This window comes from Pseudomonas mercuritolerans (assembly GCF_025706525.1).
In the GTDB taxonomy this organism is placed as follows: Bacteria; Pseudomonadota; Gammaproteobacteria; order Pseudomonadales; family Pseudomonadaceae; genus Aquipseudomonas; species Aquipseudomonas mercuritolerans.
The window spans coordinates 115,034-345,719 of the sequence record NZ_JAMSHA010000003.1 but is presented as its reverse complement, the minus strand read 5'-3'; the positions used below and the strand labels follow the sequence as shown (position 1 = coordinate 345,719).

Here is a 230,686-nt window from a genome sequence, read left to right as displayed (position 1 = left end):
CTGCGAACCGTGATTGCTGAATAGCCGGAAGACTTCAACGCCTCGCGCATGCCGCCGCCGTAGCGATAGCCGATCGGCAAGGCCAGATTCGATTTCAACGCCAAAGGCGCCAGACGCTGCGCAGGGCGGCGATCGCAGCGTTGCGGATGGGCGCGGTAATCATTGATGGCGGCCACCAGCTCGCGCTCCGCACTGGCGTGGGCGGATTCAGTGAACAAAGGAAACAGGCTCAACAGGCACAGCGAAACGAAGCGAGACGAACGAACGAGGTGGCGCATGGGACGGACAGCTCTGAAAGGGGACAGCGCTAGAGTGAGGGAGCCGTGTGTGGCGGCGCGAATGAGACTGAAGTTTTGGGACTTGGTTCAGTGGCGGCAAATGCAATTGGATTGCTGTTGTTTGAACCACTGCCTTCGCGAGCAGGCTCGCTCCCACATTGGACTTGCGGCGTACCCGGAACACCCGTGGGAGCGAGCCTGCTCGCGAAGGGGCCAGCCCGGCCAGCGCCTCTATCGCTGGGGAGCAACCACTAGCGATTCAACACATCCCCCATCCACCGCAAATACGCCCCCCGCTCGGAAATCGAGTTATGCCCCGAGTCCGGCACCACTTTCAGCGTCGCCACACCCGCAGGAAAACTCTCGAACAGCCGCTGTGTACTGCTGCGTCCAATCACTTCGTCATCACTGGCCGCCAACAGCAACGTCGGCGTGCGGATATGCGCCGCGTACTTGCCCGATTCAAAACGATCCTTGAGCAACCAGTTCACCGGCACCCACGGGTATTGCCGTGCGGCGATTTCCTCGAGGCTGTTGAACGGCGTCACCAGAATCAGATTCTGCACCGGCCGCTGACTGGCCAGGCGCACCGCCACCCCCGAGCCGAGGCTGCGTCCGATGACCGCAATCTGCGGGTGGCTGGCGTAGACCTGATCAAACAACGCCAGCGCATCTTCGGCAATCGCAGCTTCGGATGGCGAGCCGGTGCTGCCAGCGAAGCCCCGGTAATGCAGGAAATACAGCGCGTAGTCAGGAAACGCCTCAGTGAATTCCGGCAGATTTCGCGATACGTCCTCGGCATTGCCGCCGAAATAGATCAGCGCCCGCGTTCCGCTGCGCTCTCGAGTGGTCACCCAGACTTCAGCGTTCGGCATCGACAGCTTCATCCGCGAATCCGCTGCAACCACGGCGGCAGGCTGGGGAAACCAGATCAGCGAGCGCTGAAACACGAACAGCGCGGCGCACAGCACCAGGTACACGGCAATGATGAAAACGACGAGTGACATCAGGGTTCGGGACATTCGGCTACTTTTAACGGGGTGAGAGGTTGGCTGTGGCAGTGTAGTTCAGCGACTGCGCCTGACAGCCGGCGCACACACCGTGCAACAGATCCGCGCAGCAGGAGGACTCGCATGCGCCACACTGAGGGGTACTCACGTCGCCGCTTGCTCACGCTGGCTGCCCAAGCTGCGGCGCTGCTCACCATTGATCGGGCGTTGGCCAGCAGCGTAGCGCCGACCGCCACTGCGCCGCCCACGGCAGGAGACCAGACCATGCAGACCCGCGCCATCCCTTCCAGCTCCGAGGCACTGCCCATGGTCGGCTTGGGCACCTATCGCGGTTTCGACGTCGCTGCGGGCGATCCGGTTTACCGGCAATTGCCCGCCGTGCTCGAAGCGCTGTTCAGGAAGGGCGGCACGCTGATCGACAGCTCGCCGATGTACGGCCGCGCCGAGCAGACCACCGGTGAACTGCTGTCGATCCACGAACCGCGCTCGCCGGCGTTTCTCGCCACCAAGGTGTGGACGCGCGGGCGCGAGGAGGGCATCGCGCAGATGGAGCAGTCCTTCAGACTGCTGCAAACCGAGCGCATCGACCTGATGCAGATTCACAACCTGCTCGACTGGCAAACCCACTTGCCGACCCTGCGCGAATGGAAGGAGCAGGGGCGGATTCGCTACATCGGCATCACCCATTACACCTCGTCGGCCTATGACGAAGTCGAAGCGGTGTTGAAGGCCGAGAAGCTGGACTTTCTGCAAATCAACTACGCCCTCGATGATCGTGCGGTCGAGAAACGCATCCTGCCGCTGTGCCGCGAGCGTGGTGTGGCGGTGATTTGTAATCGGCCGTTTGGCGGCGGCGATTTGCTCGCCCGGCTCAAGGGCAAGCCGCTGCCGGCCTGGGTCTCGGATGTGCAGGTCAACAGCTGGCCGCAACTGGTACTGAAATTCCTGCTGGCGCACCCGGCGGTGACCTGTGTGATTCCCGGGACCAGCAATCCGCGCTACATGGCGGACAACGCCGGCGCTGGTTTTGGGCCGATGTTGACCGATGCGCAGCGGCATCAGTTGATTGCGTTGCTGGGCTGAGCCGGGTCAACCGCGATAGCGCAACGCCTCCAGCAACAACGCAAACGCTGGCGCTGCCTGGCGTCGGCTCGGGTAGTACAGGTGATAACCGGAAAATGTCGGGCACCAGTCTCCAAGCACCTGGACCAGGCGACCGTCGGCGAGAAAGGGCGCGACGACGTTTTCCGGGATGTAGCTCAGACCGAATCCGTCCAGTGCAGCGTCGAGCAACGGGTATACGCCATTCAGGGTGACCTGCCCGGCAACGCGCACCTTCAGACTTTCACCGTCCTTTTCGAACTCCCACGAATACAGCCCGCCATTGGTTGGCAGGCGCAGGTTGTTACAGGCGTGGTCGGTCAGGTCGCGCGGGGTTTGCGGCGGATCGCGCCGGGCGAAGTAGGCGGGGGAGCCGACCACGGCCATGCGCATATCCGGACCGATACGGGTGGCGATCATGCCTTGGGCGACGTCTTCGCCCAGGCGCACACCGGCATCGAAGCCCTGGCCGGCGATGTCGACGAAACCATAGTCACAGCAAACCTCGACCGACACATCCGGGTATTGGGGCAGGAAATCCTGCAACACCGGACGCAGGATCCAGTTCAGCGAATGGTCGGTGGCGCTGATGCGGATCTTGCCCGCCGGAGTTTCACGCAGGTTGCTCAGGGCGGCCAGTTCCCCTTCGATTTCATCGAAGCGCGGACCGATGGTTTGCAGCAAGTGTTCGCCGGCCTCGGTCGGCGAAACGCTGCGCGTGGTGCGGGTCAGCAGGCGCAGGCCGAGACGCGCTTCGAGACTGCGGATGGTGTGGCTGAGCGCCGATTGCGACACGCCAAGTTTGGCCGCGGCCTTGGTGAAACTGCGTTCACGGGCGACGGCGAGAAAGGCGAGCAGGTCGGTGGCATTTTCCCGAAGCATTGATGATTTTCCTGCATAAGTTTTTTCGGATTCTAGTCGATTATCCAAAGAGTGCGGATCGCTACAGTGGTTGCATCATTTATTGGAGGAAATGCCATGAACCCGATTGCTGCTTCCGCACTGACGCTCTCGCTGCTGGCTGGTGAGGTGCAGGCCACCGAAAATCCCCGCGTCACGGTCACACCGAATGGCTCGCAACCTTCGGCCAAAGGCCCTGCTGACTGGTTTACCGGCACGGTGCGGGTGGATGCGCCGTTCAAAGGCACCGATGAGGCGCGGATCAGCGGCGCGACCGTGACGTTCGAGCCGGGCGCGCGCACGGCATGGCATACCCATCCGCTGGGACAGACATTGATCGTCACCTCGGGGGCAGGCTTGGTGCAGGAGTGGGGCCAGCCAGTGCGTGAAATCCGCCCGGGCGATACCGTGTGGATTGCCCCGGGCGCCAAGCACTGGCACGGGGCAGCACCGACGACGGCGATGAGTCATATCGCGATTGCCGAAGTGCTGGATGGCAAGGTGGTGGACTGGATGGAGCAGGTCAGTGATGAGCAATATCCAAAGACCGAGTGAAACCGTGCCCCTCACCCCAGCCCTCTCCCGAGGGAGAGGGAGCCGATTGGGGGATGCTGGAGACGTTCGGCATTCTGTAAGCGTGGTGGTGAATCCACTCGACCCCTAGCACCCCATGCAGGTGCGCTAACAGCATGCGGCTCACCCCAGGCGTCTCCCGGGGGAGTGGGAGCCGACCGGGGTGTCTTGCGATGTGCATCGACCTGAACTTGCCGTTGCGATTATGGATACACAGAAAGACTTTCACGTCGCTGCACATCCTGAATATACCCGGATCGGTCCCCTCTCCCTTTGGGAGAGGGCTAGGCGGGCGGCGTTCCGATGAGGGGCTTTTCGCTTCAGATCATCTCCGGCAATGAATCCAGAATCTTGTCCAGCGTAATCGGATACTCGCGCACCCTCGCGCCGGTGGCGTTGTAGATCGCATTCGCCACCGCCGCACTAACGCCGCATATCCCCAATTCACCCACGCCCTTGGCCTTCATCGGTGATGAAATCGGGTCGGTTTCTTCGAGGAAGATCACTTCCTGATGCGGAATGTCGGCGTGCACCGGCACCTCGTATCCGGCCAGGTCATGGTTGACGAAGAAGCCCAGGCGCTTGTCCACCGCCAGCTCTTCCATCAATGCCGCGCCGACGCCCATGGTCATCGCGCCGATGACCTGACTGCGCGCCGACGTCGGGTTGAGGATCCGTCCCGCAGCGCACACCGCGAGCATGCGCCGTACGCGAACCTCGCCAGTGGCGGCATCGACGGCGACTTCGACGAAGTGCGCGCCGAAGGTCGATTGCTGATATTTCTCGGCCAGATCACCGAACTCGATGCTGTCCTCGCCGACCAGCGCGCCGCCTTCAGCCGCGTTGCGCAGCGGCAGGCTCTTGCTGCCGACCCGCACCTGTGCATCGGCAAACTCCGCCTGATCCGCGGCCAGCCCGAGCTTGGCCGCCACCGCTTCGCGCAGTTTCACGCACGCAGCGTAGACCCCAGCGGTGGAGCAGTTGCCGCCGAACTGGCCACCGGAACCGGCCGACACCGGGAAGTCCGAATCGCCCAGACGCACCACTACATCATCCAGACCAACGCCCATCATCTCGGCGGCGGTCTGCGCGATGATCGTGTAGCTGCCGGTGCCGATATCGGTCATGTCCGTTTCAACAACGACCTTGCCATCACGCTCCAGGCGCACGCGGGCGCCGGACTTGACCAGCAGGTTGTTGCGAAACGCCGCCGCCACGCCCATGCCGATCAGCCAGCGGCCTTCACGACGGGTGCCCGGTTGCGCCTTGCGCTGATCCCAGCCGAATTTCTCCGCGCCGATCTGCAGGCATTTGACCAGTTGGCGTTGGGAGAACGGCCGCTCGGTTTTCACCGGGTCGACTTGAGTGTCGTTAGCGATGCGGAACAGCACCGGGTCCATCTTCAGTTGTTCGGCCATTTCGTCCATGGCGATTTCCAGCACCATCAGCCCCGGTGCTTCACCCGGCGCACGCATGGCATTGCCTTCAGGCAAGTCGAGCGGGGCGAGGCGCATGCTGACGCGGCGGTTTTCTGCGGCGTAGAGCAACTGGCTCGGTTGCGCGGCCAATTCGACCTTGCCGTCAGCGAGGTTGCCTGACCAGCCTTCATGGGCGATGGCGGTCAGCTTGCCGTCCGCCGTTGCGCCCATGCGGATGCGTTGGATGGTTGCTGGGCGATGGGTGGTGTTGTTGGCCATCTGCGGGCGAGCGAGGGCGACTTTCACCGGTCGGCCAGCCATGCGCGCGCCGAGAGCGGCGAGGATCACGTCGGCGCGGATGAACAGCTTGCCGCCGAAACCACCGCCGATGTACGGCGAGACCAAACGGACTTTTTCCTTCGGCAGGCCGAGGGTTTTCGCGATGTCACCGACACTCCAGGCGACCATCTGGTTCGACGTCCACACCGTCAGTTGATCGCCTTTCCACGCGGCTAATGTTGCGTGCGGTTCCATCATCGCGTGGGACTGGTCTGGTGTGGTGTAGGTCTGATCGAACTGCACCGGCGCGGCGGTGAAGGCCTTGTCGAAGTCGCCGTGATTGACGTCCGGCAGCTCGTCTTTCGGCTCGACGCCGAGGTCTTTGACGCTGGCCAGATCGAACTTGCCTTCGCTGGTCTCGTAATCGACCCTGACCAGTTGCGCGGCGGCGCGGGCCTGTTCGAAGGTTTCGGCAACCACCAATGCAACGGCTTGCTGGTAGTGCTGCACTTCGGGACCGGCGAGCAGATGTGCGGCGTTGTAATCGCCTTTGTCGAGCTTGCCGGCATTCTCGGCAGTGACGATTGCGAGTACGCCGGGCGCGGCTTTGGCTTCGTCGAGATGAATGGCTTTGATCCGCCCTTTGGCGATCGCCGAGTCGACCATGAAACCGTAGGCCTGATTGGCCGCCGCTTCATGTTGCTCGTAGGCGTAAGTGGCCTGGCCGCTGGTTTTCAACGGGCCTTCGATGCGCTCGGTGGGCTGGCCGACGACCTTCAGGCGGTCGATGGGATTGGTGGTGGCGGGCGTGTCGAATTTCATGCGGTTTCCCTCGCTTGCGCCAACACCGAAGCCAGCGTGCGCTCGACCAGTGTCAGTTTGAATTGGTTGTCATCGGTGGGTGTCGCGCCTTCGAGCAGGCGTTCGCTGACCGCTTTGGCGCCCTTGGGCAACAGCGCTTCAGCGGCTTCGACCCGCCACGGTTTCGGCGCAACGCCGCCGACGGCGACACGGCCGGTGCCGTCCTTTTGCAGGATCAGACCGACTGAAACAAGGGCAAACGCGTAAGACGAGCGATCGCGGACCTTGTGATAAATGTGCGTGCCGCCGACCGGTGCCGGCAGGGTCACGGCGGTGATGAACTCGCCGGGCGTGAGGCTGGTTTCGATGTGCGGCGTGTTGCCCGGCAATTGATGGAAATCGGCCATGGGAATGCTGCGCGTGCTGCCGTCAGGCTTGACCGTTTCGATCTGCGCATCGAGTGCGCGCATGGCAATGGCCATGTCGCTCGGGTGGGTGGCGATGCAAGCGTCGCTGACGCCGATGATCCCCAACTGCCGGGTGACCCCGCCGATCGCCGCGCAACCGCTGCCGGGGTTGCGTTTGTTGCAGGCCTGGTGGGTGTCGTAGAAGTACGGGCAGCGGGTGCGTTGCAGCAGGTTGCCGGCGGTGGTCGCCATGTTGCGCAACTGCCCGGAAGCCCCGGCGAGCAGGGCGCGGGAGAGCAGGGTGTAGTCCTTGCGCACGCGCGCGTCGGCGGCCAGATCAGTGTTGCGCACCAGCGCGCCGATGCGCAGTCCGCCTTCGGGTGTTGCTTCGATCTGGTCCAGGCCGAGGTGGTTGATATCGATCAGGTGCACCGGGGTTTCGATGTCGAGTTTCATCAGGTCAAGCAGGTTGGTGCCGCCGGCGATGAACTTGGCGCCTTCGACTTGCGCAGCCTGGGAAGCGGCTGCGGCAGGCGAGTCGGCGCGGCTGTAATTGAAGGCTCTCATGCCGGCACCTCCGCGACTTCAGTGATGGCTTCGATGATGTTCGAGTACGCGCCGCAGCGGCAGATATTGCCGCTCATGCGCTCTTGCAGTTCGGCGGCGATCAGCTTCGGCGGCTCGGTCAGGCTCGGGCTGACGTGGCTGGGAATGCCGTCGCGGATTTCCTTGAGCACCGCGACCGCCGAGCAGATCTGCCCAGGGGTGCAATAGCCGCACTGGTAACCGTCGTGCTTGATGAACGCGGCCTGCATCGGGTGCAGCTTGTCCGGCATGCCGAGGCCTTCGATGGTGGTCACCTCACTGCCGTCGTGCATCACTGCCAGGGTCAGGCAGGAGTTGATCCGCCGACCATCGGCGATCACCGTGCAGGCGCCGCACTGGCCGTGGTCGCAGCCTTTCTTGGTGCCGGTCAGGTGCAGGTGTTCGCGCAGGGCGTCGAGCAGGGTAGTGCGGGTGTCTACTTCGAGGGTTTGCGGTTTACCGTTGACTTGCAGGGTCACTTTACTCATGGCCGGTTGCTCCAGACTGGCCGCGTAGGCCTTGAGGCTGATAAAGGGGGGCATGGCGAACGCCGTCGCGGTTACGGCGCCGAGGATCATGAAGTTGCGTCGGGAAATCGGCATGGTTCGATTCCTTTTCTCTCATCGGGCGGCAGGATTGCAAAAGGCCCAAACGGGCGCGCCGGCATGCATGCCAGTCTCGTAAAAGGAGTGACCGCAGCGGGAGGGAAAAGGTTTTGTCGGATTTGCGCTAAAGAGTTATGTGCGCAGCTCATCAATAGACCCGTGGGAGCGAGCCTGCTAGCGAAAGCGTCGGGTCAGACCCAGCCGCTGCTGGATGTGCCGACCTCTTCGCGAGCAGGCTCGCTCCCACAGTGGAGATGTGTTTTTCAGTTATGGCCCACCCACCACCATCGAGGTAAACGGTGCGACGTACGCCTGCAACGTCACCAGCCCGCCGACCAGGATCGCCAGCACGATCGAGTGGAAGAACACATAACGCAGGATCTCGCCCTCATGCCCGTACCAACGGGTTGCGGTCGAGGCAACGACGATCGACTGCGCATCGACCATCTTGCCCATCACCCCACCGGAACTGTTCGCTGCCGCCATCAGCACCGGGCTGATACCCAGTTGTTCCGAGGTCACCCGTTGCAAGCCGCCGAACAGCACGTTCGAAGCGGTGTCGGAACCGGTCAGCGCAACTCCCAGCCAACCGAGCAAAGTGCCGAACATCGGATAGAAAATCCCCGTCGCCGCGAACGCCAGGCCCATGGTCGCATCCAGCCCCGAATAGCGGGTGAGGAAGCCCAGCGCGAGCATCGCCGCAATGGTGATCAACGAAAATCGCACCACCCACAACGTGCGCAGGTACTGCTTGATCAGTTGCGGGATCGAATAACCCATCAGCAGACCGCCGACGATCGCCGCCAGCAAAATCCCGCTGCCGGTCGCGGTCAGCCAGGTGAACTTGTAAATCGCTTCCTCGGCTTTCGGCGCTGCGACAACCGGCGGCACTTTTTCTATTTGCAGGTGCAGACCGGTGAAGGTCACCGCTGGGGCGAAGATCGGGTTGGCCTCGCGCACCGGTTTGCCTTGCGGGTCGAGCTTGGCCGATTGCGTGACCGGGTCGATCACCGGGCGCGTGTCGAACATGTTCTTGAAGCCCTGCGTGCCCCAGGCAAAAACGAACACCGTGAGAATAATCCACGGCATCCACGCACGCATCACTGCCGGGCGCGCCTGATCGCTGAACGCAGCGCTGGCGGTGACTGTTTCTTCATCGACTTTCGAGTTGTCGACGCGCCCGGACAGCGCTGCCGAGGTGTGGATGGTCGCCGGTTTCCACACCTTGAGGAACAGCGTCAGACAGGCCATGGATATCAGCGCAGCGATGACGTCCACCAGCATCGGCCCGTGGTAGTTGGACACGAGAAATTGCGGGATGGCGAAACTCACCCCGGCCACCAGAATCGCCGGCCACACCTCGAGCATCTTGCGCCACCCGGCAAACGCCCAGATCAGCCAGAACGGCACCAGCACCGAGAAGAACGGCAGCTGCCGGCCAACCATCATCGACAGCTCCATCTCGTCCAGCCCGGTGACTTTGGCCAGGGTGATGATCGGCGTGCCCAGCGCACCGAAAGCCACTGGCGCAGTGTTGGCGATCAGCGCCAGGCCCGATGCGGCCAATGGCGAAAAACCCAGGCCGATCAGAATCGCCCCGGTCACCGCCACCGGCGTGCCAAACCCCGCCGCACCTTCGAAGAACGCGCCGAAGCAGAAGGCGATCAGCAGCAACTGCAAACGTCGGTCATCGGTGATCCGCGCTAGGGAATCCTGCAGCACTTTGAACGAGCCGTTTTCGGTGGTCAGGCGATGCAGAAAGATGATGTTGAGCACAATCCAGCCGATCGGCAGCAAGCCATTCGCCGCGCCGAACAACGCCGCCGAACCGGCCATGCCCGCCGGCATGTCGAAGGCGAAGATCGAGATCAGTAGGGCGGACGCCAGTGCCAGCAATGCTGCCAGGTGCGCCTTGACGTGAAAGAACGCCAGCGCCGCGAGCATCACCACCACCGGCACTGCGGCCATCAGCGTAGAGAGCACCGGGTTGCCGAACGGGTCGTAGATTTGCTGCCAGACCATGGTCCACCTCTGCTTGTTGTTATTGAGGGTGCAGATCCATTGCATGGGGGTTGGTTGCAAGCAGTATAGGTGGCATTACGCCGCCGTTCGGCCGTGGCGAACGGGCCGACAAACGGTCGATAGTGGCCACTGAATCAACGCGCTTTTGCCCGGTCGTATCTGCGGCTGCGCGCACTGCGTCCCGAAGACGCGGGGCAGCGTGGCGATTTCCGTCGTCAAGACCTTGGGTTTTAGGGAAGTGTTGAATGAAGCAAGCGACAACCATGCTGCTCACTGTGACCGCCGCCGTATTGCTCAGCGGCTGTATTGCGGATTTTGATGATGACCATCGCCATGGCCGGCACTACGACCGCGACCATGGCGGCTATTACGACCATGACCGGCGCTGGGACGACCGCGATGACGACCGCCGCGATGGCCGTCGTTATCACCGTGATCGCGATGATGACTGATTGAATGAAGAGGGCGTTCCCATCAAAGGAACGCCCTCTGTGCATCAGCCTTCAGCTGAAAAAACGAGCGTTCGCCTGGACGCGGGATCGCGCAGGCACCGAGGCCTCGTGATCGAGCAAATGGGTGGCGAGTATGTCGCTCAGAAAGCGGAACTGATCGTTGAGGCCGACCACTTCATTGCTGAAATGGTTGCTGGCGGCGGGCATCAGCAGATCGTCGAAATCCTTGTTGAACACCAGCGTCTGCGCCTTGCGCGGCACGACGTGCTGTTGGTAGTAGTTGCTGCCGAACACCGGGAAACTCACGGCGAGGGTGACTTGGGTGTGAATCATGATGTGAACGCCTCGTTGTGTTTCGGATGGGTCAATCGTGCCTTTCATCAAGGGAGGGCGGAAGGCAATCGTGGCGATGGTGGATATCGATGGCGGTGATGGTTGAGGTTTGCGGTGCTGCTGATGGCGCCTTCGCGAGCAGGCTCGCTCCCACAGGTGCAAGGCATTCAAATGTGGGAGCGAGCCTGCTCGCGAAGAGGCCGGAACCTTCAGCATCGAAATCGACTGACCTGCCTATACTCAAACCAGCATCTCCCCAAGCCAAAGGACACCACCACCGTGAACCCACGCGCGCTGGTCGTCGCCGCACTGCTTTTGCTCGCCGGCTGCGCCACCTCGGCCCGGGCGCCGGTGAGTGCGCCGCAGGCGGTGGTGGTGTCGGCGCAAACCTGGCAGCAGATCGACCGCGAGATCCTCAGCGCATCGCAACAGGCCACCGAGCAGGTCAAGCTGTTCGCCCGTGGCTCGATGGAACATTGGCGCACTCGGGTCTATCAGCAAACTGAAGAAAATTTCATCCCCTGGTTCAGCAGCTACTGGACCCAGGAATGGCTGTCGATGAAGGTCAGTTGGTACACGATCAGCGCCGGTGGTGAGCAGGACGCTTCGGCGAAACGGCTGGCGGCGTATCTGCTTGAGCAATATCAGGAAAAAGTCCTTGCGCCGGTCGCCGTGGAGATCGATCCGGACGCGATCCTGGCGCAGGCCACGGCGTTCTACGCGCAATTGATGGCGCAGCAGATGCCGCTCATCGCCCAGCGTCATGGTGTGCCGATTGCGCAGCTCAACGGCCGCTTGCAGAAGATCCCGGCCATCGCCCTTGGCCCACCGCCGGCGCGGGATGCTTCGCTGTTCAAAGTCATCAGCACCGAGCCGCTCAACACCCTCCCGGCGTACGCCGCACTGATCGACAAGATCCACACCGACGGCGGCGCCAAGGGCATCTCTTCCACCGAAGCAGCCATGGCCCCGGTGGCCAAGCGCGCCAGCCAACGCATCGAGGCAGAAATGGCCCCGCGCGGCGCCGCCAGTGCGGTGGCGGCAGCGGCGGGTAAACTCGCCGGGGCGATGATTTCGGTCGGCGTGGCCGGCATACGCGCCATCATCCAGGCCAACGACCGCCACGACAGCGAAGCGCTGATCCGCAGCAGCCTCGGCAACACCTTCGACAAGGCCTGGCAGAAGCTGCTGCAGAACCCGACCACGGGGGTGATGGCCGGCACACTGCACATGGCCGGGCAGGTCGAAGGTAATCTGGGCGTGAGTGAACCAACGCCTATCGGTGTGAGCGCTGTGCCATAGCGCTTGTACCTGCGAAGTTTTGTTGGCGGCGGTCGCGCCCGGATCAGAGCGGATGCTAGTCTTGCGCAACGCTGTTGTCAGGGAGCCCACATGGGCAATCACAAGATCGAAATTCGCCGCAGTAACGTCGAGAAAATCCTGCTGGCGGCGGAAAAGGTTTTCGCCGAGAAAGGCTTCGGCAGCACCGCCATGGCGGACATCGCTGCCGAAGTGCAGTTGCCGCGTTCCAATCTGCATTACTACTTCAGCACCAAAAGCGAGCTGTACAGCGCGGTGCTGTTCGATCTGCTGGAAGTGTGGAAGCAGGACGCGCTGTGCTTCGAGATGTTCGACGACCCGCGCGTGGTGCTGAGCAGTTACATCCGCGCCAAGATGAACCACTCACGCAGCCGGCCGTATGGCTCGAAAGTCTGGGCCAACGAGATCATCCACGGCGCGCCGACCCTGGGCGAGGCGCTGGATGCGAGCCTGTATGACTGGGCGAAGATGAAGGAAGCGAAGATTCGCCAGTGGGTCGAGGACAAGCGGATTCTGCCGGTGGAGCCGTCGGGCTTGCTGTACATGATCTGGGCGTCGACCCAGCACTACGCCGACTTTGATCATCAGGTGAATATTCTGAATGATCACCAGCCGTTGTCGGATATGCAGTTCGAGCGGGCGGTGCAGACAGTGACGGGTGTGATTTTGCGCGGGATCGGGCTGGAACCCTGAAGAGCACAATCAAGGGCCTACCCTCACCCCAGCCCTCTCCCAGAGGGAGAGGGGGCCGACCGAGGTGTATTGAGAGGTACACCGACCTGAAAGACCGTGTCGATTATGGATGCAAAGCAGTCCTGCCTGTGAACCCCGGTCGATTCTGGATTCACAACAACTCTTACAGGTCGGCGGAGTTTGTCAGCATCCCCCAATCAGTCCCCTCTCCCAGAGGGAGAGGGGGCCGACCGAGGTGTATTGAGAGGTACACCGACCTGAAAGACCGTGTCGATTATGGATGCAAAGCAGTCCTGCCTGTGAACCCCGGTCAATTCTGGATTCACAACAACTCTTTCAGGTCGGCGAAGTTTGTCAGCATCCCCCAATCAGTCCCCTCTCCCAGAGGGAGAGGGGGCCGACCGAGGTGTATTGAGAGGTACACCGACCTGAAAGACCGTGTCGATTATGGATGCAAAGCAGTCCTGCCTGTGAACCCCGGTCGATTCTGGATTCACAACAACTCTTACAGGTCGGCGGAGTTTGTCAGCATCCCCCAATCAGTCCCCTCTCCCTTTGGGAGAGGGCTAGGGTGAGGGGCTTTTTCAGACTGCAACGTGATACGGATTGCGCGGATCATGATTCCAGTCCAGAAACGGCTTGCCCGTGTCCATCGGTACCATCTCGATGCAGTCGGCCACGGGGCAGGTGATCTGGCACAGGTTGCAGCCCACACATTCCTCATCGATCACTTCATATTTATGCGTACCGTCGGCCTGTTTCAGACTGCCGATCGCCTGGTGTGAGGTGTCCTCACAGGCGATGTGGCAACGCCCGCAACCAATGCACGCCTCCTGGTCGATCTTTGCGATGACCTGGTAGTTGATATCTAGGTATTTCCAGTCGGTGGTGTTGCCCACCGCACGCCCGGAAAACTCGGCGATATTGGCGTAGCCCTGGCTGTCCATCCACCGCGACAGGCCATCCTTCATCTCTTCGACAATGCGGAAACCATGCAGCATCGCCGCCGTGCACACCTGCACCGCGCCGCTGCCCAGCGCCATGAACTCAGCGGCGTCGCGCCAGCTGCCGATGCCGCCAATGCCGCAGATCGGCAAGCCCTGGGTCTGCGGATCACGGGCAATTTCCGCGACCATGTTCAGCGCAATCGGCTTGACCGCCGAACCGCAATAACCGCCGTGGGTACTTTTGCTGCCGACGGTGGGGAGGGCGACCATGTGGTCCAGGTCGACGCTGGTGATCGAGTTGATCGTGTTGATCAGCGACACCGCATCGGCGCCACCACGATGCGCCGCCCGGGCAGCGACGCGGATGTCGGTGATGTTCGGGGTGAGTTTGACGATCACCGGCAGCGAGCAGTACGTCTTGCACCAGCGCGTCACCTGTTCGACATACTCCGGCACCTGGCCGACCGCTGCGCCCATGCCGCGTTCGGGCATGCCGTGGGGGCAGCCGAAGTTGAGCTCGATGCCGTCGGCGCCAGTGGCCTCGACCAGCGGCAGAATGTGTTTCCACGACTCCTCGACACACGGCACCATCAGCGACACGATAAGCGCGCGATCCGGCCAATCCTTCTTCACTTGGGTGATTTCGCGCAGGTTGATTTCCAGCGAGCGGTCGGTGATCAGTTCGATGTTGTTGATGCCCAGCACTTCGCGATTGGCGCCGTAATGCGCCGAATAACGCGAGGAAACGTTGACCGCCGCCGGATCCTCACCCAGGGTTTTCCAGACCACGCCACCCCAGCCCGCTTCGAAGGCGCGAACCACGTTGTAGGCCTTGTCGGTGGGTGGCGCAGAGGCCAGCCAGAACGGGTTGGGCGCTTTGATACCGGCGAAGACTATCGAGAGATCGGCCATTTACGCAGCCTCCACGTTGAGCATCAGTTGAGCGTTGATCGCCTCGGCGGCGCGTTTGCCGTGCTGCACTGCTTGCACGGTGAGGTCCTGATCGAGGCTGGTGCAGTCGCCGCCGGCGTACACGCCGGGGACGCTGGTGCGCAGGTTTTCATCGACCTCGATGCGTTCACCCTGACGCTTGAGTTCGCGCGCCAACGGATCGCTGAGCGCGCTGTCATCGAAGTTCTGGCCGATGGCTTTGAAGATCGCATCGGCAGCCAGCTCAAAGGTTTCTCCGGTGGTTTGCAGACGCCCTTCAACCAGATCGGTGCGGGCGAAACGCATGCCGCGCACGCGGCCCTGATCATCGAGCAACACTTGCTCCGGCTGGGCCCAGGTCAGCAATCGCACCTGATTGGCTTTGGCGATGTCCTGCTCATGGTGGGTGGCGCCCATGTCTGCCGCACCACGGCGATACACCAGGTTCACATCGTGCGCGCCGAGGCGGGCCATCTGCACCGCCATGTCGATCGCGGTGTTGCCGGCGCCGAGAACGATGCAGCGTTCAGCCAAGGGCAGTTGCGTGAGGTCATCGGCCTGGCGCAGTTCGCGGATGTAATCGGTGGCGGCGAGCAGGCCCGGCGCGTCTTCGTGGGCCAGACCGAGTTGCTTGCTGGCATTCAGGCCGAGGCCGAGGAATACCGCGTCGAACTGCTGATGCAGTTCGCTGAGGGTGAGGTTTGCACCGAGTTTCTGGCCGTGGCGGATTTCTATCCCGCCAATCTGCAGGAGAAAGTCCAGCTCCTTCTGCGCGTAGTCATCGACCAGTTTGTACTTGGCAATGCCGTACTCGTTGAGCCCGCCGGCCTTTTCCCGTGCTTCGAAAATCACCACGTCATGCCCGTGCATCGCGCTGCGATGGGCGCAGGACAACCCGGCCGGCCCGGCGCCGACCACGGCGATACGTTTGCCCGTGGCCGGGGCGCGCAGGAAAGGGTGCTGGGCGAAATGCGCGTTGTCCACGGCATAGCGTTGCAGCAGACCAATCAGCACCGGCGCGCACTCCTGCGCGTTGTTGCGCACGCAGGCCTGCTGGCAGAGGATTTCCGTCGGACAGACCCGCGCGCAACTGCCGCCGAGGATGTTTGCCGACAGGATTTTCTGCGCCGCGCCCTGGACGTTGTCCTGATGGATATTGCGGATGAACGACGGGATGTCGATTTCGCTGGGGCATGCATTGACGCAAGGCGCGTCGTAGCAATACAGGCAGCGCGAGGCTTCCAGATGCGCCTGCCGGGCATTGAGCGGCGGCGCCAGATCAGTGAAATGGCCGGCGAGGGCGGCCGTGCTTTCGTGCGGGTGGGGGAGGTGGTTCAGGGTCTCGATCACGGTTTATGGCCTCATGGCTAATTGAGGTGCTGCCTCTGGTGGGCAGTGGTTTTATGGCGTCAGGGAGGGCCTCTTCGCGAGCAGGCTCGCTCCCACATTTGCAATGCGCTCAACTGTGGGAGCGAGCCTGCTCGCGAAGGCCGAAGGCCTGGATTTCAGCGTTTAACGGCAACTGGTTTATGCAACTCCGCCCGCTTGCTCAACAAATCAAACACCGCCGGGTAGGCCGGCCGTTCGATGTAGCGTCCGGCGCCGCGTTCGGCGCGCAGGTCGCCATCGGCCCAGACCACCCGGCCCTGGCTGACGGTGTGACTCGGCACGCCGCGCACGGTCTTGCCTTCGAAGATGTTGAAGTCCACCTGCTGATGGTGGGTCTTGGCGGAAATGGTCCGAGTGCCTTGCGGATCCCACAGCACCAGATCGGCATCGGCGCCCACGCGGATCGCACCTTTGCGTGGATAGAGATTGAATATCTTCGCGGTGTTGGTGGAGGTCAGCGCAACGAAATCCTGCATCGACAATCGTCCGGAGTTGACGCCTTCATCCCACAACACCGCCATACGGTCTTCGATACCGGCGGTGCCGTTGGGGATCTTGCTGAAGTCGTCGCGGCCGGCGGCTTTCTGTTCGGCGCAGAAGCAGCAGTGGTCGGTGGCGGTGGTGTGCAGATTGCCGTTCTGCAGCCCGTGCCACAGCGCCTCCTGGTGGCCGCGCGGACGGAACGGCGGGCTCATCACGTAGCCGGCGGCGGTCTGCCAGTCCGGGTGTTGATAGACGCTGTCGTCGAGCAGCAAGTGCCCGGCCAGTACCTCGCCGTAAACCGGCTGGCCCTTGCTGCGGGCATAGGTGATTTCGTCCAGAGCTTCCTGGGTGGAAACGTGCACCAGGTACAACGGCGTGCCGATGGTTTCGGCAATGCGGATCGCCCGGCTCGCGGCTTCACCTTCGACCTGCGAAGGTCGCGACAGCGGATGCGCCTCCGGCCCGGTAATGCCCTGAGCCATCAACTTGCGTTGCAGGTGATAGACCAGTTCGCCATTTTCCGCGTGCACGGTCGGCACCGCACCGAGTTCCAGACAGCGCTCGAAACTCGCCACCAGAGTGTCGTCGGCGGCCATGATCGCGTTCTTGTAGGCCATGAAATGCTTGAAGCTGTTGATGCCGTGGTGGCTGACCAGCTCGGCCATTTCCTCGCGCACCTGCTCGCTCCACCAGGTGATCGCGACGTGGAAGCCATAGTCCGACGCAGATTTTTGCGCCCAGCCGCGCCACTGATGAAACGCTTCCATCAGCGATTGCTGCGGGTTGGGAATCACAAAATCGATGATCGACGTGGTGCCGCCGGCCAGACCCGCCGCCGTGCCACTGTAGAAATCCTCACTGGCCACGGTGCCCATGAACGGCAGTTGCATATGCGTATGCGGATCGATGCCGCCGGGCATCAGGTACTGGCCACTGCCGTCGAGCACTTCGGCGCCGGCGGGAATGTCGAGGTTTTCACCAATGGCTTTGATCACGCCGTCAGCGCAATAGACGTCGGCGCGGTAACTTTCATCATGGGTAACAACGGTGGCGCCACGGATCAACAGAGACATTCCGGATTCCTCGCAGGCATGACCGACTTGTGCCGGTTCTAGATGTTTTATTGAAGTACAGCGGCGCAGTTCGTATTCCTGTCATCGCTGTCAGGAATAGAAAATAGTCGCGATTTCAAGAATGATCAAGAATATTTTTTATAAGCTTATAGCTTGTTTAAGCTACTGAAAAATAACGATAAAAACTACAAATCACCAAAATGGTGAGGCTGCTCACCATTTTGACGCACTTGACAGGATGGAAATATGAGCAAGATTTCCTATGTGAAATCAGCCGCTTGAAGTTGTGCTGCGGTTGCGGGTTCACCGACAAAAATAAATGCAGTGCACCAGTTTGAGTCCTGACACTTCGGACAACTTGCCCGACGTTTAGCCTGAGCGTTCAGACAAGTTTTCCCGGACTCATCGAATATTCAATTAAAACTGATTAATATCAGAAAGTTGCATAGCGTGCAGTGCACCGCTCAAGCGTTCAGCGCCAGACCCGGCACGTTTATTGATGCCGCCGCTGACACCATGGCCGGTGCATGAAAGTTGTCAGTTCCTCCGGCCATCGTCCGGCTGGCGTCGTGTGCGCCAGCCGCCTGATGAGCAAAAAATAATCAGAAGAACAGTGGAGCGGCCATGCAACAGATCAGATCGCAAGTGACCGAGCGCGACGGCTTGTACGAGCTCGAAGCCGGCAGCGACGTCCTCGACAGTCCCCGTTACAACCACGACATGGCACCGACCAAGGTGCGCGAACGCACCTGGAACAAATGGCACATCACCGCGCTCTGGGTCGGCATGTCGATCTGCGTGCCGACCTACACTCTCGGCGGCGTGCTCACCGCGTATTTCGGCTTGAGCGTCGGCGAAGCGCTGTTGGCGATTCTGTTTGCCAACGTCATCGTGTTGATTCCACTGACCCTCAATGCCTTCCCCGGCACCAAGTACGGCATTCCGTTTCCGGTGCTGCTGCGCTCGTCGTTCGGCATTCTCGGTTCCAACGTGCCGTGCCTGATCCGCGCGTTGGTGGCGTGTGGCTGGTTCGGCATCCAGACCATGTTCGGCGGCTTGGCGATTCACCTGTTTCTCGGCTCGGTGTTCGAGGGCTGGAAATCCCTCGGCGGCACCGGCGAGGTGATCGGTTTCATGGTGTTCTGGGCGCTGAATCTGTGGGTGGTGATTCGCGGTGCCGAGTCGATCAAATGGCTGGAAACCTTGTCGGCGCCATTACTGGTGGCGGTGGGCATCGGCCTGCTGGTGTGGGCGATGCCCAATGTGTCGATGACTGAGTTGCTGGCGATCCCGCCCAAGCGTCCGGAAGGCGCCAGCGTGGTCAGTTACTTCGCCGCAGGGCTGACGGCGATGGTCGGGTTCTGGGCCACGCTGTCGCTGAACATTCCCGATTTCAGTCGCTACGCCAAGAGCCAGAAGGATCAGATCCTCGGGCAGATTTTCGGCCTGCCGCTGACCATGTTCCTCTTCGCCGCGCTGGGCGTGGTGATGACCGCCGCATCGGTGAAACTGGTCGGCGTCACCGTGTCCGACCCGGTCACGCTGATCGGCCATATCCAGAGCCCGGTGTGGGTCGCTGTGGCCATGGCGCTGATCATCGTTGCCACGCTGTCGACCAACACCGCCGCGAATATCGTCTCGCCAACCAATGACTTCCAGAACATCGCGCCAAAGGTGATCAACCGCACCAAAGCGGTGTTACTGACTGGTCTGGTCGGGCTGGTGCTGATGGGCCATGAACTGCTGAAAAAGCTTGGCCTGATCGTTTCCGACATCAGCCTGGAAACCGTGTATTCAAACTGGCTGCTGGGCTACTCGAGCCTGCTCGGGCCGATCGCCGGGATCATGGTGGTGGATTATTTCCTGATCAAGAAACAGCAATTGGACCTGGCCGGTCTGTACCGCGATGACGTGTATCCGGCGTGGAACTGGGCGGGTTTTCTCGCCTTTGGCGTGCCGGTGGCGCTGACCTTGCTGTCGCTGGGCAGCGATGCGTTCAGCTGGTTCTACAGCTATGGCTGGTTCACCGGCTCGGCGTTGGGCGGAGTGATTTATTACGGGTTGTGTGTGATGCGGGCGCAGCCTTCTGCCGTGAAAACAGCGGTGTGAACAAGGGCCTGCTCGCGAAGGCGATGTTGCACACGCCAGAGAAATATCCATAAGAAAACCAGTCTGAGGAGATCCCCATGAACGCAGCCGTAGACGTTCTGCAATCCACCCATCAGCACATCAACCGCGATCGCCTCTGGGCCTCGCTCATGGAACTGGCGAAACTCGGTGCCACGGTCAAGGGCGGCGTCTGTCGCCTGGCCCTGACCGACCTCGACCGCCAGGCCCGCGACCTGTTCGTGCAGTGGTGCAAGGACGCCGGTTGCAGCGTCACGGTCGATGCCGTCGGCAACATTTTCGCCCGCCGCGCCGGGCGCAACCCGAGCCTGCCGCCGGTGATGACCGGCAGCCACATCGACACTCAACCCACCGGTGGCAAGTTCGACGGTTGCTTCGGCGTACTCGCCGGCGTCGAAGTGCTGCGCACCCTCAACGACCTTGGCGTGGAAACTGAAGCGCCGCTGGAAGTGGTGGTCTGGACCAACGAAGAGGGCTCCCGCTTCGCCCCGTGCATGATGGGCTCCGGGGTCTTCGCCGAGAAATTCACCCTCGAAGAAACCCTCGCCAAGGTCGATGCCGACGGCGTCACCGTTGGCGAGGCGCTGAACGCCATCGGCTACGCCGGCCCGCGCAAGGTCAGCGGGCACGCGGTCGGCGCGTATTTCGAAGCGCACATCGAGCAAGGCCCGATCCTTGAAGATGAAGAGAAAACCATCGGCGTGGTACTCGGCGCGCTCGGGCAGAAGTGGTTCGACCTGAAATTGCGCGGCGTCGAAGCCCACGCCGGCCCGACGCCGATGCACCTGCGCAAGGATGCCTTGGTCGGCGCTTCGGTGATCGTCGGCGCCGTCAACCGCGCCGCCCTCGGCCATCAGCCCCACGCCTGCGGCACGGTTGGCTGCCTTCAGGCCTATCCCGGCTCGCGCAACGTGATCCCCGGCGAAGTGCGCATGACCCTCGACTTCCGGCATCTGGAGCCGGCGCGGCTGGATTCGATGATTGCCGAAGTGAAACAAGTCATCGATGCGACCTGCGAAGAGCACGGCCTCACCTACGAACTGACCCCGACCGCCGAGTTCCCGCCGCTGTACTTCGAAAAGGGCTGCGTGGAGGCGGTGCGCGGCGCCGCGAAAGGGCTGGGTCTGTCGCACATGGACATTGTCAGTGGCGCCGGGCATGACGCTATTTTCCTCGCCGAACTCGGTCCGGCCGGGATGATCTTCGTGCCGTGCGAGGGCGGGATCAGCCATAACGAAATCGAAAATGCAGCGCCGGATGATCTCGCGGCGGGGTGCGCGGTGTTGCTAAGGGCGATGCTTGCCGCTTCGGCGATGGTGGCGGCCAGCGAGCGAGCCGCCTAAGGTAAACACACCCAGTAAACCTGTGGGAGCGAGCCTGCTCGCGAATGCGCCGGGTCAGTCACCGAATGGTCTATCTGACCCAGCGCATTCGCGAGCAGGTTCGCTCCCACAGGGGATTTCTGGCGATTTTGAGGCCGCGGCACGATCCCGAACCGCTGCGGTCGTACTCTTCACCTAGCCGCATCACAGTGTGGAGATCCAATGAGCCAGGAAGTCCTGACCACCGAAACCAACCGTCGCCAGTTGCAGCAGATCATCGCCGGGCTGTCGGACGGGGTGATTCTGCTGGAACTCGACAAAAGCATTCTCTGGGCCAACGAAGCGGCGCTGACCATGCACGGTGTCAGCACCATCGGTGATCTGGGCAGCAACGCCGACGAGTACGCCAAACGCTTCACGCTGCGCTATCGCAACAATCATGTCTTGCCGCCGGACAACTACCCGATCAGCCGCGTCGCCCGCTGCGAGGCGTTCAATGATGTGCTGATCGAAGTCTCGTCCGTGGACGACCCGGAGCGTGTCTGGGTGCACAGCGTGCGCAGCATGGTGCTCACCGACCGCGTCGGCCAGCCCGAGTCGCTGGTGCTGATCATGAGCGACGTCACCGACTGGGCCAACGCCGAGCTGCGCTTCGAAAAAACCTTCAACGCCAACCCCGCGCCGGCGGTGATCTGTCGTCTCAGCGATTTGCGCTATATCAAGGTCAACCCGGGCTTTCTGGAAATGACCGGCTATACCCGCGATCAGGTGATTGGTACCTCCGCCTACGAAATCGACATTTTCGAGCAGGCCGACCAGCGCGATCTGGCTGTTCAGCGCTTGCGCGATGTCGCGACCATTCCGCAGATGCAGGCGGAACTGCGCCTACCCGACGGTGGCAGTAAACAGGTGATCGTGGCCGGTCAGCCGCTGCTGCTCAATGACGAGAATTGCATGCTGTTCTCTTTCGTCGACATGGAGCCCCGGCGCCGGGTCGAAGTGGCCTTGCGTCAGAGCGAGGAGCGCTTTGCCAAGGCTTTTCGTCTGACTCCGGTGCCGATTCTGATCTGCACCGCTGACAAGCAGGAGGTCATCGACGTCAACCAGGCGTTCCTCGATACCCTGGCCTATGACAGCGATGACGTGCTTGGCAAAACCGTGACGCAGTTGAGCTTCATCCACGATGACGGCGCGCGCACCCGGTTATTGTCGGCGTTGGCGAAGAACGGTCGGGTCGATCGGGTAGATGTGCCGGTGCGCAAGAAGGACGAGGAGTTGCTGGAATGTGCGGTCTCGGCCGACACCGTGAACATTCACGACACGTCCTGCTATTTGCTGGTGCTGATGGACATGACCGAGCGCAAGCGCACTGAGCTTGAGCTGGTCGCGGCGATTGAAGAGGTGATGAAGGATGCGTCGTGGTTCAGCCGGACGCTGATCGAGAAGCTGGCCAACGTGAAGAAGATCAACTCGCCGCAGCTGCCAAGTGCCTCGTTCACTGACCTGACGGCCCGTGAGCGCGATGTGCTGGGACTGATCTGTGAAGGACTGGCGGACAAGGAGATCGCCGCGCGGTTGAAACTGGCGCCCAATACCGTGCGCAATCATGTTGCCACTGTGTACTCGAAAATCGATGTGCATAGCCGCAGCGAGGCGATCGTCTGGGCTCGGGAGCGTGGTTTGTTTTCGGGAGAGTGGGGCACCAAGGGCCAGCGATGAGGGGTGCAAATGCACTAGTTACAAGGGTGCAAATTCATGTATTGGCCAAGGCGTTGTGTTCTTAGGCTGGTGGGGTGCGGTGTAGACCATTTCGGGTTTGCGATCGTGCCCCTTCTGAAACAGTCATAGGAACAACGTCAATGATGAATCTTGCGCAGTTGCGCGCTCGGCTCGAGCACAGTTTTGCGCCGCTGGCTTGTGAGTGTTCGGTGGATGGTGATCATTCGCTGACGGTCAAGTTGTATCACCCGGATTCGGGGCAGGTGGATCTGGTGATCAGTGGGCTGGATCTGGCTTCGCTGCGTTCGCCTGAGGCGGTTGAGGCGTTGGTGGGGGAGTTGCGGTATGAGCTTGAGAGCAATTCCCTGCGTTCTTCGCGGGATCCGGATTTGGCTTAAGCGCGCTTTGGGTCTTGGCGGCCTTTGGGCCGGCCATGCTCTGGGGGGGGGGGTATATCCGTTTTTTTGGGTGTTGCGGCTGGCGGTTTCGCCCTTACGGCGAGTCCCTTTTGGCAAACGCCCCAAAAGGAACCAAAAGGTCTTCGCCCTGACGTTCGGCCCGCTCGCTGAGGCTCGGGGTTCCTTCGCTCCGGGATTGATCCTGGCGCAGCGGCTACGGTTTGCTTCGCTGCACCTCCTTCCGCTGTGTCTGGCTGCGCCAGACGGTCGCTGCGCTCCCACGCCCGGATCAATCCCTCCACTCAGCCTGCCGACGGGCTCCAGGATCAAAAGCTACTCGAGCTTGCGCTCATTGTTGAGTGGGGCGGCTTCGCCGCGGGCAGCTGCGCTGCTTTTGCTTTTCTGTGGGAGCGAGCCTGCTCGCGAAGGCGGCCTGACAGCCGACCTGGTTGTTACTGAATTCACTCGATCAAAACTGTAGGAGTGAGCCTGCTCGCGATGAGGCCCTCGCCGACAACCATAATCCCAATCCAGGCTTCTGCTGGAAAATCTACGCAAAACCGACAGCCAATCCCACCCAATCACCCCAATCCACTGGCGCTAACAAAGTGCTCAGCTATAAAGAATGAGTGGTCAGGTCTTCCGCGGCCGGTTGGGTTGCGGGAGTTTGTCTCTCTTCACCGCGGGTCGTCCTATGAATAATCCTGGGAAACGCGTATTGCCGTTGGCTTTTCTTGCTGTGCTGTTGGCCGGTTGTTCCAGTCCTCCACCGCCTGCGCCTGTCGCGCCGCCGCCTCCGCCGGAACGTCGGTGTGAGGTGCTGGAGAATACTGAGGTTGCCGGGGATATGTATGTCGATGGGCAGGTAACGCGCCACATCACCACTACCCGTTGCATAACCCAATAAGATTCGCGATTCCTCGATTGCACGAGGCCAGGAACCCTGCAGTAACCCTGTGGGAGCGAGCCTGCTCGCGAAGGCGTGGTGTCAGTCAAAACATAGCTGACTGACACAACGCTTTCGCGAGCAGGCTCGCTCCCACACGTGTTAGCAATTTGCCCTCGAAATCAGGACAGGAATCCGCCATCCACATTCAGCGCCACGCCGGTGGTGTAGCTCGACGCATCGCTGGCCAGGTATAACACTGCGCCGGCCATTTCACTCGGGTCGGCCACGCGTTTGAGCGGGATCTGGGTCAGTGCCTGTTTCAGAATCGCATCGTTCTTGACCAGGGCCGAGGCGAATTTGGTGTCGGTCAGTCCCGGGAGCAGGGCGTTGCAGCGGATGCCGAATTGCGCGCATTCCTTGGCGAAGACTTTGGTCATGTTGATGACCGCCGCTTTGGTCACCGAATAGATGCCCTGGAAGATGCCCGGGGAGATGCCGTTGATCGAGGCGACGTTGATGATGCTGCCGCCACCGTTTTCGCGCATCAGCTTGCCGGCTTCGACCGACATGAAGAAATAGCCACGAATGTTCACATCGACGGTCTTCTGGAATGCACCCAGATCGGTGTCGAGCACGTTGCAGAATTGCGGGTTGGTCGCGGCGTTGTTGACCAGGATGTCGAGGCGGCCGAATTGTTCCTTGATCCCGGCGAAGACCTGGCTGATCTGCTCCATCTCACCGATGTGGCAGGCCACGGCTGTTGCCTTGCCGCCGGCGGCGATGATGGCGTCGGCGACGTGTTGGCAGCCTTCGAGCTTGCGGCTCGAGACGATCACATGGGCGCCTTGCTGGGCCAGCAGTTTGGCGATGGCTTCACCGATGCCACGGCTGGCGCCGGAGACGAAAGCGATTTTGCCGTCGAGGTCGAACAACTGAGTCTTGGACATGGGTTTCCCTTGTTGGAAGTCTTGTTGTAGGCCTGGGTCAGAGGCTGGATTTCTGGATGACCTGCAGGCTCATCTGCTCCAGCAGTTTGTTCATGTGAATGAACTGCGCGAAGCGTTTGTCCTGGGTCTGGCCGTGGTAGAAGCGGTAGTAGATCTGCTGCACGATGCCGGCCAGGCGGAACAGGCCGTAGGTGTAGTAGAAGTCGAAATTGTCGATGCGGATGCCCGAGCGCTCGGCGTAGTAGTCGACGAATTCGCGGCGCGTCAGCATGCCCGGTGCGTGGCTTGGCTGGCGGCGCATCAGTTGCACCGGTGCCGGGTCGCCGGCTTCGATCCAGTAGGCGAGGGTATTGCCCAGGTCCATCAGCGGGTCGCCGAGGGTCGTCAGTTCCCAGTCGAGCACGCCGATGATCTGCATCGGATTGGCCGGGTCGAGGATGACGTTGTCGAAGCGATAGTCGTTGTGGACGATGCTCGAGGTCGGGTGGTCGGCCGGCATCTTGTCGTTGAGCCAGGCTTTGACTGCTTCCCAGTGCGGCGCGTCCGGGGTCAGGGCTTTTTCGTAGCGCTCGCTCCAGCCCTTGATCTGCCGCGCGACGTAGCCTTCGGGCTTGCCCAGATCGCCGAGGCCGCAGGCGTTGTAATCGACCCGGTGCAGTTCGACGAAACGGTCAATGAAGCTTTTGCACAGTGCTTCGGTTTTCGCCGAATCAAGGCCCAGCTCCGGCGGCAGTTCGGCGCGCAGGATGATGCCTTTGACCCGTTCCATCACATAGAACTCGGCGCCGATGACGGCCTCGTCAGTGCAATGCACGTAGGCCTTCGGGCAATACGGAAAGCCGTCGCGCAGTTGGTTGAGAATGCGGAACTCACGGCCCATGTCGTGGGCGGATTTGGCCTTGTGGCCGAACGGCGGGCGGCGCAGAACAAATTCTTGCTCGGGGTATTCCAGCAGGTAAGTCAGGTTCGACGCGCCGCCGGGAAACTGGCTGATCTGCGGAGTGCCGGTCAGGCCGGGAATGTGCGCCTTGAGGTACGGATCGATCAGGCTGGCATCGAGTTCTTCGCCCGCGCGGATCCGGGTGGACTGGTCAGTAAGCGCCATGCTTATCCCTTCTGCTTATTTTGGAGGCCAGACATCATTGGCTAATCTAATGGCGCGCTCGGGTGCTCACAAGCGCGGGTCGGTCTTATAGGTTAGCGTGTTGCTGGATAATCAACTTTGAGAATGGGCCAAAGATCGGCGCGGTTCGACGATGCCAGGCGCGTTAATGCACGCGCTGGTTGTTCAACCTGGGCGGCAGGGCGACGGGAGTCAGCACTGGTTGTCCGGAGAAAAACGCCATCAGGTTTTTGCCCACCAGCTCAACCGTGCCTTGCGTGGCTTCGGGGGAGAGGCCGGCGACGTGGGGAGTCAGCACAACGTTGCTGAGGCTTTTCAGGGCATCGGGCACTTCCGGTTCGTGATCGAACACATCCAGCGCGGCACCGGCGATACGACGTTGTTCAAGTGCGGTGATCAGATCCGCCGTAGCGATGACGCTGGCCCGGGCGATGTTGACGATAAAGCCATTCGGTCCGAGCGCATCGAGCACCGCTCGCGTCACCAGGTTGTGCGTGCCGATCCCACCGGGCGTGGCGACCACTAGAAAATCCGAGGCTCGCGCCAGATCGGTCGGTGTCGAGCAGAACGCATAGGAAACGTCGCTGCGCACCTGGCGGTTGTGGTAGCTGATCTGCATGTCGAAACCCAGCTCGGCGCGTTTCGCAATCGCCATGCCCACGGCGCCCAGCCCGAGAATGCCCAGACGCTTGCCGGCAAGCGACGGCCGCATGATTTTCGGCCATTCACCGCGGCGTACCGCAGCATCGCAGCGTGGGATATCGCGGACCAATGCCAGCAGCAGTGCCATCGCATGATCGGCCACCGACGAGGCGTTGACCCCGGCACCATTGGTGACAGTGATGCCACGGTCACTGGCTGCTTGCAGATCGACCTGTTCATAGCCCGCACCAATCACCGTGATGATTTTCAAGGCGGGCAGGGCGCTGATCTCGTCGGCGGTGAGGCCCAGCGGCCCGCGAGTAAGCACGGCGTCGATGCGGCTGCCATGGGTAACGATGGCTTGTGCACGTTCGGCTGGCGTTGGTGCAAGGATCAGGTGGAATCCCTGATGCTCGAGAATCGGCAGATAATCATTGATCGTTTCAACCAGTACCAGAACGGTTGCGGGCATTGCGCGGCTCCTGTGATTGGCGGCGGGTGGGTCGCGAAAGTCGAATCAGAGTGCTGAATCCGCAGCGGCTTGGCAATCGTTGCATTCACGCAGTGGTGCTTTGATTCTGGACGGGTTCGTGGAACAAGCAAGTACGCAGGCATGGCACACGACCCATCAGCTGACGTATTGCGCAACACCATTACCGAACGACCAGTTCTCTTTCTTCACCTCCAGCAGATTGATGAACACATCCTCCAGGCGAATACCCAGTTGCGCATGCAGGCTCTCGGCAATGGTTTTGAACAGCAATTGTTTCTTTTCCACGCTGCGCCCTTCGCTGATGGTGATCTGGATGAACACCACGCCGTCGCTGCGCTCGATGCCGAGGTATTGCGGGTCGTACACGAAGTGCTGGCCGTCGTGCTCGTTGAGGATCTGGAAATTGTCGTGCTCTGGCACATCGATACAGCTGCGCAGGGCGGCGTAGATCTGTTCGCCGATGCGCCTGGCGAAAGTGGGGTCGGGGTTTTGCTGGATGTCGATGCGGACCAGTGGCATGGGAGGCTCCTTGGGTTATGGCTTCTCACACGCTAGATCAAGGGCAGGGTTCTGGCAGGTAATTGGTCTGGAATATCGCAAATTCCGTGTATGAGGAGGCTTACGTGACTCGCGGATTTTGCCTACGGGAATGGCAGATGCGTCTGCTGGTCAGCGTAAATGGAAAAGTTTGATGATAAGGGCATGACGAAAGCCGTCGATGTGCATGCGAGTGCTGGCCCCATCCGCCGACAGCCAAGGAGGGCAAATGTTTCATAACGATCGCGAAAATCTGGAGCTCGACAGGCTGGAAAACGAATCAAGGAAACTCGTGGCTGAATGGAAAAAGCTTCAGGCTGAAGAGAAAAAGTTATCAAGGGAGACGAAGCTCTATCCAATTGCGGTGTTTGGCGGAGTGTTGACTGCGATCACCGCAGTCGCAGGCGTGTTCTTCAAGTTTTGAGTATTCATGCTTGAGACCACTCAGGCGCATTATCCAAGGGATAAATCTGTATGAGCACATATGACCGCAAGGCACGACTGGAACGAATCGAACGGGAGTTCGCGGAATACGAGGAAACGGTGCGCAACAGAGATAAAAGAGAGAATGGCAAGCTCTGGTTGCTTTTCGGCTTCGGGCTGTACTGCGTTTTATTGGGTTTCATGCTCGGCATATCGCTCTAGGCGCATTCGATGACGCATGGGTGGGTGCAAAACGTATCCGTTTGCGGCATCTGACGTATCCATAAACGACCTTTTTTTTTCCATAAACGACCATCCTTGGATCTGCTCCGCACAACCATTCCTCAGCTAAGTCTTTGCTTGCATTGATTTATCACGGAGAATCGCGCCCCTGTTTCGGCCGGAGCATGTCTGTCGGTTTTTTCCGACGCGTCCTGACCGAGTGGCAAGTGACCGGAAAGCGGAGATCCGACCGGATGAATGATCAGGCCAATAGCCTCGAAAAGCGCTTCGACGCAGCAGCACCCGCTGAACTTTCGAGCTGGAATCGCCAGGACACCACCTGGATGCTGGGACTGTTTGGGACGGCCATTGGCGCCGGCACCCTGTTTTTGCCGATCAACGCAGGGCTGGGGGGCTTCTGGCCGCTGGTGATCCTCGCGCTGCTGGCCTTCCCGATGACGTTTTACGCGCACCGTGGCCTTACCCGTTTTGTGCTTTCCGGCCGCGAAGGCGCCGATATCACCGAAGTGGTCGAGCAGCATTTCGGTATCAAGGCCGGTGCCTTGATCACGCTGCTGTACTTCTTTGCCATCTTCCCGATCCTGCTGATCTACAGCGTCGGCCTGACCAACACGGTCGCCAGTTTCCTCGAACACCAACTGCACATCACGCCGCCACCGCGCGCGCTGCTGTCGTTCGTGCTGATTCTCGGCCTGCTGGCCGTGGTGCGTTGCGGTGAGCAGGCGATCGTTAAGGCCATGAGCCTGATGGTCTATCCGTTCATCGTCGCGCTGCTGTTCCTCGCCGTGTACCTGATCCCGCACTGGAACGGCGGCATCCTCGCCACCGCCTCGCAAGTCCCGGCGCCGTCAGCGCTGCTGCATACGCTGTGGCTGGCGATTACGGTGATGGTGTTCTCGTTCAACCATTCGCCGATCATCTCGGCGTTCGCGATGGACCAGAAGCGTCGTTACGGTGTGCACGCCGACGAGCGCAGCTCACAGATCCTCGCGCGCGCTCATGCATTGATGGTCATTTTGGTGCTGTTCTTCGTATTCAGTTGCGTGCTCACCCTGTCGCCGGAGCAACTGGCTGAGGCGAAAGAGCAGAACCTGTCGATCCTGTCGTACCTGGCCAACCACTTCAGCAACCCGACCATCGAGTTTGCGGCGCCGTTGATTGCGTTTGTGGCGATCTCCAAGTCGTTCCTCGGTCATTACATCGGGGCCAGCGAAGGCCTCAAGGGTTTGATCGTCAAGAGCGGCAGACGTCCGGGCGCCAAGGCGCTGGATCGCATCGTGGCGGCGTTCATGCTGCTGATCTGCTGGATCGTCGCGACGCTTGATCCGAGCATCCTGGGCATGATCGAAACCGTCGGTGGGCCGGTGATTGCGGCAATCCTGTTCCTGATGCCGATGTACGCGATTCGCAAGGTGCCAGCGATGGCGCGCTATCGCGGTCAGGCGTCGAACGTGTTTGTTACCGCGGTGGGGCTGGTGGCTATTTCGGCGCTGGTTTACAAGCTGGCTGTGTAATGACTGATCGTTCCCACGCTCTGCGTGGGAACGCCTCTTGTGACGCTCTGCGTCACGCTTGGGGACGCAGAGCGTCCGGGGCTGCATTCCCACGCGGAGCGTGGGAACGATCAAAAAAAACGCCGCTCATCTCACGATGGGCGGCGTTTTTTATTGCCTTGCAGCGTTAGGCTTGAACGACCGGGATATTGGCGTTCGCAGCAGCTTCACGGAACTCGGCGATCTGGTCGAAGGACAGGTAGCGGTAGACATCGGCCGCCATGCTGTCGATCTTGCCAGCGTATTCCATGTACTCCTCGACGGTCGGCAGGCGACCCAGGATCGAAGCAACGGCCGCCAGCTCGGCCGAGGCCAGGTAGACGTTCGCGCCGTCGCCCAGACGGTTCGGGAAGTTACGGGTCGACGTCGAGACCACGGTGCTGTTCGGCTCAACGCGTGCCTGGTTACCCATGCACAGCGAGCAGCCTGGCATTTCCATGCGTGCGCCGGCCTTGCCGTAGATGCCGTAGTAGCCTTCTTCGGTCAGTTGGTGAGCGTCCATCTTGGTCGGCGGCGACAGCCACAGACGGGTTGGCAGCTGACCCTTGACCTGATCCAGCAGTTTACCGGCAGCGCGGAAGTGACCGATGTTGGTCATGCACGAACCGATGAACACTTCGTCGATCTTCTCGCCAGCAACGCTGGACAGCAGACGGGCGTCGTCCGGATCGTTCGGCGCGCAGAGCACAGGCTCGTTGATTTCGGCCAGATCGATTTCGATGACTTCGGCGTATTCGGCGTCGGCATCGGCTTCCATCAGTTGCGGGTTGGCGATCCAGGCTTCCATCGCTTGAGCGCGGCGTTCCAGAGTGCGCGCATCGCCGTAGCCTTCGCCGATCATCCAGCGCAGCAGGGTGATGTTGGACTGCAGGTACTCGGTGATCGACTCTTTCGACAGCTTGATGGTGCAACCGGCAGCCGAACGTTCGGCCGAGGCGTCGGACAGTTCGAACGCCTGCTCCAGGGTCAGACCTTCCAGGCCTTCGATTTCCAGGATGCGGCCGGAGAAGGCGTTTTTCTTGCCTTTCTTCTCGACGGTCAGCAGACCGTTCTGGATAGCGAAGTACGGAATGGCATGAACCAGGTCACGCAGGGTGATGCCAGGTTTCATCTTGCCTTTGAAACGCACCAGGATCGATTCCGGCATGTCCAGTGGCATTACACCAGTGGCAGCGGCGAACGCGACCAGACCGGAACCGGCCGGGAACGAGATGCCCATCGGGAAACGGGTGTGCGAGTCACCACCGGTACCGACGGTGTCCGGCAGCAGCATGCGGTTCAGCCACGAGTGGATGATGCCGTCGCCCGGACGCAGGGAAACGCCGCCGCGGGTCATGATGAAGTCAGGCAGGGTGTGGTGGGTGGTCACGTCGATCGGCTTTGGATAAGCCGCAGTGTGGCAGAACGACTGCATCACCAGATCAGCGGAGAAGCCCAGGCACGCCAGGTCTTTCAGTTCGTCACGGGTCATCGGACCTGTGGTGTCCTGGGAACCCACGGTGGTCATCTTCGGTTCGCAGTAGGTACCAGGACGCACGCCCTGGCCTTCTGCCAGACCGCAAGCCTTGCCGACCATTTTCTGCGCCAGGGTGAAGCCCTTGGTGCTTTCAGCCGGAGCTTCAGGCTTCTTGAACAGGTCGAACGCTGGCAGACCCAGCTCGGCGCGAGCCTTCTCGGTCAGGCCACGGCCGATGATCAGCGGGATACGACCGCCGGCACGGACTTCGTCCAGCAGCACCGGGGTCTTCATTTCGAAAGTGGTGATGACTTCGTCGGTACCGTGCTTGCAGACTTTGCCAGCGTGCGGGTACAGGTCGATCACGTCGCCCATGTTCATGTTCGACACATCGAACTCGATCGGCAGGGCGCCGGCATCTTCCATGGTGTTGTAGAAGATCGGAGCGATCTTGCTGCCGAAGCAGAAACCGCCAGCGCGCTTGTTCGGCACGTAAGGGATGTCGTCGCCGAAGAACCACAGCACCGAGTTGGTGGCCGATTTACGCGACGAACCGGTACCGACCACGTCACCGACGTAGGCGATCGGGAAGCCCTGGCCGCGCATTTCTTCGATCTGCTTCATCGGGCCGGTCTTGCCTTGCTCGTCCGGAACGATGCCGTCACGGGCCATTTTCAGCATGGCCAGGGCGTGCAGCGGGATGTCAGGACGCGACCAGGCGTCTGGCGCAGGGGAAAGGTCGTCGGTGTTGGTTTCGCCGGTGACCTTGAATACGCGCAGGCTGATCTTGTCGGCCAGGACCGGGCGCTTCTTGAACCACTCGCCGTCAGCCCAGGATTGCAGCACGGCCTTGGCGTGAACGTTGCCGTTCTTGGCTTTTTCAGCGACGTCGTGGAAGGCATCGAACATCAGCAGGGTGTGCTTGAGTTCTTCGGCGGCGACTGGCGCCAGCTCGGCGTCGTCCAGCAGTTCAACGAGGGTGACGATGTTGTAGCCGCCCTGCATGGTGCCGAGCAGTTCTACAGCGCGTTTCTTGTCCAGCAGAGGGGAGGTGGCTTCGCCCTTGGCCAGGGCAGACAGGAAACCGGCCTTGACGTAGGCAGCTTCGTCCACTCCAGGTGGTACGCGATTGGTGATCAGGTCAACGAGGAAAGCTTCTTCGCCAGCCGGAGGGTTCTTCAGCAGCTCGATCAGGCCTGCTGTTTGTTCGGCGTTAAGCGGCTGGGGAACGATACCCAGGGCTGCACGCTCTTCGATATGTTTGCGGTAGGCTTCAAGCACAGTTATTACCCTCATCAGTGGTCCCAAATGGGTGTCCGGGACGCTCATCCCGAAATTGCCGTACTCATGCGCCTCACGACGTTGTGGGTCGTTCGGCCAGAATTACCGGCAATTCCTTACAGAAGCTGCTTTCAAAGTTTTACGCCTGCAGAACGGGGAGCTGATGAGGGTTGGCGTTGGGCTTTTCCCCGCTGGAAAAACCCTTCGCCAACACCGCTCTGAAGGAACGACTGTGCTCGTGACGCTTTGAAAACAGCTTCTAACGGACATTGGCGCCTTAAAAGGCTGGCTGATTCTACGGCAAAAAAAATTTAAAGGTAAGTCGCGCTCTATTGGACTTTCGTGGCAATCAGCGCGGCCGGAGCAAACCTGCGACGCCGGCGAGACCTTGCTGTTTGAGGGGTGATCAATGCCCGACAAAGGGCTAACATGCCGGCCTGTTCCGCGTTTCAGTGTTCTGCCCATTTATGCCCAATCAGACCATCAAGACCCCCTGCGTCGGCCTCTGCTCCACCGTTTACGGTGACCTGGTGTGCCGTGGCTGCAAGCGTTTCCACCACGAAGTGATCCATTGGAACGGGTACAACGAGGAGGAAAAGCGTGCGGTCTGGCTGCGTCTGGAGCAATTGCTGTCACAAGTGATGGCGGCCAAGGTCGAGATTTTCGATTCGGCGCGCCTGCGCGAGCAACTCGAGCAGCGCAAGATCCGCTTCGTACCGCATCAGTCGGAATATTGCTGGGCCTATCAGCTGATTGCCCGAGGTGCGCGGGTGATCATTAATCTTGAGGCGTACGGGATGGTGTTGCTGCCGGAGTTCCGCGACTGGAACCTGCCGGAACTGCGCGATGCCATTGATCGGGAATTCTTCCTGCTGTCGGAAGCGCATTATCAGCGCTACATCGCCCCGGGCTTCCTGAAAGACGCCTTCGGCGCCTGAACAGCAAAAGATCGCAGCCTTCGGCAGCTCCTACATGGGAATGCGTTCTACCTGTAGGAGCTGCCGAAGGCTGCGATCTTTTGCTTTTAATGTTTCACGGCCAATTCCACCAGATGATCCTCAACCTCCTGCGGCTTGAGCACCAGCACATCGCTTTCCAGCGTATCCAGCACCGCCTCCGCCGTATTGCCGATCAACGCGCCTGACAAACCACTGCGCGCCACTGTGCCAATCACCGTTACCGCTGCCTGCAGCTTGTGCGCCATGAACGGGATCAACACATCGGCAGGGCCTTCCTCGATGTGCAGGTGCTCGTCATCGACATCGAACTCTGCTTGAAACGCCCGGCACTGCTCGCGGTATTTGGCTTCTATTGTCGATTTGAGCTGAAATGTCGGGTCCGCGGCTGAAAGCATCGGCGACGGATGCGCGGCAATCACATGCAGATGCGCTTTGGCCAGACTGGCGATGTCGTAGCCGTGATCGATGATGGTGCTGTGCAAGTGCCGATGTTCGCCATCGGCATTGCCGACATCGACCGCAGCCAGAATCACTTTGTCTTTCCAGGAGCCGGCGGTTTTCACCAGCAGCACCGGGGTAGGGCAGTGGCGCAGGAGCTTCCAGTCGGCCGGGGTCAGCAAGGCTTTTTTCAGCGAGCTGTCGGGGAAATGCTGTTTGATCACCAGGCCGCAACCCTCGGCCTGCTGCACATCGATGATGGTTTCGTGCAGGCTCTCGTTCCACGCCTGTTCGGTGGTCACGCTATACCCTTCGGCGAGCAATGCCGCCTTGAGCACGCTGAGCAGGCCGGCGTGGTCATGCTTTTTGTCGCACACCAATAGGTGCAGATGAGCCTGGGTGACACCGGCGATCAGCTTGGCGCGTTTGAGCGCCAGGCTTTCCGCATGTTCAGGTTCGATGACCACCAGAATGCTGCGAATGGCTTGCATGAGCGGAGTCTCCAGCAAAGAAAAGGCACGGCGTTGCACAACTATAGTTGCTACCCGAACGTCTGCGACTTGATGCATATCAACAGCCGCTGCTGGTGGTCTGCGGGCAGGCCGGTATAATCGGCGCCCTTCGCTCGAACACCTTTTTACCGTGAGCCCCATGATCCTTCCCGAAATCCACGAATTCCTTGGCTGCCGCACCCCCGACGCCTGGGTCCAGGCGGCACTGGCCGATCAGGAAACCCTGCTGATCGACCACAAGAACTGCGAGTTCAAGGCCGCCAGTACTGCGCTGAGCCTGATTGCCAAGTACCACGCCCACGTCGACCTGATCAACATGATGTCGCGCCTGGCCCGGGAAGAACTGGTGCATCACGAGCAGGTCATGCGCATCATGAAACGGCGCAAGATCGAGCTGCGTCAGCTGCACGCCGGCCGCTACGCCTCGGGCCTGCGCAAAGTGGTGCGCAGTCACGAACCGGTGAAACTGGTGGATACGCTGGTAGTCGGCGCTTTCATCGAAGCACGCAGTTGCGAACGCTTTGAAGCACTGGTGCCGCATTTGGATGAAGAACTGGGCAAGTTCTATTTCGGTTTGCTGAAAAGCGAGGCGCGGCACTTTCAGGGTTATCTGAAACTGGCCTATCAGTATGGTGATGCCAAGGATGTCGCGCAGGTGATTGAGCGCGTCCGTGCTGCCGAGCAAGCGTTGATCGAGTCGCCGGACGAAGAATTCCGCTTTCACAGCGGTGTGCCGGTCGCCGCATGATCGGGTAGGAGCTGCCGCAGGCTGCGATCTTTTGATCTGGTTTTTACAAATCGAAAATCAAAAGATCGCAGCCTTCGGCAGCTCCGACAGAGGTCCGCAATCCAATCGGACATTATTGTCTGATTGTAAAAAAATCTTAAGAGTATGAAACATCACCGAAAACCGGCCCGAGTGGCCGGTTTTTGCTGTCTGCCGTCCTCGCTTGACCAGCTATTGCCCGCATAATATCGGCCCTTCCACGTTTGGCTTGGCAACGGTTGTTATGGATAACCTGGGTTTCGGCAAAGTTCTGCTGGTTGAAGACGATGAGCGTCTCGCCGCACTGATCGCACACTTTCTAGAGCAACACGGCTACGAGGTGCGCACGGTGCATCGCGGTGATCTGGCCATGGCTGCATTCCTGGAATTCAAGCCGAAAGTGCTGGTGCTCGACCTGATGTTGCCGGGGCAGAGCGGTTTGCAGGTCTGCCGGGAAATTCGCAGTGTCTCGGACACGCCGATCGTGATCCTCACCGCCAAGGAAGACGATCTCGATCACATCCTCGGTCTGGAATCCGGCGCTGACGATTACGTGATCAAACCGATCAAACCGCCGGTGTTGCTCGCGCGGCTGCGGGCGTTGCAACGGCGGCAGACGCCGGACAGCAGCGTGGTCAGTTTTCTCGAGTTCGGGCAATTGAGCATCGACCGCAGTTGCCGGGAAGTGCGCCTGACCGGTGAGCTGATCGAGCTGACCACCATGGAGTTCGAGTTGCTCTGGTTGCTGGCCAGCGCGGCGGGCAAAATCCTTTCTCGCGATGACATTCTCAATCGCATGCGCGGCATTGCCTTCGACGGCCTCAACCGTAGCGTCGACGTGTACATCAGCAAATTGCGCAACAAGCTCAAGGACAATCCCCGCGAGCCGGTGTGCATCAAGACCGTGTGGGGCAAGGGCTATCTGTTCAATCCGTTCGCGTGGGAGCTGTAGATGCTGCGTTTGTTTCTCGGGCTGTTTCTGGTAATGACGGTAGGACTGGTGCTGGCCTTGCAGACGGTCGAGCACACCTTCAACGCCTTGCTCGACAGCCAGACGCAGGATTACAACCGTGAAGCCGTGCGCGGTCAGGCGTGGTCGCTGGTCGATCATCTGCAAGGCCGCCAGGGCGCCGAGCGTGAACAGAAACTCGATTCATTGCGCGCGCATTACGGTCTGTCGCTGAGTCTGGTCGAGGCCGATCAACTCGCCCTGACGCCGCAGGAGAAGGCCGAACTGGCACAGAACCTGTTGGTGATCCGCGACGATTACACGCAGTTCATCAGCAACATCGATGGAGGCTCGCAATTGCTCAGCATCAAGTTGCCGCCGGAGCCGAGCCTGATGCCGTTCTACATCACTGCGGCGTACATGATGCTCGCGGTGCTGATCGGCATCGTTCTGTTTTTCTGGGTGCGCCCACACTGGCGCGACCTGGAAAAACTGCGGCTGGCGGCCGAGCGTTTTGGCGACAACGATCTGTCGGTGCGCATTCAGTTGTCGCGGCGCTCGAACATCCGCGATCTGGCCGAGCACTTCAATCTGATGGCGGCGCGCATCGAAGGCTTGATCGCCAACCAGCGCGAACTGACCAACGCGGTGTCTCACGAATTGCGCACACCGATTGCGCGGCTGTCGTTCGAACTTGATCAGCTCAAACAGCTACCGGACGCCAGCGAGAATCGCGAGCTGATCGCCGACATGTATGCCGACCTTGGTGAGCTGGAGGAGATGGTCTCGGAGCTGCTGACCTACGCCAGCCTCGAGCACGGCGCGACAGTGATCAAACGGGAGAATATTCACGCGGCCGACTGGCTAGACAGCGTTGTCGGTAGTGTGGCGCTGGAGGCCGAAGCAGTGGGCGTGCAGTTGTCGATCGCCGGTTGCCAGGTCGACACGGTAAGCATCGAACCGCGCTTCATGGCGCGGGCGGTGATCAACCTTTTGCGCAATGCCATTCGCTATGCCGAGCAGCGCGTTGAGGTGTCGCTGCTGCGCAATGGCGATGACTATGAAGTGCGCGTCAGCGATGACGGCCCGGGTGTGCCGCTGCAAGGGCGGGAGAAAATCTTCGAACCGTTTTCGCGACTGGATGCCAGTCGGGATCGGCGCACCGGGGGTTTCGGACTGGGCCTGGCGCTGGTGCGGCGGGTGTCGCAGTCCCATGGCGGGCAGGTTGAGGTTGGCGAATCGGTGTGGGGCGGGGCGTTGTTCAGGATGACCTGGGCGCATCTGGACTGATTGATATTGCCTGACCCGGCCCCTTCGCGAGCAGGCTCGCTCCCACAGGTGATGGCATTCCAAATGTGGGAGCGAGCCTGCTCGCGAAGGGCGCGGTGTTCAGCGAGTTACACCGAGTCGCTCATGCCACTGGGCGATTGATTCTTCGGGATATACATCAAACTGCTGATCCTTCGGCTTCGCCTCGACCTCAACCCACGGCGCTTTCGAACCAAGCATCAGGTGCGTGTGTTCCGGCGGCACCGGCAGTGGCGTGTCGATCGCTGAGGCGAATGGATGAATCAGCTCTGGCCACTCCGGGCTGAACAGCCACAGGCCGCTGCCGCACAGCGAGCAGAAGTGGCGTTCGGCGCTGCTGCGATGGGCGCGTTTATCGCTTTCAGCTTTCATCTTCGCGTGATAGATGCTGATGTTTTTGCGTCCGCGAACCTTGAGAGTGGTCGCGTCGCCGCCAAGGTTGATCGCATAACCGCCACCGCCCTGGGTCTTGCGGCAGATCGAGCAATAGCAGCGTTGATAGGGATAAGGATGGGCGCTGTCGAGGCTGAACGTGACTTCGCCGCAATGGCAGGAGCCTTCGAGGTGCATGGTGCTCTCCTGTGTCTGAATGGTCCGCTCCAGCCTAGAACATTCTGCCTGATGCTTGCCGGTGTGATGCGACCGGCGGGCGCAGCGTCTAGCCCCAGTGTCCCCGCGATCCCATGGGGCGAGACTTTCGGAACCCGGCATGCAAGCGCTGTTGAACGAGATCCTTGACGCCGTCCGGCCCCTGATCGGGCAGGGCAAAGTTGCTGACTATATTCCCGCCCTCGGCACGGTGCCGGCCAACCAGTTGGGCATCGCCGTGTACAGTAACGACGGCGAAATGTATTGCGCCGGCGACGCTGAAACGCCGTTCTCGGTGCAGAGTATTTCCAAGGTATTCAGCCTTGTGCAGGCCATCGATCACTCCGGCGAAGCGATCTGGGAACGACTTGGCCACGAGCCGTCCGGCCAGCCGTTCAACTCGCTGGTGCAACTGGAATTCGAACGCGGCCGCCCGCGCAATCCGTTTATCAATGCCGGTGCGCTGGTGATCTGCGACATCAACCAGTCGCGCTTCGCCGCGCCGACATTGTCGATGCGCGACTTCGTCCGACGCCTGTCCGGCAATCCGCAAATCATGATCGACGGCAAGGTCGCCGACTCCGAATACCAGCACCGTGCGCGTAATGCGGCGATGGCCTATCTGATGCAGTCGTTCGGCAACTTTCACAACGATGTCGAGGCGGTGTTGCGCAGCTATTTCAGTCACTGCGCACTGCGGATGAATTGCATCGATCTGGCCCGGGCGTTCTGCTTTCTGGCCAATGACGGGTTCTGCAAGCACAGCGGCGAGCAGATCCTGACGCGCCGCCAGACCCAGCAGGTCAACTCGATCATGGCCACCAGCGGTCTGTATGACGAGGCGGGCAACTTCGCTTATCGCGTCGGCCTGCCGGGCAAGAGCGGGGTCGGCGGCGGCATCGTTGCGGTGGTGCCGGGACAGTTCAGCGTGTGCGTGTGGTCGCCGGAGTTGAACGCCGCCGGGAACTCGCTGGCGGGGATGGCGGCGCTGGAGCTGCTGAGCTCGCGGATTGGCTGGTCGGTGTTCTGAAGACACACCACGATTTCCAGTGTGGGAGCGAGCCTGCTCGCGAAGAGGCCGGTACATTCAGCATCGATGTCGTCTGACTGGCCGCTTTCGCGAGCAGGCTCGCTCCCACCGGGTGCAGTGTTGCTTTGCAGGATCGTGTTCTATACATTTTCCGGCCGCCCTCTGCATGGTGAATCCGCTTCATGTCTCTTGCGCTCGAACGTCTAGTCGCTGGCACGCCGATCCCTTTCGCTGGTAACCGCGTCACCGTGGTCAGCCCCGAACTGGCCGCGCGGTTTCAGCCCGGTGACCATCTGCTGGTCGAGCAGGTCAGTGGCGAGTTGTTGCTGATCCCCGTGGCCGATCAACAGGCCGCCTCGGTGGCAATCGAGCGTGCGGCTGCGGCATTCACAGCGTTGTCGGCGGTGTCCGATGAAGCCATCAGCCGGTTCTTCGACCTGTTTGCCCAGCGCCTGGAGAGCCCTGAATGCTGGACGCAGATCGAAGCCGCCAACCGCGCCGACATTGAGCGAGCGAAGGCGCGCGGTCGCTCGACCACACGCTTGCTCGCCGATGAAAGCATGCGCCGCGACATGATCGCCGGGCTGCGCGCGTGGCGTGATGCGCCACCGACCCGGGGCAAAGTGATCAGCAGTGTCGAGCACGACGGCTGGAAGGTTGAGCAAGTGGTCTCGCCGCTGGGCATCGTCGCGTTTGTCTTCGAAGGCCGACCCAACGTATTTGCCGACGCCGCCGGGGTGTTGCGCACCGGTAATACGGCTGTGCTGCGCATCGGCAGCGATGCGTTGGGCACTGCGCAAGCCATCGTCACTCACGCCTTGAACCCGGCGCTGGCCGAAGCCGGTTTGCCGGTGGGTGCGGTGTCGTTGGTCGAAAGCGTCAATCATGCTGCCGGTTGGGCGATGTTTGCCGATCGGCGTCTGTCGCTGGCGGTGGCGCGAGGCTCGGGCCGTGCGGTCAGTCAGTTGGGCAGCGTTGCTCAGCAGGCCGGCACTGCCGTCAGCCTGCACGGCACCGGCGGTGCGTGGCTGATCGCAGACCGTGACGCCGACGCCACTCGCTTCGCGGCAGTGGTGCGCAACTCGCTGGACCGCAAGGTCTGCAATACCCTGAACGTCTGCCTGATTCAGCGCGAACGCGCCGATGAGCTGGTGCCGCTGTTTCTCGATGCGTTAAAAGCCGCCGGTACGGCGCGCGGCCAAGGCTGCAAATTGCACATCGTCGCGGGCAGTGAAAGTTGCCTGCCAAGCGAATGGCAGAACGCAACAGTCGAGGTTTATCGCGCCGAGGGTTACCAGACCGAAGCGCTGGCCGAGTCTTTGCCCGAGTCGGAGCTGGGCCGCGAGTGGGAATGGGAAGAAACCCCGGAAGTCAGCCTGATGATTGTCGACGATCTGGATCAGGCGATTGCGCTCTTCAACCGCTACAGCCCGCAATTCACCGTATCGTTGATCAGCGAGGATGCGACGGTTCAGGAGCGCTTCTACAACGCGGTGAATGCGCCGTTTGTAGGTAATGGCATCACCCGTTGGGTTGATGGCCAGTACGCGTTGAACAAGCCTGAGCTGGGCCTTTCGAATTGGGAGAGCGGACGGCTGTTTGCGCGCAGTGCGATTCTTTCCGGGGATGGCGTGTTTACCGTGCGTAGCCGGATGACTCAGGTTGATCTCTCGGTGAAACGCTGATCTGTTGATCGTTCCCACGCAGAGCGTGGGAACGATCACGGTGGGGAGTCAGGCAGCGTGGCTGGCTTGCGCGCTGATCGCGCAGGTCTCAGGTTGCTGCGCCAGCGGCACAAAGGTGCGGCGGTCGGAAGAGAGCGCGTCGATCGAACCGGTCTCGATGTCGTATACCCAGCCATGCAGATTCAGCCGCCCTTGCTCCTGCGCCAGGCGCACGCTCGGATGGGTCTGGATATTCGCCAGTTGCGCGATCACGTTCTCGCGCACCATCGAACTCAATTTCGCCGCGTCGCTGCCATGCACGCGCGCTTCGTTCATCACCTTCGCCGACTCGGCATGCTGCAGCCAGCCGCTGACGGCGGGCAGGTGATCCATGCATTTGCACTGGGCAATCGCGGTCATTGCGCCGCAATCGGAGTGGCCGCAAATCACGATATCGGTCACTCCCAGCACTGCCACCGCATATTCCACCGTCGCCGAGACCCCGCCTGGATGCGGGCTGTAGGAGGGCACGATATTGCCGGCATTGCGGATCACGAACAGCTCGCCGGGTTCTTGCTGGGTGAGCAGCTCAGGCACTACACGGCTGTCGGAACAGGTGATGAACAGCGTGCCGGGTTGCTGGGTCGTGGCCAGATGTTTGAACAGTTCGCTGCGTTGCGGGAAGGCTTCGTTCTGGAATTTCAGGAAGCCGTCGATCAGGGCTTTCATGGGCTTGTCCTCGTGGCAGAAATGAGATGGCCCGCACGCAGGATGCGGGCCGGGCGCATCAGAACGGGCGCAGCGGCAGGAACTTGCCGTCGAGGGTCACCACGGCGCGGGAGCCGCCTTCAGGGTCTTCGACTTTCTTGATGTCCAGTTTGAAGTTGATCGCACTGATGATGCCGTCACCGAACTGCTCGTGAACCAGCGCCTTCAGCGTGGTGCCGTAGATCTGGATCATTTCGTAAAAACGGTAGATGGTCGGATCGGTCGGCACGCCGCTGAGGCTGCCGCGCAAAGGAATGATCTGCAGAGCGGCGACGTCATCGGCGCTCAGATCAAGCTTGTCGCCGACCACTTGAGCAGCATTTTCCGGCAACGGATGCTGGCCGAGCAGGGCGGCGGTGACATAAGCCAGGCTGAGGCCGGTGCCGTCAGAGAGATCCTGCCACGACAGATCTTTTTTCGCCTTGGCGTCGAGAACGCGGGTAGTCAGGGCCAGGCTGTTGTCGTTGTAGGCGTGGGACTGTTGCATGGTGTCACTCCTTTCAGGGGTTGGCTTGCTGTGTGTGGAAGCAATGTTGCGCCGGTCGATTCATAGCGTCCAAGACCGATATACAATGCTTCGCATAAGCCCTGCCTATAGATGGTGTCCTCATGCTGTTGCGACATTTGCGTTATTTGCTCGCCGTTGCCGATCACGGCGGGTTCACCCGGGCGGCCGAAGCGCTGCATGTATCGCAGCCGACGTTGTCGCAGCAGATCCGGCAACTGGAAGAAACCCTCGGCGTCAGCCTGTTCGATCGCACCTCACGCACGGTGAAGCCGACGGATGCAGGCGCGGCTTACATTGAATGCGCACGGCGCGTGCTGGTGGAGCTGGAAGCCGGGCAGCGCGCCTTGCACGACGTGAAGGACTTGTCCCGCGGCACCCTGCGTCTGGCGATGACGCCGACGTTCATGGCGTATCTGGTCGGGCCACTGGTGCGCGACTACGGGGCACGGTTTCCCGGTATTCATCTGGAGATCTTCGAGTTGTCGATGGACGACATCGAGGCCGGGCTGGCGGATGACTCGCTGGATGTCGCGATCGCGTTTACCCCGGTGCGCAATGCCGATATCGAATGCATACCGGCGTTTACCGAGACGCTGGGGATCATGGTCGGGCCTGGGCATCCGCTCTATGACAGCCCTTCGGTATTGACGCCGCCGGAATTGGCTTCACTGCATTTCGCCTTGCTGGCGCCGGGCTTCATTACGCGGTTATTGGTGGATGAGTATTTCCGCGAGCACGGGATTACGCCGCAGGTGCGGATTGAAGTGAATTCGGTGAGTACGTTGCTGGAAGTGGTGCGGCATGCGCCGCTGGCGACCATGCTGCCCGAGGCGATTGCCAGCGAAGACCGCGCATTGCGCCGCTTGCGTGTTGAAGGGGAGGCGCCGCAGCGTGGCGCGGCGTTGTTGCGGCGCAGGAATAATTATCACAGTGCGGCGGCGTTGGCGTTTGTGGAGCTGGTGCTCGGCATGAAAAGCCCCTCACCCTAACCCTCTCCCAGCGGGAGAGGGGACTGACCGAGGTGTTTGGTCAAGTTACTCCGACCTGAACGAGCTTCGTTGACTCATAATCGCCACGGTCATTCAGGTCTACGGTTGAGCTGAGGCAACTAGGTCGGCTCCCTCTCCCTCGGGAGAGGGCTGGGGTGAGGGGCGACGGGGGCACTCACGCCGCATAACTCAAAAGAACAACAAAGGGCCTGCTCCCAATCGGAAGCAGGCCCTTAGTCAAATAATCTACAACTCAATACAACCGATCAATCACCCGAACTTCGTTCTGATTCTGCATCGAATCCCACGCCTGTTTCAGCGTCTGCAGCACACTTCCAATGAAGTCCTTGTCGGCCGCAGCCTTCTTGCCGACATAACCGTGGCCGCGGCGGTACATCTTCAGGCGGGCCAGCAGGTTCTGGTGGTTGCGGTCGAATTCCTCTTCGCCAGCGTGGGGCGACAGGCAGTCGATGTGCACCTGGCCCGACTTGCTGATCCAGAGAATATGGCTGTCGTGGCTGTCTTTCTGCGCCGCGAACATACGAGCCAGTTCTTCGATAGTGGGTTGATTGTTCAGATTCATTGTTATGCCCCTTGACCAGTCTGGTGATCTTTCAAAGTTGATTCGCTAATACAGGTAGCCCATCGGTTAGTTGATCCCTGGCACCGAAACCAGGACGTCAGCGCTCGCCCGTATGAAGTACGGGGTCATGCATCTGTTGCATGTAGTCGTGTTGAATAACTGCTACGCAATAGCGTCACAACGAGGAGAAGCAGCGAAAACCGGGAGGCTCCTTGACGACAATCCAGTGTCGGCCACAAGCGTCTTGAGAATTTTCGCCAGCGCTTCTCGTCCTTGTACTGGACGTTCAGGCCAGGTCAGCTTCTTCAATCTGCCTTGTGGGCAGCGTGTATCCGGAAAAAACAACTCGGCGGTCAGACGAGTTTGCTCAAGCGTGTTACCAGTGCTCCCGATCGGGGAACGTCTTCATCATGCAAAAGCAAAACGATGCCGTCAACGGTTTTGTAGTGATTATTTTCAAGCACTACATATTGTCGGACAAAGCTGTTTTGGAATGAGAAAAGATCCGTTTCAGCAACGTAGAGAAGGGAACCTCGAGGAATTCAGCGAGTCGCCGGACGCGCCGTGCGATTGCGCTTAACGGCGGTTTTGCTGGCCGTCGACTTGCGCTTTTTCTTCCACGGCGCTGCGGCTTTGCCGGCTGGCGGCGGGCCGCTGATGGTCAGGCCGAGAGCTGAGCAGCGGCTGACCTGCTTGCTCATCCACGCAGCCTGTTTGGTGACGAATTCTTCCAGACTCATCTCGCCGCTTTGCACCATGTCCAGCGCCTGTTCCCAGATCGCCGTAGTGCCAGGATCGGCGATCGCGCGCGGCACTGCATCGATCAGGCTGAACGCCGCAGGTGTCGCCGCCAATGCCTTGCCGTTCTTGACCAGATAACCACGATCAAGCAAACCCTGAATGATCGACGCACGGGTGGCTTCGGTGCCGATGCCGGTGGTGTCCTTGAGTTTCTGTTTGAGCAGCGGATCCTCGACCAGTTTGGCGACGTTCTTCATCGCCTTGATCAGATCGCCTTCGGTGTAGGGTTTTGGTGGCTGCGTCCACAGATCCTTGAGATTCACCTTCGCCACAGCGCATTCGACGCCCTGGCTCAGGGCCGGCAAGGTTTGCGGTGCTGGTGCTTCGCGGCCCTTGGCCGGTGCCAGTGCTTCGGGCAATGCGCGCTTCCAGCCTGGTTCGATGATCTGCTTGCCCACCGCGCGCAACGCCTGCCCGTTGCAATCGAAATCGGCCTGGGTGCGATCGTATTCGTGATTGGGCAGGAACTGCGCCAGGTAGCGCGCGCGAATCAGCGTGTACACCGCGCGATGCTTGCCGGTCAGGCGTTCGAGGTTCTTCGCGGCGATGGTGGGAATGATGCCGTGGTGAGCGCTGACCTTGGCGTCATTCCAGGCCCGCGAGCGCCGTTGCGGTTCGAGATAACCCTGCAAGGCTTCAAGGCTCGGATCGGCCTGGCGCAACGCTGTCAGGATCGATGGCGCCTCACTGTGTTGGCTCAACGGCAGAAAGCCGCAGTCACTGCGCGGATAGGTGATGATTTTGTAGGTTTCATACAGGGCTTGAGCGATGTCGAGGGTTTCCTGCGCGCCGAGGCCAAGCTTTTTCGAGCAGACTTCCTGCAAGGTGCCGAGATCGAAGGGCAGCGGCGCAACTTCGCGCATGCGCTCGGTTTTCAGCTTGATCACCCGTGCGCTGTCTGCACTGCTGATCGCCGCTGCCGCTTGCTGCGCCAACGCCTGATTCAGGCAGCGATCCTGATCATCACAAGCGTCTGATGGTGCGCGCCATTGCGCGGTAAACGCCGTGCCGTTGTGCAGCAAATCCACGTCGATTGCCCAGAACGGTACGGGGACGAAATCGGCGATGCTGCGGTCGCGGTCGACCACCAGTCGCAGGGTGGGCGTCTGCACTCGGCCCACAGGCAGCACGCCCTGATAACCCGACTGCCGGCCCAGCAAGGTGAACAGTCGACTCATGTTCATGCCGATCAGCCAGTCCGCGCGTGAACGGCCCAGTGCCGAGTGATACAGGCTGAATGTTTCGGCTCCCGGTTTCAGCGCGGCCAAGGCCTTGCGAATCGATGCCTCGTCCAGCGCCGACAGCCACAAACGGCGGATCGGCCCGCGATAGCGGCAGTGCTCGACCAGTTCCCGAGCGATCATCTCGCCCTCGCGGTCGGCGTCGGTGGCGATGATCAGTTCGCTGGCCTCGCCAAGCAGACGCTTCACCGCTTTGTACTGGCTGGCGGTGCGCGGCTTGACGGTCATTTTCCACTTGTCCGGAATGATCGGCAGATCCGCCAGTACCCAGCGTTTGTAGCGCGCATCGTAGGCGTCCGGCGGCGCAGTTTCGAGCAAATGGCCGATGCACCAGGTCACTGTGACGTCCGTCCCTAGCCAGCAGCCGTCGCCGCGACGCCTGGCGCCGAGCACGGCCGCAATGTCTTTGGCCTGGGAAGGTTTTTCACAGAGGTACAGCCGCATAGCTACCATCGCCGGATTTGTTGGTGGAGGCGGCACAGGATGGCTGGAGTTCGCGGCGCGAGCAACTTTTATCTGTATGGATATACAGATAAAAGGTTGCCAGAGATTTTCGCCGTTCGGCTGCAATCCCAGCCAGACCCGAGCCCATCAGCTATACCTGAAGCGGTCTCTTCGCTGTGCTCAGGAGAACCTCATGAAAAGCCCCAGTCCCGTGATCAGCCTGGAACAACTTGCCGGCTGCCTGCTGGTGAAGTTCCACGGCATCCAGGTCGCCGCGTCCTCTCACGCGATGATCCTCAACGAAGCCAACTATCCGCCGGTGTACTACATCCCGCGCGAAGACATCGACGAAAAATACTTCGCCCGCACCGACCACACCAGCTATTGCCCGTACAAGGGCGACGCCAACTATTTCAGCCTGCAAGTGCCCGGACATGAGGGTGCCAACGCGGTGTGGACGTACGAAAACCCGAAGGTCTCCGTCGCACCGATCCGCGACTACGTGGCGTTTTATCCGGACCAGGTGAAATTCGAAGTGATCAAGGCGCACGCCTGAAGCAAAAAAATGGCGAGAGAATCGCTTCCCTCGCCATTGTGTCAGCGGGTTTTTCAGTTCCTTTCGAGATCGATATTCTTCGTCTCACGCAGACAGATCATCCCCACCACCAGGCTCACCCCGGTGATCAGCACCGGATACCACAGCCCGTAGAAAATATCTCCGGTGTACACCACCAGCGCAAACGACACGGTGGGCAGGAATCCGCCAAACCAGCCGTTGCCGATGTGATAGGGCAGCGACATCGAGGTGTAGCGAATGCGGGTCGGGAACAGTTCCACCATCAGCGCCGCCAGCGGCCCGTAGCACATGGCCGAGATGATGATCAGCGCGACGATCAGGGCGACGATCATCGGTTTGTTGATCTGCTGCATATCGGCTTGTTGCGGGTAGCCGGCGAGGGTAATCGCGCCGCGCAGTGCCGCCTCATCGAAGCCATCCAGCTTCACGTCGCCGACACTCACTTGCACGGCGCTGCCCGCAGGCGCTGCGACGCTGGAGTAGGGCAGGCCTTGTTTGACCAGGAAGGTTTTGACCTTGTCGCACGGACTGTCGAATTTGGCCTTGCCCACCGGATCGAACTGGAAGGTGCACGTGGCCGGATCGGCGAGCACGGTGATCGGTGCCTGACGGCTGGCCTGATCGATCGCCGGGTTGGCGTAATGGGCCAAGGATTTGAAGATCGGGAAGTACAGCGCGGTCGCCAGCAGCAGGCCGAGCATCAGCACCGGTTTACGCCCGACCTTGTCCGACAGCCAGCCGAAAAAGATGAAGAACGGCGCGCCGATCACCACGCTGATGATCAGCAGACTGTTGGCCACCGCCGGGTCCATTTTCAGGAACTGGGTGAGGAAGAACAGCACGTAGAACTGCGCGGCGTAGAAGGTCACCGCTTGCCCGGCATTGATGCTGAACAGCGCGATCAGCACGACTTTGAGGTTTTCCCATTTGCCGAAGGATTCGCGGATCGGCGCCTTCGAGGTTTTGCCTTCTTCCTTCATTTTCAGGTAGGCCGGCGACTCGTGCAGGCTCAGGCGAATCCAGGTGGAGATGCCCAGCAGCACGATCGACAGCAGGAACGGAATGCGCCAGCCCCAGACTTCAAACTGGTCGCCGGTGAAGTAGCGGCAGCCGAGCACCACCAGCAGCGACAACAGCAGGCCGAGGGTCGCGGTGGATTGAATCCAGCTGGTGTGGAAGCCGCGTTTGCCGATAGGCGCATGTTCGGCCACGTAGGTCGCCGCACCACCGTATTCGCCACCGAGCGCCAGGCCCTGAAGCATGCGCAGCACCACCAGAATGATCGGCGCGGCGATGCCGATGCTGGCGTAGGTCGGCAGCAGGCCGACGCAGAACGTCGCCACGCCCATCAGAATGATCGTCGCCAGGAACGTGTACTTGCGCCCGATCATGTCGCCCAAACGGCCGAACACCAGCGCGCCGAATGGCCGCACGATGAAGCCGGCGGCGAATGCCATCAGGGCGAAGATGAACGCCGTGGTGTCGTTGACCCCGGCGAAAAACTGCTTGCTGATCACCGCGGCGAGAGCGCCGTAGAGGAAGAAGTCATACCACTCGAACACTGTCCCGAGTGATGAGGCGAAGATGACTTTCTGCGTTGCGTTGCTGGTCTCGGCGCTGCCCGCAGCGTCCAGCGGCTGAACGTGTTCTGACATATCGGTATCCCTCACAGTGATTGTTTTTGTTGTTCCACTGGTGTTGCGTGTCCGGTAATGCGCGATGCCTGAGTCTGGTGATGATGATTCCTGTGGGAGCGAGCCTGCTCGCGAAAGCTTTTTGCCAGTCAACTCCTAGGCTGAGTGAGCTACCGCATTCGCGAGCAGGCTCGCTCCCACATTTGTACTGTGTACAGGTCCAGCCAGTATCAGTCGTGCCGCCTTCTCGGCAATCATCAGCGTAGGCGAACAGGTATTGCCCGAGGTGATTTTCGGCATGATCGACGCATCGGCAACGCGCAACCCCGGCACGCCGTGCACGCGCAGCTGCGCATCGACCACCGCGTCACCGTCGTTGCCCATGCGGCAGGTGCCGACCGGATGGAAAATCGTCGTGCCGATCTTCGCCGCCGCTTCATGCAATTGTTCTTCGCTTTGCAGGCTGTCGCCGGGCAGGTATTCCACCGGTTTGAACGCTTGCAGGGCAGGGGCGCTGACGATGCGCCGGGTCAGGCGAATTGCATCGGCGGCGACGCGCAGATCTTCTGGATGGCTGAGGTAATTGGGCTGGATCAGCGGCGCCGCTTGCGGATCGGCGGAGCGGATCTCGATGCGCCCACGGCTCTGCGGGCGCAAGTCGCACACCGAGGCGGTGAACGCCGGGAAGCTGTGCAACGGCTCGCCAAAGCGCTCCAGCGACAGCGGTTGCACGTGATATTGCAGGTTCGCCGAGGTTTGCTCGGGACCGGAGCGGGCAAAGGCGCCCAACTGACTCGGCGCCATCGACAGCGGCCCGCTGCGGTCGTACAGATAACGCAGGCCCATGCCCATTTTGCCCCACACGCTGCCCGCGATCTGGTTCAGCGTGCGGGCGTTTTCCAGTTTGTAGATCAGGCGCAGTTGCAGGTGATCCTGCAGGTTGCCGCCAACCCCCGGCAGCTCATGAATCACGCCTATCCCTAAGCGTCCGAGCAGCGGCCGCGGACCGATCCCGGAGCGCTGCAGAATGCTCGGCGAGCCGACCGAGCCGGCGCACAGGACAATCTCCTTGCGCGCCTTGAACTGTCTGGTCTGGCCTTCATGCTGCGCGCTGACTTTCGCCGCGCGGCCGTTCTCCAGCAAGACGCGATCAACCTCGACGCCGGTCAGCACGGTCAGGTTCGCCCGGCTGCGCAGCGGTTTCAAAAAGGCCTTGGCCGCGTTCCAGCGCACCCCGGCTTTCTGGTTGACCTGAAAGTAACCGCAGCCTTCATTGTCGCCCTGGTTGAAGTCATTGATGCTGGCAATGCCGGTTTGCTCGGCGGCGCTGCGAAAGGCATCCAGAATCGGCCACGACAGGCGCTGCTGCTCGACCCGCCATTCACCCTGATCGCCATGAAATTCAGCGCCGCCGGCAAAGTGGTTTTCGCTCTGTTTGAACAGCGGCAGCACGTCTTTCCAGGCCCAGCCCGGATTGCCCGCCGCCGCCCAGCCGTCATAGTCGCCGGCCTGGCCGCGCATGTAGATCATGCCGTTGATCGACGAACAGCCGCCCAGCACCTTGCCCCGCGGATAACTCAGCGCGCGGCCATTGAGGCCGGGTTGTTGTTCGGTTTTGAAGCACCAGTCGGTGCGCGGGTTACCGATGCAGAACAGGTAACCCACAGGAATATGAATCCAGGCGTAGTTGTCGCGTCCGCCGGCTTCGAGCAGCAACACCCGTTGCTGTGGATCCGCTGAGAGCCGGTTGGCCAGCAAGCAACCGGCGGGGCCGGCGCCGACCACGATGTAGTCGAATTCATCCAGGGACGTCTGCATGCCCTGACCTCGCTTTTTGTTTTTATTGTCGGACACTCTAGTTGTTAGCTTTCGTTAAAAGAATGTTAGTTTTTGCGCAGCCGCTGTGCGTTTTCAAACAGCCCGAAGTGACGATAGCTGACAAGGACCTGCCATGTTCGACTGGAACGACCTGCGCTTTTTTCTCGAGCTGCAACGCAGCGGCCGCCTGCTCACCGCCGCGCGCCGGCTCAATACAACCCACGCGACAGTGGCGCGGCATATTGAATCGATCGAAAAAAGTCTCGGCACTGCGCTGTTCGTCCAGCACGCCCAGGGCTATGAAATGACCCCGGCGGGGGAGGCACTGCTCAAGCACGCCGAAGCGATGGAAAACGTCGCGTTGCTGGCGCAGGAAGAAATTACCCAGTCCACCGCGCCGCTGGGCAAGATCCGCGTCGGCGTTACCGAAGGCCTCGGCATCAAGTTCCTCGCCAGCCGCATGATCGGTCTGTTCGAGCGCTACCCCGGGCTGGAAGTGGAACTGGTCGCCGTGCCGCGCTTCGTCAGCATCCTCAATCGCGAAGCGGAAATCAGCATCCACCTCGAACGCCCATCCGCCGACATGCTGGTCACGCGCAAACTCACCGACTATCGACTCGCGCTGTACGCCAGCCAAACCTACCTCGACAAAGCGCCGCCGCTGCACAGCCGCGAAGACCTCGGCCGACATGCCTGGATCGGTTATGTCGACGATCTGCTGTTCAGTCAGGAACTGATGTTCCTCAACAGCTTCTGTCGCAGCCCGCGTGTGGTGTTTCACAGCACCAGCGTCATCGCCCAGCAGGAAGCCGCTCGATCAGGATTGGGCATCGCTGTGCTGCCGTGTTACATGGCCGCGTCCGACCCGAATCTGGTGGCGCTGTTGCCGGATGAAAGCATCGAGCGCAGCTACTGGATCAGCACACGGCGGGAGCTGCACAAATCGGTGCGGCTGCGGGTGGTCTGGGATTATGTGGTGGGGTTGTGTGAGGCAGAGCAGGGTCTATTGCGCGGCTAACCTGATGCATTCCGTCCCCCCTGTGGGAGCGAGCCTGCTCGCGAAGGCAATCTTTCAGCAACATCGATGCTGACTGACACACCCCTTTCGCGAGCAGGCTCGCTCCCACAGGGGTATTCATCCTGGCTGCTTTCGCGGGTTGATAAATATATGGATATCCGTATATTCGTTTTCCCGCATATGGCGAGCCGATCACCGTGATCACCCCCACCGAAGTCTTCAAAAGCCTCGCCGACGAAACCCGCGTCCGCGCCATCTTGCTCATCGCTGGGCAAGGTGAGCTCTGCGTCTGCGAGCTGATGTGTGCGCTCGATGACGGCCAGCCGAAAATCAGCCGCCACCTCGCGCAACTGCGCAGTAATGGTTTACTGCTCGACCGCCGTCAGGGCCAGTGGGTGTATTACCGGCTGAACCCGGAGCTGCCGGCATGGATCGGCGAAATCCTCCAGGTGACCGCGAAGGCCAATACCGATTGGCTCAAGGACAACGCCGCGCGCCTGCAAAACATGGATGGCCGTCCCGTGCGTGAACGCGCCTGCTGCTGAATCTTCCACTTTCTACGGAGCGCCCAGATGCGAGTACTGTTCATGTGCACGGCCAACAGCTGCCGCAGCATTCTTTCCGAAGGCATGTTCAATCACCTGGCTCCCGCTGGTTTCCAAGCGGTGAGTGCTGGCAGTTTTCCCATAGGCCAGGTGTTGCCGCGCAGCCTGTCGACGTTGCAAAAGCACGGCCTCGCCATCGACGGGTTGCACAGCAAAGGCAACGATGCCTTCGCAAACAACCCGCCGGATATCGTTATCACTGTCTGCGATAAAGCCGCCGGGGAAGCCTGCCCGGTGTATTTCGGCCCGGAACTGAAAGCGCACTGGGGGCTGGAAGATCCGTCCGAAGTGCACGGCGACGAAGCGGCAATCGACGCGGCATTCCAAGCCACTTTGATGCGCATCGGTGAACGCTGCCAAGCCTTCCTCGATCTGCCGTTTCACTCGCTCAGTCGCGAGCAACTGAAAGCCGAACTCGATCGCATCGGCACGCTGTAAGGAGGCTAAATGACAAATCATTTGCCCAACCTCGACGCAAGTCTGATCGACGCTGTTAAGCCATCGAATGTCGGCGAACACAAACCGCGCATCCTTCTCCTCTACGGCTCGACCCGCGAGCGCTCCTTCAGCCGCTTGCTGGTCGAGGAGGCCGCACGCCTGCTTGAACACTTCGGCGCCGAAATGCGCATCTTCAATCCGTCCGGCCTGCCACTGCCCGATGACGTTCCCGTCGACCATCCCAAGGTCCAGGAACTGCGCGATCTGGTGCTGTGGTCGGAAGGCCAGGTCTGGTGCTCGCCAGAACGCCACGGCGCCATGTCCGCCGTGTTCAAGGCGCAGATCGACTGGATCCCGCTGGAACTCGGCGCTGTGCGCCCGACCCAAGGCAAAACCCTGGCGGTGATGCAAGTCTGCGGCGGCTCGCAGTCGTTCAACGTGGTCAACCAACTACGCGTCCTCGGCCGCTGGATGCGCATGTTCACCATCCCCAACCAATCCTCGGTGCCGAAGGCCTATATGGAGTTCGACGAGGCCGGGCGGATGAAACCCTCGCCGTTTTACGATCGGGTGGTGGATGTGATCGAGGAGTTGGTGAAGTTCACCGTGCTGCTGCGGGGGCAGCAGGCGCATCTGGTCGATCGTTATTCCGAGCGCAAGGAGAGTGCTGAACAGTTGATGGCGCGGGTTAACCAGCGTTCGATTTGAGTGGCGCTTTTGCAGCATGAATGAGCCGGCTGCAAATGCTGGCCGATTCACCTAGGATACCGGTGCATCACCATGTGACGGGTAAACTCAAGGAAGTGTTGGTCATGAAATTCAAGGAATGGGCGGAATTGACGGCGCTGTACAAACGCAGCCGCAAACAGCCGAACAAGTTGCTGTTTACATGGAAAAATGCTCGCCGTTTATGGCCAATGTGGACGGCCGCCGCTTCAACGCTGCCCCTTGTTGTTTTGTCGGCCTTCGGTATCAAGTACCCGATCCTCGTCCCGATCTCCTATGCCTTGCTTGCGGTGTGGGCAGGCGGATTGTTCTTCACTCGACTTCACGCTATTCGCACGGTTTATCCCACGCAGTTCGCGGAACATGCCATCGACCAGCAACCCTGGGGCGAACAAGAGAACATTCTTTGTTATGCGTTCTTTTTGCAGATTGTGAAGGAGGAAGGCTACACGTCCGCCAAACTGCGGGAGCTGTCGGCGTATTCAGACCTGACCGTCGCGCCAGTCAAACCTGCCCTATCACAAAATCTGGGCTTCGTTTCCCTCTTCGGACTGATGATCGGGCTGTCCACTGAGCTGATCAAAGCGACGAAGTTCTTTTTGGGTCCAAAGGGCGCGCTCGTCCTCATGCCCGTTGCGGGGGCATTGTTCATCTACTGGCTGGTCTGGGACGGCATTCAAAGCACGCCCTATCAAAGACTGCGGATAAAACGCTATGTTGATCTGGCCGCCTATGATCTGGAGGAACGGGTTCAGGATGTTCGAGAATTAAATCCCGTGGAGTCTTCGCCGGTTTTGTCGATGAGCAAGCAAACGGAGCCAACAGCATGAGCGGAGACAAAAAAAAGGCTCGGCCTCCTGCTTTCTACCGCGCTGAGCACAACGCCTCAAATGATTCATCAACATAGCGAACAATAATCGCAACCTTCGCTCTCGTCGGGGTAGGCATTCTTCCAGGTGACATACATATATACCGCACACGATAGCTTCACTTTGTCGAACATCGCTCTATGAACGTTTGATCACAGAGCCGCACTCTCATTTCAGATAACTGAGTCGGCAATTTTCGGAGCGATACAATGACAAACTTGCACAACAACACTTCTGACAGCATCGAAACATTAGAGCTGGATGTCATGGCAGCCTGCATTAATTTCCATCCATCCCCAGCCGAAGAAACCGTAGTTAGTCTGCAAGGCAAGGGTGGTGGTCATTATCTGATTCATCTCTTGGCAGGGGCAACAATTCACATCAAGACATCGGTCTTTCAAAATGAGACGGGAAGGAAGCGTAAATCGAACTGGGAGTTCGATGCGACTGCACTGGGCAGCATCGAAGTAAAGCTGGAAGAAAACAAGCTGAAAATTGGCACGTGCACGGTACATCTGCCTGATTCCGAAAGTCCGGATGAAGCTGTCGGTCAAGTGCGTGTCATCACTGAGAAAGGCGTGGTCAATGCTGTGGATCTGGCCTTCCAGACCATTTATTTCGATGGCGTCGATGGACGGTTTTTTGAAGCGCCCGATGATGCAGCCAATACGTTGGCTGCCGCACTGGTTAAATTTACCTTTTTGGACGTCGACGTTCGACACATCGGTTTGGACGGAAGGAATGAAGCGGTCAAATATAGCTTCAAGGACCGTACTTGGTTGGTGGGGGACGAGGTTGTTGATTACACGCAACTTAGAGTTTCTGATCGTTGCCACCATCAAGTGACTGAAGTATCCGTTTGACATCCGACGGTCAGCAGCTCAATCAGTAAAGTCGCGGTTGAGGATGCACGATAAGCATTCAGCTGAAGTCGTGCCTGGCGTGGATTCCATGTCAGGTACTTACTCATCGAAACACCTGAGGCTGAAAGCCTTCGGGGCACTAAGTTTCACCGTTACGTTTTTTTAAACAGCGGCCGTTGGAATTTGATATTCAATGCCATTTCCAAACCCTACAACGCCTTGCGCCGTCAACCAAGCACTGGATAACGTCGAAATCGCCAGCTAACCCGCACCCCGGCGAGGGGAAGCCCTCGTCGAACCCCGTCCGCCCACCCTAGCTGGCACGCGGCCACAGCTTGCGTCTCCCAGTCTCGGCTGTCACCCTTCGGGCCGTTCTCAAGGATCAGAACCAGGAATCACGGATGAGTGGCTACGTACCCAACCCCCCGAAAAATTATCGTTACGAAGAAGCCAAACCCGTCGACATACACGCCCAGCATTGGGCCGAGTATGAGAAACACGGGAAAGAACCCGCGCGCGAACCTGAGAAGATCGGGATTGCGTTGAGGATCGGGGTTTTCTTTGATGGCACGGGCAACAATGCGAACAACTCTGCTGCGGGGTTGTTGTGTGGTGCACAGCATCCAATTGCGCCTGAGGATATTCCCGTCAGTTGCCAGCCTTATATGGGTGATCCGGATAGTAGTTATGGTAGCGATGTCAGCAATGTGAAGAAGCTGAGCGAACTGTATGGAGCAACACGACTCGCTGAGGGAGAAGGGCCACGAAAGAGAGCTTTCGGTATGGTCTACGTCGAAGGTATAGGTACCCGTTCAGGTAAAGAAGACAGTAAATTCGGCGCCGGTACAGGACGTGGTGAAACCGGCGTTGCAGGGCGAGTCCAGTCCTGTTTCGCGGTGATCGAACAGCGTATCACTGAAGTATTGGACAAAAATCCCGGTAGTGAAATTGCTTCGTTGACTTTCGACACGTTTGGCTTTAGTCGCGGTGCCGCAGCCGCCAGACATTTCGCCAACGAGATAGTGCGTGGCAAACAAGGGCCTTTAGGCGACATTCTCCGCAGTATGTCCGATGCCCTCAGTTCGACCTTTGTTGATCAGTATCACAGCGACATCAACGTGGGCTTCATTGGGCTGTTCGACACGGTACCGTCGATTGCTGGATGGTCCAATCTGGGCAACATAAAAAGCGCAGTCGCAACGGGGGTCAAACTCTATCTCGACCGACGTTATTTCACCGACGTTGTGCAGTTGGCTGCGCGGGATGAGTGCAGGGCTAACTTTGCTCTCAATCGAGTAGCGATGGATCATCCGGAAATCGTCTTGCCGGGTGTGCATTCCGATGTGGGTGGAGGTTACCTTGAGGACGCTGAAGAGTGTGTTCTCGTTAGCCCAATGCAGACGCTAGAGGTCGGTACGTATACTGACGTCGCTACCACATCGATCTACCAGGATGCGATCAATGTGAGAAATCAGTGGCTAGCCAAGGGTTGGCCGCTCGAAAATCTCGACATCGTTACGCCACCGCCATTACTGCTACCGGTCAGCCCTCAGGATCGACTTAGTCCTCGAGTCAAGCGAGTCTATGCGGCCGTCCAACTCAAGCGTCCGGTGAGTGGATTACTGTCGAGAGTGAGCCTGCACGTGATGCATCAACTCGCCAGAGCCAAAGGCGTTCTCTTCGAAGACATTCCCGAGACGCCAGACTTCGCCGTTCCTGAAGAACTCAAGCCCATGTGTGTTCGTTTTGTCTCCGGCGACTACAGCACCACGCCAGAGGAGGAGCAAAGACTCAAACTCAAGTACATTCACACGTCCGCCAACTGGAACCATCCGCTTGGCAGGAGAGATGGGAGTGGCATCAGAGCTGTTTACATCAACGCCCCCACGAAAGATGCAATCCGAGTAAAGCACCCACACGTACCTGACTGGACGCTTTGGTAATGAAGTTATTTACAGCACTGCTGTGTACGCTTTTTGTGGCTGGTTGTAATGCCGACCCGCTGTCAGCAAAAAACGACCCTAAATCCCCTTGGTGGGAACTCGGGTTTACCGAACCCAACTACATGAAGGTCTGGGTTGAAGACACTGCTGTGGAAGATATAAAGGGAAAAACATTTTTGCGTAACGGTGGTGGATCGGCATCGGGCGGGCAACCTGAAGACGGCACCGAATCGGCGCGTGGTTGGGACGGAGTGGGCGCGTCCGCAAAAGCCGTGGTCGGCGCTGATCTCCCAAAAAGAATTTTTGTTCGCTGGCAGTCCATCGTAGAGCCTCAAACTTATCGGGCTTGGGTAGATATACCCGAAGAAGCCAGGCAAATGATGCGGACTTCGGTCGCGCAGCGCTGCGCGAAAACACCAGAGCGGCGGAGTACCTATATTTCATCGGTCTATCTGGGCCTGGCGCCTGGCGGCGTTGTGCAGGTTTGGGTCAGAGACGAGTGCCACCATCCGATCAAGGTCGCCAGAGCACAGGCAGAGATCGAGCCTTTAGGACCGAGTCAGGGTAAGAACCAAGGACGCTACGCCTATCCCGTCAGCGAAAAGTCCAAGCGCTATATCGAGAAATTCGGCATTCCGTACGGAAGTTGGTAAGCGCTGAAGCCGTGCTTCGTCCACTGTGCCGCCGTGCGCAATGTCGAAGCACGGCCGCCAGTGCACTGATCCGCTACCCTCCGTTCGGTGAATAAACAACTCACGCCTCAAATCAAAACCTCAAACGCCGCACTACCCAACACCTCCCCATTAACCATCACCTGCACCCCATGCCGCCCAGCGAAATGCTTGCGCGTCGTAAAATCCTTGATGACTTGATTCCGTCGCACTACCTCAGTCCCGAACCCCGCTAATCCCAAAGTCTTCAACTTGAAAACCTTCCCCGAAACCCCGCCATTCGCCTTCACATAGTCAATCGCATAATCAATCACCAACCGCTGCTCATGCCCCACCGTGGACTTCACCACAAACGACAAAGTAATCGCTTCCCCCAACCTCACCACCGCAGGCTCAACCCGCACATCCAACAATTCAACCTCAGCCTTCGCCCCTGCGCCAATCACCGTCAGCGCGCGCACGTCGCCCTGTTTGATCAAACTGCGCAGCGCATGCTTGGCAATCCAGGCCGTGTGCTTGTTGTTCAGCGACCAACCTTCAACCGTGTCCAACACCCACCCCGGATGCACTTTCGTCACATCATTCAAATGATTCGCCACGGACTTGCGCACGTACAAGCTCTCGTCCGCCTTCAACCGATCCAATATCCCGGCGGCCAATTGCGGATTGGCTTGTACCGCTTCCAGGCGAAACGACCAGGGCAGGCGAGGGCGGCTGCCTTCGCTGGCGAGGCGACGCACGTGATGGTTTTCGTCTCGGGTCCAGTCGTGCATCTTTTCCAGTGAGCGTTCGAGGTCGCTGCGCAGAAAGTGGCGGATGGCGAATTCGGAGGAGCCGAAGGTGGTGAAGTACTTCAAGGCGTCCATGGAGGTGTCGAAGGCGTGACCGCCATAGCTCGCGACGTAATGTGGGAGGCACATGCTGACGAAGCCGCTGTTCAGGCGCGGCGCGAGTTCGCGCAAGACGTCGAGCGTATCTTCGTACTTCAGCGGCAGCACGGCGTGCAGGCTCTCGGCGACGCGGGCCATGCGTTGCATCACCGACATCTCGGTCAGTCCATGGTTGGCGTGCGCAAGAAAAGCCTTGGCTTTGAACGCCGGGTACACCGCGCTCATTTCGTCTGCAATGTGCTGCAAGCGCTCGGCATTGAAGATTTCCTTTAACGCCGGGGCGGCGCTGTCGTTGGAGCTCATGATCAGTTCATCGGTGTGCTGATGAACGCATCGGTACTTTCTGCGTAGGCGGTGTATTCGGCAATTCGCGGATAGCGTGTGGCGTCGATCTGATCGGGCACGACGAGGTCGGTGAAGCTCCAGGCAACCGCCAGGCTGATGCCATCCTGGGCGAGCGAGCCGTCGACGGGGAATTGGCGATGCTCCAGTTCCTTTTCAAGCGCTGTAAACGCGGCGGCGAGTTGGCCTTCAACGCGTTCAACCCAAGGTTGATATTGAATCTCCGCCGGGCGCAGGTTGCGTTCGTAATACAGCTGCACGGCTTTTTCGCAGGCGGCGAGGCTGAGGCCGATCAGGCGCAGGGTTTGAGCGCGTTGTTTGAGATCGCTTGGCAGCAGGCTTTTGCCGGAGCTGGCTTCGAGATAATCGAGGATGAGGGTCGAGTCCATCAGGACCACGCCGTCGTCGAGGATCAATGTGGGCGCCTTGACCACCGGGTTGATCTGCTGAAATTGCTCGAAATGGCGGAACACCGAGACCGACTCGTGTTCGAGGTCGATCCCCAGGCATTTGGCGGAGATCGCTACGCGGCGCACGTAGGGAGAGTCGAGCATGCCGATCAGTTTCATGACGCGTTCCTTCAAGTCGAACCGGTGGGAACGCATAACCTAGCCGAGCGAGAGGCAATTGTCAGTCGTCGAATCCGGCCTGCTCGTGAATTTCATCGACGTTCAAGCCCAGCCGATACGCCACTGCCACAAACAGCGCCTGGCACAAACACAGCGTTGCACTGAGCGAACGAAAGGCCAGCGCACTGCCTTCATTGACCAGCAACACGCTATTGGCAAGTTTTGCCAGTGGCGAAAGAGGGCTGTCGGTGATGATCAGGGCATTGGCGTTCTGCTGCCGGGCGAAGCGCAGGCAGTGTTGGGTTTCCTTGGCGTAGGGCACGAAGCTGATGGCGATCACCAGATCGTTGGCGCGCACGCTGCGCATTTGCTCGCGATAGCTGCCGCCGATGCCGGAAACGAGATGAATGCGCTTCTGCGTGTGTTGCAGGTTGTAAACCAGATAGTCGGCGACGGCGAACGAACGGCGGACCCCGACAACATAAATGTCGTCGGCATTGACGATGAGATCGACGGCTTTATCGAAAGCAGCCTCGTCGAGTTCGCGGCCCAAGCGTTCGATGCCCGAGAGCGTTGCATCAATGCACTCGCGGGCGAGTTCGCCGTTGTTGGCGGTCTGCGAGTTGTTGGCGATCATGCTGCGGATGCGTTGCTGATAGTTTTGCGCTGGCGTGGCTTTGTGCGTCCAGGCCTGGCGGAACAGCGCCTGCATCTCGCTGAAGCCGCTGAACCCGAAACGTTGCGAGAAACGCACAATGGCTGACGGATGCACTTCGCACTCGCGGGCGATGTCGCTGATGCGCTCGACCATGATTCGCTCGCTCTGTTGGCTGATGTAGCTGGCCACGCGTTTGAGCTGGCGCGGCAGGGCGTCATACTCTTCGCTGATCATTTGCAGCAGGCGCTCGGCGTTGACCGGCGCGCTGGCGAAGGAAATTTCGGCTGTGGCCGGCAGAGCGGGGCGGGGCATGGGCAGCATCCTTCAGGCGAGTTGAGCACGCGGTGGGCCTGATAATAGAAGGGCTGCGTAAGCTCTGCCGGGCTGAAACGATGCACCTTGCGAGAATAATCCCGGCTGTCGCTGGCGGGTTGGTTAGCCGTTTGTCTTCTATATACAGCCGCTCGACTGAATTTCTTGCTATAAACGCACTCCGATGGCCGTGTGAAGCGTGTGTCAGAGCAGTTTCCAGGTCCTGTCGGACAAATTCCCTGTATTTACAGTTGCTGAGGTCTTGATCGGGCCTTAGACTGCCGCCCCTCGTAAATTGAGTGCCGGGTGGCGTTTGCAATAAAACGATGCCTTTTCGACGGCCCGACACGGTTCGCCGAAACGCTCCCTTATTCGCCTTAATGCACGTTTTTTTATAGAGATATCAATGACAAAGGACAAGTTGCTGGCTATGCCGGCAGATGACTACATGAATGCAGAGCAACACGCTTTCTTCACTGAGCTGTTGCAGAACATGAAAGTCGAAACCCACGAGCGCATTGAGCAAAACCGTATCGCCATCGAAAGCCTGGACACCCCGGCTGACCCGGCGGACGCGGCTTCGGTTGAAGAAGAGCGCACCTGGCTGGTCAACGCGATCGATCGCGACCAGCGCATGCTGCCGCAATTGGAACAAGCTCTTGAGCGCATCAAGGACGACAGCTTTGGCTGGTGCGACGACAGCGGCGAGGCCATTGGCCTGAAACGCCTGCTGATCAGCCCGACCACCAAGTACTGCATCGAAGCTCAAGAGCGTCACGAGCAGATCGACAAGCACCAGCGTCAGGCCTGATTCTGTGGGGTGACCCCTTCAACAGGGGCACCTTGAAAAGATCGCAGCCTTCGGCAGCTCCCACATGGGGTTGCTGAAGGCTGCGATCTTTGTTTTTGCTTGCCTGCGATTTTTCCCCGTCGTTCCATTGACCTGCCACCGACCCCACGACTAACGGACCATGGATAATGGCGTTGTAGTGGCGTTTAATGCAGTCACAACAATGAGAACAAACGTGGGGTGATCAAGATGACGAGAGATGGATCTCTGGTTGCGGCGCTGCCTGCACCAGTGCTTTCGCCGAAAAACCGCTGGATCGCGCCGACCCTGCAAAGCGTCGCCCTGATGCTGTTGCTGGCCGGCATGGCCATGGCCGAGTGGTCGCTGTACATCGGCATGCCGCTGGCAGTGTTGATTGTCTGGCTGCCGCGCCTGCGCTCGCGCAATGCTCCTGCTGCTGCCCCGGTCGATAGTGCGAGCGCATTGTCCGCACTGACTCGCGATCTTTCCTATACCACCAGCCACAACGCACTGTCTGCGGCCGGCGTGGCGTTCTCGGTCAAAGCGCTCGCAGGCAAACTTGAATCGCAACTCGACGCGGCGGCGCAGATCGTCAGCAACGCCGAGGTGATGATCGCCACCGAACAGGCGACTTCACAGCTCAGTCGCGATGCGCTGGATTCCGCCAGCCAAGCGCATCACAGCAGCGCGGCGGGGCGCAGCGAACTGCTCGACTCGATTGCGCGCATGCAGCAACTCAGTCAACGCGCCAACGCCAGTCGCGAATTGATCGAGGCCTTGAGTGTGCGCAGCGACGATATCCAGCGCGTGACACTGGTAATTCAATCGATTGCCAGCCAGACCAATTTGTTGGCGTTGAACGCTGCGATTGAAGCCGCCCGGGCCGGCGAGCACGGTCGCGGTTTCGCTGTGGTCGCCGATGAGGTGCGCGGACTGGCCGCGCGTACGGCGGCGGCCACGGGTGAGGTCGGTGAGATGGTCGCTGACATTCAGCAGCGCACCGCGCAAGTGGTGGCGCAGATTCGCGAGCTGTCGAGCGATCTGCACGCTGGTGTCGAACAGGTCGAACACACCGGTCAGCATCTGGAAAACATCGCGCGTCTGGCGGCCGGCGTAGAAACTCAGGTCAGCGAGATTGCCCGAGGCGCGCAGACCAATCGCGAGCAGCTTGACGCGCTGTTCATCGCCATCGAGCAAATGCGCAGCGATCTGGCAATCAGCGATCAGCAGACCCGCCGTCTCGCCGAGGCCGCGGTGCAGATGGAAGGGCAGGCGGAAACCATTAGCGAGCGCCTGGCCGAGGTCGGCCTGGATGACTATCACCAACGTATCTACGACTTGGCCCGTGAAGGTGCGAGCCAGATTGCCGCGCGTTTCGAAGCGGATGTCGAGCAGGGACGGATCAGCCTCGATGATTTGTTCGACCGGACATACCAGCCGATCCCCGCAACCCAGCCAGCCAAATTCCAGACCCGGTTCGATCGATATACCGATCAGGTACTGCCAGCGATTCAAGAGCCTTTATTGTTACGACATGAGGGGTTGGTATTCGCAATCGCTTGCACGCAGCAGGGTTATGTGCCGACGCATAATCAGGCATTCAGCAAACCGTTGACCGGTGATGTGCAGGTCGACACGGTGAATAACCGCACCAAACGCAAATTCGCCGACCGCACCGGCATCCGCTGCGGCAGCCATCAACAACCAGTGCTGCTGCAGACTTACACGCGCGACACCGGTGAGCTGATGCATGATCTATCGGTGCCGATCATGATCAAGGGACGACACTGGGGCGGTTTGCGTCTGGGCTACAAACCTGAGAATCCGCGCTGAGATTGTTACCGTTGGCGCAATGAATCTGTGCACGGGGGTTGCTGTTTCCTCTCGAAGGAAAGCATTAACCTGACGACTTAGTTAGGTAGCTAATTATTTCGGAGGGCACATGCAGTGCAGGGTAGACGTGGCAGTGATGATCGGCAGCGGGGTCCCGGCCGGAATGCGCGCGATGGGGCGCAGTGTGTGCTGGGTGGTTTTGCTCAACGGTGAGCGACGCGGCACAGCCTTCGCCAGTCGCGATGAAGCGGAGGAGTGCAAGGCTGCCTGGCTCGACCAACTTAACATCGAGCCCGGCGACAGCCTGCACTGATCGTACTTACTTGCCGCGATGCAGGCGCACATTCAGCTCATCGACAATTACCGCTTCTTCGCCGTCCGCACGCAGCCACTCTTTAAGCAGTTGCGCTTGTTGAGGCGTCCAGAAATCGGCATCGATCAGCTTGGTGTCAGAGTCCAGCGGATGGGCTTCGACAAAGTCATTGATCGACGCTTCATCGGACGGCAGGCCCAACTGATCGAAAAGGGTGGTCAGGTTAAGCTCGGTTGGCAGTTCCATCATCTACTCCTGGGTCGGTGCCGGTACGGCTTGTACGTTCACTCCCTTATCAGAGGCAGCCGTTGGCGTGGAGTTCGATTTTTGATTCCAGCGAACGGGCGAGGGCGCACGCTTCGTTGTGATTGCCGCGGAAACCTCTGACACGTCCCGTGGATATCTCCTTGATGTGAAAGAACGCGATGCCCGCCGGCACCACCTGAAAATGCGGGGTTCGGTGATTGTTAGAAGATGTCGGAAGGTGATCCAGGCTGGCAACCTGCATTGTCAGAGGTGTGTTGATTCGCGCCTCAGGCGACGTGGCAAAATGAGTCAAAGTGCACATGTGAAGTCCTTTTCATCAGTCGGCCGGGATTTAACGGCCGTTGCGGGTAGTCGTAATGAGCATCGCTGCTCTAGAATCGCCAGTACCTGTTGACGACCGGGCTTATCTAAAGCAATTTTTCGCCAGCGATATGTCGGAAAAATGCTTTTTTTCGTGAGAAATTTCCCTAAAGTTCGTAGTCAGATTTGCTCCAGTCGCACTTGAGGTTTTTTCCTTCAAGGTTTGGCGATTTCAGAGCGGGTTTCATCAATGACAATCCAGTAGTCTACGAACCTCGCGATTCAAGAGCGCTTTGCTCGCTTCGGGTTTTTGAGTGTTTTTGCAGTTTCATCGGCATTGCCGTTTCTTTGCCGTGCGCGTTTTTCCGCGGCACGGTTTTTCAAATGTGGGGATGTTTCTTTGGCAGTCAGTAACCTCGATATGCATGCTTTGTTCGTGCTGGGTGATTTGCGTGCAAAGCTGGTCAAGCAATTTCAATCACGTTTTGTTTACATCACCGAGCAAAACGCAGAAGGCATTTACATCGCCGAAATCGATACCGAAAGTGCATTGGTGGTCGATGACAAACCGGGGCTCAAACTGAAGGTTGGCGACCATTTCATTGCGTCCGTTCTGCCCAGCCGCGAAGGCGGCAAGATGGACATTCGTTTTCGCGACATCAAACTGACGGTCTACGGCTTGGGCGACTACGCCTTCGTCAGTACGGCCGATGGTCACGCGATCCTGTTCAAGGAAGGCCATAACGTGGTGACCGTGTTCGCCGCCAATGAGCAACTGCAGGAAGGCCTGACCAAAACCTTGAAGGCCGTCACCGCCAAGGCTGCCAAATGGCGCAAGGGCGAATTGGTGACCTTCAAGGCCAGCGAGTGAAGCGCGCAGACTTTCATTCGCAAAATCTCGACAGCGCACGCGCCGAAGCGCAGCGTTTGTTCGCCCGCAAGGCTGAACTGCAAGGAGCCTGGCTTGGTTGGGTTGCGTCGCAGATCTATGCGTTGCAACCGGCGGCTTACGCCAGCATGGTCAGACGTGAGCTGCAAAGCCTGCAGGAAAATTCTGAAACGTAGCCCCGTGCGCAGCAAACCCCGGAAAAAGCAGGAACCTCGGCTAAAGTCAGTTGACTGAGTTATTCAGAGGCTTGCGCTCCCGTCAGGCCAGACTTGCCATGGCTGTGAACAGCACGAGGTGCAATGCATGAACGGATTTCGACGGTTACTGGCCGCCAGCGTGGCCACCTTCGGTTTGCTGACGTCAGCGCAATCGCTGCAGGCGGCACAGGCGCCGATCCACTTTGCCGACCTGAACTGGGAAAGCGGCAGCCTGATCACCGAGGTGCTGCGGGTGATCGTCGAGAAAGGCTACGGCTTGCCGACCGATACGTTGCCGGGTACCACCATTACCCTTGAAACCGCCCTGGCCAACAATGACATCCAGGTGATTGGAGAGGAGTGGGCCGGGCGCAGTCCGGTCTGGGTCAAGGCCGAAGCCGAGGGCAAGGTCGTCGGTCTGGGCGATACGGTAAAGGGTGCCACTGAAGGCTGGTGGGTGCCGGAATACGTAATCAAGGGCGACCCGGCCAAAGGCATCAAGCCGCTGGCGCCGGATCTGCGCAGTGTCACTGATCTGAAGAAATACAAGGACGTGTTCAAGGACCCGGAAAGCCCGGGCAAAGGGCGTTTCCTCAACAGCCCGATCGGCTGGACGTCGGAAGTGGTCAACAAGCAGAAGCTGACGGCGTATGGCTTGCAGGACGACTACACCAACTTCCGCAGCGGCTCGGGTGCAGCGCTGGATGCCGAGATCAGCTCTTCGATTCGTCGCGGCAAACCAGTGCTGTTCTATTACTGGTCGCCGACGCCACTGCTTGGCAAATTCAAACTGGTGCAACTGGAAGAGCCGCCGTTCGATGCCGAGGCGTGGAAGACGCTGACCGACGCCGATAACCCCAATCCAAAGCCCACCCGATCGCTGGCATCCAAGCTGTCGATTGGCGTGTCTACGCCGTTTCAAAAGCAGAACCCGCAAATTGCCGAGTTCTTCAGCAAGGTCGATTTTCCCATCGAGCCGCTGAACAAGGCACTGGCGGAGATGAGTGACAAGCACACCGCGCCTCGTGAGGCGGCGGTCGCGTTCATGAAAGCGCATCCGGATGTGTGGCAGGCGTGGCTGCCCAGGGATGTGGCTGACAAGGTGACGGCTGATCTGAAATAACGCGGTTAACGCAGTGCACCGCCGACCGGTCGTGCACGGCCAAAAAATCCGACTACGATGGTTTGTTCAAATCCCTTTGAAGGATTTCAACCATGACCTTTGTGTTGGCTCAATGGCTGGTGACTGTGTTCGCAGCGATCGGCCTGATGCATGTGTATTGGGCGTTGGGTGGGCAATGGGCGGCTGCGGTGGTGGTGCCGCAGGTGCCGGTGTCGGGCTTCGTCGCCACGGTCCGCCCGGCCTTCAAGCCCTCAGGCTGGGTGACGCTGGCAGTCGCCGCTGCGCTGCTGGTGATTGCAGCGCTGGTTTGCATGCGGGTCGGTTGGGGCGTGCCGGCGGTGCAGCATAAGGCACTGCAATGGGTGATCAGTGCAATTGCGTTGCTGATGTTCGCCCGAGCGATCGGAGATTCGAATCTGGTCGGATTTTTCAAGGAAGTGAAGGATTCGCGATTCGCGCGGCTGGATACCTGGGTGTACTCGCCGTTGTGTGCGCTGCTGGGGGCGGGGTTGTTGGCAGTAGCGTGGGTTTGAGCCGATCCGGAATTGGCGATGCCCCGACTGGCCTCTTTGCGAGCAGGCTCGCTCCCACAATGGAGGGCGCGTTCCTACTGTAGCGATGGCGCCATCACAGGCGCCACAAAATCATCAGTTACCACTTTCAGTCTGACGACTGCTCACCTCGGCCGGCACATCATCCCCGGCCATCCGCTTGCGGAACAACGCCGCCCGCGCCAGCAGCAGGGTGGTCACCGGCACGGTGATAGCCAACAGAACCGGAATCAGCCAGGCATGCACCACCGGCCCGGACTTCAGCGCTGAAAAACAGATGATCGAGGCCAACGCCACGCACCAGGCCCCAATCGTCGAGGCCAGCGCCGGAGGATGCATGCGCTGGAAGTAATCCTTCATGCGTAGCAATCCGGTTGCACCCAGCAGGGTAAACACGCCGCTGAGCACCAGCAGCACCGCCACCGGAATCTCGACCCACAAAGACAATTCGGCATTCATTCGATCACCTCGCCACGCAGCAGGAATTTCGCCAGGGCAAACGAGCCGACGAAGCCGAACAGCGCGATCAGCAGCGCCGCTTCGAAGTAGGTGTCACTGGCGTAACGGATGCCCAGGGTCAGCATCATCAACATCGCGACGATGTACAGATAATCCAGCGCCAGTACCCGATCCTGTGCTGACGGGCCTTTGAACAGGCGCACCAGGGTCAGTGCCATTGCCAGGCAGTACAGAAACAGCGTCAGCAGAATCGCATTCGACAGCAATGGGCTCATTCGAAAATCTCCATCAACGGTCGCTCGTAAGTGCTTTTGAAGTGCTCGATGAACTGCGCTTCGTCGTGCAGGTCCCAGACGTGCAGCAACAGAACGCTGCGGTCCAGCGCCAGTTCCGACCATACGGTGCCGGGCACCACGGTGCAGATCATCGCCAGTGCCGCAAGGCCGTGGGCATCACGCAAGTCCAGAGGCACCTTGATAAAGCACGAGCTGGGCGGACGACGCCCGGCGTTGAGTACGCCCCAGGCGACGACCAGGTTGGACATGATGACGTCGCGGCCGACCAGGAAAAACAGGCGCAAGATGGCGATGGGGTTGCGAATGCGCGCACGTTTCGGCCGCAATTTGCGCATCATCAGCGGCGCGGCGAAGCCCAGCGCGGCGCCGAGCAGCAGGTTGCCCGGGCTGACCGACAGGTTCAGGGTCAGCCACAGAATCCACAGGGCCAGCGATAACCACGGAGCCGGAAACAGTCGATTCATGGCTGCACCTCGAGCATGTCGGCTCTGGCTTGCGGGCTCGGCACCGCACGAGTACCGAGAACTGCGAGCACATATTGCTGCGGATTGTTCAGGGCATCGGCCGTGGCCTGGGTGTAGCGCAGCAGCGGCTCAGCCTTGAACGTCAAGACAATGCTCAGCCCGAGCAGGAGGAAAATCGGCGCGCACTCAAGCTTGCGCAGCAACGGCGACGGGCGCTCTTCGGGCGTCCAGAAGCGCTGGATACCGAGGCGCGAGAAAGCCATGAGGGAGGCCAGACCGGTCAGGATCAACAGCGCCAGCAATCCCCATGTGCCGGGAGGCAGCGGCGCCGCAGTGCCAAGTCCCAGCGGGTTGAGCAATGCCCCGATCAGGCTGAGCTTGCCGATAAATCCGGACAGCGGTGGCATGCCGATGATCAAAAGTGCGCAGGCGATAAAGCTCAAGCCCAGGAAGGCCATCGTCCATGGTATGACCTGGCCGACCACGGCTTTCTGTTCGTCGTCGAGGTTGATGCCCTTGGGCGGTTGCAGCGATTCCTGCGGGCGCGGCAGCAGTTCGCTTTCGTCTTCAAGCGGAATTTCGTTGGCCGAGCGCGAGCGCTCGATCAGTTCGGCGAGCATGAACAATGCACTCAGCGCCAGGGTCGAGCTGACCAGATAGAACAGCGCAGCGCCGACCAGGTTGGGCTGAGCGAAACCGATCGCCGAGAGCAGGATGCCCGCCGACACCAGGATGCTCAGGCTGGCCATGCGCTCCAGGCGTTGCGCGGCGATAATCGCCAGCCCTGCGCAAGCCATGGTCGCCATGCCGCCGTAGATCAGCCAGTCGCCGCCGAAGAATGCCGAGGCGCCGGCCTGACCGGAAAACAACAGGGTCCACAGTCGCAGCAGGGTGTAGACGCCGACCTTGGTCATGATCGCAAACATCGCCGCCACTGGCGCGCTTGCCGAGGAATAGGCGGGCACCAGCCAGAAGTTCAGCGGCCACATCCCAGCTTTGGCCAGAAACGCTACCGCAAGAATCCCCGCGCCAGCGTGCAGCAGACCACGATCGGCTTCCGGCACCAGCGGGATCTTCATCGCCAGATCGGCCATGTTCAGCGTGCCGGTCACTCCATAGATCAACGCAGCGCCGATCAGGAACAGTGACGAGGCCAGCAGGTTGATCGAAATGTAATGCAACCCCGACGACACCCGCGCTCGGCCCGAACCATGCAGCAACAGACCGTAGGACGCGGCGAGCAACACTTCGAAGAACACGAACAGGTTGAACAGATCCGCCGTCAGGAACGCGCCATACAGGCCCATCAACTGAATCTGGAACAGTGCGTGGAAACTCGACCCGGCGCCGTCCCAGCGGGCCATGGCAAACAGCAACGCGCTGACGCCGATGACGCCGGTCAGCACCAGCATCAGTGCCGACAGGCGATCAACCACCAGAACGATGCCGAACGGTGCCTGCCAGTTGCCCGGCAGGTACACACCGATGGATCCCGGCACGCCGGTGGTCTGCGTCCATTGCAGCAGCATCACTGAAATGAACAGGCCGAGGAGGCTGGAGAACAGATTGATTTTCGCCTTCAGCGGCCGGTGCTTCTCGCCGAGCATCAGCATGATCGCAGCCGTCAGCAGCGGCAGCAGGATCGGTGCAGCGATCAGGTGAGTCATCGCCATCATTCTTTAGGCTCCCGGCCGTCGACGTGGTCGGTGCCGGTCAAGCCGCGCGAGGCGAGCAATACGACGAGAAACAGCGCGGTCATGGCGAAGCTGATGACGATCGCCGTCAGTACCAGCGCCTGGGGCAGCGGGTCGGTGTAATGCAGCAAGTCCTGGGTCACGCCGTCCTTGATCACCGGCTCTTTGCCGATGAACAGGCTGCCCATGCTGAAAATGAAAAGATTGACCGCGTACGACAACAGGCACAGGCCCATTACGACCTGAAAGGTTCGCGGCCGCAGGATCAGCCAGACCCCGGACGCGGCAAGAATGCCGATGGCGATTGCGATGACTTCTTCCATCAGACGGCTCCTTTGCTGGCGACGGACTTGGGCAGCGATGCAGTCTTGTGACCACGCACCGATTGGTGGGCGAGGGCGGTGAGGATCAACAACGTCGATCCGACCACCACGGCGTACACGCCGATGTCGAAGAACAGCGCACTGGCGATATGGATATCGCCGAGCAACGGCACGCTGATGTGCCAGGTGTGAGTGGTCAGGAACGGATAGCCGACCAGCATCGCACCGAGACCGGTGGCGGTGGCGAACAACAGTCCGGTGCCCATCCAGCGCAATGGGCGCAAGCTCATTTGTGCCTCGACCCACTGCGTGCCGGCAACCATGTATTGCAGGATGAACGCCACCGACATCACCAGCCCGGCGACAAAACCGCCGCCCGGTTGATTGTGGCCGCGCATGAACAGGTAGAACGACACCACCAGCGCGACAGGCAGCAGCAGGCGCACCAGTACCGCCGGCACCATCATGAAGCCGAGCGCGGTGTCGCTGGCCGAACGCGGGTTGACCAGATCGGTGACCACGTCCGGTGCCAGCAGACGTTGCTGCGCTGGCAATTGCAGGCTTTCCTTCGGCGGGCGGAAGCGGCGCAGCAGGGCGAATACCGTCAACGCTACGGCGACCAGCACGGTGATTTCGCCGAGAGTGTCGAAGCCTCGGAAATCCACCAGCATCACGTTGACTACGTTGCTGCCGCCGCCCTCGGGCAGGGCGCGGCTGAGGTAGAACGAGGAGATGTGGTTCGGCGTCTGCCGGGTGAGCATGGCGTAGGACAACAGCGCCATACCCGCACCAACGGCGATCGACAGCAGCAAGTCGCGCAGACGACGAATGCGCGCCTTGCGCAGGCTGCTTGGCAGCGGCGAGACTTCCTCGATGCGTCGCGGCAACCAGCGCAGGCCGAGCAGGATCAACACCGTGGTCACCACTTCTACCGCCAATTGCGTCAGTGCCAGATCCGGCGCGGAGAACCAGACGAAGGTCACGCAGGTCATCAGGCCACAGACGCTGACCATGGTCAGGGCAGCCAGACGGTGATACTTCGCCTGCCAGGCGGCGCCGAGCGCACAGGCGATCGCCAGCAGCCACAGGGTCACGAAGACGATGGAACCAGGGATCTTCGGCCGGTCGCCCCAGGTCAGGGTGCTGTGCAGCATCGGGATCAGGCCGGCGAGCACGGCGGCCAATACCATCAGAAACAGCTGCATCTGCAAGCGCTTGGTGCCCAGTCGCCGCTCGACGCGCCGGGCGAGGCGCATCATCACGACCAGACTGCGCTCGAACAAACGCTTGCCGTTGAAGCGGCCCACCAGCGGCGGGTACTTGAAACGGCCCAGTTTGAACTGCTTGCGCAGCAGCAGATAGAGGAGGATGCCGCCGGACATGGCGATCAGGCTCATGATCATCGGCGCGTTCAAGCCGTGCCAGATGGCCAGGCTGTATTCCGGCAACTCCCCGCCAACTACGGGCAGCGCGGCAGCAGCGAGCAGTGGCCCGACGATCTGCGCCGGGAAAATCCCCACCAGCAGACAGGTGAATACCAGCAACTCGACGGGTGCGCGCATCCAGCGTGGCGGTTCGTGCGGGGTGTGCGGCAGATCAGTAGCAGTGGGGCCGAAGAACACGTCAACGGTGAAGCGCAGGGAGTAGGCGACGCTGAACATGCCAGCGATGGTCGCGACGATCGGCAGACTGGTTTCGACCCACGCCGTGGCGTTGATGAACACGGTTTCGGCGAAGAACATCTCCTTCGACAGGAAACCGTTGAGCAGCGGCACGCCGGCCATTGAGGCGCTGGCGACCATGGCCAGTGTTGCCGTATAGGGAACCAGCTTGATCAGGCCGCTGAGTTTGCGAATGTCACGGGTACCGCTTTCGTGGTCAATGATGCCGGCGGCCATGAACAGCGAAGCTTTGAACGTCGCGTGATTGAGAATGTGAAACACCGCCGCCACCGCGGCCAGTGAACTGTTCAGGCCCAAAAGCAAAGTGATCAGACCGAGATGGCTGATGGTCGAGTAGGCCAGCAAGCCTTTGAGATCGTTCTGGAACATCGCGCAGTACGCGCCGAGCAACAGCGTACAGGCGCCCGCTCCGCTGACGATGTAGAACCATTCCTCACTGCCGGACAGCGACGGCCACAGACGTGCCAAAAGGAAAACCCCGGCCTTGACCATGGTCGCCGAGTGCAGATAGGCCGAGACGGGCGTCGGTGCCGCCATGGCGTGAGGCAGCCAGAAGTGAAACGGGAATTGCGCGCTTTTGCTCAGCGCGCCGATCAGGATGAGTGGCAAAAGAACAGGGTAGAGGGCATGTGCGCGAATCAGATCGCCGGCGGCCAGGACCTTGTCCAGGTCATAGCTGCCAACGACATGGCCGAGGATCATGACCCCCGCCAGCAGACATAATCCGCCGGCACCGGTGACCATCAGCGCCATATAAGCACCGCGCCGCGCATCGGCGCGGTGGTGCCAGTAGCCGATCAGCAGGAACGAGAAGAGGCTGGTCAGCTCCCAGAAAAACACGATCTGAATCAGATTGCCGGAGATCACCAGGCCAAGCATGGCGCCCATGAATGCCAGGAAAAACGCGAAGAAGCGTGGCACCGGGTCGTCCGGCGACATGTAATAACGGGCATATAAAGAGACAAGTGTGCCGATGCCGAGCACCAGCATCGAGAACAGCCAGGCGAAGCCGTCCATGCGCAGAACGAAGTTCAGCCCAAGGCTGGGCAACCACATGAATTCTTCGCGGATTACGCCACCGTGGGCGATTTGCGGGTACAGCATTGCGACCTGAACGGTGCCGATCAGAGCGACCAGACCCGCCAGCAGCGATTCGGCATTACGCGCATTGTGCGGCAGCACTGCTGCCAGACAGCTGCCGATGAACGGCAGAAGCAGTAGAACTATCAGGGACATAGGCTTCTAATCTGCGGAAGTTTGTGAAGCATCATACGTGCCAGCTCCCTGATCACCAAACGCGAGGATGTCTCAGAATCCTACAAAGTAGTCTGGAATTTTGTGTTTGGCGCTGTTTCAGGGGCAACGAAGGTGCGGCGCATTCGCGAGCAGGCTCGCTCCCACACTGGAATGCATTTTCAAAATGTGGGAGCGAGCCTGCTCGCAAAAGCATGGGTGCAGCCGAAGAGATTGCGGGTCACCCCTGCGTTTCCCGCTCCAACTCAGCTTCTGCCTCGGTGGACCTTCCCTTGGTCTTCAACTCACTGACTATCACCGCCGCAACGATCAACCCCGCGCCCACCAGTGCAATCGCCGGCAAACGCTCCCCGGCAATCCGACCAACGATTCCGGCCCATACCGGCTCACCGGCATAGATCAACGTCGCCCGAGTCGGCGAAACGCTCTTCTGCGCCCAGTTCATCGCCACCTGGATCGCCGCACTCGCCGCGCCCAGGCCCAAAGCCGTCGCCAGCAATAACCAGGAAAACTCCGGAATCACTTCGCCGGTCGGCACCACCAGCAGGAACGACAACACCGACGTCACCGCCAGTTGCACCACCGTCACTCGCCGTACATCAACCTGCCCGGCGAACGTGCTGATCAGAATGATTTCGGCCGCGATCGCAACGGCGCTGATCAATGTCGCGATTTCTCCGGGACTGAAATTCAGCGCGGCACCCGACGGGCCCGACAACAGCATCAGTCCGGTAAACGCCAGCATGATTCCGATACTTGGCATCAACCCTGGACGCCGACCCAGCACCAGCCACTGCAGCAGCGGCACGAACGGCACGTATAGTGCGGTAATAAATGCCGACTGACTGCTCGGAATACTTTGCAGCCCAACAGTCTGCAGGCCGTAACCGAGCATGATCGCCACGCCGATGAACGATCCAGCCTTCACTTCGAACAAGGTCAGTTCACGCAAGTGACGCCATGAAAACATCGCCACAATCGCCGCTGCTGCGGCGAAGCGCAGGCCGACGAAAAACATCGGGCCGCTGACCGTCATGGCATGTTGCACAATCAGAAACGTGCCGCCCCAGATCATGGTGATCAGCACCAGCACGCACTCGGCTTTGCTGAAGTGGGAGAAGCGGATTCGGGACGCAGAATTGTTTGGCGACATCATGACCTTGCGCACATTAAAAGGGAGGCCGCACAATGCCGCCAACGTTGCGCAGTATACTGCCCAACCCCACCGAGTGAGCAATATAGTGCACAAAGATTTGACTCAGCGAGCCTCCGTTCTGCAACACGTCAGCCAGAACGTTCGACGCCTGCGCCATGCTGCGGATATGAGCCAGACCGCACTGGCAGAAAAATCCGGGGTGAGCCGACGGATGCTGGTAGCAATCGAGGCAGGAGAAAAGAATGTCAGCCTGACCACGCTTGATCGCGTTGCCGAAGCGCTCGACGTTGCCTTCAGTGATCTGATCCAGGCGCACGATGCGCGCGATCCGAGCCGTATCAACGAGGTTGCCTGGGCGGGCACGATTCCCGGCAGCAGAGCCGTGCTACTGTCCAAAGCCACCGCGAGCCGCGAAGTCGAGCAATGGGAGTGGTGCCTGCAACCGGGCGAAGTTTATCCGTCGCAACCGGACGCCGATGGCTGGAGCGAGCAGATTTACGTATTTGAGGGTTGCCTGACGCTGATGCTCGGCGAGCAGCCGCAGCACATCAACAAAGGAGAGTTTTTCATGTTCGCCAGCAATCAGCCGCATGCCTACCGCAACGATGGCGATGTGGCCGCGCGGTTCGTACGTAATGTGGTGATTTGAATGGAGCAGCCTGCGGAGATCCTGATCATCGGCGGCGGCCTCAGTGGCGCGATGCTGGCGGTGCAATTGTTACGCCTGCCTGGGCAACGAAGGATTCTGATCATCGAGCCGCGCGCTGAACTGGGCCGGGGCGAGGCTTACAGTGCCGTCGAGTTGGGGCATACGCTGAACGGCAACGCGGCGCGGATGAGCGTCGACCCGGATAATCCTGATGATCTGACGCAGTGGCTGACCGCGCATATTGCCGGCGGCGGCTGGCCGGAGTCGGCTGAGCAGGATGTGCCGGTTAGTGAACTGTTTCCGCCTCGAGGCTTGTTCGGCGTGTACGTGCAACAGCGTCTGGCCGAAGCCAGAGCAGTGGGTACGCTGCAAGGTTCGACCGTTGAACATTTCTGTGCTGAAGCCGTCGACCTGCAAGTTGATGCTGGTTCAGTGCAGCTCACCTTGAGCGATGGCCAGATTTTGCGTGGATCGCAGGCAGTGCTGGCCACCGGCATGTATCCTGCCGCTCGCACGCCGCAGACGCAATCCAGTGGCCTTAACGCCGCCGCGCTCGATCCTTGGGATGTGGCGGCCATGCGTGAACTCGACCCGCAGTCCACCGTGCTGATCATCGGCTCCGGTCTGACCATGGTTGATGCCGTGGTGTCGCTCGAGCAGGCCGGGCATCGCGGGCCGATCGAGGTGTTCTCCCGGCATGGCCTGCTGCCGCACGTGCGCCGTCAACCGCCGGCCTGGGTGGATTTTCTGGCAGCAGATCACAGCATCCGTACGCCCCGCCAGTTGTTGCGCGAATTGCGCCGACATTGTCGCGACGCAATCGCCCAAGGCATCGACTGGCAGGCGCCGCTGGATACGGTTCGCGCGCACATCGCGCGGTTGTGGAGTCAGGCGACTGACGTGCAGCGTCGACAATTCGTACGGCATGTACGGCCATGGTGGGAGAGTCATCACCATCGTTCGCCGCCACTGAGTGCCGAGTTGATCGAACGGCTGCACCAAGAAGGGCGCTTGCGCATTCATGCAGCGTCGTTCAAGGGCATTGAGCCCGGCGCGGGCGATGCTGTGACCATTCGCATCCGTCCGCGGGGTGAGACTGAAACATCTACAGTGAGCGGTGCGGCGCTGATCAACTCCAGCGGTATCGAATACGACTGGCGGCGAGTCGCACGACCGTTGCCGCAGCAATTGCTGGCGCGGGGACTGGTGCAGCCGGGGCCGCTGGCGCTGGGGATCACAGCAAAGGACGGCGCAGTGGTGGATGCCGAAGGGCAGGTGAGCGCTCGGTTGTTCGCCATGGGCCCGCCGTTGCGCGGGATGTGGTGGGAGAGTACGGCGGTGACGGACGTCGCTGCGCAGGCCAAAGCGTTGGCTCGGCGGTTGGTGGATAGCCCGAAAGATTGATGTGTTCTTTCGGGCTTCTTCGCGAGCAGGCTCGCTCCCACAGGGGGAATTTAGGTTGTGACTACAATTTGCGCCACACCATAAATCCTGTGGGAGCGAGCTTGCTCGCGAAAGCCTCGTCTGATTCAACGTCTCTGTTGAATGAAAGACCGCTATCGCTGGCAAGCTAGCTCCCACATTGGGTGTGCGTTACGACTTGAAATTACGCGACGACGCGATAACACGGCACATACGCCGCGCCGCCCGGCAACTTCATCCGGTGCTGAGCGACGAAGGCCTTTAGCAGCGCATCAAGCGGCTGCATGATCGCCGCATCACCACGGATCTGATATGGCCCGTGCTCTTCGATCAGGCGAATGCCCTTGTCCTTGACGTTACCAGCGACAATTCCGGAAAACGCCCGACGCAGGTTGGCGGCCAATTCGTGGGCCGGCTGGTCGCGATGCAGTTTCAGGTTGGCCATGTTTTCGTGGGTCGGATCGAACGGGCGCTGGAAGCCCTCGTCGATCTTCAGCAGCCAGTTGAAGTGGAACGCGTCGTTACGCTCGCGGCGGAACTGCTTCACCGCTTTCAAGCCTTGAGTCATCTGCCGCGCCACTTCGGCCGGGTCGTCGATGATGATCTCGTAATGCTGCTTCGCCGCTTCGCCAAGGGTTGCAATGACGAACGCATCCAGCTGTTCGAGATACGGCGCAGCGTTCTTCGGCCCGGTGAGGATCACCGGGAACGGCAGACCTTCATTGCCCGGGTGCATCAGGATGCCGAGCAGGTACAGGAACTCTTCGGCCGTACCGGCGCCGCCCGGGAAAATGATGATGCCGTGGCCCACACGGACGAAGGCTTCCAGACGCTTTTCGATGTCCGGCAGGATCACCAGCTCATTGACGATCGGGTTAGGCGCTTCGGCGGCGATGATGCCTGGCTCGGTCAGGCCGAGGTAGCGACCGCCGTGAATGCGCTGCTTGGCATGGGCGATGGTTGCGCCCTTCATTGGGCCTTTCATCACGCCCGGACCGCAACCGGTGCAGATGTCGAGGCTGCGCAAGCCCAGTTCATGGCCGACTTTCTTGGTGTATTTGTATTCTTCGGTGTTGATCGAGTGGCCACCCCAGCACACCACGATCTTCGGTTCGACGCCCGGGCGCAGGGTGCGCGCGTTGCGCAGCAGGTGGAACACGTAGTCGCTGATGCCCTGGGAATTACTCAGGTCGATGCGCTGGCTGTCGAGTTCGTTTTCGGTGTAGACGATGTCGCGCAGGGCGCTGAAGAGCATTTCGCGGGTGCTCGCGATCATCTCGCCATCGACGAACGCGTCGGCCGGAGCGTTCAGCAGCTCCAGGCGCACACCGCGATCCTGTTGGTGAATGCGGATCTCGAAGTCCTTGTAGGCTTCGAGGATGGTCTTGGCATTGTCGACATGTGCGCCAGTGTTGAGGATGGCCAGGGCGCACTGGCGGAAGAGGGTATAGGTGCTGCCGGATCCGGCTTCGCTCAGTTGCTGAACTTCACGTTGAGAAAGGGTTTCCAGGCTGCCTTTCGGGCTGACCGAGGCATTGATTACGTGTCGTTGGGTCATGCAGTGATCCTTAAAACGATGTCATCCACAACGCAGCGGATGGCATCCGAATAGTGTGTATCCATGAATGAAGATGGCACGATCTGCGCTGTACCGCCATGTCCCCGTTGGACGCTGAAAAGATGAAAAGGAGCCCCAGCATAGCTAAAACCCGGTGCGATGCGATAATGCGCCGGCGAGTTTTTTCCGTTGCGCCTTTTGTCACTCAGGGAAGTCATTTTCGATGTTCGAGATTCAGCCGATGGACCCCGCTACCTTTCGTCAGCAGACCCGCCGCAGCACGATCATCATCGCCGTGCTGTTTCTGCTGTTGGCCATGCTGTTTTCGTCTGTTGCGGTAGCAGTGTTCGGTGAGCCGGACGGCGATAATCTGCGCTTCAATGTTGGCGGCGTATTCGTGGCATTCCTGCTGACGGCGGCGCTGTTGCGCGGGCGGTTCTGGCACCAGACCTGGATGGCCCCGGCGGTGTACAGCTGGCGCCTCAAGCGCAATCTGATGAGCATCACCAATGTCATGCATCAGGTGACAGCGGCGGTGCAGAACAACGATCCGACGGCGATGAAGGTGTTGCGTTTCTATCACCTCGGATTGCTGCAAATGCATGAGCTGGACGGCAACTCCAGCGAACATGGACAACTGCGTGACGAAGTCGAACAGCACAAGACGCGGATGCAGGCGCAGGGCCTCGATCCTGACCAGCCACGCTTCGATCCGCAGTGGCTGGAGACGTTGAAGCCAGCCGCGCGTTAAAACGGAATGCGTCGGGCGCGGCGCAGTTTCCACGAGCGCAGCAGTCGTGCGTACACCAGCAGGTTGACCGCCAGCACCACGCTGCCGAGTGCCAGTTGTATCTGCGGGGTCAGACCGGCCGGGTAAATGATCGGCCAGACGTAGTGCTCAATAAAGCCACCGGCGTACTCGGTCTGCCCGGCCGCGTGGCGCATCAGGTTTTCCCAGTAGGTCAGCGGACAAGTCAGGTGCAACACCTCGACCGCCACTCCCCATGCGGCCGCTGGCAAATGCAGCCATAGCAGCCGTGGCCAGCGCAGCACCAACAGCCCGCCGAACAGCACGAACAAGATGAAACACAGGTGAAACAGCACCAGCCCGTCGGCGGCGATTCGGTAAAGCATGGCGTCTTCCTGACGTTAAAGATGGATGGCGCTATGGTACGCCGCGCGGGACAACATTCGGTGGTGAATTTGGGCGAAGAAATGTGTTCTACCCTTAACAATGATCAACTGTTGTGAGGGCAGTGGACATGGCAAACGAGCAAACGCGTCCGGAAGAAGATGAGCCAACAGAGGAAGAGATCGAGCGGCAAAATAGACAGGAAAAAACCTGGAAGCACGATGACAGCCGCGAGCTGTCGGACCGCGATCAGGAGCGTCCTTTGAAACCTTGAACAACGCATGTGAAGAGCCCCGCAGTCAGCGGGGCTCTTCGCGTTTCAGAGGTCTTCCAGCTGCGTGAAGTCCGGGTATGTCGCGCGATACCCCAACGTTCGATCGATCCACGCATTGAGCTCATTGACCATCACCGGCGGATGGCCGGGATAACCCTCAAGGGTGCTGCGCAGGGTGCGTTCGATGTCGGGCACGCTGTGCAGGTTTCGGGTCTTGATGTAATGGCCGATAAAACAGTCGAGTTCCAGGCGTTCTGTCTTGGACAGATGGACACACTTCAGGCCGCTGACCTGTTTGATTGCAAAATCGTCGCTCACTTATTTCTCTGCAAGGCTTGAAAGTTGTTGATGGATTCCTGATTTATTTGACTCTTTGGTCAACTGGTATACCAATCGGAAAGGCGGCGCGCATGCTATCCGCAGTACGGAAAAATGTATGTATGACTGTCGAAATGTCTGACAGGCGGTTGATTCGCTCAAACGGCTGTTTCATGAGGGTTGTATCGCGGGTGAAACACTTTCTGTAACGCGGGGGACTCAGCGGAGCCGTTGGTTGATTAACGCAAGGATGCACGGATCATTTAGTCGACTCGCTCTATCAACTGCGCACCCTGATTACGCGTATTACCGACCGCTTTGCCGACCTTGTACCACTCGAAGGCCTCGCTGGGCTCGCCCTCAAACAGCAACATCTGCTCGGCGCGGTCCACTGGCGTAGCCGGATCAAGCCATTCCCGAGCTCGCGCCGAATCGAAAACCACGGGGCGGCGATCATGAATATCGAGCATGCCGCCCAGGCTGTCGGCGGTGATGATGACGAATCCATCGTCCTCCCTCGGCGCAGATCCCGGTGCCGGAAATTGGCCGATGCCCGCGCAGAAAACCGGGGTGTGGTCCGCGCGACGAATCAACCACGGCTGTCGGGATTTTTCCCCGCTATCAACCCACTCGAACCAGTTGTCCACCGGCACGATCAACCGCTGCCGCCAGATCGCCCGGAAGAACGCGCCGTGGGCGACTTTTTCCACCCGAGCGTTGATGGGCGGGGCACGATCCCTGGCCCAGTGCGGGCGCCAGCCCCAGCGCAAATTGTCGGCATGGATGGCCCGTTCGTGTTGATGCAGAACCGCCAGCGCCGTGGTGGGCGCCGCGTTGTAGCGATCCAGCGGCGCATCGCCAACGTGATTGATCAAAGCATCGGGGATGCTCAACACCGCAACGAAATCGTGAATGCCGCGGTACTGCGTGAGTCTTCCGCACATGACTGAAATCTCCTCGAGGAAATTTCAGTCTAGTTGCATCTGCGCTACCGATTCGAAGCCATAAAAATAGTGTGCTTAGGTTATGCGAATTTAGAATTTAAACATCGAAATCAAGAGCGTTATCGTCTATGCAATTCCCATTTGCAGGACTCGCCATGAAGCTGTCTCGTTTCCTATGTCGCGCGCTGACCGTTGCCTTGTTGACCTCGCCACTGGCGTACGCCGCCGCGCCCGTGGTCCTGCATATTGGCGATCAAAACTACTACAACATCCGTGCATCGATTGAAGCGTCAGGCGTATTGAAAGACGCGCCTTATACGGTTGACTGGAAGCACTTCCAGGCCGCAGCACCGCTTGCCGAAGCGCTACAGACCGGCTCGCTGGATCTTGGTTTTCTTGGCGACTCGGGTTTCCTGTTTCTTGCGGCCAAACAGGCGCCGGTGAAACTGATCGGCGTGTCGCGACAGAACCCGGACACTATCGCTTTGCTGGTACCAAAGGATTCGCCGGTGAAAACCATTGCCGATCTAAAGGGCAAAAAGGTCGCCTACTGGCCGGGAGCCTGGAGTCAGCAACTGACTTTGCGCGCGCTGGAGCAGGGCGGGTTACCGGAAAACTACGTCGACTTCGTCAAGCTGATGCCGATCGACGCGGCCGCCGCGCTGCCACAGGGCAGCATTGACGCCTTTCCAGTGTGGGAACCATACATCTCGCAACAGATCGTATTCTCCGGTGCGCGGCCGATTCTGACGGCGAAAAACCTGATGCCAGGGCTCAGCGCCATCGCTGCTTCGACACCCTCCATCGACAGCAAGCGTGCGGCGATTGCCGATTTTCTCGGACGATTGAAACAGGCGCGCGCCTGGGTTGATAACCACACCGACGAGTACGCTGACCTCTGGGCGAAAAAGGCCAACCTCGATCAACAGGTCTCACGACATTGGTTACGCCAGGCGCACATGAGCGTCGGGCCGGTGGATCAACAGGCGGCTGCGGATCTGCAGAGCACGGCGGACTTCCTGTTCAAAGTCAAGGCACTGCCGGCACCGCTGGCCACGGCGGGCATCATCGACACTTCATTTCAACAAGCCTTGACGCACTGAAAACCAGCACCGGAACCAAACCCTGTGTACCGTATCCAACCTGCGCTCGCAGATAGCTGCGCAGGGATGGACAAAGGGCGAGGGAGTTTTGCCATTCGATCACACGACGGCCGCGGCCTCAGGGCAAGACATGATTTCCGGATGCAAACTTCTTTGTGCTGCGCTCATCGCGTTGAGTCTGGCCGGCTGCATCGCCGCGCCGATCGAAATGACCGCGCAAACCGAGAGCCGTCTGCGAGCCCAGGCGCCCGTGCGTTTCCTGCTGACGTTCGATGATGGTCCAAGCGCTTCAGGATTCTGGAATCCCACCGCCACTGTTCTCGACAGCCTCAAAAGCAATCCGGTGCAAGCAGACATCAAAGCCGTGTTTTTTGTGCAGACCCGAGCACCCAGGGCAGGCGACAGCGAGATCGGCCGCAGCCTGATGCATCGCGAACAGGCAGAGGGACATATTCTCGCTTTTCACACCGCGACCCACTGGCACACCAACCATCGCTCACTCGACCCGCAGGAACTGGAGCAGTCGCTGACCGATGGCAGTGCTGACATCGCCGCGATCACCGGGGCGCCGCCCAAGCTGTTGCGCCCGCCGTTCTGGAACTATGACAAACGCACATTTTCGGCCTATCAGAAACATGGCTTGCACGTCTTGCTCACGGATTTGAGTGCCAATGACGGCAAGATTTGGGGCTTTAACGCCAGCCCGCGGCGCCGCGCAAACATGCTGCGGCAGTTATCGGAAGTGCGCGAACGTATCGCCCTTGGTCAATTGCCCACGGTAGACGGCGTGATTCCGCTGGTCGTGACGTTCCATGATCTCAATCGTTACACGGCGTGCCACACCCGGGAATATCTGCAGATTCTGCTCGATAGCGCGGCGGCGACCGGGGTCAGACTGGCGGACAAGCCGTTCTACGACGATCAGGCCGCGCTGGAAAAAGCCGCGCTGGCGCGTACTGTTCAGCAAAGCGCTGAACCGGTGAATCTGCCCGGAATGTGGAACTGGATCTGGGATCACGACGCGCATTGAGTGCCGTGAGTACTTTGTGATCGACTTGGCATTTGCGGGCCGGGCAATAAGCACTTCCTGCATCTATGCTCGATGGATCGATTCTCCGCCTGCGAGGCGCCCGTCCATGCTTGCCATTGCCGATATTTGCCGCATCGTCGAGTCAGGCTTTCCCACGTACAAATGTGATTGCGCGCCAACGGAGCAGGGGTTGTTGCGCATCAAGGTGTATGAGCCGGGCAGCGGGCGTGTAGAACTGTTGCTGGATGGCGTATCTCCCGAGCATCTGGTCACGATTCGCGATATTTCCAACTTCATCGGTGAGTTGCGCACGGAAATCAACGCGGGGCGCCGAGCTTTCGCCGGTTGATCGCTATAAACGCCGTTGAAAGGCCCGCACGATGCGCCGTGTCGCGTCGTTGGTCTCAAGATTGTGCACGGCATCGAGCGGAAACCAGATGCAGTCGACGATTTCGTTCTGTGGGCGGACATCGTCAATGTTGACCACCGAAGCCTCATAGACGTGATGCCGCGTACTCCCCGACTGCAGATCCATCAAGTACAGCACTTCGTCAGCATTCAACCCGGTTTCTTCCTGCAATTCGCGCACGGCCGCCGCCGCACGGGTTTCCCCGGGCTCGACCTTGCCGCCGGGCAATGACCAGTGATGGCGGGGTTTGCGAACCAGGAGGATGTGCCGATCCTGCTCGCAAATGACGGTGGCGCGTACTTTCATGAATGCCCTGCTGGTGCGTGTCATAAAACTGTAATCAAACCGCAATATTCGAGCCGCATGCGGGTTTAAAGGTTCCCTCTGAATTGGGAGCCATTTCGACACGGAAAAGTGCCAGCCTATTGACGGGACGGCGCGCGATATCCGGTTTACAGCGCAGCGGGGAGCGGGTGTAAGGTGAGCACTTACACCGAAAATACCCGTTGGCAAAAAGGAGGTGCTCATGAGCATTCCAATGCTGAACAAGCTGCACATGAACGGTTACGACGTGCTTAGCGTGAACAACGGCCCATGGCGGGTCTGCACTGAAGGTGATCGACTGGCGTCATTTACCAGCAGGGAAGAGGCGATGGCCTATGCGGCAGCGCTTCCCGGTTACAGGCAACGTTCCAGGCAGGTGCAAAGGCAAAATGTCAGTTGACGCGTTGTAACGAAAAAGCCCCGGGTGCGTCCCGGGGCTTGCTGTTTGAACTACGTCTCAGTGAACCTTGATTCGGCTGATGGTCCGGGCTTTTACCTCCTTGGCATAGATCTGCAATCTCTCCTCGTCGCTTTGCAGGATTTCGCAAGAACGCAACACAGTCTGGGCGTCTGCCTCGTTACCGGATTTGCGCAGCTGTTCGGCGATGCGCTTGAGGTCGACTGCCGACCACCTCAGGTCCGACGCCACGCTTTGCAGATCCCGTTGAAGTTCGTGTTCATATTCATTGAGCCGCATGATCACCTCCAGAACATTCTCGGTAGAAAAGAGTAGTCGCATTTTTGCAGATGCAGCCAGGTCATCTGACGCCCGGCTGAACGGATGTGAAAAATTGTCCAATCGTCGGTAACGGCGGGGTGCCACGATGGATGTGCACACGGTTAAACGGTACATTCACGTTTTTTCGAAACAGGTAAACAGCATGCGCGTATGGATCGGCACTTTGAGCCTGGCTCTGTTGACGGGTTGCTCGTTACCGGCGTCGTTGGTACCAGGTGAGCCAAACCTCAGCAAGACCAGTGAAAAGCCTCCCAGGGAATATGCTGCGTGTTTGTTACCGTTGTGGCAGAAGGACGTCGCGAAGACTTCTCAGGCGTCGATTTCCAACGGCTACCGGATTACCGCGCCGAGCATCATCACGGCGGATGAAATTCTCGATATCGTCAAATATAAAAACGGAAGCAAAGTGTCCCTCTACCAGGGGCCGCCATGGGCCAAGTCCGGGTCGCTGCGCCAATCGGTGCGTGATTGCCTTTAGAAAAGGCGCTCGATTCGCAAAAAAGGCAGACACCGAAGTTCGTTGTCTGCCTTTTTTCATGGGATGGAGGCTGCGGCCAGCCACCGCAATGGTCTGTGACAGTTATCCGGGAAGCGCTGCCGGATCCTTGACTAGGCTTTGAATGTCGGCCCGTGACGGGATCGGCATGACTCAAAGGAGCCTCGGATCATGGATGATCTGGTCAAGGAAATCATTCCGCTGTTGCAGTACCTCATCCCCGGGTTTCTATCGACCTGGATCTTCTATTCCCTCACTGCATTCAAGCGACCGGATACGTTTGGGCAGATCGTGCAGGCGCTGATATTTACATTTGTGATTCAGGGCGCGGTGTTGGCAGTGGGCAACCTGTGCCTGTGGATCGGCTCGACAGGGGTTTCATTAGGAAGCTGGAATGATCGGGCGCAAACACTCTGGGCATTTGTGTTTTCGCTGTTGCTGGGTTTGTTTGCCTGTTACCTGGCTACGAGTGACAAATTGCACGGCTGGTTACGTAAGCGAAACGTCACGAAACAATCTTCTTTCCCCAGTGAATGGTTCTGCGCTTTCGCCCAGCATGAGCGCTTCATAACCCTGCATTTAAACGACGAAAGGCGCGTATTTGGCTGGCCGGTCGAGTGGCCACGGGAATCATCCAATGGTCAGTTCGTCATGAAATATCCGCGTTGGCTCACGGATGATGGCCAACCTGTATCTATTGGCGCGGAGTTTTTATTGATAGATTCCGCGAAAGTCAAATGGGTCGAGTTCAGCCCAGTATCAGAGGGATCAACATGCCAACTGCCAGAGCACCACAACCCATGCCAAAGCATTTAGAGCGACTCTTTGTCGGGCCGGACGGAAAAATGCTGGACGTGCCCTTGATCAAGGGACCCAGTGCGCCGCCGCCTCTGAAACCACGGTCTAGACGATAAGCTTCTTCAGCCCCAACCCTGCACCACCGCCCGGCGAATCGCCTCCAGCAACATCGCGAACGCCGGGTTGTCATTGTTCTCCCGCCAGATCAGATGCAGCTCGCTCTGCACCCCTTCGCCCAGATTGATCTCGCGAAACACCACATTCCTGAAGACCACGCTGGTTGCGCAGCGCGGTACCAGCGCCAGACCCATGCCAGCGTTGACCAGCGCCAGAATCGTCAGCGACGAGCCCAGCCACTGCACGTAATCCGGCGCCACCCGCGCTGAACGCAGCGTGCCGGTCAACAATTCGTTGAATGGCGGATAGGCTTCATGGGAGTACATCAGGAACGGTTGTTTATCCAGATCGTTGACTGAGACCTCAGCTGCATTGGCCAACCGATGCCCGCTCGGCACCGCCAGCACAAACGGTTCGCGCACCAGGCATTCGGTGGCATAGCCCGGTTCCTGCAATGGCGCCCGGGCAATGCCCAGGTCGATGCGGCGGGCACGCAAGGCCTCGTGCTGCTGATAGGTGTTCATCTCCGCCAGATCGATTTTCACCTGAGGCTGTTTTAGTCGCGCTTCGGCGATCACCTTGGGCAGAAACTCATACACCGCGCTGCCGACGAATGCGATGTTCACCGAACCAATGTCGCCCTCGGCAAACCGGCGTGCGGTGATCGCTGCTTGCTGGGCGCGCTCCAGCAGATTCTGCGCCTCAACGAAAAACGCCCGGCCCGCTGCCGTCAGAGCAACGCTTCGGGTGCTGCGGGTAAACAATTCGACGCCAAGGTGATGCTCCAGCAGCTGAATCTGCCGACTCAGCGGCGGCTGGGTCATGTTCAGGCGCTCGGCGGCGCGGCGGAAGTTGAGTTCGGTGGCGACCGTGGTGAAACAGCGCAGTTGGGTGAGCTCGAACATTGATCTAATCCGGGTATCAATCGAATGCCTGTTTAGATTAGACGGGATCAATGCGCGACGTCCATGATCGGCTCATTGCTTCAAGTCATCCCTAAAAAAACAAGATCGGGAGTCGCCCCTTGAAAACCCTTCAGAGTCCACCGGACATCACGGTGCTCGCCCGCGCCGCCGCCAAGGTCAAACGCCACGTGCTGCCGCTGTTCGTGGTGATGTTCATCGTCAACTACATCGACCGGGTCAACATCGGTTTCGTGCGCAGCCATCTGGAGACCGATCTGGGTATCGGCGCAGCGGCCTATGGACTGGGCGCCGGGCTGTTTTTCATCGGTTACGCACTGTTCGAAGTGCCGTCCAACATGCTGTTGCAGCGCTACGGCGCGCGGGCCTGGCTGACCCGGATCATGTTTACCTGGGGCGCTGCGGCCATGGCCATGGCGTTTGTTCAAGGTGAAACCAGTTTCTACGTGCTGCGCTTTATTCTCGGTGCGGCCGAGGCCGGGTTTTTCCCGGGGATCATTTATTACTTCACCCAATGGCTGCCAGCGTCCGAGCGCGGCAAAACCATGGCGGTGTTTCTCAGCGGCTCAGCGATTGCCTCGGTGATTTCCGGACCGGTGTCCGGTGCGCTGTTGCATATCAGCGGACTGGGCATGCACGGCTGGCAGTGGATGTTTCTCATCGAAGGCGCAGCGTCGGTGGTGTTGTGTGCTTTCGTCTGGTTCTGGCTGCAATCGCACCCGCGTCAAGCCAAGTGGCTGAGCGAGGAGGAGCGAGACGCATTGGTCGCGGCGATTGCCGAGGAGCAGCGCGCTCGCGAAGCGGTACAAGTCGCCAAGCCGTCGATGTTCAAGCTGTTGGCCGACCGGCAGATTGCGCTGTTCTGCTTCATCTATTTCTCTATTGCCCTGACCATTTACGGCGCGACGTTCTGGTTGCCGAGCATGATCAAGAAGATGGGCAACCTGGGCGATTTTCAGGTCGGGCTGCTCAATTCGATTCCGTGGATCATTTCGATTGTCGCCATGTACGTCTTCGCAGCGATGGCCGGCAAATGGAAATTCCAGCAGGCCTGGGTCGCGCTGACCCTGGTGATCGCCGCCATCGGTATGTTCATGTCGACCACCGGCGGGCCGGTGTTCGCCTTCGTCGCCATCTGCTTCGCCGCTATCGGTTTCAAAGCGGCGTCGGCGCTGTTCTGGCCGATACCGCAAAGTTATCTGGATGCGCGCATCGCTGCGGCGGTCATCGCGCTGATCAATTCCATCGGTAACCTTGGCGGCTTTGTCGCGCCGACCGCGTTCGGCATTCTCGAACAAACCACCGGTTCCATCGAGGGCGGCCTGTACGGCCTGGCGGCGACATCGCTGGTCGCCGCCGTGGTGATCTTCTTCGCCCGCACGGCGCCTGGTGCCAAAGGTAAAACCCAGGCAAAGCCAAGTGACGAAGCCGCCGTTGTCGTGCCGGCTCGTCCGGCTGCGAGCCACTGAATCGATTGTTGATCTGTCAGGAGCGTTATCTTGAAAATCACCCGCGTCAGCGTCACCCCGATTGCCTTTCGTGATCCGCCACTGCTCAACGCCAGCGGCATCCACGAACCCTTTGCCCTGCGCTCGATCATCGAGATTGAAAGTGACAACGGCTACATCGGCCTCGGCGAAAGCTACGGCGATGCACCGGCGCTGGCGATCCAGCAACAATTGCAGAGCCAGTTGATCGGCCTCGACCCGTTCAACCTCAATCAATTGCGCGCGATCGTGCAGGCCACCGTGGCGGCGAATAAACCCGCCAGCGTCGCTGGCGCCGAACTGGCCCCCGGTTCCCACGCCAGCAAAGCGGTGAGCAATGCCTACTCGGCATTCGAAGTGGCGTTTCTCGATTTGCAGGCGCACTACCTGAACGTGCCGCTGGTGGATCTGCTCGGCGGGGCGATCCGCGATGAAGTGCCGTTCAGCGCCTACCTGTTTTTTAAATACGCCGAACATATCGACTCGCCCTACAAGCCGGACAACTGGGGCGAGGCGCTGAGCGAGCAACAGATCGTCGCGCAGGCAGCGCGGATGATCGAAGCGTACGGATTCAAGAGCATCAAGCTCAAGGCCGGCACTTTGCTGCCGGAGCATGAAGTGGCTTGCATCAAGGCGCTGAAAAAAGCCTTTCCGGGTTTTCCGCTGCGCATCGACCCGAACGGCAATTGGTCACTGGAGACGGCAATTCGCATGGCCGAACTGCTCGGCGATGATCTGCAGTATTACGAAGACCCGACCCCGGGCCTTGATGGCATGGCCGAACTGCACAAACGCACCGGTCTGCCCCTGGCGACCAATATGGTCGTCACTGATTTCGACGAGTTCCGCCGCAGCGTTGCGCAGAATAGCGTGCAGATCGTCCTCGCCGACCACCATTACTGGGGTGGCCTGCGGGATACGCAGACGCTGGCAAAAATGTGCGATGTGTTTGGCCTCGGCGTGTCGATGCATTCCAACTCGCACTTGGGCATCAGCCTGATGGCCATGGCCCATGTGGCGGCGGCGGTGCCGAATCTGGATTACGCCTGCGACACCCACTACCCGTGGCAGGAGCCGGACGAGGAAGTGATCAAGGGCGGCAAGCTGCCGATTGTCGATGGCTGCGTGAAGATCACCCGTGCGCCGGGGTTGGGGTTGGAACTGGACCATGAGCAACTGGCCAAGCTGCATGATCAGTACCTGACGTGCGGGATTCGCCAGAGGGATGATGTGCGGCAGATGCAGCGGTACAAGGCGGATTGGCGGGCGGTCAAGCCGAGGTTTTGAGGTCGTTGCGACTGGCCTCTTCGCGAGCAGGCTCGCTCCCACACTTGGCATACATTTCCCTGTGGGAGCGAGCCTGCTCGCGAATGGCCGCGACGCGATCGTTCAGAGGGTATCAACCAGCCAATCCCGAAACGCTCTCAACGAAGGCAAATTCTCATTGCGCGGCGGATACACCAGGTAATAGCTGCGGCGGCTGGTAATCGGCTCGCCCAGTTGCAGCAACTCGCCCTTGAGCAACTCATCTTCGACCAGAATCCGCGGCACCAGGCCCACGCCGATATTGGCGCGTACCGCCTGAATCAAGTGCGAGGTCATTTCGAAGCTCGGCCCGATCCGCATGCTGCGATGTGGCAGTTGGTGATGGCTGAACCATTCCGCCCACGCCTGGGCATTGCTGCTGACGTTGAGCAACAACTGCCCGGCAATGTGTCGCTCGGCCTCCTCGTGTTCCGTTGCCGACAACTGCGCGCTGGCAATCGCCACCAATTCTTCGGTGTGCAGGGGCAGGGCGGTCAGGCCTGGCCACTCACCGCCGCCGACGCAGATGGCCGCGTCGATTTCGCTGGTGTCGAAATCGATGGTTTCGATCCGCGAGTGTAGGTGCACGGTCATGCCCGGGTGCGCCGTGTAGAAATCCTTCAACCGTGGCAGCAGCCATTTCGAACCGAAGGTTGGCAGCGTCGCCAGGCGCAGGCTATGGATGCCCGAACCAAACGCCATCGCCTGCAAGGTTGCGCTGCGGATCTGCCCGAGGGCTTCGCTGAGCTCGCGCTGATACATGCGCCCGACATCCGTCAGCACCACCTGCCGGCCTTCGCGGCTGAACAGGCGCATGCCGAGCATCTTCTCGAGAATCTGTACCTGGCGACTGACCGCGCTCTGCGTCAGTGACAGCTCATGGGCGGCGCGGGTGTAGCTCTCGTGGCGAGCGGCGGCCTCGAAAGCCAGCAGCAGCGACATGGACGGTGTGAGGGTGCGCGGGTTCATTCGTAAAACTCATCGATAGCGGGTCGAAATTACGCTTGTTCCATGGCTGACCAGCAATGAACATGGGCGCAATCAGATGGCGGAGCCTGACGCAATCATTCCTTGCGCACAACTGTTCACCGCCACACAACCCGATTTGCCCGAGATGACCTGACTGATGATTGCCCAGCTGTCGCCTGCCAAAGCCCTGACCGGCGATTACCAACAATTCCTCGCCGCCCTGAAAGAGAGCGGCTTTCGCGGGGAAATCAGCGCCGATTACGCCAGCCGCGTGGTGCTTGCGACCGACAACTCGATCTATCAGCGCTTGCCGCAAGCGGCGGTGTTTCCGCTGGATGCGGACGATGTGGCACGTGTCGCACGGCTGATTGCCGAACCGGCGTACGAGAAAGTGGTGATCACCCCGCGTGGCGGTGGCACCGGTACCAACGGCCAATCGCTGACGGACGGCATCGTCGTCGACCTGTCGCGGCACATGAACCGCATTCTGGAAATCAACGTTGAACAACGCTGGGTGCGCGTACAGGCCGGGGTGGTCAAGGATCAGCTCAACGCCGCGTTGAAATCCTCCGGGCTGTTTTTTGCTCCGGAACTGTCGACCTCGAACCGCGCCACGGTCGGCGGCATGATCAACACCGACGCCAGCGGCCAGGGCAGTTGCACCTACGGCAAGACCCGCGACCATGTGCTGGAGCTGGAGATGATCCTGCGCGGCGGCGAGCGTCTGCACGGCCTGCCGCTGGCCGAGGATGAGCTTGCAGCGCAGTGCGCCCGCGATGATCGCGTCGGCGAAGTCTATCGTTGTGCGCGGCAGATCATTGATGAACAGGGCGAGCTGATCAAGGCACGCTTTCCCGATCTCAACCGCTGCCTGACCGGTTATGACCTGGCGCATCTGCGCGAGGCCGATCAGCGCTTCAACCTCAACAGCGTGCTCTGTGGCGCTGAAGGCTCGCTTGGCTTTGTTGTCGAAGCGCGACTCAATGTGCTGCCGATTCCCAAGCACACCATGCTGGTCAACATCCGCTACGCCGGGTTCATGGATGCCTTGCGCGATGCGCGGGCGTTGATGGCGCTCAAGCCGTTGTCGATTGAAACCGTCGACTCCAAAGTCTTGCTGTTGGCGATGCAGGACATCGTCTGGCACGGCGTTGCCGAATATTTTCCGGAAAACGCTGAGCGGCCGACTCTGGGCATCAATCTGGTCGAGTTCTGCGGTGACGATCCCGAAGATCTGCAACGCCGCATCGAAGCGTTCCTCGAACATCTGCAAAACGACCGCACCGTGGAGCGACTCGGGCATACGCTGGCGGTTGGTCAGGCAGCGGTGAACAAGGTCTATGGCATGCGCAAACGGGCGGTGGGCCTGCTCGGCAATGTCGCCGGCGAAGCCCGCCCGCAGCCGTTCGTTGAAGACACCGCGGTGCCGCCGCAGCACTTGGCCGAATACATCGCCGAACTGCGCGACTTGCTCGATAGCCACGGTTTGCAGTACGGCATGTTCGGCCATGTCGACGCCGGCGTACTGCACGTGCGGCCGATCCTCGACATGAAAGACCCGCAGCAAGCGGCGCTGGTTCGTCCGGTGTCCGATGGCGTCGCCGCGTTGACCCAGCGCTACGGCGGCCTGCTCTGGGGCGAGCATGGCAAGGGCCTGCGTTCGGAGTACGCGCCGGCATTCTTCGGCGAATTGTACCCGGCGCTGCAAGCCTTGAAAGCGGCGTTCGACCCGTTCAACCAGTTCAATCCGGGCAAAATCGCCACGCCGGCCAACAGCGGTGCAGCGCTACTGAAAATTGACGAAGTGACCCTGCGCGGCGAGCTGGATCGGCAGATCGACGAGAAAGTCTGGCAAAGCTACGGCGCCGCCATGCACTGCAATGGCAACGGCGCCTGCTACAACTTCGATCCCGATGACGCCATGTGCCCGTCGTGGAAAGCCACCCGCGAACGCGCGCAGTCGCCCAAGGGCCGCGCTTCGCTGATTCGCGAATGGCTACGGTTGCAGGGCGAGGCGGGCGTCGATGTGCTCTCGGATGCGATTCGCAAACCGGCGTTTTTCCGCTCGCTGTGGCAGCGCTGGCGCAACAGTCGCGATCCGTCGGCGGACTTCTCCCACGAAGTGTATGACGCCATGGCCGGTTGTCTGGCCTGTAAATCCTGCGCGGGGCAGTGCCCGGTGAAGGTCAACGTGCCGGAATTCCGCTCGCGCTTTCTTGAGCTGTATCACAGCCGTTATCTGCGTCCGGCACGGGATTACCTTATTGCTTCGCTGGAATACACCATTCCGTACATGGCGCGGATTCCGGGGCTGTACAACGGTGTCATGGGCGCGGACTTTGTGCGCAGCGCGTTGGCGCGTATTGGTGGCATGGTCGATGTGCCGTTGCTCAGCCGTTTCGATTTCCACGCAGCGATGCGCCGTTGGCAGGTGCAGCCAGCAACGGTTGCAACGCTGTCGGCACTGACCCCGGAGCAACGCGAACGCAGCGTGGTCATCGTGCAGGACGCCTTCACCCGCTACTTCGAAGCGCCGTTGTTGGCGGATCTGGTCGAGCTGATTTCGCGTCTGGGTTATCAGGTCTATCTCGCGCCGTTCAGCGCCAACGGCAAACCGCTGCATGTGCAGGGCTTTCTCTCGGCGTTCAATCGGGCGGCGTTGCGCAACGCTGGGCAATTGCAGGCACTGGCGCAGACCGGCGTGCCCTTGCTGGGGCTGGATCCGGCGATGACTCTGGTCTATCGCCAGGAATACCTGAAAGTGCCGGGCTTGAATGAATGTCCTGAAGTGGCGCTGGTGCAGGAATGGTTACTCAAGGTCATGCCGGAGCAGGCGCCTGAGGCTCAGCCCAAAGCGTTCCGTCTGCTCGCCCATTGCACGGAGAAAACCAACGCGCCGGCCGCGACCCGCCAGTGGGAACAGGTCTTCGAACGTGCCGGTCTGAAGCTGGCCACGCAGGCTACCGGTTGCTGCGGCATGTCCGGTACTTACGGCCACGAAGCACGCAATCGCCAGACCTCGGCAATCATTTACGAGCAATCGTGGGCGCGTCAGGTGCAGGCTCCGACGGAGCAGGGCGAGGCGTTGGCGACCGGCTACTCCTGCCGCAGCCAGGTCAAGCGCCAGTCGGATCAGGCGCTGCGCCATCCGTTGCAGGTGTTGCTGGAGACGCTGCGTCGCTGAGCGTGTCGCCGGTGTCCTGGTCCCAGATCAGGCGCGGATCGAAACTCATCGCCGCGAGCATGGTGAACACCACGACCAGGCCGAAGAACAGGATGCCCGGTCGTGGCTCGATATCGCCCAGCGCCTGGAATTTCACCAGCGCCGCGACCAGCGCGACCACCAGCACATCGAGCATCGACCAGTAGCCGATCAGCTCGACGAAGCGATACAGCTTGGAACGCTCCCTGCGCGCCCAATCGCTGTTGCGCTGTACGGTGACCAGCAGCAAGGTCAGGGCGACGAACTTGACCCCCGGCACCGCGATACTGGCGATGAAAATGATCAGGGCGATGTCCCACGCCCCGGCCTCCCAGAACTCCAGCACGCCGCTCATGATCGTGCTGTCGGCGCCGTTGCCGAGCATCACTGTGTTCATCACCGGCAGCAGGTTCGCCGGAACATAAAAGGCCAGCGCGGCGAGCATGTACGCCCAGGTGCGCGTCAGCGAATTGGTCTTGCGCCGATGCAACGGCGCATCACAGCGCGGGCATTCGTGGGGCTCGTCGGTCATGTCACAGGCCAAACCACAGCTGTGGCACAGGCACAGGTTGAGTTCGCTGGCGGTCGGTGGACGCTTCATAAAATGTCCCAAAGTTCACGGATGTCACGGCCGGCAATGCGGATCATCATCAGGCTCAGCACCGCCAGGGCGAACAGGCCGATCCCCGGCAGCACATCGAGCAGGCCGGCGAGTTTGAACACCGCGACCATCGCCCCCAGCAGACACACCTCGAGCATGCTCCACGGGCGCAGGGTTTCCAGCCAGCGCATGCACAGATTGAACCCCGGTGCGCGACGCAGGCCGAGGGCAAAACTCAACACCCAGACCAGCAACACCAACTGAAATGCCGGGGCGATGATGATTGCGATCGCCGCGACCATGGCGATAAAGGTGATCGGCCCCTGGCTCAGCGCGAGCACCGAATCCCAAAGGGTCGCACTGTTCTTCATGCCTTTGAGGCTGATGCTCATCACCGGATAGAAATTGGCGAACAGCCACAGCATCGCCGCCGTGAACGTCAGGGCCAGACGCTGCTCGATGGTCAGGCCATTGAAGCGCTGCAGCACGCCACCGCAGCGCACGCACAGGGTTTTCTGGTGTTTGCCGAGCACGACTTTCTCGTACACGCAATCACAGTGCTCGCAGATGATCAGGTGTTCGGTGTTGACCATGGACAGCGCTCAAGGGCAGGGCGGATCTGTTCACTATAGAAGGCTGGCGCTGATGGGCAACTTCGATGCTGGATGTTTGGGTTTTGTTATTCTGATGTTATAAGGTAACGCGAAATTTGCGGGCGGCGTTGTGGCTGTCCGGTGTTATTCCTCTCGATTGCGAAAGACCCATGACCCTTGTGCTTCCCCGTTCTGCCCCATTGACGACTGGCCGGCTGCTATCCATTGATGCGCTCAGAGGCCTGGTGATCCTGTTCATGCTGCTCGATCACGTACGCGAAACCTTCCTGTTGCACCGACAGGTCTCCGATCCGATGGACATCGCCAGCACCGAGCCGGCGCTGTTTTTCAGCCGCACATTGGCGCATTTGTGTGCGCCGGTATTTGTCTTGCTGACCGGCCTGTCGGCATGGCTGTACGGTGAAAAATACGCCGGCAAAGCCGATGTCAGCGCGTTTCTGTTCAAGCGCGGATTGTTTCTGGTGGCGCTCGAATTCACTTTGGTCAACTTCGCCTGGACCTTCCAGTTGCCGCCGAGCGTGATCTACCTGCAAGTGATCTGGGCGATCGGCCTGAGCATGATCGCGCTGGCGCTGCTGGTCTGGTTGCCACGTGCGCTGTTGCTGACGCTGAGCGTGGCGATCATCGCCGGGCACAACCTGCTCGACGCGGTGCATTTTCCGGTCGAGTCGGCGATGCATGTGCCTTGGGCGATTCTGCACGACCGCGGCTGGATCGAGATCAGCGAAAACCTGCGCCTGCGCACCTCGTACCCGCTGCTGCCGTGGATTGGTGTAATCGGCCTGGGCTATGCGCTGGGGCCGTGGTTTGCTCGCGGCATGGACGCGGCGGTGCGTCAGCGTCGTTTGCTGATTGCCGGGGTCGCTGGATTGCTGGGCTTTGTGGCGCTGCGCTTGATCAATGGCTACGGCGAAAAGCCGTGGGCGATCAGCGATTCGCTGGTGCAGACGCTGATGAGCTTTTTCAATATCACCAAATACCCGCCGTCGCTGCTGTTCATCGCGCTGACTGTGAGCGTAGGGCTGTTGCTGTTGCTCGCCTTTGAGCGCGTGCAGAGTCGCCGCTGGATTGGCTGGCTGACGGTGTTCGGTTCGGCGCCGATGTTTTTCTATCTGCTGCACTTGTACGTGTTGAAGGTGTTGTACCTGATTGGCGTGGCGCTGTTTGGCCTGAATCAGGGAAGCTATTTTGGCTTTTCGACGGTGACGGCGGTGTGGCTGGCGGCAGTGGTTCTTGCCGTGGTGCTGTTCCCGGCAGTGCGCTGGTTCTCTGCATTGAAAGCGCGGCGCCGCGACATCAGCTGGCTGAAATATCTGTAAATCGAAGCAGAGCATGTGGGAGTCGTGCCCCAAATCATCTGCGCAGCCGTGCCCCTGTGGGAGCGAGCCTGCTCGCGAAGAGGTGTGTCAGACGATGCAGCAGTGACTGACAGGACGCTTTCGCGAGCAGGCTCGCTCCCACAGGTTTACAGCGCCAGGCTTATTTACGATCCAGCCATACGGTTTGCGCATTGCAGAATTCGCGTACGCCAAAGTGCGACAGCTCACGACCGAAGCCGCTCTTCTTCACGCCGCCGAAGGTCACGCGCGGGTCGCTGGCGGAGTAGCCGTTGATGAACACGCCGCCGGTGTCCAGTTCGCTGGTCAGTTGCTCGGCCAGCGCGACGTTGGCGGTGTAGATCGTGGCAGTCAGGCCGAAATCGCTGTCGTTGGCCAAGGCCACGGCGTGTGCGCAATCGCGGGCGGTGATGATGGAAGCGACCGGGCCGAACAGCTCCTGCTTGAACGAGGTCATGCGGTCGGTGACATCGGCCAGTATCGTCGGCTCGTAGTAGTTGCCAGCGCCCTCGACCTTGCCGCCACCGAGCAACAGGGTCGCGCCTTCTTCAAGGGTATCGCGCACTTGCTGATCGAGTTCATCACGCAGATCGAACCGCGCCATTGGCCCGATGTAAGTGTCGGCCTCCAGCGGATCGCCCATCTTCAACTGGCGTGTCGCTTCAACGAACTTGCGGGTGAATTCCTCGACCACGCCTTGTTCGATGATCAGACGTTTGGCAGCCGCGCAGACCTGGCCGGAATTCTGATAACGGCCGACCACCGCCGCGTGCACCGCCTCATCCAGATCCGCATCGTTGAGCACAATGAACGGATCGGAGCCGCCCAGTTCCAGCACGCATTTCTTCAATGCCGCACCGGCCTGAGCACCGATGGCCATGCCGGCGCGGACGCTGCCGGTCAGGGTCACGGCGGCGATGCGCGGATCGGCGATGGCGCTGGAAACGCCTTCCAGGGTGACGTTGATCACTTCAAACACGCCATCGGGAAAACCGGCGCGGACAAACGCATCGCGCAGCAGGTAAGCGCTGCCCATCACGTTCGGCGCATGCTTGAGCACGTAAGTGTTGCCAGCGATCAACGTCGGCACCGCGCCGCGCAGCACTTGCCAGATCGGGAAGTTCCACGGCATCACCGCCAGAATCGGCCCCAGCGGACGGTACTCGATGCGCGCCTTGCCGCCTTCAACCTGGGTGGCTTCGGCGTCGAGCATGGCCGGGCCGTGTTCGGCGTACCACTCGCAGAGCTTGGCGCATTTCTCGATTTCGCCACGGGCCTGGGCGATCGGCTTGCCCATTTCCTGGGTGATCATGGTCGCCATCGCTTCTGAGGTTTCACGCAGCGCGCCGGCGAGTGCGGTCAAAAGGCGCGAACGATCCTGCAGCGGCTTGCGCTTCCACTTGCCGAAAGCGAAGGCAGCGCGAGTCAGTGCCGCATCAAGGGCGGCGGCGGATTCAAACGCGTAATGACCGATCTGCTCGCCGGTGGCAGGGTTGATGGAGATGGCGTGGGTCTGGCTGGAAATCTGGCTCATTGACGTTGTCCTGTAGGTTCGTCGGATGGGCCTAGAGTAGGGTGGCGTTAGTTTTCTGGAAACTGAATAATAAAGAGCGTGTCCTTCACGATTGGAGAATGACTGTGGATCTGGTGCAACTGGAAATCTTCAAGGCCGTGGCCGAGCACGGCAGCATCAGCGCTGCCGCCACGCACATTCATCGCGTGCCGTCGAACCTGACCACGCGGATCAAACAGCTGGAGCAGGACCTCGGCGTCGATTTGTTTATCCGTGAGAAAAGCCGTCTGCGCCTGTCACCGGCCGGGTGGAGTTTTCTCGAATACACCCGGCGCATTCTCGATCTGGTGCAGGAAGCTCGAGCCACGGTGGCGGGTGAGGAACCCCAGGGCGCGTTCCCGTTGGGCTCGCTGGAAAGTACCGCAGCAGTGCGTATTCCCGAACTGTTGGCGGCGTACAACCAGCAGCACCCGAAGGTCGACCTCGACCTGTCCACCGGGCCATCGGGGACGATGATCGACGGCGTGCTGTCCGGGCGTCTGGCTGCGGCATTCGTCGACGGCCCGGTGCTGCATCCGGCGCTGGAAGGTGTACCGGCGTTCGAGGAGGAAATGGTCATCATCGCGCCGCTCAATCATTCACCGGTCGAACGTGCGGCGGACGTGAACGGCGAGAATATCTACGCCTTCCGCTCCAACTGTTCCTACCGTCACCATTTCGAAAAATGGTTCAGCACCGACGCTGCCGTACCCGGCAAGATCTTCGAAATGGAGTCCTACCACGGCATGCTCGCCTGCGTCAGCGCCGGTGCCGGCCTGGCACTGATGCCGCGCAAAATGCTGCAGAGCATGCCCGGCAGCGCGACGGTCAGCGTCTGGCCGCTGACCGCAGACTTCCGCTATCTGACCACTTGGCTGGTGTGGCGCCGGGGCACGGTGTCGCGCAGTCTGAGCATGTTCGTGCGCTTGCTTGAAGAGCGGGGCGTGGTGCGTGAGCAAGCCTGATCGAGCGCATCTTTATGGCGTGCCATTGCGCCCGTACAAACGATAACCGTCGCGCTGATTCAAGCGATCGTAATAGGCGCGCACCGCAGCCAGATCCCCGTGATCGAGCGGCGTTTCGAACCAGCGATTGACCGACAGCCCGATCGGAATGTCCGCCAGGGAAAACTGCTCGCCACTGACGTAAGCGCCGGTCTTCTCCAGTTGGCGATCGAGGATTTCCATGTTGCGCGTCCAGTCCCGACAGCCCGCAGCCAAGGCATCGCGATCCTGATAGTCCGGTGACTTGCGCACCAGCGCCATCAGCGGGTACGACCACGAGCGATTCAGCTCCGAGGCCTGCCAGTCAATCCACTGATCGACCCGCGCGCGGGCGATGGGCTCGGCCGGATACAGATGGGCGCCGCCGTAACGCGTCGCCAGATAACGAATGATTGTGTTGGATTCCCAGAGGGCGAAATCGCCATCCTGAATCACCGGCACCATGGCGCAGGGGTTGAGCGCGAGAAACTCCGGCGTGTTCGGCGACTTGAAGCCCGAACCCCAGTCCTCGCGCTCGAAGGGAATGTCCAGTTCGGCACAGGTCCACAACACTTTGCGCACGTTGATCGATGAGGCTTTGCCGAGTATTCGCAGCATTGGATTTCCTTCTCCGGGTAGTGGACGCAGAAAAATACCATAGCGCAAAACACAAGGCCCGCATCGCGCGGGCCTTGGTTCATCAGCATCTGGCTACGGCTTTTGCCGGGCGGGATTACCGATTGAGGAACGCCAGCAGATCCTCATTCAACGCCTGCGCATGGGTCACGGCAAAGCCGTGCGGCGCGCCTGCGTAAACCTTCAATTCGGCGCCCTTGATTTGCGCGACGGCCTGCTTGCCGGTGGTTTCGAACGGCACGATCTGGTCGCCGTCGCCATGGATCACCAGGGTCGGCACATCGATCTTGGCCATGTCCGGGCGGAAGTCGGTTTCCGAGAACGCGGTCACGCAATCGACGGTGCCCTTGAGCGACGCCAGCAGCGCGATATTCAGGGTTTGCGTGAGCACGCCGTCAGAGACTTTCTGGCCCTGATTGGTGCCGTAGAACGGCGCGTTGAAGTCAGCAATGAATTGCGCACGATCTTTCAGCAGGCCGGCCTTGATGCCGTCGAATACCGATTTGTCGACGCCGTCGGCGAAGTCGGCTTTCTTGCCGAACAACGGCGTGACCGCACCGAGCAATACCAGGCCGGCAACGCGCTCGCTGCCGTGGCGGGCGATGTAGCGGCTGACGTCGCCGCCACCCATGGAGAAGCCGACCAGGGTCACGTCGCGCAGATCCAAATGGTTGATCAGGCCTGCGATGTCATCGGCGAAAGTGTCGTAGTCGTAGCCGGTCCATGGTTGATCGGAGCGCCCGAAACCACGGCGGTCGAAGGCGATGGTGCGATAGCCGCGACTGCTGAGGTATTCCATCTGGTATTCCCACATGTCGGCATCCAGCGGCCAGCCGTGGCTGAACAGCACGGGCTTGCCGCTGCCCCAGTCCTTGTAATAGATCTCGGTGCCGTCTTGGGTCTTGAAGGTGCTCATGCAAACTCCTTGTGATCGTGTGTGGCAAGAATAGATGCCGAATGGGCAACGGCCACTATCCGCGCAAAGTGCGCCCGCCACTTGTACGCAGGTGCTGGTTTCATCCGTATGAAAGCGCGGTAATCCCCGATGAGAGGTACAAACTTAAGTTTGACGTCAAAATGATGGCCATCTAATATCGCGCCACTAATTTGATGTCACCTTTTATGTCGAGGGATCGAACATGTTTTCACCCGCCTTCACGGCGCGGTTGTGCCTGGCGCTGCTCTGCCTTTCTCCGCTTGAATCTGCCTGGGCCGCGCCCACTCCTGGTGAAACCGATCTGATCCGCGAACGTCAGAACCGTTTGCTCGAAGAGCAGCAGCGGCGCCTCGAAGAACTCAAGGATCTGCCCGGCAAAGACGCCAAACCCGTACAGCCGACAACCCCCGTCGACACTCGCTGCTTCACCATCAAGGACATCGAGCTCAAGGGCGCCGACAGCCTTTCGGAGCGTGAAAAGGCGCGCCTGCTCAAGCCCTATATCGGCGAATGCCTCGGCGTGCCGCAGCTCAACGAGTTGCTCAAAGTCATCACCGACCATTACATCGAAAAAGGTCTGGTCACCAGTCGTGCGTATTTGCCGCAACAGGATCTGTCCGCCGGGCACCTGAAAGTGCTCGTGGTCGAAGGCAAGCTCGAAGGCATGAAGGGCGCAGAAAACAGCCGGCTCTCGGATCGCGAACTGGCCATGGCCTTTCCCGGCAAAAGCGGTGAACTGGTCAACCTGCGCGAGATCGAGCAGATGGTCGACCAGCTCAATCGCCTGCCGTCCAACCAGGCCAAAATGGAGCTGGCGCCGGGGCAGAATGTCGGCGGCAGCGAAGTGCGCGTCACCAACACGCCGCAGAAGCCGTGGCGCGCCGGCCTGTCGCGCAGCAACGATGGCCAACGCAGCACCGGCGAGCAGCAGTGGGGCACATCGTTCGACTGGGACAGCCCGCTGGGTCTGGCTGACCAATTGAGCCTGCGCGGCGGTCACGATGCGATGACCGATCACCAGCACACTTCCAACAACGCCATGCTCAATTACAGTCTGCCGTGGGGCTGGTGGACGTTCAGTTACACCTACAGCCAGAGCGAGTACCGCTCGCAGATCGCCGCCAACGGCTACAACTTCAAGCAGACCGGCGACAGCGAAAACCATCAGCTGCGCGCCGAGCGCGTGATCCATCGCGACGCGGTCAGCAAGACCTCCCTCAGCGCGGGACTTTCGTACCTGCGCACTAACAACTTCATCGAAGACAGCAAACTCAAACTGAGCAGCAATCGCATCAGCGAAGCGCAATTCGGCTTCAACCACGGCCGTCGTGTCGGCAGCGCTTTCGTCAACTTCGACGCTGGCATGCAGGAGGGCATCGGCGCTTTCGATGCGCAGGGCAGTCACGATCCCGGCCCCGGCGAACCGGATGCACGCTACCGCAAATACAGCGCAACCCTGAGCTATTTGCAGCCGTTCAAATTACTCGGTGAGTCCTTCAGCTTCAGCAGCCTGATGACCGGCCAGCGCAGCGAAGATGTGCTGTTCAGCCCACAGCGCACCAGCCTCGGCGGCTCGGCGTCGATCCGTGGCTACAAGGATCAGTCGCTGTCCGGCGACAGCGGCGGCTACTGGCGCAACGACCTGCGCTGGAGCCGCCCGGTGACTGCCGAATGGCTGCAACCGGTGTTCGCCGAGTACGGCACCAGCCTCGGTTACGACCAGGGCGTAATTCGCGGCGATCGCTACAACGGCGATCAGCACGGGCGCATGTCGAGCAACTCGCTGGAGTTGTTCGCCCGTGGTCAGCATGTGGCCGCCAGCGTGACTTTCGCGCATTCCCTGGAACGACCGGACGCGCTGACCGAGCGTGAAGCGCCGATCTATTTCCGCCTGGATTTCTTCATTTAATTTTTGCCCGCTTCGAGATTCTGATATGGACATTCGCCACCTGGCCTTCCTGGCTAGCCAACCTTCTGCGGCCGTAAAAAAGCGCGAGCAATTCTGCGGCATGCCCAAGCGTGGTCTGGCCTTTTTGCTGGCGAACGTCATGTTCTGGCAACCGGTGTGGGCGCAGGCGGACGGCATCGTTGTCAGTGCCCCCGGCACCAGTCTGGATCGCGCCGGCAATGGCGTGCCAATCGTCAACATCGCAGCGCCCAATGGCAGTGGCCTGTCGCATAACCAGTTCCACGATTACAACGTCGGTGCGCAAGGCGTCATCCTCAACAACGCCACCGACCGCATGCAACAGACGCAACTGGGCGGGATCATTCTCGGCAACCCGAACCTGCGTGGCGCAGCGGCACAAACCATCCTCAACGAAGTCAATGGCGGCAGCCCGAGCCAGTTGCGCGGCTACACCGAAGTCGCAGGGCAATCGGCACGGGTGATCGTTTCCAATCCTTACGGCATCAGTTGCAACGGTTGCGGTTTCATCAACACGCCACGTGTCACGCTGACCACCGGTAAACCGGTGCTCGACAACGGTCGCCTGGAGCGCTTTCAGGTCGATCAGGGAAGCGTTTCGATTGACGGCGTCGGTCTTGATGCGAGCAACGTCGACAGTTTCGAAATCATTACCCGCAGTGCGCAGATCAATGCACAGATCCACGCAAAAAACCTGAACATCACCACCGGCCGCAACGACGTCAACGCCGACACGCTCAGCGCCACCGCCCGTGCCGATGACGGCAGCGCCAGACCACAACTGGCCATCGACTCCTCGGCGCTCGGCGGCATGTATGCCGGTGCAATCAAACTGGTCGGCACCGAGCAGGGCGTTGGTGTGAAGCTGGCGGGGGATCTTGCCGCCAGCGCCGGTGACATCCGGATCGACGCCAATGGCCAGCTGACCCTGGCTAAAGTCACGGCGGGTAATGCCGTCGATGTAAAGGCCAAAAGTCTCGATGCCCAGGGCGCGGTTTATGCCGGTACGCAGGTCACCGTACAAACCGCCGAAGACCTGATCAATCGCCAAAGCCTCGCTGCCCGTGACAGCGTCAGCCTGAGCAGCGGCGGCAGGCTGACCAATACCGGTGTGATTGAAGCCGGGGTAAACGCAGACAACAGCCGCAACACCAATGGTCATCTGTCGATCAACAGTGCTTCGGTAAGTAACAGTGGCAGCGTTCTGGCCAGCCGCACATTGCACGCCAGCGCAGCCGACACGTTCGAGAACCAGAACGGTACCGTGCAGGCTCAAGACCTCGCTCTGAACGCGGCGCGCCTGGTCAACCAAGGTGTGAATGCACGCGTTTATGGTGAAACCCGTCTGGTCGTGAGCGCGCCGGCCATCGTCAACCTCAGCGGCCTGATTCGCTTCGCCGATGGGCAAGCGGCAACACTGGTGGTCGACAGTATCGACAACCGTCAGGGCCGTATCGAAATCGCCGGCGGCAGCCTCAAGCTCAATGCTCAGGAGGTAAAAAACACCGGCGGCAAAGTGATCGCCGGTCGCCTCGACCTGGACGCCCGTCAACTGGACAACAGCGGCGGCCTGATCGGCGCCAGCGACGGTGAGGCCAAGGTTGTTGCCCGCGAACGTCTGAATAACGGCGCGGGCAAGATCCAGGCGAAAACCACACTGGCACTGTCGGGAGGGGAGTTGCTCAATCAGGGTGGGACGCTGGCTGCCGACGACATTCACGTCACGGCCACTCGCCTCGATAACAGCGCCAAGGGTGTGATCAGCGCGGAAAACGGTGCTGCTGATCTGACGCTGATGCAGGATCTCGACAACCACGACGGCAAGGTGCAAGCCTCGGATCGCTTGACCATCACTGCGCAGAGCATCAACAACCGCAACGCAAGTCTGACGGGCAAAACCCTCGAGGTGGCCAGTCGCGGCACGCTGGATAATACGCAAGGCACGATTTCGTCCGATGACAGCGTGGTTTCCAGTGCAGACCTGGATAACAGCCTTGGCCTGATCCTGGGGACCGATCGCCTGAGCCTGGCCGCGCAGGACCTGCAAAACGCCAGCGGCCAGCTTTTGGGCGGCATCGTCGACGCAAACCTGCGCAATCTGATCGGCAACAACGACGGCACGCTCAGCGCCGAAACCGGGCAACTGACGCTCCTCGTCCAGCAGCACTTGAACAACGCATTGGGCCGTCTGCAATCCATCAAAGGCGATGTGGAACTGCGTGCCAGCTCTGTCGATAACCGTGGCGGTGTAGTCGCCGCCCGGCAATTGCTGGTGTTGGCCAAGGACGGACACGTCGACAACCGTGGCGGGCGGATGATCGCCGACGGCCTGGAGTTGCACGCGGCCAGCCTTGATAACCGTGCCAACGGGTTGTTGGCCGCAGGTGCCGATGGCACGCGGTTGATCCTCAAGCAAACTGCACCAAGCCAGTCGCAACTGCTGAATCAACAGGGCCGGATTCAGAGCGAAGGTCAGTTGCACATCGACGGTGACGAGGTCGACAACAGCGCCGGTGTCCTGCTTGGCAACGCTATCGACATCAATGCCAAACAACTTGGCAACAACGACAAGGGCGGCATCGTCGGTAATGGCGGCGATGTCGTCCTCAACATTGCCGGAGTCTTCAGCAACGTCACCGGTCTGGTCGATGCTGGCGCACAGCGCTTGCTCCTTGATCAACTGACCTCGCTGGATAACCGGGGCGGCACCCTGCAAGGCAAGCGCCTGGACATCAATAGCGCCTGGATCAACAACAACGCTGCCGGGCAGATCATCGCTGCCAGCGACGGCCTGAAGATTACTGGCAAAACACTGCTCAATCAGCAAGGTGTGATTCTGGCCAACGGCAGCCATGCCGAACTGGCGCTGAACAACGGCAATTTGCAAAACCAGGGCGGCACGCTGCAAGCCGACTCGGTGAGCATCAACAGTGCCGACCTCGACAACAGTGCAGCCAGCGGCAAAGCCGGGCTGATTTCCAGCCTGATTGATGACTTGACGCTGACCGTGACGCGCCTGGCTAACCGCGCCGGCAAGATGTTCGGCAAGGATCAGGTGATCTTCACTGGTGCCAGCCTGGACAACACCAGCGGCGAGATCAGCGGTAATCAGCTGGGGCTCGAAGCCGTCGGGCAGGTTCTCAATCAGGGCGGCCTGATCGAATCGGCAAACAGCCTCAAGCTGACTGCCTACGGCTTGGATAACAGCGCCGGTGGCCAGCTCCGCGCCCTCGGTGGCGCTGCGAGTCAGATCAAGCTGACCGGCAATCTGAACAACCAGAGCGGCGTGATCGAAATCGGCAGTCAGGACCTGCTGCTGTCGGGTGCCGAAATCAATAACTTCAGCGGCAATGTGCGCCACGCGGCGCAGGGCCTTTTCGACCTGGATGTGAGCCAACTGGCCAACAACCAGGGCAGTCTCACCGGGCTGGGCAATGGTGTATGGGATGTCGGCTCGGTCAACGGTGTTGGTACCTGGCAACTGAACGGCGGGCTGACCTACACCAGTGCGCAGAACCTGACGCTCAATGCTGGCGAACGGATCGCCAGTACTTCGGGGCTCAGCCTCAACGTGGCCAACCTGAACAATGCCGGACAATTGCTCAGCGGCGGCGATCTGGCGCTGACCCTCGGCGGCAATCTGCTCAACAGCGGCAAAGCCTCCGCGCAGCAGAAACTCACGATCAGCGCCAACGACGTGATCCAGCAGGACGGGCGACTGGTCAGCGGCGGCGACACCTTGATGACCTTGCGCGGCACACTGGACAATCTCGGTCGCCTGATCGCCAACCAGAACCTCACGGTGACGGCGGCACGGATCAATAACAAAGGCACCCTCGGCGCCCAAGGCAATCTCGAATTCACCGCCGCCAACGGTCTCTACAACGATGCCGACACGCTGCTGTTCAGCGGCGGCACGATGAAGCTGCACGGCAACAGCCTGAATAACTATTACGGCGATATTTACAGCCGCGGCAACATGAGCTTCGACGCTGTCGATGGCGGGCGCGCGGCGTTGTTCAGCAACTTGTCGGGCACCATCGAAGGCGAGGGTGACGTCGACATCAACGCGGTTTCCTTCGAAAATGCCAAAGCCGAGTTCGAGCTGACTTCCGGTCAGTCGTCCGGCAGTTTGAGCTGGGTGTGCGGTCAGCACTGCGATGGTGGTGATGGCTGGAAGCGCGGCACCATCACCATCACTACCCAATTCAACGACGAGGTGCTCAAGGACTCGCGCGCGGCGCGATTCGTGGCAGGCAAGAACTTCACCATCCACGCCAACCAGTTTGAAAACCGTTACAGCCTGCTGGCCGCCAACGGCGACCTGACCGTGACGGCTGACAGCCTGCTGAACCAGGGCGCGGAGTCGCGTTCGGGGACGCGCGTGGTGAAAAGGGGCACCCCTGGGCGTATCGACAACAGCCTCTGGGACAAGATGGAGTTCGTCGATGTTCCGGCGTTCAACGCGGCTACCGCGGCCGGCAACTTCGATCAGGCGCGGTTCGATGAACTGATCAGTCGCTCCAGTGATTCGCGATTCTCTTTGATGAGTGACGTCACCACCTGGAATGCAAACGGCAACGCCGTTTACGCTGCGGTGATGCAGGCCGGCGGCAAGGTCAAGCTCGACGTCACCAACAGCATCCAGAACGGCACGCTATACGACAACACTTATGATCAACTGACAGGTTCCCTGGCCAGCGACCAGACAGACGCGGTCGGCGGCATCAACATCAACCTGGGCAAACATAGCACCGACGCTGTCGCCCAAACCTCCAGATCCGTTACCCGTATCGAGCATGTCGACGCCGATGGCGTGAAGCAGATCAGCTTCACACCGGTGGACTTCAAAGGTGTGCCGTTCGCCGCAGTCGACCCGACGGCTTCCTCGACCTTCCGGTTGCCGAAAGGCCCGTACGGCATGTTCGTGCAAAGCACCAATCCGCAGAGCCGTTATCTGATCGAAACCAACCCAGAGCTGACTCAGACGACCGCGTTCATGAGCTCCGACTACCTGCTCGGTAAGCTCGACTTCAGCGCCGACGAAGCGGCGCGTCGCCTCGGTGACGGTCGCTATGAATCGCGGCTGATCAGCGACGCCGTCATGGCCCAGACCGGCCAGCGTTTTCTCGCCGGTGGCCTGGAGAACGACTACGAGCAATTTCGTTATCTGATGGATAACGCGCTCGCCAGCAAAAATCAATTGAACCTCTCAGTCGGCGTCAGCCTGACCTCGGCGCAGGTCGCTGCGCTGACCCACGACATTGTCTGGATGGAAGAGCGCATCGTCGACGGCCAGAAAGTGCTGGTGCCGGTGTTGTATCTGGCGCAGGCCGAGTCGCGCAACGTGCGCGGTGGCAGCCTGATTCAGGGCCGAGATCTGGAAATGCTGGCCGGTAGCGATCTGGTCAACGTCGGCACATTGAAGGCCAGCAACGACGTGTCCGTCGACGTCAAGGGCAGCCTCTATCAGGGCGGTCTGGTGGAAGCCGATGAGCGCATCAAACTCATGGCCACCGACAGCATCCGCAACGCACTTGCCGGCGAAATCCGCGGCAATCAGGTCGAACTGACGACACTCAAGGGCGATATCGTCAACGATCGCACCGCCATCGCGGTGCGTGATGGCAACGGCATGCGCACCCTCGTCGACGACGGCGGCATCATCAGCGCCCGCGACAGCCTGACCATCAAGTCCGGACAGGATCTGATCAACGCGTCTGCCATCAGCAGCGGCGGTGACGCCAGCCTGAGTGCAGCGCGCGACATCAACCTGTTGGCGACACGCGACGAAGACGAACTCCACGAATCCTTCGATGGCGGCCACCGCTCAGTCATTACCACCACCGTGGAAAACCTCGCGTCGACAGTGAAAACCGGCGGCGACCTGAAGCTCGATGCCGGTCGCGACATCAACGTCGTCGCCAGCACAGCGGAAGCCACCGGCAACCTCACCGCCGAGGCCAAGCGCGACATCAACATGTCCTCGGCCGGAGATGAACACAACGTCGAAACCCATAGCAAGGACGGCAAGAAACGTGTCCATGAACAGGATGACCACACTGTTCAGAAAGCAGCTGAGTTCATCGCCGGCGGCGACGTAAAAACCAGTTCCGGGCGTGACACCACACTGGTCGCGAGCAAGATCAGCGCAGGCAATGAAGCCTACGTCTACGCCGGTAACGACCTCAGTCTGCTGGCTGCGCAGAACAAGGACCACACGCTCTACGACATGAAGGAGAAGGGCGGTTTCGGCAACCTGAAACTCCAGCGCGACGAGGTCACCCAGGTCACCCACGTCGGCAGCGAAATCAAGACCGGCGGCAACCTGTCTCTGGTCAGCCTGGGCGACCAGCATTACCAGGTGGCCAAACTCGACAGCGGCAAGGACATCCTCCTCGACAGCGGCGGCGCCGTCACCTTCGAAGGGGTGAAGGATCTGCATGACGAGAGCCATACCAAAACCAACAACAACGCGGCGTGGGTCTCGGCCAAAGGTCGCGGCAACAGCGACGAAACCCTGCGCCAGACGCAGATGATCGCCAAGGGCAACATCGTCCTGAAAGCGGTCGATGGGCTGAAGATTGATATCAAGGATGTGAGTCAGGAGTCCGTCAGCCAGACCATTGATGCGATGGTCAAGGCTGATCCGCAACTGGCGTGGTTGAAGGATGCGGAGGCTCGGGGAGATGTTGATTGGCAGCGCGTGAAGGAGATTCACGAGTCGTTTAAATACGAGAACTCGGGCGTCGGGCCAGCGGCGCAAATTGCCATCGCCATCATGATGTCTTTTGTGATGGGGCCGGCAGGACTGGGCTTGGTCGGCGGTGGCTTCGGCGGCGCATTCGCCACAACCCTCGCTACGACGGGCGTGACAAGCACGATCAGCAACAAAGGGAACCTCGGCGCTGCTTTCAAGGAAACATTCAGCGCCGACAGTCTCAAGAACGCAGCTATCGCTGGCTTCACCGCAGGCATGCTTGATTATGCCGATGCCAATTGGTTTGCAGCGGGGGGCAGCAAAGCCGCAAGTATTCTGACCAGCAGTAATTTTACCGACGTAGCGATCCGAACTGCAGGTCGCGCGGTCATTTCCAGTGGCATCTCTACCACCATTGGTGGCGGTAGCTTTGGTGACAACTTTGGTTCCGCGTTGCTGGGAGAAGCGGGCAGTGTCGCGATGGCGACCGGGTTCAATTTTGTTGGCGATCAAACGATCAAGTTCCCGGAAGGTGGCGTAGTAAAAGTTGTCGCGCATGCGCTGATGGGAGGCTTGCTTTCCGAGGCGATGGGTGGGGATTTTGCTACTGGTGCGGCGGCTGCCGGGCTGAACGAAGCGGCGATGAATGTCCTTGTGAAGTTCGCTGGTGGCAATGATCAGATGCAGGTGATGCTGTCGCAGCTGACGGGCGTGTTAGCGGCTGCCGCCGTGGATGAAAACACCCAGCTAGGGGCCGCCATCGCAGGGAGTGCGACGACCTATAACTACCTCTATCACCGTGAGGTGAAAGAGATGCTGGCCGAAATGGACAGCAAATCCACTGATGAGGAAAAGCTGGCGGTCAGGGATAAATACGAAGCGCTCGACAAGCAACGAGAGTTGGAGCGTGACGAGTTTTGTAAAGGAGCAGCTGATACTTGCCGTCAGATCTCACGCGATTTGGCCGACGATGACGAAAAATTTTCAGAACTCATAAACAAACTGAGGAGTGAAGGCAACGGAGCAGAGGCCTATTGGGTAAGCTCTGTTCAAGGAGGGAATTTATATTCTGCTGGATCAATGGCTTCCGTTGTGAAAGCACAGGAGGGTGGCTTCTTTGCAAAATTGGGCGCTGTGGTTTTCGAGATGGGCGCCGGAATTTTTCCGGGGCGGGCTATCGGAAAAGGCACGACGGCTAAACATGTGGATGATGAAAAGGTTGTTGATGTAAAAGGGGTTGCTGGCGGCGCAGGCGGTACTGAAAAAATCGTCACGATCAGCAAAGATCGCTACCCCGAGTCGGCGCAACATATTGAAGATGCCATCGGGGCAGGAAAGCCTGACACGTTGACCATAGATCGAGATAATGCGGCAACGCGCAGGCGTGATTCTTTGCGCGGAATTGAAACAAAACCGGGCCTCGACCGTGATGAATATCCGCCCGCCATGTTCCAGGAAGGGGGGCAGGGAGCCTCAGTAAGGCATATCCCCGCTGGTGATAACCGTGGGGCGGGCGCTTGTATTGGCGCTCAATGCAGAGAGTTGCCTAACGGGACGAAGGTTAGAATAGAGGTGATAGATTAGATTATGAATAATCTGGATAAGTTGTTATCGATTGCAAGTTCGTCCTTGAGTGAACGTGAGCCAGAACTGTCTGGGCCAATACGCAAACTGGCAGGGACTTCGGCGGAACAACTTGTTAATGTGCTGCGTCAGCGCAATGGCTTCTATGCTTTTGAAGGCGCGCTGCATGTTTTTCCAAGTGACTCCAGTCAAAGTGAAATGGGCATATCTGATTGGAATCACGCTGACCTGTGGCGCAGTAGCTACAATGGCCTAGCCGATAACGTTGTCTTTTTTGCTGAAGATATCTTTGGTGGACAGTTCTGTATTAAGGATGGCAGTATCTACATTTTTGATCCGGAAACTGGCTCGTTAGAGTACTTGGCTGCGGATGTTGAAAGCTGGGCTGAAGTAGTTCTGCACGACTATGAAGTATTGACAGGCTATCCGTTGGCTCATCAGTGGCAAAAGCGCAATGGTCCAGTTCGTGCGGGGATGCGTTTGCTGCCCAAAGTGCCTTTTGTAATGGGCGGCGATTTTTCCTTGGATAATTTATATGTTGCCGATGCTGTAGAAGGCATGCGGCTCAGAGCCGATATAGCCGATAAGATTAAAAATTTACCAGACGGTACTCAGGTTAAATTCAGTCTGGACTGACAGGAGAAAATAAATGGGGGCGGACCACGTTTAGAAAGGGATAAATGGGGACAGACCACGTTTAGAAAGCACTCCACTCCAAGAACGTGGGTCTGTCCCCGGGAAAAAGGGTGGCAAACCACGTTTTAATGTAATTGACTGCAACAATACGTAAAAATTTGCCGTCATGTTTACCTTGCGGCCCGCTAAGCTTTCAGTTCGACCAATTGAAAGGATTCATCAATGCCGCGTAGAGCCCGAGTTTTGATACCAGGCGTACCGCTCCACTTGATTCAGCGAGGAAACAATAGATCTGTCTGTTTTTTTACCGAGGAAGACTACCATTTTTATCTGGAGCTGTTGGCTGAGCAGGCGTCGAAAAATGACTGTGATGTTCATGCGTGGTGCTTAATGACCAATCACGTTCATTTGTTAGTCAGTCCTCATCATGCCAATAGCGCAAGCCTGCTGATGAAAGGTATTGGCCAGAGATACGTTCAATATATAAATCGCGTGTACAGACGCAGTGGAAGTTTGTGGGAAGGCCGGTATCGTTCATGCCTTGTTGAGAGTGAGCGATATTTATTGTGCTGTTATCGGTACATCGAAATGAATCCGGTGAGAGCGAAAATGGTAGTTCATCCAGCCGAATATCGCTGGTCAAGCTACCGTGTTAATGCACAATCAGAGCGCTCGCACATTGTTACCCCTCATGCTCAATACTTGGCGCTTGGAGTGCAGGGCGGGCAACCGGCAGATGCCTACCGCGAACTGTTCAATAAAGACTTAGAGTCAGAAGTGGTTGACCAGATTCGTGCCGCGACCAATGGGAATAATGTTTTTGGCGGTTCAAAGTTTGCTGTTGAAGTGGAGGCAATGATCGGTCGTCGTGTGCAGCGAGGGAGCCCGGTGGTCTGTCCCCGTTTTTTACTTTTTAATCATCCTGATATGGCGAATCAGGGAACATTTAAAGTGTTTAATCCTGGGAAACCGCAATGAGCAAGCAATGTTTTATGGCGTGCGAGCAGTGTGGAGGGGAGCTGTCTGTCTACAGAGAAGGCAGCGCCCAAGGAGTAAAATGTTCTCAGTGCGGTTGGTCGGTAGTTACAACCCACATTCCAGAGATTAAGGTGGACGAGACTCAGTATGAGGTGCGCTGCCGGGGTGACTATCAGAATAAAGACCATGTAAAAGCTGTTTCTGAAGTTACAGGCCGTAATTTCTTGTCTTCCAGAATTACTCTCCAGCAAGATCTTGCTCTGGTGTTTGTCGGTCAAGCGGAGAAGGTTTTGCAGGTTAGAAATACTCTTGTTTTTGCGGGAATGACGTGTGAGATTACGCCTGATTTTCGCTGGGTATGAACGTTGCAAATAACCTCGGACAGATCACGTTTAGAAAGCGTTGCGAAAACGTAGTCTGTCGCTGTTATGTGTCAACTGGAATGGTCCGTATAGAGGCTGATCATGTCAGCGATTTTAAGTTATAAAGAAATAATGCAGCGAATGTTTTACTACTATCCCATTTACTGCAGGACTAAGATCAGGAAGAACAAAAAATCAGGTTTTTCCTGGGTTGAAGGGGAACTTGAAGTCGGCTATGCATTAAATGAGATGGGAGAAAGTTTTGTTACTCCAGTTGAAAAGCTAATGCTCCAGACTGCCGGGCTTGTGTTGTCGGCGGGAAGAGAGCCCAAGGTCGCTTTTGATTTTTCGGTTGACCATATAAAAGGGATTATTGAGGTGCATGGGTTAGCGTCTCTTATGTCACAGTTGTCTGAGCAAGATGCTGTGCAGGTCGAGTCGGACTTAAAGCTTTTAGACATTATTTAACGATTGCTGCAGGGCAGGTTTATTGAACTCGATAAGTCTGCCCGCTAAGTCTTTACGGGGTAATAAAAAGTGATTAGAGCGGGAATTTTGCTTTCACTGGTTTTCCTGATTGCAGGCTGCCATTCCAACGTCAGAGACTCTTCCCCCAGTCTTTTAAAGGAGGGTGTCCAACTTCAGCAAAAAACGGTAACACCAGATGCACAACACGCCAAAATCATCATGAAAGCGACAGGTTACACATACCCTGTCGAGTTCTCGGTTCGCCGGGCTTCAGATCCCGATCGGCGAATGGAAGTGCTGGGTACTGTGGTGGATTCCGGGCGGGGCAAGGTATTCGGCTGGATCGCCAAAGTCAGCGAAGCGGCCAATAGCGCCACGTTCAAGCACTTCCCTCAGTTGGAAACGCAAGCCAATGCCGACGAACCTTTCGAGGTGTCGGGGCGTTCCAACGGCATGGGCACTGGCAATACTTATAGCTGCGGGCCGCTGAACAGTACTTTTACCCCGGAGCGAAGCAAGGTCTACCTGGTGGAGTTTCAGTTTGTTGGGCAGGCTTGCGAGCAGCATGTTTACGATGTCACCCGGCCGGGTCAGCGTAGCCTCATCGGAACCTGAGCCATTTGAAATTAAATATTCATTTCCCTGACAACCTGATCTCCGATGACTTGCTCAGACAGCAACGGATTCCGTGTATTTGCAAGGTTTCAACGCAATTCGAAATTTCCTTCTCGGATACAGTCCCTGAATCATCCGGGATCGTATCGGGCTGGAGTCGTGAGGAACTGGAACGACGTGCGGTCGCCGGGGCGGGTGGTCAATACACCCACTATGCCAATGGTCTGATTACCTTGAGTAAAATTAGCGAAGGCTTGTACCAGATCATTGATCTTGAAATGTTCTACCGAAGTTTTGGTTGGTGCGCCGTTTTCCGAGATGGCCAATACGCACCCGCTGGCAATTTTTGGGACGACGAGCCGACGTAAAACTAAAACGCCCCGAACTCTGCCGGGGCGTTTTCATTTACCGGGCCGAGCCAGTAAGGGTTTACCGAAACGCCGGCACCACATCCCTGATAAACAACTCCAGCGATTTCTTCTTCTCTTCATGCGGCAAGCTGTTGTCACACCAGAAACTGAACTCATCCACGCCCAGTTCCTGGTAGTACTTGAGCCGCGGAATGATCTCTTCCGGCGTGCCGATCATCGCCGTCTTGTGCAGGCTCTCCAGCTCAAATTCCGGGCGTCCGGCAAACTTCTCTTCCGGACTCGGCGCGAGGAAGCCATTGACCGGAGTTTCCTTGTTGCCAAACCACGCATCGAAGGTGCGATAAAAACGTGAGATGGCTTTGGCGCCAACTTGCCAGCCGTCCGGGTTATCAGCGGTGTGCACGTGGGTGTGGCGCAGCACCATCAATTGTGGGCGCGGTACGTCTGGGTTGTTGTCCAGTGCAGTCTGGAATTTGTTCTTCAGGTCGAGGACTTCTTCGTCGCCTTTCATCAATGGCGTGACCATGACGTTGCAGCCGTTGGCCACGGCGAAGTTGTGCGAATCCGGGTCGCGGGCGGCGATCCACATTGGCGGGTTGGGCTTCTGGATCGGCTTCGGCACGCTGGTGGAGGTGGGGAATTTCCAGATGTCGCCTTCGTGGGCGTAGTCGCCTTGCCACAGGGCGCGGACCACCGGGACCATTTCGCGCAGGGCCTGGCCGCCGCTGGAGGCGGGCATGCCGCCGGCCATGCGGTCGAATTCAACCTGATAGGCGCCACGGGCGAGACCGACTTCCATGCGGCCGTTGCTGATCACGTCGAGCAGGGCGCATTCGCCGGCGACGCGCAGCGGGTGCCAGAACGGCGCGATGATGGTGCCGGCGCCGAGGTGGATGGTCGTGGTTTTCGCTGCGAGGTAGGCCAGCAGCGGCATCGGGCTTGGGGAGATGGTGTATTCCATGGCGTGGTGTTCGCCGATCCACACGGTGCTGAAACCGCCGGCCTCGGCCATCAGGGTCAGTTCGGTCAGGTCTTCGAACAGTTGGCGGTGGCTGACGCTTTCGTCCCAGCGTTCCATGTGTACGAACAGGGAAAATTTCATGACGCTACCTCGAGTCTTTTGTAATTGGCCGGTCGTATGCGGGCCTGTCGAACTGACGTGAGCGCTGTGCGCTCGCGAGTCTTCTCACCATTCAGGCACGCCTTCGAGGACGGCTGTTCGGTTGATTGAATATTGGTATACCATAATACGGAATATCCGCAAAATATTTCTGACCGACACTTCGAACAAGGAAGGCGCAAGCAATGAACATAAAACAAAAACTGACTCTGGCGTTTGCGGTAATCGCCAGCCTGCCGGTGTTGCTGGTGGCAGCGCTGATCATCCTCAATGTCCGCGAGGGCGCGCGCGACACCTTTACTGACAGCACCGGGCGCGAAGTGCGTCAGGTGGAAAACGCGATGCAGCTGTTTTTCGAGGGCATCAGCCAGAACGTTGCTTACCTGGCCGAGCATCCGCAACTGCAGAGCATCGACACCAGCCTCAAACGCTACCTGAGCAGTGACGCCGCGCAAGTGCCGATGGGGCCGCAGGATCAACAGCTGTTCAAACTGTTCGACGGTCTGGCCAAGGCCCATCCGGCCTACACCTATCTATCTGTCGGCACCGAGCAGGGCGGTTATCTGTTCTGGCCGGGCGATGCGAAGTTGGCGAACTACGATCCGCGCACCCGCCCCTGGTACAAAACCGCGATGGCCAATCCCGGCAAAACCCTGCGCACCGAGGCCTATTACTGGGCGGCGGATGACGTGGTGCTGGTGAGCACTGTGCGCAGCTTCAACAACCAGTTGGGCAGCAATGCTGGCGTGGTCAACATCGATGTGTCGCTCAAGCAATTGACCGATCTGGTTAAGCAGATCCGCCTCGGCGAGAGCGGTTATCTGATGCTGATGGAAGCCAACAACACCGTGCTGGTCGACCCGAGCGATCCGGCGCACAACTTCAAGAAACTCAGCGATCTCGGCGACGGTTATCAGCAACTGGCCGAGGCGGGCAAAGGCCTGGTCGAGGTGCAGCTGGCCGGCGAGGATTACATGGCTCTGGTCTGGCCCTCGCAAGCGTTGGGCTGGCGGTTTGTCGGCTTGGTGAAAGCCAGTGAAGTGATGGCGGGGGCAACCCGTTTGACTTGGCTGATTGGCGCTATCGCTGTGGTTTGCGCTCTGCTGTTCGCGACGGCTGGCGCGTGGTTCGCGGGTTTGATGGTCAAGCCGATTCGTGGTGTCGCCAGTGGTCTCGAAGGTATTGCTCAAGGCGAGGGCGATCTGACTGCGCGACTGGAAGTCCGTGGGCAGGATGAAACCGCGCAACTGGCCGGCTGGTTCAACCAGTTTCTTGAAGCGATTCGTACGTTGATTCAGCGCATCGGCCAGGCAGCGGGGCAGATTCACAGCAGCTCTGGCAGCGCCACCGAAGTCTCGGCGGAAATGGCCGACGTCGCTTCGCGTCAGCGTGAGGCGGTGGACATGGTGTCGACCGCATTCCACGAAATGGTCGCCACTTCCAACGAGGTTGCGCGCTCGTGCAGTCAGGCGGCCGACTCGGCAGACAACGGTCAGCGTCAGGCTCACACCGGGCAGCAGCAGATCGACGCGGCGGTGAGTAACGTCGGGCGCTTGAGTCAGGAGATCGGCCACAGCGCCGAGTCGATGCAGCAACTGGAGCAGGACAGCAACGACATCCAGTCGATCCTCGGCACCATCCGATCGATTGCCGAGCAGACCAATCTGCTCGCGCTCAACGCCGCCATTGAGGCCGCGCGCGCCGGTGAACAGGGCAGGGGCTTTGCCGTGGTCGCCGATGAAGTTCGCGCGCTGGCCAAACGCACTTCCGACTCCACCGGTGAGATTGACGCACTGCTTGGCAATCTGGCGCGGCGCACCCACCAGATGGGCAAGCAGATGCACGCCAGCCTCGAGGTCTCGCAGGAAACCGTGGTGTCGATCAACGAGGCGCGGGCGAGTTTTGAATTGATCCGTGAATCGGTTGACGTGATCCGCGACATGAATACGCAGATCGCCACGGCGGCGGAGGAACAGCATCAAGTGGCGGAGGACATCAATCGGCACATCAGCCAGATTCATGGTGATGCGCAGTTGGTGGCGAGCCTGGCGGATTCAACTCGCCAGGATGCGCAGAACCTGACGGCGTTGTCGCAGACGTTGAATCAGTTGGTGAGCCGGTTTCGGACCTGACACAGTCGCCCAGGCAATACCAAAACCTGTGGGAGCGAGCTTGCTCGCGAAGGCGTCAGATCAGTCAAAAATGTAACAACTGACCCATCGCTTTCGCGAGCAGGCTCGTTCCCACATGGCTTTTCGGCGGTTTTGAAAATCAAGCCACAACCGGCAACGCGCCCATCTTGCCGTGGCAATACACCAGCGGCCCGGCGACCTGCTCGGGGACGATCAGGTTCTTCACCGCGCCGACCATGATCGCGTGGTCGCCACCTTCGTATTCACGCCACAACTCGCACTCGATCACCGCCGTCGCATTGGCGAGGATCGGGTTGCCCAGTGCGCTCAATGTCCACTCGATGCCCTGCGCCTTGTCCTTGCCTTTGCGGGCGAAGGCATAGGCCTCGCTCTGCTGCACGCTGGACAACAGGTGAATCGCAAAGCGTTTGTTCTTGATCAGCACGGGATAGGAATCGGAGCTGTAGTTGGGGCAGAACAGCACCAGCGCCGGGTCCATCGACAGGGAGCTGAACGCGCTGGCGGTCAGGCCGACGATCTGACCGTCGTCGTCCAGCGTGGTGATGACGGTGACGCCGGACGGGAACGAGCCCATGACTTGTTTGTAAATGGCAGCATCGATCATTGGGTGGTCCTCGGGTGGTGTGACGCGGTTTTTATGGTTTGTAGGTCTGATGGTATACCGTAATACATATCTTGCAAGAGCTTTTCTGGTGAACCGATAAACGTGCCACTTTCGTCGGAAACTCAGTGTTTACGGGGCTTTCAGCTAGCCGGTCAGGGGTGGGATCAGCGAGGATAGCGGATCTGAGAGCAACAGATTCAGCGGATCAGGCTTGTGCAAAGTCTGGAATACCATAATATGGTCTGCATCTGAGGGGCGACCCAAGAGTCCTCCCGGTTTGGCTTCATACAAAGATAAAAACAGACAAACTCGAGTTCATGCATATGTCCCAGATGTCCCGGCAAGATCCGTTGATCGAGAATCATACGGTCGATTACGTCCCACTCGCGGAACGCCACGGGAAGGCCCGCGATCTGTTCACTCTTTGGTTCAGCACCAACATCGCGCCACTGCCCATCGTCACCGGCGCCATGGTGGTCCAGGTGTTCCATCTGAATCTGTTCTGGGGGCTGCTGGCGATTGCGCTGGGGCATATGATCGGCGGCGTGGTGATTGCGCTGGCCTCGGCGCAGGGTCCGCGCATGGGCATTCCGCAAATGGTCCAGAGTCGCGGTCAGTTCGGTCGTTATGGCGCACTGCTGATCGTGTTCTTCGCGGCTCTCATCTACATCGGTTTCTTCATTTCCAACATCGTGCTAGCCGGCAAATCCATCGTCGGCATTGCGCCGTCAGTGCCAGCGCCGCTGAGCATTCTGATCGGCGCGCTGGCCGCCACCGCGATCGGTGTGATCGGCTACAACTTCATCCATACGCTCAACCGCATCGGCACCTGGGTGATGGGTGGCGCGTTGCTCGCCGGGTTCATCTATATCTTCGCCCATGAACTGCCAGCGGACTTTTTGACGCGCGGCAGTTTCAATCTGTCCGGCTGGCTGGCGACGGTGTCGCTGGGGATCATCTGGCAGATCAGCTTCTCGCCGTACGTCTCCGACTATTCGCGTTATCTGCCAGCAGACATCGGTATCGCCAAACCCTTCTGGGCGACGTATCTGGGCGCGACGCTGGGCACGATTCTGTCGTTCAGTTTTGGCGCGGTGGCAGTGCTGGCGACGCCGGAAGGCACTGAAGCGATGGCGGCCGTCAAGCAGTCCACCGGCTGGCTGGGGCCGATTCTGATGGTGCTGTTTCTGCTCAACATCATCAGCCACAACGCGCTCAATCTGTATGGCGCGGTGCTATCGATCATCACCTCGATCCAGACGTTCGCCAGCCAGTGGACGCCGAGCATCAAGGTGCGCGTGGTGCTGTCGAGCGTGATCCTGGCCGGATGCTGTGTGGTCGCCCTCGGTGCCTCGGCGGATTTCATTTCCGAATTCATAGGACTGATTCTCGCGCTGTTGCTGGTGCTGGTGCCGTGGGCGTCGATCAACCTGATCGATTTCTATCTGATCAAGCGCGGTAACTACGACATCGCCTCGATCTTCCGCGCTGACGGTGGCATCTACGGGCGCTTCAACCTGCACGCGATCATTGCTTACTTCATCGGCATCATCGTGCAACTGCCGTTTGCCAACACCTCGCTGTACGTGGGGCCGTACGCCAATCTGGTGGAAGGTGCCGACCTGTCGTGGCTGGTTGGCCTGGTGGTGACCGTGCCGCTGTATTACTGCCTGGCGACTCGCGGTCAGGCGCAGCAGAGCAGGGCGGCCAGACTCGGCTATACCGACTGATCCCAACGGCAACCCGACAATGCCCGGCCCAGCGCCGGGCATTTTTGTTTGCGTATTTCAGCGGTCACGGAAATTGGCCATATCGATCCCCTTTTGGCCTGCCGCCTACTGTCATCGCGCTACGCTGTCAGCAAGAATCGAAACCATAACAACAGGCTCGACCTTTTTTGCCCTTGGCTACCGTTACAGCCACTGCCGTGTACAGAACATAAAAACCATCGATCTCACGTCGCATTCGGGGAAACAACCATGGTCACGATCAAACGCATTCTGGGCGCCACCGTGTGTGGCCTGACGCTGCTGGCCAGCGCCGTCCAGGCCGAGCAACGCGAACTGCGGGTGTACAACTGGGCGGATTACATTCTGCCGTCAGTGCCCAAGGACTTCGCCGAGCAAAGCAAGATCAAAGTGACCTGGGACACCTTTGACACCAACGAATCCCTGGAAGCCAAACTGCTCACCGGCAACTCCGGTTACGACCTGGTGGTGCCGTCCAACCAGTTCATCGAAACCCAGATCAAGGCCGGCGTGTTCCAGAAACTCGACAAGTCGAAATTGCCGAACTGGCAGCACCAGGATCCGGCGTTGCTCAAGTTGCTCGACGCCAACGACCCCGGCAACCAGTACGGCGTGCCGTACATGTACGGCACCGTGCTGATCGGCTTCAACCCGGCCAAGGTCAAGGCTGCCCTGGGCGACAACGCGCCGGTGGACAGTTGGGATCTGGTGTTCAAGCCCGAGAACATGGAAAAGCTCAAGGCCTGTGGCGTGGCGATGCTCGATTCGCCGTCGGAGATCCTGCCGCTGGCCCTGCATTACCTCGGCCTCGACCCGAACAGCCAGAACCCGGCGGACTATGAAAAGGCCAAGGCCTTGATGATGAAGATTCGTCCTTACGTGACCTACTTCAACTCGGCCAAGTACATGACCGACATCGCCAACGGCGACATCTGCGTGGCGATCGGTTATTCCGGCAGCTTCTACCAGTTCGGCAATCGCGCCAAAGAGGCGGGCAACGGTGTGGTGGTCGATTGGCGTTTGCCGAAGGAGGGCGCGCCGATCTGGTTCGACACCTTCGCCATTCCGAAGAGCGCGAAGAACGTCGCCGAGGCCCACGAATTCCTCAACCACTTGCTCGACCCGAAAGTGATCGCACCGATCAGTGATTTCCTCGGTTACCCGAATGCCAACAAGGACTCGATGCCGCTGGTCAACAAGGACATCACCGACAACCCCAACCTGACCCCGACCAGCGAGGCGCTGAAAACCCTGTACGTGGTGCAACCGTTGCCGCAGAAAATGGAGCGGGTGCGCACGCGGGTGTGGACCAGTATCAAGTCCGATAAATAAGAGCACCGCACTTCAAATGTGGGAGCGAGCCTGCTCGCGAAAGCGGTGTGTCATTCAACTCCTATGTTGAATGATCCGGCGTATTCGCGAGCAGGCTCGCTCCCACAGGTGGAGTTGGGTTGTGTCATTCGGTGCGGCGTTCTGCCTCGCGGCTGGTCACCAGGCTCAACAGCACCGACCCGAGAATCACCGTCCCGACGATTGCCAGCGACCATTCCACCGGCATGTGGAACCACGGCATCAGCACCATCTTGCCGCCGATGAACACCAGCACGATCGCCAGCCCGTATTTGAGCAGGTGAAAGCGATCAGCCATGTCCGCCAGCAGGAAGTACAACGCGCGCAGGCCCATGATCGCGAAGATGTTCGAGGTGAAGACAATGAACGGGTCGGTGGTGACGGCGAAGATCGCTGGAATGCTGTCGACGGCGAACATCAAGTCGCTGGCCTCGATCAGCACAAGAACCAAAAACATCGGCGTCGCCCAGCGCACGCCGTTCTGCAGGATGAAAAACTTCTCGCCGTGAAAGCCACTGGTGATGCGCATATGCCCGCGAACCCAGCGCAATAACGGATTCTTTTCCAGATCCGGTTGATGATCAGCGAACACCAGCATCTTGATCCCGGTGATGATCAGGAACACACCGAATGCATACAGCAGCCACTCGAACTGCGACACCAGCCACACACCGGCAAAAATCATGATCGCGCGCATGACAATCGCGCCCAGCACGCCGTACAGCAGCACGCGTCGTTGCAATTCCGGCGGCACGGCGAAGTAGCTGAAGATCATCACGAAGACGAACATGTTGTCGATCGATAGCGACTGCTCGATCAGATAACCGGTGAGAAATTCCAGGGTTTTCTGTCGGGCGATTTCACCGCCGAATTCGCCGTGCAGATACCACCAGAGCAATCCCGCGAAGCTCAGCGCCAACAGGCACCAGGCAACCACCCAGGCCGACGCTTCCCGCACCGACACCCGGTGCGCCTTGCGCCCGCCGAAGACAAACAAGTCCAGGGCCAGCATGGCCAGAACGAAGATGATGAAGGCACCCCACATCCAGGGTTCGCCGATATTGATGTTCGTGGCAGGCATGGCACGCTCCCCTGTCTTTTTATTTGCAGCAAGCACATCTCCTGTGGGAGCGAGCCTGCTCGCGAATGCGGTGGGTCAGTGAGATGGAGGTTGCCTGACACCCCGCGTTCGCGAGCAGGCTCGCTCCCACTGGCATCACTGCACCCTCTCGATCAAAGTCAGACGGGGCCATGCTAGCGACGGATCTGGAGCAAAGAAAAATCGTTTATTCCTGACGGACAGTTCGGCAAAAACGAAGTGTCAGCGGAAAAACTCTCCCGGCGTTTCGCCAAACTGCTGACGAAACGCGGCGATAAACGCCGAGGTCGAGTCGTATCCGCAGGCCAGCGCAACATCGGTCACTCGCTCGCCTTTCTCCAGCGGCGTAAGCGCTCCGAGCAAGCGCAGGCGCTGACGCCAGGCGCGGAAGGTCAGGCCGGTGTCGCGCAGAAACAGGCGCGTCAGAGTCTTTTCGGTGACGCCGAATTTTTCGCTCCAATGGCTCAGCGTGGTCTGCTGTTCCGGGTGTTGCTCCAGGCTCTGGTAGATCTGCTTCAGGCGCGCGTCTTGCGGCAGCGGCAGCATCAGGTCGATGGTCGGCGCGTCGCCGAGTTGATCAAGGATGACCTGGGCCAGGCGTCCGTCAGGGCCGTTCTCGTCATAGTCGACCGGGACCTGACTGAAGGCGCGGATCAACTCCCTGAGCAGATCGCTGACGCCCAGCACATGGCAATGCCCGGCGGCCCAACCGGTGACGCTGCTGTCGATGTACAGGCTGCGCATTTCCGTATGCGGTGCGCTGAACACCCGGTGCGGCACGCCGGCCGGGATCCACACCGCACGCTCCGGCGGCGCGACGAAGCGGCCGGCGCTGGTTTGCACTTCGAGCACGCCTTGAATCGGGTAGGACAACTGCACCCATGGATGGCTGTGACGGCGGGTGAGGGCGCGATTGGGCAGCGATTCGGTGCGTCCATACAAGGGGCGCGGCAGGCTGGGTAGCCCGGGAACACTGCGGCGAACGCTGTTGGCATGTCCTTTAGGCGGCATCTTGCGGCTCTTCGGCGTTAGTCGGTAATTGCCAGTCACGTTAGAGTCGTCGGCACGCACTGGCAACCCCCGGATGAATCTCATGACGCGCCCACGTTTTTTGCCCGATAATTTCACGCTGACCTTGATCGGCGTTGTGCTGCTGGCGAGCTTCCTGCCCGCCAGCGGCCAGGTCGCGGTCGGCTTCGGCTGGCTGACCAACATCGCCATCGCTCTGCTGTTTTTCCTGCATGGCGCCAAGCTGTCGCGCGAATCGATCATCGCCGGCGCTGGCCACTGGCGTCTGCATCTGCTGGTGTTTGGCCTGACCTTCGTATTGTTCCCGATCCTCGGTCTGGCGCTGAAGCCATTGTTGTCACCGCTGATAGGCGATCAGCTGTACATGGGCATGCTCTATCTGTGCGCGTTGCCGGCCACTGTGCAGTCGGCGATTGCCTTCACTTCGCTGGCGCGGGGCAATATTCCGGCGGCGATCTGCAGTGCGGCGGCTTCAAGCCTGTTCGGGATTTTTCTCACGCCGCTGCTGGTGACGCTGCTGCTCAACGTTCACGGTGACGGCGGTTCAACCCTCGATGCGATCGTCAAGATCAGTGTGCAATTGCTCCTGCCATTCATTGCCGGGCAGATCGCTCGGCGCTGGATCGGCGCGTGGGTAGGGCGCAACAAGAACTGGCTGAAATTCGTTGATCAGGGTTCGATTCTGCTGGTGGTGTACGGCGCATTCAGCGAAGCGGTCAACGAGGGCATCTGGCAGCAGATTCCGTTGTTCGAGTTGCTCGGTCTGGTGGTGGTCTGCTGCATCCTGCTGACGTTGGTTCTGGTTGCATCAATTCTGTTGAGCAAAGCGTTCGGCTTCAACCAGGAAGACCGCATCACCATTCTGTTCTGCGGCTCGAAAAAGAGCCTGGCCACCGGCGTGCCGATGGCGCAGGTGCTGTTTGCCGGCAGCACCATCGGCGTGCTGATTCTGCCGCTGATGCTGTTTCACCAGATTCAACTGATGGTCTGCGCAGTGTTGGCACAGCGTTATGCGCGCCGGCCGGAGTCGGTGCCGGAGCTGATGGCGCAGGTTGACCCTTAGTCCAGAGCACATGTGTGGACATAACGAATCGAAGCATCGCAGCTCCAGCGGCTACCGAGGTGAGGTTGTTCACGGAAGTGATGCAACGGTCTTATCGTGTTTAATTCATTTTTATCAATTAGTTAGTGATTGCCAGGTTTGAGAACAAGCATTTTGTCCGTGAAAAACGTTCAAAATTATTCTTGTTTTGGGGTTGCCATGCCGCAGTCGGCTGTTTAGGATCCAATCTTCGCAAGCAGGGATACCGGGCATGAAGCTTGGTACTACGAGAGTTATAAGGACATCGTCTTCGCAGACATCAACCTATGGTGGTCAGTCGCAGACTCAGCGATTATCGACTGCCGAGTGTCGATAGTTTTTGCAATATTGGTACTTCGCGACCGCGCGCCTGTATGTGAATAGGATTTACGTAAAGGACTCTACGTATGCAAACTATAAGTCGGATTGTCATTGTCGGATTTGGTAGCATTGCCCAGGCCTTGCTGCCCCTGATTAATGAACGTTTTCAGGTCGATGTTGTAATCTTTGATAAAGATCTGGACGTCTCCAAACAGGCCATTGCGCAAGAATATTCAGCGACTTTGATAAAGAAACTGATTACCCCGCATAACTTTGAAGAGGTTATAGGGCCTTTTCTGAATGACCAGGTTTTTTTGTTGAATCTGGCTGTTTCGGTCTCCACTCAATCATTGATAATGTTGGCTCAGAGGCACGATGCACTGTATTTGGATACTTGCATCGAACCTTGGGAATACACAGCCGAAGTCGAATCAGGCCTGACCAGCAATTTTGCTTTGCGGGAGGGTCTCAAGCGTTTTACAAAACAGCAACGCCCTGATGGTGCAACGGCTGTTGTCGCTCACGGTGCCAATCCGGGATTCATTTCCGTGTTGCTGAAAAAAGCATTGACGCAAATGGCCGCGGTCAATGACGTTGCTTATAAAACCGGGGATCGCGAAGATTGGGCTGAACTGGCCGAGCGCTTGGGTATCAGGGTCATCCAGATATCCGAGCGCGATACTCAAGTCTGCGGAGATCAGCGTCCGGAACAGCACTTCATGTGCACTTGGTCGGTGGACGGTTTGATTACCGAATGCCTGCAGCCAGCAGAACTGGGCTGGGGCAGTCATGAGGTCAGATTGCCTGAAGCGGCGATTCGCAACGATTACGCGATAGCCATGAGTGAGCAAGGGCGTGAGGTCAGAGTCAGAAGCTGGTCTCCGAACTATCTGGACTTTTCCGGTTACCTGTTGACCCACAATGAGTCGCTGTCGATTGCCGAATATCTGACCGTAGGCGATGGCGATAACCCCCGCTATCGCCCTACCGTTTATTACGCATACCACCCCTGTGACCAGGCCGTGGCTTCAATGTCCCTGCTGGACAATGGAAATGAACAGCGGGTGTTAACCAAGGAGGTATTAAAAGACGGCATTGTTTCCGGTATCGATGAACTGGGCGTGTTTCTGATCAGTGACAAGTATCCGTCAGTGTGGATGGGCTCGAATCTGTCCATTGGCAAGGCACGCAAGATGGCCAAATACAACAGCGCTACGAGTCTGCAGGTGGTGTCCAGTATTGTCGCTGGAATGGCGTGGGCGCAGGCCAATCCTCGGGCCGGAATTCTGGAAAGTGAATATCTGGACTGGGAGTTCATCTACGGAATCGTTGAAAAGTACTGGCAGCCGATTGTTTTTCAGCAGACCGAATGGCGACCGGATGCCGCCACTGATGCACTTTTGTTTGGCAATTTTCTGGTCTGAGTGTTTTCCAGGTTCTTGTTCAATCTATCAAGGAAGAATGTATGTCGATGGCAACCGGCGCGATCACGCGCACCACTCCCGATGCTTCCGCAGTCTTGTCTGGTTTCAGCTTTCCCGCAGTGGAACTGAACGAGTCGGAGCGCGAGGAATGGAGGGAGATATTTTTCGATTCGGTAATCACAGAATATGACGCGCGCCGGTTGTACTGGTATCTGGAAGGTAATTATCCAGAGGTCTTCAAATCCCTCGAAGACGTGCTCAATCCTTGGTTGAAAGATGAAATTGACCATGCCTACGGTTTTGCGCTTATTTATGCTTCGTATTCGGCTATTCCTTTTGATGAAGTTTCACTGAGTGTTGAGCTGCGCAAGCCGGACTTCAGCATTGTCGATAACATTGCGGCTGATCCGCTAAAGCTGTTGGTGACTCTTGCTTATGACGAGATCATCACGACGCACGTTTATCATCGCAGCATCGCAAGCTACGATAACTTCAATTCGGAACAGTTGTCGGCATGGATACGTAAAACCAAAAAAGACGAAGTAACGCACTTCTTCGCCTTCGTAAAAAAAGCCAGGGAATTGTATCCGCGAAGAATTCAGGAAGTGCCTGCGATACTCGAGGAGATTTTTCAAATTGATTTCGAGAAGCCCAGTTACACCGGAACATTCGTTTTGGATCATAACGCGCCGGATTTCCCGATTTCCCGGCAGGAAATCAAGGACATGATTATTCCGGCAATTGTAAAAAAATTCAGTGAATGACTGCATGAAATCGGGAGAGAAATAGCATGGAAGCGGCTTTCTTGAAAAAGCGTAACTGGAGTTCAAGGGCTATTTTCGAAGATGTCGCTACCAGTGGATGGATCAATCCTGGCATCGATCAGTCTTTTAAGGCGTTTTTTATGGCCGATCTTGTGTCTGAATACGACTCTGTGAATCTCTATAATTTTTTGTACACCCGGCGTAGAGAATTTTCCCCTTATTTCGTTCAGTACCTGGATTTCTGGTATGCCGATGAGCGCAATCACGCGGACGGATTCTTCGAGCTGAACCGGCTGGTCTTTGGCGCTGACGAACGTGAACTCATCAATTACCTGAAAGGTCGTGTTGGCGATTTCACAGGGCTTGAAGACATACTTGCCAGTGAATTCAATCTGCTCCTGTTATTCGCTTACGACGAATACGTTTCGGTGAAAACGTACAAGAAAGACACCTTTTACCAGGACTTCGGCCATCCCGGATTCAACTTGTGGATCAAGAACCTGATCGCCGACGAAGCCATTCATTTTGGCAATGCGATAAAAATTTTAAAGACCTTTCACGCCGATAAGCTTGATCGGGCGGAGAGCATACTGCGAAAAATTGGTGGCTTTGAAGGTGCAGAGTACAAAAACACGTTTCTGTTTGACCACGATGGCCCACATTTTCAGTTGGACAGCGACGAAGTAGGCGAAATTGTTATCAATGAAATCCTGTCAATCCTGCAGAAGAGATCTTTGTGAAAAAAGAACATTACATAATCATCGCTCTTTTGCTGATGGTCTTTGGCGAGATACTGACAATCTACAGTGAGGTCTACGCCTCCAAGCTTCCGGGCAAGGTCTTGGAAACCCCCGGCATGTTCATCAAACCGATGTTCTTGATATGCATAGCCGGGATCAGTTTGGTTCTGGCTTATTGGCTCGGCTATCAAGGTACCGGGAATATCTGGGTGGTAACGGTCGCTTCATTGACGTTGTTGCTGGTGCTGGAGCCTATTGTGATCTACGCCATGCTCCGCGAGTTGCCGCAACGCGGCGCATTGATTGGCTTCATCCTTGGCGCTGCCGGCCTGATTTCAACCGTCGCACTTTAAACAGAAGGAGATCGATGATGTTGACGCAAGAACAGACTAAAACCTGCACCGTTTGCGGTTACGAATACGATCCGGCGACCGGAGATCCGGAAAACGGAATTGCGCCCGGTACGGCCTGGCAAGACGTTCATGAAGACTGGCTATGCCCGGACTGCCAAATGCCCAAAGCAGATTTTGCCTGATTGGCGCGATTAGCCGAGTGGCTCATCTGGCCCGTTGAATCTTTACAGGCAGGCGAAACAGGCCTGTCTGAATCATGCTGGAACCTGCGGCATCAACCCAGGACATCGAGTCACGCAATTACAACGCCGCCGGTGCGGTCACCTCCAGATACAGCGACAACGCCACCACGCCGTCGGTCAGCACGTTGGTCAAACCCTGGGGCGACGGCTGCCTTTACTACGCCTGTGTTCAATGCTTGAGCCAAGGCGACATTGCTGGCTTTACCACTCACCAGTGACGCGATCTATACCGATCGCCAGTAAGCCAATCAGGTTAATACCCAAGAGCCGGGGCTGCACGGCTGAGCCTCAGAATCCTGCGGAAAACTTTACTGCCGCGGCCGCCCGCGTCGGCACATCCAGCGTACGCAACAACGAGGACACATGGATGCGTACCGTGAACGGGGAGATATCCAGTTCACGGGCGATTTCCTTGTTGGTTTTGCCTTGCGCGATCAAACGCAGCACGTCTTGTTGACGCGGCGTCAGCGTTGTCGCAGTTTCCAGCGGCAACAGGCCGGACGGCGCCGACTTCACCAGCACCTCACCATTGCGGATCGCCAGAATCGCCTGGCCGATTTCATCCGGCGCAATGTTCTTGCCGATAAAACCGTCAATGCCCGCCGCCATGACTTCACTGATCAGCGCTTGATCGTCGATCATCGACACCACGATCAGCGTGGTGCGCGGCAATCGTTGGCGCAAGTCGGCGAGCTGGCTGATGCAGGTCAGCCCGGGAAAACGCAGATCGAGCATCAACGTGTCCGGCTCGTTACCCAGCGCCAACAGCCCCAGCACAGCGTCGAAGTCTCCGGCTTCTTCGGTATCCGCACTCGGCAGCAAGCGCTGCACAGTACGCAACATCGCTTCGCGAAACAGTGGGTGATCGTCGGCTATGATGATCCGGCACGTCATGATGCGACCCTCCCTGGGTCAGGCGTGATTCAAGGCCTGCACCTTAGCACTGGACGCGAAGGTTGCCTGTAGGCTGCTTCCGAAACTGCAATTGCTGCACAAGGACGTTTCCCATGAAGTTCGAGAAAAACACCGAACTCGACCAGGCCAACCTGCGCATCATCATCGCCGCCATCGCGGTGGTTTACATGGTCGTACTGGTCTTTTTGCCGGGCCATCGCTTCGAGACCTACCTGCCGGTCATCACCTACATCAGTCTGTTCCTGCTGGCGTCGATCGTGTTTCGGCAAGCCATTGCGCGTTGGCCGGGGCATTACCCGGCGCGGCGGATTTTTGCCATGGTCCACGATTACACCGGTACCTGTTTTGGTCTGGTGATTGGCGGCGAGGCGGCGCTGCCGCTGTATGCGGTGATGGTCTGGGTCAACCTCGGCAACGGCATGCGCTACGGCTCGCGCTATCTGGCGATCGCCACCGGCCTGGCGCTTACGGCGCTGCTGGTGGTCTATCGCCTGACGCCCTATTGGCAGGCGCAGCCGTTCATGGTGTTGATGCTGCTGATCACCAGCACGGTGATCCCGTTTTATGCGCACTTGCTGTTGGAGCGTACGCGCAAGGCGTCCGAAGAAGCGGTGGCGGCGAATCTGGAAAAGTCGCGCTTCCTCGCGCAGGCCAGTCATGACCTGCGTCAGCCGATACATTCGATCGGCTTGTTTACTGCCTGTCTGCGTGAGTCGCGCCTGGGCGAAGACGAGCGCCGGCTGGTGGATAACATCGATCGATCGCTGCTCAACGTCTCGCAGTTGTTCCGGTCGATTCTCGACCTTTACACCCTGGATAACGGTCGGGTCGAGGCGAAAATGCAAACGCTGAACCTCGGCGAATGGCTCGCGGACATAGTCCGCCAACATCAGGAAGCAGCGCGTTGGGCGGGCGTCGAGCTGCGCCTGCGACCGTGCACCTATTGGGTCAGAACCGACCCGGCGCTGCTGGCGACCATGGTGCAGAACGTGCTCTCCAACTGCTTCAAGTACGGCGCCCAGCGTCCGGTGTTGATCGGCGTGCGTAGACGCGGAGCAGGGCTGGCGATCGTCATTTATGATTGCGGCAACGGCATCGCCGAAGAACATCTGCAGAAGGTCTTCGAGGAATTTTATCGCGTGCGGCAAGTGCGCGATAAAGACGTCGAAGGCGTGGGGCTGGGGCTGTCGATCATCAAGCGTCTGGGTGAACTGATCGGTGTGCAAGTGGCGCTGCGTTCAAAGTTGGGGCGCGGCACGGCGGTGACCCTTGGCGGTTTGCCGATCGTAGCGGCACCGCAGTCACTGGTTGTCCGCGGTGAAGCGCGGCAAGCGGGTTTGCTGACGGGGCTGAAAGTGTGCCTGGTGGAGGATGACCGCAACGTGTTGCTGGCAACTTCAGCATTGCTTGAACGCTGGGGCTGTGTGGTGCAGGCCGAGTGGTCTGCTGAAGATCTGCACACCGACTGCGACATCATCGTCGCCGACTATGACCTCGGCACCCACGCTACCGGCATCGAGTGCATCGATGAGGTGCGCAAGCAACGCGGCTGGGCAGTGCCGGCGATGATCATCACCGGGCATGACGTCGAAAAGATCCAGGCTGCCTTGCACGATCGACAGATTGCGATTCTGTCGAAGCCGGTGCGTCCCGCCGAGTTGCGCGCAACTCTGCGCGGGTTGCGCGACCGGCAGCTTTAGCGTCGAAATAATCGAGCTGTCATCGCTTGCAGAGGTAGTCCTGAGTAATGGTGGTTTGCAGGCAATTGAACTTGCCCATGGTGCGGCAGATGTTTTTTTCCGAGCCGGTGATCTCGGCAGTTTTATAGCCCCACGTTTTGCAGCGTTGCTCGGCGATAGTCAGGCCTTGCTCGGCGTTGGTCTGGCCGCTTTCGAATTGGCCCAGTTCATAAGAGACCTGGACGACGCCATCGGTTTTGCTACCGCCGGTGGCTTCCCATTGTTTCGGCGTGGCGCAGCCAGTAAGGAAAAGTGCGCTAAGGGTGAGTGTTGCGATCAGGGATTTCATGAGTGTTTCTTCCTTGGTGTCGTTCTAAATTGCGGGCACAACGATCCCGCGCGCTGCGAACGGGCAACGATGGGAGCGTCTTGAGGGTGCAGGGAATATAGCGCCGAGGGGGCGAAGGGTCGACTAGCACAAATGTACTAGTGCAACGTCGGGCGACTCGAATGAGGCGCCCGCCATTGAGGTATTACACCGGCGCGGTGCTAGATTTTCGCCAGTGCCTGCGCCAGGTCGGCACGCAGGTCTTCGACCCCGACCGAAAGCCGCACACCGCTGCTCTTGACGCTGCTGCTCAATGTCCTCGGCGACGGCGGCGCGACCCTCGACGCGATCGTCAATCACGAAGACCGCACCACCATTCTGTTCTGCGGCTCGAAAAAGAGCGTGGCCACCGGGGAACCGATGGCGCAGGTGTTGTTTGCCGGCAGCACTATCGGCGTGCTGATTTTGACGCTGATGCTGTTCCATCAGATTCAGTTGATGGTCTGCTCGGTACTGGCGCAGTGTTATGCGAAACGGCCGGAGCCGGGTCGGATCTGATGGCGCAGGTTGACCCATAACCCTTTTCAGTTCCGGACAAGATGCCATGCATAGCGGCAGACGGCGAAATCAATCAGATGCCGCGTGCGATGCCTTGAACGAAAGTGGCTTGCAGACCGTTGATCGGCCATTATCCTGCTCGGAAAGTTGTGGCTGCCAGTGCCACTGATATCAAAGGGATCTGGTCGAATGCTGGAAGAAAAAAAGAAGGACGCGATTTTTATTTCTTACGCGTGGGGCGGGCCGCTGGAGCACAAAGAGTGGTTACGCCAGCGCATCATTAAGCCTTTGGACTGGAAATATCGCGTGTTCTGGGATCGGGACAGTATCGGTTTCGGTGAGTCGATCGACAAAACTATTGCCCAAGCGCTGGGGCAACGCCCTGTCAGCGTGTTCTGCATCTGTGACAGCGACTACCTCGTCGCGGCACAACGGGTCAATTCAGGCTTATATCGGGAACTCCAGATGCTGACGCAAATCGCTGACCATGACGGCGTCAGGATAATTCCGCTGATTTTCGATGCTGACAGCGCGGCGGACTTGCCCGAGCCGCTGGCAGGCAGGGCGTATCTGAATATTCACCCGCTGCTTGAACGCGGCCTGGATTTGAGCACCGTATTGCTGGGTGTAGCTGAAGGCGCGACACAGGCACAAGTGAACACTTACATGGCCGGAAGGCTCAGGGCTAATGACCTGCGCCAGCGCGCCGTTGACTATTTTAGCCGACAGAAAATGGAGCTCTGGGGGAATGCACTCACTCATGAGGTGCGGGTATGTCAAGCCGGAAGGCCTCCGCGTTTGCTGCTCCCCGCGCAGTGGATGTGCGACAGCGACGAGTGGGGGTTCATGCTCGATGACGATAATCCCACGTACTGCCCTTCGAAGGGACGCTGGCATTGGGATTATTCCAGCCCGTCCCGGGGCATGCGTGCTCTGGGGACAGCGACCATTTCGGCTTTTTTCCCGGATCGAAAGGCTCCGGACGATCAAGTTATGTTTGCAACGGCAGGTGCTGTTCTAGCCCGAAGCGTATTCGCCATGACCTACAAGACCGAGGCTTTCAATCTCGCACCTGCCGAGTTGATCAATCTCATGATCAATGACGCCGAAGGCTATGCCGCGCTGGAGCACCTGTTGCCCCCAGCTAAATAACCTCTCGCCCGCTACTGTGCAGGCAGCCCGTGCTGTTGAGTGCTGCTTGCCGGAGGGGCGGATAATGTTGACTGGGCGCTCGTTGCTGCAGGCGGCAAGGGTGAATTTAGGGACACCAATGGATATACGGCAAAAGCGAGGCCGAGAATGCCGACGAAGAACCCGCCGGTGGTGTAGTACTTCTGCTGCCTTTTCTCTTTATCATTTACGGAGAGCAGTTCACGTATTTGGTCGGCTAACGGCTCCATGGACTGCGCAGGGGTCGTCAACTGCTCCCGCAGACGCTCGAGGTGGATTCTGATTTCCTTGGGCATGCCTTCGAAAGGTTCCGTCTCTTTCATCTGTTTGATATAGCTCTCCACCAGATCCCGATGAGATGCCAACTCGGTGTTCCGGCCCGTTAGTATTTCCCTGAGCAGTCGTTGAAGAATCCAGTAGATGCGCTCATTCCTGACCTGGCGAGAAGCGGCAATCTGCAAGATTTGCGGCCATGAAGGCTGACTGATTTTGATGGCCAGGATCAAGTCCACTTCAAACTCCTTTTCCCATTTTGATTTGAAATATTCTTCAAGTGCAGACGTCAGGATCCAGGCAAGAAACATGAATGCACAAATGAGGAGGGCGAAAGCTATAGTGATTGCTATCCAGTCTGGCATTAACGTTCCATTTTTTTCATTGCGTAGGTAAAAGTGGTTTAGAGCTCGAAGTAGAGTTGGATCAGCGTTGCCGACCAGCCGAATCTATCACACGGGCACTTGATTCTGCCCGGCAGCAAGGCAAAGCGCCATCGTCTACCCCGCACGGTGAAAAGTGGCTGCTGGTGGAAACAGTGGATGGGAAAGATTTGAGACAGGCAAATTGGGCGTTGGCTGCTATGCAGTCGTCGTTGACAGCCTATCAGCCTAAAAAAGCCTGTGCGATTGGTAGCTTTGTTAGGCTCAAAGATTTAGGTGAAGATGCAGACTAATGCGCAATCGGCTAGCTAGAACTCCGTGCTGGATCCAGCCCTTACGCCGTGTAAAACAGCCGAGGCCGTACTTTTTCAATTTGGCCCACTACTCTGAGAAGCTCGGTCAACCTTGGAAGCCAGAAATCAGTACTGGCCGCCTAGTCGAACGATAAAGCCCGCCTTGTGCGGGCTTTATCGTTTTTGTAACGTCAGATCGATCGTAGTGCCTGAGCCAGATCGGCGCGCAGATCCTCAACATCCTCAACCCCCACCGACAACCGCACCAGCCCATCACCAATCCCCAGCTTCGCGCGGGTTTCCGGTGGAATCGTCGCGTGGGTCATGATCGCAGGGTGCTCGATCAGGCTTTCCACACCGCCCAGACTTTCCGCCAATGCGAAGATCTGCACGTTTTCCAGAAACCGCCGTGCGCCGGCCAGGTCGCTGTTCAGATCAACAGAAATCATCCCGCCAAAACCACGCATCTGCCGCTTGGCCAGTGCGTGCTGTGGATGTGAGGGCAGGCCCGGATAGTAGACGCGTTTGACCTGCGGTTGCTGCTCCAGCCACTGCGCCAGGTCCAGGGCGTTGCTGCAATGGCGCTCCATGCGCAGCGCCAGGGTCTTCACCCCGCGCAAGGTCAGGAACGCATCGAACGGCCCGGAAATCGCGCCGACGGCGTTCTGCAGGAAACCGAGTTTTTCCGCCAGTTCGGCGTTCTGCCCGACCACGGCAATGCCGCCGATCACGTCAGAGTGGCCGTTGAGGTATTTGGTGGTCGAGTGCAGGACGATGTCGAAACCCAACTCCAGCGGGCGCTGGATGTATGGGCTGGCGAAAGTGTTGTCGGCCACGCAGATGATCCCGCGCGCGCGGCAGATGCGTGCAATCGCGGCCAGATCCGACAAGCTCAGCAGTGGGTTGGTCGGCGTTTCGACCATGACCATGCGCGTGTCGTCCTGCAGCGAGGCTTCGAACGCCGACAGATCGGTCAGGTCGACGAAGCTGAAACGATGCCCGGCGCTGCGCTGACGAACCTTGTCGAACAGGCGGAATGTGCCGCCGTACAGGTCATTGCCGGAAACGATGTGCGAGCCGGCATCGAGCAGTTCCAGCACAGTGGAAATCGCCGCCAGGCCTGAGGCGAAGGCGAAGGCGCGAGTGCCGCCTTCGAGATCGGCGACGCAGCGTTCCAGGGCAAAGCGCGTCGGGTTGTGTGAACGGCCGTAGTCGAAACCCTTGTGCACACCGGGGCTGTCTTGCAGGTAAGTGGAGTTGGCATAGATCGGCGGCATCAGCGCGCCGGTGGTCGGGTCCGGTTCTTGCCCGGCGTGGATCACCCGGGTGGCGAAGCCTTGGGATTTATCGTCGTGCTGACTCATGCAAGGGATCTCCGTAATTGGTTGAGCATGTCGGTGCGGGTGATCAGGCCATGGAAGCCGGAGGCGTCGGCGATGATCGCGACGAGGCCACGGCTGAGCACCGATTCCAGCTCGGCCAGGCTCGCGGCCGGGGCGAGGGTTTGCAGTTTGTCGGTCATCACGCTGGACACCGACTGGCTGAAACGTGCGGCATCTTCGTGGACGCCAAGGAGGATGTCGGACTCGTCGATCACGCCCACCAGTTGCTTGCCTTCGACCAGCACCGGCAGTTGCGAAACGTCCGCCAGGCGCATGCGCTGGAACGCTGTGAGCAGGGTGTCGTCCGGGCCGACGCTGATCACTCGGCCATCCTCGAAACGCCGTGCGATCAAGTCGCGCAGGTCGCCATAGCCTTTGCGTTGCAACAGGCCTTGATCGGTCATCCACTGGTCGTTGTAGACCTTCGACAGGTAGCGCGTGCCGGTGTCGCAGACGAAGCTGACCACGCGTTTCGGCTCGGTCTGTTCGCGGCAATAACGTAGCGCGGCGGCGAACAGGGTGCCGGTCGATGAGCCGCCGAGAATGCCTTCGGCCTTGAGCAACTGGCGCGCGTGATCGAAGCTTTCTGCATCGCTGATCGAATAGGCGTGGCGCACGCTGGACAGGTCAGTGATCGACGGAATGAAGTCTTCACCAATGCCCTCGACCGCCCACGAGCCGGGCGTCGGCAAGGTGCCGTCGCGGCTGTATTGCGCCATCACCGAGCCGATCGGGTCGGCGAGGACCATTTCCAGATTCGGTTGCACACGTTTGAAGAAACGACTCAATCCGGTCAGGGTTCCGGCCGAACCGACGCCGACGACGATGGCGTCCAGATCATGTTCGGTCTGCGCCCAGATTTCCGGTGCGGTGCTGCATTCATGGGCCAGCGGGTTGGCGGGATTGTTGAATTGGTCGGCGAAAAACGCGCCGGGAATGTCCTTGGCCAAACGCGCGGCGACGTCCTGGTAATACTCGGGATGGCCCTTGCCGACATCGGAGCGGGTGATGTGCACTTCGGCGCCCATTGCCTTCAAGTGCAGGACTTTCTCGGTGGACATCTTGTCCGGGACCACCAGCACCACACGATAGCCTTTGGCGCGGCCGACCAGCGCCAGACCCAGACCGGTATTGCCGGCAGTGGCCTCGACAATCGTCCCGCCCGGTTGCAGGCGACCGTCACGTTCAGCAGCGTCGATCATCGCCAGACCGATACGGTCCTTGATCGAGCCGCCGGGGTTCTGCGATTCGAGTTTGAGAAACAGCGTGCAGGGTCCGGTATCGAAGCGGGTGACCTGAACCAGCGGAGTATTGCCTATCAGCCCAAGCACGGCAGGGCGTGATTCCTTCGACATTTCTTCACCTCTTTATGGTGTTGATCGCGTTCCGATCGCGGGGAAAAGACTCGCGTGCAAATTAGGCGCAGACATCTTCTCTCGCAACCTTTAATCCTTGGAAAATCCAGCCATTTGGATCTAACGATAGAACGAAAACCGGTTTATTGCCCTGAGGCGTTCTGATCGTTCCCACGCTCCGCGTAAGAATGCAGGCGGGGACGCCCTGCGTCCCTATGGGCTGAAGATCGCAGCCTTCGGCAGCTCCTACACGGCCGTCTTTACATGAGTAGAACTTGTGATGATCTAGAATTTATTGAGTTTGTTTCACTAAGCACGGTTCCCGACAATACCCGCCATCGAATAAGCATTTGGAGTAGTTCTCATGGCACTGGCCCATTCCCTTGGATTTCCGCGCATCGGCCGCGACCGCGAACTGAAGAAAGCGCAAGAGGCGTTCTGCAAAGGAGAACTCAACGAGGCGGGCCTGCGTGACGTCGGGCGTAAGCTGCGCAAGGCCCATTGGGACTTGCAGAAAAACGCCGGCATCGACTTGCTGCCGGTGGGCGATTTCGCCTGGTACGACCAGGTGCTGACCCACTCGCTGATGTTCGGCGTGATCCCCGAGCGCTTCCGCCCGCATGACGGCAAAGCCACGCTGCAAACCCTGTTCAGCATGGCCCGAGGCAACAGCGGCGACGGCCACGGCCTAGAGATGTCCAAGTGGTTCGATACCGACTATGACTACCGCGCACCGGAATTCAGCGCCGACCAGCAATCCAGCTCGCTTGGGAGCAGCTGTTCGAAGAAACCGCAGAGGCCCGTGCGCTGGGTCACAACGTCAAACCGGTGATCATTGGCCCGTTGACCTACCTGTGGCTCGGCAAAACCAAAGGCGCCGACTTCGACAAGCTCGATTTGCTTGATCGCCTGCTGCCGCTGTACGGCCAGATCTTCGCCCGACTGGCGGCGTTGGGTGTGGAGTGGGTGCAGATCGACGAGCCGATTCTGGTGCTCGATCTGCCGCAGGACTGGAAGAATGCTTTCGAACGCGCCTACAACCAGATCCAGCGCGATCCGCTGAAAAAACTGCTCGCCACATACTTCGGTGGTCTCGGAGAAAACCTCGGTCTGGCGGCGAACCTGCCGGTCGATGGCCTGCACATCGATCTGGTGCGCGCGGCGGATCAATACCCGACCATTCTGGATCGTCTGCCGGCCTATAAAGTGCTGTCGCTGGGTGTGGTCAACGGTCGTAACGTCTGGCGCTGCGATCTGCAAAACGCGCTGGCGACGCTGCGCCATGCTCATGAGCGCTTGGGTGATCGCTTGTGGGTGGCGCCGTCCTGCTCGTTGCTGCACAGCCCGGAGGAGTTGAGCCGGCCAGACCACCTCGATGCGGAACTGAAAAGCTGGCTGGCGTTCGCCGTACAGAAATGCGAGGAGGTGGCCGTGCTCGCCGGGGCGGTCAGCGAGCCGCAAGCGTTGCGTGCGTAGCGCTTCGCAGGACTGAGCCTGCACAGTTCGCGTTTTACTCGGCACTCACTGCAATACACAAAACCCCTGTGGGAGCGAGCCCGCTCGCGAAAGTGGTGTGTCAGCTACACATGCATCAAGCGAGGAAGCGCAATATCGGCGCACCATCGAACGGGTCCGTCAGATAGTGCGCCCTGACCCCGAAAGTCGTCTGTAACCGCTCCGGCGTCAGCACGTGCAGCGGCTCGCCAAGCGCGACCAGACGCCCGCGCTCCAGCACCGCCAGGCGATCGCATTTGAGCGCCTGATTGAGATCGTGCAGGGCGATCAGCGTAGTCACCGGCAGTGCGCGCACCACTTGCAGAATGCTCAACTGATGCTGGATATCGAGGTGGTTGGCCGGCTCGTCGAGCAGCAGGATCTGCGGGCGCTGCGCCAGTGCGCGGGCGATGTGCACGCGCTGGCGTTCACCGCCGGAGAGGCTGCGCCAGAGGCGGTTGCGCAGGTGCACGGCGTCGACGTCGACCAGCGCTTGCTCGACGATGGCGTCATCGGCCGGCGACCACGGTTGCAGCGCCGACAACCACGGCGTGCGCCCCAGCGCCACCGCGTCGAACACGCGAATGCCATCGTCGGTATCGGCCTGTTGCTCAACCACTGCGAGTGTCTGCGCGATGCTGCGCCGTGACATCTTGCCCAGCGCCTGACCGTCGAGCTGCACATGGCCCACGCTCGGGTCACGCAGTCCGGCCAGCAATTTGAGCAACGTGGATTTACCCGAACCGTTCGGCCCGACAATGCCCAGGGTCTCGCCGCGCTGAACATCGAGACTGACACCATTGAGCAACTCGGCGCCGCGCACTTTGAAGCCCACACCCGCACAACTCAGAACCGTGTTCATCGCGCCGATCTCCGGCCTACCAGAATCAGCGCGAACACCGGCGCGCCGACCAGTGCGGTGATCACGCCGACCGGAATCACCTGACCCTTTATCAGGGTGCGCGACAGCACATCGGCGGCGATCAGAAACACCGCGCCGCCCAGCGCACTGGCCGGCAGCAGACGCGCATGACCGGTGCCGAGCAACAACCGCGCTGCGTGGGGAATCACCAGCCCGACAAAACCGATCGAGCCGACGATCGATACCATCACCGCCGTTACCAGCGCGGCGCAGCCGATCAACAGAATCTGCACGCGGCGCACGGCAATGCCGAGGGATGCCGCCGAATCCGCGCCAAAGGTGAACGCATCCAGTGCTCGCCGGTGGCACAGACAAACGACCAATCCCAATACAGCCACAGGTACTGCCAGCCACACCGACGGCCAGCGCACGCCGCCGAGATTGCCCAACAGCCAGAACATGATCCCCCGCGCTTGTTCGGAGCTGGCCGAGCGGGTGATCAGAAACGCGGTGAGGGCATTGAACAATTGCGAGCCGGCGATCCCGGCGAGAATGATCTGCCCGGTGCCGCTGGCCGAGCCGCTGACTCGCGCCAACAGAATCACCAGTACGAACGCTGTCACCGCGCCGGCAAAGGCACCGACCGACAATGAAATCGCCCCGGCACCGACGCCGAGGAGGGCGACCATCACCGCGCCGGTCGAGGCGCCTGCAGAAATACCCAGCAGATACGGATCGGCCAACGGATTGCGCAGCAGCGATTGCAGGATCACCCCGCACGTCGCCAGGCCGGCGCCGCAGGCCGCCGCGACCAGCGCGCGGGTCAGGCGATAGTTCCAGACAATGCCTTCGTCGATCGGGTCGAGCACATAACCGGCGCCCCACAGCTTGTTGGCCAGCACCTGCAACACTACGCTCGGCTCGATCGAAGTCTCACCAATGGCCACGCCGCCGATCAGCGCGACCGACAGCGTCAACAGCACCAGCAGCAAACGGATCAGGCGTCTGCTCATGGCAACAGGTCGTAGCCGTTGATCGCGCTGGCCAATTGTTCGAGGCCGTCGAAGGTGCGCAGGCTGGCCTGCATGGCCATGGCGTCAAGGATGATGATGCGGTTGTGCTTGACCGCGTCCATGTTGCGCGTCACCGGATCACTGCGCAGGAAGGCGAGTTTCTTCTGATAGTCGTCCGCCGGGAAACGTCGACGATCCATGCGCGCGATGACCAGGAAAGTCGGGTTGGCCTTGGCGATGGTTTCCCAGCCGACGGTCGGCCATTCTTCATCCGACTCGACCACGTTGCGCACGCCGAGGGTGCTGAGCATGAAATCGGGAACGCCTTTGTGCCCGGCCACGAACGGCTCGATGTCCATCTCGGCGCTGGAGAACCACACCAGGGCGCTGACGTCTTTGCGCTGCTGCTTTTTCGCCGTGGCGATCGACTGCGCGAGGCTGGCTTTGAGCTGCTCATTGAGCTGCTCGCCACGCGCCTGCACATCGAAAATCGCTGCGAGCTGGCTCACGGCTTTGTAGATGCTGTCGATGCGAAACGGCGCCAGCCGCGTGCCGTCCGAGCCGACGAGGTTGTCCTTGGCTTCGCAATCGGAGGGGAGCAGGTAGGTGGGAATCTTCAGTTCATGGAACTGCTCACGAGTGCCGACCGCGCCTTGCGGCCCGACCATCCATTCCAGCTCGACGGCAACCAGCTCCGGGCGTTTGGCGATCACCGCTTCGAAACTCGGCTCGTTGTCGGCGAGGCGCTCGATCCTGTCGTTCTGCGCTTTGTATGTGCCCAGCACGTCGTTGAACCAAAGCGAAGTGCCAACGACCTTGTCGCCCAGACCCAAGGCGTAGAGCATTTCGGTGCCGGCCTGGCCGATGGTCACCGTGCGATCGGGCGCGTGCTGAAAGGTCAGGCTGCTGCCGCAGTTTTCGACGGTCAGCGGATACGCGGTCGGCGCCGCTTGTGCCAGAGCGCAGAAGCTGAGAGCGGTGAGCAGGGTGGCAAGGCGGGGCAGCAGCATGGGGCAGTCTCCAGGAGAACCGTACGGGAGCGGGCGGGTACGGTTGGAAACACACCTCGGGCGCGGTCGTGGAAACTGCGCAAGGCCGGCACGGGGAAAATGCGCACGGCACGATGTCCTTCCCGGACACCCCGCCGGTTAGTCAGTCACTGTGCCGGCAGGTCTCCTGACTGATGCGTCATCGCCACGCTCCGGCCTTCCCGGGGTTCACCCAGTGGCAGTCGAGGAGCAGGCTCGGCACCTACAGTTGCGGGGGCAGTTCCGATTGATGCTGTGCAAGCATTTCGGATTCCCTATTAATTCCGTGTGGAAACCGGCGCGGGCATGGTAGTCGATCAGGCCGCTCAAGGGGAGCCGAATCTGCCTTTGTAGGAGCTGCCGAAGGCTGCGGTCTTTTGATCTGGTCTTTAACGTGCAAGATCAAAAGATCGCAGCCTTCGGCAGCTCCTACACGGGCGCATGTTTCCGTGGAGGAGCGTTTGCAATCCGGGGGTAAGCTTGGCTAATATACGATCCATATACACATCGTATCGGATTCATATATGGGCATCGTAAAGATTTCAGAGGACATGCACGAGAACCTGCGCATCTCCAGCAACGCCCTCAGCCGCTCGATCAACGCGCAGGCCGAGCACTGGATGCGCATCGGCATGCTCGCCGAGCTGCATCCCAACCTCGACCACAGCGCCATTTGCCGCCTGCTGATCCGCGCCGAACAGAGTGGTGGCCTGGATCTGCAACAACTGACTCAGGAAGCCGTCAGCGCATGAAAAACCAGATCAAGATCAATACCCCGGCCGACATCGAAAAATCCCGCGCCGCTGGCAAGCTCGCCGCTGAAGTACTGGCGATGCTGGTGCCGCATGTGAAGGCCGGGGTGACCACCGATGAGCTGGACCGGTTGTGCAACGATTACATCGTCAATGTGCAGAAAGCCGTGCCGGCCAATGTCGGTTATCACGGCTTTCCGAAAACCGTCTGCGCGTCGGTCAACGATGTGGTGTGCCACGGCATTCCATCGGGTACGCCATTGAAGGATGGCGACATCGTTAATCTCGACATCGCCGTGATCAAGGATGGCTGGTTCGGTGATACCAGCCGCATGTACGTCGTGGGTGAGGCGACTCCTGAAGCGCAGCACCTGATCAAGACCACTTACGACGCGATGTGCGCGGGCATTCGCGCAGTGAAACCGGGCGCAACGCTGGGCGATATCGGTTACGCGATCCAGAGCCTGGCGGAGGCGGAGGGCTTCAGCGTGGTGCGCGAGTACTGCGGCCATGGCATCGGCAAGGTCTATCACGACGAACCGCAAATCCTGCATTACGGCTTTCCCAATCAGGGTCTGAAGCTCAAGGCCGGGATGATTTTCACCGTGGAACCGATGCTCAATGCCGGCAAACGCCATGTGAAGAACATGCCGGATGGCTGGACGGTGCTGACCAAGGATGGCTCGTTGTCGGCGCAGTGGGAGCATATGGTCGCGGTGACGGAGAGCGGGTTTGAAGTGCTGACGGCTTGGCCGGATGAGATTGAAGGTTACCGCGCTATTGTCTGATACCTCGTCGTCTGTTTCCCTCACCCTAGCCCTCTCCCAGAGGGAGAGGGGACTGACCGAGGGTGTTCTTTCGAGGTCCGCCGACCTGGCATACCGAGTCGAACTCAGGTTTTGAACAGCACAAAGATCGGCTCCCTTTCCCCTCGCCCCCCGTGGGGGAGAGGGCTGGGGTGAGGGGGGTAGATCCAACTGACTCAGCGCAATCAATGAGCACCGGCAGCCTTGTTCAAATCGCTCTCGGTCCATTCGGTATAAACACAAGCATCCGCCGTCGCCCAGCGCACCCGGACCGGATCGCCAGCCTTGAGTGGCATGCCCGCTGCCGACAGCGCTTTCACCGTCATCGACGTCCCGCCCGCAGTGACCACGCTGCAAGTCTGGCTCTCACCGAGAAACAGCACTTCCACCACCTTCGCCGACACCTCATTCCAGCCCGCCGCCAGCGGCTCATCGAGCGCCTGCTGCGTGCTCAACGCCAAGGCTTTTTCCGGACGCACCATCAGCAGCACATCCTGATCAGTGTGCAACCCGGACGTCAGCCGAATCGACAATGACTGCCCCTCGAAACTCGCTGCCGCATTCCCTTGCGCCTTGAGCTTGAGGAAGTTCGAATTGCCCAGAAACGACGCGACAAACGCATTCGGCGGATTCTGATAAAGGTCATACCCGCTGCCCAAGCCGACAATCTTGCCGTGGCTGAAAATCGCGATGCGTTGCGACAGCCGCATGGCTTCTTCCTGGTCGTGGGTCACGTAAACGATGGTGATGCCCAGGCGCCGGTGCAGTTGGCGCAGTTCATCCTGCAAGTCCTCGCGCAGCTTCTTGTCCAGCGCGCCCAGCGGTTCGTCCATCAGCAGGATGCGTGGCTCGTAAACCAGCGCCCGGGCGATGGCGACACGTTGTTGCTGACCGCCGGACAGTTGCGAAGGGCGGCGATGGGCGAACTGTTCGAGTTGCACCAGCTTCAACATCGCATCGACGCGTTTTTCGCGCTCGGCCGTCGCCAGTTTGCGAATGGCCAGAGGGAAGGCGATGTTGTCGCGCACCGACAGATGCGGGAACAGCGAGTAACGCTGAAAGACCATGCCGATGTCGCGCTTGTGCGGCGGCACGTTGACCAGCGACTGGCCATTGACGAGGATCTCGCCGCTGCTCGGTGTTTCAAATCCGGCGAGCATCGACAGCGTGGTGCTTTTGCCCGAGCCGCTGGAGCCCAGGAATGTGAGGAATTCGCCGTCCTTGATGTCCAGCGAGATATTGTCGACGGCAGCAAAATCGCCGTAATGCTTGTTCAGGTTGCGCAGGCTGACCAGGGGTTTGTCGCTCTGCTGGGATGCGTCTTTGATCACGGCACTCATGTCGTACTCCTGGGCGCTCAGGCGCTGATTTCGTTGCGCCGGCGCAAGGCGGCGGCGATCACCATGACCAATACCGACAGGCCGATCAGCAGCGTCGAAGCGACGGCGATCACCGGGGTCAGGTCCTGGCGCAGGGTGGTCCACATTTTCACGGGAAGGGTTTGCAGAGTCGGGCTGGCCATCATCACGCTGAGCACCACTTCGTCCCACGAAACGAGGAAGGCGAAGAGGGCGCCGGCGACCATCCCCGGACGAATCGCCGGGAACGTCACCTTGAACACCGCTTGCAAGCGCGAGGCACCGCAAATCACCGCCGCGTCTTCAATCGACTGATCGAACAGCTTCAGCGAGTTGATGATCGAGATGATGGTGAACGGCAGCGCGACGATCACGTGGCTGACGACGAAAGCGAACATCGTCCCGGTGTAGCCGAGCTTGAGAAACAGCGCGTACACCGCCACGGCGATGATCACCAGCGGCACGATCATCGGCAGGGTGAACAGGCCGTAGAGCATCTCGCGGCCGGGAAAGCGTCCGCGCACCAGCGCAAACGCGGTCGGCAAACCGAGGGCCACGGCGCAGATCGTGGTCAGCACGGCAACCTTGAGGCTGGCGGCAGCGGCGTTCATCCAGTCGGGGTTGGAGAAAAACTGGCCGTACCATTTCAGCGTCCAGCCCGGTGGCGGGAACACCAGCCACTGCGAGGAGCCGAACGACAGCAGCACGATGAACACGATCGGCAACAGCAGGAACAAACCGATCAGCCCAGTCGTGGCGTAGAGGCCGAAACGCATGCGCCGGCTCATGGCATTGGGGGTCAGGAGCATGTCGGCTTACCTCGCGTTACTGGCGCCAACCGGGGATTCCGGTTGAAGCTTCAGGTAGAAGTAGAACAGCACCAGGGTGATTGCGATCAGCAACGCGGCGCCGGCACTGGCCAGGCCCCAGTTGAGGAACGATTGCACCTGCTGAATGATGAACTCCGGCAGCATCATGTTCTGCGCCCCGCCGAGCAGTGCCGGGGTGACGTAATAACCGAGCGACATCACGAACACCATCAAACCGCCGGACGCCAGACCCGGCCGGCACAGCGGCAGGAACACCCGAAAGAAGTTGGTCCACGGACTGGCGCCGCAGATCGAGCCGGCCTGCAGGATCATCGGGTCGATGGCCTGCATGGTTGCCTGCAACGGCAGCACGATGAACGGAATCATGATGTAGCTCATGCCGATCACCACGCCCGTGAGGTTGTGCACCATCTCCAGCGGTTGATCGATGATGCCCAGCGCCATCAGCGCCTTGTTGATCACCCCCGAGGCTTGCAGCAACACCAGCCACGAATAGGTGCGGGCGAGCAGGCTGGTCCACATCGACAGCAGCACGATGTTGAGGATCCAGCGCCCCCAGCCGCGCGGCACCAAAGTGATCGCCCAGGCCAGCGGAAAGCCCAGCAGCAGGCTGAACAGCGTCACCAGCCCGGCCACCGAAAAGGTGTTGAGCAGCACCCGCGCATAGGCCGAGTTGGCGAACAACTGTTCGTAGTTGCCAAGACCGGGCACTGGTTCCAGCACACCGCGCAGCAGCAGGCCAATCAACGGCGCGAGAAAAAACAGGCCGAGGAACAACAGCGCCGGAGCGAGGTTGCCGGCGCCGCGCCAGCGTTGCTTGAAAGCCGAACCGGCAGCGCCGGCGGCGCTCCCGGTGGCAGTGGAAGGACGGGGCGCAGTGGCCGCGATTTTCATTTGACCAGCCATTCGTTCCACCGTGTCGCGATAGCCGGACCGTTCTTGGCCCAGTAAGCGAAATCAAGGGTGATCTGATCCTTGGCGTAAGCCGTCGGCAGGTTGGGGGCCAGCGTCGAATCCAGACGCTCCACACTGTCGAGGTTGACCGGCGCGTAGGCGGTCAGGTTGGAGAAGTCGGCCTGGCCTTTGGCGCTGCTGGCATTGGCGAGGAACTTCATCGCTGCGTCCTTGTTTTTCGAGCCTTTTGGAATGACCAGAATGTCGGCCATGACCAGGTTCTGCTTCCAGCTCACGCCGACCGGTGCGCCGTCTTCCTGCAAGGCGTGCACGCGACCGTTCCAGAACTGGCCCATGCTCGCTTCGCCGGACGCCAGCAGTTGCTGCGACTGCGCGCCGCCGCCCCACCAGACGATGTCTTTCTTGATGGTGTCGAGTTTTTTGAAGGCGCGATCCAGATCCAGCGGGTAGAGCTTGTCAGCCGCAACGCCGTCGGCCAGCAGCGCCAGTTCGAGCACGCCGGGGCTTGGCCATTTGTACAGCGCGCGTTTGCCCGGGTAGGTCTTGGTGTCGAACAGCGCGCTCCAGTCCTGCGGCTTGTTGGCGCCCAGCTTGCCCTCGTTGTAGCCGAGGACGAAGGAGAAGAAGAACGAGCCGACGCCGTGGTCGCTGACGAAGCGCGGGTCGATCCTGTCGCGCTGGATCACTTTGAAGTCGAGGGGTTCGAGCAGGCCTTCGGCAGCGGCGCGCAGGGCGAAATCGGCTTCGACGTCGACCACGTCCCACTGCACGTTGCCACTTTCGACCATGGCCTTGAGTTTGCCGTAGTCGGTGGGACCGTCCTGGACGACGGTGATGCCGCTGGCCTTGCTGAACGGATCGGCCCAGGCCTGTTTCTGCGCATCCTGGGTGCTACCGCCCCAGCTGACAAAATTCACGCTTTCGGCAGCCATTGCAGCCTGGCCGGTAACGCTGAGCAGTCCCGCGAAAAAGATCGCGGTTGCAGCTTTGTTCAACACCATGTTCACGCCCTCATTGTTGTGTTTTTGAGCGGGCCTTGCGTTGTTGCCCGCCTGTCGGGAGCAGTAGCTGGACGGTTTTTCAGGTCGTCCGGACTATGGAATATCATATTATGGTATTCCAAACTTTGTGCAAGCACTTTGCCTTACCGGTTATCTGGCAGGTTGGTTTTTTTGAGCCGTTCGGCCTGAGATATTTTGTGAATGTGAGATCCAGCCCCTCACCCCAGCCCTCTCCCAATGGGAGAGGGGGAAAGGGAGCCGATTTTTGTGCTGTTCAAAATTTGAGTTCGACTCGGTATCTCAGGTCGATGTATAGCGAACGGTCAACGCGGTCGGCTCCCTCTCCCTCTGGGAGAGGGCTGGGGTGAGGGCGGCGTCATTCAGTGAACGGAATGCTCTCAACCACCTCAAGGTCATACCCGGTCAACCCCGCATACTTCAGCGGTGGGCCGAGGTGGCGCAACTTGCCCACCCCAAGGTTCTGCAGAATCTGCGCCCCCGTCCCGACCTCGGAATAAATCCGCGATTGCGAACGGCTGAACTGCCGTGGCGGCTGGGTCAGCTGCGGCACGCGTTCGAGCAACGCCTGCGACGATTCATGATTGGCCAGCACCACCACAACCCCATGACCTTCCGCCGCGACCCGTTGCAGCGCCGCCCACAGAGTCCAGTTCGTTGGCCCGCTGTACTCGGCGCCGACCAGGTCGCGCAGCGGATCGATCACATGCACACGCACCAGCGTCGGCTCTTCACGGCGCAAGTCGCCCATGACCATCGCCATGTGCACGCCGCCTTCGATGCGATCCTCGAAAGTGATCAAACGGAACGTGCCATGCACCGTCGGCAGCTCACGTTCACCGATGCGTTCGATGGTGTGCTCGGTGCTCAGGCGATAGTGGATCAGGTCGGCAATGGTGCCGATCTTGATCCCGTGCTTGTGCGCGAACTGCTCCAGATCCGGGCGGCGCGCCATGGTGCCGTCGTCGTTCATCACTTCGACAATCACCGAGGCCGGGGTGAAACCGGCCAGACGCGCCAGATCGCAACCGGCCTCGGTGTGCCCGGCGCGGGTCAGCACGCCACCTTCCTTGGCGCGCAGCGGGAAGATGTGGCCGGGCTGCACCAGGTCTTCGGCGCGGGCATTCGGCGCGACGGCGGCGGCAACGGTGCAGGCCCGGTCGGCGGCAGAAATGCCGGTAGTCACGCCGACCGCCGCTTCGATCGACACGGTAAATGCAGTGCTGAACACGCTGCCGTTGGTGGGTACCATTTGCTCCAGGCCCAGACGCTGACAATGTTCGTCGGTCAGGGTCAGGCAGATCAGCCCGCGTGCTTCGCGGGCCATGAAGCTGATAGCCTCCGGTGTGCAACGATCAGCGGCCAGCAGCAGGTCGCCTTCGTTCTCGCGGTCCTCGTCATCGACCAGCAGGACCATTTTGCCGAGGCGATAATCTTCGATGATTTCTTCGATGCTGTTGAAGGCCATGCTGGACTCTCAGGGTTCGTTGGAAATATATTGGTATACCATAATACAAAATCAACAAAGAGGTCACTATGAAGGCGTACTGGATTGCACATGTGGATATAGCCGATGCCGAGCACTACAGCCAATACACCCAGCGCACCCCGCAGGCGATTGCCGCATTCGGCGGCAAGTTCCTGGCAAGAGGCGGGCGCAGTGAAGCGCTGGAAGGGCGGCAGACGCCACAGCGCACGGTGATCATCGAGTTTGAAAGCTACGAAACAGCCGTGGCGTGCTACCGCTCGGCGGCGTATCAGGAGGCGAAGAGTTATCGCGAGGAATGGGCCAGGGCGGAGATCATCATCGTCGAAGGCATCGCCCCGAACTGAGCCACACCACCATCCTGTGGGAGCGAGCCTGCTCGCGAATGCGTTCGAACATTCAACATTTGTATTGACTGACACGACGCCTTCGCGAGCAGGCTCGCTCCCACAGGTTTTGTGTTCAGGCAAATGTCAGCGCATGAAATGGATCTTGCCGCTGTCATCATTGCCCATGTAGATCCCGTAAACCCCCGCCTGGCGCTCTTCGATATAGCGCTCGAGAATCTGCCGGATCGCCGGGTAATAAATCTGCTCCCACGGAATCTCTTCCGGGGCGAAGAACTTGTAATCCATGGTCTCCGGCCCGTACTGCCCGGTGATCTCCAGGGCGATGGCGCGGAAGATGATGTACACCTCGCTGATCTTCGGCACGCTGAAGATCGAATACGGCGAGACGATTTCCGCGCGCACGCCGCTTTCTTCCCAGACTTCGCGCAGCGCCGCCTGTTCGGTGGTCTCACCGCTTTCCATGAAACCGGCCGGCAGCGTCCAGGTGCCGGGGCGCGGGGGAATCGCCCGTTGGCACAAGAGGTATTTGCCGTCCTGCTCGATGATGCAGCCGGCGATGATCTTCGGATTGACGTAGTGGATATAGCCGCAGCCGCGGCACATCAGGCGCTCGTGCGTATCGCCCGGCGGCGTCTGCTGACCGAGGTCAGGGCCACCGCATTTCGGGCAAAAGCTCGGGCTGAACATGTCATTGACCTATGCGGGGTTCTTTCAGCGCGATCGGCAGGGTGATCGCCGGGGTACCTTTGACGGCGACGCCTGTCTCTTCCTGCTTGCGCTTGAGGTAATCGAGGGCCACGGCGGCGGCCGCGCGGACGTGATCGACACACGCCTGATGCGCCGCCAGCGGATCGCCGCTCTTGATCGCCTCGACCATTTTTTCCATCTCGTGATTACTCGCGCCGCGTCGGTTTTCCTGGGAGACCGAGGTCGCGCGCAGATAGCTGATGCGTGCCTGCAACTGGCGCAATTGGGTGGCGGCGACATGGTTGCCCGAGCCTTCGAGCAGCACGTCGTAGAAACCCTGCACCGAGTCGATGACCTGTTGCAGCTCGCCGTCCTTCAACGCCTTGCGGTTGTCATCGAGGGCTTTTTCCAGGGCTTTGATGTCCTTGGCTTTGGCGCGCAGGGTGAACAGCTGGACGATCAGGCCTTCGAGCACACAACGCAGTTCGTAGATATCGACGGCGTCGTCGAGGGTGATGATGGCTACGCGCGGGCCTTTGGCGTCGGCGAATTCCACCAGGCCTTCGGATTCGAGGTGACGCAAGGCTTCGCGCACCGAGGTGCGGCTGACGCCGAGGCGATCGCAGAGGTCGCGTTCGACCAGACGATCACCTGGCATGAGCTGGAAATTCATGATCGCGCTACGCAGTTTGTCCAGCACGATTTCGCGCAGGGTAACGGGGTTGCGATTGACCTTGAAGCTGTCGTCGAGTGGCTGGCGTTTCATGGGGTCCGCTCTTGAGCTTGGCTGTCCATGCCAGACGGGCATCAAAACAGCCGAGGGTTAACTGGAGGCCTCGGCGTCGGCTTCGGCAAAGGCTTCACGGGCCAGCCGGAAACTGTCCACGGCCGCCGGAACGCCGCAATAAATGCCGACCTGAAGCAGAATTTCGCGTATTTGCTCACGACTCAGGCCGTTACGCAAGGCGCCACGCACATGCAGCTTGAGTTCATGCGGGCGGTTGAGCGCCGAGATCATCGCCAGGTTGATCATGCTGCGCTCCTTGAGCGACAGACCCTCACGCCCCCAGACATGGCCCCAGCAGTATTCGGTGACCATTTCCTGCAGCGGGCGGGTGAAATCGTCGGCGTTGTCTATCGAACGCTGAACATAGGCTTCGCCGAGTACCTGCGTGCGGATTTGCAGGCCTTTTTCATACTTCTCGTTACTCATAAATCCTCCTGTCACCACAGATCCCTCGTGTAGGAGCTGCCGAAGGCTGCGATCTTTTGATCTTGCTCTTGAAAATCAAAGTCAAAAGATCGCAGCCTTCGGCAGCTCCTACAGGGATTTGTGTGAATTCGTCAGGCCAGAGTCGGCAACGGGCCGAGCTTGCCCTTGTGATAAATCATCGGCGTCACCGGTTGCTCGGGCAGGATCAGGTTCTTCACTGCGCCGACAATGATCGCGTGATCGCCGCCGTCGTATTCACGCCACAATTCGCACTCGATGATCGCCGTGGCCTTGGCCAGGATCGGGTTGCCCAGATCGCTCAGGTGCCACTCGATGCCCTTGGCCTTTTCCTTGCCCTTGCCGGCGAACGCGTAGGCTTCGGCGGTCTGCTCGGCGGAGAGCAAATGGATGGCGAATTTCTTGCTGTCGCGCAGCACCGGGTAGGTGTCGGACGCATAGTTGGGGCAGAACAGCACCAGCGCCGGGTCGATCGACAGCGCGCTGAACGCGCTGGCGGTGATGCCGACAATGCCGCCTTCCGGGTCGAGGGTGGTGACCACCGTGACGCCGGACGGAAACGAGCTCATGACGTCTTTGTAAATGCCGGGTTCGATCATTTCGCAGGACTCCTAGCGCATCACAAACGGATCAGGCATTGGCGCCTGGGAGAGGTTGATCCACACCGTTTTCAGTTCGGTGTAGGCCAGCACCGAATCGATGCCGCTTTCGCGTCCATAGCCACTGTTCTTGAAGCCGCCGATCGGCGCCATCGCCGAGACTGCGCGGTAAGTGTTGACCCAGATAATCCCTGAGCGCACATCGCGGGCCAGACGATGGGCGCGACCGAGGTCGCGGGTCCAGATGCCGGCGGCGAGGCCGAACTGTGAGTCGTTGGCGATCGCCAGTGCTTCGGCTTCGTCTTTGAAGCGAATCACCGAAGCCACCGGGCCGAAGACTTCTTCCTGCATGATCTTCATCGAATTGCGGTCGCACTCGAACAGCGTCGGCTCGTAGAACCAGCCTTCACCGAGATCCGCCGGACGCTTGCCACCGGTGCGCAAACGCGCGCCTTCGGCGATCGCATCGGCGACCAGACCTTCGACCACCGCCAGTTGCTGCGCGGTGGCCATCGGACCCATTTCACTGTTGTCTTCCTGTGGGTTGCCGATGCGGATGCGCTGGGCGCGCTCGACCAGACGGTTGACGAATTCGTCGTAGATTTCGTCCTGCACCAGCAAGCGCGAACCAGACACGCAGCTCTGCCCGGACGCCGCGTAGATCCCGGCAATCGCGCCGTTGATCGCGCTGTCGAGGTCGGCGTCGGCGAAGATGATATTCGGCGACTTGCCGCCCAGTTCCAGCGACAGCTTGGCGAAATTCTCGGCGCTGCTGCGCACTACATGCCGCGCCGTGGCCGCGCCGCCGGTGAAGGCGATCTTGCGGATCAGCGGATGGCGGGTGAGGGCGGCGCCGGTGCTCGGGCCGTAACCGGTGACGACGTTGACCACGCCCGGCGGAATCCCGGCTTCGAGGGCCAGGCGTGCGAGCTCGAGAATGGTCGCCGAGGCGTGCTCGGACGGCTTGATCACAATCGTGTTGCCGGCGGCGAGGGCCGGGGCCAGTTTGATTGCGGTCAGGTACAGCGGGCTGTTCCACGGAATGATCGCGGCGACCACACCCATGGCTTCGTGCACGGTGTAGGCAAACAGGTCAGGCTTGTCCAGCGGCAGGGTGCCGCCTTCCAGTTTGTCAGCGAGGCCTGCGGTGTAGTGGAAGAACTCCGGCAGATAGCTGACCTGGCCACGGGTTTCGCGGATCAGCTTGCCGTTGTCGCGGCTTTCCAGCTGCGCCAGGTGTTCCTTGTTTTCTGCGATCAGATCACCGAGGCGGCGCAGCAGTTTGCCTCGCGCGGTGGCGGTCAGGCCGCGCCACGCCGGGCTGTCAAAAGCAGTTTGCGCTGCTTGCACGGCGCGTTCGACGTCCGCTTCATCGGCGTCGGGCAGTTCCGCCCAGGCCTGCGCGGAGGCCGGGTTGAGGCTTTCGAAGGTCTTGCCGGAGAGGGCGTCAACCCAGTCTCCGCCGATGCACATCTGGAAGCGTGCGAGTGTCATGCAACGATCCCCTTTATATGGTTTTGTCGGGAGTGTGCGAATTCGAGAAATTGCAGCAGCATCTGGTTGACCAGACGCGGCGACTCTACCGGCATCATATGCCGTTGCTCGGGCAGCACGGCAACCTTCGCGCCGGGGATGTGTCGGGCCAGTTGCTCGGCCATTTCCGGGGTCGAACCGGGGTCGAGTTCGCCGGTGGCGATCAGCGTCGGTGCCTGAATGCTGCTCAGGTCGTCGGCGCGGTACATGTCCTGGGTGGCGAACAATTCGTAGGTGGTCAGGTAGCCCTGCGGATCGTTGTTGGCCAAGGTCTGGCGCAACGCGGCGATCTGCGCCGGATTGGCCGCCTGATATTCACGGCTGAACCAGCGTGACAGGGCGGCTTCGGCATTGGCGTCCGGGCCGTGTTCGGCAGCCTGCGCAGTGCGCGCAATCACGCCGGCACGCTGTTCTTCGCTGCGGTTGAACACACTGTTCAACACCACCAGACTTTGCAGGCGCTCCGGGTAATGCAGGGCGAAGGCCCGCGCGACCAGTCCGCCCATGGAGAAACCGATCACCGCTGCCTGCGGCACGTTCAAATGATCGAGCAGCTCGAGCAACTGATCGGCGTAACCGAGCAGGTCGGTGCCGCTGGCCGGGCGCGGGCTGGCGCCGTGGCCGAGCATGTCGTAGGCGATCACCTGGTATTGGCTGGCGAGGCCGACAATCTGCCCGCCCCACATTTCTTTGTTCAGGCCCACGCCGTGGATCAAGACCACGGGCTGGCCTTGGCCGGTCGCCAGGTAACTGGTGCCAGCCGGGGTGAGTTCAGCGGTGAGCCGAATCATGGAGCGCTCCTGCAATGCCTTTTTATTGTGATTACTGGGCTTTTTCGGCAGCCAGTTCTTCCAGATCGATGTAGCGGTTGCCGATGCGCGGATGCAGGCGGCCACCGTCGGCGCAACCCAGCACGACGACGATTTCGTCGGCACGCGGCGCGTCTTCGATCTGCATTTCCAGGGTGATGTAGTGCGAACGCAGGCCTTCGTCGTCCTTGTGCATCATCGGGATCTGAATTGAAGTGCCCGGGCCGCCGCGCTTGTTGGTAAAGCTCAGATAGCTCTTGGCTTTTACCGCTTCGCGATAGTGGTTACCGAAGCGCAGGGTGTGGATCACCGCCGACGCGTGCTCGATCTCGCCATCAGCGCCGACGACGGCCGCTTTGCCGTAGGCCTCGATTTTCTCGGCACCGCCGATGATTCCGACCAGGCGTTCGACCATCATTGCGCCGAGGTCGGAGCAGTTGGCGCGGATCTGCGGCTTGAGGTCTTCGACAAAACCGTTGCCCACCCACGGGTTCTTCATCACCACGGCGAGGCCGACCATGGTCACCGGCTTGTCAGTAGCCTTGCCGCCTTCAATGAAGGTTTCTTCGACATAGCTGACGATCTTGCGAATTTCGAAACTCATGAGCTGCTCCGTTGGGGGATTGAGAGTGTCTGTGCGTCTGATGGTATACCATAATACCGATCCTGCAAGTCCCCTTCGCAAGATTTGCCGTATCCATCCGGCGAATGGCCCTGCATTCACTGACAACTACAAATACCAAGACCACCCCTAACCCCTGTGGGAGCGAGCCTGCTCGCGAAAGCGGTGGGTCAGCCAATAAACAGGGTGACTGGTACATCGCATTCGCGAGCAGGCTCGCTCCCACAGGGGAATTCCTTGGTTACAGAGGGCCGCTTTCGGTTAACAAAAGATAACGTGGCGCCGATTGTCAGACATTTGCAAAGCCCGATAGGATGAGCCAGCTTCCGAAGGGGCTCTGGATTGCGGGTTTCAGGATGATGCTTCTGATCTGCCACTAGCCGAGCACCCTTGCGGCGCCCTTGAAGGCCCGATGGCCCAACAATAATAAATAGGGGAAGGTCTATGAGTCGTTGCCGCCCGCCGGCGTTACGCAACACCGCGTTGCTGGCCACAGCACTCTCACTGCTGGGCTTTGCCACGTTATCGGCACCTGTGATTGCCGCCGAGGCCCCGGCTGACGTGGTCTATGCCACCGAATCGGCCAAGGCCGCAAAAAGCCTGATTCTTGATGTCGTCCACGCTGGCGCGCGTCTGGTCGCGGTCGGCGATCGCGGGCACATCGTCTATTCCGATGACCAGGGCAAAACCTGGACCCAGGCCAAGGTGCCAACCCGGCAACTGCTCACCGCCGTGTATTTCGTCGACGACAAAAACGGTTGGGCCGTGGGCCACGACGCACAGATTCTCGCCAGCGCAGACGGCGGTCTGACCTGGACCAAACAATTCGAAGACCTCGCACGCGAATCGCCGCTGCTCGACGTCTGGTTCAAGGACGCCAGCAGCGGCTTTGCCGTGGGCGCCTACGGCACGCTGCTGGAAACCACCGACGGCGGCAAGAACTGGGAAGACGTCAGCGATCGCCTCGACAACGAAGACCAGTTCCACCTCAACGCCATCGCCGCCGTGAAAGACGCCGGGCTGTTCATCGTCGGCGAGTCCGGCAGCATGTTCCGCTCTGCCGATGACGGCCAGACCTGGGAAAAGCTCGAAGGCCCGTACGAAGGTTCGCTGTTCGGCGTGATCGGCACGGCGCAGCCGCAGACCTTGCTGGCGTACGGCTTGCGCGGCAATCTTTATCGCTCCACTGATTTCGGCAGCAACTGGGAGCAGGTCGAACTCAAAGCCGCACGCGGTGCGCTGGAGTTCGGCCTGTCCGGCGGCACGCTGCTGGAAGACGGCTCGATCGTCATCGTCGGCAACGGCGGCTCGGTGATCAGCAGCAGCGACAACGGCGAAACCTTCAGCGTGTTCAACCGCCCGGATCGCATTTCGCTGTCGTCGGTCACCGCCGCCGGCAACGGCAACCTGATTCTGACCGGGCAGGGTGGCTTGCACATCACCCAGCCAAACGGTGCCGAGACCAATAACAAGAAGGCGGGGCTATGACTTCCTTGATCACTCCTCAGCAGGAAAAGGCGACGGTTCTCGAGCGCCTGATCTTCAACAACCGCCCGGCCGTGATCCTGATCTGCCTGGTGGTGAGCATTTTCCTGTTCTGGCAGGCCACGCTGATTCGGCCGTCGACCAGTTTTGAAAAAATGATCCCGCTGCAGCATCCCTTCATCGAAAAGATGATGGAGCACCGCAACGATCTGGCGAACCTGGGCAACACCGTGCGTATTTCGGTGGAAGCCACCGACGGCGACATTTTCTCCAAGGAGTACATGGAGACCCTGCGCCAGATCAACGACGAAGTGTTCTACATTTCCGGCGTCGATCGTTCCGGCCTCAAATCGCTGTGGAGCCCGAGCGTACGCTGGACCGAAGTGACCGAAGAGGGTTTCGCCGGCGGTGAAGTGATTCCGCAGAGCTACAACGGCTCCCAGGACAGCCTCGATCTGCTGCGCAACAACGTGCTCAAGTCCGGCCAGGTCGGGCGTCTGGTGGCCAACGATTTCAAGTCGAGCATCGTCGACATCCCGCTGCTCGAGGCCTATCCGGACCCGCAGGATCAGGGCAAGTTGCTGGCGCTGGACTATCGCCAGTTCTCCCATGAACTCGAAGACAAGATCCGCAACAAGTTCGAAGCGCAGAACCCCAACATCAAGATCCACATCGTCGGTTTCGCCAAGAAAGTCGGTGACCTGATCGACGGTCTGGTGATGGTGGTGCTGTTCTTCGGTGTCGCCTTTGTCATCACCCTGATCCTGCTGCTGTGGTTCACCAACTGCCTGCGCAGCACCATCGCGGTGTTGAGCACGACGCTGGTGGCGGTGGTCTGGCAACTCGGGTTGATGCACTTCTTCGGCTTCGGGCTCGACCCGTATTCGATGCTGGTGCCGTTCCTGATTTTCGCCATTGGCATCTCCCACGGCGTGCAGAAGATCAACGGTATCGCCCTGCAATCCAGCGAGGCCGATAACGCGCTGACCGCTGCACGGCGCACCTTCCGCCAGTTGTTCCTGCCGGGGATGATCGCGATTCTGGCCGATGCGGTGGGCTTCATCACTCTGCTGATCATCGATATCGGGGTGATCCGTGAACTGGCCATCGGCGCGTCCATCGGCGTTGCGGTGATCGTGTTCACCAACCTGATCCTGCTGCCGGTGGCGATTTCCTATGTCGGCATCAGCAAGCGCGCGATTGCCAAGAGCAAGAAGGACGCCAACCGCGAGCACCCGTTCTGGCGCCTGCTGTCGAACTTCGCCAGCCCGAAAGTCGCACCGATTTCGGTAGCCTTGGCTCTGATCGCCTTCGGTGGCGGCCTCTGGTACAGCCAGAACCTGAAGATCGGCGACCTCGACCAGGGCGCGCCGGAACTGCGTCCGGACTCGCGTTACAACAAGGACAACAACTTCATCATCAGCAACTACTCGACCAGTTCCGACGTGCTGGTGGTGATGGTCAAGACCAAGGCCGAAGGCTGCTCGCGCTACGAAGCCATGGCGCCGATCGATCAGCTGATGTGGAAGATGCAGAACACCGAAGGCGTACAGTCGGCGATCTCGCTGGTGACCGTGTCCAAGCAGATGATCAAGGGCATGAACGAGGGCAACCTGAAATGGGAAACCCTGTCGCGCAACCCGGACGTACTGAATAACTCGATCGCCCGCGCCGATGGTCTGTACAACAACAGCTGCTCGCTGGCGCCAGTGCTGGTGTTCCTCAACGACCACAAGGCCGAAACCCTCGATCGTGCGGTCAACGCGGTGCAGGAGTTTGCCAAGGAAAACAACAAGGATGGCCTGGAATTCATCCTCGCTGCCGGTAACGCCGGGATCGAAGCGGCCACCAACGAAGTCATCAAACAGGCTGAGCTGACCATCCTGATCCTGGTGTACATCTGCGTGGCGGTGATGTGCATGATCACCTTCCGCTCGTGGGCCGCGACCTTGTGTATTGTCCTGCCGCTGGTGCTGACCTCGGTACTCGGCAACGCACTGATGGCGTTCATGGGTATCGGTGTGAAAGTCGCGACGCTGCCGGTGGTGGCGCTGGGCGTGGGGATTGGTGTGGACTACGGCATCTACATCTACAGCCGCCTGGAAAGTTTCCTGCGTGCCGGGCTCCCTTTGCAGGAAGCCTATTACCAGACGCTCAAATCCACCGGTAAAGCGGTGCTGTTCACCGGCCTGTGCCTGGCGATCGGCGTGTGCACCTGGATCTTCTCGGCGATCAAGTTCCAGGCCGACATGGGCCTGATGCTGACCTTCATGCTGCTGTGGAACATGTTCGGCGCGCTGTGGCTGCTGCCAGCGCTGGCGAAGTTCCTGATCAAGCCTGAGAAGCTGGCGGGGCAGAAGGGCAATTCGCTGTTTGCCCACTGATCTGACAGGCTGAAACGACAAAGCCGCAACCTTGAGGGGTTGCGGCTTTTTTTGTGGTTCAAGATCAAGAGCCCCTCACCCTAGCCCTCTCCCGGAGGGAGAGGGGACTGACCGCGGTGTCTTTCGCCATACACCGACCTGAAAGACCGGGTCGATTATGGATCCAAAGCAAAGCGTTCGCCCCGAGATGCCAGTCGATTATGGACACAGCAAATCGTTCGACTGGAGATGTCGAGTCGGTTATGGATTCAAAGCAAATCGTTCAAGTCGGCGTAGATCACGAATATCCCCCAATCGGTCCCCTCTACCTCTGGGAGAGGGCTAGGGTGAGGGCAAGCAGTCTCAAGCATTAAGTGAGTTCAGCTCCAAGCACCACACTCAACGCACTACGCGCATCATCCAACTGCACCAGCGTCGCATGCCGGGCACCCAGGGCATCGCGGTTCTCGATGGCGGTCAGAATCGCCTTGTGCCTGGGCAGCGCCAATTCATGCAGATTCGGCCGTTGATTGGAATGCTTCAACGCCTCGGCAATCGCTACCGCCAACATGTTGCACAGGTTCGCCAGCAGGTCGTTGTGCGTCGCATCGGCGATGCGGCTGTGGAAGTCCAGGTCCGGCTGCAACAGCGCTTCCGGGGTCGGCGCGGCTTCCATGCGTTGGTAGGCTTCGTTGATCGCGGCGATGTCGGCATCAGTCGCATGCTGAGCGGCGAGGGCGGCCGCTGCCGGTTCGATGATGCTGCGCACGCTGGTCAGCACGTTGAAGAATTCATTCTGTGGGCTGCTCTGCATCAGCCAGTGCAGCACGTCCGGGTCGAGCATGTGCCATTCGCGCCGGGCCTTGACCACGGTGCCGACGCGCGGTTTGGAATACACCAGCCCCTTGGCCACCAGCACTCGAGTCGCTTCGCGCAACACCGGCCGACTGACCGCGTACTCCTCGCACAGCAGGGCTTCGGCGGGCAGTTTGTCGTCGGGCAAAAAGCGTCCGGAGACGATCTGCATGCCCAGTTCCTGGACGATGCGCGAATGCATGCTTTTACGGTCGGAAGGTTTGCGGTAATCCATGGGGAGTGGCGCGATCCTGAGCGATGGAGATGCCGCGCATCATAGCAGGCACGGCACAGATTTGAGGCGATACGCAAAAGCAACTGTGGGAGCGAGCCTGCTCGCGAAGGCGGCATATCAGTCAAATAGATGTCGACTGACACTCCCTCTTCGCGAGCAGGCTCGCTCCCACAGGGGAATTGCGCTGTTAGTGAGAGTGACGCGGAACCTCAGCGCCTCGGCAACCGACGAGGAAGTCAAAGTCGCAACCCTGATCCGCCTGCAGCACGTGGTCGATGTACAGCTGACGATAACCGCCCACCAACAACTGCTGCGGCGCTTGCAGATCAGCCATACGCGCGGCCAGTTCAGCATCCGGAATGTCCAGATGCAAACGGCCGCTGGCGCAATCGAGCTCGATCCAGTCGCCTTCCTTTACCGCCGCCAAAGGCCCGCCCGCTGCGGCTTCCGGGGCAACGTGCAGAACCACCGTGCCGTACGCGGTGCCGCTCATTCGTGCATCGGAAATACGCACCATGTCGGTCACGCCTTCTGCCAGCAGCTTGGCCGGCAGGCCCATGTTGCCGACTTCGGCCATGCCCGGATAACCCTTCGGCCCGCAGTTCTTCATGACCAGAATCGAATCTTTATCGACGTCCAGCTCCGGATCGTTGATCCGCGCCTTGTACATGTCGAAATTCTCGAACACCACCGCACGACCGCGATGCTGCATCAGTTCAGCGCTAGCGGCGGACGGCTTGAGCACCGCGCCCAACGGCGCCAGATTGCCGCGCAACACGCAGATGCCACCGTCAGCGCGGATCGGATTGTCGAGGGTGCGGATCACTTGGTCTTCGCCATAGATCGGCGCGTCCTTGGTGTTCTCGCCGATGGACTTGCCGTTGACGGTCAGTGCGTTCGGGTTGGGAATCAGATTGGCTTCACCCAGGCGGCGCAGCACCGCTGGCAAGCCACCGGCGTAGTAGAACTCTTCCATCAGGAAGCGCCCGGACGGTTGCAGGTCGACGATGGTCGGCATGCCGCGACCTATGCGGGTCCAGTCGTCCAGATCGAGCTCGACGCCGATGCGCCCGGCGATGGCTTTCAAGTGGATCACGGCGTTGGTCGAACCGCCGATGGCAGCGTTGACCCGAATAGCGTTTTCAAAGGCTTCCTTGGTGAGGATTTTCGACAGCTTCAGGTCTTCACGCACCATCTCCACCGCACGCATGCCGGACATGTGCGCCAGCACATAACGCCGCGCATCTACGGCCGGAATCGCCGCGTTGTGCGGCAGCGAAGTGCCCAGCGCTTCAGCCATGCACGCCATGGTCGACGCGGTGCCCATGGTGTTGCAGGTGCCCGCCGAACGCGACATGCCGCCCTCGGCTGCGAGGAAGTCATCGATGGTGATGGTGCCGGCCTTGACCTGTTCGCTGAGCTGCCAGACCACGGTGCCGGAACCGATGTCCTTGCCTTTGTGCTTGCCGTTGAGCATCGGCCCGCCGGTGACGACGATGGCCGGCACGTCGCAACTGGCCGCGCCCATCAATAGTGCTGGAGTGGTTTTGTCGCAACCGGTGAGCAGCACGACGCCGTCGATCGGGTTGCCGCGAATCGCTTCCTCAACGTCCATGCTCGCCAGGTTGCGGGTGAGCATGGCGGTCGGGCGCAGGTTCGATTCGCCATTGGAGAACACCGGGAATTCCACCGGAAAACCACCGGCCTCGATCACCCCGCGTTTGACGTGCTCCGCGATCTGGCGGAAGTGCGCGTTGCACGGGGTCAGTTCCGACCAGGTATTGCAGATGCCGATGATCGGCTTGCCGTGGAACTGATGGTCGGCGATGCCCTGATTCTTCATCCAGCTGCGGTACATGAAGCCGTTCTTGTCGGCCGTGCCAAACCATTGGGCGGAGCGCAGGGTGGGTTTCTTATCAGACATGATCGATTCTCTTATTGTAAGACTATTGTTTGCGAGCTGACGCTTAATCTAAGCTCAAAATCCGCGCTTTGGAAGTGTTGTTGGGTAATTAGTATTACTATATAGTCGTTTTCGACGGAGGGATGGCCCTGGCTGTTTTGGCGAGAGGCGTCCCCCGAGGTTCTATAAAAACAACAATCGGAGACCGATCTCATGAGCCAGGAATTGCGGCTTGTCCGGCGCATCACACTGAAACTGATTCCCTTCCTGATCCTGCTGTACCTGATCGCCTATGTGGATCGCTCCGCCGTCGGCTTTGCCAAGCTGCACATGGGCGCCGACATCGGCATCGGCGACGCCGCCTATGGCCTCGGTGCCGGGCTGTTTTTCATCGGCTACTTTCTTCTAGAGATTCCCAGCAACCTGATGCTCGAACGCTTCGGCGCGCGGCGCTGGTTCGCACGAATCATGATCACCTGGGGCGCGATCACCATCGGCATGGCCTTCGTGCAAGGGCCGCACAGCTTCTATGTGATGCGCTTTCTGCTCGGCGCGGCCGAGGCGGGCTTCTTCCCTGGCGTGCTGTACTACATCACCCAATGGTTCCCGGTGCGCCATCGCGGCAAGATCCTCGGCCTGTTCATCCTTTCGCAACCGATTGCAATGATGATCACTGGTCCCGTGTCCGGTGGCTTGCTGGGCATGGACGGCATCCTTGGTCTGCACGGCTGGCAGTGGCTGTTCATCGTCATCGGCACCCCGGCAATCCTGCTGACCTGGCCGGTGCTGCGCTGGCTGCCGGACGGCCCGCAGCAAGTGAAGTGGATGGATCAGGCGGAAAAAGACTGGCTGACCGGCGAACTGAAAAAGGACTTGCAGGAGTACGGCCAGACCCGTCACGGCAATCCGCTGCATGCGCTGAAAGACAAACGCGTGTTGCTGCTGGCGCTGTTCTATCTGCCGGTGACCCTGAGCATTTATGGCCTCGGCCTGTGGCTGCCGACCTTGATCAAACAGTTCGGCGGCAGCGATCTGGTCACCGGGTTCGTCTCTTCGGTGCCATACATTTTCGGGATCATCGGCCTGCTGATCATTCCGCGCAGCTCCGACCGCTTGAATGATCGCTACGGCCACTTGGCGGTGCTCTATGTGCTCGGTGCGCTGGGCCTGTTCCTCAGTGCCTGGCTGTCGCTGCCGGTAGCGCAACTGGCGGCGCTGTGTCTGGTGGCGTTTGCGTTGTTCTCGTGCACCGCGGTGTTCTGGACCTTGCCGGGGCGCTTCTTTGCTGGCGCGAGTGCCGCGGCGGGGATTGCCTTGATCAACTCGGTGGGCAATTTGGGCGGGTATATCGGGCCGTTCGTGATCGGCGCGTTGAAGGAATACACCGGCAATCTGGCGTCCGGACTGTACTTCCTCTCGGGCGTGATGGTGTTCGGACTGATTCTGACCGGCATCGTCTACCGCGTGCTGGAACGCAAGCACGTGCTGCCCGTCGACCAGTTCGCCGCCAGCGCCCGTGGCGCGACCCGAACCTGACGGATCGACGCCGGCCCCTGTGGGAGCGAGCTTGCTCGCGAAGAGGTCGGCACATTCAACATTTGAGGTGACTGATACACCGCTTTCGCGAGCAAGCTCGCTCCCACAGGGGATGGCGGCGTTTTTGATGGAACAGGAGAAAATCATGCATCTGGTTCAATTCGAATTACCCAACGGCGAGCGCCGTGTCGGCGTGGTCGACAACGGTCAGGTCCGCGAAGTCGAGGACGCCCGCAGTGTCCGTGATCTGGCCCTGGCCGCGATCGAAGCCGGCAGCTCCCTTGAGCAGCAAGTGCAAAGCCTCGGCCTCGGTGCCAGCCACGACTACGCGCAGTTGCTCAAAGACCTGCGCATCCTGCCGCCACTCGATCACCCGGACCCGGCACACATGCTGGTCAGCGGTACTGGTCTGACCCATCTGGGCAGTGCTTCGGCGCGGGACAAGATGCACCAGCAGGCCGGCGATGAAGCGGCGATGACCGACACCATGCGCATTTTCAAATGGGGCGTGGAGGGCGGCAAACCGGCGGCGGGGCAGGCCGGCGTGCAACCGGAATGGTTCTACAAGGGCGACGGCAGCATTGTCGTGCGTCCGGGGCAGCCGTTCCCGCTGCCGCCGTTCGCCGAAGACGCCGGCGAAGAGCCGGAGATGGCCGGCCTGTATGTCATCGGCAACGATGGCAAGCCGTATCGCCTCGGTTTCGCCGTCGGTAACGAGTTCTCCGACCACGTCATGGAGCGCAAGAATTACCTGTACCTCGCACACTCGAAATTGCGCAGTTGCAGTTATGGCCCGGAACTTCGTACCGGTGAATTGCCTCAACACCTTGCCGGCACCAGCCGAATCCTGCGTGACGGCGAAGTGCTCTGGCAGAACGAGTTCCTCAGCGGCGAGGCCAACATGTGCCACAGCCTGGCGAACCTCGAGTACCACCACTTCAAATACAGTCAGTTCCTGCGTCCGGGCGACGTGCACATTCACTTTTTCGGCACCGCGACCCTGTCGTTTGCCGACGGCATCCGCACCCAGCCGGGCGACACGTTCGAGATCAGCCAGGCCGACTTCGGCGCACCGCTGGTCAACGGTATCGCACCGGTTCAGGCGGCTTTTGAACCGGACAGCATCGGCACCCTTTAAGGAGATCCCATGACTCAGATTCTCGGTCACAACTACATCGGCGGTCAGCGCAGCGCCGCCGGCAGCGTCAAACTGCACTCGGTCGACGCCAGCACTGGCGAAGCCCTGCCGCACGATTTCATTCAGGCCACGGCCGAAGAAGTCGACGCCGCCGCGAAGGCCGCCGCTGCGGCTTACCCGACCTATCGCAGCCTCAGCGCCGAACGTCGCGCGCAGTTCCTTGACGCGGTCGCCGATGAACTGGATGCGCTTGGCGATGATTTCGTTGCTGTGGTCTGCCGCGAAACCGCGCTGCCGGCCGGACGCATTCAGGGCGAGCGCGGTCGCACCAGCGGGCAGATGCGTCTGTTCGCCAAAGTCCTGCGTCGCGGTGATTTCTACGGCGCGCGGATCGATCAGGCATTGCCGGATCGTCAGCCGCTGCCACGTCCGGATCTGCGTCAGTACCGCATCGGCCTCGGCCCGGTCGCCGTGTTTGGTGCCAGCAACTTCCCGCTGGCGTTCTCCACTGCCGGTGGCGATACCGCAGCAGCACTGGCCGCCGGTTGCCCGGTAGTGTTCAAGGCCCACAGCGGCCACATGGCCACCGCTGAACTGGTCGCCGACGCGATCATTCGTGCCGCAGAAAAAACCGGTATGCCCGCTGGCGTGTTCAACATGATCTACGGTGGCGGCGTCGGCGAATGGCTGGTCAAGCATCCGGCGATTCAGGCCGTTGGTTTCACCGGTTCGCTGAAGGGCGGTCGCGCCTTGTGCGACATGGCTGCCGCACGTCCGCAACCGATCCCGGTGTTCGCCGAGATGTCGAGCATCAACCCGGTCATCGTGCTGCCGGAGGCACTGGCCACGCGCTCGGAAACCGTCGCCCGCGATCTGACCGCTTCGGTGGTTCAGGGTTGCGGTCAGTTCTGCACCAACCCGGGTCTGGTCATCGGTATTCGCTCGCCGCAGTTCAGCGCGTTTGTCCAACAAGTCGCCGCTGCAATCGGTGATCAACCGGCGCAAACCATGCTCAACGCCGGCACCCTCGGCAGCTATGGCAAAGGCCTGGAAAAACTCCTCGCGCACAGCGGCATCGAGCATCTGGCCGGTAATCCGCAGCAGGGCAATCAGGCGCAGCCGCAGTTGTTCAAGGCTGATGTCAGCCTGTTGATCAACGGTGACGAAGTGCTGCAGGAAGAAGTGTTCGGCCCGACCACGGTGATCGTCGAAGTGGCCGATCAGGCACAACTGAGCGCGGCGCTGCACGGCCTGCACGGTCAATTGACCGCGACGATCATCGGTGAGCCGTCTGATTTCGAGCAATTCGCCGAGCTGACGCCGCTGCTGGAACAGAAAGTCGGGCGCATCCTGCTCAACGGTTATCCGACCGGTGTCGAAGTGTGCGATTCGATGGTGCACGGCGGGCCGTACCCGGCGACGTCCGATGCGCGCGGCACGTCAGTGGGCACGCTGGCGATCGACCGCTTCCTGCGCCCGGTGTGCTTCCAGAACTACCCGGACAGCTTGCTGCCCGAACCACTGAAAAACGCCAACCCGCTGCGGATTCAGCGTCTGGTGGATGGCAAGCCATCGCGTGAGGCGATCTAAAGCCAAGCCGATGTCCCCTGTGGGAGCGAGCCTGCTCGCGAACGCGGAATATCAGCCAGTTATTTGTTAGCTGGCACACCGTCTTCGCGAGCAGGCTCGCTCCCACAGAGGTTCCAGCAGGGGCCTCTGGATCACATTGGGCTATCATTGGCCCTTTCCCCCCTAGAAAGACTGTTTGCCATGACTGCCCAAACCCTTCTCAACGCCCTCGAACACTGCGGTATGGTCGAAATCGATGGCCTGCACGCCTTCGAATTCGCCCTCGACGAGGTCGATAACCTGCACATCGAATGCATCGATGGCCGTGAAGCCAAGCACTGGAAATTCACCCCGGCGCAGGTCGCGGCGGCGACGTTCGATGAGACGCTGCAGAGCTGGCTGATCATCGGTTACGCCAGCGACACCAAGACCACGGGCGAGCATCGTCTGGTGTGCCTCGGCGACGTAGTCAGCAGCAGCGACGATGAGGATGACAATAATGAAAATGCGTAACTTCTGGCCTTTGCTGATGGCTGGCAGCGTCGGCGCGATGGGCCTTTCCAGCGCCAGCGCCGAGACCTTCCAGTTGCTGGTCGGCTCATACACCGCCGGTTCCAGCCAGGGCATCTACCGCATGCAGTTCGACAGCGCCACCGGCCAGATCGGCGCCAAGCCGCTGCAAGTGGTCAAGACCGAAAACCCTTCGTGGCTGACCCTCTCGAAAGACCAGAAGCGTTTGTTCGTGGTCAATGAAAACGGCCCGGGCCAGACTGACCCGGTCGGCCGCGTCAGCAGCTTCGCCATCGACCCGAAGACCCATGCGCTGAGCCTGATCAACCAAGTGCAGAGCCTCGGTAACGAGCCGACCCATTCCAGCCTCAGCGCTGATGCCAAACACCTGTTCGTCAGCAACTACTCGGTGATGGAAGATCCGGGCGGCACCCTGGCGGTATTGCCGGTCGATGCCGACGGCCAGCTGAAACCGGTGGTGCAGATGAGCGGCCACCCGGCCAGTCGGGTCAACCCTGAGCGTCAGGCCTCCAATCATGTGCACTCGACGGTGTCTTCGCCGGACGGGCGCTATGTGTTCTCCAATGATTTGGGCGCGGACAAGGTTTTCATCTATCAGTACGACCCGAAGGCCAACCCGCACTTGCCGCTAACCCCGGCGAAAACTGCCTCGGTAGCCTTGCCGGCCGGTAGTGGCCCGCGTCATCTGCTGTTCAGCGCCGACGGCAAACACGCCTGGCTGACCATGGAGATGAGCGCGCAGGTTGCGGTGTTCGACTACAAGGACGGCGTGCTGACCCAGACGCAACTGGTCGATCTGGCAGCGGGCCAGCCAACCTCGGACAAGGCCGGCGCGGCGCTGCATGCCTCGGCTGATGGCAAGTTTCTCTACGTGAGCAATCGCGGCACGGCCAATCAGCTCGTAGTGTTCGGCATTGATCCGGCGACCGGTCAGCTCAAAGAGCTGCAAAAGCGCTCGGTCGAAGGTGATCACCCGCGCGAGTTTGCCCTCGATCCGAGCGGTAAATTCGTCTTGATTGCCAACCAGAAGAGCAACCAGATTGTCGTCGTCGAGCGCGATGCCAACACCGGTCTGCTGGGCAAAACCGTGCAAAAACTGCCGATGGACGCGCCAAGCGATCTGAAATTCCTGGTGCGACAATAAGCCACAGGCCCCGGTCTACGGGGCCTGCATCGTTGTATTAATTGCACTGATAACGGCTAATGCTACAAAAGATTTCAAGCGAGCAACCCTCGAGCGTTACGTTTGCTTCACAGCCCGACCGGGCAAACCAAGCAAACGAACACGAGGGTTACCGCCATGAACTTCAATCTCTTCTCCGTCATCGCCGCTTCCGCCATTTCTGCCACCGTGGTATTGCCAGCCGGTGCCAACGTCGAAATCGCCAGCAAAAAATCCCACACCCAGAGCTACACCCAGAAATACCTGCAACAAAGCGCCAACTTCTACGCTGCGCTGGATCACAAAACCCAAGCCTGAGCGCACCGTTCTCCTGTAGGAGCTGCCGAAGGCTGCGATCTTTTGATCTTGTTTTTCATAAGCAAAATCAAAAGATCGCAGCCTTCGGCAGCTCCTACGCGTGTGCGCGGCATTTGGTTATAAGTTTCTTCAAGCAGGGGAATAGAGCCAGTAAATAATCAACGAAGCTGATATTCACCATTGCAAACCCTGAGTGGTTGCTTCGGCTTTTTTGATTGATTCTGTGGCCATCGAAACCTTTGCCCACGGAGAACACCATGGCCAGCGCAATCCTCACTTCCGCCAAACGCGGCGCCTACCTGGCCATCGGTCTGTACCTGGCCGTGGTGCTGTTCGTCAGCATCGGCGCACAGATGGAACACAGCTTCGACGCCCCGATCGACGTCGCCCACCCCGGCATCCAGTTCGAACTGCGCTCGCAAAGCGCGATGGTCGACAGGGCTGAACTCGCAGGAGTCGGCGGCGCATGAAAGGCTACAGACTCTGGGTCATCGCCAGCCTCGCGCTGATGACCAACGGCGCCTCACTGTTGGGATTTGGCCAGGGCTCGGTGGGTGGCTTGGCCCGGGCCATAGAGGCCAACCACAACATCGCGCACAACATTGAACGAGCCAACACGCTGGGGCTGATGGCCGGCAATCCACCGGCGAAAATCGCAGTCGATTTTCTCGGGCCGTTTGAAGTGGATTGCATGGCGCTGGGCATGTGCCAAGCACTGGCCTAATGATCGTTCCCACGCTGTGCGTGCAAATGCCTCAAGGGACGCTCCGCGTTCCAATGGGACGCAGAGCGTCCCCGGCTGCATTCCCACGCGGAGCGTGGGAACGATCAAGAGGGAGAGAGGGTTACTTCTTCATGATCGAGGTAAACAGTTCGGATTCGAGCAGGCGCTGCAACCAGGCCTGCAAGCGAACATAAGGCGTCTGCGCGAACCACTCGCGATCAACATGAGCGAACTGTCGCACGAAGGGCAGCAGGGCGATGTCGGCGAGGCTCGGATGCTCGGCCAGTAAGTAGTCACGTCCTTCAAGCAGCTCATCCAGTTTCTGCAGAAACAACGCACCTTCAGCTCGATAAGCTTCCATCGGCTGCTCGGGGTAGCGCTCGGCGTACTTGTAGCGATTCAATGCCGATTTGAAAATCTGATCATTACCCTCAATCAGTTTTTCCATCCAAAGCGCTGCGAACGAGTCGCCGGCCAGCAACCAATCATCCGGATCATTCTGCGCCAATGCCCAGCGCATGATCTGCAGACTTTCATCAATCACCACGCCATCGGCATTCAGCACCGGCACGGTGCCCTTGGGCGAGAGCGCGAGCATCTGCGCCGGTTTGTTCTTGAGGCTGACCTCAACGATCTCCACCGGCACGCCCGCATAACGCAGGGCCATTCGCGCACGCATCGCGTAGGGGCAGCGGCGGAACGAATACAGTGTGTTCATTTCACCTCCAGCGTACTCAGACCATTGCCCTGACGCCGCACCTGAATCTGCACCGGAATCCGCTCATGCATCTCCTGCACGTGGGAAATCACCGCCACCTTGCGTCCCTGCGCCTGCAAGCCATCGAGGGCGTCCATGGCCAGTTGCAAGGATTCCGGATCGAGGCTGCCGAAGCCTTCATCGATAAACAGCGATTCGATTTTCAGCGTGCTCGACGCCATCGAGGCCAGACCCAGCGCCAGGGCGAGTGATACGAGGAACGTTTCGCCGCCCGACAACGAATGCACCGAGCGCAGTTCGTCGCCCATTTCCGTGTCCATCACCAGCAGGCCGAGCATGCTGCCGCCGCGTTTGAGGCGATAGCGTTTGACCAGTTGGCGCAGCTGCGCGTTGGCATGATGCACCAGCAGATCGAGGTTGTAGGCCTGGGCGATCTTACGGAAAGTGTCGCCGGTGGCCGAGCCGATCAAGGCACTGAGCCGTGCCCAGCGCTGATACTCGGCGTAGGCGTCGGCGATCTGTTGGGCCAGCGCCTGATTGGCATTTTGCCGGCGATGGTCCTCAACCTGTTCGGCGCGCAATTCGGCGCATTGCTGCTCACTGACGGTGAACTGCTTTTGCAATTCGGCGAGGGCGCTGTCGAGCTGTTCCGCGTCAAGATCGCCGTCCTGCCGGGCCTGGTGATCGAGCAGACGCTGATCGCGCTCCTGCAACAAGACCTGGGCCTGTTCGATGGCTTTTTCGTTGTGCTGAAGGGTCTGGCGCAGTTCGGCGACTTGCGCGTCATCGAAGCGCAGCAAGTCTTCGAGGCCGCCGTCATCCAGTTCCGGATGACTGGCGCGCCAATCGGCGATCTTGCCGGCGAGTGCCTGGTCTTCAGCTTGCAGTGCTTGCAGGCGTTCCTGTTGGGCCTTGAGCTCAGCGGCGATCTGCACCAGTTGCGTGCGCACGCTTTGCAGCTCCTCAGCGGTGCTGGTTTCCGCGCTGCGCGCCTGTTCCACGGCGTGTTCCAGTTGCTGCTGCCAGTGTTCGGCGCTGCTGTGTTCGCCGATCAGTTGCGCGAGTTTTTCCTGACAGCGTTGCTGCTGCTCGGTCAACGCCGCGAATTGCTGCTCGGCGCTTTGCAACTGCTGAGTGCGCAGCTGCTGGCGATCCTGTTCTTTTTCCAAAGTTTGCTGGCGTTGCTGCTGTTCGCTCAGCTCTTCCTTTTGCTGTTCAAGCTGAGCCAGACGCTCGGCGATCTGCCGGTCCAGCTGCATGAACGTTGCCGCCGGCTCCAGGCGCAAGGCTTCAAGCGTGTCAGCGGGCAGCAGCGGGCCGAACGCGGCAAGTTCTTCTTCCAGGCGCTGACGATCGCTGTTGAGTTCATGCTGCTGATGGCTCAGCTGTTGCGCCGCTTGCTGATGCGCCGCTTCAGCCTGACGCAATTGCTGCGACAAGCGCGCCGCGTCCTGTTGCAAGGTGAGCAGGGCGCTCTGGCGTTGTTCGTCCTGAGTGATGCTCTGGTTCAATTGCTCGGTCTGGCGGCTGAGCCAGGCGTCGCGTTTGTCAGCGTCCTGGTTGAACAGCTGCGCGGCCAGCGGATGCGCGTCAAGACTTGGCGCGAGGGCTTGTTGCTGGGCGGCGAGTTGTTCCTGTTGTTGCAGCAGCTCTTTCTGTTGCGCGATCACGCCACCGACTTCGCCGCGCAGCTCGATCAGTTTTTCCTTGAGCTGATCGACCACTTGCTGGGCGTTGGCCTGCTCGTTTTCATCGTGACGGCCAAGGCTTTGCAGCAGTGCTTCGGGCTGGTGATAGGGATGCTCGTTGCTGCCGCAGACCGGGCAGGGCTGATCGTCCTGCAACTGCGCACGCAACTCTTCGACACTGGCGCTGCGCGCCAGCCGCTGACGTTCAAGCAGTTCGCGAGTGACGCTGAGGGTCTGCTCGGCGACGGTCAGTTCGGCCTTGGTTTTCACCCCGTCTTGGGTCAGGCGTTCGCGTTGCTGCTGCGCGTCGAGCTGACGTTGTTGCAACTCGGCGCTGCGCTTGTCGAGATCCTGCTGAGACGCCCACAAGCGCGCCAGGTCTTCGACTGCGCGCAGCTGTTTGCGGTTGTCCTGCAGCAAGGTGCCGAGCAGGCCGATCTGTTCGGCGACTGCGTCCGGCTCTGCGCCAGCCTCTTTGAACAGCACTTCCAGTTGCTGTTTGTGCGAGGCCAGTTGCTCAGCACTGCGCGCGGCGTTCTGTTCGAGGGACGCCAGTTCGCTCTGGCCCTTGTTCAAGCGGTTGCCGATCAGCATCAGCTGTTGCAGACGATCGCGATAGGCGCTCCAGGCATCGCTCAACGGCGCCAGATGGGCACTCTGCTCAAGCTCGGTGGCGATGCGTTGCAAACGCTCGGCGACCTCAGCCTGTTTTTCCTGCAAAGCCTGAATCGTGCTCTGGCCATCCTTGAACGCTTGCTCGGCCGCTTGCCGGGCTTCGGCGCTGCTGGCGGTGTCCTTGATCAGGCGGGCGAGGGTGCTTTGCTCTTCGAATGCCTGACGCAGCAACGGCGCGTTTTCGCTCTGGCGCTGTTGCGCTGCGCTCAGGGCGACTTTCGCTGCGTCGAGGTTCTGTTCCAGTTGCGTCTGGCGTTCGCCCAACGCCGCGTGTTGTTGCGTGTGCGCGGCAATCTGCGTCGCCAGTGGCGTCAGCAGCGCATCGAGCTCAGCCTTGCGCGCGAACTGATGACGTTGCGGGCCAAGCTGTTCCAGACGCGCCAGTTTCACCCGCTCGCCGGCCAGTGCCTGCCACTGCTTTTGCGCGGTTTGCAGTTGTTCGCTGGCGGCTTTTTGCGCGTCCTGCAACTGACGCAAATCCTTCAGCCAACTGTGTTGTTGCTCAAGTTGTTTGAGCTGCGCCTGTTGCGCCTTCATCTGTTGCTGCGCGGTGTTGAAACGCTCGTCGAGTTCGGCGCGGGCTTCCGGTGCCAGCGGCGTCACACCGGTGGCCTGATCCTGCAACAGCTTGTGTGCTTCGCGGGCTTCTTTGGTCTTGTCGAAGGCGCGACGGCCTAGGCGGGTGTAGAGCGCGGTGTCGGTGAGTTTTTCCAGCAGTTCACTGCGGTCGTTGTCGTCAGCCTTGAGGAACGCACTGAACTCACTCTGCGCCAGCAGCACAGCGCGAGTGAACTGTTCAAAGTTCAGGCCCAGCGCGGCTTCCAGCTGGGTTTTGTATTCGCCTTTCTGGCTGGCGAGCAGTTGATCCTGATCGATGTCGCGCAGGCTCTGCCGACTGGCCTGGAGCTTGCCGCCAGCCTTCTCGCGAGCACGATTGGCTTCCCAGCGCGCGCGATAGCGGCGGCCATCGACGCCGACAAAATCCACTTCGGCATAGCCTTCACCGGTGCCGCGTCGCAGCAAGGTGCGCGGGTCGCCAGTGGCGATTTCACCGTCAGCATCCGGGACTTTGGCATCGCGGCCGGTGTTGTTCAGGCGCGGTACAGCGCCAAACAGCGCCAGGCACAAGGCATCGAGCAACGTGCTTTTGCCAGCGCCGGTCGGGCCGGTGATTGCGAACAGGCCGGCGCTGGCCAGCGGTTCAGCGGTGAAATTGATCTCGAACGGCCCGGCCAGCGAGGCGAGGTTCTTCAAACGAATGGCGAGAATTTTCATGGCTGCTCGCCCTCCAGTTGCACGTCCTGCAGCAGTTCGGCGAAGTCCTTGAGCGTCTGCTCGTCGACCTCGTTGCCGTAATTGTCGAGCCAGGCGCGGCTGAACAGTTCCTGCGGGGTCAGTTGATCAAGTTCGATCAGCGCGGTGCCGTCCTCGCTGCCGTCAGCACCACGGTTGCCGGCGTATTCAGCGGCGATGCGCACCAGACGCACGGCTTTGCCTTGCAGCGCAGTTTCCACTTGATGGCGCAGATCCGGCTGCGGCTCATCGAGGCGCACGCGCACTTCCAGCCATGGCTGGCGCTGGGTTTCGGCGAGCAGATCGATGTTCGGCAGGTCGGCCAGTTGCAGCAGAATCTCGGCCAGCGGCGCCGGCCCGATGCGCTGCAAATTGACCGAGCGCGGGATCAATTTCGGCTCTACGCTGACCAGGGTTTCACCGTCGAGGACCACATCGAGAATCTGATGCTGATAACCGATTTCGGAGAACGACAGCGGAATCGGCGAGCCACTGTAGCGGATGCGCTCCTCGCCGTTGACCTTCTGCGGTTTGTGCAAATGGCCGAGGGCGACATAGCTGATGCTTTCGCCGAACAGGCTGGCGGGCAGGGCTTCGGCATTGCCGATGATCAGGCTGCGCTCGGAATCCTCCGACACCGAGCCCCCGGCCATGTGCGCGTGGCTGATAGCGATCAACGCCTGTCCGGGCTGACGCTTGGCATTCGCCGCCGCGATCAGCCATTCATGCACCTGACCGATGCCGCGCAGATAGTTGTCGCCCAGATGCGCGCCAGTGACCTCCGCCGGGCGCAAGAATGGCAACGCCAGACACCACGCGGCGATTTCTCCCTGGGCATTCGGCAGCGGCAGCAACAAACGTTCGGCGTCGAGCTGCCCGTCATCCAGCCACAGCACCCGACCCAGCGCGTGAGTACGCAAACGCCGCATCAACGGCGCCGGCAGCTCGATCCGCGAGCCGGAATCATGGTTGCCGGCGATCATCACGATGGTCAGCAGCGGCTGCTGTTCGTGTGCGCTGACGATGAAATCGTAGAGGCGTTCCTGAGCTTTGACCGGCGGATTGACCGTATCGAAGATATCGCCGGCGATCAGCAGCACATCCGGCTGCGCCAAGTGCAACTGGCGCAGCAGCCATTCGAGAAAACACGCGTGCTCGAAATCGCGCTCCTGGCCGTGCAGGTTTTGCCCAAGGTGCCAGTCGGAGGTGTGGAACAGACGCAAGGTGGACTCCGCATTTTGATCAAGAGGGTGGCCGCGAGGAACAAAGGGCGGCGAGAGGAGGGGAGTTTACTGGCAAATCACGCCCCTTGCCTTGTCGTGTGTCTGCTTGCACCGACAGCGGCGAATATTTCGGTAATCTGCCGATGCGGCTGGCGCTTGTGCATCTGCCGCACTTGTTCGCTCAGTCGCAACAGCTCTTCGCTGGGCTTGGCCCATTGCTCTTTCGGCAATGGCTCGGACCATTCGCGCATGATTTCCGGCAGCGCCTGTTTGCCGATTCTTTCCAGCCGACGAATTTCCCATTCGAGCAGACGGTTTGGAATCGTCCATAAAGTCATGACGTGATACAGGTACCAGAAGAACCCCGACAACCGCGAGCGGCGGCCTTCACGGATCTGCTGATGCATCCGCGCGCGGGCGTTACGGAAAGTGTGCAGGCCTTCGTGAGGCGGGTCGTCCGGGCCTTGCAGATCCTGCAAGTCCTGGATGGATTTTAGGTCGTTGACTTCGTACTCCATGTAACCGCGAATCGCTTCCCAATGACTGATCGCGAGCTCCAGGCCGGCGCATTGGAATTCGAGGCTGGTGAGAGTTTCGCCGTGATGAAAACCGATGCCCATGCCGTATTGGCGATGGACGCCGAACTGGCTGGCACCTTGGGCTTCGATGATCCAGGCGCTGAGCGATTCCCATGGAACGAAGACTGGTTCGGTGGCGCCTTCGGGCATGAAGCAGACTTCGCGGCGTTGACGGTTGAAGCGGGTTGGGATGAGGGAGAGGCGTTTTTTGTGGACGTGGTGCCAGACGCCCAGGTTAATACACAAACAACAAAAAATGGTCAAAGAGCCCGTACCAATCAAAGCATCGAAAACTCCTTCGATGGCGCCGCATATGTCATTCCACCCCGAACCTGCCAGAAAAAACATAAAACCAGCAATTGCGGGAAAAAGGCACGTGATCATGAAGGTTGCACTAAAGGGCAACCCTACTGTTACCTGCCACATGAACACTTGCGGCGGTCCTATCCCGAATTCCATGAAGACGTGATTCAGTTCACCGATTTGCGGTCCAAAGGGTTGCTGTACGGTAGGCAATGGCAACGGTGCCAGATAAGTAATTTTTCCGCTTGGAAACGGTTCGATATCTCCCGCCTGCCTGGCCTGGTTGCTTGCGTTGTCTTGGTCATTCGGCATGGTCGGCTGGGTCCAGAAACTGTGTTTCGATGAACAGTACAGGTGGTTTGTCTTTTACAAGCTCAGGTGAAACCACCGGAAAATGACCTTTCCCGCGAGGCTCAACATGTATCACCCGAGTTCGTGATACCCATTGACCATTCTCATCCAGAGCCTGAATGCGGATGGCCAGCTCGAGTGTTTCTTTTGCTGGGGTAAATTCCGAGTCGGGCGCTACCGGGTACTGAAGACAGAGCACCAGTCCCTCCGGCATGGACTTGACGATGCGCAGACTCTTTACGATTTCGTCGCTGATGACGTCCCGCTGTTCTCGTGGCGTTCCTCGGCTGTGTAATGGAACTGAAATGCGGTGCGCGCCGATACCTAAGTGATGCGTCGGCTTCCCACCCAAGGGAGGTGTCAGATCCTTCAAGGTCAATCGAGGCAGGACCAGATGGATATCGCTGGGCTTGGCTTTCAGCAGCAAGCTTTTAAGTCGAGAGTCATGCGCTTGCACGCCGAGTTGCACATAGGGCGCGTGAATCAAAAAAGCCAGATAATTTTGATAATCCTTGAGCGAATGATCACCACGCATATCCGGATCCCGGCTCCATGGAGTTATTTTCAGCCATTTATCATGCGCGCTGATGTTGTAACGGCTGAACAGCCAGACCCCCGATAGTTCAAGCACAGTGAATAACGCACCGGCCAGGTTAAAACGAAAGAAAACAGTAGACAGGCGTGTGCCAGCAGCGGCCCAGGCTGCGGCTCTTGCCGCTGCGTTTTCGGCGATCAAAACTCTGTGCCCGGCGTGAATGGTATGGCTCAAGGCATACCCGTTATTGGCAGTTGAACCCAACGCGCCAATCGCGGCCAACGCAGTGCTTTTCTCGGCGTGAAAGCTTCCGCCGCGAACGGCCTGTTGCCAGTTTGCATAATGGCTTTTCACGCTTTGCAGCGAAGACAGGAAACCCAAGGCATAGGTGAAACTGCCCAGACCAATATGCAGTTTCCCCAACTGCACATGCACGTTTTTCAGCGCCGCCTGCTGAAGATTCGTCGCCAGAAATGAACTGCGGTTTTTCAAGGCTGTATCCCCAAGACTTTGCGCGGCAGTAAATCCTGCAGCCCCAGTAGCGACAATCGCATTGGCGAATGGCTGCCAAACCCGTTTATTCGCGGTTTGCCTGCGCAGTTCACGCAAAGCCCCCACCAAATTCACCACTTGCACCAACACCACCAACAACCCCATCCCCTCCGTCCGCACCAGACTCGCCTTCGAAACGCCCGCCACCCCCGCACGAATATTCTCCAGCAACCCACGCAATTCCCCGTGCTGCGCCGGCGGAAACACCACCGTCACGCCCGCTTTCGCCGGGGTGGCGCCATACAGTCGCGCCGAGCGATCCGGCAGTTCGTCGATCGGGCTTAACGCTGCCGCCAGCCTTCCTTCGAACAAGGCCAGTTGCGTGCGCACGCGGACGATTTCCTGCTGCAATTCCACCGCCCGGGCGGTTTTGTGGCCCTGGCGGTTTTTGTTGTGGGTGAGCTGGTTGCGTTCGCGGTTGAGGGTCTTCAGGTAGTCGCGTTCGCGCAGCACTTCCTTGATCGTGGCTTGCAGCGCCGCTTGCTCCGCCGGGGTGGACACGGTGAAGGTCACGCCGCTGGTTCGCGCGGCGTCGAAGACGCGCAGGCGCAGGGCCTTGGGCAGGCGCAGGAACAGTTCGTCGAGGTCGGGGATTTTCTCGCCGGCAAGATCGAAGCCTTCCAGCGCCCGGCTCAGGCCGAGGTTCAGCGCCGGGCTGTAAGTGTCTTGCACCGCGTCCGCCAAGACGCGACTGTGTGCGGGCAGGTCGTCCAGTGCCGGCAGCTGCGGCTGCTCGATGCTCTGCAATTTGGCCAGCCAGTCCGGCAGGTTGTTGAACATCGCCATGCCGGCGTTGAACAGCGTTGAATATTGCCCGGCCTGCTCGGTCTGCAAGCGCAGCGGCAAGGTGTAGAACAACGGGCGGGTCAGTTGCGGGTGTCGTTCGAGGTAACCGAGCATTTGCTCATTGGCCGAGTCGCTGCGACCGATGTCCTTGAGGCAGGCATATTCGCTGGCGAGCGCCTGATCGATCTGCACTTGCCCGTCGAAATACCACGCCGAGCGATGGAAACGCTCTGCGCACAGCAGTTGCGCGCGGTCGGCGGTGATGCGTTCGAGCAGGCGATTCCAGCGTCCGAGGTTGTCGCGATGACTGTTCAGCACCTCGTCCATGGCCGGACGTTCGATCAGGTCGTTGATGCCGCGTTTGCCGCTGAGCAGCGGGCCGTCGAGCACGTCTTTCATGCGTCGGTTCTGATCCTTGCCGAGCTCGACCAGTGTGCTGAGGTGGCGCTCGACGAATTCGGCGGGGGCCACTTCGAGAAAATATTCGCGGGTGTAAAAGCGTCGGTCCGCCTCGGCGGTGACGCGAGCGTGCGCGGTGAAATCAGGGGCGACGCCGTCGAAACGGTTCAGCGCCAGTGACTCGTCCAGTGCCTTTTCGCGCTGTTGCTGCAGTTCAGGTCGAGCCTGGGTATCGGTCGGGACAACCTCACCACCTTTGTTCAAATAGTCGAGCAGCGCCTGCCGGGTATTTTCCCGATCCGGCTCGGGCAATTGCTCCAGTTCAGCGAACAATGCCTGGGCGCGCGGATCATCGCTGGCCTTGGCCAAAGCGTCGAAGTCCTGAGATCCGAGCTGGCTCAGCGACTCGATGTAACTGGCCAGCAGATAGTCGCGCTCGTTGTTGTCGGTGTTGCTCCACTGCTCGATCCAGCCGACCACCAGGTCCTGATAATCGGCCAGATCGCGCATCACCCCGAGGTCGTCGTTGACCAACAGAAACAGCGTGTCGTCCTGATATGGCCCGCGCACCCGCCCGAGAAATTCGCCGATATGCGCCTCGCGAAAACGTCGCGGGTTTTCCCACAGATAGGGCTCACGCTCATGCTCCGGCGCATCGCTGACCTGCACCGTCGGCATCCGCGTTGCGTCGGCCTCGGCCACCGGTTTCGCTGTGCAGGCCACTTCCGCCAGCCACTGTTTCGCCTGGGCCACGGTGAGCAAATGCTCGCCGCCGATCAGACAATGCACCGGGCCAAGATCGACCGCCTGCATGAAGTGCTCGCGTTCCTCCGCGCTGTCCAGCACCTGTTGGCACTTCGCCGCGCTCAACTGCACGTCGGCAAAGGTCACGTAAAGGGTGCTCTTGCGCGAAAAGATCAACGCCGGACGTTCTTCGATGGCGCTGCGCTGCTCCTCGCTGACGCTTTTGCCGCGATGCAGCATTGCGCTGATGACGCCTTCAAGCACGCGGTATTCATAGAGCTCACCGCTGAGGCTGTCGACGATGTACAGCCAACCATCGCGCAGGCGGCGGATGCCCATGGGGCGCGTGGTCAGGGTGTACGGCAGCGTGAGTTCGCTGCTGGGGTCGAAGGGTTTTTCGACAAGGCCGTACGCGAGGGGTAGCAGTTGCACGTGGGTGTTGCGCAAGGGGCAGGCGGCGGGGCCGATGATCGGGGCTTTGGACGCGGCGGCTGCCGCGAGGTTGGCGGGGTGCATCATTGAGCACATTTCCCTGTGTCTGTTTGTGACAGAGAAATGTGCGTGTATCTGAAAAACGACAGCAGTCAGATCTTTCTGTGTTTTGCGTAGGAATCGAACACTCGGGATGAAACCTACAAGGGATCGTCCGAAATCTTACAGAGGTTACTTCGGATGAATCGTGAGTAACGCTGAAGGCCTACCCGCGCTCGCAAACCGACGCTGATAAATAGATCCGTTAACACGCTCATTGCCTACGGATTTGAGCTGTACCGCTCATCGAAATCGATTTTTCAACGCATCCATTAATTGACGCCAAAATAGTGGCCATCTAATATCGCGCCACTATTTTGATACTAGTGCGCTATTGCAGGGATGCCAGCGACTCTTTGCGCTCATCCGCGCCGCTTTCCTGCGGAGCATGGCACCTGATCAGACCGATTATTGCCCGTTGCAGGATCTTCTACATGGACGTTCGCCAGTACGCATTCCTCGCTCGCCAGCCTTCTGCCGTCGTGGCCAAACGCGAGCAGTTCCTCGGCATGCCCAAGCGCGGACTGGCGTTCCTGCTGGCCAACGTCATGTTCTGGCAACCGTTGTGGGCGCGGGCCGATGGCATCGTCGTTGCCAACCCGAATACCACGCTGGACCGTGCCGGCAACGGCGTGCCGATCGTCAACATCGCCACGCCCAACGCCAGTGGCCTGTCGCACAACCAGTTCCACGATTACAACGTCGGCGCACAGGGCGTCATCCTCAACAACGGCGCGGCACAGACCACGTACACGCAATTGGGCGGGCACGTCATCGGCAACCCGAACCTGAAAAACAGCGGTTCGGCGCAGGCGATTCTCAACGAAGTCATCAGCGGCAATCCGAGCCAGTTGCGCGGCTACACCGAAGTTGCCGGACAGTCGGCGCGGGTCATCGTCGCCAACCCCTACGGCATCACCTGCAATGGCTGCGGTTTCATCAACGCACCTCGGGTGACGCTGACTACCGGTAAACCAGTGCTGGAAAACGGTCGGCTGGATCGCTTTCAGGTCGATCAAGGCAGCGTGGCTATCGAAGGCGCGGGCATCAACGCAACCAATATCGACCGCTTCGAAATCATCACCCGCAGCGCCAAGATCAATGCGCAGATTCAAGCGCAGAACCTGACCATCGTCGCCGGTCGCAACGACGTTAACGCCGACAGCCTCAACGCCATGGCCCGCGCCGACGACGGTAGCGCCAAACCGCAACTGGCCATCGACTCCTCGGCACTCGGCGGCATGTACGCCGGAGCGATCAAACTGGTCGGCACCGAGGCCGGCGTCGGGGTGAAACTCGACGGCAAACTGATCGCCAGTGGCGGTGATATCCAAATCGACGCGAACGGGCAATTAAGCCTGGCCGACACCTCGACTACCGGCGCGGTCAACGTCAAAGCCGCCAGCCTCGACGCGCAAGCTCCGATCTATGCAGGCACGTCGCTCAACGTACAGACCCAAGGCAACCTGACCAACCGCCAGACCTTGGCCGCCCGCGACAGCGTGGTGCTCAGCGCCGGTGGGCAACTGACCAACGCCGGCGCCATCGAAGCCGGCGTCAATGCTGACGGCGGCCGTAACAGCAACGGTGACTTGAGCCTTCGCGCACAGAATCTGAACAACAGTGGCAAGAGCCTCAGCGCCAGCCGCAACCTGACCGTCAACGCCGCGCAAACCCTCAACAACCAGAATGGCCTGCTCAGCGGCCAGACCACGAGCATCACCGCCGGCACGCTGGACAACCGCAACGCCGGCAAAGTGCTGGGCAACAACAGCCTGACCCTCATTGGCAATCAGGTGCTGAACAATCAAGGCACGCTCACCAGCAATGGCAGACTCACCGGCAACATCGGTCAGTTGCTCAACAGCAACGGTGAACTTGGCAGCCAGAGCGACGTAGTACTCACGGTCACCTCGCTGGACAATGTCGCCGGCCTGATCACCGCTGGCCGTTTGCTCGACATCACCGCCCTCGGCGCCATCAACAATCGCACCGGACGGATCGGCGCGAAACAGGCCGTAGCGATCAAAGCGCAACAACTGGACAACAGCCAGCAAGGCCAGCTGACCAGCGAAGGCACGCTGACCACGCGCATCAGCGACCAGTTGAACAACCAGAACAAGGGCCTGATCCTGGCCAACGGTGCGATGGACGTGCAGGCCACGCGCCTGGATAACCGCGCCGGCAAGATTTCCGGTCTCGACACCCTGACCGTCAGCAGCGCGACCACCGACAACCGTGCGGGTGTGTTGCGCGCCGACAAAGCGATGACGGTGCTGATCGATAATCTCGATAACCGCGAAAAGGGCCGCGCCGAGAGCAAGGCAGCGTTGACCTTCGAAGGCAGTACGCTGAACAACAGCAACGGCGGCTTGCTGACCTCGACCGGACTGTTGAACCTCAAAGCCCGGGATGTCACCAACGATGCCGGACGGATTTCCGGCAAGGGCGATGTCGACGCCAGCATCGACAACCTGACTCAGCAAACCGGCGAACTGGTTGCCGAAGGCAATTTGAAACTCACCGGCAAGACTCTCAACAGCCGCCAGGACAGCCTGGTCGGGTCGCTCAAGACCCTGACCGTCAATGTCGACCAGATCGACAACCGCGCCAGTACGCTTTCGAGCCAACTCGACCTGCATATCGATGGCGCACGCCTGGACAACAGCGAGGGCGGCAAGGTGCTGTCCGACACCACGCTGGGCCTGAAAGTCGCGCAGATCATCAATGCCACCAATGGCCTGATTTTCAGCAAAGGCGCGGCGACGCTCAGCGGCATCGGTTTGAGCAACGTGGGCGGGCGGATCGTCAGCCAGAACACACTGGACCTGACCTTCGACAATGCCCTCGACAACCAGCAAGGCCTGATCAGCAGTGAAGGGCAGATGACCCTGAATCTCGGCAGCCTCGACAATCGCCTGGGCAAGCTGTCGAGCCTGGAAGCGATGGCACTGACCAGCGTCGCTGGCGTGCAGAATCAGGGCGGGCTGATCGCCTCGCAAAAGGGTCTGACCTTCACCAGCGGCAGTCTCGATAACAGCGACAACGGCATCCTCAGTGCCAAGGCCGATTCGACCCTGACCACCGGTGAGTTCAAAAACCGGCAGGGCGGCAGTCTCGCCACGGACGGCACGCTGCTGCTGACCACCGCGCACCTGGATAACTCCGGCGGCATCATCGGCAGCCAGAAAACCCTGCAGGCTTCCGTCACCTCGCTTAAGCAGGACGGCGGCGAGCTGTTCAGCAACGGCGACCTGACCCTGGACCTCAACAATGGCCTGCTCGATAACCAGCGCGGCAACATTCATACGCCGGGCCAACTGCTGCTGAAAAACCTCAAGGATGTGAACAACAGCGCTGGTGAAATCTCCGCTGCCAAAGCCTGGAACCTCAACGCACAAAGCCTGAACAACGACGGCGGCAAGCTGCTCAGCAATGAAAAACTCACCCTGGTCATCGACCGTGCGCTGAGCAACGTAAAAGGCCAGATCGCCTCCGCTGGCCTCCAAGCGCGCAGTGCCAGCCTCGACAACAGCGGCGGTGAGATTCGCGGGCGCGGCACGGTAGATTTCACCGTCACCGATCTGTTCGACAACCAGGCTGGCGTGGTCATCGCCGACGAGGGCCTGACGCTCACGGCGGCGCGTCTGGATAACCGTCGCGAGGGCCTGGTCGGTTCGACCCAAGCGCTGCAACTGGTCGTCGACCGTGTCGATAACCGCAGCGGTGAACTGTCGAGCAAGGCCGGCGTGAGCCTGATCGGCGCCTGGCTCGACAACAGCGACAGCGGCTACATGCTGGCGGGCGGCAATCTGGCGTTGACCGTCAACGAGGTGATCAACCGCAACAACGGCGTGCTGTCCGGCGCTACCGGCCTGACGCTGGTCGGCAAAAGTCTGGAAAACAGCGCTCGCCTGGCCACGCAACAAGACCTCGCCATCACTCTTTCGGGTGAGCTGAACAACGCGCAGGGCAGTCTGTTCAGCGAAGGTGCGCTGGCGATCGATGCGCAAAGCCTCAATAACGATGGCGGTACGCTGTCCAGCGCCAAAGCGCTCAGCGTCGACACACGCGGTGCGGTCAGCAACCGTGGCGGCCAGTTGCTGACCGATGCAGCGTTGACGCTCACCAGCAGCGCGCTGGACAACCAGCAGAAAGGCGTGATCAGCAGCAAAAGCAATCTGCACATCACTACCGGCGAACTCAATAACAGTCAGGCGAGCATTTACGCCGCCGATCAGCTTGAGTTGAGCGCCGGCAAAGTGACCAACACGGCTGGCAGCCTCGGCGCTGGCAATGCGTTGACTGCCGATATTCAGGGCCTCGATCAGCAGGGCGGCAAACTCTTCAGCAGCCACGCCAGCGTCAGCGTCGACCTGCACGGTGGTGCGCTGAACAACCACGGCGGGGTGATCAATGCGCCAGGGCAGTTGCTGCTGAAAAATCTCGCTGAGGTGAACAACCGTGGCGGCGAGATTTCCAGCGAGCAGGCCTTTGAACTGATTGCCAAATCGCTGGACAACAGCGGCGGCCAAGTGCTGAGCAATCAGAAACTGAGCCTGACCCTTGAGAAGGCCCTGACCTCGATCAAAGGCACGATCGCGGCAGCAGCATTGCAGGTTCGCGCGGCCAGTCTCGACAACAGCGATGGCGGCGTATTGCTCAGTGACAGCGATATCTCGGTGACCGTCGATGGCCTGCTCGACAACCACAACAAGGGCAGCATCCGCGCCGCGCAACAACTGACCCTCAACAGCACCGGCCTGAACAACCAGAACGGCACATTGGTGGGCGCCGCCGGCACCGCCATCGATCTGGGCACCACCGCGCAGGATCTCGACAACCAGGGCGGGGTGATCAGCAGCAAAGGCGCGCTGAGCATTGCGCACCTGCGCGACCTGAATAACCAGGACGGCGTGATCAACAGCAAAGGCGTGCTGAGCATCGCCACCCTGCGTGACCTGAACAACCAGAAAGGTGAGGTTTCCAGCGTCAACAGCTTCAGCCTTAGCGCCAACAGCCTGGACAATCGCGGCGGCAATCTGATCAGCAATCAGCAACTGACCTCCACCGCGGCCGAGCTGAAAAATCAGGGCGGACTGGTCTCTGGCTGGACCGGCGTGTCCCTGGCCGGCGGCACTATCGATAACAGCCTCGGGGGCGCGATCTCCAGCCAGCTCGGCAATGTCAGCATCGACCTCAGCGGCGCGCTGATCAACCACAGCCAGGGTGGCGTCGGCAGCAAGGGCGAGCTTTTCATCAAGGCCGCCAGCCTGAACAACAGCGCCGGCACGCTGACCAGCGACGGCAAGCAAACCCTGACCGTGCTCGGCGGCGAACTCAACAACGCCTCCGGTGGTTTGATCAAAAGCGCCGACGCCCTCGATATCCGGGCGGCGAGCCTGAACAATGCCTCGGGTAACCTGAATGCGAAAAACGCCCTGACCTTCACCGGCGGTGCGTTGAACAACAGCGGCGGCAGTCTGGTCGGCGATGATCGCGTCACACTCGACCTGCTCGGCGCGCTGACCAACGTCAACGGCGCGCTCGGCAGCACCGGGCCGCTGGTGCTGACGCGTTCGACCAGCATCGACAACCGTGGCGGCCAGATGATCAGCCAGAGCCTGCTGAGCCTGCTCACCAGCGGCGATCTGAATAACAGCCAGCGCGGCACCATCGCGGGCAGCGGCCAACTGAACCTCACCGCCGGCGGCCTGCTGCGCAACGACGGCGATGGCCTGATTTCCAGCGGCGCCGCCGACGCCATCCTCACCGCAGCCGCACTGAACAACGCCGGCGGCGCGGTGCAAAGCATGACCGCGCTGACCGTCAACACGGGCAACGGCGCAATCGACAACCAGGGCGGCAAGATCATCGCGCAGAACGGCGATCTGAACCTCACCGCCGCCAGCCTCGACAGCCGAGGCGGCGTGCTGTCGAGCCTCAAAGGTCTGCTGCAAACCCGTCTGACCGGTGTCCTGCGCAACGGCCAGTCAGGCAAGATCGAAGGCAGCCGCCTCGACCTGCGCGCACTGGGCGGCATCTACAGCGACGGCGGGCGCATTGCCGCCAACAGCGGCGACATCCTGCTCAACGCCGGCGGCAACGCCCTAGATAACAGTGGCGGCGGCATCTATGCCCGCGGCCAGGTGAACGTCATCGCCGGTTCAATGAACAACACGGCCGGCCAAGTCAGCGGCAGCCTCATCGACCTTGGCCTCGGCGGTAATCTCGCCAACAACGGCGGCCTGATTGAAAGCGCCAGCACCTTGGCCATTCGCGCCGCCAACCTCAACAACCAGAGCGGCAAACTGCGCGCCCTCGGCGGCAGCGGCAAAACCGATTTCCAGATCGGCAGCCAGTTCGACAACCGCAACGGCCTGGTGGAAACCGCCAACACCGATTTCACCCTCGCCGCACCGAGCTTGCTCAACGCTGGCGGCACAGTGACCCATGTCGGCCTCGGTGAATTCGGCATCTCCACCGCCAACGTAATGAACGCCGGCGGCTCACTGGTGACCCGTGGCGGCCTGACCCTGAACGCGGACAGCTGGACCAACAGCAGCGTGATTCAGGCGGGGCGGTTGACGGTGAATGTCGGCAATTTTGTGCAGACTGCGAGTGGGCAGTTGCTGGCTTCGAATCAGTTGGTGGGGCGTGGCGGGAACTGGACGAACGAGGGGTTGATTGCCAGTGATGGCGGGCTTGATATTCAGTTGAGCGGCAATTACGGCGGCAATGGGCGGGTGAGCAGTGTCGGCGATCTGGGGCTGCTGGCTTCGCGCATCGATTTGAGCAGCGTGGCGAGCATCACCGGTGCATCGACCGCCACGGTCACCAGCCGTGGCACCCTGTCCAATCTAGGCCGGCTCACCTCGGCCGACAGCCTGACCGTCAATACTGCGTCGCTGGTCAACAACGGGACGTTGGGCAGCGCTGGCAATCTGCGGATCACCAGTGATTCATTGCTCAACGAGAACGGTCTGATCTTCAGCGGCCGTGACATGAACCTGCGCGTCGGGTCGCTTACCAACCGTTACGCCGACATCTATGGCATGGGCAATATCAGTATTGCCCGCGACGACAGCAACGGCTGGAGCTCTTCGATCAATAACATTTCGGCGACCATCGAAAGTGTGGGTGATCTGAGTCTGTCGGCCGATCACATCGAGAATCGCAAGGATGTGTTTGAAGTTGCTGCCGGTGGCGGGCTGGTCTCGGGAACCATTGGTGTTCGATGCACGACGTGCACCTCGTTCAGTGGCATCAATTTCGAAAGTCGCCTGCCGAGTCACTTGGTCTGGGTTGAAAAATACCACTCAACCATTGTCAGGGATTCGGCATCAGGCACCTTGACGGCCGGGCGCGACCTTACGGGGAACGGACGCGAATTCATCAATAATGCGTCGGTTGTCAGCGCTGGTCGAAATCTTACATTCAACGTTGAGAATTTTACTAACCAAGGGGCGACGGCGGGGGATTACACCGTTACGCGTTGGCTAGATGCGCCGCGTGCAGCCCGAAGCTGGGGCTTCTGGCAGGACGTTTTGAATTACAACGCGGCCAACGATCCGGATTACGACTCCGGTTACATCGGAGCGCTGAACGGCAAAAGAACAATGGTTCCCAATATTCACGTCTGGGATATGAATGACGTTGAGTCGCTGACCCGGATTGGCGGGCGTCAGGGTGGTCGCGAAGCTATCAGATACCTCACGTTCGGCTCGATCGCTGTCGAATACGATTCTGGAAAGCTCCATTACGCTGCGCCCAGTTATGACACCGGCGTTCGTGCAGAGGCCCCGGACTTTCTCAAGAACGCGGTATTCACCAGAGACACCGTCACTGAAAGTACCCCGACATCGAATGCAAACGCGGTCGTCCAGGCCGGTGGCACCGTTTACATAAACGCAACCAACAAAATCGACAACGGTGTTGTCCGCAACGGCAACGCATCGGTCGGGGGAGCATCGCGCCTGGGGTCCACCCAACTGGCCGGCCAGGTCACGCCAACCGTCATTCGCATCAACGCGCAGCTACCTCCAGACCTGGCCCAACAGCAGGTCAACCCCCTGGCCTTGCCGGGCTTCACCTTGCCGAGCGGCGACAACGGCCTGTTCCGTCTGAGCAAAAAGGACGGTAGCGAACCGGCAATGGTGGCCGCCGAAGCCTGGAAGATCAGCTCTATCAGCGCCGCACCCTCGACTCATGCGGGCGGGATGCCGGTCCGACATGCGACCGAGTTCAAGATCGACGATAACGCCCTGGTCTCGGTGAAAAACCGTGAACTGGCACTGGCTGATCGTCAGTCGCTGAATCTCAACGACAAGACCGCAATGATCAGCGTCAATGCCGCCGAGAGCGGCGGACTTGTCCGGGTTTCAGCGCCTGATCGGGGCAATGTTTCCTTTGACGTGCCACGTGTACAGGGTCTGCCTGACACCAGCGTGCGCTCCAACCCACACAAATACCTGATCGAAACCAATCCGGTACTCACCGACCTGAAAAAATTCGAGAGTTCGGATTACCTGCTGCAGAAGCTCGGCTACGACCCCGACACTAGCGCCAAGCGCTTGGGCGACGGCCTGTTTGAACAACGCTTGGTGCAGCAGGCCGTGGTCGCCCGTACTGGTCAGCGCTTCATCGACGGCCAGACTTCCGACGAAGCGATGTTCAAGTACCTGATGAACAACGCCATCGCCAGCAAGGACCAGCTCAACCTGTCGATGGGCGTCACCTTGACCGCGCAGCAAGTGGCAGCACTGACCCATGACATCGTCTGGCTTGAAGAGCACGAAGTGAATGGTGAAAAAGTGCTGGTGCCGGTGCTGTATCTGGCCCAGGCCAATAACCGGTTGGCGCCAAATGGGGCACTGATTCAGGGTGGAGACGTGACCCTGATCGCCGGCGGCAATCTCGATAACGCGGGTACGCTGCGCGCCTCGAACAACCTCTCGGCAGAAGCAGGCAATAACCTCACCAACAGCGGCTTGATCGAAGCGGGCGAACGCCTGACGCTCAAGGCCGGCAACGACATCATCAACAAGTCCGGCGGCATCATTTCCGGCAAGAATGTCAGCCTGACAGCCACCAACGGCAGCGTGATCAACCAGCGCGACGTCAGCAGCGTAGATGTCAGCCGCGGTGGCAACGTGTTCCATCGTGACTACCTGGACAACGCCGCGCGAATCGAAGCAGCCAACGATCTGACGATCAAGGCCGGCCTCGATATCAATAACATCGGCGGTGTGCTCAAAAGCGGTCAGGACATGACGCTTGATGCGGATCGCGACGTCAATATCACTTCGGTCCAGAACCGGAGCACGAATGCGCGCGGTAGCAGTTTCCTCAATCAGAGCATCACGCAGCACGGCGCCGAAGTAACGTCCGGGCGGGATCTGTCGATCAGTGCCGATCGCGACGTGGCAATCGTGGCCAGTCGGCTGGATGCGAAACGCGACATCAGCCTGAACGCGGGCAACGATTTACTCGTAACGTCGGCAGCGAATGAAAGTGAGTTTTCGGCGCGCAGCAAGCGCAAGCAAGTCGAGTCGATCAACGTTTCCCAGCAGTCGAGCGTTATCAGCTCAGGTCGCGATATTGCTGCCAGCGCCGGAAACGACCTGAATCTGATCGCGAGTCGTATCAGCGCCAGCAACGAGGCGTATTTGTTCGCCGGTGATGACGTCAATATCGCCACCGCAGAAGACGTCGACTACGACTACTACTCGAAAACAAAAAAAGGCTCCTTCGGCAAGAAAAAGTCGACGATGAGTGAGAGTGAGACGGTCCTGTCCGTCAGTTCGACCGTCGAGGCGGGCTCCAAACTGGTTGTCTCGGCCGGGCAGGACGTCAATCTGACCGGTGCCAAACTCAGCAGTGACGGCACTTTGCTAGCTAGCGCTGGCCGCGACATCAACTTGCTTTCAGCTCAAGACTCTTACAGCCAGGCCAGTGCGTCGTCGAAGAAAAGCTGGAACAGAAGCAAGTCCAGCAGTAGTGAGCAGACGCAGACGCGTCTGAACAGCACCGAACTCAGCGCCAAGGATATCGAGCTCAAGTCGAGCCACGACATTACCCTGCAGGCAGCTGCGCTGCGTGCGGAAAATGAAGTGAAGCTCACAGCGGCCAATGACGTTCTGATTGGCACGGCTGAAGAAACCCTGACTTCCAGTCAGTCGAAAGGCTCCAGCAAGACAGGGATGACGGTTACGGGGTGGCTCTCCAATACGCAGAAAACCCAGCGATCGCAACAATCGTCCACGCAGAGTACCGGCAGCGATATCAGCGCTGGCAGCATTCAAATCAACAGCGGTCGTGATTCTGTCGTCGAGGGCAGTACGTTGGTGGCCGACAAGAATATCGGTATCGATGCAGGGCGTAATCTGGAGATCACCAGCGCCGAAAATTATGCGTCCTCAAGCTCGAAATCCGGCAGCAAAAAAGTCGGCGAAGTCGGCTCGTGGTGGCAGGGCGCGACCGGGATCGTCAAAACGAAAGAGACCAGCGACAACACGTCGACTCGTCAGTCGGGCAGTCAAATCGCCTCCCTCGGTGGCAACATTTCCCTGTCAGCAGGTGATCATTACACCCAAAGTGCGAGCCAGTTGGTGACTCCTCAGGGTGATATCGACATAAAAGCCAAACACGTCGATATCGAAGCGGGATTCGACACGCTCAACTCCAATAAAACCGCCAGCACGAGCCGTACGGCAATCGGCGGGACCGTCAATATTCCCCTGGTTGATGCTCTGCGTGGCATTCAGCAAATGGGTGAGGCGGCGCAGAAAACCAGTGATGACCGCATGGTCGCACTGGCTGCGGTGAACGCGGCCATGAGTGCCAATCAGGCAATGGATGCCGGTCAGGCAATGATGCAGAACCCGGTGGGTGGCATTAAGGTCAGCGTCAATCTGAGTAACAGTCAGAGCAAGATGAACAGTAGCCAGAGTGGCCGCAATGTTGTTGCCAGCGATGTGGTCGCGGGAGGCAAGGTCAACATCGTTGCAACGGGTGCCGGCGCTGACAGTGACATCAATGTTGTCGGCAGCCGGATCGAGGGCGGTGGCGATGTAAGCCTGAAAGCCGATGGCGAAATCAATCTGTTGTCCGCGCAAAACACCGCGCATCAACAAAGCGCCAACAGTAACAGTGGCTGGAGCGCAGGCATCGGTTTTGGCTTCGGCGAAAGCAACGGCATTACCTTCGAGCTCGCCGCTAACGTTGGACGGGGCAGCAGCGATGGCGATGACGTCACCCACACCAATACCTCGATCAAGTCAGGCCAGACGCTCAGCCTGGAGAGCGGTGGCGACACCAACATCAAAGGGGCTGTGGCTACGGGGGAAACGGTCAAGGTGAAAGTCGGCGGTGATCTCAATGTCGAGAGCCAGCAGGACACCAGCACCTATACCTCCAAACAGATGAGCGCGAATGTCGGAGTGAGCATTTGCGTGCCGCCATTCTGCTACGGCACCAGCAGCGTCAGCGGCGGCATCGCTGCGCAGCACATGCAAAGCGAGTACGCCAGTGTTTCCGAGCAGTCGGGCATCAAGGCAGGCGACGGTGGTTTCCAGGTTGAAGTCAAGGGTAATACCGATCTGGTCGGGGCTGTGATCGCCAGTACCGACAAAGCGGTCGCTGACGGTAAAAACACCCTTAGCACTGGCACGCTGACTAGTTCCGACATCAAGAACAAGGCTGATTACGACGCCAGCAGCATCAATTTGAGTGGTGGTTATGGCGGCGACATCGGCCGAGACAAAAATGGTAATGCCAGCGCCACCGCCAACAGGGGGGGGCCAGTTGTCGCCAGCAAGGATGGTGTAAGTGCCACCACACCTGTGGTTCTCTTCGCCAGTGATAGTTCCAGTAGCACCACACGCAGCGGGATCAGTGGTGCTGCGGTGACCATCACCAATGGCGCTAAACAGCAGGAACTCACTGGGCAGACTGCGGAGCAGGCCACTGCGGCTATAAACCAGGACGTTTCGAGTGATCGCGATGGCAGCAATAAACTCAAACCGATTTTCAATGCCGAGGAAATCGATGCGAATTTTGAAATTGTCGGCAAGTTTGTGCAAAACGTTTCTCAGTTCGTTGAAGACCGTGCGCGGGAGATTGATAACAAGAAAAAACAGGCTGATCTTGAGTTGGCGGCTTCCCTGAATCCAAACCTCTCTGAGACAGCTCAGCTCGCTCATCACGAGAACTACATACAACTCCAGCAGCAAATCAAGGAGATCGGTGATAACTGGGGCGCAGGCGGTACTTACCGTCAAATCGCGACAGCTCTGGTCGCTGGCATAAGCGGCAACGTGAGTGGTAGCAGTGCGCAATTTGCGCAGAACATGGTAGTCAATTACGTTCAGCAGCAAGGGTCTTCTTATATCGGTGACCTGGTGAAAAAGGGCCTGAAGGAAGGAAGCCCTACACACGCCGCCTTGCATGCCATTCTTGGCTGCGCCGGTGCGGCGGCCAGTAATCAGTCCTGCTCGGCAGGTGCTTTGGGCGGTTCAGCAGCTAGCGTGCTGGCTGGATTGTTCGCCGATTCCGATCCAAATGAAACGGCGATAGAGCGCGAAGCCAAACGCAATATCATCACCAGCCTGGTGACCGGTATTGCGGCCATGAGTAATCCGAATGGCGCCGCCACAGCGAACAACGCAGCTACGGCGAATATCGACAACAACTGGCTGGCGACGCAGCAATACGTTCAGGCCATGAAAGAAATCGATGCCGAGCCCAATGTCCTGAAAAAATTGGCAATTGCGGCCAAGTGGCAAATTCAGTCTTCGCGGCAGGATTTACTGACCGGGTCTGGTGTACTCAAAGGTTTTACCGATGGTATGGCCGGGGCGGGGCTAGGAACCTTGGATAGCGCCGTCATGTTGATGAGGGATCCTGTACAGAGTTGGGACGCTGTCGTGGAGTTCGCTGGATCTGCTGAGGCTCAGGCGCTGCTGGGGGAGGCTATTGGTGCTGCGTTCAAATCGCAAATTGACCAGATCGGAAAAGCACTTGTCGAAGGCGGTGATGCGAACGCAGAAAACCTCGGCAGGCAAATGGGGCAAGCGGTGGCGCTGGTTGTGCAACTGCTGGCTGGCGGAGGGAGCAGTTCAGCAAATAGCGCGTTGACCCTTTCCCGGATGGGTATTGATGTCTCGGTCAACACTGTCAAAAAGATCGGGGCATCGTTTGATCTGGACACCGTCAAAACCCAGATCAGCAAGCTACCGGGTGCAGTGCGGGATACTGATGTACCGGTGGTGGATCCGGTTAAGCCACCCAAAACGGGTGGGGGGCTGGCGGGTAATGGCGAGGGCTTGTTTTCCAACGTCAATCGCACGCCCTATTCACCAAAAGGCGAAACGATCGGGCAGGCATTTGATTTTTCATGTGTTGCAGCAAGTTGTAAAATGGCCGCAAACTTGGTGGACACACCTGAGGCCTATATCAGACAAGCAATATTGATGGAGGCAGACGGCGCATTTCTTTCAAATGTTCCTAACGGATTGAAGGATCTGGGCTTCACCGGGACGGCTACGTATTCAAGTGATTTAACAGTGAAGACAATTACAAGTGCTACAAAAAGTGGTGCCGCTGTGATCGTAAATGTGCGAACCGAGCTGGGGGGGCTTCATGCAATTGTTGTGGACTCTGTGGAGAATGGAATGGCTGGTATTCGCGATCCCTGGCCATTAGGCGTCGGGTCAACATACTCAGTGCCCGCAAACGCATTGGAAGGGATTCTGAACGGTGGTGTAATCGTTCATCCATAGGTAAATAAGTATCATGCAGAAGAAATGTGATTTGTACTTGTGTGAGGCGGTCGATGCATCGCAGCTTAACGTTATTCGATTGTTTGATAAGGCGTTTGTTTGCGAGAACGGAACGAAACTTTCGGGTTACCTATCCATTAGTGTCAATAGAGTTAAGCTGGTGGCAGTAGTCTCCGATTTCCGTCGGCGCCAGATACCGTGCTTCAGCGTGCCGGTTGAGTACCGGGAGGCCCGGATTTCATTTGAGGCTGCGTTGCAAATAGCGCAAGCACATGCGATGGAACAGGGGCTGGTCGGTGCGGAAAATCCAACGCCATATCCTCCGTTGTTCTGGTCATTTGTATTGGTTTCCAAGGGGGCTACGGAGAAAAAGACTGGTGGAGTCATCATGGTCGATCGCCTGGATGGCCACATATGGGGGCTCGAGGAATACGAGGAGTATATGTATGACTACAATAATTTATTCTAAAAAATGTCAGAGCAGAAGAGGGGGGTAGGTTGATTAAATAAACTACTCTTTCCTTTTTGGCTTTAAAATTTGATCGAGCCTTACGGTGATCTCTCAAACGTTCGCGGAGAGATCATGCATTCATTGATCCTGTTCCACAGGATTTCAACAGTAAAAGTTACTTCGGATAAAGCGGCGGTAACCCGCAAGCATAATGGGACAGACCACGTTTAGAAAGTGCTCCGAAAACGTAGTCTGTCCCCGTTTTACCCTGTGGTCGATACTGACGTTCTTCATCCTGTCAGCGCCGGCGGATATACCATTGAGCCTTCCTCGCCAAGCAGCACAGGGGGAAGCACAATTGAAAACGGGGAAGGGTGGAGCACTACGTCCCCAGCCGTAAATCCAGGCCCATCGCCAGGCAATATGTACAGCACGCCTGGAACGATAACGACGGAGTCAGGTGCCATACCTGACGCAAACGAGGTTCGGGCCGGGGAGGATCTGTCTCGTCTGGGTTATGATGTTACGTTCCTCGCAACCGCGTCATCCCAAGGAATTCAGGGGCAACGTACTGCTGATTTGATGATCGAAGGACTAGGCCCGATTGACGTGTATACCCCACAAAATCTTAATCCTTCAAACATCCTGAAAAATATCGAAAAGAAAGCGAGTCAGGCCAGTGGTGTGATTGTTCAGGCAGATATTTCCGTAGCGGATATGTCTTCGATAGCGGGTCGTATGTGGGGTAAGTCGAACGCTCAGAACATCAAGACGATATTTTTCCAGAAAGCCGATGGCTCTGTTGTTCGCTTTAACCGACCTCAAGGAGGTAGATAGTCATGTCGAAATTCGCTTGTATCTGCGGTCATGTGATTAACCTGTCCCATGGTACTTCTGAATCCGAGTATTCTCTGGTTCCAGAGACTACGATAGATGCTACAGGTGGCATCCTTTCAACTCGTGGACTCTCCGAGGAAGGATTTTATGACGCGATAAATGATGGGGCTTCTACTGTATATCGCTGCTCGAAATGTGGTCGATTACATTTAGATGAGGGCGGTGGAGTTTTCTCTTCATACGTTAAAGAGGAAAGTGTTCAGCGGTAGGCGTTGATGGAACAGCTGACGGCTCATCGCGGGGAATTGGATAGCTATCGATTATTTGGGGGGCTGGAGACTGATGAGGTTTCAGTTGTGACGTTTAATCGATAGCAGAATCAAAAGATCGCAGCCTTCGGCAGCTCCTACAGGGATTAAATGTACGAGCTGCCGAAGGCTGCGATCTTGTGCTTTTCACTTCGGATAAAGCGGCGGCAATCCACTCTCACTCACCGGATCCTGCACGCGCTCGGCGGCGGGAATAGTTCGAATCGCCCGCCACAAATCCTCACCCTGCCAATGCTGCCCGGTCTCGCTGTACAGCGCGCCGTTCAACCCATCCAACGCATCCGACAACGGCACAAACCGCGCCGCCATGTCCGCCAGTGTCTCCGGCTGCTGCCGCGCCCAGGCGTCCAGTGCCTGGCGGGTGGCGTGGGGGTCGTTGGCCTGGCTGGCGCGTTTGATGTCGTCGAGCAGGGTGCGTGGGCTCGGGCCGGTCTGGGCGGCGCGGTGGATTGCCGGTTGCCAGCGGGCGCGCCACCAGAGGCCGAAGCCGAGCAGGGTGGTGCAGGCGAGGATCAGGGTGCTGAGTTTCCACCACCACAGGGTGTCGTTGTCGGGCGTGCTCGGTTGCAGGGTGCCGGCCGGGGTGTCGATTTGTAGGCTCGGGTTGTTCGCCACTTGCAGGGCGCGTGCGGGCAGGCTGCTGTGTTCGAGGTGGTCTTCGAAGGTGTTCCACCAGACCACGTCGACGGTTGGCAGGTCGATCGCGCCGCTGCGGCTTGGCACCAGGGCTTCGCGTTCTTCGCGGCTGCCGATGATGCCGCGGTCGCTGCTCTGGTTGCTCAGCACCGGTTGGTCGGGGTAGCGGCGCAGGCCGTTGACGTCGGTGGCGGGCAGGGCTGGCAGTTGCGAGCTGGCGAGGCCTTCGACTTTCAGGGTCAAGCTGCGGGTCAGGGAATCGCCGACCTGGGTGTGGTCCGGTTCCGGGCTCCAGCTTTCGCTGAGGCTGAGGTTGCGCGCCGGCAACCATGGCGCATCGACCGGGTAGGTCAGCGGTTTCGGTTTGACCGTCAGCGGAATCGACGCCGAGCTCACGCGCATCAGTTTGCCGGGTTTCGGCCCCGAGGCGTCTGCCGATGGCGCGGTATCGACCAGCGTGGCGCTGAACGTCTGCGGGGCGATCGTCAGCAGGCCGCTGTGTTGCGGATAGATCGCGTAGCGCATTTCGATCACGCCGTGGCGCAGGCCATTGATGTCTTTTTCGTAGGTGCGCGTGTCACCAAGTTGTTCGATGCGCGCATCGGCGATTTGCAGCGGGCTCAGGCTGCTGTCGTCGTATAGCGAAACCGAGTGATAAATGCGCAGGGTCAGTATGGCCTGGGCCTGCACGTAAACGCTGGTCTGATCGAGGCTGGCTTCGATGAACACCGGATCGAGGCTGTTGTTGTCTTCGCGGTTGTCGCTGGCGATCACCTGCACGGTGATCGGCTGGCTCTGCGCTTCGCCCAGTTGCAGCGGCGGAATCACTACGCTGCCATTTTCTTTCGGCAGCAGGGTGATGATCCAGCGTGTGGTCGCGCGGTTGTCGCCGTTGAGGGTGTTGAGCTGGTTGACCTGGCGCGTGCCGCGCACTTCGAACAGCGCTTCCAGCGCCGACAGATCGGGCTTGCCGAACTGGGTGACGTCGTCAGTTTCGAGGGTGAGCTCGACCGTCTCGCCGGAGTTCAGGCGACTGCGATCCACGCTGGCGGTCAGCTCGGCCGCCTGAGCGGTGGCCGTGCAGATCAGCAGGGGCAGCAAGAGAGCGGTGAAGCGGGTCATCGATTGTTTTCCTGATCCTGATGTTGTTGCTGTTCGTACCAGAATTTGCGCCTGAGCAGTTCGCCCGGGTCGTCCGGGATCTTGCCCAGCCATTGTTCGAGCGCCTGACGCTGCTCGCCTTCGAGGTTGTTCTCGCTCGGGCGCAGGGTCGGCACCGTGTCGGTTTCCTCTTCCTCGTTGCTACCGGGGATTTCGTGAGGGCCTGGCAGCGGCGGGGCGGTCGGCGGCGGTTCGCTGGCCGACTCGGCCGGTTGCGCCTCGCTCTGGGTTTCACTGCTCACCGCCGGAGGGGGCGCGGTGGTGGGCGAAGGCTCATCGCCGGGCAGACTTTGTTCGTTGGGCTGGTTGTCCGGTTCGGGCGGCGGCGGGGCGTTTTTCTGCTTCAGCAGGTTTTCCACCAGCGCCTTGTTGGTCTGCGCCGGACGCAGATCCGGTTGCAGTTCCAGCGCCTGTTCGTAGGCATCGATCGCCGCTTCCAGCTCGCCGCTTTTCGCCAAAGCGTTGCCACGATTGTAGTGGGCGCGGGCATCGCTGCCCTCGGCAAAACGCTGAGCGGCGCCACTGTAGTCGCCGGCCTCGTACAGCGCCACCCCTTGCCATTGATGATCTTCAAAATGCTGTGCGGCTTCGGCCGGGCGTTTCTGCTTGAGCAGGTGCAAACCTTGTTGATCGGGGCGCAGCCACAAGTCTTCGAAGTCGAAAGCGTAGCTCGGTTGCGGCAGGCACCACAGCAGCGGCAGGCAGAACAGCCAGCCGCGACGCCCGGCACACGCAGCCAGCAACAGCAGCGGCAACAGCAGCCAGTAACCCTGATCGGCCCACGTGTCGAGGCGCACGGTCTGCCCGTCGTCGCGCAGGCTGCGCGGGCCGTTGAGCAAACCGAGGGCGCCAAGATCAGCCTCGTCGAGACGCGCAGGGTGATATTCGCCGCCCACGCTGTTGAGGAAAGTCGCCAGGCCCGGGCTGTCGAGTTGCGGCACGCGGATCGCGCCTTGCTCGTCCTTGAGGAAGCTGCCGTCCTCCTGGGCGATCGGCGCACCTTCGGCGGTGCCGATGCCGAGCATCAGCAGTTGCGTCGACTCGCCATTCAGAGCACGGCGAATACCGCGCCGCTCCTCTTCGTTGAGCGACGAACCGATCAGCAGAATCCGTCCCTGTCCCAGCGCACCTTGCTTGAGCAAGGCCAGCGCCTTGTCCACGGCCAGATCGGCGCGGTGGCCGGCTTCCGGCATCAGCGACGGCTTCAGCGCGTCAAGCAGATTGCGACTGGTCGCCAGATCATCCGACAGCGGCACTAGCGTGTGCGCGCTGCCGGCATAGACGACGATGGCAGTCTGCGCATCGCTGCGCGCTTGCAACAAGTCGAATAGCTTGCGCCGCGCCTGTTCCAGACGCGTCGGTGGCGAGTCGGTGGCGAGCATTTCCGGGGTCAATTCGAGCACGACCACCAGCGGGTCGGCGGGTTTCTGGCTGGTCTGTTCGACGCGCTCCCAGCTCGGTCCGAGCAAGGCCAGGATGGTCAGCAACCACGCCACGCCAAGGGCGATCCACGGCAGTTTGCTCTGGCGCCCGCTGCCGCCACTGAGCAGCGCAGCGTGGAATGCCGGCGGCAGAATCATCTGCCAGCGACCGGCGCGTTTCTGTCGGTGCCAGAGTTGCCAGAGCAGCCAGCCGAGCAGCGGCAACAGCAACAGCCACCAAGGGCGGAACCAGTGCGGCCAGAGCGCGATCATCGGCGCCTCCGCAGGCGCAAACGCTGCAAGCGCTGACGCCAGTCCGGCAACGGACTTTGCAGATACAGTTGCTTGGTAAACAGGCGTTGCAGCGGGTTATCCGGCCACAGTTCGCGAACGACCAGCAACAGGCTCAACCACAGCGCCAACGCCAGCGGCCAGTGATACAAGGCTTGCGCCGGGCGTGCCTGAGTCGGTTGTTGAGTCACCGGCTCGAGCTGATCGAGGGTGTCCTTGATCGCTTGCAGCTCCAGGCCGTCATGGGCGCGGAAGTACTGGCCGCCGGTGATTTCGGCGATGGCCTTGAGTGCCGGTTCATCCAGATCGAGGCTCGGATTGACCCCGAGCAGGCCGGTCGAGCCGCTGTCCTCGGGATTGGCGCCGATGCCGATCGGATAGATTCTGACGCCTTCGCTGGCGGCCAGTTTTGCCGCAGTCAGCGGATTGATTTCGCCGCCGTTGTTGGCGCCGTCGGTGACCAGAATCAGCACGCGACTTTGTGCCGGGCGCAGGCGCAGGCGTTTCAGGGCCAGGCCGATGGCATCGCCGATCGCCGTGTTCTTGCCAGCGATACCGATCCGCGCTTCGTCGAGCCACACGCGCACGGTGCGCCGGTCAAAGGTCAGCGGCGCTTGCAGGTAGGCCTGACTGCCAAACAGGATCAAACCAACGCGGTCGCCGTCGCGGCTTTCGAGGAAATCACCGAGCAAATGCTGCACCAGCGACAGGCGACTGACTTCTTCGTCCTGCCACTGCATGTCTGGAAAATCCATCGAACCGGAAACGTCGACCGCTACCAACAGATCGCGGCCACTGGCAGCGATTGGCAGCGGTTCGCCAAGCCATTGCGGGCGCGCGGCGGCGATCAGCAGGATCAGCCACAGCAAGATAAACGGCGCCTGCTGCCGCCAGGCCGGCAAGTTGGCGCGGGCGCGGCGGCGGGCGAGGCCTTCGAGGTCGGCGAGGAAACTGACTTTCAGCGCCGGCTCGCCGCTGTCGGCCACCGGCAGGACGAGACGCATCAACCACGGCAGCGGCAACAGCACGAAGATCCAAGGCCAGGCGAACTCAAACATGTTTGCGAATCCACGTGTCGACCGCTTGGGTCAGGCCGGCGATGGCTTTGTCGTCGAGTTTGCATTCCGGCTTGTACGCGCCTTCGACCAGCACCATCCAGCGCGTCAGGCCGGCAGCGGGGCAGCGGTTATCGAGGAAGGCCAGCCATTTGCGGCCGTTGAGGGTGTGGCTCTGGCTGTACGGATAGTGGTTGCGGCACAGGCGTTTCAGCAGGCCGTTGAGTTGTTGCAGCCAAGCGCCGGCCGGGGCGCCGTCGTAAGGCTTGGGCATTTGCGCCAGTTCGGCGAGCGCGGCGATGCGTACCGGGTCCAGCGGCTGCTCGGCGCGTACCACCGGGCGTTTTTTCATCGGGATGAAGCGGCGCAGCTTCCACACGGCAAAACCCAGCAGCGGCAACAGCAGAAGCAGCAGCCACCAGCCCGGCGCCGGTGGCCAGAAGGCGATCGGCGGCGGCGAGATCAGCGGTTGCAGTTGTTCGAGGCCGTTCATCGACCTTTCCCCGGACGCTGCGGATTCAGGAACTCGCGCATCTGCTCGACCATTTCGCTCTGCGTGCTCAACGGCATCAGCAACACCCGCAGCTTTTGTGCGAGCAATTCCCAGCGAGCGATGCGCGCTTCGGCCTGGGCGCGGTAGGTCTGGCGCAGGTCGAAGTTCAGCGTGTCGATTTCCAACTGCGCGCCACGTTCGGCGAAGCGCAGCAGGCCGGCGGCGGGCAGCGCGTGATCGAGCGGATCGGACAGCGGCAGCATCAGCAGATCGCAATGCCGCGCCAGCAAACTCAGTTGTTGTTCGGCGCTGTCGGACAACGCGCGTTCATCGCAAATGACGATGGCCAGACTGCCCGGGCGCAGCACTTCCCGCGCGCGGCGCAGGGCCACGCCGAAGGCATCGCGATCCGGCTCGCGCTCGCTGTGCAGCGACTGATTGACCTTGACCAGACGGTTGAGCAATTGCAGCAGGCTCTGCTTGCTCCGGCGAGGCTTGATTTCGTAGTGTTCGTTGTCGCCGAACACCAGCCCGCCGACGCGATCGTTGTGCCCCAGTGCGGCCCAGCCGATCAACGCCGCGACCTGCGCCGCCAGCACCGACTTGAACATCAGCCCCGAACCGAAAAACAGCCGCGTGCTTTGCTCGACCATGATGAAAATCGGCCGCTCGCGCTCTTCGTGGAACAGCTTGGTGTGCGGTTCCTGCGTGCGCGCAGTGACGCGCCAGTCGATGGTGCGCACGTCGTCACCGGCCTGATACACCCGCACTTGGTCGAAGTCGACGCCACGGCCACGGAATTTCGAGTGATGCAGGCCGATCAGCGGGCTGCGCTGACTCGGCGTGGAAAACAGTTGCACCTCGCGCACGCGGTGACGCATCTCGATCAGCTCGGCGAGGCTGATGCGGATACCGGGTTCGGAGGGCAGGGCGGCGTTCATGGGGGTCAAGCGACGGCGACGACGTCGAGAATCCGCTGCACCACGCGATCCTGATCGATGCCAGCGGCTTCGGCTTCGAACGACAGAATGATGCGATGGCGCAACACGTCGAACAGTACGGCCTGAATGTCTTCCGGGCTGACGAAATCGCGACCGGCCAGCCAGGCATGAGCGCGGGCGCAGCGATCGAGGGCGATCGAGCCGCGCGGACTGGCGCCGTAGGCGATCCACTCGGCCATTTCCGGGTCGAACTTGGCCGGGTTGCGCGTGGCCATGACCAGTTGCACCAGGTATTCCTCCACGGCGTCGGCCATGTACAAACCAAGGATTTCCTTGCGCGCGGCGAAGATCGCCTGCTGGCTGACCCGACGCTCGGGCTTGGTCTCACCGTTCAGCGCCTCGCCACGGGCCTGCTGGAGGATGCGCCGTTCGACAGCGGCGTCGGGGAAGCCGATCTTGACGTGCATGAGGAAACGGTCGAGCTGGGCTTCCGGCAACGGATAGGTGCCTTCCTGTTCGATCGGGTTCTGCGTGGCCATCACCAGAAACAGCGGCGACAGCTCATAAGTGCTGCGCCCGACGCTGACCTGACGCTCGGCCATCGCTTCGAGCAAGGCCGATTGCACCTTGGCCGGCGCGCGGTTGATTTCGTCGGCCAGCACCAGGTTATGGAAGATCGGCCCTTGCTGGAAGACGAAACTGCCGGTTTCCGGACGGTAGATTTCGGTGCCGGTGATGTCGGCCGGCAGCAGGTCGGGGGTGAACTGAATTCGATGGAACTGGGCTTCGATGCCCTCGGCGAGTTCTTTGATCGCTTTGGTCTTGGCCAGACCGGGTGCGCCCTCGACCAGCATATGGCCGTCGGCGAGCAGGGCGATGAGCAAACGCTCGATGAGTTTTTCCTGGCCGAGAATCTGCGTTGAAAGAAAGGTTCGCAGCGCCAGCAGCGCTTCACGATGTTCCATCGGTGACTGTTCCTGGAAAGGGGGTGGCCGGGGCGTTCGGATAACGCCGGGGCTGGGGGCGTTACTTTAATCCATCGCGGGGGGCGGCGACTAACGGCATTTTGTGCAAAAGAGCAAAAGATCGCGGGTTTCGGCAGCTTCCCGGTTGGAATGCGATCCCCTGTAGGAGCTGCCGAAGGCTGCGATCTTTTGATCTCCTGTCAGCAGGAAATTTATCGGATGGCAGTTCCGGCCTCTTCGCGAGCAGGCTCGCTCCCACAGGGTCTGATGTACGCATTCCAATGTGGGAGCGAGCCTGCTCGCGAAAGGGCCAGCCCGGTCAACATCAAACCTCGCTGATAAAGGTCCCGGTCCCATCGAGAATATTCTTCAAAGTCTCAACAACCTCATCCATATCCACCATATCCGGATTGAAGCTGATCTCCAGCACATCATCGCCATTCAACGCATCGGCATCCGCCGCAGCAATCTCGATCTTCAGCAGTTTCGAAGTCAGCGTGACCTTCACCCCGTCAAGCGTCGAAGGCTCGCCATCCAGGGTGATCTCCAGCTCATCCTCATCCGGGTAACGGCTCATCAGGAACATCTCGCCCTTGTCGCTGTGGCAGCAGAGCATGGCCATGTTGTCTTCTTCGTCGTCGCACGGGTTGACGATCAGTAGGGCGGTGGTCATTTGCATGGGGGAATCCTGGGCAGTGGCGGCGATGAATCTGTTCGAAGGCGCGATTTTGCCAGTCTCTGCTCGTTCGCGCTGCCTGCATCGGTAAAAAGTGGCAAAGCAGGACATTTCCGTCGCCCAGTTCCGAGTAGCAAGAAGGGAAAATCCGACGCCAGCGTAAGGCAATTACCGGATGTGCAAAATCCACCCGAAATTGCGATTTTTCGCTTGTGATCGCCGCCTTTTTACCGTTAGTTTCGCCGCTCTTGCGCAATGGAGTGCGTTACGACAACCCCAAAAAGGGAACTTTGCCATGACCCAATATTTCGACCGCGCCGAAGAAATCCGCCACCTGTCCGATGAACAGATCGAGGAAATCTACAAGCGCTATCTCGAAGGCGAAAAAACTGCCGCGCTGATGGCGGAATTTCAGATCCCTGCAACGGTGCGCAGTCTGCTCAAGGTTCTGCCCCCGGTTATCAGTGCCGACCTCAGTTGTCCTTACTGCAAACTGCCGATGTGGGTGCGCCGACACGCCAGAGGTACTCCGCTTTCGCTGCGCAGTACCTTCAAATGCGTACGCTGTGAGCACCAGCAAAGCCTTCCCGGCACCAATACCCGCCACACGACTTGCAGCTGCACAGAATGTTTCAAGGTGCGCCAGCAGCAGCTTGCCGCCCGGGCCACGCGTGATCGCCTGGAATTGGAAGCTCGATATGGCGCGCGATGCCCCGCAGTGCCTTACGCCAATCTGGGATTTGTCCAGAAGCTGACGTTGCTCGCTTTGCTGGATGATGGTTATGGCGCGACCGTTGAATGGATTGCGCCGTTGAATGCGCCATCCAGAGAAGAGCTGCTCGCCCTGACGTTCGAGGCCCGTGAAGAGTTGCTCAAAAGCCTGCACGAAGGCGGGGTGCTGGCAGTTTCCACCGATTCCGACATCAACGCCTTCGATCGCAGCGAGGGCTGCAATATCCGCGAGTACAGCGCGGTGCGCTGGCTGCCCAGCGTCACGCTCGACGGCGTAACGCGCTGTACTCGCGAGAATCTGTATCAGGTCCTGTATCAGGAGTTGTCGGGCAGCGTAAAAGCCGCCTGGAAGAGCGAAATCTATTCGCTGGTCTTCAGTCTCGCCCGCGAAGCGTCCATTCAATACATCCGTGTGCTGGCCGCTGAAGTGGATTTTGCCTTCACGGCCGAGGCCCGTGCCGAAGAGGTGGTCGGGCAGTTGCTGCAGGACTTCTCGGTGAGTCAGTTGTATTACTTCGCCCGCTTGGCGGTACGAAACGCCGCGCACTTTTATGCCACCGGCAATTCCAAAGGGCGAAGCCACGCCTCCAACACCATTCCGCGCAACATGCTGAGCACGGCGCAGGACGCGCTCGCGCGCAACTGGCGCAAGAACGCCCATCGCGATGCGCGAGTACCGCAAACGGCCTTGCAGCGCTTGCTCTACGACGTGGTGCTCAAGGACAGCGGCGCCGGATTTTCCAAATCGCCGGGCATGTACTGGCGTGACGAACTGGTCCCGCAATTCTTTTCCGCCGTGGCGTTCGACAGCGACTTGCTCAGCCATCTGCGCCTGTTCTGCCGCGAATGCGATTCGAGCAACATTGACGCCAGCATGGACAAGCAGATCCTGCAGACGATGTGCTACGACTGCGCCACGGTGAGCAAATTCAGAGCCTTTGAGGAACTGCCGGACTGATCCGCGTCAACCGCTGGCGCTGAACCGGATGCCACGCTCAGGGTCGATAACAGGGCCTTGGGCGTTTTCGTTTCTGGATATGTAACGTCTTCGGCGACCGACCTGGCACGAAAGTCCCGTGAAACCGGGGTTTCGAACCTGCATTTCGGCGCACGCCTGCTAGTGTTGATGCAGGCCAAACCCTGCATTTACGTGCCAATGACCGAATATGTCGCAGCACCGCAAGCAGACACATTGTCGCACCCATTAAGCTGCGCAACGGATGAGCACCCGTAAAGGCATTGCCGGCAGTGCTGGCAGTCGCTTTTGCAGATGCTCATTCATGGAAGGTGAATGTGACCTGAGTGTCCCGTCCAGCTTCACCCACCTGTCTCCCTGTTTCCTCTGCCCGAGAATCAGGAACAGGGCGACACCAGCCCCGAAAGGGGTGTTGCACGCGACGCTTTCCATCAATAACAAGCTTAAGCGGAGTACCACAGATGGCGTTCTTCACCGCAGCCAGCAAAGCCGACTTCCAGCACCAACTGCAAGCGGCACTGGCGCAGCACATCAGTGAACAGGCACTGCCACAAGTGGCGCTGTTCGCTGAACAATTCTTCGGCATCATTTCCCTGGACGAGCTGACTCAACGTCGCCTCTCCGACCTCGCTGGCTGTACTCTTTCTGCGTGGCGCCTGCTTGAGCGCTTCGATCACGCGCAACCGCAAGTGCGTGTCTACAACCCCGATTACGAACGCCACGGCTGGCAGTCGACCCACACCGCGGTCGAAGTGCTGCACCACGACCTGCCATTTCTGGTCGACTCGGTGCGTACCGAGCTGAACCGTCGCGGCTACAGCATTCACACCCTGCAGACCACCGTGCTCAGCGTACGTCGTGGCAGCAAGGGCGAATTGCTGGAAGTCCTGCCAAAAGGCAGCACCGGCGAAGGCGTGCTGCACGAATCGCTGATGTACCTGGAAATCGACCGTTGCGCCAACGCGGCCGAGCTGAATGTGCTGAGCAAAGAGCTTGAGCAGGTGCTCGGTGAAGTGCGCGTTGCCGTCGCTGACTTCGAGCCGATGAAAGCCAAGGTGCAGGACATCCTCACCCAGCTCGACAACAGCGCCTATCCGGTCGATGCCGACGAAAAGAACGAAATCAAGAGCTTCCTGGAATGGCTGGTGGGCAACCACTTCACCTTCCTCGGCTACGAAGAGTTCGTGGTCACCGACCAGGCCGATGGCGGCCACATCGAGTACGACCAGAGCTCCTTCCTCGGCCTGACCAAACTGCTGCGCACCGGCCTGACCTACGAAGACCTGCGCATCGAAGACTACGCCGTGTCCTACCTGCGCGAACCGACCCTGCTGTCGTTCGCCAAGGCTGCGCACCCGAGCCGCGTACACCGTCCGGCTTACCCGGATTATGTGTCGATCCGTGAAATCGACGCCGACGGCAAAGTCATCAAGGAACACCGTTTCATGGGCCTGTACACCTCGTCGGTGTATGGCGAGAGCGTGCGGGTCATCCCGTTCATCCGCCGCAAGGTCGAAGAAATCGAGCGCCGCTCTGGCTTCCAGTCCAAGGCCCACCTGGGCAAGGAACTGGCGCAGGTCCTCGAAGTGCTGCCGCGTGACGACCTGTTCCAGACCCCGGTCGACGAACTGTTCACCACCGTGATGTCGATCGTGCAGATCCAGGAACGCAACAAGATCCGCGTGTTCCTGCGCAAAGACCCGTACGGGCGTTTCTGCTACTGCCTGGCCTACGTGCCGCGCGACATCTATTCCACCGAAGTCCGCCAGAAGATCCAGCAAGTGCTGATGGAGCGCCTGAAGGCTTCCGATTGCGAATTCTGGACCTTCTTCTCGGAATCCGTGCTGGCCCGCGTGCAGCTGATTCTGCGCGTCGATCCGAAGAACCGCCTCGACATCGACCCGGTACTGCTGGAAAAAGAAGTGGTCCAGGCCTGCCGCAGCTGGCAGGACGACTACGCCGCACTGACCGTCGAAAGCTTCGGCGAAGCCCACGGCACCAACGTGCTGGCCGACTTCCCGAAAGGCTTCCCGGCCGGTTACCGTGAGCGTTTTGCCGCGCATTCGGCCGTGGTCGACATGCAGCACCTGCTGAGCCTCAACGAAAAAAATCCGCTGGTGATGAGCTTCTATCAGCCGCTCGGTCAGGTCTCCGGCCAGCGCGAGCTGCATTGCAAGCTGTATCACGCCGACACGCCGCTGGCGCTGTCCGACGTCCTGCCGATTCTGGAAAACCTCGGCCTGCGCGTACTGGGTGAATTCCCGTATCGCCTGCGCCACACCAGCGGCCGCGAATTCTGGATTCACGATTTCGCCTTCACCGCCGCTGAAGGTCTGGACCTCGACATCCAGCAACTCAACGACACCCTGCAGGACGCGTTCGTGCACATCGTGCGCGGCGATGCCGAAAACGATGCGTTCAACCGCCTGGTGCTGACCGCCGGTCTGCCATGGCGCGACGTGGCGCTGCTGCGTGCCTACGCCCGTTACCTGAAGCAGATTCGTCTGGGCTTCGATCTCGGTTACATCGCCAGCACTTTGAACAACCACACCGACATCGCTCGCGAGCTGACCCGGTTGTTCAAGACCCGTTTCTACCTGGCGCGCAAGCTCGGCAGCGATGATCTGGAAGACAAGCAACTGCGTCTGGAACAAGCGATTCTGACCGCACTGGACGATGTTCAGGTGCTCAACGAAGACCGCATCCTGCGTCGTTACCTCGACCTGATCAAAGCCACCCTGCGTACCAACTTCTATCAGACTGACGCCAACGGCCAGAACAAGTCGTACTTCAGCTTCAAGTTCAACCCGCATGCGATCCCTGAGCTGCCGAAGCCAGTGCCGAAGTTTGAAATCTTCGTCTACTCGCCACGCGTCGAAGGCGTGCACCTGCGCTTCGGCAACGTTGCCCGTGGTGGTCTGCGCTGGTCCGACCGTGAAGAGGACTTCCGTACCGAAGTGCTCGGCCTGGTAAAAGCCCAGCAAGTGAAGAACTCGGTCATCGTGCCGGTGGGTGCGAAGGGCGGCTTCCTTCCGCGTCGCCTGCCACTGGGCGGCAGCCGTGACGAGATCGCGGCCGAGGGCATCGCCTGCTACCGCATCTTCATTTCCGGTCTGTTGGACATCACCGACAACCTGAAGGACGGCGCCTTGGTGCCGCCGGTCAACGTCGTGCGTCATGACGACGATGACCCGTACCTGGTGGTCGCAGCGGACAAGGGCACTGCAACCTTCTCCGACATCGCCAACGGCATCGCTATCGACTACGGCTTCTGGCTGGGTGACGCGTTTGCGTCCGGTGGTTCGGCCGGTTACGACCACAAGAAAATGGGCATCACCGCCAAAGGCGCGTGGGTCGGCGTACAGCGCCACTTCCGCGAGCGCGGCATCAATGTTCAGGAAGACAGCATCACCGTGGTTGGCGTCGGCGACATGGCCGGCGACGTGTTCGGTAACGGCCTGTTGATGTCCGACAAGCTGCAACTGGTCGCTGCGTTCAACCACATGCACATCTTCATCGACCCGAACCCGAACCCGGCGACCAGTTTCGTCGAGCGTCAGCGTCTGTTCGACCTGCCGCGTTCGGCCTGGACCGACTACGACACCAGCATCATGTCCGAAGGTGGCGGTATCTTCTCGCGCAGCGCGAAGAGCATCGCGATCTCGCCGCAGATGAAAGAACGCTTCGACATCCAGGCTGACAAGCTGACCCCGACCGAACTGCTCAATGCCTTGCTCAAGGCGCCGGTGGATCTGTTGTGGAACGGCGGTATCGGCACCTACGTCAAGGCCAGCACCGAAAGCCACGCCGATGTCGGCGACAAGGCCAACGATGCACTGCGCGTCAACGGTAACGAGCTGCGCTGCAAAGTCGTGGGCGAGGGCGGTAACCTCGGCATGACCCAACTGGGTCGTGTGGAATTCGGCTTGAATGGCGGCGGCTCCAACACCGACTTCATCGACAACGCCGGCGGCGTGGACTGCTCCGACCACGAAGTGAACATCAAGATCCTGCTGAACGAAGTGGTTCAGGCCGGTGACATGACCGACAAGCAACGCAACCAGTTGCTGGCGAGCATGACCGACGAAGTCGGCAATCTGGTGCTGGGCAACAACTACAAGCAGACTCAGGCCCTGTCCCTGGCGGCGCGCCGTGCCTACGCGCGCATCGCTGAGTACAAGCGTCTGATGAGCGATCTGGAAGGCCGTGGCAAGCTGGACCGTGCCATCGAGTTCCTGCCGACTGAAGAGCAACTGACCGAGCGCGTCGCTGAGGGCCACGGCCTGACCCGTCCTGAGCTGTCGGTGCTGATTTCCTACAGCAAGATCGACCTGAAAGAGCAGTTGCTGGGCTCGCTGGTGCCGGACGACGATTACCTGACCCGCGACATGGAAACGGCGTTCCCGCCGACCCTGGTCAGCAAGTTCTCCGAAGCCATGCGTCGCCATCGTCTGAAGCGCGAGATCGTCAGCACCCAGATCGCCAACGATCTGGTCAACCACATGGGCATCACCTTCGTGCAGCGACTCAAAGAGTCGACCGGCATGAGCCCTGCAAACGTGGCTGGCGCTTACGTGATCGTGCGCGACATCTTCCACCTCCCGCACTGGTTCCGTCAGATCGAAGCGCTGGACTATCAGGTTTCCGCTGACGTGCAGCTGGAACTGATGGACGAGCTGATGCGTCTGGGCCGTCGCGCCACGCGCTGGTTCCTGCGTGCCCGCCGCAACGAGCAGAACGCTGCCCGTGACGTCGCGCATTTCGGTCCGCACCTGAAAGAGCTGGGCCTGAAACTCGACGAACTGCTCAGCGGCGAAATCCGCGAGAACTGGCAGTCGCGCTATCAGGCGTACGTCGAAGCCGGTGTGCCGGAATTGCTGGCGCGTATGGTTGCGGGCACCTCGCACCTGTACACGCTGCTGCCGATCATCGAAGCCGCCGACGTCACCGGGCAGGACCCGGCCGAAGTGGCCAAGGCTTACTTCGCCGTCGGCTCTGCGCTGGACATCACTTGGTACCTGCAACAGATCAGCGCGCTGCCGGTGGAAAACAACTGGCAGGCTCTGGCCCGTGAAGCGTTCCGTGATGACGTCGACTGGCAGCAACGGGCGATCACCATCTCCGTCCTGCAACAGGGCGACGGTTCCCAGGACGTGGAAGCACGCCTGGCGCTGTGGATGGCCCAGCACGAAAGCATGATCGAACGCTGGCGCGCCATGCTGGTGGAAATCCGTGCTGCGAGCGGTACGGACTACGCCATGTACGCGGTGGCCAACCGTGAACTGCTTGATCTGGCGTTGAGCGGGCAAGCGATCGTGCCTGCGATCACTGCGAATGCCGAGCTTGAACTGGCGTAAGTAGTGGCTGAATGAAGAAGCCCCGCTCTTGAAAGAGGCGGGGCTTTTTTATGCCTGAGGGTTTTTGTGGTGTCTGGTCTGGCGCCTTCGCGAGCAGGCTCGCTCCCACAGGGATTCGCATTCCAAATGTGGGAGCGAGCCTGCTCGCGAAGAGGTATTTTCATTCAATACAACTTTTGAGCTGGTTTACCCTCGAGCATCGACACTTTCTCCCCCGGCCGCACAACCAGATTACTCAGCGAACGGTCAAACTCGCGCAACGCCGCCAGCTGCAATTCCTCCTGCTGATTGATATCCGCGACGATCTCTTCCGAGCGCTTGAAGTCCGCCCACACCGGCGTCAGCTCCCTAGCCTGCGAGCCCTTCGCCGTGCCGATGTAGTTCAATTGCGCATCGTAAAAATCGGCACTGACATCCGCGCGGATATCCGAGCTGCGCGAGGTGATCAACTGGCTGTGGGTATCGATGATCGCCACCACATCCGGCCTGGCCGCGCGCAGGCTTTGCATGTCCGGGTACACCGTCACCGAGCCGAACTGGCGTTGCAGCGAAGCGTTGACCCACTCCACCGCGCGATCCGGGCTGGAGCTGGCGACGTAGGCGTCGTGGATCGGTTGCACCAGCAGGCTCTGACCAAAACCGGTGCCGGCCTTGGCCTGATACTCGCGCAAGTATTGGCGATTGGCCTGGGTGCCGGGGCTGTAAATCACCCCCAGCGAGACGCCGGGACCGCTGTTGACCTGAGTAGCACTGCTGCGACCGGTCGGGTGCGGCAGGAGCGTGTCGAGGGATGACACCGCTTGCGGGGCAGTGGGAACAGAGCAGGCAGAGAGCAGCAAAACGGAGATCGCCAGCAGGGCGGGAAGCGCAGGTTTCATGGTGTTTCTCCCGTGAAACAAGGTCTGTCGATGAGTGTGCACGGGCCGAAGATATCGGCGGATATTCAGGTTAAACCTGCCGGCCTGACCGTTGGCTGAATAACCTTTGCGCGGTTAGTTTTATTGGCTTTAAGCGTTCGCACTTAATGCCGCCGCGCAATAAAAAAGGCGCAAATGTTCGATTCGCGCCCTTCGTTTATGGCTGATCAGGCAGCCATCAGTTTTCCAGCGGGATCAGCACCTGCTCATCCGGGGCCAGGACCATGAACACCAGTAACTTGGCCGGCTTGGTCGAACTGGCGTTTTTCGACACCAGATGCTCGGAACCGGCCGGCTCGTACCAGAACTGGCCCTTCTTGTAAGTGATCGCTTTTTCGCCCTTGACCTGTGAAATCACCTCGCCGTCCAGTACGTAAGCCATCGCCGTACCTTCGTGTTTGTGCGCGATCGAGGATTGCCCGGGCTGGTAGTCGACTTCGATCATCATGGCTTTCTTGCCGGGGGCGTTTTTCAGCAGTTGTTCCTGCAGGACGGTGATTTTCTCGGACGGGTCGTGAGCCATTGCCGAAGCGGACAGGCTGAAGGCGAGGGCGGCGGCGACGAGGTGCAGGGCTTTCATGGCGGGTTACCTGTGATGGTTGGGGTGTGCTCACAGTAGGCCGCAATGTGGCCGGTTCAAACGGCCAATATTCGCGAAGATCAGGTGACCAATTGGCCTCGGAAGGATTTCGGTGCGGCGCAAATCGCCTTCGCGAGCAAGCTCGCTCCCACAGGTTCTGCGGTTGCTCATCCGTCTTGTGAACAACAAATAACCCTGTGGGAGCGAGCTTGCTCGCGAAGAGGCCGGTTCAGACGATGGGAAAGCTGTTGAAATCCACACTATTGGCCAGGCGGCTATCGATCAGGTCGATAAACCCCTGCGCCTCGGGCCGGTTGAAATGCGCCTGCATCGCCGCTTCCGACTGCCAGCGCGCGCTGACCGTCCAGCGGTGGCTGTCCTCGGGGCAGCGGTCGACCAGGTAGGAATCGCAGCCCGGGGTTTCGCGCAGGGTGTCGACGATCTTCTGCAATTGCTTGCCAAGCTCTTCCGAGCGGCCCGCAACCGCCTTGACCTCAACCGTGTTGATCACTTCGTTGGACATTGCTCACACTCCTGAATCAGGCCGGACGAATCCTGCTCACTGAGGGATAACGCCTGTGCAGAATAGGCCTGCCGCCGTGAATCACCAATAACCAATCGGCGGTAAAAGCCTTATACCAACGGCTCATGACAGCTGTTCGAGGATGTCGCGCAGGCGATCGAGGGCAATGTCGATGTCCAGGGTTTCGATGGCGCCGAAGCCGAAATACAGGCCTTCTTTCGCCGGCTGCTGGTAGTAGAAACCACTGATCGCATAGAGACCGACCTCGACCTTTTTTGCCAACTCGATGACCAACGGCAAATCGATCGGCACCTTGCAGAACACCGCCATGTGAAACCCGGCACTGGCCGGCACGGCTTGCAGCCATGGCGCAAGGTCGGTGGCCATCCGCTCGAGAATCCGCTCGCGACGTTGCGCGTAGATCGTGTGGCAGCGGCGGATGTGCTTGAGCAGGCAACCTTCGGCGATGAACTTGGCCAGCGCCCATTGCGGCAAGGTCGATGCGTGCAGATCGGTCAACTGCTTGGCGCGAATGACCGCCTCGATGATCGACGGCGGCAGGATCGCGTAGCCCAGGCGCAACTCCGGCAGCAAGGTTTTCGAGAAGGTGCCGACGTAGGCGACGATACCGCGCTGATCGAGGTTGTACAGCGAATCGGTGGGCCGGCCCTCGTAGCGGAATTCGCTGTCGTAATCATCCTCGATGATGATCGCGCCCAGTTCATGGGCACGGGCGAGCAGGCCCTCGCGGCGCGCCTGACTCATGGCCATGCCCAGCGGAAACTGGTGCGAGGGAGTGACGTAAATGAGCCTCGTGCCATCGGGAATATGCTCGACCTGAATACCCTCGGCATCCACCGGCACCCCGACAACCTCGGCGCCGTGCGTGCCGAACAGCAAGCGCGCGGGTGGATACCCCGGATCTTCCATCGCCACCAGACTGCCGGGGCGGGTCAGTACGCGAGCAATCAGGTCCAGCGCTTGTTGCGCGCCGTTGCATACGACGATGTCCTCGTCCTGACAGTTGATGCCGCGAGAAAAGGCGATGTGCCGGGCGATCGCATTGCGCAGCGCCGGCAAGCCTTCGGCGACGCTGTAGAAACCTTTCGACTGCGCCATCTGCCGCATCGCATGGGCGACGCAGCGGCGCCAGTCGTCGTGCGGGAACTGGCCTTTGCTGGTGGCGCCACCGATGAAGTCGTAGCGCAGCGAACCTTCCAGCGTCGGATGACGGAGGAACACCGGCAGATTGCGCCAGCTCTCGATCACCTCGGCACTGGCCAGCTCGGTGTGGCTCTGCTTGCGCTGCACCTGCGCCGGGCGGGCGTTGACATAGGTGCCTTTGCCAATCACCCCGGTGAGGAAATTTTCGTAGGTCAGCTGCGCATAGGTGTCGGAAATGGTCTTGCGCGAGATGCCCAATTGCTCGGCCAGCAAGCGGCTCGGCGGCAACTGCGTACCCGCCGCCAACCGCCCGGATTCAATCGCCCCGCGCAACTGCTGATACAACTGACCGGCGAGATCCTTGCGGCCGTTGATCACGACATGAAGTTCCATACCGACGAGGCTCCCGGGTGTTGAGTGAAGTGTCGGTCAGATTAGCGTTGTTGGGCTTTTGGCAGTAGTTGCGTGGAGTAAAAACCGCAAATTGGCGCAAGTCCCTGTGGGAGCGAGCTTGCTCGCGAAAGCGGCGGGTCAGTTACCTGATCGTTCCCACGCTCCGCGTGGTAACGCCTCTCGTGACGCTCTGCGTCACAGTGGACGCGGAGCGTCCATGGCTGCATTCCTTTGCTGCGCGTGGGAACGATCAGCGCGTAAAGGTAGGGTGGCAGTGGTGTAGCCGAAATTCGTGGAATTGGGGCTGTAACACAGCCTGCACAGCCCGTACCGTGAACTCATCATTCCGCCTGCCGAGAGCCGCGCCATGTCCCTGCGTCTGGATTACTACAGCGCGTCGCCCAAGGCGATGAAAGCGATGCTTGCTATGGAGGCGCTGACCGCCAACCTGAGTATCGAAGCGCCGCTGCTGCAATTGATCAGAATCCGCGCCTCGCAGCTCAACGGCTGCGCATTCTGCACTGACATGCATTCGGTGGACGCGCGGCGAGCCGGGGAGAGCGATCGGCGCCTTTACGCGATCGCGGTGTGGCGCGACAGCAACTTCTTCAACCCCCGCGAACGCGCGGCGCTGGCCTGGGCCGAGGCGGTGACGCTGTTGGCCGAAAGCCACGTGCCGGATGACGTTTACCAACAGGCGCGCGAGCAATTTGACGAAGGCGAACTGGTGGACTTGACGGTTGCGGTCAGCACGATCAATAGCTGGAATCGCCTGGCCGTCAGCTTCCGCCAGACCCCGAGTGATTGAGTTGCGTCGTAAAAACAAAACGAGAGAAAGAAGAGGTACACGCCGATCGTTCCCACGCTTCGCGTGGGAATGCCTCAAGGGACGCTCCGCGTTCCAATGGGACGCAGAGCGTCCCGGGCTGCATTCCCACGCAGGAGCGTGGGAACGATCAGTCCTTCACTGCGCCGGCCGCTGCGGTTTCACTGATGTGCCAAACGTATTGCCCATCCGCGTACTGGTCGCCGCCGGTGTAGCCAGCCCTACCTGATTCGGCGGTCGCTTGTGCACCGGCATATTCAACGCTTCCATGTTCTTCTGCGCCGCCGCCGCGCCGTCGGGATTGTTGCCCATCTGTTGGCTCAGGCAATCGTAATTCGGCGCCTTGTAACCGCCGACCGTGACCTCGACACAGCCCAGCGGCTCCTCCGCCTGCGCCGCGCCCACCGTCATCAGCAAGACCCACATCCACCGCGTTTTCATGTCCGCCTCCTGGCCCGCCCGATTGGGCCGCTCTGGGTTTGAGTCTAGTGCAAGCGCGGCGCAAAACCCGTGATGGTTTTTTTGCACTGCCCGTCATACCAGAGTCATAAATGCCCCGCAGGATAGCGATTTTCAGGGGTGCGCCAGTCGTGCAGCGAGGCAGTTCGCGGATCAGTCTTCAGCGCTCGGCGACGCTTGTGCGCCGCGCGGGTCTGGGGTGGCTGCTCGGTCTGCTGGCCAACGCGGCCAATGCTGATCCGGCAGCGGCGGATATGCGCATGACCTTGCACATCCCCGCGCAGGAACTCGCTCGGGCGTTGGATCAATACAGCCGCGCCACGGGCGTCGCGGTGTTGGTCGACAGTCAGTTGAGCCGGGGCCGTCGCTCCCTCGCCGTGGATGGCGAATTCACCGCCGCCGACGCCTTGCGCCATCTGCTCGGCGGCACCGGGTTGATGGCGCGCTACGCCCGCGCCGACGCGTTCACTCTACAAGCGGCGCAGGTGGAAGATCTGCCGGTGCAGACGGACAAACCCACGCCGGCCGCTGTCGCGGTCAACCGCAGTTATGCGACGGCGGTGCAAGCGGCGATCGAGCGCAAGCTGTGCCGTTCGCCGCTGACCCGGCCGGGCAGTTATCGCGCGGTGTTGCAGGTGTGGGTCGGGCGCGACGGCGTGGTGCAGCACAACCGGTTGGTCACTTCGACCGGCGATGTACGGCGCGATAACGCGCTGGTGGAAAGTTTTCGCAACCTCACAATCGATCGGCCGACGCCCAGCGCCTTGCGCCAGCCGGTCACGTTGCTGTTGTTACCGGAGTCGTCAGGGAAACGCATGGAATGCACGAGATGGGAAGGAGTTTCCGGGGGATGAAAGACGCCGGACAAAGCACGATGGGCCAGCTGTTCCTCAGCTCCTACGAGGATTTTCGCGTGCGCCTGCGCCGCCGCCTCGGCTCCGAGGACCTGGCCAACGACGTGCTGCACGAAACCTGGCTGCGGGTTGATCGCATGGAGACCCCGCCAAACCTGCTCAAGCCCAACGCCTACCTGTATCGCATGGCCCTCAACATCGCCGCCGACCGCCGTCAGGCCGATGCGCGCCTGCTCACCGGCACCGAAGTCGAGGAACTGCTGCAACAGGGCGACGAAGCCCTCGACCCGGCGCGGGTGGTCGGTGGGCAAAAGGAGATGCAGGCCCTGCTCAGCGCCTTGTACGAACTGCCCGCACGGCGTCGGCGGATCTTCATTGCCGCGCGGCTGGAAGAGGCGCCGCACCTGGAAATCTCCCAGCGTTTCGGCATTTCCACGCGCATGGTCGAGAAGGAAATCAAAGCCGCGTTGGGCTTCTGCGCAGCGAAACTTGAAAGAAAAGTGTTTCAGCGGTTCGGTCGCGGGGCCGGAAAACCGTCTAGCGAATAGTGACCCGATTAATCCGTTGAGAATTTGCGCGTTTGAACATCTTTCGACTGAAACCCGCCGAGCCTTCGGCCACCGAGTCTCTGCACAGCGAAGCCCACGACTGGCTGATCCTGCTGACCTCGGGCCGTGCCACTGTCGCCGACGCCCGCGCCCTGCGCGAATGGTGCGCGCAGAGTGGCGAACACGCCCGGGCCTTCGAAGAAGCCAAGCGGCTATGGCATCACCTGCAACCGGCCGCCGAAGCGTTGCAGGGCCGACGCAGCTTAGGCCGACGGGCATTTCTCGGCGGTGCGATTGCCGCCTCAGCTGCATTCCTGCTGGTGCGCGGCACGATTCCCGGTGGCTTCGAAGGACTAGGCGCCGACTACATCACCGAAGTCGGCCAGCAGCGCCGGGTCGAACCGGCGCAAGGCGTCAGCCTCGAACTCAACACCCAAACCCGCATCAACCAGCGCAGCGTCGAAAACGGCGTGCACGGCTTCGAACTGGTCAGCGGCGAAGTCGAAGTGCAAACCGCACGCCTGCCACTGGCGATGCAGGCCGGGGCAGGGTGGTTGCGCGCCAGTCAGGCGCGCTTCAACCTGCGCAACACCGACCAGCAAGTCTGCGTGACCTGCCTCGACGGCGCGGTCGACGTCGCCATCGACGGCCGCAACCTGCGCCTCGAAGCCGGCCAGCAAGTCACCTACGACGCACGGCAAATCGGCAACGTACAAACCGTCGACACCGCCGCCGTGATGAACTGGCGCCAACAAGTGCTGGTGTTCAACGGCGCCACCCTCAGCCAGATGATCGACGAAATCAACCGCTACCGCCCCGGCATGCTCCTGCTGCTCAACCGCGAACTCGGCCAACGCCGCGTCCAGGCCCGCTTCAACCTCGACCAACTCGCCGGCGTCGCATTGCTGATCCGCGATGCCTACGGCGTCAAATGCACCGAACTGCCGGGCGGCGTCGTAGTGCTCAGCTAACCAAAGCGCAGCGCGATCCAAATTTAGGAGCTGCCGAAGGCTGCGATCTTCTGATCTTGATCCTGCTTTCTGTGGGAGCTGGCTTGCCAGCGATGACGGCCTCACAGCCACCCAATCCCCAACTGCCTACACCCAACCCAAATGTAGGAGCTGCCGAAGGCCGCGATCTTCTGATCTTGCTTTTGCTTTCTGTGGGAGCGAGCCTGCTCGCGAAAGCGGTTGCCCAGCTGACCAATATCTTCCGGTCGCACTCGATCTCTGTGGGAGCTGGCTTGCCAGCGATGACGGCCTAACAGCCACCCAACCTGCAACTGACCGCCCCCAACCCAATTGTGGGAGCGAGCTTGCTCGCGAAAGCGGTCTACCAGTAACAACAATGCTGACTGACCCACCGCACTCACGAGCAGGCTCACTCCTACAAAAAAACCGCGGTGATCCGGCTATTGCAACAACCCAATGACCTGCCGATACCGCTCAACCCCCTGCGCCGTCTGCCGACTCAAACTAATCTCCAACCCCAACGGATCCTCCCGCCGATTCCCGCTCAACTGCCGCCACCCCTTATCCACCTCCCAAACCCGCACCTGCACATCACTCACCTCACTCAACACCGCCACCCCATTCCCAGGCGCAGGCAACGGATAACGACTGCGCGCCTCAGCCACCGCCCGATACAACTTATCCCCCTTGACCCACCAGCGAACCCGCTGCAAAGCCCCCGGCTGATCCGCCGCGCTACGAATAATGTCCAGCCGAAACCCCTTGCTATCACTACTGCGCACCGTCACCGCCGGCGGCGCGGTCGGCGCCTCATCCTCAGCCCCGACCTTGCGCGGCTCACTCAACTCCACCCCCGCGCGCATGTCGACATCGCGCTGCAACTGATTCAACACCCGCAACAACCCATCGCTCTTCTCACTGCTGGCCTGCAAATGACTGTCCGCCCGCGTCACACTATCCAGCCCGCGCCAGGCAATCAGACTCACCACCGCCATCAGCAGAATCGCGACCATCACCTCAATCAGAGTGAACCCTTGCTGAGTCTTCATTGAATACTGATCCGCCCACTGCCATCGCGCAGCACACTCAGCCGATTGGCCCCATCAGACAAAATCAGCCGCAACGGCGGATTGATCCACTCCGCATTCAACACCACCGTCTGCCGGGGCTCCACCCGCACCTCCACCTTCGGGCTCTGCCACACACGCGGACGCAACTGCGCATCCTCCATGAACGACTCAAACCCCACGCCACCCTCACCACGCCGCCCAAACCGAAACCCCTTGGCATCCGCGACCCACACAATCGGCCGCCCATCCGCGCGAGCCTCGGCCTGCGCGACCTGCAACAACTGCGCAACCCGCTCGGCATCCTTGCGCAACAACAGCAACGGATCGGGCCTGATACTCAAACTGATCGCCGCACTGGCAATCCCGATGATCACCAGCACCACCATCAACTCGATCAACGTAAAACCCTGCTGCCTGCTCATCACCCACGCGCTCCTTGGCGTCCCACCCCATCGTGACCGGCGAACATGTAAGGCATGTGAAATAAAACGGAGAGAATTGCCGCGTAGGCTGGCAACAGGGACAACAAGGAGCGACAACCCATGAAATTCACCGCACGGATTACCCCGGCGCAAACCGTCCAGGCCCTGGCCCTGCTCGCCGCGCTGGTTGGCGTAGCGACGTGGTCGTCCCTGCTGCTGACCACAGCGGAATCCCACACACCCGCAGCCACCCCGCAAGTGCTCGCGGCGAGTAGCGACAGCCCGGCGTTGCAGTGGTTCTCCAATGAGACCGCACCGGTGGATATCAAGGTGAGCGGTGTGATCGCGGGCGGGAGTGGGACGGTGGCGATATTGAGTTTGAATGATGGCGCGCCGAGGAGTTTTTTGGTGGGGGAGAAGGTTGCGGTTGGGGTGAAGTTGGTGGGGGTTGAGGCGGGTGGCGTGGTGATTGAGCGGGGTGGGGAGAGGGTGCGGTTGGGGGTTGAGAGGTTGGGGGAGGGGGTGGAGATGCCGAGGCTGATCCGGCCTTAACTGTAGGGAAGGAGAAGAATGGAGAATGAAGCCGCCAGCGAACAATCAGGCTAAGACAGCTAGCGGAATTCACGCTATGAGCTATTGTCTGTGCCAGCATATTGGAATCATGATCTGAAGCGCAGATTGATTCCAATCCACCAAGGACGAGCTGCGGTGTTTCAAAAAGCTGATGGCTCGGCACAACCGCTGCTTAGTTATTGCTCGGGCAAGCAGCTACAACTGGAAGGTTCACGACATGTCTAGATGCACAGCACCGGTACACGGTCATCGTTCGGCAAGTGCAAGAGCAGCGTGTCCCGCATGTGGCAGCGGATATAGCGGATATAGTGGATACGGATCGCGATCGTATTCATCCTCTTCCTATTCATCCCCGTCAAATGGCGGGAGTGGTGGCAGTAGTGGCGGTTCATCCAGCAGCCCAAGGCCACGCTGGTCTAAACCCGGATCCTCTGTCGCCTACACCAACGCCGAGGTAAGGACGCTCACACCGGTACGCGAAAATTTCGAGAGGCGCGCGACAGTACCTGATCTACGTGACGTCTTTCTTTGTCACGCCTGGGACGATCGGAAAGGATCCGCGAAGGAGTTGCATGATGTGCTGGAGTCGCTCGGTGTCTCCGTCTGGTTCAGCGAGAAAGATGTCCTGTTAGGCTCTTCCCTATTGCGCGAAATTGATAAAGGCTTGGCAAAGTCTCGAGTAGGAATTGTGCTGGTGACTCCGGCCTTGCTTCGGCGCCTGGCAGCCGAAGGCATCGCCGACAAAGAGCTATCCGCTCTCCTCGCAAGGGATCTGCTGGTTCCGATCATTCACGACACCACCTACGAATCGCTGCGCGAAGTCAGTCCTCTACTCGGTTCGAGAAGCGGCTTGAGCACTACTGAAGACACATTTGCCGATATCGCGGCCAAGCTGGCCGAGTTGGTCGCCCCGTAGCTTCACTGTCCATTCGTGCAACACTGCTTACAGACACGTTATCAATCGAAGGAATTAAACAAATGAGTATTAAACCAGGCCCCAAACCGATCGCTGAATCCACCGGCAAAAAAGACCAGCGCCGTCGCGTTACTGAGGAAAACAAACCCAAGCATCCTGATCTGGAAGTACACAAACACAAAAAGGGTGACTGATATTAAAAAGTAAAGAGGGCGGGTCGAGTCACGTAGGTCAGGCTTTTGACCACTCCGCTTATTGTTCCTGCTGAAACCACTCCAAAGCTGACCTCAGTAACTGGCAGAAATGAGAATGCACGCGTTCAAAATGCGCTTATCCTTCGGCCTAGGCTGCGAATACAGCCCAAGCCTCAGACGAATTAAACTCTGCGAGAGTGTGGGCATGTATTGATCACCAAAAAATAAGTGTTTGTCGCAAAAGATTATTGCTGAATAACAAAATTTTATGAAGGACCATCTGGCATGGCAGTAGATATTCTAGTCACGACTGAAAGACTACAAGAGGATCCGCTCGGAAGAGATCTTATCGAATCACTAAAGAATTCTGAAAGCGCTATTAGTTCCTCGCCGTCGGCGCTCTACTATGATTTTCCCGTGTATTCCGATTACGACGGTGCAGATCACAAGCCAGATATTTTAGTACTTAGCCGCAGTTGCGGAATTCTTGCAATTCAAGTGATCACAGCAATCCAAGCAGATCGTGATAGCACCAGCAGTCTGTTAGCAGTGGATGAGTCGCTCAATCAATTTTGCAGTATCCTAATAGGCAGGCTTTTAAAGAGCAAAACATTAAGGAAGTCGCGCTCGCAGCTCTCGCTAAGTGTAACGCCTATAATATTTTGTGACAGCAAGCTAGCAAACAGAATATTTGACTCGAGCGATTCCGAAATAGTCTCTTCTATGGACTCATTAAAAGACTTAATTCAGGATCTTGAAGGAGATCTTTTAGATTCAGAGGCATATGACGAAGCTCGTTCTGTGATCGAAGGAGCTAAAGCCCTCACTCGTTCGAACAAGCGCTTGGTTGAAAATCCAGAGCTTCAGCGCGCGGCCAGCGCGCTGGCTGAGCTAGAATCTGAAATTGCAAATTTTGACCAGAAGCAGCGCTCTGCAGCTTTAATCACTATTAATGGTCCTCAACGGATACGTGGACTCGCCGGCTCAGGTAAAACTATCATTCTAGCGATGAAGGCAGCACACCTTCATATGAACAGGCCGAATGACAAAATCTTGCTAACGTTCTATACAAAGAGCCTGAAGTCGTCCATAAAAAATTTAGTCACAAAGTTTTATAGGCATTATAAAGAAGTTGATCCCGACTGGAATAATATCCATATACTCCATGGTTGGGGCGGCTCTAATACTAATGGTGCCTACTCCGACGCCTGCTTACGTGCAGGAAGAACACCTCTCACTTTTGGTACCGCTCGCTCAGGAGCTCCTAATGGTGTCGATCCATTTGAATTCGCCTGCCAAGACTTGATTCAAAAAGGTTATATCGAGGAGTACTATGACCACATCCTCATCGATGAGGGGCAAGATTTTCCCGCTGCATTTTATGAGTTAAGTTTTCGTATTGCGAAAGGTAATAGGGATAAAAAGAACATTGTATGGGCATACGACGATCTTCAAAACATTATGAAGGTAAAGATGCGGAGCGCCGCTGAACTCTTTGGGATAGATCAGGACGGTGAGCCACGTATATCGCTTGAACGAGCAGCCATAGGTTTGCCGTTCAAATTTTCCAACGACACTGTACTCAGCAAGTGCTACCGTAACCAGAGGGAAGTCCTCGTCACTGCGCACGCACTGGGATTTGGGATTTACTCCAATATCGTGCAATTACTTGAAAGTGCTGACCATTGGAAAGATGTCGGCTATGAAGTAATTTCGCCAAATTATCATGCTAGTGCAAATGTAGAGGTTGTACGTCCCGCTGAAAATAGTCCGGTCACCTTGAGCGGGGAAAAACTACCTCAACTCATAGAGCAATACAATGCGCAATCCATGGATGATGAGACAAATTGGGTCATAGCCTCGATATCTGACTTTTTAAAGCAGGGCTTAAATCCGGAAGATATTATGATTGTCGCTCTTGATGATAGGCATATGAAGGGCTACTTCAAAGAGTTATCTTCTAAGCTAGCGGGTCTCGGAATTGCGTCCAATAACATTCACGCAGATCCTTATTCTGATCCTCCCTTTACGATACCTAATAAGGTTACGCTATCCACAATTTATCGCGCTAAAGGGAACGAGGCAGCAGTAGTATTTGTAATTGGCGTTGATGCGATTTCCCTAAAGACGCGAGGAGATCGTAATAAACTCTTTACAGCACTTACACGTACCAAGGCTTGGCTTCGCGTTTCCGGGATGCAGGGTTCTACTAGTCAAATCATTGCAGAAATGTCTGAGGCTGAGAAAAACTTCCCTACCTTGCGTTTCACGATGCCTGACCTTTCCAAATTAGATATGATTCAGAGAGATCTGAGTAAACGCTCAATTAAAGCCAAAAAACTGAGAGCTGAATATTTAGAAAGTCTTCGTCGTGAAGGTTTGTCAGAGGAAGACGCTGACCTGGATCACGATGATGAATAGGCAAGTAATTCAGTCAGGTATCCACAAAAGTTGGGATTTGGCGGATAAGCTTGGATTGGCTGCCGCATTTAGCAATCCAAATCTACTTCCACTAAGTGCCGCATTTCGAGATGCAATTCTTTCTGCGGACAGTACATATGTTGACGTCTATCTCGCTGCAATGAATTTGTCGCACCATAATATTATTTTGTCAGATTATTCCTACTTTCAGTTTGGTATGGAACGTGATGGTTATGTACGCTACGCTTACTATCCAAATCCGTTTGTTTCAGGAAAAGAGTCAGAAGCTATGTCTTTCAGAAGGCTGACTGAACTTTTGGAAAATGAATTTATTTCCCATGAAGAATATCTAAGCCTGCTAGATAGTAAGAAGGGCTCGAACGGTAAGCCTATGTGGAGATACGAAAACGCACCTGATCAACGCAAGCGTTTTTTTCATCCATGTTCACACTTTCATATTGGATTCCATTCCGAAAATCGCTGGCCACTCAAGAGAACGCTAACGCCTCTTGCATTTTCCATGTTGGTTTTCAAACAGTACTACGGAGAAGAGTGGAGAGCTTTCGGGGATGACGACGACCCTGAAATCAGTAACTCATTTGAGCGTGATTTGATTAAGGAGCGGCAAAACTGTCACATCGTACCCGATGATCTGTTTGAAAAAATAGAAGAGCAAGCGTTCTACTTCTCCTAGCTTAGATGTAGTAGAGGAACGCTTCGGCCGTCCCGCTTTGGGCACACCGTAGCCTCTGTTATCGCTTGGTGCCGACGGGCAATCATCATTTTTTGCGCAATGAGGGCCGCTTCCATTTGGAAACGACAAACGCATGGGGCGACGGATTTGGTTAGAGGTACGTGGCGCGAGGAGGATCGATAAACATCAGTGTTTAAAAAGACATCTCCAGTCACGCTCCAAGGCTACATATGCTTGCGCCTTTGCCTACAGCTACGCCAGAATCCGCCGGCTTGTGAGCTTTGTTCCAGGTCTATATCGTCTATGGGTCGCTGCAATCCAGCGACCGGGTTTAGCGACCCGACCAGGTATAAGTTCAACGACGCTCCAGTTTGTCGCGTTTGCGATGACGCTATGGTGGCTGTGCGTGGGAGACCTTCGGGTCTGCCGGGTCTTATACCTCTCGGTTCGCTAACCCGCGCACAGCTGCCACCCTTACTTGTTTAGCGACAAGTTTTGGTGGTTTCACCAGGTATAAAAATGGAGCTTCACCATGATCAAACCAACACCCAATCCACCCGTTACCGATCCCACGTCTCCCTACGAATCCCTCGATTCCAACAAGCTCCACGAAGCCGCTGACCGCGCGCTCGATCATTACCTGTCGCCAAACAATCTCCTACCTCCGCCGCGCAAGGCGCGTGGGATGTATGCGGTGACGGCGGATACCAAGAATGAAGAACTGCTGGCTGATGCGAGTGAAACGCTTGCTTCGGCGAAGACGATTGCTCAGGACATTTCCAGTTTGCTGCCGGCACAGCAGCGGCGGGCGTTGTTGGGGGTTGCTCAACTGATCATGTTGGGGGAGCTGGCGGTGAATCGGGTGATGGATAATTTGGAGGTGGCGGGGTGATGTGATGTGCGGGGCGCCAGCGGGTAGATTTAGCGTTAGTGCTGGCGCCTTCGCGAGCAGGCTCGCTCCCACAGTTACTGTGTCGCTTTTGAATAAAACAGTCCCTTTTAAATGCCCGACTCAGCCTTAACAATTTCGGCCGAGAGCGTCCGCCGTTACCGGCTGCGAGGTCCAATCAACACAGCCAAACCAGAAGGTAACGCCGTCGATGGCCATTCGCTGCCATACAACCATCTCCCTCCACCAGCTATCCTGCGCACCCAGCGAATGAAAGGAATCAGCTGTTTGGGCACAGCGTTTTAGGCTTTGTCCTACAGCCAGCACTTGGCCGTTTCGATAGCGTCAGGCTGTCGAACTCTCAAGTCGAGATTCCCCAAATGGACAAGGATGAGTCATGAGTGAATATGGAAATGTGCCAAGGCCTGCACTGCCTAACCCACCAAGAAAAAAGATTTACCGTGGCGTTGAACCGGTCGATCTGCACGCCAAGTACTGGGCGGAATACCCGGAGGCTCCAGCGGAAAAACCGGCTGCTGTTAAGGCGATAGCGGAGCCAGGATTTTATATCGTCCAACAAGTCATGCCGCGCTCCGCGTTAGAGGCGGCGTTGTTTGATAAGCCGGATAGTGCAACGCTTGAGAAATTCACGCGTCTCAACCCCCACGTTACCGGCTACGCCAAGCCCGGTCAGCTCATTGTGCTGAGCGATCCGAACAATCCGCAGTGCACTCGTGAAGAAGCATTGCTCATGGAAGCCGCCCAGAAAGTGGACGCGGCACTCAGACCCATGAGCGACGAAGAAGCCAGCTTCATGGTTCAGTATCGGAGCCAGATAGAATCCGTCCTTTCGCAAGGCTCAACCTCAATCGGCGTTGGTGAGTCTATCTTTGCCAAGAACCTGGAAGACGTGAAGACCTCGCTGACGGAAATCGAAGCTCTGCATCAGAAAAGTTTTCAGCGTGATGGTCACTTGCGTAGCTCAGAGTTTTTCGCTGAGCGTGCGCGACTGTTTGCGAAGCTCGATAGACAGCTCAACGGCTTAACCCGAAAAGGCATCGGCTTCCCTGATCATCCAAGTCTGAAGTCAGCCCTCGGCATATCGAGCAAAAGCCTGGTTCATCACTGGAGTCTGGCTGGCGCGCCGGGACAGATTCCCGGTTACGCCACGCACGCGGAGGGTGTCGCCAGAGCAGCCAAGGTCGTAAAGTACGGCGGTTGGGTCGGCACAGCAGTGGGCGGCGGGGCGTCTTACATGAAGGTTCAGCAGGTCTGTGCGGCTGGCGACGTAGATGCATGCGAGAAGATCAAATATACCGAGGGCGGTAGTTTCATCGGGGGAGTAGCCGGCGGCGCTGCTGCCGGTGCGTTTTTGACCGGCTCCACGGCTGGAATTATCTGTGTCGGCTTGGGTGTACCTACAGGCGGCATGGCAACTTTGGCATGCGGCGTTATTGTTGTCGCAGCAGGTTCATATGCTGGTGGCGCCCTCGGAGGCGCTACCAGCGAATGGGCTGGTGAGAAGATCTATGAGGCAGTGAAGTGAGTATGACGTTCGTTGATAAGGTACTTCTGTCCATTGCTGTCGCTGATATAGCAGGGCTTATTCTTTGGATAGGCATTTGTTTGCACTTGGCTTATACAAAGGTGGATTTGATGTTGGAGCATCTGAAAAATTGCTCAGCCATTATGTCTCGCGCTCCCCTTAGGCATGGTGGGCCTTGGGGGAAGCTTTTGCTGATCGGTGGCATTTCAGGGATTGTGACCTTCCCTGGGTTTTATTTGAAAAGGGGCGAGCTGAGTTCTGAAGATTTAGCCCGTTTTCCAGCTCCACTGAAACGAAAGCTCGCCGTGCTGCAATGGAGCGTGATTGGTCTGTTATTGGTCATGATCTGCTTTGGTATAGCTGTGAAGTCAGGTTTTGTTTAGCCCTGTTGTAATTTGCAGTCCCCAACGCTGGCATGGTTGCCCTTGATAAACACCGATGTTTAAAAAGACATCTCCAGTCACGCTCCCAGGCTACATATCCTTGCGCCTTTGCCTACAGCTACGCCAGAATCCGCCGGCTTGTGCGCCTAGGGGGCGGGTTCTATTGTGGTGCGGTCGCTGACGAATCAGCGGTCGGGTTTCGCAGCTCGGATCAATCAAGGCGCACAGCGCTCCAGTTCGTTGTCATTTTTGGCAGTGATGCTTTATGGCGGCTGTGCGCGGGATACCTTCGGGTATGCCGGGTTCCTTGATTCCCGGTCTGCGAACCTGCGTACAGCTGCCACCTCTCTTCGTTTCGCAGCGAAACGTGGCGGCTCCAATAATCAAGGAGCTTCACCATGATCAAACCAACACCCAACCCACCCGAAACCGATTCCACGTCTCCCTACGAATCCCTCGATTCCAACAAGCTCCACGAAGCCGCTGACCGTGCGCTTGATCATTACCTGTCGCCCAACAATCTCCTGCCTCCGCCGCGCAAGGCGCGTGGGATGTATGCGGTGACGGCGGATACCAAGAATGAAGAACTGCTGGCTGATGCGAGTGAAACGCTTGCTTGGGCGAAGACGATTGCTCAGGACATTTCCAGTTTGCTGCCGGCGCCGCAGCGGCGCGCATTGTTGGGGGTTGCGCAGTTGATCATGCTGGGGGAACTGGCGGTGAATCGGGTGATGGATAATTTGGAGGTGGCGGGGTGATTTAGAAGACGGGGCCAAGGCTTGATTGGAGTAAGCTTTGGCGCCTTCGCGAGCAGGCTCGCTCCCGCGGGGGTTGGTGTGGATCGCTGGTTCTGTGGCCGGCGCTGAAGTTCATGATAGTGGGTCGGTTGCTGTCTTTAGAACGTTAAAGGAATTCACTCGATGGACTCATATTTGAATGGTCAACCGACCTCGCGGAGTTGGTGATGGAGTTTTCAACTACGATTTGGAACTGGTACGGGCAGAGCGAGTACCGACGAGTTCTTGCTGTTTGCTTGGCAATTCGGGGGCTTACCTTCTTGGCTATGAATGCTGATGAGCAGCGACAAACGATTCCTGATTGCCCAGCCTGTGAGGTTTGGTCGAAAACAATGCTGCCTTTGCATGAAGCACTAACAGTATGTGGGGCCGCGATGCAAAAGGATGTTCGGAGTGGACTGCAGCATGTCTGGGACTTGTGCAGTTCCTTGCCTGAGTCGGCTATCCATTGCGATGATCGGTTGATATTTGATCAATGTGAATGGCAGCCTCTACGGGAAGCCGCTAATCAGGCTCTAGCTTTCGTAGACGCGGAGAAAATATCCCCTTATCTGGATGAACTAATTTCGGATTGTCGAAGTGCCATGGTTCACTCGTGATCAAAACCCACACCCAACCCGCCCGAAATCGATCCCACGTCTCCCTACGAATCCCTCGATTCCAACAAACTTTACGAAGCCGCTGACCGCGCTCTCGATCATTACCTGTCGCCAAACAATCTCCTGCCGCCGCCACGTAAGGCGCGGGGGATGTATGCGGTGACGGCGGATACCAAGAATGAAGAACTGCTGGCTGATGCGAGTGAAACGCTTGCTTCGGCGAAGACGATTGTTCAGGACATTTCCAGTTTGCTGCCGGCGCCGCAGCGGCGGGCATTGTTGGGGGTTGCTCAACTGATCATGCTGGGGGAGCTGGCGGTGAATCGGGTTATGGATAATTTGGAGGTGGCGGGGTGATGTTATGTGCGGGGCGCCAGCGGGTTGATTTGTTGTTTGGGCTGGCGCCTTCGCGAGCAGGCTCGCTCCCACAGGGGGATTTGTGTTTGTTGCGGGAGGGAAGATCAAAAGATCGCAGCCTTCGGCAGCTCCTACGGTGGGCGGGTCAGTAAGGTTTCCAACCTGACCAACGGCGGCGCATCCTGGTTGCGGTCAAATACTTGGATTCCAACCTTGAGCAACCGTCCATTCTCTGCGCTGGCGATCACCTGTTCGCAGCGCAACAACAATCTTCCTTGATCACATTCAACAGCCTTCATCCCATTCGGCAACCGGCCCTCCAGACGCAGCTCAGCCATCCGGCTCTGCGCGGCAATCATCGCCACCGACCGATCCCTTAAAACCGCACTGCTCTGCGTCATCAACCCTGCCACACGCACGGCGGCGGACATGGCGACGGCGATGATCGCCAGTGCCACCAGCACTTCAATCAGGGTGAATCCTTCCTCTCTCGAACACCCGCGCATACATGGCCCAAAAGCAAAACCCAGCCCTCGACGCTAACCCCCGTCCTTGACGGCTTGACGACGGAAACACCCGAGGATTTTCAACATCCCTGACATATCTTCTTGCAACACTGCGCGTCGAAATCAGGTCAAGCCAGGGAATGTCGAGATGGATATCGCACCTTTGAACACGCTCAGTCAGTCGCCGCGCATGCCGCGTAGCCAGCAGGGTTTTACCTTGATCGAGATCATGGTGGTGGTGGTGATTCTGGGGATTCTGGCGGCGATGGTGGTGCCCAAGGTGCTTGACCGGCCGGATCAGGCGCGGGCGACGGCGGCGAAGCAGGATATTGGTGGGTTGATGCAGGCGTTGAAGTTGTATCGCCTCGATCACGGCACGTATCCGAGCATGAATCAGGGGCTGAAGGTGTTGGTCGAGCGGCCGGCGGATGCGAAGAACAGCAACTGGCGTTCGTACCTGGAGCGTTTGCCGAATGACCCGTGGGGCCGGCCTTATCAGTACCTCAACCCGGGCGCGAATGGCGAGGTCGATATCTTTTCCCTCGGCGCCGATGGTCAGCCTGACGGCGATGGCGTGAATGCCGATATCGGTTCCTGGCAGTTGTAAGGCCAGCCGTGAACACAGGTTCGCTCAGCGGGGCGAAGCAACAGGGCATGGCGATTATCAGCGCGTTGTTGATTGCCGCCGTGGTGGCGGTGATTGCGGCGGGGATGTTGACGCGCCAGAGCGTGGCGACCCGGGCGCTGGAGGCCGATCAGCAGCGGGTGCAGGGGCGTTGGCTGGCGCAGGGTGGTCTGGAGATCAGCCGGCAGTTGCTCTGGGATGCGCGCCTGCGTGATCCGTTGACCCGGCGCGATCAGCCTTGGGCGCAGCCGTTGCTGGCGGCGGGTTTTGCCGGGCGGCTGGAGGACGAGCAGGGCAAGTTCAACCTGCGCAATCTGGTCGCCAATGAGCGCATCGATGAGGCGCAAGTGCAGGCATTCGAGCGTTTGTGCGAGCTGATTGGTGTGAGTGCCGTTGTCGGGCAGCGCATTCGTCAGCGGGTGATCGCGAGCTATCCGCATCTGCTCAATGCGCAGATTGGTGCGACTGGCAAAGCCGGTTTCGACAGTGGCCGAGCGACTTCGCCCGATGCCGATCACAAACCGCCACCGCCGAAGGCGCCGATGCTGCGCACGCTGGAGGATTTGCGCAGCGTCGAGGGCATGACCGATGCGCTGATCGGCCAACTCGCGCCGTACGTGACGGTGATTCCGGCGACGACGTGGATCAACGGCAACACCGCCACGGCGCAGGTGCTGGCGGCGTATGTGCCGGGGCTTTCGCTGGAGCGGGCGACGGCGTTGATTGCCGAGCGTGACGCCGGGCGCTGGTTTATCAATCGCGGCGATTTCGTGAACCGCTTGCGCATGCCGCAGCTGGAAATGAGCAGCGTCAAGGTCGGTATCACCAGTGACTGGTTTCGTTTGCGCGGTGAGGCGCGGCGGGATCAGCGTCGGGTCAGTCTCGACGCTTTGCTGCACCGCAGCGAGGATGGGCTGCCGCAGGTGATCTGGTCGCGGGTGGGCGCATGAGCCAGTTGCGCGTCGCGTTGCCGCCGCTGGCGGAGCTGGAGTTGCACAGCGAAGTGAGCTGCGCCTGGCTGGATCGTCAGGGGCAGGTCAGTCGTGAGGAACGGCTCACTTTGAGTCAGTTGGGGCAACGGCCGAAGCAACCACCGCTGCTGTGTTTTCTGCATCCGGGCGACAGCCTGCTCGCCAGCATTGATCTGCCGCCGCTGCCCGCGAACAAAACGGCGGCCGCTGTGCAGTGTGCGGCGCAGGCGTTGATGCTCGGCGACAGCAGCCAAATGCATATCGGCCACAGCCCTCGTGATGCGAGTGGGCAGGTGCAAATCGCCTGGGTGGCGCGGCAGCATTTGCAGGGTCTGGCTGCGGTACTCAAGCAGGCGGGGTTGACGCTGCGTGGTTTGTATCCGGCGCCGTATAGCCTGCCGGTGCTGCCGGGGGTTGTCGCTTGCGTGGCGGACGGTCATTGGCTCCGGCGCGAGAGTTTGAACAGCGCGCAGGTTGAGCCGTTGCTCGGTGATGAAGTTGATGAGGCATCGTTTGAAGCCGGATCAGCACAACGCTGGATTGGCCCCTTGCCTGGTTGGGGTTTGCACGGTGGTCTGCAGCAAAGCGGCGGCGAACAACGTGGCTGGGGTCGTGCTGTCGGGTGTGTGGCTTTGGCCGTGGCCGTTTGGGTCGTCGGCCTGAACCTGTACGCCGCCCGCGAAGCGCGGCAGGGCCAGCAGCTCAAGGCGCAAATGAGTCAGCGGGTGAAGCAGGCCTTTCCCGAATTGCCGGTGATTCTCAACCCGCTGCAACAGGCGCGTCAGCAACTCGAGCAACGGCAAAAAGGCGCGGTCGATGACCCGGCGCAAAACTTCAATCGACTGGTGTTGCAGGCCGGCACCGGCATGCCGTTCATGGCTGGCAGTGTCGAGCGTCTGACCTATCGCGACGGCGTCTTGCAGCTGGCGCTGCTCAGCGATGCAAACCGTGGCGGCAACGACAAGGACTGGCAAAGCACGTTGGCCCAAGCCGGCATCAGCGTCACTGCCGATGACGCAGGCTGGACCTTGCGGCCGAGCGATGAATCCAGCGCAAACACCAACGAAGACGACGACAGCGGAGCAGACGATGAGTAGGGCGACGCTGGCGATTTACCGTGCGCGCTGGCAGCGCTTCAGCAGCCAGTTGCAGGCGCGTTGGCAGTCGTTGGCGCTGCGCGAGAAACGCATGGTCGGCGGCATGGCGCTGGTGCTTGTCGGTCTGCTGATCTGGCTGACGCTGGTCAAGCCGCCGCTGGCCAGGATCACTTTTTGGCAGAGCGAAACGCCCAAGTTGCGCGCGCAAACCGAGGCGCTGGAAGTGCTGTTGCGCAGCGTCAATGTGCGGCCGCAGGGGCAAAGCGTTGGCCAGTCGCTGGAGCAAAGTCTGCAAGCGGCGGGGCTGGCTGGGCACTACCAATTACAAGCGGCGGAGGATGGCGCGTGGCAGTTGAATGTCGACGCCGCGCCGGCCGATGCGCTGCTCGACTGGCTGCTCAGCCAGCCGTCACAACTTTCTCTGCAGGTGGTCGAAGCGCAGTTGCAACGCGCAAACGAAACCTCGACCGATGTCACCGCCGGCACATTGTCAGGCACCGTTCGCATGGATCAGGCGCAGGGCGCTAAGGAAGCTTCATGAAGGAGTCACGCTGCAAACCGGCACGTCTGGCGCTGCCGTTGTTGCTGATGGCATTGAGCGCGTGCAACAGCACCACGGCCCCGCAGAATCAGCCGCCGCTGTTGGTCGACAGCGAACTCGGGCGGCCGCTGGCCAACACCCAGCGCAGCGGCGATGCGGTAGCCGATCGCGAACGGGCGCAGGCTCAGGCGCGGCCGGTGCCCAAGCAATTGCACAACATCAGTCAGCGTGGGCGCAGTGCTGGTGTTGCGCCGAGCAATGCAAGCCCGCGCAATCCGTTGGGCGAGCAACCGGTGACGCTGAATTTTGTCGAGGCGGAAATTCAGGCGGTGGTTCGGGCGCTGTCGCGGGCCACCGGGCAGCAGTTTCTCGTCGATCCACGGGTCAAGGGCAATCTGACCTTGGTTTCGGAAGGTCAGGTGCCGGCCCGTCAGGCCTACGACATGCTGCTCGCGGCGTTGCGCATGCAAGGCTTCAGCGTGGTCGATGTCGGCGGCGTGGCGCAGGTGGTTCCGGAGGCCGACGCGAAACTGCTCGGCGGGCCGATCTACAGCGCCGACAAGCCGGCCGGCAACGGCATGCTCACGCGCACGTTTCGCCTGCAATACGAGAACGCGGTGAACCTCATCCCGGTGCTGCGCCCGATCGTTTCGCCGAACAACCCGATCAATGCCTATCCGGGCAACAACACCGTGGTCATCACCGATTACGCCGAGAACCTCACCCGTGTTGCGCAACTGATCGAGAGCATCGACACGCCGAGCGCGATCGACACCGACGTGGTGCAGATCCAGAACGGCATCGCCGCCGACATCGCGCCGATGGTGGCCGACTTGCTCGACGCGCCGGGCAATGATCCGACGCAGAAAATCGCCGTGATCGGCGACCCGCGCTCGAACACCATCATCATCCGCGCCGGCAGCCCCGAGCGCACCGAGCTGGCGCGCAACCTGATCTACAAACTCGACAACGCGCAGAGCAATCCGAGCAATCTGCATGTGGTTTATCTGCGCAACGCCCAAGCAGCGAAACTCGCGCAGGCCTTGCGCGGTTTGCTCACTGGCGAGAGTGACAGCGGCAGCAGCGACGCGGCGCGGTCGGTACTCAGCGCGATGGGCAGCAGCGCCGGCGGCAATGCCGGGCAGAACGGCCAGAGCAGCACGCCGAGCACTGGCACTTCAACGACGACTGGCAGCGGCGCAAGCGGCGGCAGTTATGCGCAGGGCAGTGGCGGCGCGGCCAGCAATGGCGGCACGCAGAGCAGCGAACAGAACGTTGCGTTCAGCGCTGGTGGCGTGACGATTCAGGCCGATGCCACCACCAACACGCTGCTGATTTCTGCGCCGGAACCGCTGTATCGCAACCTGCGTGAGGTTATCGATTTGCTCGACCAGCGCCGTGCGCAAGTGGTGATCGAGAGCCTGATTGTCGAGGTCGGCGAGGACGATGC

202 protein-coding genes, 5 pseudogenes and 1 riboswitch (2 of these 208 cut by a window edge) are annotated in these 230,686 nt (G+C 59.5%); of the genes and pseudogenes, 111 read left to right on the top strand and 96 right to left on the bottom strand.

All coding sequences use genetic code 11. The annotated features are described in order from the left end of the window. Both ND528_RS10020 and ND528_RS10015 read right to left on the bottom strand, forming a co-directional pair. On the bottom strand, positions 1-278 hold the 5' portion of the coding sequence (locus ND528_RS10020; RefSeq protein WP_137214887.1) for a CAP domain-containing protein. Its footprint begins 589 nt before the window's first position; 278 of the gene's 867 nt are visible here — the first part of the coding sequence; it begins with the start codon at positions 276-278; its stop codon lies off the left edge, out of view. A gap of 251 nt (positions 279-529) precedes the next feature. Beyond that, the gene (locus ND528_RS10015; protein ID WP_263470231.1) at positions 530-1,300 is read right to left on the bottom strand and encodes an alpha/beta hydrolase; all 771 of its coding nucleotides are present in this window, start codon (positions 1,298-1,300) and stop codon (positions 530-532) included. 111 nt (positions 1,301-1,411) lie between these two features. Between ND528_RS10015 and ND528_RS10010 the strand changes: the two genes are divergently transcribed. Next, a complete protein-coding gene (locus tag ND528_RS10010) occupies positions 1,412-2,371 on the top strand; it encodes an aldo/keto reductase (RefSeq protein ID WP_263470230.1) in 960 nt (319 codons plus the stop codon). A 6-nt stretch (positions 2,372-2,377) separates the two neighbouring features. On the opposite strand, the gene ND528_RS10005 is transcribed toward ND528_RS10010, so the two are convergent. After that, on the bottom strand, positions 2,378-3,271 hold the full coding sequence (locus ND528_RS10005; protein WP_263470229.1) for a LysR family transcriptional regulator: 894 nt from the start codon (positions 3,269-3,271) through the stop codon (positions 2,378-2,380). Between the two features lie 96 nt (positions 3,272-3,367). On the opposite strand from ND528_RS10005, the gene ND528_RS10000 reads away from it, so the two are divergent. Next, positions 3,368-3,844 (top strand): (R)-mandelonitrile lyase, encoded by a 477-nt coding sequence (locus tag ND528_RS10000; protein WP_263470228.1) that lies wholly within the window; start codon positions 3,368-3,370, stop codon positions 3,842-3,844. 338 nt (positions 3,845-4,182) lie between these two features. Here the strand turns inward: ND528_RS10000 and paoC are convergent, their stop codons facing one another. The 4 genes from paoC to ND528_RS09980 form a co-directional block, all read right to left on the bottom strand. Continuing rightward, positions 4,183-6,381 carry an aldehyde oxidoreductase molybdenum-binding subunit PaoC gene (paoC, locus tag ND528_RS09995; RefSeq protein ID WP_212616585.1) on the bottom strand — a complete coding sequence of 733 codons (2,199 nt, stop codon included), beginning with the start codon at positions 6,379-6,381 and terminating at the stop codon, positions 4,183-4,185. Next, the gene (locus ND528_RS09990) at positions 6,378-7,334 is read right to left on the bottom strand and encodes an FAD binding domain-containing protein (RefSeq protein WP_263470227.1); all 957 of its coding nucleotides are present in this window, start codon (positions 7,332-7,334) and stop codon (positions 6,378-6,380) included. The genes paoC and ND528_RS09990 overlap by 4 nt, the downstream gene beginning before the upstream one ends. Further along, the gene (paoA, locus tag ND528_RS09985; RefSeq protein WP_016775137.1) at positions 7,331-7,954 is read right to left on the bottom strand and encodes an aldehyde dehydrogenase iron-sulfur subunit PaoA; all 624 of its coding nucleotides are present in this window, start codon (positions 7,952-7,954) and stop codon (positions 7,331-7,333) included. The genes ND528_RS09990 and paoA overlap by 4 nt, the downstream gene beginning before the upstream one ends. 270 nt (positions 7,955-8,224) lie before the next feature. Then, on the bottom strand, positions 8,225-9,979 hold the full coding sequence (locus ND528_RS09980) for an L-lactate permease (protein WP_056789178.1): 1,755 nt from the start codon (positions 9,977-9,979) through the stop codon (positions 8,225-8,227). A 245-nt stretch (positions 9,980-10,224) separates the two neighbouring features. Here ND528_RS09980 and ND528_RS09975 point away from each other — a divergent pair, with 245 nt between their 5' ends. After that, on the top strand, positions 10,225-10,431 hold the full coding sequence (locus ND528_RS09975) for a hypothetical protein (RefSeq protein ID WP_263470226.1): 207 nt from the start codon (positions 10,225-10,227) through the stop codon (positions 10,429-10,431). A 51-nt stretch (positions 10,432-10,482) separates the two neighbouring features. Here ND528_RS09975 and ND528_RS09970 read toward each other — a convergent pair whose 3' ends face one another. Beyond that, positions 10,483-10,764, bottom strand: coding sequence for a hypothetical protein (locus ND528_RS09970; protein ID WP_130909472.1), 282 nt, complete (start codon positions 10,762-10,764; stop codon positions 10,483-10,485). Between the two features lie 279 nt (positions 10,765-11,043). Here ND528_RS09970 and ND528_RS09965 point away from each other — a divergent pair, with 279 nt between their 5' ends. Together ND528_RS09965 and ND528_RS09960 are read left to right on the top strand one after the other, a co-directional pair. Further along, positions 11,044-12,066, top strand: a complete 1,023-nt coding sequence (locus ND528_RS09965; protein WP_137214894.1) for a hypothetical protein — start codon at positions 11,044-11,046, stop codon at positions 12,064-12,066. A gap of 90 nt (positions 12,067-12,156) precedes the next feature. Next, a complete protein-coding gene (locus ND528_RS09960; protein ID WP_024013291.1) occupies positions 12,157-12,777 on the top strand; it encodes a TetR/AcrR family transcriptional regulator in 621 nt (206 codons plus the stop codon). A gap of 584 nt (positions 12,778-13,361) precedes the next feature. Here ND528_RS09960 and preA read toward each other — a convergent pair. The 3 genes from preA to hydA all read right to left on the bottom strand — a co-directional run bounded on the left by preA (position 13,362) and on the right by hydA (position 17,599). Next, positions 13,362-14,636, bottom strand: coding sequence for an NAD-dependent dihydropyrimidine dehydrogenase subunit PreA (gene preA / locus ND528_RS09955; RefSeq protein WP_071172797.1), 1,275 nt, complete (start codon positions 14,634-14,636; stop codon positions 13,362-13,364). Then, positions 14,637-16,004, bottom strand: a complete 1,368-nt coding sequence (locus tag ND528_RS09950) for an NAD(P)-dependent oxidoreductase (RefSeq protein ID WP_263470225.1) — start codon at positions 16,002-16,004, stop codon at positions 14,637-14,639. Positions 16,005-16,159: 155 nt separating this feature from the next. Beyond that, positions 16,160-17,599, bottom strand: coding sequence for a dihydropyrimidinase (gene hydA, locus ND528_RS09945; RefSeq protein ID WP_263470224.1), 1,440 nt, complete (start codon positions 17,597-17,599; stop codon positions 16,160-16,162). Between the two features lie 624 nt (positions 17,600-18,223). Between hydA and ND528_RS09940 the strand changes: the two genes are divergently transcribed. The 4 genes from ND528_RS09940 (at position 18,224) to ND528_RS09925 (ending at position 23,165) form a co-directional block, all read left to right on the top strand. Next, complete coding sequence (locus tag ND528_RS09940) at positions 18,224-19,708, top strand: NCS1 family nucleobase:cation symporter-1 (protein WP_263470223.1); 1,485 nt, start codon at positions 18,224-18,226, stop codon at positions 19,706-19,708. 77 nt (positions 19,709-19,785) lie between these two features. After that, a complete protein-coding gene (locus ND528_RS09935) occupies positions 19,786-21,069 on the top strand; it encodes a Zn-dependent hydrolase (protein ID WP_263470222.1) in 1,284 nt (427 codons plus the stop codon). A 201-nt stretch (positions 21,070-21,270) separates the two neighbouring features. Beyond that, positions 21,271-22,767, top strand: a complete 1,497-nt coding sequence (locus ND528_RS09930) for a helix-turn-helix transcriptional regulator (RefSeq protein WP_130910350.1) — start codon at positions 21,271-21,273, stop codon at positions 22,765-22,767. Between the two features lie 140 nt (positions 22,768-22,907). Then, complete coding sequence (locus tag ND528_RS09925; RefSeq protein WP_137214898.1) at positions 22,908-23,165, top strand: DUF1652 domain-containing protein; 258 nt, start codon at positions 22,908-22,910, stop codon at positions 23,163-23,165. A 1,068-nt stretch (positions 23,166-24,233) separates the two neighbouring features. Here ND528_RS09925 and ND528_RS09920 read toward each other — a convergent pair. The 4 genes from ND528_RS09920 to ND528_RS09905 all read right to left on the bottom strand — a co-directional run bounded on the left by ND528_RS09920 (position 24,234) and on the right by ND528_RS09905 (position 27,778). Further along, entirely contained in the window at positions 24,234-25,001 is a 768-nt protein-coding gene (locus tag ND528_RS09920; protein ID WP_041480848.1) for an SDR family oxidoreductase, read from the bottom strand. Between the two features lie 37 nt (positions 25,002-25,038). Next, on the bottom strand, positions 25,039-26,106 hold the full coding sequence (locus ND528_RS09915; protein ID WP_095180255.1) for a phosphotransferase family protein: 1,068 nt from the start codon (positions 26,104-26,106) through the stop codon (positions 25,039-25,041). A 163-nt stretch (positions 26,107-26,269) separates the two neighbouring features. Then, the gene (locus ND528_RS09910; RefSeq protein ID WP_130911426.1) at positions 26,270-27,238 is read right to left on the bottom strand and encodes a 2-hydroxyacid dehydrogenase; all 969 of its coding nucleotides are present in this window, start codon (positions 27,236-27,238) and stop codon (positions 26,270-26,272) included. Positions 27,239-27,394: 156 nt separating this feature from the next. Then, positions 27,395-27,778 carry a tautomerase family protein gene (locus tag ND528_RS09905; RefSeq protein ID WP_263470221.1) on the bottom strand — a complete coding sequence of 128 codons (384 nt, stop codon included), beginning with the start codon at positions 27,776-27,778 and terminating at the stop codon, positions 27,395-27,397. A gap of 247 nt (positions 27,779-28,025) precedes the next feature. Between ND528_RS09905 and ND528_RS09900 the strand changes: the two genes are divergently transcribed. The 3 genes from ND528_RS09900 (at position 28,026) to ND528_RS09890 (ending at position 29,976) form a co-directional block, all read left to right on the top strand. After that, positions 28,026-28,220: an FtsB/FtsL family cell division protein gene (locus tag ND528_RS09900; protein ID WP_133336570.1), complete on the top strand. Its 195-nt coding sequence runs from the start codon at positions 28,026-28,028 to the stop codon at positions 28,218-28,220. A gap of 50 nt (positions 28,221-28,270) precedes the next feature. Continuing rightward, positions 28,271-28,441, top strand: a complete 171-nt coding sequence (locus ND528_RS09895) for a hypothetical protein (RefSeq protein WP_263470220.1) — start codon at positions 28,271-28,273, stop codon at positions 28,439-28,441. 254 nt (positions 28,442-28,695) lie between these two features. Next, the gene (locus ND528_RS09890; protein ID WP_263470219.1) at positions 28,696-29,976 is read left to right on the top strand and encodes an HAAAP family serine/threonine permease; all 1,281 of its coding nucleotides are present in this window, start codon (positions 28,696-28,698) and stop codon (positions 29,974-29,976) included. A gap of 166 nt (positions 29,977-30,142) precedes the next feature. Here ND528_RS09890 and acnB read toward each other — a convergent pair whose 3' ends face one another. After that, positions 30,143-32,752: a bifunctional aconitate hydratase 2/2-methylisocitrate dehydratase gene (gene acnB, locus ND528_RS09885; RefSeq protein ID WP_212616578.1), complete on the bottom strand. Its 2,610-nt coding sequence runs from the start codon at positions 32,750-32,752 to the stop codon at positions 30,143-30,145. Positions 32,753-33,219: 467 nt separating this feature from the next. Between acnB and ND528_RS09880 the strand changes: the two genes are divergently transcribed. Beyond that, positions 33,220-33,690: a DUF1289 domain-containing protein gene (locus tag ND528_RS09880; RefSeq protein WP_064117650.1), complete on the top strand. Its 471-nt coding sequence runs from the start codon at positions 33,220-33,222 to the stop codon at positions 33,688-33,690. A gap of 86 nt (positions 33,691-33,776) precedes the next feature. Here ND528_RS09880 and ND528_RS09875 read toward each other — a convergent pair whose 3' ends face one another. Then, positions 33,777-34,640 (bottom strand): universal stress protein, encoded by an 864-nt coding sequence (locus tag ND528_RS09875; protein ID WP_130910601.1) that lies wholly within the window; start codon positions 34,638-34,640, stop codon positions 33,777-33,779. 160 nt (positions 34,641-34,800) lie between these two features. Here ND528_RS09875 and miaE point away from each other — a divergent pair, with 160 nt between their 5' ends. The 3 genes from miaE to ND528_RS09860 all read left to right on the top strand — a co-directional run bounded on the left by miaE (position 34,801) and on the right by ND528_RS09860 (position 37,666). Next, positions 34,801-35,409, top strand: a complete 609-nt coding sequence (miaE, locus tag ND528_RS09870) for a tRNA-(ms[2]io[6]A)-hydroxylase (RefSeq protein WP_122612531.1) — start codon at positions 34,801-34,803, stop codon at positions 35,407-35,409. A gap of 262 nt (positions 35,410-35,671) precedes the next feature. Further along, on the top strand, positions 35,672-36,379 hold the full coding sequence (locus tag ND528_RS09865) for a winged helix-turn-helix domain-containing protein (RefSeq protein WP_110645593.1): 708 nt from the start codon (positions 35,672-35,674) through the stop codon (positions 36,377-36,379). Beyond that, the gene (locus ND528_RS09860; protein WP_263470218.1) at positions 36,380-37,666 is read left to right on the top strand and encodes an ATP-binding protein; all 1,287 of its coding nucleotides are present in this window, start codon (positions 36,380-36,382) and stop codon (positions 37,664-37,666) included. Positions 37,667-37,765: 99 nt separating this feature from the next. On the opposite strand, the gene ND528_RS09855 is transcribed toward ND528_RS09860, so the two are convergent. Beyond that, entirely contained in the window at positions 37,766-38,254 is a 489-nt protein-coding gene (locus tag ND528_RS09855; RefSeq protein ID WP_073471185.1) for a GFA family protein, read from the bottom strand. Between the two features lie 139 nt (positions 38,255-38,393). Here ND528_RS09855 and glsB point away from each other — a divergent pair, with 139 nt between their 5' ends. Both glsB and ND528_RS09845 read left to right on the top strand, forming a co-directional pair. Continuing rightward, entirely contained in the window at positions 38,394-39,302 is a 909-nt protein-coding gene (gene glsB, locus ND528_RS09850; RefSeq protein ID WP_024013269.1) for a glutaminase B, read from the top strand. 182 nt (positions 39,303-39,484) lie between these two features. Beyond that, a complete protein-coding gene (locus ND528_RS09845; RefSeq protein WP_263470217.1) occupies positions 39,485-40,987 on the top strand; it encodes an aldehyde dehydrogenase family protein in 1,503 nt (500 codons plus the stop codon). A gap of 48 nt (positions 40,988-41,035) precedes the next feature. Here ND528_RS09845 and ND528_RS09840 read toward each other — a convergent pair whose 3' ends face one another. Then, complete coding sequence (locus ND528_RS09840) at positions 41,036-41,695, bottom strand: carbonic anhydrase (RefSeq protein ID WP_137214909.1); 660 nt, start codon at positions 41,693-41,695, stop codon at positions 41,036-41,038. 58 nt (positions 41,696-41,753) lie between these two features. Further along, positions 41,754-42,221 carry a cyanase gene (gene cynS, locus ND528_RS09835; protein WP_263470216.1) on the bottom strand — a complete coding sequence of 156 codons (468 nt, stop codon included), beginning with the start codon at positions 42,219-42,221 and terminating at the stop codon, positions 41,754-41,756. Between the two features lie 122 nt (positions 42,222-42,343). Here cynS and cynR point away from each other — a divergent pair, with 122 nt between their 5' ends. After that, positions 42,344-43,231: a transcriptional regulator CynR gene (gene cynR, locus ND528_RS09830; protein WP_263470215.1), complete on the top strand. Its 888-nt coding sequence runs from the start codon at positions 42,344-42,346 to the stop codon at positions 43,229-43,231. Between the two features lie 253 nt (positions 43,232-43,484). Here the strand turns inward: cynR and ND528_RS09825 are convergent, their stop codons facing one another. Both ND528_RS09825 and ND528_RS09820 read right to left on the bottom strand, forming a co-directional pair. Then, the gene (locus ND528_RS09825; protein WP_041480831.1) at positions 43,485-43,814 is read right to left on the bottom strand and encodes a hypothetical protein; all 330 of its coding nucleotides are present in this window, start codon (positions 43,812-43,814) and stop codon (positions 43,485-43,487) included. Between the two features lie 542 nt (positions 43,815-44,356). Then, positions 44,357-46,300 carry a DNA topoisomerase III gene (locus tag ND528_RS09820; protein WP_263470214.1) on the bottom strand — a complete coding sequence of 648 codons (1,944 nt, stop codon included), beginning with the start codon at positions 46,298-46,300 and terminating at the stop codon, positions 44,357-44,359. 193 nt (positions 46,301-46,493) lie between these two features. On the opposite strand from ND528_RS09820, the gene ND528_RS09815 reads away from it, so the two are divergent. Continuing rightward, positions 46,494-46,856 (top strand): DUF427 domain-containing protein, encoded by a 363-nt coding sequence (locus ND528_RS09815; RefSeq protein WP_130910035.1) that lies wholly within the window; start codon positions 46,494-46,496, stop codon positions 46,854-46,856. A gap of 53 nt (positions 46,857-46,909) precedes the next feature. On the opposite strand, the gene ND528_RS09810 is transcribed toward ND528_RS09815, so the two are convergent. Together ND528_RS09810 and ND528_RS09805 are read right to left on the bottom strand one after the other, a co-directional pair. Continuing rightward, positions 46,910-48,532, bottom strand: coding sequence for an MFS transporter (locus ND528_RS09810; protein WP_263470213.1), 1,623 nt, complete (start codon positions 48,530-48,532; stop codon positions 46,910-46,912). Between the two features lie 135 nt (positions 48,533-48,667). Further along, positions 48,668-50,329: a GMC family oxidoreductase gene (locus ND528_RS09805; protein WP_137214914.1), complete on the bottom strand. Its 1,662-nt coding sequence runs from the start codon at positions 50,327-50,329 to the stop codon at positions 48,668-48,670. Positions 50,330-50,462: 133 nt separating this feature from the next. On the opposite strand from ND528_RS09805, the gene ND528_RS09800 reads away from it, so the two are divergent. The 8 genes from ND528_RS09800 to ND528_RS09765 all read left to right on the top strand — a co-directional run bounded on the left by ND528_RS09800 (position 50,463) and on the right by ND528_RS09765 (position 57,444). Beyond that, on the top strand, positions 50,463-51,347 hold the full coding sequence (locus ND528_RS09800; RefSeq protein WP_122703935.1) for a LysR family transcriptional regulator: 885 nt from the start codon (positions 50,463-50,465) through the stop codon (positions 51,345-51,347). Between the two features lie 197 nt (positions 51,348-51,544). Then, complete coding sequence (locus ND528_RS09795; protein ID WP_130910159.1) at positions 51,545-51,892, top strand: metalloregulator ArsR/SmtB family transcription factor; 348 nt, start codon at positions 51,545-51,547, stop codon at positions 51,890-51,892. A gap of 27 nt (positions 51,893-51,919) precedes the next feature. Beyond that, complete coding sequence (locus ND528_RS09790) at positions 51,920-52,390, top strand: arsenate reductase ArsC (RefSeq protein WP_137214915.1); 471 nt, start codon at positions 51,920-51,922, stop codon at positions 52,388-52,390. Between the two features lie 9 nt (positions 52,391-52,399). Next, complete coding sequence (gene arsH, locus ND528_RS09785; protein WP_263470212.1) at positions 52,400-53,098, top strand: arsenical resistance protein ArsH; 699 nt, start codon at positions 52,400-52,402, stop codon at positions 53,096-53,098. 20 nt (positions 53,099-53,118) lie between these two features. After that, entirely contained in the window at positions 53,119-53,946 is an 828-nt protein-coding gene (locus ND528_RS09780) for a hypothetical protein (protein WP_263470211.1), read from the top strand. Between the two features lie 248 nt (positions 53,947-54,194). Next, positions 54,195-54,848 carry a hypothetical protein gene (locus ND528_RS09775; RefSeq protein ID WP_130910157.1) on the top strand — a complete coding sequence of 218 codons (654 nt, stop codon included), beginning with the start codon at positions 54,195-54,197 and terminating at the stop codon, positions 54,846-54,848. 401 nt (positions 54,849-55,249) lie between these two features. After that, positions 55,250-56,791: a DUF2235 domain-containing protein gene (locus ND528_RS09770; protein ID WP_263470210.1), complete on the top strand. Its 1,542-nt coding sequence runs from the start codon at positions 55,250-55,252 to the stop codon at positions 56,789-56,791. Continuing rightward, positions 56,791-57,444, top strand: coding sequence for a DUF2931 family protein (locus ND528_RS09765; protein WP_263470209.1), 654 nt, complete (start codon positions 56,791-56,793; stop codon positions 57,442-57,444). The genes ND528_RS09770 and ND528_RS09765 overlap by 1 nt, the downstream gene beginning before the upstream one ends. 107 nt (positions 57,445-57,551) lie before the next feature. Here the strand turns inward: ND528_RS09765 and ND528_RS09760 are convergent, their stop codons facing one another. From ND528_RS09760 to ND528_RS09750, 3 genes are all read right to left on the bottom strand, one after another. Next, entirely contained in the window at positions 57,552-58,655 is a 1,104-nt protein-coding gene (locus ND528_RS09760) for a DNA alkylation repair protein (RefSeq protein WP_263470208.1), read from the bottom strand. 2 nt (positions 58,656-58,657) lie between these two features. Further along, positions 58,658-59,263: a glutathione S-transferase gene (locus tag ND528_RS09755; RefSeq protein ID WP_212616555.1), complete on the bottom strand. Its 606-nt coding sequence runs from the start codon at positions 59,261-59,263 to the stop codon at positions 58,658-58,660. A gap of 61 nt (positions 59,264-59,324) precedes the next feature. Beyond that, positions 59,325-60,233 (bottom strand): MurR/RpiR family transcriptional regulator, encoded by a 909-nt coding sequence (locus tag ND528_RS09750; protein ID WP_130910008.1) that lies wholly within the window; start codon positions 60,231-60,233, stop codon positions 59,325-59,327. Between the two features lie 406 nt (positions 60,234-60,639). Between ND528_RS09750 and ND528_RS09745 the strand changes: the two genes are divergently transcribed. The 3 genes from ND528_RS09745 to ND528_RS09735 all read left to right on the top strand — a co-directional run bounded on the left by ND528_RS09745 (position 60,640) and on the right by ND528_RS09735 (position 63,190). Then, positions 60,640-61,044, top strand: a complete 405-nt coding sequence (locus tag ND528_RS09745; protein WP_016775095.1) for a TraR/DksA family transcriptional regulator — start codon at positions 60,640-60,642, stop codon at positions 61,042-61,044. 228 nt (positions 61,045-61,272) lie between these two features. Next, the gene (locus ND528_RS09740) at positions 61,273-62,877 is read left to right on the top strand and encodes a methyl-accepting chemotaxis protein (RefSeq protein ID WP_263470207.1); all 1,605 of its coding nucleotides are present in this window, start codon (positions 61,273-61,275) and stop codon (positions 62,875-62,877) included. 109 nt (positions 62,878-62,986) lie between these two features. Then, on the top strand, positions 62,987-63,190 hold the full coding sequence (locus ND528_RS09735) for a hypothetical protein (RefSeq protein ID WP_130910010.1): 204 nt from the start codon (positions 62,987-62,989) through the stop codon (positions 63,188-63,190). 6 nt (positions 63,191-63,196) lie between these two features. Here ND528_RS09735 and ND528_RS09730 read toward each other — a convergent pair whose 3' ends face one another. Further along, positions 63,197-63,436, bottom strand: a complete 240-nt coding sequence (locus ND528_RS09730) for a DUF2789 family protein (protein ID WP_130910011.1) — start codon at positions 63,434-63,436, stop codon at positions 63,197-63,199. 49 nt (positions 63,437-63,485) lie between these two features. After that, a complete protein-coding gene (locus ND528_RS09725) occupies positions 63,486-63,698 on the bottom strand; it encodes a hypothetical protein (protein ID WP_408005032.1) in 213 nt (70 codons plus the stop codon). A 459-nt stretch (positions 63,699-64,157) separates the two neighbouring features. Here ND528_RS09725 and ND528_RS09720 point away from each other — a divergent pair, with 459 nt between their 5' ends. The 4 genes from ND528_RS09720 to ND528_RS09705 all read left to right on the top strand — a co-directional run bounded on the left by ND528_RS09720 (position 64,158) and on the right by ND528_RS09705 (position 66,499). Beyond that, positions 64,158-64,628, top strand: a complete 471-nt coding sequence (locus ND528_RS09720; RefSeq protein ID WP_130910234.1) for a hypothetical protein — start codon at positions 64,158-64,160, stop codon at positions 64,626-64,628. Then, positions 64,625-64,822 carry a hypothetical protein gene (locus ND528_RS09715; protein ID WP_137214924.1) on the top strand — a complete coding sequence of 66 codons (198 nt, stop codon included), beginning with the start codon at positions 64,625-64,627 and terminating at the stop codon, positions 64,820-64,822. Before ND528_RS09720 ends, ND528_RS09715 begins: the two co-directional genes overlap by 4 nt. 127 nt (positions 64,823-64,949) lie before the next feature. Continuing rightward, positions 64,950-65,966 carry an ABC transporter substrate-binding protein gene (locus ND528_RS09710; protein ID WP_130910236.1) on the top strand — a complete coding sequence of 339 codons (1,017 nt, stop codon included), beginning with the start codon at positions 64,950-64,952 and terminating at the stop codon, positions 65,964-65,966. Between the two features lie 92 nt (positions 65,967-66,058). Then, positions 66,059-66,499, top strand: coding sequence for a DUF3995 domain-containing protein (locus tag ND528_RS09705; RefSeq protein ID WP_130910237.1), 441 nt, complete (start codon positions 66,059-66,061; stop codon positions 66,497-66,499). 114 nt (positions 66,500-66,613) lie between these two features. Here the strand turns inward: ND528_RS09705 and ND528_RS09700 are convergent, their stop codons facing one another. From ND528_RS09700 to ND528_RS09670, 7 genes are all read right to left on the bottom strand, one after another. Continuing rightward, a complete protein-coding gene (locus tag ND528_RS09700) occupies positions 66,614-66,976 on the bottom strand; it encodes a Na+/H+ antiporter subunit G (RefSeq protein ID WP_041480808.1) in 363 nt (120 codons plus the stop codon). Beyond that, positions 66,973-67,251: a K+/H+ antiporter subunit F gene (locus tag ND528_RS09695; protein WP_071172757.1), complete on the bottom strand. Its 279-nt coding sequence runs from the start codon at positions 67,249-67,251 to the stop codon at positions 66,973-66,975. The genes ND528_RS09700 and ND528_RS09695 overlap by 4 nt, the downstream gene beginning before the upstream one ends. Continuing rightward, complete coding sequence (locus ND528_RS09690) at positions 67,248-67,736, bottom strand: Na+/H+ antiporter subunit E (protein ID WP_137214925.1); 489 nt, start codon at positions 67,734-67,736, stop codon at positions 67,248-67,250. Before ND528_RS09690 ends, ND528_RS09695 begins: the two co-directional genes overlap by 4 nt. After that, positions 67,733-69,412, bottom strand: coding sequence for a monovalent cation/H+ antiporter subunit D (locus ND528_RS09685; protein ID WP_130910239.1), 1,680 nt, complete (start codon positions 69,410-69,412; stop codon positions 67,733-67,735). Before ND528_RS09685 ends, ND528_RS09690 begins: the two co-directional genes overlap by 4 nt. Further along, complete coding sequence (locus tag ND528_RS09680; RefSeq protein ID WP_016775082.1) at positions 69,409-69,753, bottom strand: Na+/H+ antiporter subunit C; 345 nt, start codon at positions 69,751-69,753, stop codon at positions 69,409-69,411. Before ND528_RS09680 ends, ND528_RS09685 begins: the two co-directional genes overlap by 4 nt. Further along, positions 69,753-72,671, bottom strand: coding sequence for a monovalent cation/H+ antiporter subunit A (locus ND528_RS09675; RefSeq protein WP_263470206.1), 2,919 nt, complete (start codon positions 72,669-72,671; stop codon positions 69,753-69,755). The genes ND528_RS09680 and ND528_RS09675 overlap by 1 nt, the downstream gene beginning before the upstream one ends. Before the next feature lie 238 nt (positions 72,672-72,909). Beyond that, positions 72,910-73,845 carry a DMT family transporter gene (locus ND528_RS09670; protein WP_263470205.1) on the bottom strand — a complete coding sequence of 312 codons (936 nt, stop codon included), beginning with the start codon at positions 73,843-73,845 and terminating at the stop codon, positions 72,910-72,912. Between the two features lie 85 nt (positions 73,846-73,930). On the opposite strand from ND528_RS09670, the gene ND528_RS09665 reads away from it, so the two are divergent. Both ND528_RS09665 and ND528_RS09660 read left to right on the top strand, forming a co-directional pair. Further along, a complete protein-coding gene (locus ND528_RS09665) occupies positions 73,931-74,494 on the top strand; it encodes a helix-turn-helix domain-containing protein (protein WP_130911939.1) in 564 nt (187 codons plus the stop codon). Continuing rightward, positions 74,495-75,898, top strand: coding sequence for an FAD/NAD(P)-binding protein (locus ND528_RS09660; RefSeq protein WP_263470204.1), 1,404 nt, complete (start codon positions 74,495-74,497; stop codon positions 75,896-75,898). Positions 75,899-76,100: 202 nt separating this feature from the next. Here ND528_RS09660 and ppnN read toward each other — a convergent pair whose 3' ends face one another. Next, entirely contained in the window at positions 76,101-77,474 is a 1,374-nt protein-coding gene (gene ppnN / locus ND528_RS09655; RefSeq protein ID WP_137214929.1) for a nucleotide 5'-monophosphate nucleosidase PpnN, read from the bottom strand. Positions 77,475-77,697: 223 nt separating this feature from the next. Here ppnN and ND528_RS09650 point away from each other — a divergent pair, with 223 nt between their 5' ends. After that, complete coding sequence (locus tag ND528_RS09650) at positions 77,698-78,225, top strand: DUF3087 domain-containing protein (RefSeq protein ID WP_130911937.1); 528 nt, start codon at positions 77,698-77,700, stop codon at positions 78,223-78,225. Here the strand turns inward: ND528_RS09650 and ND528_RS09645 are convergent. After that, positions 78,222-78,608, bottom strand: coding sequence for a DUF2784 domain-containing protein (locus ND528_RS09645; protein ID WP_263470203.1), 387 nt, complete (start codon positions 78,606-78,608; stop codon positions 78,222-78,224). The two genes, ND528_RS09650 and ND528_RS09645, sit on opposite strands and share 4 nt — an antisense overlap. Positions 78,609-78,736: 128 nt before the next feature. Here ND528_RS09645 and ND528_RS09640 point away from each other — a divergent pair, with 128 nt between their 5' ends. Beyond that, entirely contained in the window at positions 78,737-78,880 is a 144-nt protein-coding gene (locus tag ND528_RS09640) for a hypothetical protein (protein WP_263470202.1), read from the top strand. Between the two features lie 45 nt (positions 78,881-78,925). Here the strand turns inward: ND528_RS09640 and ND528_RS09635 are convergent, their stop codons facing one another. Beyond that, positions 78,926-79,198, bottom strand: a complete 273-nt coding sequence (locus tag ND528_RS09635; RefSeq protein ID WP_042606722.1) for a hypothetical protein — start codon at positions 79,196-79,198, stop codon at positions 78,926-78,928. A 263-nt stretch (positions 79,199-79,461) separates the two neighbouring features. Further along, positions 79,462-80,142, bottom strand: coding sequence for an SOS response-associated peptidase (locus tag ND528_RS09630; protein WP_263470201.1), 681 nt, complete (start codon positions 80,140-80,142; stop codon positions 79,462-79,464). 155 nt (positions 80,143-80,297) lie between these two features. On the opposite strand from ND528_RS09630, the gene ND528_RS09625 reads away from it, so the two are divergent. From ND528_RS09625 to ND528_RS09615, 3 genes are all read left to right on the top strand, one after another. After that, a complete protein-coding gene (locus ND528_RS09625; protein WP_137214933.1) occupies positions 80,298-81,245 on the top strand; it encodes an ABC transporter substrate-binding protein in 948 nt (315 codons plus the stop codon). A gap of 130 nt (positions 81,246-81,375) precedes the next feature. Continuing rightward, positions 81,376-82,275, top strand: a complete 900-nt coding sequence (locus ND528_RS09620; protein WP_263470200.1) for a polysaccharide deacetylase family protein — start codon at positions 81,376-81,378, stop codon at positions 82,273-82,275. A gap of 106 nt (positions 82,276-82,381) precedes the next feature. Beyond that, positions 82,382-82,624 (top strand): DUF1652 domain-containing protein, encoded by a 243-nt coding sequence (locus ND528_RS09615; RefSeq protein WP_130911932.1) that lies wholly within the window; start codon positions 82,382-82,384, stop codon positions 82,622-82,624. A gap of 3 nt (positions 82,625-82,627) precedes the next feature. On the opposite strand, the gene ND528_RS09610 is transcribed toward ND528_RS09615, so the two are convergent. After that, entirely contained in the window at positions 82,628-82,990 is a 363-nt protein-coding gene (locus ND528_RS09610; protein ID WP_130911931.1) for an NUDIX hydrolase, read from the bottom strand. A 220-nt stretch (positions 82,991-83,210) separates the two neighbouring features. On the opposite strand from ND528_RS09610, the gene ND528_RS09605 reads away from it, so the two are divergent. Next, complete coding sequence (locus tag ND528_RS09605) at positions 83,211-83,408, top strand: DUF2188 domain-containing protein (RefSeq protein ID WP_263470199.1); 198 nt, start codon at positions 83,211-83,213, stop codon at positions 83,406-83,408. Positions 83,409-83,465: 57 nt separating this feature from the next. Here the strand turns inward: ND528_RS09605 and ND528_RS09600 are convergent, their stop codons facing one another. After that, positions 83,466-83,705, bottom strand: coding sequence for a hypothetical protein (locus ND528_RS09600; RefSeq protein ID WP_041480783.1), 240 nt, complete (start codon positions 83,703-83,705; stop codon positions 83,466-83,468). A gap of 184 nt (positions 83,706-83,889) precedes the next feature. Here ND528_RS09600 and ND528_RS09595 point away from each other — a divergent pair, with 184 nt between their 5' ends. Together ND528_RS09595 and ND528_RS09590 are read left to right on the top strand one after the other, a co-directional pair. Further along, positions 83,890-84,225 (top strand): hypothetical protein, encoded by a 336-nt coding sequence (locus ND528_RS09595; RefSeq protein ID WP_137214936.1) that lies wholly within the window; start codon positions 83,890-83,892, stop codon positions 84,223-84,225. A 189-nt stretch (positions 84,226-84,414) separates the two neighbouring features. Then, entirely contained in the window at positions 84,415-85,059 is a 645-nt protein-coding gene (locus ND528_RS09590; protein WP_263470198.1) for a DUF6338 family protein, read from the top strand. Between the two features lie 104 nt (positions 85,060-85,163). Here ND528_RS09590 and ND528_RS09585 read toward each other — a convergent pair whose 3' ends face one another. Next, a complete protein-coding gene (locus ND528_RS09585; RefSeq protein ID WP_263470197.1) occupies positions 85,164-86,063 on the bottom strand; it encodes a LysR family transcriptional regulator in 900 nt (299 codons plus the stop codon). 119 nt (positions 86,064-86,182) lie between these two features. Here ND528_RS09585 and ND528_RS09580 point away from each other — a divergent pair, with 119 nt between their 5' ends. Both ND528_RS09580 and ND528_RS09575 read left to right on the top strand, forming a co-directional pair. Continuing rightward, positions 86,183-87,550 (top strand): MFS transporter, encoded by a 1,368-nt coding sequence (locus tag ND528_RS09580; RefSeq protein ID WP_263470196.1) that lies wholly within the window; start codon positions 86,183-86,185, stop codon positions 87,548-87,550. A gap of 30 nt (positions 87,551-87,580) precedes the next feature. Further along, positions 87,581-88,855, top strand: coding sequence for a glucarate dehydratase family protein (locus tag ND528_RS09575; protein ID WP_263470195.1), 1,275 nt, complete (start codon positions 87,581-87,583; stop codon positions 88,853-88,855). Between the two features lie 102 nt (positions 88,856-88,957). On the opposite strand, the gene ND528_RS09570 is transcribed toward ND528_RS09575, so the two are convergent. Then, positions 88,958-89,842 (bottom strand): LysR substrate-binding domain-containing protein, encoded by an 885-nt coding sequence (locus tag ND528_RS09570; RefSeq protein ID WP_263470194.1) that lies wholly within the window; start codon positions 89,840-89,842, stop codon positions 88,958-88,960. A gap of 157 nt (positions 89,843-89,999) precedes the next feature. Between ND528_RS09570 and ydiJ the strand changes: the two genes are divergently transcribed. After that, a complete protein-coding gene (gene ydiJ, locus ND528_RS09565; protein WP_263470193.1) occupies positions 90,000-93,026 on the top strand; it encodes a D-2-hydroxyglutarate dehydrogenase YdiJ in 3,027 nt (1,008 codons plus the stop codon). Here ydiJ and ND528_RS09560 read toward each other — a convergent pair. After that, positions 92,959-93,645: a paraquat-inducible protein A gene (locus tag ND528_RS09560; protein ID WP_263470192.1), complete on the bottom strand. Its 687-nt coding sequence runs from the start codon at positions 93,643-93,645 to the stop codon at positions 92,959-92,961. The two genes, ydiJ and ND528_RS09560, sit on opposite strands and share 68 nt — an antisense overlap. After that, a complete protein-coding gene (locus ND528_RS09555; protein WP_122698064.1) occupies positions 93,642-94,238 on the bottom strand; it encodes a paraquat-inducible protein A in 597 nt (198 codons plus the stop codon). Before ND528_RS09555 ends, ND528_RS09560 begins: the two co-directional genes overlap by 4 nt. A 170-nt stretch (positions 94,239-94,408) precedes the next feature. Between ND528_RS09555 and ND528_RS09550 the strand changes: the two genes are divergently transcribed. Further along, positions 94,409-95,578: a DUF1624 domain-containing protein gene (locus tag ND528_RS09550; protein ID WP_263470191.1), complete on the top strand. Its 1,170-nt coding sequence runs from the start codon at positions 94,409-94,411 to the stop codon at positions 95,576-95,578. 160 nt (positions 95,579-95,738) lie between these two features. On the opposite strand, the gene ND528_RS09545 is transcribed toward ND528_RS09550, so the two are convergent. Beyond that, a complete protein-coding gene (locus ND528_RS09545; RefSeq protein ID WP_263470190.1) occupies positions 95,739-97,130 on the bottom strand; it encodes an aldehyde dehydrogenase family protein in 1,392 nt (463 codons plus the stop codon). A gap of 104 nt (positions 97,131-97,234) precedes the next feature. Here ND528_RS09545 and ptrR point away from each other — a divergent pair, with 104 nt between their 5' ends. Then, complete coding sequence (ptrR, locus tag ND528_RS09540) at positions 97,235-98,113, top strand: putrescine utilization regulator PtrR (protein ID WP_133336964.1); 879 nt, start codon at positions 97,235-97,237, stop codon at positions 98,111-98,113. Between the two features lie 12 nt (positions 98,114-98,125). Here the strand turns inward: ptrR and ND528_RS09535 are convergent, their stop codons facing one another. Further along, a complete protein-coding gene (locus tag ND528_RS09535; protein WP_263470189.1) occupies positions 98,126-98,749 on the bottom strand; it encodes a glutathione S-transferase family protein in 624 nt (207 codons plus the stop codon). A 115-nt stretch (positions 98,750-98,864) separates the two neighbouring features. Next, positions 98,865-99,683 (bottom strand): alpha/beta fold hydrolase, encoded by an 819-nt coding sequence (locus ND528_RS09530; RefSeq protein WP_263470188.1) that lies wholly within the window; start codon positions 99,681-99,683, stop codon positions 98,865-98,867. A 223-nt stretch (positions 99,684-99,906) separates the two neighbouring features. On the opposite strand from ND528_RS09530, the gene ND528_RS09525 reads away from it, so the two are divergent. From ND528_RS09525 to ND528_RS09490, 8 genes are all read left to right on the top strand, one after another. Further along, complete coding sequence (locus tag ND528_RS09525) at positions 99,907-101,613, top strand: ShlB/FhaC/HecB family hemolysin secretion/activation protein (RefSeq protein ID WP_263470187.1); 1,707 nt, start codon at positions 99,907-99,909, stop codon at positions 101,611-101,613. Between the two features lie 25 nt (positions 101,614-101,638). Continuing rightward, positions 101,639-109,915: a two-partner secretion domain-containing protein gene (locus tag ND528_RS09520; RefSeq protein ID WP_263470186.1), complete on the top strand. Its 8,277-nt coding sequence runs from the start codon at positions 101,639-101,641 to the stop codon at positions 109,913-109,915. Between the two features lie 3 nt (positions 109,916-109,918). Beyond that, complete coding sequence (locus tag ND528_RS09515) at positions 109,919-110,551, top strand: SMI1/KNR4 family protein (protein WP_041480038.1); 633 nt, start codon at positions 109,919-109,921, stop codon at positions 110,549-110,551. A 222-nt stretch (positions 110,552-110,773) separates the two neighbouring features. After that, on the top strand, positions 110,774-111,529 hold the full coding sequence (locus ND528_RS09510) for a transposase (protein ID WP_263470185.1): 756 nt from the start codon (positions 110,774-110,776) through the stop codon (positions 111,527-111,529). Continuing rightward, positions 111,526-111,891 (top strand): hypothetical protein, encoded by a 366-nt coding sequence (locus tag ND528_RS09505; RefSeq protein ID WP_263470184.1) that lies wholly within the window; start codon positions 111,526-111,528, stop codon positions 111,889-111,891. The genes ND528_RS09510 and ND528_RS09505 overlap by 4 nt, the downstream gene beginning before the upstream one ends. Positions 111,892-111,993: 102 nt before the next feature. Beyond that, a complete protein-coding gene (locus ND528_RS09500) occupies positions 111,994-112,359 on the top strand; it encodes a hypothetical protein (protein WP_263470183.1) in 366 nt (121 codons plus the stop codon). Positions 112,360-112,446: 87 nt separating this feature from the next. After that, positions 112,447-112,974 carry a hypothetical protein gene (locus ND528_RS09495; protein WP_269076954.1) on the top strand — a complete coding sequence of 176 codons (528 nt, stop codon included), beginning with the start codon at positions 112,447-112,449 and terminating at the stop codon, positions 112,972-112,974. A gap of 5 nt (positions 112,975-112,979) precedes the next feature. After that, positions 112,980-113,342 carry a hypothetical protein gene (locus ND528_RS09490; RefSeq protein WP_110603707.1) on the top strand — a complete coding sequence of 121 codons (363 nt, stop codon included), beginning with the start codon at positions 112,980-112,982 and terminating at the stop codon, positions 113,340-113,342. A 61-nt stretch (positions 113,343-113,403) separates the two neighbouring features. Here ND528_RS09490 and ND528_RS09485 read toward each other — a convergent pair whose 3' ends face one another. Continuing rightward, entirely contained in the window at positions 113,404-114,447 is a 1,044-nt protein-coding gene (locus tag ND528_RS09485; RefSeq protein WP_263470181.1) for an LLM class flavin-dependent oxidoreductase, read from the bottom strand. A 203-nt stretch (positions 114,448-114,650) separates the two neighbouring features. On the opposite strand from ND528_RS09485, the pseudogene ND528_RS28350 reads away from it, so the two are divergent. Further along, a pseudogene (locus ND528_RS28350) lies at positions 114,651-115,739 on the top strand (HAMP domain-containing protein); the annotation flags it as partial. Positions 115,740-115,829: 90 nt separating this feature from the next. Beyond that, positions 115,830-116,597, top strand: a complete 768-nt coding sequence (locus tag ND528_RS28345; RefSeq protein ID WP_370593578.1) for a methyl-accepting chemotaxis protein — start codon at positions 115,830-115,832, stop codon at positions 116,595-116,597. Between the two features lie 139 nt (positions 116,598-116,736). Here ND528_RS28345 and ND528_RS09475 read toward each other — a convergent pair whose 3' ends face one another. Continuing rightward, on the bottom strand, positions 116,737-117,222 hold the full coding sequence (locus ND528_RS09475; protein ID WP_042606747.1) for a flavin reductase family protein: 486 nt from the start codon (positions 117,220-117,222) through the stop codon (positions 116,737-116,739). 323 nt (positions 117,223-117,545) lie between these two features. Here ND528_RS09475 and ND528_RS09470 point away from each other — a divergent pair, with 323 nt between their 5' ends. Both ND528_RS09470 and ND528_RS09465 read left to right on the top strand, forming a co-directional pair. Next, a complete protein-coding gene (locus tag ND528_RS09470; protein WP_137214951.1) occupies positions 117,546-118,952 on the top strand; it encodes a purine-cytosine permease family protein in 1,407 nt (468 codons plus the stop codon). 249 nt (positions 118,953-119,201) lie between these two features. Next, complete coding sequence (locus ND528_RS09465; protein ID WP_016775035.1) at positions 119,202-120,302, top strand: polyamine ABC transporter substrate-binding protein; 1,101 nt, start codon at positions 119,202-119,204, stop codon at positions 120,300-120,302. Positions 120,303-120,426: 124 nt separating this feature from the next. Here ND528_RS09465 and ND528_RS09460 read toward each other — a convergent pair whose 3' ends face one another. Both ND528_RS09460 and ND528_RS09455 read right to left on the bottom strand, forming a co-directional pair. After that, positions 120,427-121,401, bottom strand: a complete 975-nt coding sequence (locus ND528_RS09460) for a TerC family protein (RefSeq protein ID WP_024013207.1) — start codon at positions 121,399-121,401, stop codon at positions 120,427-120,429. Positions 121,402-121,641: 240 nt separating this feature from the next. Next, positions 121,642-122,430, bottom strand: a complete 789-nt coding sequence (locus tag ND528_RS09455; protein ID WP_263470410.1) for an AraC family transcriptional regulator — start codon at positions 122,428-122,430, stop codon at positions 121,642-121,644. An 82-nt stretch (positions 122,431-122,512) separates the two neighbouring features. Here ND528_RS09455 and ND528_RS09450 point away from each other — a divergent pair, with 82 nt between their 5' ends. The 7 genes from ND528_RS09450 (at position 122,513) to ND528_RS09420 (ending at position 127,591) form a co-directional block, all read left to right on the top strand. Beyond that, positions 122,513-123,511, top strand: a complete 999-nt coding sequence (locus tag ND528_RS09450; protein ID WP_263470180.1) for a bile acid:sodium symporter family protein — start codon at positions 122,513-122,515, stop codon at positions 123,509-123,511. Positions 123,512-123,936: 425 nt separating this feature from the next. Next, positions 123,937-125,274 (top strand): saccharopine dehydrogenase C-terminal domain-containing protein, encoded by a 1,338-nt coding sequence (locus tag ND528_RS09445; protein WP_137214957.1) that lies wholly within the window; start codon positions 123,937-123,939, stop codon positions 125,272-125,274. A gap of 41 nt (positions 125,275-125,315) precedes the next feature. Further along, entirely contained in the window at positions 125,316-126,038 is a 723-nt protein-coding gene (locus ND528_RS09440; RefSeq protein WP_130910056.1) for a hypothetical protein, read from the top strand. Positions 126,039-126,064: 26 nt separating this feature from the next. After that, positions 126,065-126,778 carry a hypothetical protein gene (locus tag ND528_RS09435; protein ID WP_241662851.1) on the top strand — a complete coding sequence of 238 codons (714 nt, stop codon included), beginning with the start codon at positions 126,065-126,067 and terminating at the stop codon, positions 126,776-126,778. A 14-nt stretch (positions 126,779-126,792) separates the two neighbouring features. Continuing rightward, entirely contained in the window at positions 126,793-127,131 is a 339-nt protein-coding gene (locus tag ND528_RS09430) for a hypothetical protein (protein WP_137214997.1), read from the top strand. A gap of 17 nt (positions 127,132-127,148) precedes the next feature. Continuing rightward, positions 127,149-127,313: a rubredoxin gene (locus ND528_RS09425; RefSeq protein ID WP_130910057.1), complete on the top strand. Its 165-nt coding sequence runs from the start codon at positions 127,149-127,151 to the stop codon at positions 127,311-127,313. A 74-nt stretch (positions 127,314-127,387) separates the two neighbouring features. After that, positions 127,388-127,591: a hypothetical protein gene (locus tag ND528_RS09420; protein ID WP_130910058.1), complete on the top strand. Its 204-nt coding sequence runs from the start codon at positions 127,388-127,390 to the stop codon at positions 127,589-127,591. A gap of 70 nt (positions 127,592-127,661) precedes the next feature. Here ND528_RS09420 and ND528_RS09415 read toward each other — a convergent pair whose 3' ends face one another. Then, the gene (locus ND528_RS09415; protein WP_263470179.1) at positions 127,662-128,267 is read right to left on the bottom strand and encodes a LuxR C-terminal-related transcriptional regulator; all 606 of its coding nucleotides are present in this window, start codon (positions 128,265-128,267) and stop codon (positions 127,662-127,664) included. Between the two features lie 113 nt (positions 128,268-128,380). On the opposite strand from ND528_RS09415, the gene ND528_RS09410 reads away from it, so the two are divergent. Further along, positions 128,381-129,988 carry an ATP-binding response regulator gene (locus ND528_RS09410; RefSeq protein WP_263470178.1) on the top strand — a complete coding sequence of 536 codons (1,608 nt, stop codon included), beginning with the start codon at positions 128,381-128,383 and terminating at the stop codon, positions 129,986-129,988. Between the two features lie 19 nt (positions 129,989-130,007). Here ND528_RS09410 and yecR read toward each other — a convergent pair whose 3' ends face one another. Further along, complete coding sequence (gene yecR, locus ND528_RS09405; protein WP_137214960.1) at positions 130,008-130,316, bottom strand: YecR family lipoprotein; 309 nt, start codon at positions 130,314-130,316, stop codon at positions 130,008-130,010. A 200-nt stretch (positions 130,317-130,516) separates the two neighbouring features. Beyond that, positions 130,517-130,588, bottom strand: a pseudogene (locus ND528_RS28340) (hypothetical protein); the annotation flags it as partial. Between the two features lie 61 nt (positions 130,589-130,649). Between ND528_RS28340 and ND528_RS09400 the strand changes: the two are divergent. After that, positions 130,650-130,873: pseudogene (locus ND528_RS09400) on the top strand (bile acid:sodium symporter); the annotation flags it as partial. A 169-nt stretch (positions 130,874-131,042) separates the two neighbouring features. Next, on the top strand, positions 131,043-132,005 hold the full coding sequence (locus tag ND528_RS09395) for a toll/interleukin-1 receptor domain-containing protein (protein WP_263470177.1): 963 nt from the start codon (positions 131,043-131,045) through the stop codon (positions 132,003-132,005). A gap of 11 nt (positions 132,006-132,016) precedes the next feature. Here ND528_RS09395 and ND528_RS09390 read toward each other — a convergent pair whose 3' ends face one another. Beyond that, positions 132,017-132,661, bottom strand: coding sequence for a hypothetical protein (locus tag ND528_RS09390; RefSeq protein ID WP_263470176.1), 645 nt, complete (start codon positions 132,659-132,661; stop codon positions 132,017-132,019). Here ND528_RS09390 and ND528_RS09385 point away from each other — a divergent pair. After that, on the top strand, positions 132,643-132,972 hold the full coding sequence (locus ND528_RS09385; protein ID WP_137214963.1) for a hypothetical protein: 330 nt from the start codon (positions 132,643-132,645) through the stop codon (positions 132,970-132,972). The genes ND528_RS09390 and ND528_RS09385 overlap by 19 nt on opposite strands. 191 nt (positions 132,973-133,163) lie before the next feature. On the opposite strand, the gene ND528_RS09380 is transcribed toward ND528_RS09385, so the two are convergent. Together ND528_RS09380 and ND528_RS09375 are read right to left on the bottom strand one after the other, a co-directional pair. Continuing rightward, positions 133,164-134,336: a cystathionine gamma-synthase gene (locus tag ND528_RS09380; protein WP_263470175.1), complete on the bottom strand. Its 1,173-nt coding sequence runs from the start codon at positions 134,334-134,336 to the stop codon at positions 133,164-133,166. Further along, positions 134,333-135,709 carry a pyridoxal-phosphate dependent enzyme gene (locus ND528_RS09375; protein ID WP_130910639.1) on the bottom strand — a complete coding sequence of 459 codons (1,377 nt, stop codon included), beginning with the start codon at positions 135,707-135,709 and terminating at the stop codon, positions 134,333-134,335. Before ND528_RS09375 ends, ND528_RS09380 begins: the two co-directional genes overlap by 4 nt. A gap of 364 nt (positions 135,710-136,073) precedes the next feature. Here ND528_RS09375 and ND528_RS09370 point away from each other — a divergent pair. Beyond that, positions 136,074-137,173 (top strand): annotated as a pseudogene (locus tag ND528_RS09370) (5-methyltetrahydropteroyltriglutamate--homocysteine S-methyltransferase); the annotation flags it as partial. A 127-nt stretch (positions 137,174-137,300) separates the two neighbouring features. On the opposite strand, the gene ND528_RS09365 reads toward ND528_RS09370, so the two are convergent. From ND528_RS09365 to ND528_RS09355, 3 genes are read right to left on the bottom strand one after another with little or no spacing between them, the layout of a single operon-like run. Then, on the bottom strand, positions 137,301-138,065 hold the full coding sequence (locus ND528_RS09365; RefSeq protein ID WP_212616526.1) for an ABC transporter ATP-binding protein: 765 nt from the start codon (positions 138,063-138,065) through the stop codon (positions 137,301-137,303). Continuing rightward, a complete protein-coding gene (locus ND528_RS09360) occupies positions 138,062-139,078 on the bottom strand; it encodes a FecCD family ABC transporter permease (RefSeq protein WP_137214966.1) in 1,017 nt (338 codons plus the stop codon). Before ND528_RS09360 ends, ND528_RS09365 begins: the two co-directional genes overlap by 4 nt. Next, positions 139,075-140,088 (bottom strand): ABC transporter substrate-binding protein, encoded by a 1,014-nt coding sequence (locus tag ND528_RS09355; RefSeq protein ID WP_137214967.1) that lies wholly within the window; start codon positions 140,086-140,088, stop codon positions 139,075-139,077. Before ND528_RS09355 ends, ND528_RS09360 begins: the two co-directional genes overlap by 4 nt. Positions 140,089-140,227: 139 nt before the next feature. Further along, a riboswitch (cobalamin riboswitch) is annotated at positions 140,228-140,421 on the bottom strand. 209 nt (positions 140,422-140,630) lie between these two features. Between ND528_RS09355 and ND528_RS09350 the strand changes: the two genes are divergently transcribed. Both ND528_RS09350 and map read left to right on the top strand, forming a co-directional pair. After that, positions 140,631-140,858 (top strand): ParD-like family protein, encoded by a 228-nt coding sequence (locus ND528_RS09350; RefSeq protein WP_137214968.1) that lies wholly within the window; start codon positions 140,631-140,633, stop codon positions 140,856-140,858. Further along, positions 140,855-141,646: a type I methionyl aminopeptidase gene (gene map, locus ND528_RS09345; RefSeq protein WP_137214969.1), complete on the top strand. Its 792-nt coding sequence runs from the start codon at positions 140,855-140,857 to the stop codon at positions 141,644-141,646. Before ND528_RS09350 ends, map begins: the two co-directional genes overlap by 4 nt. 203 nt (positions 141,647-141,849) lie before the next feature. Here the strand turns inward: map and ND528_RS09340 are convergent, their stop codons facing one another. The 5 genes from ND528_RS09340 to ribBA form a co-directional block, all read right to left on the bottom strand. Continuing rightward, entirely contained in the window at positions 141,850-143,004 is a 1,155-nt protein-coding gene (locus ND528_RS09340) for an ABC transporter ATP-binding protein (protein WP_137214970.1), read from the bottom strand. A 17-nt stretch (positions 143,005-143,021) separates the two neighbouring features. Next, positions 143,022-143,831 (bottom strand): ABC transporter permease, encoded by an 810-nt coding sequence (locus tag ND528_RS09335; protein ID WP_007918021.1) that lies wholly within the window; start codon positions 143,829-143,831, stop codon positions 143,022-143,024. Between the two features lie 6 nt (positions 143,832-143,837). Beyond that, complete coding sequence (locus ND528_RS09330) at positions 143,838-144,746, bottom strand: ABC transporter permease (protein WP_263470409.1); 909 nt, start codon at positions 144,744-144,746, stop codon at positions 143,838-143,840. Beyond that, positions 144,743-145,768, bottom strand: coding sequence for an ABC transporter substrate-binding protein (locus ND528_RS09325; protein WP_016775018.1), 1,026 nt, complete (start codon positions 145,766-145,768; stop codon positions 144,743-144,745). The genes ND528_RS09330 and ND528_RS09325 overlap by 4 nt, the downstream gene beginning before the upstream one ends. A 376-nt stretch (positions 145,769-146,144) precedes the next feature. After that, the gene (ribBA, locus tag ND528_RS09320) at positions 146,145-147,254 is read right to left on the bottom strand and encodes a bifunctional 3,4-dihydroxy-2-butanone-4-phosphate synthase/GTP cyclohydrolase II (RefSeq protein ID WP_263470174.1); all 1,110 of its coding nucleotides are present in this window, start codon (positions 147,252-147,254) and stop codon (positions 146,145-146,147) included. Positions 147,255-147,322: 68 nt separating this feature from the next. Between ribBA and ND528_RS09315 the strand changes: the two genes are divergently transcribed. Continuing rightward, positions 147,323-147,619, top strand: a complete 297-nt coding sequence (locus tag ND528_RS09315) for a DUF1330 domain-containing protein (RefSeq protein ID WP_041480062.1) — start codon at positions 147,323-147,325, stop codon at positions 147,617-147,619. A 126-nt stretch (positions 147,620-147,745) separates the two neighbouring features. Here the strand turns inward: ND528_RS09315 and ND528_RS09310 are convergent, their stop codons facing one another. The 7 genes from ND528_RS09310 to ND528_RS09280 form a co-directional block, all read right to left on the bottom strand. After that, entirely contained in the window at positions 147,746-148,309 is a 564-nt protein-coding gene (locus ND528_RS09310; protein ID WP_024013191.1) for an NUDIX hydrolase, read from the bottom strand. Between the two features lies 1 nt (position 148,310). Further along, positions 148,311-149,075: a GntR family transcriptional regulator gene (locus tag ND528_RS09305; RefSeq protein ID WP_016775014.1), complete on the bottom strand. Its 765-nt coding sequence runs from the start codon at positions 149,073-149,075 to the stop codon at positions 148,311-148,313. Positions 149,076-149,132: 57 nt separating this feature from the next. Beyond that, a complete protein-coding gene (locus tag ND528_RS09300) occupies positions 149,133-149,522 on the bottom strand; it encodes a carboxymuconolactone decarboxylase family protein (protein WP_039763896.1) in 390 nt (129 codons plus the stop codon). A 131-nt stretch (positions 149,523-149,653) separates the two neighbouring features. Continuing rightward, on the bottom strand, positions 149,654-150,139 hold the full coding sequence (locus ND528_RS09295; protein ID WP_137214973.1) for a flavin reductase family protein: 486 nt from the start codon (positions 150,137-150,139) through the stop codon (positions 149,654-149,656). A gap of 12 nt (positions 150,140-150,151) precedes the next feature. After that, complete coding sequence (locus ND528_RS09290; RefSeq protein WP_125927343.1) at positions 150,152-151,633, bottom strand: aldehyde dehydrogenase; 1,482 nt, start codon at positions 151,631-151,633, stop codon at positions 150,152-150,154. Beyond that, positions 151,630-152,463 carry an alpha/beta fold hydrolase gene (locus tag ND528_RS09285; RefSeq protein ID WP_263470173.1) on the bottom strand — a complete coding sequence of 278 codons (834 nt, stop codon included), beginning with the start codon at positions 152,461-152,463 and terminating at the stop codon, positions 151,630-151,632. Before ND528_RS09285 ends, ND528_RS09290 begins: the two co-directional genes overlap by 4 nt. A 31-nt stretch (positions 152,464-152,494) precedes the next feature. Then, entirely contained in the window at positions 152,495-153,085 is a 591-nt protein-coding gene (locus tag ND528_RS09280; protein WP_007968626.1) for an amino acid synthesis family protein, read from the bottom strand. A gap of 462 nt (positions 153,086-153,547) precedes the next feature. On the opposite strand from ND528_RS09280, the gene ND528_RS09275 reads away from it, so the two are divergent. Then, entirely contained in the window at positions 153,548-154,591 is a 1,044-nt protein-coding gene (locus tag ND528_RS09275) for a WD40/YVTN/BNR-like repeat-containing protein (RefSeq protein ID WP_110603691.1), read from the top strand. Further along, positions 154,588-156,972, top strand: coding sequence for an efflux RND transporter permease subunit (locus ND528_RS09270; RefSeq protein ID WP_024013186.1), 2,385 nt, complete (start codon positions 154,588-154,590; stop codon positions 156,970-156,972). The genes ND528_RS09275 and ND528_RS09270 overlap by 4 nt, the downstream gene beginning before the upstream one ends. 349 nt (positions 156,973-157,321) lie before the next feature. Here the strand turns inward: ND528_RS09270 and ND528_RS09265 are convergent, their stop codons facing one another. Together ND528_RS09265 and ND528_RS09260 are read right to left on the bottom strand one after the other, a co-directional pair. Continuing rightward, positions 157,322-158,041 carry a FadR/GntR family transcriptional regulator gene (locus tag ND528_RS09265; RefSeq protein ID WP_016775009.1) on the bottom strand — a complete coding sequence of 240 codons (720 nt, stop codon included), beginning with the start codon at positions 158,039-158,041 and terminating at the stop codon, positions 157,322-157,324. A gap of 187 nt (positions 158,042-158,228) precedes the next feature. Next, positions 158,229-159,965, bottom strand: a complete 1,737-nt coding sequence (locus ND528_RS09260) for an IlvD/Edd family dehydratase (protein WP_071172698.1) — start codon at positions 159,963-159,965, stop codon at positions 158,229-158,231. Between the two features lie 192 nt (positions 159,966-160,157). On the opposite strand from ND528_RS09260, the gene ND528_RS09255 reads away from it, so the two are divergent. The 8 genes from ND528_RS09255 (at position 160,158) to ND528_RS09220 (ending at position 166,922) form a co-directional block, all read left to right on the top strand. Next, the gene (locus ND528_RS09255; protein ID WP_024013183.1) at positions 160,158-161,480 is read left to right on the top strand and encodes an MFS transporter; all 1,323 of its coding nucleotides are present in this window, start codon (positions 160,158-160,160) and stop codon (positions 161,478-161,480) included. A 145-nt stretch (positions 161,481-161,625) separates the two neighbouring features. Beyond that, positions 161,626-162,618, top strand: coding sequence for an AraD1 family protein (gene araD1 / locus ND528_RS09250; protein WP_122507911.1), 993 nt, complete (start codon positions 161,626-161,628; stop codon positions 162,616-162,618). A gap of 9 nt (positions 162,619-162,627) precedes the next feature. Continuing rightward, complete coding sequence (locus tag ND528_RS09245) at positions 162,628-164,208, top strand: aldehyde dehydrogenase (NADP(+)) (protein WP_263470172.1); 1,581 nt, start codon at positions 162,628-162,630, stop codon at positions 164,206-164,208. Positions 164,209-164,388: 180 nt separating this feature from the next. Next, positions 164,389-164,700, top strand: coding sequence for a DUF5629 family protein (locus ND528_RS09240; protein WP_263470171.1), 312 nt, complete (start codon positions 164,389-164,391; stop codon positions 164,698-164,700). Continuing rightward, complete coding sequence (locus ND528_RS09235) at positions 164,687-165,862, top strand: lactonase family protein (RefSeq protein WP_263470170.1); 1,176 nt, start codon at positions 164,687-164,689, stop codon at positions 165,860-165,862. Before ND528_RS09240 ends, ND528_RS09235 begins: the two co-directional genes overlap by 14 nt. Positions 165,863-166,018: 156 nt before the next feature. After that, positions 166,019-166,198, top strand: coding sequence for a hypothetical protein (locus tag ND528_RS09230; RefSeq protein ID WP_016775003.1), 180 nt, complete (start codon positions 166,019-166,021; stop codon positions 166,196-166,198). Between the two features lie 257 nt (positions 166,199-166,455). Beyond that, the gene (locus ND528_RS09225; protein WP_039763920.1) at positions 166,456-166,668 is read left to right on the top strand and encodes a hypothetical protein; all 213 of its coding nucleotides are present in this window, start codon (positions 166,456-166,458) and stop codon (positions 166,666-166,668) included. After that, a complete protein-coding gene (locus ND528_RS09220; protein WP_263470169.1) occupies positions 166,665-166,922 on the top strand; it encodes a hypothetical protein in 258 nt (85 codons plus the stop codon). The genes ND528_RS09225 and ND528_RS09220 overlap by 4 nt, the downstream gene beginning before the upstream one ends. A 121-nt stretch (positions 166,923-167,043) precedes the next feature. Here the strand turns inward: ND528_RS09220 and ND528_RS09215 are convergent, their stop codons facing one another. The 5 genes from ND528_RS09215 to ND528_RS09195 form a co-directional block, all read right to left on the bottom strand. Continuing rightward, positions 167,044-167,640 (bottom strand): glutathione S-transferase, encoded by a 597-nt coding sequence (locus ND528_RS09215; RefSeq protein ID WP_137214980.1) that lies wholly within the window; start codon positions 167,638-167,640, stop codon positions 167,044-167,046. Beyond that, on the bottom strand, positions 167,637-171,278 hold the full coding sequence (locus ND528_RS09210; RefSeq protein WP_263470168.1) for an AAA family ATPase: 3,642 nt from the start codon (positions 171,276-171,278) through the stop codon (positions 167,637-167,639). The genes ND528_RS09215 and ND528_RS09210 overlap by 4 nt, the downstream gene beginning before the upstream one ends. Further along, a complete protein-coding gene (locus ND528_RS09205; protein ID WP_137214982.1) occupies positions 171,275-172,519 on the bottom strand; it encodes an exonuclease SbcCD subunit D C-terminal domain-containing protein in 1,245 nt (414 codons plus the stop codon). Before ND528_RS09205 ends, ND528_RS09210 begins: the two co-directional genes overlap by 4 nt. A 77-nt stretch (positions 172,520-172,596) precedes the next feature. After that, entirely contained in the window at positions 172,597-173,712 is a 1,116-nt protein-coding gene (locus tag ND528_RS09200) for a hypothetical protein (protein WP_263470167.1), read from the bottom strand. Further along, a complete protein-coding gene (locus ND528_RS09195; protein ID WP_263470166.1) occupies positions 173,702-177,286 on the bottom strand; it encodes a toxin VasX in 3,585 nt (1,194 codons plus the stop codon). The genes ND528_RS09200 and ND528_RS09195 overlap by 11 nt, the downstream gene beginning before the upstream one ends. 446 nt (positions 177,287-177,732) lie before the next feature. On the opposite strand from ND528_RS09195, the gene ND528_RS09190 reads away from it, so the two are divergent. The 3 genes from ND528_RS09190 to ND528_RS09180 all read left to right on the top strand — a co-directional run bounded on the left by ND528_RS09190 (position 177,733) and on the right by ND528_RS09180 (position 192,367). Beyond that, on the top strand, positions 177,733-191,079 hold the full coding sequence (locus tag ND528_RS09190) for a hemagglutinin repeat-containing protein (RefSeq protein ID WP_263470165.1): 13,347 nt from the start codon (positions 177,733-177,735) through the stop codon (positions 191,077-191,079). 13 nt (positions 191,080-191,092) lie between these two features. After that, positions 191,093-191,548: a hypothetical protein gene (locus ND528_RS09185; RefSeq protein WP_137214984.1), complete on the top strand. Its 456-nt coding sequence runs from the start codon at positions 191,093-191,095 to the stop codon at positions 191,546-191,548. 405 nt (positions 191,549-191,953) lie between these two features. Then, complete coding sequence (locus ND528_RS09180) at positions 191,954-192,367, top strand: CdiA C-terminal domain-containing protein (protein ID WP_153227182.1); 414 nt, start codon at positions 191,954-191,956, stop codon at positions 192,365-192,367. 455 nt (positions 192,368-192,822) lie between these two features. Here the strand turns inward: ND528_RS09180 and ND528_RS09175 are convergent, their stop codons facing one another. From ND528_RS09175 to ND528_RS09145, 7 genes are all read right to left on the bottom strand, one after another. Continuing rightward, a complete protein-coding gene (locus ND528_RS09175) occupies positions 192,823-194,454 on the bottom strand; it encodes a BatD family protein (protein WP_263470164.1) in 1,632 nt (543 codons plus the stop codon). Next, positions 194,451-196,187 carry a vWA domain-containing protein gene (locus tag ND528_RS09170; RefSeq protein ID WP_263470163.1) on the bottom strand — a complete coding sequence of 579 codons (1,737 nt, stop codon included), beginning with the start codon at positions 196,185-196,187 and terminating at the stop codon, positions 194,451-194,453. The genes ND528_RS09175 and ND528_RS09170 overlap by 4 nt, the downstream gene beginning before the upstream one ends. After that, entirely contained in the window at positions 196,184-197,263 is a 1,080-nt protein-coding gene (locus ND528_RS09165) for a vWA domain-containing protein (protein WP_122610882.1), read from the bottom strand. The genes ND528_RS09170 and ND528_RS09165 overlap by 4 nt, the downstream gene beginning before the upstream one ends. Continuing rightward, positions 197,256-197,753 carry a DUF4381 domain-containing protein gene (locus tag ND528_RS09160; protein ID WP_042606790.1) on the bottom strand — a complete coding sequence of 166 codons (498 nt, stop codon included), beginning with the start codon at positions 197,751-197,753 and terminating at the stop codon, positions 197,256-197,258. The genes ND528_RS09165 and ND528_RS09160 overlap by 8 nt, the downstream gene beginning before the upstream one ends. Continuing rightward, the gene (locus ND528_RS09155) at positions 197,750-198,694 is read right to left on the bottom strand and encodes a DUF58 domain-containing protein (RefSeq protein WP_016774988.1); all 945 of its coding nucleotides are present in this window, start codon (positions 198,692-198,694) and stop codon (positions 197,750-197,752) included. Before ND528_RS09155 ends, ND528_RS09160 begins: the two co-directional genes overlap by 4 nt. Before the next feature lie 5 nt (positions 198,695-198,699). Beyond that, complete coding sequence (locus ND528_RS09150; RefSeq protein ID WP_007913915.1) at positions 198,700-199,659, bottom strand: AAA family ATPase; 960 nt, start codon at positions 199,657-199,659, stop codon at positions 198,700-198,702. Positions 199,660-199,984: 325 nt separating this feature from the next. After that, entirely contained in the window at positions 199,985-200,338 is a 354-nt protein-coding gene (locus ND528_RS09145) for a hypothetical protein (protein WP_016774987.1), read from the bottom strand. A 292-nt stretch (positions 200,339-200,630) separates the two neighbouring features. On the opposite strand from ND528_RS09145, the gene ND528_RS09140 reads away from it, so the two are divergent. Beyond that, on the top strand, positions 200,631-202,025 hold the full coding sequence (locus tag ND528_RS09140) for a hypothetical protein (protein ID WP_263470162.1): 1,395 nt from the start codon (positions 200,631-200,633) through the stop codon (positions 202,023-202,025). Between the two features lie 479 nt (positions 202,026-202,504). Beyond that, complete coding sequence (locus tag ND528_RS09135) at positions 202,505-207,400, top strand: NAD-glutamate dehydrogenase (protein ID WP_263470161.1); 4,896 nt, start codon at positions 202,505-202,507, stop codon at positions 207,398-207,400. Positions 207,401-207,564: 164 nt separating this feature from the next. Here the strand turns inward: ND528_RS09135 and ND528_RS09130 are convergent, their stop codons facing one another. The 4 genes from ND528_RS09130 to pdxR all read right to left on the bottom strand — a co-directional run bounded on the left by ND528_RS09130 (position 207,565) and on the right by pdxR (position 210,977). Then, positions 207,565-208,278, bottom strand: a complete 714-nt coding sequence (locus tag ND528_RS09130; protein WP_263470160.1) for an ATPase — start codon at positions 208,276-208,278, stop codon at positions 207,565-207,567. A gap of 217 nt (positions 208,279-208,495) precedes the next feature. Continuing rightward, entirely contained in the window at positions 208,496-208,897 is a 402-nt protein-coding gene (locus ND528_RS09125) for a cupin domain-containing protein (RefSeq protein WP_262139927.1), read from the bottom strand. Between the two features lie 229 nt (positions 208,898-209,126). Further along, positions 209,127-209,420 carry a putative quinol monooxygenase gene (locus ND528_RS09120; RefSeq protein ID WP_016774982.1) on the bottom strand — a complete coding sequence of 98 codons (294 nt, stop codon included), beginning with the start codon at positions 209,418-209,420 and terminating at the stop codon, positions 209,127-209,129. A 123-nt stretch (positions 209,421-209,543) separates the two neighbouring features. After that, entirely contained in the window at positions 209,544-210,977 is a 1,434-nt protein-coding gene (gene pdxR, locus ND528_RS09115; RefSeq protein ID WP_263470159.1) for a MocR-like pyridoxine biosynthesis transcription factor PdxR, read from the bottom strand. 367 nt (positions 210,978-211,344) lie between these two features. Between pdxR and ND528_RS09110 the strand changes: the two genes are divergently transcribed. After that, complete coding sequence (locus ND528_RS09110) at positions 211,345-211,785, top strand: carboxymuconolactone decarboxylase family protein (protein WP_263470158.1); 441 nt, start codon at positions 211,345-211,347, stop codon at positions 211,783-211,785. Between the two features lie 156 nt (positions 211,786-211,941). Here ND528_RS09110 and ND528_RS09105 read toward each other — a convergent pair whose 3' ends face one another. After that, complete coding sequence (locus tag ND528_RS09105; protein ID WP_263470408.1) at positions 211,942-212,229, bottom strand: hypothetical protein; 288 nt, start codon at positions 212,227-212,229, stop codon at positions 211,942-211,944. 164 nt (positions 212,230-212,393) lie between these two features. Here ND528_RS09105 and ND528_RS09100 point away from each other — a divergent pair, with 164 nt between their 5' ends. Genes ND528_RS09100 through ND528_RS09090 form a run of 3 tightly spaced genes read left to right on the top strand, consistent with a single transcriptional unit; the run spans position 212,394 to position 214,635 of the window. Beyond that, positions 212,394-213,116, top strand: a complete 723-nt coding sequence (locus ND528_RS09100) for a secretin and TonB N-terminal domain-containing protein (protein ID WP_263470157.1) — start codon at positions 212,394-212,396, stop codon at positions 213,114-213,116. Then, positions 213,113-213,664, top strand: coding sequence for an RNA polymerase sigma factor (locus tag ND528_RS09095; protein ID WP_263470156.1), 552 nt, complete (start codon positions 213,113-213,115; stop codon positions 213,662-213,664). Before ND528_RS09100 ends, ND528_RS09095 begins: the two co-directional genes overlap by 4 nt. Positions 213,665-213,696: 32 nt before the next feature. Then, positions 213,697-214,635, top strand: a complete 939-nt coding sequence (locus ND528_RS09090; protein WP_263470155.1) for a FecR family protein — start codon at positions 213,697-213,699, stop codon at positions 214,633-214,635. Between the two features lie 440 nt (positions 214,636-215,075). Here ND528_RS09090 and ND528_RS09085 read toward each other — a convergent pair whose 3' ends face one another. Both ND528_RS09085 and ND528_RS09080 read right to left on the bottom strand, forming a co-directional pair. After that, the gene (locus ND528_RS09085) at positions 215,076-215,684 is read right to left on the bottom strand and encodes a prepilin-type N-terminal cleavage/methylation domain-containing protein (RefSeq protein WP_263470154.1); all 609 of its coding nucleotides are present in this window, start codon (positions 215,682-215,684) and stop codon (positions 215,076-215,078) included. Then, positions 215,681-216,127: a GspH/FimT family pseudopilin gene (locus tag ND528_RS09080; RefSeq protein ID WP_263470153.1), complete on the bottom strand. Its 447-nt coding sequence runs from the start codon at positions 216,125-216,127 to the stop codon at positions 215,681-215,683. Before ND528_RS09080 ends, ND528_RS09085 begins: the two co-directional genes overlap by 4 nt. A gap of 120 nt (positions 216,128-216,247) precedes the next feature. On the opposite strand from ND528_RS09080, the gene ND528_RS09075 reads away from it, so the two are divergent. The 10 genes and pseudogenes from ND528_RS09075 to ND528_RS09030 all read left to right on the top strand — a co-directional run bounded on the left by ND528_RS09075 (position 216,248) and on the right by ND528_RS09030 (position 225,496). Then, positions 216,248-216,679: a general secretion pathway protein GspC gene (locus ND528_RS09075; RefSeq protein ID WP_263470152.1), complete on the top strand. Its 432-nt coding sequence runs from the start codon at positions 216,248-216,250 to the stop codon at positions 216,677-216,679. Between the two features lie 553 nt (positions 216,680-217,232). Next, positions 217,233-217,616: pseudogene (locus tag ND528_RS09070) on the top strand (toll/interleukin-1 receptor domain-containing protein); the annotation flags it as partial. A 62-nt stretch (positions 217,617-217,678) separates the two neighbouring features. After that, positions 217,679-217,810, top strand: coding sequence for a hypothetical protein (locus ND528_RS09065; protein ID WP_017337405.1), 132 nt, complete (start codon positions 217,679-217,681; stop codon positions 217,808-217,810). A gap of 285 nt (positions 217,811-218,095) precedes the next feature. Further along, positions 218,096-220,231 carry a DEAD/DEAH box helicase gene (locus tag ND528_RS09060; RefSeq protein WP_263470151.1) on the top strand — a complete coding sequence of 712 codons (2,136 nt, stop codon included), beginning with the start codon at positions 218,096-218,098 and terminating at the stop codon, positions 220,229-220,231. Then, the gene (locus tag ND528_RS09055) at positions 220,224-220,925 is read left to right on the top strand and encodes a DUF2290 domain-containing protein (RefSeq protein ID WP_217878352.1); all 702 of its coding nucleotides are present in this window, start codon (positions 220,224-220,226) and stop codon (positions 220,923-220,925) included. The genes ND528_RS09060 and ND528_RS09055 overlap by 8 nt, the downstream gene beginning before the upstream one ends. A gap of 532 nt (positions 220,926-221,457) precedes the next feature. After that, complete coding sequence (locus ND528_RS09050) at positions 221,458-221,817, top strand: DUF6124 family protein (RefSeq protein WP_130910783.1); 360 nt, start codon at positions 221,458-221,460, stop codon at positions 221,815-221,817. A 394-nt stretch (positions 221,818-222,211) separates the two neighbouring features. Beyond that, positions 222,212-223,360, top strand: coding sequence for a hypothetical protein (locus tag ND528_RS09045; protein ID WP_263470150.1), 1,149 nt, complete (start codon positions 222,212-222,214; stop codon positions 223,358-223,360). Continuing rightward, the gene (locus tag ND528_RS09040) at positions 223,357-223,743 is read left to right on the top strand and encodes a hypothetical protein (RefSeq protein ID WP_130910782.1); all 387 of its coding nucleotides are present in this window, start codon (positions 223,357-223,359) and stop codon (positions 223,741-223,743) included. Before ND528_RS09045 ends, ND528_RS09040 begins: the two co-directional genes overlap by 4 nt. A gap of 398 nt (positions 223,744-224,141) precedes the next feature. Further along, positions 224,142-224,501 (top strand): DUF6124 family protein, encoded by a 360-nt coding sequence (locus ND528_RS09035; RefSeq protein WP_263470149.1) that lies wholly within the window; start codon positions 224,142-224,144, stop codon positions 224,499-224,501. 665 nt (positions 224,502-225,166) lie between these two features. Then, a complete protein-coding gene (locus tag ND528_RS09030) occupies positions 225,167-225,496 on the top strand; it encodes a DUF6124 family protein (RefSeq protein ID WP_263470407.1) in 330 nt (109 codons plus the stop codon). 131 nt (positions 225,497-225,627) lie between these two features. On the opposite strand, the gene gspI is transcribed toward ND528_RS09030, so the two are convergent. Next, positions 225,628-226,002: a type II secretion system minor pseudopilin GspI gene (gene gspI / locus ND528_RS09025; RefSeq protein WP_263470148.1), complete on the bottom strand. Its 375-nt coding sequence runs from the start codon at positions 226,000-226,002 to the stop codon at positions 225,628-225,630. Positions 226,003-226,150: 148 nt separating this feature from the next. On the opposite strand from gspI, the gene gspG reads away from it, so the two are divergent. The 5 genes in view from gspG to gspD are tightly spaced (at most 47 nt apart) and all read left to right on the top strand, a layout consistent with a single transcriptional unit that may run on beyond the window. Next, positions 226,151-226,609 (top strand): type II secretion system major pseudopilin GspG, encoded by a 459-nt coding sequence (gene gspG, locus ND528_RS09020; RefSeq protein WP_024013159.1) that lies wholly within the window; start codon positions 226,151-226,153, stop codon positions 226,607-226,609. 47 nt (positions 226,610-226,656) lie between these two features. Then, the gene (gene gspK / locus ND528_RS09015; RefSeq protein ID WP_269076953.1) at positions 226,657-227,577 is read left to right on the top strand and encodes a type II secretion system minor pseudopilin GspK; all 921 of its coding nucleotides are present in this window, start codon (positions 226,657-226,659) and stop codon (positions 227,575-227,577) included. Next, complete coding sequence (gene gspL / locus ND528_RS09010) at positions 227,574-228,695, top strand: type II secretion system protein GspL (RefSeq protein ID WP_263470146.1); 1,122 nt, start codon at positions 227,574-227,576, stop codon at positions 228,693-228,695. Before gspK ends, gspL begins: the two co-directional genes overlap by 4 nt. Next, positions 228,688-229,236 (top strand): type II secretion system protein M, encoded by a 549-nt coding sequence (locus ND528_RS09005; protein ID WP_263470145.1) that lies wholly within the window; start codon positions 228,688-228,690, stop codon positions 229,234-229,236. Before gspL ends, ND528_RS09005 begins: the two co-directional genes overlap by 8 nt. Beyond that, positions 229,233-230,686, top strand: the 5' portion of a protein-coding gene (gene gspD, locus ND528_RS09000) for a type II secretion system secretin GspD (RefSeq protein ID WP_263470144.1). The gene runs 928 nt beyond the window's last position; only the first 1,454 of its 2,382 coding nucleotides appear in the window; it begins with the start codon at positions 229,233-229,235; its stop codon lies off the right edge, out of view. The genes ND528_RS09005 and gspD overlap by 4 nt, the downstream gene beginning before the upstream one ends.

Excerpts from the sequence above, each read along its gene's own strand:
- ppnN (WP_137214929.1), bottom strand. The coding sequence starts at position 77,474 with ATGACCCAACGACACGTAATCAATGCCTCGGTCAGCCCGAAAGGCAGC.
- ND528_RS09865 (WP_110645593.1), top strand. The coding sequence starts at position 35,672 with ATGGATAACCTGGGTTTCGGCAAAGTTCTGCTGGTTGAAGACGATGAG.
- ND528_RS09670 (WP_263470205.1), bottom strand. The coding sequence starts at position 73,845 with ATGATGTCGCCAAACAATTCTGCGTCCCGAATCCGCTTCTCCCACTTC.
- ND528_RS09860 (WP_263470218.1), top strand. The coding sequence starts at position 36,380 with ATGCTGCGTTTGTTTCTCGGGCTGTTTCTGGTAATGACGGTAGGACTG.
- ND528_RS09910 (WP_130911426.1), bottom strand. The coding sequence starts at position 27,238 with ATGCCCGCAACCGTTCTGGTACTGGTTGAAACGATCAATGATTATCTG.
- ND528_RS09305 (WP_016775014.1), bottom strand. The coding sequence starts at position 149,075 with ATGAAACGCCAGCCACTCGACGACAGCTTCAAGGTCAATCGCAACCCC.
- pdxR (WP_263470159.1), bottom strand. The coding sequence starts at position 210,977 with ATGGAACTTCATGTCGTGATCAACGGCCGCAAGGATCTCGCCGGTCAG.
- ND528_RS09380 (WP_263470175.1), bottom strand. The coding sequence starts at position 134,336 with ATGAGTCAGCACGACGATAAATCCCAAGGCTTCGCCACCCGGGTGATC.
- arsH (WP_263470212.1), top strand. The coding sequence starts at position 52,400 with ATGACAAATCATTTGCCCAACCTCGACGCAAGTCTGATCGACGCTGTT.
- ND528_RS09170 (WP_263470163.1), bottom strand. The coding sequence starts at position 196,187 with ATGATCGCGCTCTGGCCGCACTGGTTCCGCCCTTGGTGGCTGTTGCTG.
- ND528_RS09355 (WP_137214967.1), bottom strand. The coding sequence starts at position 140,088 with ATGCTGCTGCCCCGCCTTGCCACCCTGCTCACCGCTCTCAGCTTCTGC.
- ND528_RS09840 (WP_137214909.1), bottom strand. The coding sequence starts at position 41,695 with ATGAAAGCCCTGATCGACGGCTTCCTGAAATTCCAGAACGAAGCCTTC.
- ND528_RS09880 (WP_064117650.1), top strand. The coding sequence starts at position 33,220 with ATGCCCAATCAGACCATCAAGACCCCCTGCGTCGGCCTCTGCTCCACC.
- ND528_RS09160 (WP_042606790.1), bottom strand. The coding sequence starts at position 197,753 with ATGAACGGCCTCGAACAACTGCAACCGCTGATCTCGCCGCCGCCGATC.
- ND528_RS09750 (WP_130910008.1), bottom strand. The coding sequence starts at position 60,233 with ATGCCCCGCCCCGCTCTGCCGGCCACAGCCGAAATTTCCTTCGCCAGC.
- ND528_RS09925 (WP_137214898.1), top strand. The coding sequence starts at position 22,908 with ATGATGAATCTTGCGCAGTTGCGCGCTCGGCTCGAGCACAGTTTTGCG.
- ND528_RS09960 (WP_024013291.1), top strand. The coding sequence starts at position 12,157 with ATGGGCAATCACAAGATCGAAATTCGCCGCAGTAACGTCGAGAAAATC.
- ND528_RS28345 (WP_370593578.1), top strand. The coding sequence starts at position 115,830 with ATGGCCGACGTCGCTTCGCGTCAGCGTGAGGCGGTGGACATGGTGTCG.
- ND528_RS09330 (WP_263470409.1), bottom strand. The coding sequence starts at position 144,746 with ATGAAAATCGCGGCCACTGCGCCCCGTCCTTCCACTGCCACCGGGAGC.
- ND528_RS09555 (WP_122698064.1), bottom strand. The coding sequence starts at position 94,238 with ATGGTCAACACCGAACACCTGATCATCTGCGAGCACTGTGATTGCGTG.
- ND528_RS09570 (WP_263470194.1), bottom strand. The coding sequence starts at position 89,842 with ATGAACCCGCGCACCCTCACACCGTCCATGTCGCTGCTGCTGGCTTTC.
- ND528_RS09525 (WP_263470187.1), top strand. The coding sequence starts at position 99,907 with ATGTTTTCACCCGCCTTCACGGCGCGGTTGTGCCTGGCGCTGCTCTGC.
- ND528_RS09595 (WP_137214936.1), top strand. The coding sequence starts at position 83,890 with ATGCGCGTATGGATCGGCACTTTGAGCCTGGCTCTGTTGACGGGTTGC.
- ND528_RS09975 (WP_263470226.1), top strand. The coding sequence starts at position 10,225 with ATGAAGCAAGCGACAACCATGCTGCTCACTGTGACCGCCGCCGTATTG.
- ND528_RS09475 (WP_042606747.1), bottom strand. The coding sequence starts at position 117,222 with ATGATCGATGCTGCCATTTACAAACAAGTCATGGGCTCGTTCCCGTCC.
- ND528_RS09455 (WP_263470410.1), bottom strand. The coding sequence starts at position 122,430 with ATGCCGCCTAAAGGACATGCCAACAGCGTTCGCCGCAGTGTTCCCGGG.
- ND528_RS09135 (WP_263470161.1), top strand. The coding sequence starts at position 202,505 with ATGGCGTTCTTCACCGCAGCCAGCAAAGCCGACTTCCAGCACCAACTG.
- ND528_RS09325 (WP_016775018.1), bottom strand. The coding sequence starts at position 145,768 with ATGGTGTTGAACAAAGCTGCAACCGCGATCTTTTTCGCGGGACTGCTC.
- ND528_RS09365 (WP_212616526.1), bottom strand. The coding sequence starts at position 138,065 with ATGAACACGGTTCTGAGTTGTGCGGGTGTGGGCTTCAAAGTGCGCGGC.
- miaE (WP_122612531.1), top strand. The coding sequence starts at position 34,801 with ATGATCCTTCCCGAAATCCACGAATTCCTTGGCTGCCGCACCCCCGAC.
- ND528_RS09735 (WP_130910010.1), top strand. The coding sequence starts at position 62,987 with ATGCAGTGCAGGGTAGACGTGGCAGTGATGATCGGCAGCGGGGTCCCG.
- ND528_RS09435 (WP_241662851.1), top strand. The coding sequence starts at position 126,065 with ATGGAAGCGGCTTTCTTGAAAAAGCGTAACTGGAGTTCAAGGGCTATT.
- ND528_RS09255 (WP_024013183.1), top strand. The coding sequence starts at position 160,158 with ATGAGCCAGGAATTGCGGCTTGTCCGGCGCATCACACTGAAACTGATT.
- ND528_RS09315 (WP_041480062.1), top strand. The coding sequence starts at position 147,323 with ATGAAGGCGTACTGGATTGCACATGTGGATATAGCCGATGCCGAGCAC.
- ND528_RS09130 (WP_263470160.1), bottom strand. The coding sequence starts at position 208,278 with ATGAAACCTGCGCTTCCCGCCCTGCTGGCGATCTCCGTTTTGCTGCTC.
- ND528_RS09695 (WP_071172757.1), bottom strand. The coding sequence starts at position 67,251 with ATGAGCCCATTGCTGTCGAATGCGATTCTGCTGACGCTGTTTCTGTAC.
- ND528_RS09110 (WP_263470158.1), top strand. The coding sequence starts at position 211,345 with ATGTCCCTGCGTCTGGATTACTACAGCGCGTCGCCCAAGGCGATGAAA.
- ND528_RS09235 (WP_263470170.1), top strand. The coding sequence starts at position 164,687 with ATGAAAATGCGTAACTTCTGGCCTTTGCTGATGGCTGGCAGCGTCGGC.
- ND528_RS09290 (WP_125927343.1), bottom strand. The coding sequence starts at position 151,633 with ATGACACTCGCACGCTTCCAGATGTGCATCGGCGGAGACTGGGTTGAC.
- ND528_RS09310 (WP_024013191.1), bottom strand. The coding sequence starts at position 148,309 with ATGTTCAGCCCGAGCTTTTGCCCGAAATGCGGTGGCCCTGACCTCGGT.
- ND528_RS09390 (WP_263470176.1), bottom strand. The coding sequence starts at position 132,661 with ATGCCAGACTGGATAGCAATCACTATAGCTTTCGCCCTCCTCATTTGT.
- ND528_RS09920 (WP_041480848.1), bottom strand. The coding sequence starts at position 25,001 with ATGTCCAAGACTCAGTTGTTCGACCTCGACGGCAAAATCGCTTTCGTC.
- ND528_RS09890 (WP_263470219.1), top strand. The coding sequence starts at position 28,696 with ATGAATGATCAGGCCAATAGCCTCGAAAAGCGCTTCGACGCAGCAGCA.
- ND528_RS09105 (WP_263470408.1), bottom strand. The coding sequence starts at position 212,229 with ATGTGGGTCTTGCTGATGACGGTGGGCGCGGCGCAGGCGGAGGAGCCG.
- ND528_RS09550 (WP_263470191.1), top strand. The coding sequence starts at position 94,409 with ATGACCCTTGTGCTTCCCCGTTCTGCCCCATTGACGACTGGCCGGCTG.
- ND528_RS09120 (WP_016774982.1), bottom strand. The coding sequence starts at position 209,420 with ATGTCCAACGAAGTGATCAACACGGTTGAGGTCAAGGCGGTTGCGGGC.
- ND528_RS09740 (WP_263470207.1), top strand. The coding sequence starts at position 61,273 with ATGACGAGAGATGGATCTCTGGTTGCGGCGCTGCCTGCACCAGTGCTT.
- ND528_RS09215 (WP_137214980.1), bottom strand. The coding sequence starts at position 167,640 with ATGAACACACTGTATTCGTTCCGCCGCTGCCCCTACGCGATGCGTGCG.
- ND528_RS09210 (WP_263470168.1), bottom strand. The coding sequence starts at position 171,278 with ATGAAAATTCTCGCCATTCGTTTGAAGAACCTCGCCTCGCTGGCCGGG.
- cynR (WP_263470215.1), top strand. The coding sequence starts at position 42,344 with ATGCTGTTGCGACATTTGCGTTATTTGCTCGCCGTTGCCGATCACGGC.
- ND528_RS09930 (WP_130910350.1), top strand. The coding sequence starts at position 21,271 with ATGAGCCAGGAAGTCCTGACCACCGAAACCAACCGTCGCCAGTTGCAG.
- ND528_RS09855 (WP_073471185.1), bottom strand. The coding sequence starts at position 38,254 with ATGCACCTCGAAGGCTCCTGCCATTGCGGCGAAGTCACGTTCAGCCTC.
- ND528_RS09760 (WP_263470208.1), bottom strand. The coding sequence starts at position 58,655 with ATGAGCTCCAACGACAGCGCCGCCCCGGCGTTAAAGGAAATCTTCAAT.
- ND528_RS09915 (WP_095180255.1), bottom strand. The coding sequence starts at position 26,106 with ATGGCGCTTACTGACCAGTCCACCCGGATCCGCGCGGGCGAAGAACTC.
- ND528_RS09050 (WP_130910783.1), top strand. The coding sequence starts at position 221,458 with ATGATCAAACCAACACCCAATCCACCCGTTACCGATCCCACGTCTCCC.
- ND528_RS09690 (WP_137214925.1), bottom strand. The coding sequence starts at position 67,736 with ATGAATCGACTGTTTCCGGCTCCGTGGTTATCGCTGGCCCTGTGGATT.
- ND528_RS09600 (WP_041480783.1), bottom strand. The coding sequence starts at position 83,705 with ATGCGGCTCAATGAATATGAACACGAACTTCAACGGGATCTGCAAAGC.
- ND528_RS09375 (WP_130910639.1), bottom strand. The coding sequence starts at position 135,709 with ATGTCGAAGGAATCACGCCCTGCCGTGCTTGGGCTGATAGGCAATACT.
- ND528_RS09895 (WP_263470220.1), top strand. The coding sequence starts at position 28,271 with ATGAGCACATATGACCGCAAGGCACGACTGGAACGAATCGAACGGGAG.
- ND528_RS09420 (WP_130910058.1), top strand. The coding sequence starts at position 127,388 with ATGCTGGAACCTGCGGCATCAACCCAGGACATCGAGTCACGCAATTAC.
- ND528_RS09145 (WP_016774987.1), bottom strand. The coding sequence starts at position 200,338 with ATGCAAATGACCACCGCCCTACTGATCGTCAACCCGTGCGACGACGAA.
- ND528_RS09460 (WP_024013207.1), bottom strand. The coding sequence starts at position 121,401 with ATGCCTGCCACGAACATCAATATCGGCGAACCCTGGATGTGGGGTGCC.
- ND528_RS09805 (WP_137214914.1), bottom strand. The coding sequence starts at position 50,329 with ATGCAGACGTCCCTGGATGAATTCGACTACATCGTGGTCGGCGCCGGC.
- ND528_RS09270 (WP_024013186.1), top strand. The coding sequence starts at position 154,588 with ATGACTTCCTTGATCACTCCTCAGCAGGAAAAGGCGACGGTTCTCGAG.
- ND528_RS09780 (WP_263470211.1), top strand. The coding sequence starts at position 53,119 with ATGAGCCGGCTGCAAATGCTGGCCGATTCACCTAGGATACCGGTGCAT.
- ND528_RS09640 (WP_263470202.1), top strand. The coding sequence starts at position 78,737 with ATGGCAAACGAGCAAACGCGTCCGGAAGAAGATGAGCCAACAGAGGAA.
- ND528_RS09990 (WP_263470227.1), bottom strand. The coding sequence starts at position 7,334 with ATGAGAGCCTTCAATTACAGCCGCGCCGACTCGCCTGCCGCAGCCGCT.
- ND528_RS09675 (WP_263470206.1), bottom strand. The coding sequence starts at position 72,671 with ATGTCCCTGATAGTTCTACTGCTTCTGCCGTTCATCGGCAGCTGTCTG.
- cynS (WP_263470216.1), bottom strand. The coding sequence starts at position 42,221 with ATGCAACAGTCCCACGCCTACAACGACAACAGCCTGGCCCTGACTACC.
- ND528_RS09080 (WP_263470153.1), bottom strand. The coding sequence starts at position 216,127 with ATGAGCAGGCAGCAGGGTTTTACGTTGATCGAGTTGATGGTGGTGCTG.
- ND528_RS09300 (WP_039763896.1), bottom strand. The coding sequence starts at position 149,522 with ATGAGTAACGAGAAGTATGAAAAAGGCCTGCAAATCCGCACGCAGGTA.
- ND528_RS09125 (WP_262139927.1), bottom strand. The coding sequence starts at position 208,897 with ATGAAAGCCCTGCACCTCGTCGCCGCCGCCCTCGCCTTCAGCCTGTCC.
- ND528_RS09530 (WP_263470188.1), bottom strand. The coding sequence starts at position 99,683 with ATGAGCACCTTCAAGACCCAAGACGGCACCGAGATCTATTACAAGGAC.
- ND528_RS09700 (WP_041480808.1), bottom strand. The coding sequence starts at position 66,976 with ATGAATGCCGAATTGTCTTTGTGGGTCGAGATTCCGGTGGCGGTGCTG.
- ND528_RS10000 (WP_263470228.1), top strand. The coding sequence starts at position 3,368 with ATGAACCCGATTGCTGCTTCCGCACTGACGCTCTCGCTGCTGGCTGGT.
- ND528_RS09935 (WP_263470222.1), top strand. The coding sequence starts at position 19,786 with ATGAACGCAGCCGTAGACGTTCTGCAATCCACCCATCAGCACATCAAC.
- ND528_RS09260 (WP_071172698.1), bottom strand. The coding sequence starts at position 159,965 with ATGTCTGATAAGAAACCCACCCTGCGCTCCGCCCAATGGTTTGGCACG.
- ND528_RS09765 (WP_263470209.1), top strand. The coding sequence starts at position 56,791 with ATGAAGTTATTTACAGCACTGCTGTGTACGCTTTTTGTGGCTGGTTGT.
- ND528_RS09095 (WP_263470156.1), top strand. The coding sequence starts at position 213,113 with ATGAAAGACGCCGGACAAAGCACGATGGGCCAGCTGTTCCTCAGCTCC.
- ND528_RS09085 (WP_263470154.1), bottom strand. The coding sequence starts at position 215,684 with ATGAAGACTCAGCAAGGGTTCACTCTGATTGAGGTGATGGTCGCGATT.
- ND528_RS09800 (WP_122703935.1), top strand. The coding sequence starts at position 50,463 with ATGTTCGACTGGAACGACCTGCGCTTTTTTCTCGAGCTGCAACGCAGC.
- ND528_RS09485 (WP_263470181.1), bottom strand. The coding sequence starts at position 114,447 with ATGAAATTTTCCCTGTTCGTACACATGGAACGCTGGGACGAAAGCGTC.
- ND528_RS09410 (WP_263470178.1), top strand. The coding sequence starts at position 128,381 with ATGAAGTTCGAGAAAAACACCGAACTCGACCAGGCCAACCTGCGCATC.
- ND528_RS09535 (WP_263470189.1), bottom strand. The coding sequence starts at position 98,749 with ATGCTGCGAATACTCGGCAAAGCCTCATCGATCAACGTGCGCAAAGTG.
- ND528_RS09810 (WP_263470213.1), bottom strand. The coding sequence starts at position 48,532 with ATGTCAGAACACGTTCAGCCGCTGGACGCTGCGGGCAGCGCCGAGACC.
- ND528_RS09190 (WP_263470165.1), top strand. The coding sequence starts at position 177,733 with ATGGACGTTCGCCAGTACGCATTCCTCGCTCGCCAGCCTTCTGCCGTC.
- ND528_RS09770 (WP_263470210.1), top strand. The coding sequence starts at position 55,250 with ATGAGTGGCTACGTACCCAACCCCCCGAAAAATTATCGTTACGAAGAA.
- gspL (WP_263470146.1), top strand. The coding sequence starts at position 227,574 with ATGAGCCAGTTGCGCGTCGCGTTGCCGCCGCTGGCGGAGCTGGAGTTG.
- ND528_RS09610 (WP_130911931.1), bottom strand. The coding sequence starts at position 82,990 with ATGAAAGTACGCGCCACCGTCATTTGCGAGCAGGATCGGCACATCCTC.
- araD1 (WP_122507911.1), top strand. The coding sequence starts at position 161,626 with ATGCATCTGGTTCAATTCGAATTACCCAACGGCGAGCGCCGTGTCGGC.
- ND528_RS09445 (WP_137214957.1), top strand. The coding sequence starts at position 123,937 with ATGCAAACTATAAGTCGGATTGTCATTGTCGGATTTGGTAGCATTGCC.
- ND528_RS09440 (WP_130910056.1), top strand. The coding sequence starts at position 125,316 with ATGTCGATGGCAACCGGCGCGATCACGCGCACCACTCCCGATGCTTCC.
- ND528_RS09360 (WP_137214966.1), bottom strand. The coding sequence starts at position 139,078 with ATGAGCAGACGCCTGATCCGTTTGCTGCTGGTGCTGTTGACGCTGTCG.
- ND528_RS09395 (WP_263470177.1), top strand. The coding sequence starts at position 131,043 with ATGCTGGAAGAAAAAAAGAAGGACGCGATTTTTATTTCTTACGCGTGG.
- ND528_RS09140 (WP_263470162.1), top strand. The coding sequence starts at position 200,631 with ATGACCCAATATTTCGACCGCGCCGAAGAAATCCGCCACCTGTCCGAT.
- ND528_RS09295 (WP_137214973.1), bottom strand. The coding sequence starts at position 150,139 with ATGATCGAACCCGGCATTTACAAAGACGTCATGAGCTCGTTTCCGTCC.
- ND528_RS09505 (WP_263470184.1), top strand. The coding sequence starts at position 111,526 with ATGAGCAAGCAATGTTTTATGGCGTGCGAGCAGTGTGGAGGGGAGCTG.
- ND528_RS09045 (WP_263470150.1), top strand. The coding sequence starts at position 222,212 with ATGAGTGAATATGGAAATGTGCCAAGGCCTGCACTGCCTAACCCACCA.
- ND528_RS09605 (WP_263470199.1), top strand. The coding sequence starts at position 83,211 with ATGAGCATTCCAATGCTGAACAAGCTGCACATGAACGGTTACGACGTG.
- ND528_RS09350 (WP_137214968.1), top strand. The coding sequence starts at position 140,631 with ATGGGCATCGTAAAGATTTCAGAGGACATGCACGAGAACCTGCGCATC.
- paoA (WP_016775137.1), bottom strand. The coding sequence starts at position 7,954 with ATGCCGATTTCCCGACGCAACTTCATGATCCTCGGCGCCGTAACCGCG.
- ND528_RS09335 (WP_007918021.1), bottom strand. The coding sequence starts at position 143,831 with ATGCTCCTGACCCCCAATGCCATGAGCCGGCGCATGCGTTTCGGCCTC.
- ND528_RS09980 (WP_056789178.1), bottom strand. The coding sequence starts at position 9,979 with ATGGTCTGGCAGCAAATCTACGACCCGTTCGGCAACCCGGTGCTCTCT.
- ND528_RS09590 (WP_263470198.1), top strand. The coding sequence starts at position 84,415 with ATGGATGATCTGGTCAAGGAAATCATTCCGCTGTTGCAGTACCTCATC.
- ND528_RS09415 (WP_263470179.1), bottom strand. The coding sequence starts at position 128,267 with ATGACGTGCCGGATCATCATAGCCGACGATCACCCACTGTTTCGCGAA.
- ND528_RS09585 (WP_263470197.1), bottom strand. The coding sequence starts at position 86,063 with ATGTTCGAGCTCACCCAACTGCGCTGTTTCACCACGGTCGCCACCGAA.
- glsB (WP_024013269.1), top strand. The coding sequence starts at position 38,394 with ATGCAAGCGCTGTTGAACGAGATCCTTGACGCCGTCCGGCCCCTGATC.
- ND528_RS09875 (WP_130910601.1), bottom strand. The coding sequence starts at position 34,640 with ATGCAAGCCATTCGCAGCATTCTGGTGGTCATCGAACCTGAACATGCG.
- ND528_RS09790 (WP_137214915.1), top strand. The coding sequence starts at position 51,920 with ATGCGAGTACTGTTCATGTGCACGGCCAACAGCTGCCGCAGCATTCTT.
- ND528_RS09625 (WP_137214933.1), top strand. The coding sequence starts at position 80,298 with ATGAAGCTGTCTCGTTTCCTATGTCGCGCGCTGACCGTTGCCTTGTTG.
- gspK (WP_269076953.1), top strand. The coding sequence starts at position 226,657 with ATGGCGATTATCAGCGCGTTGTTGATTGCCGCCGTGGTGGCGGTGATT.
- ND528_RS09225 (WP_039763920.1), top strand. The coding sequence starts at position 166,456 with ATGGCCAGCGCAATCCTCACTTCCGCCAAACGCGGCGCCTACCTGGCC.
- paoC (WP_212616585.1), bottom strand. The coding sequence starts at position 6,381 with ATGAAATTCGACACGCCCGCCACCACCAATCCCATCGACCGCCTGAAG.
- ND528_RS09285 (WP_263470173.1), bottom strand. The coding sequence starts at position 152,463 with ATGATTCGGCTCACCGCTGAACTCACCCCGGCTGGCACCAGTTACCTG.
- ND528_RS09280 (WP_007968626.1), bottom strand. The coding sequence starts at position 153,085 with ATGAGTTTCGAAATTCGCAAGATCGTCAGCTATGTCGAAGAAACCTTC.
- ND528_RS09545 (WP_263470190.1), bottom strand. The coding sequence starts at position 97,130 with ATGAGCCAGATTTCCAGCCAGACCCACGCCATCTCCATCAACCCTGCC.
- gspG (WP_024013159.1), top strand. The coding sequence starts at position 226,151 with ATGGATATCGCACCTTTGAACACGCTCAGTCAGTCGCCGCGCATGCCG.
- ND528_RS09055 (WP_217878352.1), top strand. The coding sequence starts at position 220,224 with ATGAATAGGCAAGTAATTCAGTCAGGTATCCACAAAAGTTGGGATTTG.
- ND528_RS09520 (WP_263470186.1), top strand. The coding sequence starts at position 101,639 with ATGGACATTCGCCACCTGGCCTTCCTGGCTAGCCAACCTTCTGCGGCC.
- ND528_RS10015 (WP_263470231.1), bottom strand. The coding sequence starts at position 1,300 with ATGTCCCGAACCCTGATGTCACTCGTCGTTTTCATCATTGCCGTGTAC.
- ND528_RS09175 (WP_263470164.1), bottom strand. The coding sequence starts at position 194,454 with ATGACCCGCTTCACCGCTCTCTTGCTGCCCCTGCTGATCTGCACGGCC.
- map (WP_137214969.1), top strand. The coding sequence starts at position 140,855 with ATGAAAAACCAGATCAAGATCAATACCCCGGCCGACATCGAAAAATCC.
- hydA (WP_263470224.1), bottom strand. The coding sequence starts at position 17,599 with ATGTCTCTGTTGATCCGTGGCGCCACCGTTGTTACCCATGATGAAAGT.
- ND528_RS09465 (WP_016775035.1), top strand. The coding sequence starts at position 119,202 with ATGGTCACGATCAAACGCATTCTGGGCGCCACCGTGTGTGGCCTGACG.
- ND528_RS09560 (WP_263470192.1), bottom strand. The coding sequence starts at position 93,645 with ATGAAGCGTCCACCGACCGCCAGCGAACTCAACCTGTGCCTGTGCCAC.
- ND528_RS09005 (WP_263470145.1), top strand. The coding sequence starts at position 228,688 with ATGAGTAGGGCGACGCTGGCGATTTACCGTGCGCGCTGGCAGCGCTTC.
- ND528_RS09185 (WP_137214984.1), top strand. The coding sequence starts at position 191,093 with ATGCAGAAGAAATGTGATTTGTACTTGTGTGAGGCGGTCGATGCATCG.
- ND528_RS09820 (WP_263470214.1), bottom strand. The coding sequence starts at position 46,300 with ATGCGGCTGTACCTCTGTGAAAAACCTTCCCAGGCCAAAGACATTGCG.
- ND528_RS09165 (WP_122610882.1), bottom strand. The coding sequence starts at position 197,263 with ATGTTTGAGTTCGCCTGGCCTTGGATCTTCGTGCTGTTGCCGCTGCCG.
- ND528_RS09845 (WP_263470217.1), top strand. The coding sequence starts at position 39,485 with ATGTCTCTTGCGCTCGAACGTCTAGTCGCTGGCACGCCGATCCCTTTC.
- ND528_RS09150 (WP_007913915.1), bottom strand. The coding sequence starts at position 199,659 with ATGGAACATCGTGAAGCGCTGCTGGCGCTGCGAACCTTTCTTTCAACG.
- yecR (WP_137214960.1), bottom strand. The coding sequence starts at position 130,316 with ATGAAATCCCTGATCGCAACACTCACCCTTAGCGCACTTTTCCTTACT.
- ND528_RS09940 (WP_263470223.1), top strand. The coding sequence starts at position 18,224 with ATGCAACAGATCAGATCGCAAGTGACCGAGCGCGACGGCTTGTACGAG.
- ND528_RS09620 (WP_263470200.1), top strand. The coding sequence starts at position 81,376 with ATGATTTCCGGATGCAAACTTCTTTGTGCTGCGCTCATCGCGTTGAGT.
- ND528_RS09710 (WP_130910236.1), top strand. The coding sequence starts at position 64,950 with ATGAACGGATTTCGACGGTTACTGGCCGCCAGCGTGGCCACCTTCGGT.
- ND528_RS09755 (WP_212616555.1), bottom strand. The coding sequence starts at position 59,263 with ATGAAACTGATCGGCATGCTCGACTCTCCCTACGTGCGCCGCGTAGCG.
- ND528_RS09180 (WP_153227182.1), top strand. The coding sequence starts at position 191,954 with ATGTACAGCACGCCTGGAACGATAACGACGGAGTCAGGTGCCATACCT.
- ND528_RS09195 (WP_263470166.1), bottom strand. The coding sequence starts at position 177,286 with ATGATGCACCCCGCCAACCTCGCGGCAGCCGCCGCGTCCAAAGCCCCG.
- ND528_RS09970 (WP_130909472.1), bottom strand. The coding sequence starts at position 10,764 with ATGATTCACACCCAAGTCACCCTCGCCGTGAGTTTCCCGGTGTTCGGC.
- ND528_RS09075 (WP_263470152.1), top strand. The coding sequence starts at position 216,248 with ATGAAATTCACCGCACGGATTACCCCGGCGCAAACCGTCCAGGCCCTG.
- ND528_RS09825 (WP_041480831.1), bottom strand. The coding sequence starts at position 43,814 with ATGAATCTGAACAATCAACCCACTATCGAAGAACTGGCTCGTATGTTC.
- ND528_RS09220 (WP_263470169.1), top strand. The coding sequence starts at position 166,665 with ATGAAAGGCTACAGACTCTGGGTCATCGCCAGCCTCGCGCTGATGACC.
- ND528_RS09065 (WP_017337405.1), top strand. The coding sequence starts at position 217,679 with ATGAGTATTAAACCAGGCCCCAAACCGATCGCTGAATCCACCGGCAAA.
- ND528_RS09265 (WP_016775009.1), bottom strand. The coding sequence starts at position 158,041 with ATGGATTACCGCAAACCTTCCGACCGTAAAAGCATGCATTCGCGCATC.
- ND528_RS09060 (WP_263470151.1), top strand. The coding sequence starts at position 218,096 with ATGGCAGTAGATATTCTAGTCACGACTGAAAGACTACAAGAGGATCCG.
- ND528_RS09650 (WP_130911937.1), top strand. The coding sequence starts at position 77,698 with ATGTTCGAGATTCAGCCGATGGACCCCGCTACCTTTCGTCAGCAGACC.
- ND528_RS09645 (WP_263470203.1), bottom strand. The coding sequence starts at position 78,608 with ATGCTTTACCGAATCGCCGCCGACGGGCTGGTGCTGTTTCACCTGTGT.
- ND528_RS09730 (WP_130910011.1), bottom strand. The coding sequence starts at position 63,436 with ATGGAACTGCCAACCGAGCTTAACCTGACCACCCTTTTCGATCAGTTG.
- ND528_RS09275 (WP_110603691.1), top strand. The coding sequence starts at position 153,548 with ATGAGTCGTTGCCGCCCGCCGGCGTTACGCAACACCGCGTTGCTGGCC.
- gspI (WP_263470148.1), bottom strand. The coding sequence starts at position 226,002 with ATGCGCGGGTGTTCGAGAGAGGAAGGATTCACCCTGATTGAAGTGCTG.
- ND528_RS09425 (WP_130910057.1), top strand. The coding sequence starts at position 127,149 with ATGTTGACGCAAGAACAGACTAAAACCTGCACCGTTTGCGGTTACGAA.
- ND528_RS10005 (WP_263470229.1), bottom strand. The coding sequence starts at position 3,271 with ATGCTTCGGGAAAATGCCACCGACCTGCTCGCCTTTCTCGCCGTCGCC.
- ND528_RS09725 (WP_408005032.1), bottom strand. The coding sequence starts at position 63,698 with ATGCAGGTTGCCAGCCTGGATCACCTTCCGACATCTTCTAACAATCAC.
- ND528_RS09230 (WP_016775003.1), top strand. The coding sequence starts at position 166,019 with ATGAACTTCAATCTCTTCTCCGTCATCGCCGCTTCCGCCATTTCTGCC.
- ND528_RS09705 (WP_130910237.1), top strand. The coding sequence starts at position 66,059 with ATGACCTTTGTGTTGGCTCAATGGCTGGTGACTGTGTTCGCAGCGATC.
- ND528_RS09745 (WP_016775095.1), top strand. The coding sequence starts at position 60,640 with ATGACAAAGGACAAGTTGCTGGCTATGCCGGCAGATGACTACATGAAT.
- ND528_RS09680 (WP_016775082.1), bottom strand. The coding sequence starts at position 69,753 with ATGGAAGAAGTCATCGCAATCGCCATCGGCATTCTTGCCGCGTCCGGG.
- ND528_RS09240 (WP_263470171.1), top strand. The coding sequence starts at position 164,389 with ATGACTGCCCAAACCCTTCTCAACGCCCTCGAACACTGCGGTATGGTC.
- ND528_RS09035 (WP_263470149.1), top strand. The coding sequence starts at position 224,142 with ATGATCAAACCAACACCCAACCCACCCGAAACCGATTCCACGTCTCCC.
- ribBA (WP_263470174.1), bottom strand. The coding sequence starts at position 147,254 with ATGGCCTTCAACAGCATCGAAGAAATCATCGAAGATTATCGCCTCGGC.
- ydiJ (WP_263470193.1), top strand. The coding sequence starts at position 90,000 with ATGATTGCCCAGCTGTCGCCTGCCAAAGCCCTGACCGGCGATTACCAA.
- ND528_RS09660 (WP_263470204.1), top strand. The coding sequence starts at position 74,495 with ATGGAGCAGCCTGCGGAGATCCTGATCATCGGCGGCGGCCTCAGTGGC.
- ND528_RS09905 (WP_263470221.1), bottom strand. The coding sequence starts at position 27,778 with ATGCCACTGGTCCGCATCGACATCCAGCAAAACCCCGACCCCACTTTC.
- ND528_RS09510 (WP_263470185.1), top strand. The coding sequence starts at position 110,774 with ATGCCGCGTAGAGCCCGAGTTTTGATACCAGGCGTACCGCTCCACTTG.
- ND528_RS09685 (WP_130910239.1), bottom strand. The coding sequence starts at position 69,412 with ATGATGGCGATGACTCACCTGATCGCTGCACCGATCCTGCTGCCGCTG.
- ND528_RS09450 (WP_263470180.1), top strand. The coding sequence starts at position 122,513 with ATGACGCGCCCACGTTTTTTGCCCGATAATTTCACGCTGACCTTGATC.
- ND528_RS09200 (WP_263470167.1), bottom strand. The coding sequence starts at position 173,712 with ATGCCGAATGACCAAGACAACGCAAGCAACCAGGCCAGGCAGGCGGGA.
- ND528_RS09155 (WP_016774988.1), bottom strand. The coding sequence starts at position 198,694 with ATGAACGCCGCCCTGCCCTCCGAACCCGGTATCCGCATCAGCCTCGCC.
- ND528_RS09775 (WP_130910157.1), top strand. The coding sequence starts at position 54,195 with ATGACAAACTTGCACAACAACACTTCTGACAGCATCGAAACATTAGAG.
- ND528_RS09470 (WP_137214951.1), top strand. The coding sequence starts at position 117,546 with ATGTCCCAGATGTCCCGGCAAGATCCGTTGATCGAGAATCATACGGTC.
- ND528_RS10010 (WP_263470230.1), top strand. The coding sequence starts at position 1,412 with ATGCGCCACACTGAGGGGTACTCACGTCGCCGCTTGCTCACGCTGGCT.
- ND528_RS09815 (WP_130910035.1), top strand. The coding sequence starts at position 46,494 with ATGAAAAGCCCCAGTCCCGTGATCAGCCTGGAACAACTTGCCGGCTGC.
- ND528_RS09615 (WP_130911932.1), top strand. The coding sequence starts at position 82,382 with ATGCTTGCCATTGCCGATATTTGCCGCATCGTCGAGTCAGGCTTTCCC.
- ND528_RS09515 (WP_041480038.1), top strand. The coding sequence starts at position 109,919 with ATGAATAATCTGGATAAGTTGTTATCGATTGCAAGTTCGTCCTTGAGT.
- ND528_RS09900 (WP_133336570.1), top strand. The coding sequence starts at position 28,026 with ATGTTTCATAACGATCGCGAAAATCTGGAGCTCGACAGGCTGGAAAAC.
- ND528_RS09245 (WP_263470172.1), top strand. The coding sequence starts at position 162,628 with ATGACTCAGATTCTCGGTCACAACTACATCGGCGGTCAGCGCAGCGCC.
- ND528_RS09500 (WP_263470183.1), top strand. The coding sequence starts at position 111,994 with ATGTCAGCGATTTTAAGTTATAAAGAAATAATGCAGCGAATGTTTTAC.
- ND528_RS09630 (WP_263470201.1), bottom strand. The coding sequence starts at position 80,142 with ATGTGCGGAAGACTCACGCAGTACCGCGGCATTCACGATTTCGTTGCG.
- preA (WP_071172797.1), bottom strand. The coding sequence starts at position 14,636 with ATGGCCGATCTCTCGATAGTCTTCGCCGGTATCAAAGCGCCCAACCCG.
- ND528_RS09340 (WP_137214970.1), bottom strand. The coding sequence starts at position 143,004 with ATGAGTGCCGTGATCAAAGACGCATCCCAGCAGAGCGACAAACCCCTG.